The sequence below is a fragment of the Citrobacter sp. VF227 genome, assembly GCF_052950715.1.
In genome coordinates, this window is the sequence record NZ_JBRFVF010000002.1 from 286,595 (window position 1) to 516,022 (window position 229,428).

231 protein-coding genes, 5 tRNA genes, 2 pseudogenes and 1 riboswitch (2 of these 239 only partly in view) are annotated in these 229,428 nt (G+C 52.2%); of the genes and pseudogenes, 102 read left to right on the plus strand and 136 right to left on the minus strand.

Going from position 1 to position 229,428, the window contains the following annotated elements; translation table 11 throughout:
• On the plus strand, nt 1–54 hold the final stretch of the coding sequence (ybjG, locus tag ACU8YC_RS08795; RefSeq protein WP_446895379.1) for an undecaprenyl-diphosphate phosphatase. 555 nt of this gene lie to the left of the window's left edge; 54 of the gene's 609 nt are visible here — the last part of the coding sequence; its start codon lies beyond the left edge, outside the window; it ends in the stop codon at nt 52–54.
• Nucleotides 55–118: 64 nt separating this feature from the next.
• Nucleotides 119–877, plus strand: coding sequence for a DNA-binding transcriptional repressor DeoR (gene deoR / locus ACU8YC_RS08800; protein ID WP_151225005.1), 759 nt, complete (start codon nt 119–121; stop codon nt 875–877).
• Nucleotides 878–922: 45 nt separating this feature from the next.
• Here the strand turns inward: deoR and dacC are convergent, their stop codons facing one another.
• A complete protein-coding gene (dacC, locus tag ACU8YC_RS08805; protein WP_151219632.1) occupies nt 923–2,125 on the minus strand; it encodes a serine-type D-Ala-D-Ala carboxypeptidase in 1,203 nt (400 codons plus the stop codon).
• 330 nt (nt 2,126–2,455) lie between these two features.
• Between dacC and ACU8YC_RS08810 the strand changes: the two genes are divergently transcribed.
• On the plus strand, nt 2,456–3,082 hold the full coding sequence (locus tag ACU8YC_RS08810; protein ID WP_278238541.1) for a glutathione S-transferase family protein: 627 nt from the start codon (nt 2,456–2,458) through the stop codon (nt 3,080–3,082).
• A gap of 5 nt (nt 3,083–3,087) precedes the next feature.
• Here the strand turns inward: ACU8YC_RS08810 and ACU8YC_RS08815 are convergent, their stop codons facing one another.
• Together ACU8YC_RS08815 and bssR are read right to left on the minus strand one after the other, a co-directional pair.
• Nucleotides 3,088–4,185, minus strand: a complete 1,098-nt coding sequence (locus ACU8YC_RS08815) for a PQQ-dependent sugar dehydrogenase (protein WP_210904870.1) — start codon at nt 4,183–4,185, stop codon at nt 3,088–3,090.
• A 102-nt stretch (nt 4,186–4,287) separates the two neighbouring features.
• Nucleotides 4,288–4,671, minus strand: coding sequence for a biofilm formation regulator BssR (bssR, locus tag ACU8YC_RS08820; protein WP_151219629.1), 384 nt, complete (start codon nt 4,669–4,671; stop codon nt 4,288–4,290).
• Nucleotides 4,672–4,900: 229 nt separating this feature from the next.
• Between bssR and rimO the strand changes: the two genes are divergently transcribed.
• Nucleotides 4,901–6,226 (plus strand): 30S ribosomal protein S12 methylthiotransferase RimO, encoded by a 1,326-nt coding sequence (gene rimO, locus ACU8YC_RS08825; protein WP_446895227.1) that lies wholly within the window; start codon nt 4,901–4,903, stop codon nt 6,224–6,226.
• Nucleotides 6,227–6,317: 91 nt separating this feature from the next.
• On the opposite strand, the gene gsiD is transcribed toward rimO, so the two are convergent.
• From gsiD to ACU8YC_RS08855, 6 genes are all read right to left on the minus strand, one after another.
• Nucleotides 6,318–7,229, minus strand: coding sequence for a glutathione ABC transporter permease GsiD (gene gsiD, locus ACU8YC_RS08830; protein WP_446895228.1), 912 nt, complete (start codon nt 7,227–7,229; stop codon nt 6,318–6,320).
• A gap of 2 nt (nt 7,230–7,231) precedes the next feature.
• The gene (gsiC, locus tag ACU8YC_RS08835) at nt 7,232–8,152 is read right to left on the minus strand and encodes a glutathione ABC transporter permease GsiC (protein WP_151219626.1); all 921 of its coding nucleotides are present in this window, start codon (nt 8,150–8,152) and stop codon (nt 7,232–7,234) included.
• A 46-nt stretch (nt 8,153–8,198) separates the two neighbouring features.
• Nucleotides 8,199–9,737 carry a glutathione ABC transporter substrate-binding protein GsiB gene (gene gsiB, locus ACU8YC_RS08840; RefSeq protein ID WP_151225001.1) on the minus strand — a complete coding sequence of 513 codons (1,539 nt, stop codon included), beginning with the start codon at nt 9,735–9,737 and terminating at the stop codon, nt 8,199–8,201.
• A 28-nt stretch (nt 9,738–9,765) separates the two neighbouring features.
• On the minus strand, nt 9,766–11,637 hold the full coding sequence (gene gsiA, locus ACU8YC_RS08845) for a glutathione ABC transporter ATP-binding protein GsiA (RefSeq protein WP_210904868.1): 1,872 nt from the start codon (nt 11,635–11,637) through the stop codon (nt 9,766–9,768).
• Nucleotides 11,624–12,589 carry a beta-aspartyl-peptidase gene (gene iaaA, locus ACU8YC_RS08850; RefSeq protein ID WP_151219623.1) on the minus strand — a complete coding sequence of 322 codons (966 nt, stop codon included), beginning with the start codon at nt 12,587–12,589 and terminating at the stop codon, nt 11,624–11,626. Before iaaA ends, gsiA begins: the two co-directional genes overlap by 14 nt.
• Before the next feature lie 191 nt (nt 12,590–12,780).
• On the minus strand, nt 12,781–13,569 hold the full coding sequence (locus tag ACU8YC_RS08855; protein WP_446895229.1) for an aminoglycoside adenylyltransferase family protein: 789 nt from the start codon (nt 13,567–13,569) through the stop codon (nt 12,781–12,783).
• 176 nt (nt 13,570–13,745) lie between these two features.
• Between ACU8YC_RS08855 and moeA the strand changes: the two genes are divergently transcribed.
• Together moeA and moeB are read left to right on the plus strand one after the other, a co-directional pair.
• Nucleotides 13,746–14,981, plus strand: coding sequence for a molybdopterin molybdotransferase MoeA (moeA, locus tag ACU8YC_RS08860; protein ID WP_151224998.1), 1,236 nt, complete (start codon nt 13,746–13,748; stop codon nt 14,979–14,981).
• Nucleotides 14,981–15,730 (plus strand): molybdopterin-synthase adenylyltransferase MoeB, encoded by a 750-nt coding sequence (moeB, locus tag ACU8YC_RS08865; protein WP_210904866.1) that lies wholly within the window; start codon nt 14,981–14,983, stop codon nt 15,728–15,730. Before moeA ends, moeB begins: the two co-directional genes overlap by 1 nt.
• A gap of 27 nt (nt 15,731–15,757) precedes the next feature.
• Here moeB and fsa read toward each other — a convergent pair whose 3' ends face one another.
• A complete protein-coding gene (gene fsa, locus ACU8YC_RS08870) occupies nt 15,758–16,420 on the minus strand; it encodes a fructose-6-phosphate aldolase (RefSeq protein WP_151219619.1) in 663 nt (220 codons plus the stop codon).
• 132 nt (nt 16,421–16,552) lie between these two features.
• Here fsa and ACU8YC_RS08875 point away from each other — a divergent pair, with 132 nt between their 5' ends.
• From ACU8YC_RS08875 to ACU8YC_RS08890, 4 genes are all read left to right on the plus strand, one after another.
• Entirely contained in the window at nt 16,553–17,452 is a 900-nt protein-coding gene (locus tag ACU8YC_RS08875) for a glycyl-radical enzyme activating protein (protein ID WP_151219618.1), read from the plus strand.
• A gap of 5 nt (nt 17,453–17,457) precedes the next feature.
• Nucleotides 17,458–19,890 carry a formate C-acetyltransferase/glycerol dehydratase family glycyl radical enzyme gene (locus ACU8YC_RS08880; protein ID WP_446895230.1) on the plus strand — a complete coding sequence of 811 codons (2,433 nt, stop codon included), beginning with the start codon at nt 17,458–17,460 and terminating at the stop codon, nt 19,888–19,890.
• 192 nt (nt 19,891–20,082) lie between these two features.
• The gene (locus ACU8YC_RS08885; protein ID WP_278238546.1) at nt 20,083–20,898 is read left to right on the plus strand and encodes a Cof-type HAD-IIB family hydrolase; all 816 of its coding nucleotides are present in this window, start codon (nt 20,083–20,085) and stop codon (nt 20,896–20,898) included.
• Between the two features lie 149 nt (nt 20,899–21,047).
• Nucleotides 21,048–22,310, plus strand: a complete 1,263-nt coding sequence (locus ACU8YC_RS08890) for a DUF1479 domain-containing protein (protein ID WP_446895231.1) — start codon at nt 21,048–21,050, stop codon at nt 22,308–22,310.
• A gap of 143 nt (nt 22,311–22,453) precedes the next feature.
• Here ACU8YC_RS08890 and ACU8YC_RS08895 read toward each other — a convergent pair whose 3' ends face one another.
• Entirely contained in the window at nt 22,454–24,049 is a 1,596-nt protein-coding gene (locus ACU8YC_RS08895) for an ABC-F family ATPase (protein WP_103768890.1), read from the minus strand.
• 232 nt (nt 24,050–24,281) lie between these two features.
• Here ACU8YC_RS08895 and ldtB point away from each other — a divergent pair, with 232 nt between their 5' ends.
• The gene (ldtB, locus tag ACU8YC_RS08900) at nt 24,282–25,202 is read left to right on the plus strand and encodes a L,D-transpeptidase (protein ID WP_048233825.1); all 921 of its coding nucleotides are present in this window, start codon (nt 24,282–24,284) and stop codon (nt 25,200–25,202) included.
• A gap of 61 nt (nt 25,203–25,263) precedes the next feature.
• Here ldtB and ACU8YC_RS08905 read toward each other — a convergent pair whose 3' ends face one another.
• The gene (locus ACU8YC_RS08905) at nt 25,264–26,376 is read right to left on the minus strand and encodes an anion transporter (protein ID WP_151219616.1); all 1,113 of its coding nucleotides are present in this window, start codon (nt 26,374–26,376) and stop codon (nt 25,264–25,266) included.
• Nucleotides 26,373–26,846 carry a manganese-binding transcriptional regulator MntR gene (gene mntR, locus ACU8YC_RS08910; protein WP_187252747.1) on the minus strand — a complete coding sequence of 158 codons (474 nt, stop codon included), beginning with the start codon at nt 26,844–26,846 and terminating at the stop codon, nt 26,373–26,375. Before mntR ends, ACU8YC_RS08905 begins: the two co-directional genes overlap by 4 nt.
• A 186-nt stretch (nt 26,847–27,032) precedes the next feature.
• On the opposite strand from mntR, the gene mntS reads away from it, so the two are divergent.
• Complete coding sequence (gene mntS, locus ACU8YC_RS08915) at nt 27,033–27,161, plus strand: manganase accumulation protein MntS (RefSeq protein WP_003831584.1); 129 nt, start codon at nt 27,033–27,035, stop codon at nt 27,159–27,161.
• A 276-nt stretch (nt 27,162–27,437) separates the two neighbouring features.
• Nucleotides 27,438–29,024: a phosphoethanolamine transferase gene (locus ACU8YC_RS08920; RefSeq protein ID WP_151219614.1), complete on the plus strand. Its 1,587-nt coding sequence runs from the start codon at nt 27,438–27,440 to the stop codon at nt 29,022–29,024.
• A 64-nt stretch (nt 29,025–29,088) separates the two neighbouring features.
• Here the strand turns inward: ACU8YC_RS08920 and ompX are convergent, their stop codons facing one another.
• The gene (ompX, locus tag ACU8YC_RS08925; protein ID WP_003035257.1) at nt 29,089–29,604 is read right to left on the minus strand and encodes an outer membrane protein OmpX; all 516 of its coding nucleotides are present in this window, start codon (nt 29,602–29,604) and stop codon (nt 29,089–29,091) included.
• A gap of 353 nt (nt 29,605–29,957) precedes the next feature.
• On the opposite strand from ompX, the gene rhtA reads away from it, so the two are divergent.
• From rhtA to ybiO, 6 genes are all read left to right on the plus strand, one after another.
• Nucleotides 29,958–30,845: a threonine/homoserine exporter RhtA gene (gene rhtA, locus ACU8YC_RS08930; protein ID WP_151219613.1), complete on the plus strand. Its 888-nt coding sequence runs from the start codon at nt 29,958–29,960 to the stop codon at nt 30,843–30,845.
• A 302-nt stretch (nt 30,846–31,147) separates the two neighbouring features.
• Nucleotides 31,148–31,651 (plus strand): DNA starvation/stationary phase protection protein Dps, encoded by a 504-nt coding sequence (gene dps / locus ACU8YC_RS08935; protein WP_151219612.1) that lies wholly within the window; start codon nt 31,148–31,150, stop codon nt 31,649–31,651.
• A 365-nt stretch (nt 31,652–32,016) separates the two neighbouring features.
• Nucleotides 32,017–32,763 carry a glutamine ABC transporter substrate-binding protein GlnH gene (gene glnH / locus ACU8YC_RS08940; protein WP_016152370.1) on the plus strand — a complete coding sequence of 249 codons (747 nt, stop codon included), beginning with the start codon at nt 32,017–32,019 and terminating at the stop codon, nt 32,761–32,763.
• Between the two features lie 107 nt (nt 32,764–32,870).
• Nucleotides 32,871–33,530, plus strand: a complete 660-nt coding sequence (gene glnP, locus ACU8YC_RS08945) for a glutamine ABC transporter permease GlnP (RefSeq protein ID WP_043015695.1) — start codon at nt 32,871–32,873, stop codon at nt 33,528–33,530.
• Entirely contained in the window at nt 33,527–34,249 is a 723-nt protein-coding gene (gene glnQ, locus ACU8YC_RS08950; protein ID WP_048226011.1) for a glutamine ABC transporter ATP-binding protein GlnQ, read from the plus strand. The genes glnP and glnQ overlap by 4 nt, the downstream gene beginning before the upstream one ends.
• Before the next feature lie 118 nt (nt 34,250–34,367).
• A complete protein-coding gene (gene ybiO / locus ACU8YC_RS08955; protein ID WP_151219610.1) occupies nt 34,368–36,605 on the plus strand; it encodes a mechanosensitive channel protein in 2,238 nt (745 codons plus the stop codon).
• Here ybiO and rlmF read toward each other — a convergent pair.
• The gene (gene rlmF / locus ACU8YC_RS08960) at nt 36,602–37,528 is read right to left on the minus strand and encodes a 23S rRNA (adenine(1618)-N(6))-methyltransferase RlmF (protein ID WP_187252750.1); all 927 of its coding nucleotides are present in this window, start codon (nt 37,526–37,528) and stop codon (nt 36,602–36,604) included. The two genes, ybiO and rlmF, sit on opposite strands and share 4 nt — an antisense overlap.
• Before the next feature lie 211 nt (nt 37,529–37,739).
• On the opposite strand from rlmF, the gene mcbA reads away from it, so the two are divergent.
• From mcbA to ybiJ, 5 genes are all read left to right on the plus strand, one after another.
• Nucleotides 37,740–38,000: a DUF1471 family periplasmic protein McbA gene (gene mcbA / locus ACU8YC_RS08965; RefSeq protein WP_151219609.1), complete on the plus strand. Its 261-nt coding sequence runs from the start codon at nt 37,740–37,742 to the stop codon at nt 37,998–38,000.
• Between the two features lie 291 nt (nt 38,001–38,291).
• Entirely contained in the window at nt 38,292–40,577 is a 2,286-nt protein-coding gene (locus ACU8YC_RS08970; protein ID WP_286543582.1) for a catecholate siderophore receptor Fiu, read from the plus strand.
• Between the two features lie 43 nt (nt 40,578–40,620).
• A complete protein-coding gene (ybiX, locus tag ACU8YC_RS08975; protein WP_151219607.1) occupies nt 40,621–41,298 on the plus strand; it encodes a PKHD-type hydroxylase YbiX in 678 nt (225 codons plus the stop codon).
• 75 nt (nt 41,299–41,373) lie between these two features.
• Nucleotides 41,374–41,640 carry a DksA/TraR family C4-type zinc finger protein gene (locus tag ACU8YC_RS08980; protein ID WP_142417726.1) on the plus strand — a complete coding sequence of 89 codons (267 nt, stop codon included), beginning with the start codon at nt 41,374–41,376 and terminating at the stop codon, nt 41,638–41,640.
• A gap of 301 nt (nt 41,641–41,941) precedes the next feature.
• Nucleotides 41,942–42,202, plus strand: a complete 261-nt coding sequence (ybiJ, locus tag ACU8YC_RS08985) for a DUF1471 family protein YbiJ (RefSeq protein ID WP_079936844.1) — start codon at nt 41,942–41,944, stop codon at nt 42,200–42,202.
• A gap of 97 nt (nt 42,203–42,299) precedes the next feature.
• Here the strand turns inward: ybiJ and ACU8YC_RS08990 are convergent, their stop codons facing one another.
• The 4 genes from ACU8YC_RS08990 to rhlE all read right to left on the minus strand — a co-directional run bounded on the left by ACU8YC_RS08990 (nt 42,300) and on the right by rhlE (nt 48,134).
• Nucleotides 42,300–43,385 (minus strand): malate/lactate/ureidoglycolate dehydrogenase, encoded by a 1,086-nt coding sequence (locus tag ACU8YC_RS08990; RefSeq protein WP_286537956.1) that lies wholly within the window; start codon nt 43,383–43,385, stop codon nt 42,300–42,302.
• Nucleotides 43,386–43,545: 160 nt separating this feature from the next.
• Complete coding sequence (ybiB, locus tag ACU8YC_RS08995; protein WP_286537959.1) at nt 43,546–44,514, minus strand: DNA-binding protein YbiB; 969 nt, start codon at nt 44,512–44,514, stop codon at nt 43,546–43,548.
• A gap of 29 nt (nt 44,515–44,543) precedes the next feature.
• Nucleotides 44,544–46,694 carry an ATP-dependent DNA helicase DinG gene (gene dinG / locus ACU8YC_RS09000; protein WP_286537963.1) on the minus strand — a complete coding sequence of 717 codons (2,151 nt, stop codon included), beginning with the start codon at nt 46,692–46,694 and terminating at the stop codon, nt 44,544–44,546.
• Between the two features lie 96 nt (nt 46,695–46,790).
• Nucleotides 46,791–48,134: an ATP-dependent RNA helicase RhlE gene (gene rhlE / locus ACU8YC_RS09005; protein WP_151219604.1), complete on the minus strand. Its 1,344-nt coding sequence runs from the start codon at nt 48,132–48,134 to the stop codon at nt 46,791–46,793.
• A gap of 221 nt (nt 48,135–48,355) precedes the next feature.
• Between rhlE and cecR the strand changes: the two genes are divergently transcribed.
• From cecR to ACU8YC_RS09030, 5 genes are read left to right on the plus strand one after another with little or no spacing between them, the layout of a single operon-like run.
• The gene (cecR, locus tag ACU8YC_RS09010) at nt 48,356–49,033 is read left to right on the plus strand and encodes a transcriptional regulator CecR (RefSeq protein ID WP_151219603.1); all 678 of its coding nucleotides are present in this window, start codon (nt 48,356–48,358) and stop codon (nt 49,031–49,033) included.
• Entirely contained in the window at nt 49,030–50,025 is a 996-nt protein-coding gene (gene hlyD, locus ACU8YC_RS09015; protein WP_151224986.1) for a secretion protein HlyD, read from the plus strand. The genes cecR and hlyD overlap by 4 nt, the downstream gene beginning before the upstream one ends.
• Nucleotides 50,018–51,754: an ATP-binding cassette domain-containing protein gene (locus ACU8YC_RS09020; RefSeq protein WP_286543593.1), complete on the plus strand. Its 1,737-nt coding sequence runs from the start codon at nt 50,018–50,020 to the stop codon at nt 51,752–51,754. Before hlyD ends, ACU8YC_RS09020 begins: the two co-directional genes overlap by 8 nt.
• Nucleotides 51,747–52,880 carry an ABC transporter permease gene (locus tag ACU8YC_RS09025; RefSeq protein WP_003831545.1) on the plus strand — a complete coding sequence of 378 codons (1,134 nt, stop codon included), beginning with the start codon at nt 51,747–51,749 and terminating at the stop codon, nt 52,878–52,880. Before ACU8YC_RS09020 ends, ACU8YC_RS09025 begins: the two co-directional genes overlap by 8 nt.
• A 10-nt stretch (nt 52,881–52,890) precedes the next feature.
• Nucleotides 52,891–53,997: an ABC transporter permease gene (locus ACU8YC_RS09030; RefSeq protein ID WP_003837035.1), complete on the plus strand. Its 1,107-nt coding sequence runs from the start codon at nt 52,891–52,893 to the stop codon at nt 53,995–53,997.
• On the opposite strand, the gene ACU8YC_RS09035 is transcribed toward ACU8YC_RS09030, so the two are convergent.
• Nucleotides 53,959–54,369: a YbhQ family protein gene (locus ACU8YC_RS09035; RefSeq protein WP_016152353.1), complete on the minus strand. Its 411-nt coding sequence runs from the start codon at nt 54,367–54,369 to the stop codon at nt 53,959–53,961. The genes ACU8YC_RS09030 and ACU8YC_RS09035 overlap by 39 nt on opposite strands.
• 131 nt (nt 54,370–54,500) lie before the next feature.
• On the opposite strand from ACU8YC_RS09035, the gene ACU8YC_RS09040 reads away from it, so the two are divergent.
• The 3 genes from ACU8YC_RS09040 to ACU8YC_RS09050 are packed head-to-tail and all read left to right on the plus strand — an operon-like array spanning nt 54,501 to nt 57,462.
• On the plus strand, nt 54,501–55,262 hold the full coding sequence (locus tag ACU8YC_RS09040) for an endonuclease/exonuclease/phosphatase family protein (RefSeq protein ID WP_210904860.1): 762 nt from the start codon (nt 54,501–54,503) through the stop codon (nt 55,260–55,262).
• Nucleotides 55,259–56,500, plus strand: coding sequence for a cardiolipin synthase ClsB (gene clsB / locus ACU8YC_RS09045; protein WP_151219600.1), 1,242 nt, complete (start codon nt 55,259–55,261; stop codon nt 56,498–56,500). The genes ACU8YC_RS09040 and clsB overlap by 4 nt, the downstream gene beginning before the upstream one ends.
• A complete protein-coding gene (locus ACU8YC_RS09050) occupies nt 56,500–57,462 on the plus strand; it encodes a lysylphosphatidylglycerol synthase domain-containing protein (protein WP_187252759.1) in 963 nt (320 codons plus the stop codon). Before clsB ends, ACU8YC_RS09050 begins: the two co-directional genes overlap by 1 nt.
• A gap of 39 nt (nt 57,463–57,501) precedes the next feature.
• Here the strand turns inward: ACU8YC_RS09050 and ACU8YC_RS09055 are convergent, their stop codons facing one another.
• From ACU8YC_RS09055 to moaA, 6 genes are all read right to left on the minus strand, one after another.
• Nucleotides 57,502–58,206: a Bax inhibitor-1/YccA family protein gene (locus ACU8YC_RS09055; protein ID WP_038639068.1), complete on the minus strand. Its 705-nt coding sequence runs from the start codon at nt 58,204–58,206 to the stop codon at nt 57,502–57,504.
• A 44-nt stretch (nt 58,207–58,250) separates the two neighbouring features.
• Complete coding sequence (moaE, locus tag ACU8YC_RS09060) at nt 58,251–58,703, minus strand: molybdopterin synthase catalytic subunit MoaE (RefSeq protein ID WP_187260183.1); 453 nt, start codon at nt 58,701–58,703, stop codon at nt 58,251–58,253.
• Between the two features lies 1 nt (nt 58,704).
• The gene (moaD, locus tag ACU8YC_RS09065) at nt 58,705–58,950 is read right to left on the minus strand and encodes a molybdopterin synthase sulfur carrier subunit (protein WP_446895232.1); all 246 of its coding nucleotides are present in this window, start codon (nt 58,948–58,950) and stop codon (nt 58,705–58,707) included.
• The gene (gene moaC, locus ACU8YC_RS09070; RefSeq protein ID WP_151219597.1) at nt 58,943–59,428 is read right to left on the minus strand and encodes a cyclic pyranopterin monophosphate synthase MoaC; all 486 of its coding nucleotides are present in this window, start codon (nt 59,426–59,428) and stop codon (nt 58,943–58,945) included. Before moaC ends, moaD begins: the two co-directional genes overlap by 8 nt.
• A 2-nt stretch (nt 59,429–59,430) precedes the next feature.
• Nucleotides 59,431–59,943: a molybdenum cofactor biosynthesis protein B gene (moaB, locus tag ACU8YC_RS09075; RefSeq protein WP_003035187.1), complete on the minus strand. Its 513-nt coding sequence runs from the start codon at nt 59,941–59,943 to the stop codon at nt 59,431–59,433.
• Between the two features lie 19 nt (nt 59,944–59,962).
• Complete coding sequence (gene moaA, locus ACU8YC_RS09080; RefSeq protein ID WP_286543598.1) at nt 59,963–60,952, minus strand: GTP 3',8-cyclase MoaA; 990 nt, start codon at nt 60,950–60,952, stop codon at nt 59,963–59,965.
• A riboswitch (molybdenum cofactor riboswitch) is annotated at nt 60,940–61,085 on the minus strand. It overlaps the preceding gene by 13 nt.
• 289 nt (nt 61,086–61,374) lie before the next feature.
• On the opposite strand from moaA, the gene yvcK reads away from it, so the two are divergent.
• Nucleotides 61,375–62,283, plus strand: a complete 909-nt coding sequence (yvcK, locus tag ACU8YC_RS09085) for a uridine diphosphate-N-acetylglucosamine-binding protein YvcK (protein ID WP_446895233.1) — start codon at nt 61,375–61,377, stop codon at nt 62,281–62,283.
• Nucleotides 62,284–62,377: 94 nt separating this feature from the next.
• Here yvcK and uvrB read toward each other — a convergent pair whose 3' ends face one another.
• Entirely contained in the window at nt 62,378–64,399 is a 2,022-nt protein-coding gene (gene uvrB, locus ACU8YC_RS09090; RefSeq protein WP_103768867.1) for an excinuclease ABC subunit UvrB, read from the minus strand.
• Between the two features lie 769 nt (nt 64,400–65,168).
• On the opposite strand from uvrB, the gene ACU8YC_RS09095 reads away from it, so the two are divergent.
• Nucleotides 65,169–65,891 (plus strand): ABC transporter ATP-binding protein, encoded by a 723-nt coding sequence (locus ACU8YC_RS09095; protein ID WP_210904856.1) that lies wholly within the window; start codon nt 65,169–65,171, stop codon nt 65,889–65,891.
• Here ACU8YC_RS09095 and bioD read toward each other — a convergent pair.
• The 4 genes from bioD to bioB are packed head-to-tail and all read right to left on the minus strand — an operon-like array spanning nt 65,857 to nt 69,481.
• A complete protein-coding gene (gene bioD, locus ACU8YC_RS09100; protein ID WP_151219593.1) occupies nt 65,857–66,555 on the minus strand; it encodes a dethiobiotin synthase in 699 nt (232 codons plus the stop codon). The two genes, ACU8YC_RS09095 and bioD, sit on opposite strands and share 35 nt — an antisense overlap.
• Nucleotides 66,548–67,303 carry a malonyl-ACP O-methyltransferase BioC gene (bioC, locus tag ACU8YC_RS09105; protein ID WP_286543605.1) on the minus strand — a complete coding sequence of 252 codons (756 nt, stop codon included), beginning with the start codon at nt 67,301–67,303 and terminating at the stop codon, nt 66,548–66,550. The genes bioD and bioC overlap by 8 nt, the downstream gene beginning before the upstream one ends.
• A complete protein-coding gene (gene bioF / locus ACU8YC_RS09110) occupies nt 67,290–68,444 on the minus strand; it encodes an 8-amino-7-oxononanoate synthase (protein ID WP_151219591.1) in 1,155 nt (384 codons plus the stop codon). Before bioF ends, bioC begins: the two co-directional genes overlap by 14 nt.
• Complete coding sequence (bioB, locus tag ACU8YC_RS09115) at nt 68,441–69,481, minus strand: biotin synthase BioB (protein WP_187260176.1); 1,041 nt, start codon at nt 69,479–69,481, stop codon at nt 68,441–68,443. The genes bioF and bioB overlap by 4 nt, the downstream gene beginning before the upstream one ends.
• A 76-nt stretch (nt 69,482–69,557) precedes the next feature.
• Here bioB and bioA point away from each other — a divergent pair, with 76 nt between their 5' ends.
• Nucleotides 69,558–70,847, plus strand: coding sequence for an adenosylmethionine--8-amino-7-oxononanoate transaminase (gene bioA, locus ACU8YC_RS09120; protein WP_446895234.1), 1,290 nt, complete (start codon nt 69,558–69,560; stop codon nt 70,845–70,847).
• A gap of 57 nt (nt 70,848–70,904) precedes the next feature.
• Nucleotides 70,905–71,381, plus strand: coding sequence for a kinase inhibitor (locus ACU8YC_RS09125; protein WP_151219588.1), 477 nt, complete (start codon nt 70,905–70,907; stop codon nt 71,379–71,381).
• A 39-nt stretch (nt 71,382–71,420) separates the two neighbouring features.
• Here the strand turns inward: ACU8YC_RS09125 and hutH are convergent, their stop codons facing one another.
• The 5 genes from hutH to hutI all read right to left on the minus strand — a co-directional run bounded on the left by hutH (nt 71,421) and on the right by hutI (nt 77,711).
• Nucleotides 71,421–72,941 (minus strand): histidine ammonia-lyase, encoded by a 1,521-nt coding sequence (gene hutH / locus ACU8YC_RS09130; RefSeq protein WP_278238553.1) that lies wholly within the window; start codon nt 72,939–72,941, stop codon nt 71,421–71,423.
• 1 nt (nt 72,942) lies between these two features.
• Complete coding sequence (gene hutU, locus ACU8YC_RS09135) at nt 72,943–74,628, minus strand: urocanate hydratase (RefSeq protein ID WP_252838031.1); 1,686 nt, start codon at nt 74,626–74,628, stop codon at nt 72,943–72,945.
• 137 nt (nt 74,629–74,765) lie between these two features.
• The gene (locus tag ACU8YC_RS09140) at nt 74,766–75,485 is read right to left on the minus strand and encodes a histidine utilization repressor (RefSeq protein WP_286537996.1); all 720 of its coding nucleotides are present in this window, start codon (nt 75,483–75,485) and stop codon (nt 74,766–74,768) included.
• A 64-nt stretch (nt 75,486–75,549) separates the two neighbouring features.
• On the minus strand, nt 75,550–76,491 hold the full coding sequence (gene hutG, locus ACU8YC_RS09145) for a formimidoylglutamase (protein ID WP_286537998.1): 942 nt from the start codon (nt 76,489–76,491) through the stop codon (nt 75,550–75,552).
• Nucleotides 76,488–77,711 carry an imidazolonepropionase gene (gene hutI / locus ACU8YC_RS09150; protein ID WP_414078099.1) on the minus strand — a complete coding sequence of 408 codons (1,224 nt, stop codon included), beginning with the start codon at nt 77,709–77,711 and terminating at the stop codon, nt 76,488–76,490. Before hutI ends, hutG begins: the two co-directional genes overlap by 4 nt.
• A 223-nt stretch (nt 77,712–77,934) precedes the next feature.
• Here hutI and ACU8YC_RS09155 point away from each other — a divergent pair, with 223 nt between their 5' ends.
• On the plus strand, nt 77,935–79,218 hold the full coding sequence (locus ACU8YC_RS09155) for a putative acyl-CoA thioester hydrolase (RefSeq protein ID WP_446895235.1): 1,284 nt from the start codon (nt 77,935–77,937) through the stop codon (nt 79,216–79,218).
• Between the two features lie 53 nt (nt 79,219–79,271).
• Here ACU8YC_RS09155 and ACU8YC_RS09160 read toward each other — a convergent pair whose 3' ends face one another.
• The 3 genes from ACU8YC_RS09160 to ACU8YC_RS09170 all read right to left on the minus strand — a co-directional run bounded on the left by ACU8YC_RS09160 (nt 79,272) and on the right by ACU8YC_RS09170 (nt 84,165).
• The gene (locus ACU8YC_RS09160; RefSeq protein ID WP_446895236.1) at nt 79,272–81,533 is read right to left on the minus strand and encodes a hydratase; all 2,262 of its coding nucleotides are present in this window, start codon (nt 81,531–81,533) and stop codon (nt 79,272–79,274) included.
• A 63-nt stretch (nt 81,534–81,596) separates the two neighbouring features.
• Nucleotides 81,597–83,030, minus strand: coding sequence for an anion permease (locus ACU8YC_RS09165; protein WP_151219581.1), 1,434 nt, complete (start codon nt 83,028–83,030; stop codon nt 81,597–81,599).
• Between the two features lie 82 nt (nt 83,031–83,112).
• The gene (locus tag ACU8YC_RS09170; protein ID WP_370618711.1) at nt 83,113–84,165 is read right to left on the minus strand and encodes a 4-oxalomesaconate tautomerase; all 1,053 of its coding nucleotides are present in this window, start codon (nt 84,163–84,165) and stop codon (nt 83,113–83,115) included.
• A gap of 178 nt (nt 84,166–84,343) precedes the next feature.
• Between ACU8YC_RS09170 and ACU8YC_RS09175 the strand changes: the two genes are divergently transcribed.
• The gene (locus ACU8YC_RS09175; RefSeq protein WP_187260168.1) at nt 84,344–85,294 is read left to right on the plus strand and encodes a LysR family transcriptional regulator; all 951 of its coding nucleotides are present in this window, start codon (nt 84,344–84,346) and stop codon (nt 85,292–85,294) included.
• Nucleotides 85,295–85,348: 54 nt separating this feature from the next.
• Here ACU8YC_RS09175 and pgl read toward each other — a convergent pair whose 3' ends face one another.
• Together pgl and ACU8YC_RS09185 are read right to left on the minus strand one after the other, a co-directional pair.
• Complete coding sequence (gene pgl, locus ACU8YC_RS09180; protein WP_187252774.1) at nt 85,349–86,344, minus strand: 6-phosphogluconolactonase; 996 nt, start codon at nt 86,342–86,344, stop codon at nt 85,349–85,351.
• Nucleotides 86,345–86,512: 168 nt separating this feature from the next.
• The gene (locus ACU8YC_RS09185; protein ID WP_446895237.1) at nt 86,513–86,899 is read right to left on the minus strand and encodes a HumD family translesion DNA polymerase; all 387 of its coding nucleotides are present in this window, start codon (nt 86,897–86,899) and stop codon (nt 86,513–86,515) included.
• A 78-nt stretch (nt 86,900–86,977) separates the two neighbouring features.
• Between ACU8YC_RS09185 and ACU8YC_RS09190 the strand changes: the two genes are divergently transcribed.
• Nucleotides 86,978–87,220 (plus strand): DinI family protein, encoded by a 243-nt coding sequence (locus tag ACU8YC_RS09190; protein ID WP_086551120.1) that lies wholly within the window; start codon nt 86,978–86,980, stop codon nt 87,218–87,220.
• Between the two features lie 270 nt (nt 87,221–87,490).
• Nucleotides 87,491–88,048: a LuxR C-terminal-related transcriptional regulator gene (locus tag ACU8YC_RS09195; protein WP_446895238.1), complete on the plus strand. Its 558-nt coding sequence runs from the start codon at nt 87,491–87,493 to the stop codon at nt 88,046–88,048.
• A 920-nt stretch (nt 88,049–88,968) separates the two neighbouring features.
• On the opposite strand, the gene ACU8YC_RS09200 is transcribed toward ACU8YC_RS09195, so the two are convergent.
• The 22 genes from ACU8YC_RS09200 to ACU8YC_RS09305 all read right to left on the minus strand — a co-directional run bounded on the left by ACU8YC_RS09200 (nt 88,969) and on the right by ACU8YC_RS09305 (nt 111,904).
• Nucleotides 88,969–89,328: a DUF1353 domain-containing protein gene (locus ACU8YC_RS09200; RefSeq protein ID WP_446895239.1), complete on the minus strand. Its 360-nt coding sequence runs from the start codon at nt 89,326–89,328 to the stop codon at nt 88,969–88,971.
• Nucleotides 89,325–89,903: a DUF4376 domain-containing protein gene (locus ACU8YC_RS09205; protein ID WP_446895240.1), complete on the minus strand. Its 579-nt coding sequence runs from the start codon at nt 89,901–89,903 to the stop codon at nt 89,325–89,327. Before ACU8YC_RS09205 ends, ACU8YC_RS09200 begins: the two co-directional genes overlap by 4 nt.
• Nucleotides 89,903–91,726 carry a prophage tail fiber N-terminal domain-containing protein gene (locus ACU8YC_RS09210; protein ID WP_446895241.1) on the minus strand — a complete coding sequence of 608 codons (1,824 nt, stop codon included), beginning with the start codon at nt 91,724–91,726 and terminating at the stop codon, nt 89,903–89,905. Before ACU8YC_RS09210 ends, ACU8YC_RS09205 begins: the two co-directional genes overlap by 1 nt.
• Nucleotides 91,727–91,766: 40 nt before the next feature.
• Nucleotides 91,767–95,165 (minus strand): phage attachment tail tip protein J, encoded by a 3,399-nt coding sequence (gpJ, locus tag ACU8YC_RS09215; RefSeq protein ID WP_446895242.1) that lies wholly within the window; start codon nt 95,163–95,165, stop codon nt 91,767–91,769.
• Nucleotides 95,166–95,249: 84 nt separating this feature from the next.
• Nucleotides 95,250–95,891 carry a tail assembly protein gene (locus ACU8YC_RS09220; protein WP_446895243.1) on the minus strand — a complete coding sequence of 214 codons (642 nt, stop codon included), beginning with the start codon at nt 95,889–95,891 and terminating at the stop codon, nt 95,250–95,252.
• Nucleotides 95,789–96,523 (minus strand): C40 family peptidase, encoded by a 735-nt coding sequence (locus tag ACU8YC_RS09225; RefSeq protein WP_446895244.1) that lies wholly within the window; start codon nt 96,521–96,523, stop codon nt 95,789–95,791. Before ACU8YC_RS09225 ends, ACU8YC_RS09220 begins: the two co-directional genes overlap by 103 nt.
• Before the next feature lie 11 nt (nt 96,524–96,534).
• Nucleotides 96,535–97,233 carry a phage minor tail protein L gene (locus ACU8YC_RS09230; RefSeq protein WP_446895245.1) on the minus strand — a complete coding sequence of 233 codons (699 nt, stop codon included), beginning with the start codon at nt 97,231–97,233 and terminating at the stop codon, nt 96,535–96,537.
• A gap of 146 nt (nt 97,234–97,379) precedes the next feature.
• Nucleotides 97,380–98,504, minus strand: a complete 1,125-nt coding sequence (gene ompC, locus ACU8YC_RS09235) for a porin OmpC (protein ID WP_446895246.1) — start codon at nt 98,502–98,504, stop codon at nt 97,380–97,382.
• A 366-nt stretch (nt 98,505–98,870) separates the two neighbouring features.
• On the minus strand, nt 98,871–99,200 hold the full coding sequence (locus ACU8YC_RS09240) for a phage tail protein (protein WP_446895247.1): 330 nt from the start codon (nt 99,198–99,200) through the stop codon (nt 98,871–98,873).
• Between the two features lie 9 nt (nt 99,201–99,209).
• Nucleotides 99,210–102,365 (minus strand): phage tail tape measure protein, encoded by a 3,156-nt coding sequence (locus ACU8YC_RS09245; protein WP_446895248.1) that lies wholly within the window; start codon nt 102,363–102,365, stop codon nt 99,210–99,212.
• Nucleotides 102,337–102,654 carry a phage tail assembly protein T gene (locus ACU8YC_RS09250; RefSeq protein ID WP_446895249.1) on the minus strand — a complete coding sequence of 106 codons (318 nt, stop codon included), beginning with the start codon at nt 102,652–102,654 and terminating at the stop codon, nt 102,337–102,339. The genes ACU8YC_RS09245 and ACU8YC_RS09250 overlap by 29 nt, the downstream gene beginning before the upstream one ends.
• Before the next feature lie 17 nt (nt 102,655–102,671).
• Nucleotides 102,672–103,076 carry a phage tail assembly chaperone G gene (gene gpG, locus ACU8YC_RS09255; protein ID WP_446895250.1) on the minus strand — a complete coding sequence of 135 codons (405 nt, stop codon included), beginning with the start codon at nt 103,074–103,076 and terminating at the stop codon, nt 102,672–102,674.
• A gap of 45 nt (nt 103,077–103,121) precedes the next feature.
• On the minus strand, nt 103,122–103,865 hold the full coding sequence (locus tag ACU8YC_RS09260) for a phage tail tube protein (protein ID WP_446895251.1): 744 nt from the start codon (nt 103,863–103,865) through the stop codon (nt 103,122–103,124).
• A gap of 10 nt (nt 103,866–103,875) precedes the next feature.
• The gene (locus ACU8YC_RS09265) at nt 103,876–104,277 is read right to left on the minus strand and encodes a phage minor tail U family protein (protein ID WP_446895252.1); all 402 of its coding nucleotides are present in this window, start codon (nt 104,275–104,277) and stop codon (nt 103,876–103,878) included.
• Nucleotides 104,274–104,858, minus strand: a complete 585-nt coding sequence (locus ACU8YC_RS09270; RefSeq protein WP_446895253.1) for a phage tail protein — start codon at nt 104,856–104,858, stop codon at nt 104,274–104,276. Before ACU8YC_RS09270 ends, ACU8YC_RS09265 begins: the two co-directional genes overlap by 4 nt.
• Before the next feature lie 3 nt (nt 104,859–104,861).
• Entirely contained in the window at nt 104,862–105,137 is a 276-nt protein-coding gene (locus ACU8YC_RS09275) for a DNA breaking-rejoining protein (RefSeq protein ID WP_446895254.1), read from the minus strand.
• Nucleotides 105,130–105,453: a DUF2190 family protein gene (locus tag ACU8YC_RS09280; RefSeq protein ID WP_446895255.1), complete on the minus strand. Its 324-nt coding sequence runs from the start codon at nt 105,451–105,453 to the stop codon at nt 105,130–105,132. The genes ACU8YC_RS09275 and ACU8YC_RS09280 overlap by 8 nt, the downstream gene beginning before the upstream one ends.
• Nucleotides 105,454–105,541: 88 nt before the next feature.
• A complete protein-coding gene (locus ACU8YC_RS09285) occupies nt 105,542–107,656 on the minus strand; it encodes a ClpP-like prohead protease/major capsid protein fusion protein (protein ID WP_446895256.1) in 2,115 nt (704 codons plus the stop codon).
• Nucleotides 107,574–109,118, minus strand: a complete 1,545-nt coding sequence (locus ACU8YC_RS09290) for a phage portal protein (RefSeq protein WP_446895257.1) — start codon at nt 109,116–109,118, stop codon at nt 107,574–107,576. The genes ACU8YC_RS09285 and ACU8YC_RS09290 overlap by 83 nt, the downstream gene beginning before the upstream one ends.
• Nucleotides 109,115–109,321: a hypothetical protein gene (locus ACU8YC_RS09295; RefSeq protein ID WP_000196423.1), complete on the minus strand. Its 207-nt coding sequence runs from the start codon at nt 109,319–109,321 to the stop codon at nt 109,115–109,117. Before ACU8YC_RS09295 ends, ACU8YC_RS09290 begins: the two co-directional genes overlap by 4 nt.
• Entirely contained in the window at nt 109,318–111,426 is a 2,109-nt protein-coding gene (locus ACU8YC_RS09300) for a phage terminase large subunit family protein (protein WP_446895258.1), read from the minus strand. Before ACU8YC_RS09300 ends, ACU8YC_RS09295 begins: the two co-directional genes overlap by 4 nt.
• Entirely contained in the window at nt 111,413–111,904 is a 492-nt protein-coding gene (locus ACU8YC_RS09305) for a DUF1441 family protein (protein ID WP_446895259.1), read from the minus strand. Before ACU8YC_RS09305 ends, ACU8YC_RS09300 begins: the two co-directional genes overlap by 14 nt.
• A 367-nt stretch (nt 111,905–112,271) precedes the next feature.
• Between ACU8YC_RS09305 and ACU8YC_RS09310 the strand changes: the two genes are divergently transcribed.
• The gene (locus ACU8YC_RS09310; protein WP_218116983.1) at nt 112,272–112,445 is read left to right on the plus strand and encodes a YnfU family zinc-binding protein; all 174 of its coding nucleotides are present in this window, start codon (nt 112,272–112,274) and stop codon (nt 112,443–112,445) included.
• A 75-nt stretch (nt 112,446–112,520) separates the two neighbouring features.
• Here the strand turns inward: ACU8YC_RS09310 and ACU8YC_RS09315 are convergent, their stop codons facing one another.
• The 16 genes and pseudogenes from ACU8YC_RS09315 to ACU8YC_RS09390 form a co-directional block, all read right to left on the minus strand.
• On the minus strand, nt 112,521–112,751 hold the full coding sequence (locus ACU8YC_RS09315; RefSeq protein WP_446895260.1) for a hypothetical protein: 231 nt from the start codon (nt 112,749–112,751) through the stop codon (nt 112,521–112,523).
• Nucleotides 112,729–112,935, minus strand: a complete 207-nt coding sequence (locus ACU8YC_RS09320; RefSeq protein WP_072146181.1) for a hypothetical protein — start codon at nt 112,933–112,935, stop codon at nt 112,729–112,731. The genes ACU8YC_RS09315 and ACU8YC_RS09320 overlap by 23 nt, the downstream gene beginning before the upstream one ends.
• Nucleotides 112,892–113,161, minus strand: coding sequence for a hypothetical protein (locus ACU8YC_RS09325; RefSeq protein WP_151216604.1), 270 nt, complete (start codon nt 113,159–113,161; stop codon nt 112,892–112,894). Before ACU8YC_RS09325 ends, ACU8YC_RS09320 begins: the two co-directional genes overlap by 44 nt.
• On the minus strand, nt 113,158–113,700 hold the full coding sequence (locus ACU8YC_RS09330) for a glycoside hydrolase family 108 protein (protein WP_446895261.1): 543 nt from the start codon (nt 113,698–113,700) through the stop codon (nt 113,158–113,160). Before ACU8YC_RS09330 ends, ACU8YC_RS09325 begins: the two co-directional genes overlap by 4 nt.
• Nucleotides 113,700–113,981, minus strand: a complete 282-nt coding sequence (locus tag ACU8YC_RS09335; protein WP_446895262.1) for a phage holin family protein — start codon at nt 113,979–113,981, stop codon at nt 113,700–113,702. Before ACU8YC_RS09335 ends, ACU8YC_RS09330 begins: the two co-directional genes overlap by 1 nt.
• Nucleotides 113,968–114,354 (minus strand): phage holin family protein, encoded by a 387-nt coding sequence (locus ACU8YC_RS09340; protein WP_446895263.1) that lies wholly within the window; start codon nt 114,352–114,354, stop codon nt 113,968–113,970. Before ACU8YC_RS09340 ends, ACU8YC_RS09335 begins: the two co-directional genes overlap by 14 nt.
• A gap of 537 nt (nt 114,355–114,891) precedes the next feature.
• Nucleotides 114,892–115,701 (minus strand): antitermination protein Q, encoded by an 810-nt coding sequence (locus tag ACU8YC_RS09345; protein WP_446895264.1) that lies wholly within the window; start codon nt 115,699–115,701, stop codon nt 114,892–114,894.
• Entirely contained in the window at nt 115,698–115,838 is a 141-nt protein-coding gene (locus ACU8YC_RS09350) for a YlcG family protein (protein ID WP_096756861.1), read from the minus strand. Before ACU8YC_RS09350 ends, ACU8YC_RS09345 begins: the two co-directional genes overlap by 4 nt.
• A complete protein-coding gene (locus ACU8YC_RS09355; protein WP_446895265.1) occupies nt 115,835–116,446 on the minus strand; it encodes a recombination protein NinG in 612 nt (203 codons plus the stop codon). Before ACU8YC_RS09355 ends, ACU8YC_RS09350 begins: the two co-directional genes overlap by 4 nt.
• Nucleotides 116,447–116,448: 2 nt before the next feature.
• Complete coding sequence (locus ACU8YC_RS09360) at nt 116,449–116,649, minus strand: hypothetical protein (protein WP_446895266.1); 201 nt, start codon at nt 116,647–116,649, stop codon at nt 116,449–116,451.
• Nucleotides 116,646–117,173, minus strand: a complete 528-nt coding sequence (locus ACU8YC_RS09365) for an HNH endonuclease (protein WP_446895267.1) — start codon at nt 117,171–117,173, stop codon at nt 116,646–116,648. Before ACU8YC_RS09365 ends, ACU8YC_RS09360 begins: the two co-directional genes overlap by 4 nt.
• A gap of 5 nt (nt 117,174–117,178) precedes the next feature.
• Nucleotides 117,179–117,778: a DUF1367 family protein gene (locus ACU8YC_RS09370; protein WP_446895268.1), complete on the minus strand. Its 600-nt coding sequence runs from the start codon at nt 117,776–117,778 to the stop codon at nt 117,179–117,181.
• A gap of 34 nt (nt 117,779–117,812) precedes the next feature.
• Nucleotides 117,813–118,061 carry a hypothetical protein gene (locus ACU8YC_RS09375; protein ID WP_072041507.1) on the minus strand — a complete coding sequence of 83 codons (249 nt, stop codon included), beginning with the start codon at nt 118,059–118,061 and terminating at the stop codon, nt 117,813–117,815.
• A 110-nt stretch (nt 118,062–118,171) separates the two neighbouring features.
• On the minus strand, nt 118,172–118,405 hold the full coding sequence (locus ACU8YC_RS09380) for a DinI family protein (protein ID WP_032944444.1): 234 nt from the start codon (nt 118,403–118,405) through the stop codon (nt 118,172–118,174).
• Between the two features lie 394 nt (nt 118,406–118,799).
• A pseudogene (locus tag ACU8YC_RS09385) lies at nt 118,800–119,192 on the minus strand (phage antirepressor N-terminal domain-containing protein); the annotation flags it as partial.
• Between the two features lie 63 nt (nt 119,193–119,255).
• Nucleotides 119,256–119,402, minus strand: a complete 147-nt coding sequence (locus ACU8YC_RS09390) for a DNA-binding protein (protein ID WP_187260159.1) — start codon at nt 119,400–119,402, stop codon at nt 119,256–119,258.
• Nucleotides 119,403–119,510: 108 nt separating this feature from the next.
• On the opposite strand from ACU8YC_RS09390, the gene ACU8YC_RS09395 reads away from it, so the two are divergent.
• On the plus strand, nt 119,511–119,807 hold the full coding sequence (locus tag ACU8YC_RS09395) for an Arc family DNA-binding protein (RefSeq protein WP_446895269.1): 297 nt from the start codon (nt 119,511–119,513) through the stop codon (nt 119,805–119,807).
• A gap of 395 nt (nt 119,808–120,202) precedes the next feature.
• Here ACU8YC_RS09395 and ACU8YC_RS09400 read toward each other — a convergent pair whose 3' ends face one another.
• The 9 genes from ACU8YC_RS09400 to ACU8YC_RS09440 form a co-directional block, all read right to left on the minus strand.
• Complete coding sequence (locus ACU8YC_RS09400) at nt 120,203–120,517, minus strand: hypothetical protein (protein WP_446895270.1); 315 nt, start codon at nt 120,515–120,517, stop codon at nt 120,203–120,205.
• A gap of 160 nt (nt 120,518–120,677) precedes the next feature.
• Nucleotides 120,678–120,998 carry a DUF550 domain-containing protein gene (locus tag ACU8YC_RS09405; protein WP_446895271.1) on the minus strand — a complete coding sequence of 107 codons (321 nt, stop codon included), beginning with the start codon at nt 120,996–120,998 and terminating at the stop codon, nt 120,678–120,680.
• A gap of 201 nt (nt 120,999–121,199) precedes the next feature.
• The gene (locus ACU8YC_RS09410; protein WP_446895272.1) at nt 121,200–121,991 is read right to left on the minus strand and encodes a hypothetical protein; all 792 of its coding nucleotides are present in this window, start codon (nt 121,989–121,991) and stop codon (nt 121,200–121,202) included.
• A gap of 292 nt (nt 121,992–122,283) precedes the next feature.
• Nucleotides 122,284–122,532, minus strand: a complete 249-nt coding sequence (locus tag ACU8YC_RS09415) for an XRE family transcriptional regulator (protein WP_446895273.1) — start codon at nt 122,530–122,532, stop codon at nt 122,284–122,286.
• Entirely contained in the window at nt 122,529–122,840 is a 312-nt protein-coding gene (locus tag ACU8YC_RS09420; protein ID WP_446895274.1) for a hypothetical protein, read from the minus strand. Before ACU8YC_RS09420 ends, ACU8YC_RS09415 begins: the two co-directional genes overlap by 4 nt.
• A gap of 18 nt (nt 122,841–122,858) precedes the next feature.
• Nucleotides 122,859–123,608, minus strand: a complete 750-nt coding sequence (locus ACU8YC_RS09425; RefSeq protein WP_227093158.1) for an ATP-binding protein — start codon at nt 123,606–123,608, stop codon at nt 122,859–122,861.
• A gap of 2 nt (nt 123,609–123,610) precedes the next feature.
• The gene (locus tag ACU8YC_RS09430) at nt 123,611–124,522 is read right to left on the minus strand and encodes a replication protein (protein WP_446895275.1); all 912 of its coding nucleotides are present in this window, start codon (nt 124,520–124,522) and stop codon (nt 123,611–123,613) included.
• An 84-nt stretch (nt 124,523–124,606) separates the two neighbouring features.
• Nucleotides 124,607–125,146 (minus strand): toxin YdaT domain-containing protein, encoded by a 540-nt coding sequence (locus ACU8YC_RS09435; RefSeq protein WP_446895276.1) that lies wholly within the window; start codon nt 125,144–125,146, stop codon nt 124,607–124,609.
• Between the two features lie 11 nt (nt 125,147–125,157).
• Nucleotides 125,158–125,376 (minus strand): YdaS family helix-turn-helix protein, encoded by a 219-nt coding sequence (locus ACU8YC_RS09440; protein ID WP_446895277.1) that lies wholly within the window; start codon nt 125,374–125,376, stop codon nt 125,158–125,160.
• 99 nt (nt 125,377–125,475) lie between these two features.
• On the opposite strand from ACU8YC_RS09440, the gene ACU8YC_RS09445 reads away from it, so the two are divergent.
• From ACU8YC_RS09445 to ACU8YC_RS09510, 14 genes and pseudogenes are all read left to right on the plus strand, one after another.
• Complete coding sequence (locus tag ACU8YC_RS09445; RefSeq protein ID WP_446895278.1) at nt 125,476–125,868, plus strand: helix-turn-helix domain-containing protein; 393 nt, start codon at nt 125,476–125,478, stop codon at nt 125,866–125,868.
• A gap of 68 nt (nt 125,869–125,936) precedes the next feature.
• Nucleotides 125,937–126,521, plus strand: a complete 585-nt coding sequence (locus ACU8YC_RS09450; protein WP_446895279.1) for a DUF6932 family protein — start codon at nt 125,937–125,939, stop codon at nt 126,519–126,521.
• Nucleotides 126,511–127,440, plus strand: a complete 930-nt coding sequence (locus ACU8YC_RS09455; protein WP_446895280.1) for a hypothetical protein — start codon at nt 126,511–126,513, stop codon at nt 127,438–127,440. The genes ACU8YC_RS09450 and ACU8YC_RS09455 overlap by 11 nt, the downstream gene beginning before the upstream one ends.
• Nucleotides 127,441–127,798: 358 nt before the next feature.
• Nucleotides 127,799–127,957, plus strand: a complete 159-nt coding sequence (locus ACU8YC_RS09460) for a hypothetical protein (RefSeq protein ID WP_181681410.1) — start codon at nt 127,799–127,801, stop codon at nt 127,955–127,957.
• Nucleotides 127,954–128,154: a hypothetical protein gene (locus ACU8YC_RS09465; protein WP_446895281.1), complete on the plus strand. Its 201-nt coding sequence runs from the start codon at nt 127,954–127,956 to the stop codon at nt 128,152–128,154. Before ACU8YC_RS09460 ends, ACU8YC_RS09465 begins: the two co-directional genes overlap by 4 nt.
• Nucleotides 128,154–128,351, plus strand: coding sequence for a DUF1482 family protein (locus ACU8YC_RS09470; RefSeq protein ID WP_414236982.1), 198 nt, complete (start codon nt 128,154–128,156; stop codon nt 128,349–128,351). Before ACU8YC_RS09465 ends, ACU8YC_RS09470 begins: the two co-directional genes overlap by 1 nt.
• A 7-nt stretch (nt 128,352–128,358) precedes the next feature.
• Complete coding sequence (locus ACU8YC_RS09475) at nt 128,359–128,520, plus strand: YdaE family protein (protein ID WP_446895380.1); 162 nt, start codon at nt 128,359–128,361, stop codon at nt 128,518–128,520.
• A 21-nt stretch (nt 128,521–128,541) separates the two neighbouring features.
• Nucleotides 128,542–128,894, plus strand: a pseudogene (locus ACU8YC_RS09480) (DNA breaking-rejoining protein).
• Nucleotides 128,895–129,020: 126 nt separating this feature from the next.
• A complete protein-coding gene (locus tag ACU8YC_RS09485; protein WP_446895282.1) occupies nt 129,021–131,939 on the plus strand; it encodes a RecE family exodeoxyribonuclease in 2,919 nt (972 codons plus the stop codon).
• A gap of 11 nt (nt 131,940–131,950) precedes the next feature.
• The gene (locus ACU8YC_RS09490; protein ID WP_446895283.1) at nt 131,951–133,036 is read left to right on the plus strand and encodes a RecT family recombinase; all 1,086 of its coding nucleotides are present in this window, start codon (nt 131,951–131,953) and stop codon (nt 133,034–133,036) included.
• Nucleotides 133,037–133,075: 39 nt separating this feature from the next.
• Nucleotides 133,076–133,318 (plus strand): DUF4060 family protein, encoded by a 243-nt coding sequence (locus ACU8YC_RS09495; protein WP_446895284.1) that lies wholly within the window; start codon nt 133,076–133,078, stop codon nt 133,316–133,318.
• A gap of 66 nt (nt 133,319–133,384) precedes the next feature.
• Nucleotides 133,385–133,633 carry an excisionase gene (locus ACU8YC_RS09500; RefSeq protein WP_097728163.1) on the plus strand — a complete coding sequence of 83 codons (249 nt, stop codon included), beginning with the start codon at nt 133,385–133,387 and terminating at the stop codon, nt 133,631–133,633.
• On the plus strand, nt 133,608–134,654 hold the full coding sequence (locus ACU8YC_RS09505; RefSeq protein WP_446895285.1) for a phage integrase Arm DNA-binding domain-containing protein: 1,047 nt from the start codon (nt 133,608–133,610) through the stop codon (nt 134,652–134,654). The genes ACU8YC_RS09500 and ACU8YC_RS09505 overlap by 26 nt, the downstream gene beginning before the upstream one ends.
• A 246-nt stretch (nt 134,655–134,900) precedes the next feature.
• Nucleotides 134,901–135,719, plus strand: a complete 819-nt coding sequence (locus ACU8YC_RS09510; protein ID WP_423390280.1) for a pyridoxal phosphatase — start codon at nt 134,901–134,903, stop codon at nt 135,717–135,719.
• On the opposite strand, the gene modC is transcribed toward ACU8YC_RS09510, so the two are convergent.
• The 4 genes from modC to ACU8YC_RS09530 form a co-directional block, all read right to left on the minus strand.
• On the minus strand, nt 135,720–136,778 hold the full coding sequence (gene modC / locus ACU8YC_RS09515; RefSeq protein ID WP_151219577.1) for a molybdenum ABC transporter ATP-binding protein ModC: 1,059 nt from the start codon (nt 136,776–136,778) through the stop codon (nt 135,720–135,722).
• A gap of 2 nt (nt 136,779–136,780) precedes the next feature.
• The gene (gene modB, locus ACU8YC_RS09520; RefSeq protein WP_003023032.1) at nt 136,781–137,470 is read right to left on the minus strand and encodes a molybdate ABC transporter permease subunit; all 690 of its coding nucleotides are present in this window, start codon (nt 137,468–137,470) and stop codon (nt 136,781–136,783) included.
• Nucleotides 137,470–138,243, minus strand: a complete 774-nt coding sequence (modA, locus tag ACU8YC_RS09525) for a molybdate ABC transporter substrate-binding protein (RefSeq protein ID WP_252838022.1) — start codon at nt 138,241–138,243, stop codon at nt 137,470–137,472. The genes modB and modA overlap by 1 nt, the downstream gene beginning before the upstream one ends.
• Nucleotides 138,244–138,443: 200 nt before the next feature.
• The gene (locus ACU8YC_RS09530) at nt 138,444–138,593 is read right to left on the minus strand and encodes an AcrZ family multidrug efflux pump-associated protein (protein WP_003023026.1); all 150 of its coding nucleotides are present in this window, start codon (nt 138,591–138,593) and stop codon (nt 138,444–138,446) included.
• Nucleotides 138,594–138,723: 130 nt separating this feature from the next.
• Between ACU8YC_RS09530 and modE the strand changes: the two genes are divergently transcribed.
• The 7 genes from modE (at nt 138,724) to gpmA (ending at nt 146,513) form a co-directional block, all read left to right on the plus strand.
• Entirely contained in the window at nt 138,724–139,512 is a 789-nt protein-coding gene (gene modE, locus ACU8YC_RS09535) for a molybdenum-dependent transcriptional regulator (RefSeq protein WP_446895286.1), read from the plus strand.
• Nucleotides 139,513–139,578: 66 nt separating this feature from the next.
• Nucleotides 139,579–141,051 (plus strand): molybdate ABC transporter ATP-binding protein ModF, encoded by a 1,473-nt coding sequence (gene modF / locus ACU8YC_RS09540; protein WP_151219575.1) that lies wholly within the window; start codon nt 139,579–139,581, stop codon nt 141,049–141,051.
• A gap of 218 nt (nt 141,052–141,269) precedes the next feature.
• Nucleotides 141,270–142,286, plus strand: a complete 1,017-nt coding sequence (galE, locus tag ACU8YC_RS09545; protein WP_151219574.1) for a UDP-glucose 4-epimerase GalE — start codon at nt 141,270–141,272, stop codon at nt 142,284–142,286.
• 9 nt (nt 142,287–142,295) lie between these two features.
• On the plus strand, nt 142,296–143,342 hold the full coding sequence (gene galT / locus ACU8YC_RS09550) for a galactose-1-phosphate uridylyltransferase (protein WP_286543639.1): 1,047 nt from the start codon (nt 142,296–142,298) through the stop codon (nt 143,340–143,342).
• Between the two features lie 3 nt (nt 143,343–143,345).
• A complete protein-coding gene (gene galK, locus ACU8YC_RS09555) occupies nt 143,346–144,494 on the plus strand; it encodes a galactokinase (protein ID WP_151219572.1) in 1,149 nt (382 codons plus the stop codon).
• Entirely contained in the window at nt 144,488–145,528 is a 1,041-nt protein-coding gene (gene galM, locus ACU8YC_RS09560) for a galactose-1-epimerase (RefSeq protein WP_151219571.1), read from the plus strand. Before galK ends, galM begins: the two co-directional genes overlap by 7 nt.
• A 232-nt stretch (nt 145,529–145,760) precedes the next feature.
• Nucleotides 145,761–146,513: a 2,3-diphosphoglycerate-dependent phosphoglycerate mutase gene (gene gpmA, locus ACU8YC_RS09565; protein ID WP_151224968.1), complete on the plus strand. Its 753-nt coding sequence runs from the start codon at nt 145,761–145,763 to the stop codon at nt 146,511–146,513.
• A 67-nt stretch (nt 146,514–146,580) separates the two neighbouring features.
• Here gpmA and aroG read toward each other — a convergent pair whose 3' ends face one another.
• Nucleotides 146,581–147,633, minus strand: a complete 1,053-nt coding sequence (gene aroG / locus ACU8YC_RS09570) for a 3-deoxy-7-phosphoheptulonate synthase AroG (protein WP_187252779.1) — start codon at nt 147,631–147,633, stop codon at nt 146,581–146,583.
• A 317-nt stretch (nt 147,634–147,950) separates the two neighbouring features.
• On the opposite strand from aroG, the gene ACU8YC_RS09575 reads away from it, so the two are divergent.
• Nucleotides 147,951–148,325 carry a YbgS-like family protein gene (locus ACU8YC_RS09575; protein ID WP_151219568.1) on the plus strand — a complete coding sequence of 125 codons (375 nt, stop codon included), beginning with the start codon at nt 147,951–147,953 and terminating at the stop codon, nt 148,323–148,325.
• Nucleotides 148,326–148,438: 113 nt separating this feature from the next.
• Complete coding sequence (gene zitB, locus ACU8YC_RS09580) at nt 148,439–149,380, plus strand: CDF family zinc transporter ZitB (RefSeq protein WP_446895287.1); 942 nt, start codon at nt 148,439–148,441, stop codon at nt 149,378–149,380.
• Here the strand turns inward: zitB and pnuC are convergent.
• The 18 genes from pnuC to cydA form a co-directional block, all read right to left on the minus strand.
• On the minus strand, nt 149,377–150,096 hold the full coding sequence (gene pnuC / locus ACU8YC_RS09585) for a nicotinamide riboside transporter PnuC (protein WP_151219566.1): 720 nt from the start codon (nt 150,094–150,096) through the stop codon (nt 149,377–149,379). The two genes, zitB and pnuC, sit on opposite strands and share 4 nt — an antisense overlap.
• A 27-nt stretch (nt 150,097–150,123) precedes the next feature.
• Nucleotides 150,124–151,167 (minus strand): quinolinate synthase NadA, encoded by a 1,044-nt coding sequence (gene nadA / locus ACU8YC_RS09590; protein ID WP_446895288.1) that lies wholly within the window; start codon nt 151,165–151,167, stop codon nt 150,124–150,126.
• Nucleotides 151,168–151,391: 224 nt separating this feature from the next.
• A tRNA-Lys gene (locus tag ACU8YC_RS09595) sits at nt 151,392–151,467 on the minus strand.
• A gap of 32 nt (nt 151,468–151,499) precedes the next feature.
• A tRNA-Lys gene (locus ACU8YC_RS09600) sits at nt 151,500–151,575 on the minus strand.
• Nucleotides 151,576–151,720: 145 nt separating this feature from the next.
• Nucleotides 151,721–151,796: transfer RNA gene (locus ACU8YC_RS09605), tRNA-Lys, on the minus strand.
• Between the two features lie 3 nt (nt 151,797–151,799).
• A tRNA-Val gene (locus tag ACU8YC_RS09610) sits at nt 151,800–151,875 on the minus strand.
• A 137-nt stretch (nt 151,876–152,012) separates the two neighbouring features.
• Nucleotides 152,013–152,088 (minus strand) — tRNA-Lys (locus ACU8YC_RS09615).
• Between the two features lie 164 nt (nt 152,089–152,252).
• On the minus strand, nt 152,253–153,041 hold the full coding sequence (gene cpoB / locus ACU8YC_RS09620) for a cell division protein CpoB (protein WP_151219564.1): 789 nt from the start codon (nt 153,039–153,041) through the stop codon (nt 152,253–152,255).
• Between the two features lie 9 nt (nt 153,042–153,050).
• Entirely contained in the window at nt 153,051–153,569 is a 519-nt protein-coding gene (pal, locus tag ACU8YC_RS09625; RefSeq protein ID WP_003022983.1) for a peptidoglycan-associated lipoprotein Pal, read from the minus strand.
• A 34-nt stretch (nt 153,570–153,603) separates the two neighbouring features.
• Entirely contained in the window at nt 153,604–154,896 is a 1,293-nt protein-coding gene (tolB, locus tag ACU8YC_RS09630) for a Tol-Pal system beta propeller repeat protein TolB (protein ID WP_003022981.1), read from the minus strand.
• 128 nt (nt 154,897–155,024) lie between these two features.
• Entirely contained in the window at nt 155,025–156,281 is a 1,257-nt protein-coding gene (tolA, locus tag ACU8YC_RS09635) for a cell envelope integrity protein TolA (protein ID WP_008784157.1), read from the minus strand.
• Between the two features lie 63 nt (nt 156,282–156,344).
• Nucleotides 156,345–156,773, minus strand: coding sequence for a colicin uptake protein TolR (gene tolR / locus ACU8YC_RS09640; protein WP_003022978.1), 429 nt, complete (start codon nt 156,771–156,773; stop codon nt 156,345–156,347).
• A 3-nt stretch (nt 156,774–156,776) separates the two neighbouring features.
• Nucleotides 156,777–157,469 carry a Tol-Pal system protein TolQ gene (gene tolQ / locus ACU8YC_RS09645; protein ID WP_003022976.1) on the minus strand — a complete coding sequence of 231 codons (693 nt, stop codon included), beginning with the start codon at nt 157,467–157,469 and terminating at the stop codon, nt 156,777–156,779.
• Nucleotides 157,466–157,870 (minus strand): tol-pal system-associated acyl-CoA thioesterase, encoded by a 405-nt coding sequence (gene ybgC / locus ACU8YC_RS09650; protein ID WP_045441116.1) that lies wholly within the window; start codon nt 157,868–157,870, stop codon nt 157,466–157,468. Before ybgC ends, tolQ begins: the two co-directional genes overlap by 4 nt.
• A 273-nt stretch (nt 157,871–158,143) precedes the next feature.
• Nucleotides 158,144–158,437, minus strand: a complete 294-nt coding sequence (gene ybgE, locus ACU8YC_RS09655) for a cyd operon protein YbgE (protein ID WP_252838019.1) — start codon at nt 158,435–158,437, stop codon at nt 158,144–158,146.
• On the minus strand, nt 158,437–158,550 hold the full coding sequence (gene cydX / locus ACU8YC_RS09660; protein WP_003022970.1) for a cytochrome bd-I oxidase subunit CydX: 114 nt from the start codon (nt 158,548–158,550) through the stop codon (nt 158,437–158,439). The genes ybgE and cydX overlap by 1 nt, the downstream gene beginning before the upstream one ends.
• Before the next feature lie 14 nt (nt 158,551–158,564).
• On the minus strand, nt 158,565–159,704 hold the full coding sequence (gene cydB, locus ACU8YC_RS09665; RefSeq protein WP_151219561.1) for a cytochrome d ubiquinol oxidase subunit II: 1,140 nt from the start codon (nt 159,702–159,704) through the stop codon (nt 158,565–158,567).
• Between the two features lie 15 nt (nt 159,705–159,719).
• A complete protein-coding gene (gene cydA, locus ACU8YC_RS09670) occupies nt 159,720–161,288 on the minus strand; it encodes a cytochrome ubiquinol oxidase subunit I (protein ID WP_151219691.1) in 1,569 nt (522 codons plus the stop codon).
• Nucleotides 161,289–162,506: 1,218 nt separating this feature from the next.
• On the opposite strand from cydA, the gene glmS reads away from it, so the two are divergent.
• From glmS to cobO, 10 genes are all read left to right on the plus strand, one after another.
• Nucleotides 162,507–162,956 carry a methylaspartate mutase subunit S gene (gene glmS, locus ACU8YC_RS09675; protein ID WP_151219560.1) on the plus strand — a complete coding sequence of 150 codons (450 nt, stop codon included), beginning with the start codon at nt 162,507–162,509 and terminating at the stop codon, nt 162,954–162,956.
• On the plus strand, nt 162,956–164,344 hold the full coding sequence (gene glmL / locus ACU8YC_RS09680) for a methylaspartate mutase accessory protein GlmL (protein WP_187252783.1): 1,389 nt from the start codon (nt 162,956–162,958) through the stop codon (nt 164,342–164,344). Before glmS ends, glmL begins: the two co-directional genes overlap by 1 nt.
• Nucleotides 164,345–164,362: 18 nt before the next feature.
• Nucleotides 164,363–165,808 carry a methylaspartate mutase subunit E gene (locus tag ACU8YC_RS09685; protein ID WP_151219559.1) on the plus strand — a complete coding sequence of 482 codons (1,446 nt, stop codon included), beginning with the start codon at nt 164,363–164,365 and terminating at the stop codon, nt 165,806–165,808.
• A complete protein-coding gene (locus tag ACU8YC_RS09690; protein ID WP_005122534.1) occupies nt 165,808–167,049 on the plus strand; it encodes a methylaspartate ammonia-lyase in 1,242 nt (413 codons plus the stop codon). The genes ACU8YC_RS09685 and ACU8YC_RS09690 overlap by 1 nt, the downstream gene beginning before the upstream one ends.
• 3 nt (nt 167,050–167,052) lie before the next feature.
• Nucleotides 167,053–168,423: an acyclic terpene utilization AtuA family protein gene (locus ACU8YC_RS09695; RefSeq protein ID WP_003831426.1), complete on the plus strand. Its 1,371-nt coding sequence runs from the start codon at nt 167,053–167,055 to the stop codon at nt 168,421–168,423.
• Nucleotides 168,420–168,737: a DUF4387 domain-containing protein gene (locus tag ACU8YC_RS09700; protein ID WP_005122536.1), complete on the plus strand. Its 318-nt coding sequence runs from the start codon at nt 168,420–168,422 to the stop codon at nt 168,735–168,737. The genes ACU8YC_RS09695 and ACU8YC_RS09700 overlap by 4 nt, the downstream gene beginning before the upstream one ends.
• Before the next feature lie 168 nt (nt 168,738–168,905).
• On the plus strand, nt 168,906–170,213 hold the full coding sequence (locus ACU8YC_RS09705; RefSeq protein WP_151219558.1) for a dicarboxylate/amino acid:cation symporter: 1,308 nt from the start codon (nt 168,906–168,908) through the stop codon (nt 170,211–170,213).
• 74 nt (nt 170,214–170,287) lie between these two features.
• Nucleotides 170,288–171,289, plus strand: coding sequence for a glutaminase A (gene glsA / locus ACU8YC_RS09710; protein ID WP_446895289.1), 1,002 nt, complete (start codon nt 170,288–170,290; stop codon nt 171,287–171,289).
• 93 nt (nt 171,290–171,382) lie between these two features.
• Nucleotides 171,383–173,035 carry a class I fumarate hydratase gene (locus ACU8YC_RS09715; RefSeq protein WP_151224962.1) on the plus strand — a complete coding sequence of 551 codons (1,653 nt, stop codon included), beginning with the start codon at nt 171,383–171,385 and terminating at the stop codon, nt 173,033–173,035.
• 9 nt (nt 173,036–173,044) lie between these two features.
• Nucleotides 173,045–173,647 carry a cob(I)yrinic acid a,c-diamide adenosyltransferase gene (cobO, locus tag ACU8YC_RS09720; RefSeq protein WP_187252785.1) on the plus strand — a complete coding sequence of 201 codons (603 nt, stop codon included), beginning with the start codon at nt 173,045–173,047 and terminating at the stop codon, nt 173,645–173,647.
• Nucleotides 173,648–173,704: 57 nt separating this feature from the next.
• Here cobO and ACU8YC_RS09725 read toward each other — a convergent pair whose 3' ends face one another.
• On the minus strand, nt 173,705–174,607 hold the full coding sequence (locus tag ACU8YC_RS09725; RefSeq protein ID WP_151219554.1) for a LysR substrate-binding domain-containing protein: 903 nt from the start codon (nt 174,605–174,607) through the stop codon (nt 173,705–173,707).
• A 404-nt stretch (nt 174,608–175,011) separates the two neighbouring features.
• Here ACU8YC_RS09725 and cobA point away from each other — a divergent pair, with 404 nt between their 5' ends.
• Nucleotides 175,012–175,800, plus strand: coding sequence for a uroporphyrinogen-III C-methyltransferase (gene cobA, locus ACU8YC_RS09730; RefSeq protein ID WP_187252786.1), 789 nt, complete (start codon nt 175,012–175,014; stop codon nt 175,798–175,800).
• Here cobA and ACU8YC_RS09735 read toward each other — a convergent pair.
• Entirely contained in the window at nt 175,779–176,672 is an 894-nt protein-coding gene (locus ACU8YC_RS09735; RefSeq protein WP_446895290.1) for a PocR ligand-binding domain-containing protein, read from the minus strand. The two genes, cobA and ACU8YC_RS09735, sit on opposite strands and share 22 nt — an antisense overlap.
• 372 nt (nt 176,673–177,044) lie before the next feature.
• Between ACU8YC_RS09735 and otnK the strand changes: the two genes are divergently transcribed.
• Genes otnK through ACU8YC_RS09775 form a run of 8 tightly spaced genes read left to right on the plus strand, consistent with a single transcriptional unit; the run spans nt 177,045 to nt 183,805 of the window.
• Entirely contained in the window at nt 177,045–178,301 is a 1,257-nt protein-coding gene (gene otnK / locus ACU8YC_RS09740) for a 3-oxo-tetronate kinase (RefSeq protein WP_151219552.1), read from the plus strand.
• On the plus strand, nt 178,298–178,942 hold the full coding sequence (gene otnC / locus ACU8YC_RS09745) for a 3-oxo-tetronate 4-phosphate decarboxylase (RefSeq protein WP_151219551.1): 645 nt from the start codon (nt 178,298–178,300) through the stop codon (nt 178,940–178,942). Before otnK ends, otnC begins: the two co-directional genes overlap by 4 nt.
• A gap of 6 nt (nt 178,943–178,948) precedes the next feature.
• Nucleotides 178,949–179,758 (plus strand): DeoR/GlpR family DNA-binding transcription regulator, encoded by an 810-nt coding sequence (locus ACU8YC_RS09750; RefSeq protein ID WP_446895291.1) that lies wholly within the window; start codon nt 178,949–178,951, stop codon nt 179,756–179,758.
• Nucleotides 179,739–180,515: a hydroxypyruvate isomerase family protein gene (locus ACU8YC_RS09755; RefSeq protein WP_286538063.1), complete on the plus strand. Its 777-nt coding sequence runs from the start codon at nt 179,739–179,741 to the stop codon at nt 180,513–180,515. The genes ACU8YC_RS09750 and ACU8YC_RS09755 overlap by 20 nt, the downstream gene beginning before the upstream one ends.
• Nucleotides 180,516–180,549: 34 nt before the next feature.
• Nucleotides 180,550–181,362, plus strand: a complete 813-nt coding sequence (locus ACU8YC_RS09760) for a 3-keto-5-aminohexanoate cleavage protein (protein ID WP_446895292.1) — start codon at nt 180,550–180,552, stop codon at nt 181,360–181,362.
• Between the two features lie 21 nt (nt 181,363–181,383).
• The gene (locus ACU8YC_RS09765) at nt 181,384–182,730 is read left to right on the plus strand and encodes a bile acid:sodium symporter family protein (RefSeq protein ID WP_446895293.1); all 1,347 of its coding nucleotides are present in this window, start codon (nt 181,384–181,386) and stop codon (nt 182,728–182,730) included.
• A 5-nt stretch (nt 182,731–182,735) separates the two neighbouring features.
• Nucleotides 182,736–183,155, plus strand: coding sequence for a GlcG/HbpS family heme-binding protein (locus ACU8YC_RS09770; protein WP_151219689.1), 420 nt, complete (start codon nt 182,736–182,738; stop codon nt 183,153–183,155).
• Nucleotides 183,152–183,805: an aspartate/glutamate racemase family protein gene (locus ACU8YC_RS09775; RefSeq protein WP_446895294.1), complete on the plus strand. Its 654-nt coding sequence runs from the start codon at nt 183,152–183,154 to the stop codon at nt 183,803–183,805. The genes ACU8YC_RS09770 and ACU8YC_RS09775 overlap by 4 nt, the downstream gene beginning before the upstream one ends.
• Nucleotides 183,806–183,902: 97 nt before the next feature.
• Here ACU8YC_RS09775 and sucD read toward each other — a convergent pair whose 3' ends face one another.
• From sucD to sdhC, 8 genes are all read right to left on the minus strand, one after another.
• Entirely contained in the window at nt 183,903–184,772 is an 870-nt protein-coding gene (gene sucD / locus ACU8YC_RS09780; protein ID WP_003022929.1) for a succinate--CoA ligase subunit alpha, read from the minus strand.
• A complete protein-coding gene (gene sucC / locus ACU8YC_RS09785; RefSeq protein WP_003022927.1) occupies nt 184,772–185,938 on the minus strand; it encodes an ADP-forming succinate--CoA ligase subunit beta in 1,167 nt (388 codons plus the stop codon). The genes sucD and sucC overlap by 1 nt, the downstream gene beginning before the upstream one ends.
• A 90-nt stretch (nt 185,939–186,028) precedes the next feature.
• A complete protein-coding gene (gene odhB, locus ACU8YC_RS09790; protein WP_210904835.1) occupies nt 186,029–187,252 on the minus strand; it encodes a 2-oxoglutarate dehydrogenase complex dihydrolipoyllysine-residue succinyltransferase in 1,224 nt (407 codons plus the stop codon).
• Nucleotides 187,253–187,266: 14 nt separating this feature from the next.
• Nucleotides 187,267–190,068, minus strand: a complete 2,802-nt coding sequence (sucA, locus tag ACU8YC_RS09795) for a 2-oxoglutarate dehydrogenase E1 component (protein WP_151224956.1) — start codon at nt 190,066–190,068, stop codon at nt 187,267–187,269.
• A gap of 361 nt (nt 190,069–190,429) precedes the next feature.
• On the minus strand, nt 190,430–191,146 hold the full coding sequence (gene sdhB, locus ACU8YC_RS09800; RefSeq protein WP_003022921.1) for a succinate dehydrogenase iron-sulfur subunit SdhB: 717 nt from the start codon (nt 191,144–191,146) through the stop codon (nt 190,430–190,432).
• 15 nt (nt 191,147–191,161) lie between these two features.
• On the minus strand, nt 191,162–192,928 hold the full coding sequence (sdhA, locus tag ACU8YC_RS09805) for a succinate dehydrogenase flavoprotein subunit (protein WP_003022919.1): 1,767 nt from the start codon (nt 192,926–192,928) through the stop codon (nt 191,162–191,164).
• Nucleotides 192,928–193,275, minus strand: a complete 348-nt coding sequence (sdhD, locus tag ACU8YC_RS09810) for a succinate dehydrogenase membrane anchor subunit (protein WP_005122550.1) — start codon at nt 193,273–193,275, stop codon at nt 192,928–192,930. Before sdhD ends, sdhA begins: the two co-directional genes overlap by 1 nt.
• On the minus strand, nt 193,269–193,673 hold the full coding sequence (sdhC, locus tag ACU8YC_RS09815; RefSeq protein WP_016152282.1) for a succinate dehydrogenase cytochrome b556 subunit: 405 nt from the start codon (nt 193,671–193,673) through the stop codon (nt 193,269–193,271). The genes sdhD and sdhC overlap by 7 nt, the downstream gene beginning before the upstream one ends.
• 437 nt (nt 193,674–194,110) lie before the next feature.
• On the opposite strand from sdhC, the gene ACU8YC_RS09820 reads away from it, so the two are divergent.
• The 7 genes from ACU8YC_RS09820 to ACU8YC_RS09850 all read left to right on the plus strand — a co-directional run bounded on the left by ACU8YC_RS09820 (nt 194,111) and on the right by ACU8YC_RS09850 (nt 199,830).
• Nucleotides 194,111–194,164 (plus strand): hypothetical protein, encoded by a 54-nt coding sequence (locus ACU8YC_RS09820; protein ID WP_418135082.1) that lies wholly within the window; start codon nt 194,111–194,113, stop codon nt 194,162–194,164.
• A 206-nt stretch (nt 194,165–194,370) separates the two neighbouring features.
• Nucleotides 194,371–195,654, plus strand: a complete 1,284-nt coding sequence (locus ACU8YC_RS09825) for a citrate synthase (RefSeq protein ID WP_446895295.1) — start codon at nt 194,371–194,373, stop codon at nt 195,652–195,654.
• 219 nt (nt 195,655–195,873) lie between these two features.
• Nucleotides 195,874–197,613 carry a type VI secretion system tube protein TssD gene (gene tssD / locus ACU8YC_RS09830; RefSeq protein ID WP_446895296.1) on the plus strand — a complete coding sequence of 580 codons (1,740 nt, stop codon included), beginning with the start codon at nt 195,874–195,876 and terminating at the stop codon, nt 197,611–197,613.
• On the plus strand, nt 197,600–197,884 hold the full coding sequence (locus ACU8YC_RS09835) for a bacteriocin immunity protein (RefSeq protein ID WP_151224955.1): 285 nt from the start codon (nt 197,600–197,602) through the stop codon (nt 197,882–197,884). The genes tssD and ACU8YC_RS09835 overlap by 14 nt, the downstream gene beginning before the upstream one ends.
• Before the next feature lie 170 nt (nt 197,885–198,054).
• Nucleotides 198,055–198,189 (plus strand): bacteriocin immunity protein, encoded by a 135-nt coding sequence (locus tag ACU8YC_RS09840; RefSeq protein WP_255588270.1) that lies wholly within the window; start codon nt 198,055–198,057, stop codon nt 198,187–198,189.
• A 76-nt stretch (nt 198,190–198,265) separates the two neighbouring features.
• A complete protein-coding gene (locus ACU8YC_RS09845) occupies nt 198,266–198,670 on the plus strand; it encodes a DUF2251 domain-containing protein (protein WP_187259442.1) in 405 nt (134 codons plus the stop codon).
• Between the two features lie 122 nt (nt 198,671–198,792).
• Nucleotides 198,793–199,830 carry an AbrB family transcriptional regulator gene (locus ACU8YC_RS09850; RefSeq protein WP_151219547.1) on the plus strand — a complete coding sequence of 346 codons (1,038 nt, stop codon included), beginning with the start codon at nt 198,793–198,795 and terminating at the stop codon, nt 199,828–199,830.
• A gap of 19 nt (nt 199,831–199,849) precedes the next feature.
• Here the strand turns inward: ACU8YC_RS09850 and ACU8YC_RS09855 are convergent, their stop codons facing one another.
• The 4 genes from ACU8YC_RS09855 to ACU8YC_RS09870 all read right to left on the minus strand — a co-directional run bounded on the left by ACU8YC_RS09855 (nt 199,850) and on the right by ACU8YC_RS09870 (nt 205,002).
• Nucleotides 199,850–200,638, minus strand: coding sequence for an oligogalacturonate-specific porin KdgM family protein (locus ACU8YC_RS09855; protein ID WP_151219546.1), 789 nt, complete (start codon nt 200,636–200,638; stop codon nt 199,850–199,852).
• 80 nt (nt 200,639–200,718) lie between these two features.
• Entirely contained in the window at nt 200,719–201,909 is a 1,191-nt protein-coding gene (locus ACU8YC_RS09860) for a glycoside hydrolase family 88 protein (protein ID WP_151219545.1), read from the minus strand.
• Between the two features lie 21 nt (nt 201,910–201,930).
• Complete coding sequence (locus tag ACU8YC_RS09865) at nt 201,931–203,196, minus strand: oligosaccharide MFS transporter (protein ID WP_446895297.1); 1,266 nt, start codon at nt 203,194–203,196, stop codon at nt 201,931–201,933.
• Between the two features lie 24 nt (nt 203,197–203,220).
• Entirely contained in the window at nt 203,221–205,002 is a 1,782-nt protein-coding gene (locus tag ACU8YC_RS09870) for a DUF2264 domain-containing protein (protein ID WP_261990540.1), read from the minus strand.
• A gap of 191 nt (nt 205,003–205,193) precedes the next feature.
• Here ACU8YC_RS09870 and ACU8YC_RS09875 point away from each other — a divergent pair, with 191 nt between their 5' ends.
• Nucleotides 205,194–206,042 (plus strand): helix-turn-helix domain-containing protein, encoded by an 849-nt coding sequence (locus ACU8YC_RS09875; RefSeq protein WP_446895298.1) that lies wholly within the window; start codon nt 205,194–205,196, stop codon nt 206,040–206,042.
• A 2-nt stretch (nt 206,043–206,044) separates the two neighbouring features.
• On the opposite strand, the gene nei is transcribed toward ACU8YC_RS09875, so the two are convergent.
• From nei to ybgI, 8 genes are read right to left on the minus strand one after another with little or no spacing between them, the layout of a single operon-like run.
• Complete coding sequence (gene nei / locus ACU8YC_RS09880) at nt 206,045–206,836, minus strand: endonuclease VIII (protein WP_187252800.1); 792 nt, start codon at nt 206,834–206,836, stop codon at nt 206,045–206,047.
• A 14-nt stretch (nt 206,837–206,850) separates the two neighbouring features.
• A complete protein-coding gene (gene pcp, locus ACU8YC_RS09885) occupies nt 206,851–207,495 on the minus strand; it encodes a pyroglutamyl-peptidase I (RefSeq protein WP_423390292.1) in 645 nt (214 codons plus the stop codon).
• Nucleotides 207,496–207,504: 9 nt separating this feature from the next.
• Nucleotides 207,505–208,500, minus strand: a complete 996-nt coding sequence (locus tag ACU8YC_RS09890) for a DUF979 domain-containing protein (RefSeq protein ID WP_446895299.1) — start codon at nt 208,498–208,500, stop codon at nt 207,505–207,507.
• Nucleotides 208,497–209,219, minus strand: a complete 723-nt coding sequence (locus tag ACU8YC_RS09895; protein ID WP_151219539.1) for a DUF969 domain-containing protein — start codon at nt 209,217–209,219, stop codon at nt 208,497–208,499. Before ACU8YC_RS09895 ends, ACU8YC_RS09890 begins: the two co-directional genes overlap by 4 nt.
• Nucleotides 209,220–209,272: 53 nt before the next feature.
• Complete coding sequence (gene pxpA / locus ACU8YC_RS09900) at nt 209,273–210,007, minus strand: 5-oxoprolinase subunit PxpA (protein ID WP_414437938.1); 735 nt, start codon at nt 210,005–210,007, stop codon at nt 209,273–209,275.
• Nucleotides 209,997–210,929 (minus strand): 5-oxoprolinase subunit PxpC, encoded by a 933-nt coding sequence (gene pxpC / locus ACU8YC_RS09905; protein WP_446895300.1) that lies wholly within the window; start codon nt 210,927–210,929, stop codon nt 209,997–209,999. The genes pxpA and pxpC overlap by 11 nt, the downstream gene beginning before the upstream one ends.
• A complete protein-coding gene (gene pxpB, locus ACU8YC_RS09910) occupies nt 210,923–211,579 on the minus strand; it encodes a 5-oxoprolinase subunit PxpB (RefSeq protein ID WP_414437939.1) in 657 nt (218 codons plus the stop codon). Before pxpB ends, pxpC begins: the two co-directional genes overlap by 7 nt.
• A gap of 15 nt (nt 211,580–211,594) precedes the next feature.
• Nucleotides 211,595–212,338, minus strand: a complete 744-nt coding sequence (ybgI, locus tag ACU8YC_RS09915) for a radiation resistance protein YbgI (RefSeq protein WP_071696195.1) — start codon at nt 212,336–212,338, stop codon at nt 211,595–211,597.
• Nucleotides 212,339–212,627: 289 nt separating this feature from the next.
• Here ybgI and dtpD point away from each other — a divergent pair, with 289 nt between their 5' ends.
• Entirely contained in the window at nt 212,628–214,109 is a 1,482-nt protein-coding gene (dtpD, locus tag ACU8YC_RS09920; RefSeq protein ID WP_446895301.1) for a dipeptide permease DtpD, read from the plus strand.
• A gap of 140 nt (nt 214,110–214,249) precedes the next feature.
• Here dtpD and phrB read toward each other — a convergent pair whose 3' ends face one another.
• Nucleotides 214,250–215,668 carry a deoxyribodipyrimidine photo-lyase gene (gene phrB / locus ACU8YC_RS09925; protein WP_151224951.1) on the minus strand — a complete coding sequence of 473 codons (1,419 nt, stop codon included), beginning with the start codon at nt 215,666–215,668 and terminating at the stop codon, nt 214,250–214,252.
• 125 nt (nt 215,669–215,793) lie between these two features.
• A complete protein-coding gene (locus ACU8YC_RS09930; protein WP_151219533.1) occupies nt 215,794–216,000 on the minus strand; it encodes a YbfA family protein in 207 nt (68 codons plus the stop codon).
• Between the two features lie 308 nt (nt 216,001–216,308).
• Between ACU8YC_RS09930 and kdpF the strand changes: the two genes are divergently transcribed.
• The 9 genes from kdpF to potE all read left to right on the plus strand — a co-directional run bounded on the left by kdpF (nt 216,309) and on the right by potE (nt 228,368).
• The gene (gene kdpF / locus ACU8YC_RS09935; RefSeq protein WP_001670793.1) at nt 216,309–216,398 is read left to right on the plus strand and encodes a K(+)-transporting ATPase subunit F; all 90 of its coding nucleotides are present in this window, start codon (nt 216,309–216,311) and stop codon (nt 216,396–216,398) included.
• Nucleotides 216,398–218,077, plus strand: coding sequence for a potassium-transporting ATPase subunit KdpA (gene kdpA, locus ACU8YC_RS09940; protein WP_446895302.1), 1,680 nt, complete (start codon nt 216,398–216,400; stop codon nt 218,075–218,077). The genes kdpF and kdpA overlap by 1 nt, the downstream gene beginning before the upstream one ends.
• Before the next feature lie 20 nt (nt 218,078–218,097).
• A complete protein-coding gene (gene kdpB, locus ACU8YC_RS09945) occupies nt 218,098–220,146 on the plus strand; it encodes a potassium-transporting ATPase subunit KdpB (protein WP_151219531.1) in 2,049 nt (682 codons plus the stop codon).
• 8 nt (nt 220,147–220,154) lie between these two features.
• Complete coding sequence (gene kdpC / locus ACU8YC_RS09950; protein ID WP_151219530.1) at nt 220,155–220,721, plus strand: potassium-transporting ATPase subunit KdpC; 567 nt, start codon at nt 220,155–220,157, stop codon at nt 220,719–220,721.
• Nucleotides 220,722–220,731: 10 nt separating this feature from the next.
• A complete protein-coding gene (gene kdpD, locus ACU8YC_RS09955; protein ID WP_210904826.1) occupies nt 220,732–223,416 on the plus strand; it encodes a two-component system sensor histidine kinase KdpD in 2,685 nt (894 codons plus the stop codon).
• On the plus strand, nt 223,413–224,090 hold the full coding sequence (kdpE, locus tag ACU8YC_RS09960; RefSeq protein ID WP_005121396.1) for a two-component system response regulator KdpE: 678 nt from the start codon (nt 223,413–223,415) through the stop codon (nt 224,088–224,090). The genes kdpD and kdpE overlap by 4 nt, the downstream gene beginning before the upstream one ends.
• Nucleotides 224,091–224,367: 277 nt before the next feature.
• On the plus strand, nt 224,368–224,472 hold the full coding sequence (speFL, locus tag ACU8YC_RS09965; protein ID WP_114149115.1) for a leader peptide SpeFL: 105 nt from the start codon (nt 224,368–224,370) through the stop codon (nt 224,470–224,472).
• 381 nt (nt 224,473–224,853) lie between these two features.
• Nucleotides 224,854–227,052 carry an ornithine decarboxylase SpeF gene (gene speF / locus ACU8YC_RS09970; RefSeq protein WP_446895303.1) on the plus strand — a complete coding sequence of 733 codons (2,199 nt, stop codon included), beginning with the start codon at nt 224,854–224,856 and terminating at the stop codon, nt 227,050–227,052.
• Complete coding sequence (potE, locus tag ACU8YC_RS09975; RefSeq protein WP_151219527.1) at nt 227,049–228,368, plus strand: putrescine-ornithine antiporter; 1,320 nt, start codon at nt 227,049–227,051, stop codon at nt 228,366–228,368. The genes speF and potE overlap by 4 nt, the downstream gene beginning before the upstream one ends.
• A 69-nt stretch (nt 228,369–228,437) precedes the next feature.
• Here the strand turns inward: potE and pgm are convergent, their stop codons facing one another.
• Nucleotides 228,438–229,428: the 3' portion of a phosphoglucomutase (alpha-D-glucose-1,6-bisphosphate-dependent) gene (gene pgm / locus ACU8YC_RS09980; protein WP_187252807.1), read on the minus strand. 650 nt of this gene lie beyond the right edge of the window; 991 of the gene's 1,641 nt are visible here — the last part of the coding sequence; its start codon lies beyond the right edge, outside the window; the stop codon is at nt 228,438–228,440.

Below are 229,428 nucleotides of genomic sequence, written 5' to 3' on the forward strand. Positions count from 1 at the left end.
TGCTATCGCATCTGTTTCGCGTTACCTATCCGTAAAGGCTGGGTGCGTGACTAACCCACGGTAAAAAGAGTAGTATTAAGCGCGGCACTGAGCACTTATTCTACTCTCCAGGGGAACTATGGAAACTCGACGCGACGAGCGTATTGGTCAATTACTGCAGGCGCTGAAACGCAGCGATAAACTACATCTAAAAGAAGCCGCGACGCTGCTGGGCGTATCTGAGATGACCATTCGTCGCGATCTGAATAATAACGACGCTCCCGTCGTACTACTCGGGGGCTATATTGTTCTGGAACCCCGCAGCGCAAATCACTATTTAATCAGCGATCAAAAATCCCGGCTGGTTGATGAAAAACGCCGCGCCGCTCAGTTGGCCGCAAGCCTCGTGCAGGCGCACCAGACCCTCTTTTTCGACTGTGGTACCACCACGCCGTGGATCATTGAAGCTATCGACAATGAATTGCCTTTTACCGCAATCTGCTACTCGCTAAATACATTTCTGGTGCTGCAGGAAAAGCCGCAGTGCCGAGTCATTCTGTGTGGTGGCGAATTCCATGCCAGCAACGCCATTTTTAAACCGCTTGATTTCCAGGAAACGCTAAATAACCTGTGTCCGGATATCGCTTTTTATTCCGCTGCGGGCGTTCACATTGAGAAAGGCGCGACCTGTTTTAACCTGGAAGAGCTGCCGGTGAAACATTGGGCGATGTCGATGGCGCAGCATCACGTTCTGGTGGTCGATCACAGTAAGTTTGGTAAGGTGCGTCCGGCGAGGATGGGTGAGGTAAAACGTTTCGATACCATCATCAGCGACAGCCGCCCTGATGATGACTTTGTTGAGTACGCTAAAGCGCAACGTATAAAGCTGATGTATTAAAAGATAATGCCGGATGGCGATAGCGTCATCCGGCAATCGGTGTGATTAAGAGAACCAGCCGCCAAACCACTGGTGGAATTTCATCATCACAAAATCCCACATACGGCTAAAGAAACCACCCTCTTGCACATCTTCCATCACCATCAACGGGCGCTGCTCGATGGATTTCCCGTTCAACTGGAAGTCGATAGTCCCCACAACCTGGCCTTTCTTCAGCGGCGCAGTTAACTGGGGTTCGGTCAGGGTAAAGCTGGCCTTCAGGTTTTTGAGCTGACCACGCGGGATGGTCACTGAACCACCTTCCCCTGCGCCCAAATTCACTTCGCTCTTGTCACCAAACCAGACGCGCTGAGTCACGAAAGTGGCATCCGGCTTAATCGGCGTGACGGTTTCAAAGAAGCGGAAACCCCAGGTCAGCAGCTTTTCTGACTCATTAAATCGGATGCGGTCAGTTTTCGCCCCTAACACCACGGAGATCAGGCGCATATCGCCTTGAGTCGCGGAAGCGACCAGGTTGTACCCCGCCCCGGCCGTAGTACCCGTTTTCATACCGTCCACATTCAGGTTGGTGCTCCACAACAGACGGTTACGGTTCGGCTGGCGGATTTTATTAAAGGTGAATTCTTTCTCTTTGTGGATAGCATATTCTTCCGGTACATCGTGGATTAACGCCTTCCCGAGCAGCGCCATATCACGTGCGGTACTGAATTGTCCTGCCGCATCCAGGCCATGCACCGTCTGGAAAGTGGTGTTGGTCAGCCCCAGTTTTTTCGCGTAGCCGTTCATCAGACCGATGAACGATTCCTGACTGCCGGCAACATAATCAGCCAGCGCGATACAGGCATCGTTACCAGACTGAATGATAACGCCTTTGTTTAGATCGGACACCGCAACCTGATCGCCGGGTTTAAGGAACATGACCGAAGAACCGCGCAGAGCCGGATTACCGGTAGCCCAGGCGTCTTTACCCACAGTGACCATATCGTTGAGGTTAATTTTCCCAGCCTTCAGCGCCTGACCGACTACATAGCTGGTCATGATTTTGGTCAGACTGGCAGGATCCAGTTTCTCATCAGCATTACCTTCCGCCAGCACCTTACCGCTGGCGTAATCCATCAGGATCCAGGCTCGCGCATCCACGCTCGGTGGGGCCGTTGGTTGCTCCGCCGCCTGTACGGTCGGTGCCAAAAGGATTAAGAGTGCAGAACCTGCAGCTAGGCTGCGAAGTGAAGAGAAGTATTGCGTCATAAATGCCACCCGAGTATCCATTCCAAAAAAACCACGTCATACCACACCGTGTTTACACAAATCCGACCAAGCGACCTCGGCCAACCCATGCAGAAAAGGACTGATGGATGACGTGTAACAATAAGTGCGGTGAGTAATAACGCACTAACGAGCTTAAAGAAACCGTAAGTTGGTAAAGTTTTTAAAGTTTATGCAATATCGCCGCGCTGCGCTGCCTCTGGCACGATTTTTTTAGACTTTGTTGCGTAAATATTAGGTTTACCCCACCATGTGAGCGAGCCAGACGACATTTGCAGCCATAAAGCTGCTCAATTTATTTGCGGGGTTACTATGATTACATTGTGGGGTCGCAATAACTCGACCAACGTAAAAAAAGTATTGTGGACGCTCGAAGAACTGGAACTGCCGTATAACCAAATTCTGGCGGGTGGACAGCATGGCGGTAACCACGATGCCGACTATCTGGCTCTGAACCCAAACGGACTGGTCCCGCTGCTACGCGATGATGAAACGGATGTTGTATTGTGGGAATCCAATACCATTGTTCGCTATCTGGCGGCTCAGTATGGACAAAATCGTTTGTGGATTGACGCCCCGGCCACGCGCGCCGTCGCTGAAAAATGGATGGACTGGGCGAACCAGACGCTGAGTCCTGCGCATCGGGTTATCTTATTTGGTTTGGTCAGAACGCCGGCGGAGAAACGCGACATGGCGGCCATTGAGGCCGGAGCGAAGGTATGCGATAACCTGTTTGCCATACTGGACAACGCGCTGGCGGACCAGCCATGGTTCTCCGGAGCTGAATTTGGCACTGCCGATATCGCCGTTGCGCCGTTCATCTATAATCTGTACAACGTTGGCCTGAGCTGGACCCCGCGCCCGCATCTGGAACGCTGGTATCAACAACTGACCGAGCGCCCGGCGTTTCAAAAAATCGTGATGATCCCGGTCAGCTAACTCAATCAGGGACTCACTTTTAGTAATTCCCCGTCGGACTCGTCGGTTAACACGTACAAATAACCGTCTGGTCCGACGCGCACATCACGGATCCTTTGCCCCCTTTCCTGCAACAGACGCTCCTCTTCGGCGACGGTATTCCCTTTAACGCTCAGTACGATCACCGCTTTCTCTTTCAACGCACCGACGAACAACTTCTGCCGCCATTGCGGGAAAGTATCGCTATTATAAAAAGCCATTCCGCTGACCGCAGGTGACTTTTCCCAGTAAAAGATAGGTTGCTCCGTACCCGCAACAATTTGGCCTTTTGCTTCAGGAATTTTAAGCCCACTGTAGTTAACGCCCCAGGTCGCGAGCGGCCAGCCGTAGTTTTTCCCTTTCTCCGGGATATTGATTTCATCGCCTCCGCGTGGACCATGCTCATTGAGCCACAACACATCACTCCACGGATTCATCGCCATCCCCTGCGGGTTGCGGATGCCATACGACCAAATCTCTGCCCGCGCTCCCGCCATATTCACAAACGGATTATCCGGTGGAATTTTGCCCTCATCGGTCAGCCGTACGACCTTGCCCTGCAGCTTATCCAAATCCTGAGCTGTTGAACGTTGGTTATTCTCACCGAGGCCAATAAACAGATAGCCGTTGCCATCAAACACCATACGTCCACCAAAATGGTTTCCGGTAGAGAGCTTTGGCTGTTGGCGAAAAACGGTCTGAAACCCTTGCAGATGTTTGAGATCGTCGCTCAGTCTTGCGAAACCTACCGCCGTGCCGGCTTTACCTTCACTATCGGCTTCCGCGAAGCTTAGCCACACCCGGCGGGATTGGGTAAAATCCGGGGCCAACGCCACATCAAGCAGTCCCCCCTGCCCCTCCGCCCAGACTTTGGGGACACCAGTCAGCGGGTCGGAAAGCCCCTTCCCAGACTGCCAGAGTCGAAGCTGACCGCCTTTAAGCGTAATGAGCATACCGCGATTATCGGGTAAAAAAGCCAGCGACCACGGGTGATCGAGTTTGGTTTGCAGTACTTCCACTTTTACCGCGGCGGCATAAGAGGAAAACAGCGCAAGTGGAATAGCACAGAGCAAGAATCGACGCATAACACCTCCTTAATGGCTCTGCATAAAGCGTAGCCAGCAAGGGGAATTATCCCGTCATATTTACATAATCTTAACGAAAAGGGGGAGCGCCCTCCCCCTGATTCAGACGAGTTCCAGCGTTGGGTAAGATTCTAAACTCTGGATACTCAGCGTCAGCGTTGTCAGGCAGTTTTCCAGTTTCTCTGCGTTAACGGCGATAAACGTTGGACAATCGTGATGTCCACTCATCAGACAAACAGCAGCGGCGGCTAACGCCCCTTCAGCACGATGAAGGGCATTCCACTCTTCCTGATCAAGATGCATACCGTGAAGCTGTGATTGCTCGTGCAATTCGCGATTCAGTGCAAAAAAATTATCACGCAGACGATCGCTCTCGCTGACTGACATGTAGCCTTTCGCTTTTCTCAACAGCAGATAAGCGGCAAGTTCGATACGGGCATTTATCAATTTGTTGAGAAGATCGGTTCTCAGTCTGTCAACAACCATACTTTGTTCCTCCTCTTTCCAACTATGGTGCAACTTAATAGTATGGTTAATTTTTAAACAAAGTCGTGTCCAGGATCAATCCATCACTTAAAATTAACATAATTTACAAATAATCTTTAATTCCAGGCCGGGCAGGCCGCTGATGGAATGAGATTGCGATACAATTTTTGTTCAGAACTCTGTAGAATCCCTGCCCTGAATATTCCAATAACTGAACACTTTTTACGCTATGAGCAATGTAACCCACCAGCCGAAAATCGGCTTTGTCTCCCTCGGCTGCCCGAAAAACCTTGTCGATTCTGAGCGCATCCTGACCGAACTTCGTACCGAAGGCTATGATGTCGTGCCAAGCTACGACGACGCGGATATGGTCATCGTTAACACCTGCGGCTTTATCGACAGCGCAGTCCAGGAGTCTCTGGAAGCGATTGGCGAAGCGCTGAACGAAAACGGCAAGGTGATCGTCACCGGCTGTCTGGGCGCAAAAGTCGATCAGATCCGTGAAGTCCACCCGAAGGTGCTGGAAATCACCGGGCCGCATAGCTACGAGCAGGTTCTGGAGCACGTACACCATTACGTGCCCAAACCAAAGCATAATCCGTTCCTGAGCCTGGTTCCTGAACAGGGCGTCAAGCTAACACCGCGCCATTATGCCTATCTGAAGATATCTGAAGGCTGTAACCACCGCTGCACCTTCTGCATTATTCCGTCGATGCGTGGCGATCTGGTGAGTCGTCCGATTGGCGATGTTCTCAGCGAAGCTAAACGTCTGGTCGATGCGGGCGTTAAAGAAATTTTAGTGATTTCTCAGGATACCTCCGCTTACGGTGTGGATGTGAAACATCGTACCGGTTTCCATAACGGCGAGCCAGTCAAAACCAGCATGGTTGATCTTTGCGAGCAGTTATCAAAACTGGGGATCTGGACGCGTCTGCATTATGTTTACCCGTACCCACACGTTGATGATGTGATCCCACTGATGGCGCAAGGGAAAATCCTGCCGTATCTGGACATCCCGCTGCAGCATGCCAGCCCGCGTATTCTCAAGCTGATGAAACGCCCAGGCTCCGTGGACAGACAGCTGGCGCGCATCAAACAGTGGCGTGAAATCTGTCCTGAGCTGACGTTGCGTTCAACCTTTATTGTCGGCTTCCCGGGCGAAACGGAAGAGGACTTCCAGATGCTGCTCGACTTCCTGAAGGAAGCGCGTCTGGACCGCGTGGGCTGCTTTAAATACAGCCCGGTAGAGGGTGCAGGAGCCAATGAGCTGCCGGATCAAGTCCCGGAAGAGGTGAAAGAAGAACGCTGGAACCGCTTTATGCAGTTGCAACAGCAGATCTCTGCTGAGCGTTTGCAGGAGAAAGTGGGCCACGAAATTCTGGTCATCGTGGACGAAGTTGACGAAGAAGGCGCGATTGGTCGCAGCATGGCTGATGCCCCGGAAATCGACGGCGCGGTATACCTGAATGGCGAAACAAGGGTGAAGCCTGGCGATATCGTTCGCGTGAAAGTCGAAAACGCAGATGAATACGATCTGTGGGGTTCACGCGTTTAATAAGCGTAACTCAACCGTAGGCCGGATAAGGCGTTACGCCGCATCCGGCAACGCCTGATGACGACGCTAGCGCGTCTTATCAGGCCTGAATTTATCCTTTTATCTTCGGGTCCAGCGCGTCGCGAAGGCCATCGCCCAACAAATTAAACGCCAGCACCGTCAGAAATATCGCCACCGCCGGAAAAATCGCCACGTGCGGCGCGATCACCATATCCGCCCGTGCTTCATTGAGCATAGCCCCCCACTCCGGGGTCGGCGGCTGTGCGCCCAATCCCAGAAATGACAGGCTTGCGGCAGAAATAATCGACGTGCCGATTCGCATGGTAAAAAAGACCACGATCGATGAAACCGTCCCCGGCAAGATATGGTTAAAAATGATGGTCGCATCGCTGGCACCAATACTGCGCGCAGATTCAATAAACGTCTGCTGCTTCAGCACCAGCGTATTTCCGCGCACCAGGCGCGCGAAGGCAGGAATGGAGAAAATGGCCACGGCAATAATCACGTTCGCAATGCCGCTGCCCAGCACGGCGACCACGGCTATCGCCAGCAGAATGCCGGGAAAGGCGAACAGCACATCGCAGATACGCATAATCAGCCGATCCCACCAGCCCTCGTAGTATCCCGCCAGCAGACCCAGCACCGTGCCAATCGCCGCGCCAATAAATACGGCAAAGACCCCCGCCGCCAGCGAGATTTGCGCGCCAACCAGCACGCGGCTAAAAATATCCCGCCCCAGCGAGTCAACGCCAAACCAATGCAGCATTGAGGGGCCATCATTTAATCGGTCATAATCGAAGTAGTTCTCGGCATCGAATGGCGTCAACCAGCGAGCAAAAACCGCCACCGCGATCAGGACCAGGACAAATACACCCGCAATCATCGCCATGCGCTGACGGCAAAAACGACGCCAGAACTCATGCCACGGCGTGCGTATCTGCTCTGGCTTAACAAGAGGCATTGCATTTAAAATCGCCTGTCGGCGCCAGTTAAAAAATCGCATCCTTACTTGTACCTGATAGCCGGATTAATGGCGGCGTAAAGCACATCCACCACTAAGTTAATAAGAATAAACTCCAGAGAAAACAACAACACCTCGGCCTGAATCACCGGGTAGTCACGCATTTCGACTGAGTCCACCAACAGTCGCCCAAGACCAGGCCAGTTGAACACCTTCTCAACTACAATAGAACCGCCAAGCAAAAAGCCAAACTGTAGCCCCATCATGGTGACCACTGGGATCATCGCATTACGCAAACCATGTTTTAATACCACCCAGGTTTCACTCACCCCTTTGGCCCGCGCGGTACGCATATAGTCTTCACCGAGCACATCGACGAACGATGCGCGAGTAAACCGGGCTAACACCGCGGCCACCGCCGCACCCAGCGTAATTGACGGAAGGATATAGTGCAGCCAGGTGTCAGCGCCAACGGTTGGCAACCACCCAAGCTCAACGGAGAATATCTGCATGAGCAGCATACCGAGCGCAAAAGCCGGAAAAGAGATCCCGGTGACCGCCAGCGTCATACTCAATCTGTCCGGCCAGCGATTGCGCCATACCGCAGCGATAATCCCTGCCGTCATGCCAAATAACACCGCCCACGCCATACTGGCAATGGTCAGCCATAGCGACGGCATAAAACGACTGGCTATCTCTTCTGCAACCGGGCGACGAGAAACCATCGAGATCCCGAAGTCACCTTGCAACACGTTGGTCATGTAATGCCAGAACTGAATATGCAGCGGCTGGTCCAGACCCAACTGCGTACGCACCAGTTCAATCACCTCGGCGTCGGCTTCCGGCCCGGCAATCAACCGGGCCGGATCGCCGGGTAGCAGGTGAACAAATAAAAACACCAGCACCGCAACAATCAACAGCGTTGGAATCAACCCCAGCAGGCGCTTGAAAACATAGTTAAGCATCACGCTCCCTTCGCCGGCCCCTGGTTTGCGGGGCCGAATGAATCGCTTATTTTAAATCCGCATCATCAAAGCTAAATCCGGTATCCGGCATGATCCAGAACCCGGTCAGTCTGGTGCTGTGCGCCGAAATCAGTTTTTCCACAACCAGCGGGATCCACGGCGACTCTTTCCAGATGATATCCTGCGCATCCTTGTACAGCTTCGCTTTCTGCGCTGGATCGTTGGTTTGCAATGCCGCCGCTAAATCACTGTCCACCTGTTTATTGCTGTAGAATGCCGTATTAAACAGCGTTGGCGGCCAGTTTTGTGATGCAAACAGCGGTGACAGCGCCCAGTCCGCTTCCCCGGTAGAGGCAGACCAGCCGGTGTAGAACATCCGCACCCCGCTCTCTTTCTGCGCTTTACCCTCGACTTCCGCGGCGCGCTGACCAGCATCCATCGCCGTCACCTGTGCCTTAATACCCACCTGCGCCAGCTGCTGCTGGGTAAATTGCAGTACTTTCTGCGCGGTACTGTGGTTATGCGAAGACCACAGCGTGGTAGTAAAACCGTTCGGATAACCCGCTTCTTTCAGCAGCTCGCGCGCTTTCGCCGGATCGTATGGCCATGGCGTATAACTTTGCGCGTAAGCTATCGATGGCGGAAGAACGCCCGTTGCCGGCGTCGCGTAACCGGCAAACGCCACTTTCACCAGCGCCTGACGGTTGATGGCATAATTCAGCGCCTCACGCACCTTCGGGTTATCGAACGGTTTTTGCGTGACGTTCATGCTGATATAACGCTGCATGATAGACGGACTCGCCACCAGTTCCAGGTTTTTGTTCTTCGCCAGTAACGCCGCCTGCTCGTAAGGGATCGGGAAGGCAAACTGGGCTTCCCCGGTCTGTAGCATGGCCGCGCGCGTGTTGTTGTCGGTCACCGGACGCCAGGTAATCGTGTCCAGCTTTGGCAGCCCTTGCTGCCAGTAACCCGCGAACTTCTTAACCCTCACAAAATCCGTCTGATTCCAGGTATCAAGTTGATATGGCCCGGTGCCGACAGGGTGGAAACCAATCTCCTTGCCATATTTCTCCAACGCGGCGGGAGAAATCATCGCCGTTGCCGGGTGCGCCAGGATATTGATAAATGCAGAGAACGGCTGCTTCAGCGTAATCTTCACCGTTGACGGATCGACAACCTCGGTTTTATCGATATTCTTATACAGGTTGTAGCGTTTCAGACGATTCTCCGGATTGCTGGCCCGGTCGAGGTTAGCTTTAACTGCCTCGGCGTTGAAGTCGGTGCCATCCTGAAATTTCACGCCCTGACGCAGCTTAAGAGTGTAAGTCAGGCCATCATCAGAAACCGTATAGCTCTCCGCCAGCACATTTTTCAGCTTCATCTCTTTATCAAGGCCAAACAGTCCCTGATAAAACGACTTCGCTACTGCCTGCGACAACGTGTCGTTCGCGTCATAGGGGTCGAGCGTGGTGAAATTGGATCCTACCGCCACCACCACGTCTTTGGCGGCCCAGCCAGGCGATGCGGCCAGCGCAGAGGCCACTCCCACAGCAACCAGCCATTTCCGAGCAACAATTTTTGTCATGTTATTCTCCTTAAACCCTGCCTGCCTGTTATAAACGCGAAAGCGCATTGTCTGGCTGCCCGCGCGCAACATAATGCCCCGGGCCCACTAACTGGAGTGAAACGGGGGAAATATCTTCACCGCGTTTGCGAATATTGCTGGGGATATCATCCGACAACAGCACACGCTGCGGTCGGTGATGCGATGGATCGGCGACCGGGACTGCCGCCATCAGTTTGCGGGTGTACGGGTGCTGCGGATTTTCAAACACCGCGCGTCGGGGGCCAATCTCAACGATTTGTCCAAGATACATCACCGCCACACGATGACTAATGCGCTCCACCACCGCCATGTCGTGGGAAATAAACAGGTACGCGATCCCCATTTCCCGCTGCAGGTCGAGCAACAGGTTGATAATTTGCCCGCGAATTGAAACATCCAGCGCCGAGACGGACTCATCGGCAATAATCACTTTGGGATTGAGCGCCAGCGCCCGGGCAATGCAGATACGCTGACGCTGACCACCGGAAAACTCGTGCGGATAGCGCCAGGCATGCTCAGGGAGCAATCCTACGCGTTCCAGCAGCCATGCAACCCGTTTTGCCGCCGCATCACCTTGCAGTAATCCATGGACCCGTAGCGGCTCTAAAATGGAATATCCCACCGTCTGACGTGGATCGAGTGAAGCATACGGGTCCTGAAAAATAAACTGAATATCCCGACGCAACGGCTGTAATTTACTGGCGGCCAGAGTATCAATACGCTGTCCATTAAAAATGATTTCTCCGCGCTGAGACTCGACAAGGCGCAGCAGCGCGCGCCCGGTGGTGGATTTCCCACATCCCGACTCGCCCACCAACGAGAGCGTTTCTCCGGGCCACAGGTCAAAGCTGACGTTTTCTACCGCATGCACCTCGCGAGTGACCCGATTAAAAATGCCGCTACGCAGAGGAAATCGCGTCACCAGGTTACGTACCTGTAGAATTGGCTCGCCTTCAACCACGGTATCCTGTTCAGTCTGGGGCTCTATATGACTGGGATCGTGTAACGAAATGAGCGGAAACCGGCGCGGATAGGCTTGTCCGCTCATCGCCCCAAGCTGCGGCACGGCTGCCAGCAGTGCTTTGGTGTAAGGATGTTGGGGAGCATGAAAAATCTGCTCTACGCTGCCGGTTTCTACCGCCTCGCCCTGATACATCACCAGCACACGGTCGGCAATATCCGCCACCACGCCCATGTCATGGGTAATAAAAATCACCCCCATCGACATATCCTGCTGCAACACTTTTATCAGTTGCAGGATCTGCGCCTGAATCGTCACGTCCAGCGCGGTGGTAGGTTCATCGGCAATCAAAACCGCAGGGCGGCACGACAGCGCCATGGCGATCATCACCCGCTGACGCATGCCGCCGGAAAGCTGGTGCGGATAGCGCGACAAAATCGCCTTCGCCTCAGGGATACGCACCTGGTCGAGCATCCGTTTAGCTTCCACCATCGCCTCTTCGTGGCTGGCTCCCTGATGCAAGCGGATTGACTCGGCAATTTGCTCACCCACGGTAAATACCGGATTGAGCGATGTCATGGGCTCCTGGAAGATCATGGCAATATCCGCGCCCCGTACGTGACGCATCTGCGATGCGCTCTGCTCACCCAGCTCAATAACCTGTCGATTACGGCGTCGAAGAAGCATTTCATCGCAGCTCACCTCACCGCCTGACTGTTCAATCAGACGCATCAGCGACAAGGCCGTGACCGACTTTCCTGAACCAGACTCGCCCACTATCGCCAGCGTTTCGCCACGCTTCAGGCGAAACGACAGATTGCGCACCGCGCTAATGCGCTGCTGCTCCTGTTCAAAGGCAATATTCAGGTTGCTGACGGACAGCACATCACTGGCATCAAGCTCATCACTGTGTGGCAACGGTATCTCCTTTTTCCCGATAAATACCGGTGGTGGGCGTATCGCCTGCGTATCCCCAGGCGCGGTACATGCCTTCGCTGTTAAACGGCAAAGCAACATTGCCCTCATGATCGATGGCAATTAAACCGCCGCTACCACCGAGTGCCGGTAATTTTTCCATCACTACGCGCTCACACGCCTCTGATAAACTCAAACCGCCATAATCCATCAACGCCGCAATGTCATAGGCCGCCAGCGCACGAATAAAAACTTCACCGGTTCCGGTGCAGGAGACAGCCACACTTGCGTTATTGGCATAACAGCCTGCGCCGACCAGCGGACTATCACCCACCCGCCCCGGTAATTTGTTGGTCATCCCGCCGGTCGAAGTTGCCGCCGCCAGATTGCCAAACATATCCAGCGCAACCGCACCCACGGTACCCATTTTGTTGTTTTCATCCAGCGGAGTCGTGCTGTGATCCAGCACCGTATCCCCCACCGCTTGCGCTGCCAGCAGCTGTGCGTAGCGTTCTGGCGTCGAGAAAATATCCGCCGAAACACGCGCCATACCCTGCGCAATGGCAAAATTTTCTGCCCCTTCACCAATCATCATGACGTGGGGGCTGCGTTCCATCACCAGGCGCGCTGCGAGAATCGGGTTTCGCAAATGGCTTACCCCGGCGACGGCACCAGCGTTCAGCGTATTACCGTCCATCACGCAGGCGTCCAGCTCATGGGTTTCATCACGGGTATACACCGCGCCAATTCCGGCGTTAAACAACGGACACTCTTCCAGCAAACGTACGGCTTCGGTAACCACATCCAGTGCGCTACGACCGTCTTCAAGCATCCGCTGGCCGGTTTCAACGATATCCGACAGCGCCTGTATATAACGCAACTCTTGCTCCTGGCTCAGCTGCGCGCGGGTGATAGCCCCTGCGCCGCCGTGAATTGCAATGACTGCTTTACCCATTTTATTCGTCCATAAGGTGGCTCGTTCCGGGGTTATAAATATCAGAATTTCTGTAGCATATTGATTCGATTTTTGAATATAGAAAGATGCAGACGTCATGTAAAGGTAAAGGCCCGCCCCGCACACCCCATCGCATCAGGTCATGCAGCGGTGTTCAACAGAAAGAAGATTCCTCGACGTTATTGAATAAATTAATTCAAGCGATCGGTAATCTGTTTTTTTGCATAAAACACAAAGCGTTCAACAGACGGCATACACGCAGCCCAGTTCTGTTTGGTTAACCCCAGGTATTCCGCACGCGCAGCTTGCAGCGTACCAGCGTGCTCAACGAGTAATTGCGGTATGAGCCAGGACGCAGCCTCATCTTTAGCGACAATATTGCCCGTAACCACGCTATACCAGATGCGTGCCAGAGCAAGGATGATATTACGCTCGTCCCCTATTAAATCGTCCGGTGTCTGCCACATCTCAAGAATATGTCGGAATGTTTGCACGACATCGGTAAAAGGAATGACGTTGAATAACGTCTCAGCGGGTTCGCCGAATAACGGTATGCTGGCGCGCCGGGCCTGGGTCAGCAGAATAGAAAGATCGGGATCTTCCTGCGCCGGTTCAAACACGCCAGCGCAGATATCATCACGCAACCATTCGCCAAACTGCATCTCCCTCGCAGGTGGGAATCGCCAGGGTACAACCTGCGAGTAGAGAATGATAGTGACTTCCAGCGCGCGATATTGCTCTGAGGTGCCAGGAGGTGCTGAGATGTTCAACAAATCCTGCATCACTTTTTTTCTTTGCCAGGCATCCATTGGTTTACGTAAGGTGACCAACAAATCTATATCGCTTTGGGGTTTTAAGCCGCCTTCAACAGCAGAACCATACAAATGAATGGCGACAAGATTGCCTTCGAAAATCTGGCGGATGAGCGTACTGGCGGCATCCACCTGTCGTCGAATTGCGTTCGGGATAATATTAGTCATCTAGCCCCCTGGGGAAAAAGAGCGGAAATAGTGAGTCTATACTGCATTTTTTCTGTCACGCTACTTCTGGCATAAAACCTGGAGCATATCTGATCCTAAGTCTGAGGTGGCATACTGTCCGCGTCCATTTTCTGACATAATAAGCGGATTCGATTTTGCCTCGCAGGAGTCTTCTCATGGAATTTACCGCCGGACTGATGCCGCTTGAAACGGCTCTCTCTCAGATGCTTTCGCGTATCACCCCGCTCACCGCCGTCGAAACGCTACCACTGGTTGAATGCTTTGGCCGCATTCTGGCCACCGACATCGTCTCCCCGATTGATGTCCCGGGATTCGATAACTCGGCAATGGATGGCTATGCGGTGCGATTAGCCGATTTACACACTGAGCAGCCTCTTGCGGTAGCGGGTAAAGCCTTTGCTGGTCAGCCTTTCCATGGCGAATGGCCTGCGGGAACCTGCATCCGCATTATGACCGGTGCCCCGGTTCCTGCCGGTTGCGAAGCAGTAGTGATGCAGGAACAAACGGAACAAACGGACGACGGTGTGCGCTTTACCGCCAAAGTCCGCAGTGGGCAAAATATACGTCTGCGCGGTGAAGATATTGCAAACGGCGCGGTGGTGTTTCCCGCCGGGACTCGCCTGACAACTGCCGAGCTTCCTGTGCTGGCTTCGCTCGGTATTGCCGATGCCCCCGTTGTGCGCAAAGTCCGCGTGGCGCTGTTTTCCACCGGCGATGAACTGCAATTGCCTGGTCAGCCGCTGGAGGACGGACAGATTTATGACACTAACCGTCTGACCGTTCACCTTATGCTGCAGCAGTTAGGCTGCGAGGTGATCAACTTAGGAATTATTCGCGACGATCCCAACGCGTTGCGCGCCGCGTTTATCGAAGCCGACAGCCAGGCTGACGTCGTTATCAGCTCCGGTGGTGTTTCAGTTGGCGAAGCGGATTACACCAAAACTATTCTGGAAGAGCTGGGAGAAATCGCCTTCTGGAAGCTGGCCATCAAACCGGGGAAACCGTTCGCCTTTGGCAAACTGAGCAATAGCTGGTTTTGCGGCCTGCCGGGTAACCCGGTGTCTGCGGCCCTCACCTTTTATCAACTGGTCCAACCGCTACTGGCAAAACTCAGCGGTAACACCGCCTGTGGACTGCCTCCACGCCAGCGCGTGCGCACCGCATCACGCCTGAAGAAAACGCCTGGCCGTCTGGATTTTCAGCGCGGTGTATTGCAGCGCAATGCAGAAGGTGAACTGGAAGTCACCACCACCGGACATCAGGGCTCACATATTTTTAGCTCCTTTAGCATGGGCAACTGTTTTATCGTGCTGGAACGCGATCGTGGTAACGTCGAAGCCGGAGAATGGGTTGAGGTCGAGCCGTTTAACGCACTGTTTGGAGGCCTGTAATGGCAGAACTCAGCGACCAGGAGATGATGCGCTATAACCGGCAAATCATTCTGCGCGGCTTCGATTTCGAAGGTCAGGAAGCGCTCAAGGAGGCGCGGGTACTGGTCGTTGGTCTGGGCGGACTGGGATGCGCGGCAACTCAGTATCTTGCGGGCGCAGGCGTCGGAAATTTAACCCTGCTCGACTTTGACACGGTCTCCGTGTCAAATCTCCAACGTCAGACGCTGCACAGCGATGCAACCGTTGGACAGCCGAAAGTGCTATCCGCCCGCGACGCCCTGGCGCGGATTAACCCCTATGTCGCCACTACGCCAGTGAATGCGCTACTGGACGATAGTGAGATTCACAGACTTATCGCCGAACACGATTTGGTGCTGGACTGTACGGATAACGTCAGCATTCGTAATCAGCTGAATGCCGGATGCTATGTCGCGAAGATTCCGCTGGTTTCTGGTGCGGCAATCCGCATGGAAGGACAAATTACCGTCTTTACGTATCAGGAAGGCGAGCCCTGCTACCGTTGTCTGAGCCGCCTGTTCGGTGAAAACGCCCTGACCTGCGTAGAGGCCGGCGTAATGGCTCCCCTGATCGGGGTAATCGGATCGTTACAGGCGATGGAAGCCATTAAGCTGCTGGCAAACTACGGTAAACCGGCATCTGGAAAAATCGTCATGTACGACGCCATGACCTGCCAGTTTCGTGAAATGAAACTGATGCGTAATCCTGGGTGTGAGGTCTGCGGGCAATAATGCCGGGAGGAGTCCCGGCACTCTGGCTTAAATAGAAGTACGGCCAAATGCGCTCTGCCAGTCATGCTCGAACTTGGCTACGGCAGCATCAACAGCCGGAGAGCTTATCATCTGTTGAGCGACATCCAACGGCAGCGTGATGGACTCGCAGCCCACCAGCAGGCAATCCAGCGCCTGACGTGGCGTTTTGAAACTGGCGGCCAGCACTTTGGCGTGTGGGGCATGCATTTTCAATAAGGCCTGCAGATCGGTCACCGTCTGAATGCCATCTCCCCCCTGAGCATCCACGCGGTTAACATATGGCGCGACATATTCCGCCCCCGCAAGCGCAGCTAAAAGCCCCTGAGCAGCACCGTAAACCGCAGTACCCAGCGTCGGGATACCTTCTTCTTTCAGCAACTTAATCGCCGTCAGACCTTCTGCCGTAACCGGCACTTTCACGACGATATCCGCGATGATTGCCCGCAGTTTACGCGCATCGCTGACCATCCCTTCGGCGGTGGTCGCCATTACCTGAGCAAACAGACGTCCTTGCCCGCCCATTGCGTCCTGCAGTTGCGGCAGTAACACATCCAGCGTTTGCTTACCTGCCGCCACAATGCTTGGGTTAGTGGTCACCCCTGCCAGCGGAAAAACACGCGCCAGCGTTTTAACTGCGGCAACGTCAGACGTATCTAAATAGAGTTCCATAACCTTTCCTCAAACGAATAATTAGCATGAATAAAAGGTAGCACGGCGAAACCTCACGGTTAGTTGACGCACGTCAATATAACTTTCATTCGAAAGTAATTTAATCTTTATATGAAAGAAAAGAGGCCGCTTATGATTTTTAATATCCAGCGCTATTCCACTCATGATGGTCCCGGTATCCGCACCGTGGTGTTTTTTAAGGGATGTTCCCTGGGCTGTCGGTGGTGTCAGAATCCGGAAAGTCGCGCCCGGACGCAGGATCTGCTTTATGACGCACGTCTGTGCCTCGATGGTTGCGATCTTTGTGCTAAGGCAGCACCGGCAGTGATTGAGCGGGCGCTGAGCGGGTTGCTGATTCATCGCGAAAAACTGACCGATAATGCTCTGACGGCGCTGACCCACTGCTGCCCTACCCAGGCGCTGACCGTCTGTGGAGAGGTAAAAAGCGTGGATGACATCATGGCGACCGTATTACGTGATAAACCGTTTTACGATCGCAGCGGTGGGGGGCTCACTCTTTCCGGTGGCGAACCGTTTATGCAGCCAGAGCTGGCGGCTAAATTATTCCAGGCCAGCCACGAGGCGGGCATTCATACTGCGGTAGAGACTTGTCTGCATGTTCCATGGAAGTATATCGAACCTTCGTTACCTTACGTTGATCTGTTCCTGGCCGATTTAAAACATGTCGCCGATGCGCCGTTTAAACAGTGGACTGATGGCAGCGCCTCTCGCGTGCTGGAAAACCTGAAAAAACTGGCCGCCGCCGGTAAAAAAATAATTATCCGCGTCCCGCTGATTCAGGGATTCAATGCTGACGAAGCGGCTATTCAGGCCATTACCGATTTTGCCGCCGACGAACTCCACGTCGGAGAGATCCATTTTTTGCCCTACCACACGCTGGGCATCAACAAATACCACTTACTCAATCAACCCTACAATGCCCCGGATAAACCGCTTGATGCGCCTGCGCTGCTCGAATTTGCCCAGCAGTACGCCAGCCTTAAAGGTTTAACCGCGACCCTACGAGGATAATCGCCATGACCACTCTGAAACTGGACACACTTAGCGACCGTATCAAAGCGCATAAAACGGCCCTGATCCACATTGTGAAACCACCGGTTTGTACCGAGCGCGCCCAGCACTATACCGAGATGTATCAGCAGCATCTGGATAAACCCATCCCGGTTCGCCGCGCGCTGGCACTGGCTCATCACCTGGCGGAACGCACTATCTGGATCAAGCATGACGAGCTAATCATCGGTAACCAGGCAAGCGAAGTCCGCGCCGCGCCAATCTTCCCGGAATACACCGTCTCCTGGATTGAAAAAGAGATCGACGATCTTGCCGACAGGCCTGGCGCAGGTTTCGCGGTAAGTGAAGAGAACAAGCGCGTATTGCACGAAGTGTGTCCGTGGTGGCGCGGTCAGACCGTACAGGATCGCTGCTACGGCATGTTTACTGACGAACAAAAAGGGCTGCTGGAAACAGGCATTATCAAAGCTGAAGGTAATATGACCTCCGGTGACGCGCACCTGGCGGTGAACTTCCCGCTATTGCTGGAAAAAGGTCTCGAAGGCCTGCGCCATAAAGTCGATGAACGTCGTTCCCGCATCAATCTGACTTGTCTGCAAGACCTCCATGGCGATCAGTTCCTGAAAGCGATTGATATTGTGCTGGAAGCCGTCAGTCTGCACATTGAGCGCTTTGCCGCACTGGCACGTAAAATGGCGTCCACAGAAACGCGCACCAGCCGCCGTGATGAATTGCTGACCATGGCGGAAAACTGCGATGTCATCGCCCATGAACCGCCAAAAACGTTCTGGCAGGCGCTACAGTTGTGCTACTTCATCCAGTTAATCCTGCAAATTGAATCGAACGGTCACTCGGTATCATTTGGTCGTATGGATCAGTACCTCTATCCGTTCTATCGTCGTGACGTAGAACTGAACCAGAGTCTCGATCGTGAGCACGCCATTGAGCTGTTGCACAGCTGCTGGCTGAAGCTGCTGGAAGTGAACAAAATCCGCTCCGGCTCCCACTCGAAAGCCTCGGCGGGCAGCCCGCTGTATCAGAACGTGACCATTGGTGGCCAGAACCTGGTCAACGGTCAGGCGATGGATGCCGTCAACCCGCTCTCCTACGCCATTCTGGAGTCCTGTGGCAGACTGCGTTCCACTCAGCCGAATCTCAGCGTGCGTTATCATGCGGGGATGAGTAATGACTTCCTGGATGCCTGCGTACAGGTGATCCGTTGCGGCTTCGGGATGCCAGCCTTTAACAACGACGAAATCGTCATTCCGGAATTCATTAAGCTGGGCATTGAACCGCAGGACGCCTATGACTACGCGGCTATTGGTTGCATCGAAACCGCCGTTGGCGGCAAATGGGGCTACCGCTGCACCGGCATGAGTTTTATAAACTTTGCCCGCGTAATGCTGGCGGCGCTGGAAGGCGGACGCGATGCCACCAGCGGCAAAGTATTCCTGCCGCAAGAGAAAGCGCTCTCAGCTGGCAACTTTAATAATTTCGATGAAGTGATGGATGCCTGGGATACGCAGATCCGCTATTACACGCGCAAATCCATCGAAATAGAGTATGTCGTCGACACCATGCTGGAAGAAAACGTACACGATATTCTGTGCTCCGCGCTGGTAGATGACTGTATTGAACGTGCGAAAAGTATTAAGCAAGGTGGCGCGAAGTATGACTGGGTATCCGGCCTGCAGGTGGGTATCGCCAACCTCGGCAACAGCCTGGCTGCAGTGAAAAAACTGGTCTTCGAGCAGGGGGCTATCGGCCAACAACAGCTGGCCGCCGCGCTGGCCGATGATTTTGATGGTCTGACCCACGAGCAGTTGCGCCAACGCCTGATAAACGGTGCGCCAAAGTACGGCAACGATGACGATAGCGTTGATGCGCTGCTGGCCCGCGCTTATCAGACTTACATTGACGAACTGAAGCTGTATCACAACCCGCGTTACGGCCGTGGTCCGGTTGGCGGCAACTACTACGCCGGGACCTCGTCTATCTCTGCAAACGTACCGTTCGGCGCGGCAACCATGGCAACGCCGGATGGCCGTAAAGCGCACACCCCGCTGGCAGAAGGCGCAAGCCCGGCATCCGGTACGGACCATCTCGGTCCAACGGCGGTAATTGGCTCGGTGGGTAAACTGCCTACTGGTTCAATCCTCGGTGGCGTGCTGTTAAATCAGAAGCTGAACCCGGCCACGCTGGAAAATGAGTCTGATAAACAGAAGCTGATGATTTTGCTGCGTACCTTCTTTGAAGAGCACAAAGGTTGGCATATTCAGTACAACATCGTTTCTCGTGAAACGCTGCTTGAAGCCAAAAAACACCCGGATCAGTACCGTGATCTGGTGGTGCGTGTAGCGGGTTATTCCGCCTTCTTCACCGCGCTGTCTCCGGATGCGCAGGACGATATCATCGCCCGTACTGAACATATGTTATAAGCAAGGTCAGTGAGCCGGATTAGGTACTCGTACCGACATCCGGTTCTCATCCCTCACCACTGCCGGATGGCGCAGTTGCTTATCCGGCCCACTCAATCGCCCCTCTCCCTCTTTCATTCGAAATTAAATTTGTGCTTTAGCTCACATTGTTATTAAAATGTTTCAGGTCGCAGTTATGAGCCAGGAGCAAGTATGACCATCAAAGTTATCGTCACAGACATGGACGGAACTTTTCTCGACGACGCCAAGCATTACGATCGCGTACGCTTTATGGCGCAGTATCAGGAACTGAAAAAACGAGATATTGAATTTGTCGTGGCCAGCGGCAACCAGTATTACCAGCTAATATCCTTCTTCCCGGAGCTCAAAGATGAGATCTCTTTTGTCGCCGAGAACGGGGCACTGGTGTTTGAACACGGCAAACAGCTGTTTCACGGTGAGCTTACCCGCCACGAATCACGCATTGTCATTGGCGAACTGCTCAAAGATAAGCAGCTCAACTTTGTGGCCTGTGGACTGCAAAGCGCCTACGTGAGCGAAAATGCCCCAGAGTCCTTTGTCGCGTTGATGGCAAAACACTACCATCGCCTGAAACCCGTAAAGGATTATCAGGACATCAACGATGTGCTGTTCAAGTTCTCGCTGAATTTACCCGACCAACTGATCCCATTAGTTATCGATCACCTTCACTCTGCCCTCGACGGCATCATGAAGCCTGTCACCAGCGGCTTTGGGTTTATCGACCTGATCATTCCCGGCTTACATAAAGCTAACGGAATCAGCCGTTTGTTAAAACGCTGGAACCTGTCACCGCAAAACGTAGTCGCCATTGGCGATAGCGGTAACGACGCGGAAATGTTGAAGATGGCGCACTACTCTTTCGCCATGGCCAATGCGGCAGAGAGCATCAAATCGATTGCCCGCTATCAGACCGATGACAATAACCATCAAGGCGCGCTGAACGTGATTCAGGCGGTGCTGGACAACACCTCCCCTTTTAACAGCTGATCCCATAACCGGGGCGCTCGCCCCGGCTTTCACTCTATTCTCACTTTGCGCACACCAGCATATTTTTAAACTTGCATTAACTAATTTTTAACTTATATTATCACTTGCAATCAAATTTAGTTTCGAATGAAAGTTAATGCGAGGTGGTTATGGCTTTTACTTTTACCAGCGACACGTTGCCTGCCGATCACAAAGCGGCAATCCGTCAGATGAAACAGCAACTGCGGGCACAGCTTGGGGATGTTCAGTTGATCTTCAACCAGCTGAGCGATGCCATTGCCACCCGCGTGGCGGAAATCAACGCCCTCAAAGCGCAAGGCTCCCCGGTATGGCCTGTGTTGTCCTATGCGGATATCAAAGCGGGTCGCGTGAGTGCAGAGCAGCGTGAAGAAATTAAGCGTCGCGGATGCGCGGTTATTAAGGGGCATTTCCCCCGCGAACAGGCGCTGGCATGGGATCAGTCGATGCTCGATTACCTGGATCGCAACCATTTTGATGAGGTCTACAAAGGCCCCGGTGATAACTTTTTTGGCACCCTCAGCGCATCCCGCCCGGAGATCTACCCCATCTACTGGTCCCAGGCACAGATGCAGGCCCGCCAGAGCGAAGAAATGGCCAATGCACAGTCATTCCTTAATCGCCTGTGGACGTTTACAAGCGAAGGGAAACAATGGTTTAACCCGGATGTCAGCGTTATCTACCCTGACCGCATACGTCGTCGTCCGCCGGGAACAACGTCCAAAGGGTTGGGCGCGCATACGGATTCCGGCGCGCTGGAACGTTGGCTTCTGCCGGCATATCAGCAGGTTTTTGCGAATGTTTTCAATGGTAAACTGGAAGAGTACGATCCGTGGCAGGCTGCGCATCGCACCGAAGTAGAAGAGTACACCGTGGATAACACCACCAAATGTTCAGTATTCCGTACCTTCCAGGGCTGGACTGCATTATCCGATATGCTGCCCGGTCAGGGATTGTTGCATGTGGTCCCTATTCCTGAAACGATGGCGTATGTGCTGTTACGCCCATTGCTTGACGATGTGCCGGAAGATGAACTTTGCGGCGTAGCGCCCGGCAGAGTCCTGCCGATTTCCGCGCAATGGCATCCGCTGCTGATTGAAGCGCTAACCAGCATTCCACAACTGGAAGCCGGAGATTCCGTCTGGTGGCATTGTGATGTTATTCACTCCGTCGCGCCGGTAAAAAATCAACAAGGTTGGGGCAACGTGATGTACATCCCTGCCGCACCGATGTGCGAAAAGAATCTGGCCTACGCTCACAAAGTAAAAGCCGCGCTGGAAAAAGGCGCATCGCCGGGTGATTTCCCTCGAGAGGATTATGAAACTCACTGGGAAGGACGCTTCACACTGGAGGATTTGAATATCCACGGTAAACGCGCGCTGGGGATTATTTAATATGTAGCTTACACAATTTTCCCTAGGTATTTCGCGTTACAGGAAGGCGACCAGCCTGTAAATCCCCGGGAGCTTACATAAGTAAGTGACCGGGGTGAACAGGTGCAGCCAACACACCTGTAACACGAAAGACGACGGGTAAATTAACCGTCAATACCTTTACTACGCAGGTAATCTTCGTAGTTGCCGGTGAAGTCGATCACACGTTCCGGCGTAATCTCAATCACGCGGGTCGCCAGGGAACTGACGAACTCACGGTCGTGAGAAACGAAGATAAGCGTGCCCTGATACATTTCCAGCGCCATGTTCAGCGACTCGATAGATTCCATATCCAGGTGGTTAGTCGGTTCATCCATCACCAGAATATTCGGTTTCTGCATCATCAGCTTACCGAACAGCATGCGTCCTTTTTCACCACCGGAGAGCACTTTTGCAGGTTTCTTGATATCGTCCTGGCTGAACAGCAGACGACCAAGGAAGCTGCGCACAACCTGCTCATCATCGCCTTCTTGTTTCCACTGGCTCATCCATTCGAAAACGGTCAGATCGTTTTCAAACTCGTATTCATGATCCTGCGCGTAGTAACCAACCTGGGCGTTCTCAGACCACTTCACGGTACCGTTGTCTGGCTGCAAATCGCCAACCAACGTTTTCAGCATGGTGGATTTACCCACGCCGTTGGCACCAATGATGGCAACCTTCTCTCCCACTTCCAGCAGCAGGTTAAAGTTTTTAAACAGCGGGCCTTCATCAAAACCTTTCGCCAGCGCTTCCACTTCCAGCGCGTTACGGAACAGTTTCTTATCCTGTTCGAAGCGGATGAACGGGTTCTGACGGCTGGACGCTTTCACTTCGTCAAGCTTAATCTTATCAATCTGGCGCGCACGAGAGGTTGCCTGACGAGATTTAGACGCGTTGGCGCTAAAGCGGCTGACGAAGGATTGCAGATCGGCAATCTGTGCTTTCTTCTTGGCGTTATCGGCCAGCAGACGTTCACGCGCCTGAGTTGCCGCTGTCATGTATTCGTCGTAGTTACCCGGATAAACACGCAGTTCGCCGTAGTCCAGATCCGCCATGTGCGTACAGACCATGTTCAGGAAGTGACGGTCGTGCGAAATGATGATCATGGTGCTGTCACGCTCGTTGAGTGTCTGCTCCAGCCAGCGAATGGTGTCGATATCCAGGTTGTTCGTTGGTTCGTCGAGCAGCAGAATGTCCGGGTTAGAGAACAACGCCTGCGCCAGAAGCACACGTAGTTTCCAGCCGGGCGCGACTTCGCTCATCGGGCCATAATGCTGCTCTACCGGAATACCGACGCCCAGCAGCAGTTCACCCGCACGCGCTTCCGCAGAATAGCCGTCCATTTCGCCATACTGAACTTCGAGGTCAGCAACTTTATAGCCGTCTTCTTCGCTCATCTCGGCCAGCGCATAAATGCGATCGCGCTCCTGCTTCACTTCCCACAGTTCACCGTGACCCATGATGACAGTGTCAAGCACGGTGAATTCTTCAAAGGCGAACTGATCCTGACGTAGCTTACCGATGCGCTCGTTCGGATCGAGGGAAACGTTGCCCAGCGTCGGTTCGAGGTCGCCGCCGAGAATTTTCATAAAAGTGGATTTACCGCTACCGTTCGCGCCAATCAGGCCGTAACGGTTGCCGCCGCCAAATTTGACGGAAATATTTTCAAACAGCGGCTTACTGCCGAACTGCATGGTGACGTTGCTGGAAACTAACACTGGCGTATCCTGAAAGAGAAAGAAATATGTGACAAACCGCTTATTATGCCATAAGTCTGCGATAAGATCGCGCCTTGATGCTGAAGGGGTAAAGTGAAAGCGTGAGGAAAAAAATGTGATTTAGTACACATCCGAATTCCTTGTTGCTCAGATTGCACATATAATGCGTGCCCAACACTACATAAATCTCAACCCACTAGCCTGCCTGGCACTGAATCTCGCATACATGAACATGAATATGAAATTAACAACGCTTTTCGCGGCGGCACTCGCAATAGTTGGTTTTTGTAACACCGCCTCTGCCGTCACGTACCCGCTGCCTACCGATGGCAGCCGTTTGATTGGCCAAAACCAGGTCATCACGATTCCTGAAGGCAACACCCAACCGCTGGAATATTTTGCGGCAGAGTATCAGATGGGTCTGTCTAACATGCTGGAAGCTAACCCGGGCGTGGATACCTTCCTGCCGAAAGGCGGTACCGTGCTGAACATCCCTCAGCAGTTGATCCTGCCGGATACCGTGCATGAAGGTATTGTGATTAACAGCGCTGAAATGCGTCTGTACTACTACCCGAAAGGCACTAACACCGTCATTGTTCTGCCGATCGGTATCGGTCAGTTGGGCAAAGACACGCCAATCAACTGGACCACCAAAGTAGAACGTAAAAAAGCGGGTCCAACCTGGACGCCTACGGCGAAAATGCATGCGGAATACCGCGCAGCGGGCGAACCGCTACCAGCCGTTGTTCCGGCAGGTCCGGATAACCCGATGGGGCTGTACGCGCTGTATATCGGTCGCCTGTACGCTATCCACGGCACCAATGCTAACTTCGGCGTCGGCTTACGCGTCAGCCATGGTTGCGTGCGTCTGCGTAACGACGACATCAAGTTCCTGTTTGAAAATGTGCCGGTCGGCACCCGCGTACAGTTTATCGATGAGCCGGTAAAAGCCACTACCGAACCAGACGGCAGCCGTTACATTGAGGTACACAACCCACTGTCTACCACTGAAGCACAGTTCGAAGGCGGGGAAATCGTACCAATTACGCTGAATAAGAGCATTACCAGCATCACCGGTCAGCCTGACGTCGATCAGGCCGTCGTTGAGCAGGCGGTACAGAACCGTTCTGGTATGCCGGTTCGTCTGAACTAAGCACATACCTGATACGAAAAAGGCGGATGAATCATCCGCCTTTTTTATTGTCTCTGCGCCGCTATGACAGCATCAGCAACAAACCATACCCCACCAGCGCCGCCCATATCAGCATCGGCATCGAATACCAATGAAAACGCCACCAGATCCGGCGGTCGTTTGCCATGCGCAAAGCAATAAGATTCGCCAGCGATCCCGGCAACAGCCCAAAGCCACCCACATTGACCGCCCAGGCCAGCAATAGCGTCGGCGGGACGTAGTTCAGCAGCAAAATTGTACTGGGAACATTACTGATAAACTGCGACAGGCCAATGGCCGTCAACCACAGCCCCGGCGCTGAAAGCGTGCCAATCTGGTGGGTGATCCCCTGCAAGGCCGGGAGTTGCGTCAGCAAGTGCACATCAATAAACATCGCCATAAACACTAACAGCAACGTCCAGTCAACGCTGAGGATCACGCGGCGAGCCAGCACCATGAACCCTGCAGCGACGATTGCCAGCCCCCACAGCTCTTGTTTTAACTCCAACGCCGCCAGGAAGACGATATACAATGCCAGACAGCTCCACACCAGACGCGGTTGCCAGTCAGGCGCGGACGTACCGGTGTGATAATGCAATGCTTTATTCGGGAAACTGAACCAGCACAGCACCACCAGCGTCAGCATCATGGCCCCCGCAAGCGGCGCCATTTGCCAGGTAAATGCGGCAAATGACAAGCCAGAGCGCCCCCACATCAGAATGTTTTGCGGGTTACCTATTGGCGTGAGCAACGATCCGGCGTTAACCGCCAGCGCCTCAAAGATAATCAGGCGATTCACCGGAATAGCGCATAATTTTTTCAGGGTGATCGTCAGCGGAACAACAATAAACAACGCCACATCATTGGTCAGAAACGTCGACAGCAGCGCCGCCGCCAGCACCATAAATATTCCCACCTGGCGTTCTGTGTTGAAGCGGCGGGTCATTTTGCGCCCTAACACATCAAAATAGCCGCTGAGCTCGACCCCTTTGGTCAGTAACATCAGGCCGCTAAGCGTAATAATCGTGTGCCAGTCAATGGCACCTGGCCACAGCCGGGGCGCAAATGGCGTGAACAGGCTCAGTGCAACCCCGACGATGATTAACAGCTGGAAAAAGCGATCGCGCTGCAAGGCGCGTAGTAAAGGGAAACTCATTCAGAGCCTGTTCCTTGCTGTTGCGTAAACCGGCTAAAAGCCTCCAGCGTTTCCTTACTGACGTGATGCTCCATTCCTTCCGCGTCACGACGGGCAATTTCCGGGCTGATGCCTAAAATCAACAGGAAATTCTCTACGATCTGATGACGCTCCCGACTCTCCTGAGCCAGCCGTTCTCCTTCTGCGGTTAAAAACACGCCCCGCCAGGGGATCATTTCAATCAACCCGACGGAAGCCAGGCGCTTAAGCATTTTGGCAACCGTCGGCTGGGAAACCCCAAGCCGCGCGGCCATATCAACCTGGCGCGCCTCCCCCACCTCAATAATGAGATCGGAAATCAGCTCTACGTAGTCATCAATCAGCTCGCGGCGATGCGCCTCCCGAACCTGACGAAACCCTTCAACGTGTTCTTCGACATTCACCAATTGCGTCACTTTTTTTGTTGTTGGCGTACCTGCGCGACGACTCATTCTGCTTCCTCGTTACTGTGACGCGTTAACGGCATCTGATTAGAGAAGGCTCATTGTAAACCAGAGTTGCGTGGGCACAAAAAATTAACGTTTTAGCAATAGCTATATAATATAGCCTGTGCTATATCTGTATATAATAAAGACATCCCTCACGGACTGATGGGATCGTGAAGTCAGGAGGTTTATATGAATGAATTTAAGAGGTGTATACGCGTGTTTAGCCACTCTCCCTTTAAAGTACGGTTAATGCTGATCTCTATGCTGTGCGACATGATTAACAGCAAACCAGAGCAGGATAAACCTTCAGAAAAATAATGCGGCGTTGCGGTACGCCGCTTCTTTTTCCTGCGGTCACCCGAATACAGCGATCGTTTTTGTGCCAATAACCCTTCTTTTTGTCAGTTTTGCCACGTCCCTCGCAAAACAATTTCTTTGTAGTAGTTGACCTTCTCTTGCACACACTCTATCTTTTCGCAGCCCTGCGTATATTGCGGCTCGCGGATGCGGACCCTATCCCTCTTCTCGCTCTCTCAGGCAGGCAATGACCCTTAGCGCCAGGGTAAGCACATGGCGTTTTTGTAACAGTGGCATATGAATTTAACCCTCAAAGATTCAATCATTGCTCGCAGCCGGGCGATTAGTCCGTGGACTGGCCTCTATTTCTTACAGTCTCTGCTGATCAATCTTGCGCTGGGCTATCCGCTTAGCCTGCTCTATAGCGTTGCTTTCACCTGTATATTAATGCTGATGTGGCGCAGTGCGCCGCGCGCGCAGAAAGCGCTGATTGGCATTTGCTCGCTGATTGCGGCAATGTATTTTCCGTTCGGCCAGGCATACGGTTCGCCGAACTTCAACACGCTACTGGCCCTACACTCTACCAATATGGAAGAGTCCACCGAAATTCTGACCATCTTCCCGTGGTACAGCTATCTGGTTGGCATGTTTATTTTCGCCCTTGGTGTTATCGCCGTACGTCGTAAAAAAGATGAACAAAAGCGCGGCTGGAATAAGTTCGACAGCGTTTGTTTGTTATTCAGCATTGTCGCGTTCTTTGTTAACCCGGTGCAAAACCTGGCCTGGGGTGGCGTGTTCAAGCTGAAAGATACCGGCTATCCGGTTTTCCGATTTGCCAAGGACGTGATCGTCAATAACAACGAAGTGCTCGACGAGCAGGAGCGTATGGCGAAGCTGTCGAGCGTCAAAGACAGCTGGACGGTAACCGCCGTGAAGCCGAAGTATCACACCTACGTGGTGGTGATCGGCGAAAGCGCCCGCCGCGATGCGTTAGGCGCGTTTGGCGGCCACTGGGATAACACCCCGTTTGCCAGCTCGGTTAACGGCTATATCTTCGCGGATTACATTGCCGCCAGTGGTTCTACGCAAAAATCACTCGGCTTAACCCTGAATCGGGTAGTTGATAATAAGCCCCAGTTCCAGGACAACTTTGTTACTCTGGCCAACCGCGCAGGATTCCAGACGTGGTGGTTTTCCAATCAGGGACAGATTGGTGAATACGATACGGCTATTGCCAGTATTGCGAAGCGAGCAGATGAAGTTCAGTTCCTCAAAAACGGTGATTTCGAAGCAGACAAAAACACCCGCGACGAAGCGCTGTTGAAGATGACCGCCCAGGTGCTGGCAACCGAGCGCACGCAGCCGCAGCTGATCGTACTGCATTTAATGGGCTCGCATCCGCAGGCCTGCGACCGTACGCAAGGAAAATACGAAACTTTTGTCCAGTCAAAAGAGACCTCCTGTTACCTGTACACCATGACGCAGACGGATGACCTGCTGCGCCAGCTTTACGAACAGTTACGTAACAGCGGCAATAGCTTCTCGATGGTCTATTTCTCCGATCATGGCCTCGCCTTTAAAGAGCGTGGAAAAGAGGTGCAGTACCTGGCGCATGACGATCAGTTCCAGCAGAATTTCCAGGTGCCTTTCATGGTGCTGTCGAGCGATGATAAAGCGCATCGGGTGATTAAAGCCCGTCGCTCAGCGAATGATTTCTTGAGCTTTTTCTCGCAGTGGACGGGGATCAGCGCAAAAGAAATTACCAACAGCTACCGCTTTATCTCAGAGAAAAAGGCCGGTCCGGTGTATATCACCAACTTTAAGCTGCAGAAGGTGGATTACAACCACCTTGGTACCGACATCTTCGAGACCAAATCTCGCTAACAGCTCAAATTGCAGGCAAAAAAAATCCGCCCCGAGAGGCGGATTTTTTATATCACCGAAGTGATTAGAAGCGGTAACCCACGCCAGCGATCCAGGTGCCAACGTCAACGCTACGAATACGGCTCTGCTCGTAGGAGAAGTCCAGAGCAACGTTTTCGATCGGGTTGAACTGCAGACCAGCACCGTAGGAGAAACCGTAGTCACTGGTGGTGTGGTTGTCAGCCGGGGATGCTGCGTTCTGGAATTTACCGTAACCAACACCCACTACGCCGTAAATGCTCGCCCAGTCGTTCAGACGGTAAGCCGGGCCAGCAGTGATGCCGTAGTACTGGGTTTTGTTGTAGTCGCCAGAAGCATCGGTACGATCTTTTTCAGTGTAAGTGAAGGAACCGATAACACCCAGCGGGTTGTTGTCCTGCTCGTAACGATACTTCAGGTTAAAACCGTTCATTTTGTTCGCTGCGCCCTGAGCATCGCTCTGAGCGTAACCACCGGTAACGGTAGAAGTAGCAGCTACAGCAGTACCTGCGGAGAAAGCCAGAACAGCGGCCAGTGCTGAAAGACATGCAATTTTTTTCATAACCACCTCAAATGTGCTTCAAGTAAATCTTAAGTTTTAAATATACCAAAAATTAATGGGAAACTCTTTGCGATTAGCGATGTCTAACGGGGTCTTTCATGTAACAGAACATTTCAGAAACCCGCTATCTCTTTCAATTAACATCACTTTTCTAACGTAAATTGCCATTATTGCGCGCACAATATGGCACATTCATCCAGATTATTCCTAATCACACAGATTATTAATCCATCAATTTCATCCCATTGTACGGAACTGAGCAATTTTTTTTTCAACGAATACTCAACCACATGAGTGTATTTCCATTACACTCGCTGTTTTACTTCTATTGACATATTTAGACAGGAGAAAGGATGCCGGGGTCGTTACGTAAAGCGCCAGTCTGGTTGCCTATTTTGGTTTTGCTGATTGCTATGTCCTCCATTCAAAGTGGAGCATCTCTGGCAAAATCGCTGTTCCCTCTCGTTGGCGCGCCGGGGGTGACTGCACTGCGCCTTGCACTGGGCACCCTCATCCTTATCGCCTTCTTTAAACCCTGGCGTTTACGATTCGCCAAAGAGCAGCGTCTTCCTCTATTGTTTTACGGCCTGTCGCTGGGCGGGATGAACTACCTCTTCTACCTGTCAATTCAGACCGTACCGCTGGGAATTGCCGTGGCGCTGGAGTTCACCGGCCCGCTCGCGGTAGCGCTATTTTCATCCCGACGTCCGGTGGATTTCATTTGGGTTGCACTGGCTGTACTCGGACTGTGGTTCCTGCTGCCATTAGGTCAGGACGTTTCTCACGTCGATTTAACCGGTGCTGCGCTGGCGCTGGGGGCTGGTGCCTGCTGGGCAATCTATATTCTTACCGGGCAACGTGCCGGCGCGGAACACGGCCCGGCTACCGTTGCGGTAGGGTCATTAATTGCGGCGTTGATTTTTGTCCCTATCGGTGTGCTCCAGGCCGGCGATGCCCTGTGGCACTGGTCCATTCTGCCATTAGGCCTGGCCGTTGCGGTCCTCTCTACTGCGCTTCCCTATTCGCTGGAGATGATTGCGCTGACGCGACTGCCAACGCGTACTTTTGGGACGTTGATGAGCATGGAACCGGCGCTGGCGGCGGTTTCCGGAATGATCTTCCTCGGTGAAACGCTGACACTAATTCAGACGCTTGCGCTGGGCGCCATTATTGTCGCATCGATGGGTTCTACGCTCACTATTCGCAAAGAACCACAAATAAAACAAGTTGACGTAAATTAACCCCTTAATATTCTGCATGGTTTGCATAATCATGCAGAATATCCAATTGTAAATTTGCGTAATAATTATTCTAATAAATAGATTTTTCTCATTCGCATATTTGATTCATTTTTTACATTAACATAAAAATAACATCACCCCATCCAAAACCACCATAAGATACTGATTTTATCAACTATTTTATATTCATCGTCTCTTCACTATTAAAGTAATAGGTAACACCGGGAAGATAAATCCAAATTTAGCGCTATACTTATTTTCGTTGAAGAGTTGGGACATAAACATCAAGAGGATATGAAAATATGAGTACCGCAAAATTGGTAAAAACAAAAGCATCTGCCCTCCTTTATACCCGCAACGATGTGACAGACAGCGAAAAGAAAGCGACTGTTGAGCTGCTGAATCAGCAAGTGATCCAATTCATCGACCTGTCGTTGATCACCAAACAGGCCCACTGGAATATGCGCGGCGCGAACTTCATTGCCGTACATGAAATGCTGGATGGTTTCCGTACTGCCCTGACCGATCACCTCGACACGATGGCTGAACGAGCCGTACAGCTAGGTGGTGTGGCATTGGGTACAACTCAGGTTATTAACAGCAAAACGCCTCTGAAAAGCTATCCACTGGATATCCATAGCGTACAGGATCACCTGAAAGAACTGGCTGACCGCTATGCCGTCGTCGCTAACAGCGTCCGTAAAGCCATTGGCGAAGCAAAAGACGAAGATACCGCAGATATCTTCACCGCCGCTTCACGCGACCTCGACAAATTCCTGTGGTTTATCGAAGCCAACATTGAATAACAACAGACATAAGAATTACCTATATAACCCTCGCCCCGGCGGGGGTTTTGCACATCTATGGTGCACAGCATTGATCATTCCCCCCTTCAAAGTAAATTATTTGTAATAATCACTTCACACAATCGTTAACGAAAGATTGTTTTATCAACATTTTTTACGCTAAATAGTGATACCGTTTGCACCGTGCCAGGTACGCACCAAATGAGTGCCCCAAAACAGTGCATACCGCCTTCTTTGCCCTATTCATTGTGCAGAAAAACAAGACACCCTCTTGTTAAAACAATGAGTTGCAAAATTGGCACGATTATTTCATTAAGCCATATGTTCTCGCAGGGGATCGCCCCGTGGATATAAAAGGAAATCCTATGAAGTCTGTATTAAAAGTTTCACTGGCTGCACTTACCCTGGCTTTTGCGGTGTCCTCCCATGCCGCAGATAAGAAACTGGTTGTCGCAACCGACACTGCGTTTGTACCGTTTGAATTCAAGCAGGGTGACAAATACGTTGGTTTTGATGTGGATCTGTGGGCTGCCGTGGCCAAAGAACTGAAGCTGGATTATGAACTGAAACCAATGGATTTCAGTGGCATCATCCCGGCTCTGCAAACCAAAAATATCGACCTGGCACTGGCGGGTATCACCATCACTGATGAGCGTAAAAAAGCGATCGACTTCTCTGACGGCTACTATAAAAGCGGTCTGTTGGTGATGGTCAAAGCAAATAATAACGACGTGAAAAGCGTGAAAGATCTCGATGGTAAAGTTGTCGCAGTGAAGAGCGGCACCGGTTCCGTTGATTACGCGAAAGCTAACATCAAAACTAAAGACCTGCGTCAGTTCCCGAACATCGATAACGCGTATATGGAACTGGGCACCAACCGCGCAGACGCCGTGCTGCACGACACGCCAAACATTCTTTACTTCATTAAAACCGCGGGTAACGGCCAGTTCAAAGCCGTAGGTGAGTCCCTTGAAGCTCAGCAGTACGGTATCGCCTTCCCGAAAGGTAGCGATGAACTGCGCGAGAAAGTGAACGGCGCGCTGAAAACGCTGAAAGAAAACGGCACGTACAACGAAATCTACAAAAAATGGTTCGGTACTGAGCCTAAATAACAAGAACGTTCTGTAACGCCCGGTAGCGCCAGCGCCGCCGGGTCTGCAATTTTGAGTCATCATGTTATGGCTCATTGTTTTTCTCACCACGGTAACAGGAACGACATATGCAGTTTGACTGGAGTGCCATCTGGCCCGCCATCCCGCTTTTGATTGAAGGCGCCAAAATGACCCTGTGGATCTCGGTCCTCGGTCTGGCTGGCGGTCTGGTAATCGGACTTGCAGCAGGGTTTGCGCGCACCTTCGGCGGTTGGATAGCCAACCACGTAGCGCTGGTGTTTATCGAAGTTATTCGCGGTACGCCAATCGTTGTGCAGGTGATGTTTATTTACTTCGCCCTGCCAATGGCATTTAACGATTTACGCATTGACCCCTTTAGCGCCGCCGTTGTCACCATCATGATCAACTCCGGGGCCTATATTGCGGAAATCACCCGCGGCGCGGTGCTCTCAATCCATAAAGGCTTCAGCGAGGCAGGGTTGGCGCTTGGGCTTTCACGCACAGAGACCATCCGCCACGTAATTTTACCTCTCGCACTGCGTCGTATGCTGCCGCCGCTGGGCAACCAGTGGATCATCAGCATTAAAGATACCTCGCTGTTTATTGTCATTGGCGTCGCCGAACTGACCCGTCAGGGCCAGGAAATCATTGCCGGTAACTTCCGCGCACTGGAAATCTGGAGCGCCGTTGCGGTGTTCTATCTGATCATTACGCTGGTGCTGAGCTTCATTCTGCGTCGTCTGGAAAGAAGGATGAAAATCCTGTGATTGAATTTAAAAACGTTTCTAAGCACTTTGGTCCAACTCAGGTGCTGCACAATATTGATCTGAACATTGAACAGGGTGAAGTGGTGGTCATTATCGGACCCTCCGGATCCGGTAAATCTACCCTGCTGCGCTGCATTAACAAACTGGAAGAGATAACCTCTGGCGATCTGATCGTCGACGGTCTGAAAGTGAACGATCCGAAGGTAGACGAGCGGTTAATCCGCCAGGAAGCCGGGATGGTGTTTCAACAGTTCTATCTGTTCCCGCATCTGACGGCGCTGGAAAACGTCATGTTCGGGCCGCAGCGCGTACGCGGGGCGAATAAAGAACAGGCCGAGAAACTGGCGAAAGAACTGCTGGCGAAAGTGGGACTGGCCGAGCGCGCCCACCACTACCCTTCTGAGCTGTCCGGCGGTCAACAACAGCGTGTGGCTATCGCCCGTGCGCTGGCGGTGAAGCCGAAAATGATGTTGTTTGATGAGCCAACCTCAGCGCTGGATCCGGAACTGCGCCACGAAGTTCTGAAAGTAATGCAGGATCTCGCGGAAGAAGGGATGACCATGGTGATTGTGACCCACGAAATCGGTTTTGCCGAAAAAGTGGCTTCACGCCTGATTTTCATTGATAAGGGCCGTATTGCCGAGGACGGTAATCCGCAGGCCCTGATTGAAAATCCGCCCAGCCAACGCTTACAGGAATTCTTGCAGCACGTTTCCTGATAGCTCTGCCTCCCTTCATCCGAAGGGAGGTTTTTCACCAGAATCCTCTCATTTCAATTCTCTCCCGCCCTGACATCTATACTTATCCTTTTGAATTTATTTTCTCATGGGAGGAGTCATGCGCGGGATCCTGTTCATCATTGTTTGTCTGTTGAGTCTTCCGACCCAGGCGGTGACGATTCCTGGCGTTACCACGCCAACGTCAACCAACGCGCAAACCACACCGGCGAAAGAGCCGGATATTGAACAGAAAAAAGCGGCTTACGGCGCACTGGCCGATGTGCTGGAAAATGACGCCTCGCGTCAGGAGCTGATCGGCCAGTTACGCAAAGTGGCCACTGCCCCTCCTGCCGAGCCGGTGCCGACCATTGTCCCGCCCACGCTAACGGAGGAAAAAACGGTACTGGAAAACGTCACGGATGTCACCCGCCACTACGGTGAAGCCCTCTCCAGCCGCTTTGCCCAGCTTTATCGCAATATTACCGATGCCCCGCACAAAACCTTTAACTCGCAAACGTTCACCAATGCCCTGACGCATTTTTTAATGCTGGCGGTGTCGGTGTTCGGTTTTTTCTGGTTGGTTCGTCTGTGCGCGCTGCCGCTGTATCGCAAAATGGGACAATGGGCACGGCGCAAAAACCGCGAGCGCAGCAACTGGCTCCAGCTTCCGGCGATGATCGTTGGCGCATTCGTTATCGATTTGCTTCTGCTGGCGCTGACATTGTTTGTCGGGCAGATACTGAGCGACAAAATGAACGCCGGCAGTCGCACGATCGCTTTTCAGCAAAGTTTGTTTCTCAATGCTTTCGCCCTGATTGAGTTCTTCAAGGCCATTTTGCGCCTGATATTTTGCCCTACGGTGGCCGAGCTGCGCCCGTTTAACATTCAGGATGCTGGCGCGCGCTACTGGAATCGCCGATTGAGTTCATTGAGCAGCCTGATTGGCTACGGGCTTATTGTTGCCGTACCCATTATCTCGAATCAGGTCAACGTGCAGGTCGGCGCGATGGCAAACGTCATCATCATGTTGTGTATCACGCTATGGGCGCTGTACCTGATTTTCAGAAACAAGAAAGAAATTACGCAGCATTTGTTGAATCTGGCGGAAAGATCCCTCGCTTTTTTCAGTCTGTTTATTCGCGCTTTTGCGTTGGTATGGCATTGGCTGGCCAGCGCCTACTTCATTGTGCTGTTTTTCTTCTCGCTGTTTGATCCAGGCAACAGCCTGAAATTCATGATGGGCGCCACGCTGCGCAGCCTGGTGATCGTCGGGATCGCCGCGTTTGTTTCCGGTATGCTTTCCCGCTGGATAGCCAAAACCATTACTCTTTCACCACATACCCAGCGCAGCTATCCGGAACTCCAAAAGCGGCTGAATGGTTGGTTGTCGACGGCGTTAAGCGTCGCCAGGATCCTGACGGTGTGCGTCGCGGTCATGCTGCTACTGAATGCCTGGGGACTGTTCGACTTCTGGAACTGGCTGCATTACGGCGCAGGAGAAAAAACGGTGGATATCCTGATCCGTATCGCGCTGATTTTATTCTTCTCCGCCATCGGTTGGACGATTCTCGCCAGCCTGATTGAAAATCGTCTGGCTTCCGATATTCACGGCCGCCCGCTACCCAGCGCGCGTACCCGCACCCTGTTGACGTTGTTTCGCAACGCGCTGGCGGTGATCATCAGCACGATCACCATCATGATTGTGCTGTCAGAAATTGGCGTGAATATCGCCCCCTTACTGGCTGGGGCCGGGGCGTTGGGGTTGGCGATCTCTTTTGGTTCGCAAACGCTGGTAAAAGATATTATTACCGGGATCTTTATTCAGTTCGAAAATGGCATGAACACCGGCGACCTGGTTACCATCGGTCCTCTCACCGGTACGGTAGAACGGATGTCTATCCGCTCTGTGGGCGTGCGTCAGGACACCGGGGCGTACCATATCATTCCCTGGTCATCGATAACGACCTTCGCCAACTTTGTGCGTGGAATAGGATCGGTCGTCGCCAATTACGATGTAGACCGCCATGAGGATGCGGATAAAGCGAATCAGGCGTTGAAAGACGCGGTTGCTGCGGTGATGGAAAAAGAAGACATCCGTGGGCTTATTATCGGCGAGCCGTCGTTTGCGGGGATTGTAGGGTTAACCAATACGGCCTTCACGCTGCGGGTTTCGTTTACCACCTTGCCGCTGAAGCAGTGGACGGTACGTTTTGCGCTCGACAGCCAGGTGAAGAAATACTTCGATCTGGCGAACATACGCGCGCCGGTACAGACATATCAGGTCTTGCCTGCACCGGTGCATGGCCCAACGCCTGCGGCAAGCGAACCGCTGCCGCCAGCCGAGCCAACGCTTTAACGTTGACGCGCCATAAAACGGCGACGCTGATCGTTATCCATAAAGGTCCAGGCAATAAAGCGGCTCTGCTTTTGCCCCTGGGCCATCTCTTTCTTGACCACTTTCACCGCGCCCGCGTCCGTCAACGCGTGATACAGCGGAGGCAAATTCTCGCCGCGCGAAACCAGCGTGGTGAACCACATCACCTGGCGACCAAAGGCCTGGCTTTCAGCGATCATTTTTTTAATGAACGCCACTTCACCGCCTTCACACCACAGCTCCTGCTGCTGTCCGCCAAAGTTCAGCGCATCATCTTTATCTTGCCCCAGATTACGACGTTTACGCTCGCTTCCTGCGCGGGCTGAGGCCGCAGAATCATGGAATGGCGGGTTACACAATGTGGCTTCATACTGCTCATTTTTGTGAATGATACCGTTGAAGATTGCCGTAGCATCTTTCTGGCGACGCAGACGAATAGCACGGGTTAACCCCGGATTGCCGTTTACGATCGCCTGAGCGCTGTTAAACGCTTCGCTACTGGTCTCACTGCCCGTGAATCGCCAGCCGTATTCGTGCACGCCGATCAACGGATAAATACAGTTTGCCCCTACGCCGATGTCCAGGATGCTCGCATTTGCCGGAATGGTGCCGTTGGTTTCCCCCAATAGGTCGGCCAGGTGGTGAATGTAATCAGCGCGGCCAGGAACAGGAGGACACAAAAAACCGTCTGGAATATCCCAGTTTTTCACCGCATAAAAATGCGCCAACAGTGACTTATTGAGCGCCTTGACGGCTTGCGGATTGGCGAAATCAACACTCTGCTCACCGCCTGGCGTGAGGGTGAGAAATTGCGTCAGCTCTGGGGTAACCTGGCATAAAGTCGCAAGATCATAACGGCCATTGTGGCGATTGCGTGGGTGTAATCCCGGTTTCTGGGGGGGCATAGCATTCTCCTTTTAACAGCGGCGTAAGATACCCGCATAACGTCACGGGGTAAACACGCACTTCGTGGAAATTTGATTTTTTTATGCCTGCTTCATACCGATTTCTTTGTTCAAAAAACAGACGGTTCATCATCGATTTTTTGCGGTAAATGTCATCTGCTGGCGACCTAAACTTATCAGGCACACCTGTTGTTTTTCAGAGGATATCACCATGAAGAAATGCCTCACATTACTTGCCGCTACCGTACTGGCCGGCATGACCTTTGCGTCATTTGCTGCACAGCCCTACACCAGCCCAGCCACCGGTCAGTTACACGCTTCCGGCACAGTATCTGCTACCGGTGCAACTAACCTGAGCGATCTCGAAGACAAGCTGGCAGAAAAAGCGAAAGAACAAGGCGCAAAAGGCTTTGTTGTTAACTCTGCGGGCGGTAAAAACCAGATGTACGGTACCGCAACTATTTATAAGTAGCCCCCACCTCATCCCAACTGCATTCGACCCGAATGCAGTTTTTTGCGCTCTCATCACGCCACACACAGCTCAAATCGTAATCATCATGTTGGAATTTTGAATCCAATGTAAATAAATGTATTTATTTTTGAATTAATGAATGCTAAAACTCCTCACTGATTAGAAATGATTATCAAAATCATTATCAATTACACATTCATTTTCGCGAGACCTGCAGGGTACAACATCCACAGAGATGTCCCTTCGCGTGAGTGAAACCGTCTACTCAAAAATAATAAGTCACTTATTAACATGGATAAAAATCGCAACTTGCCGTCCAGTAGTTTTCATTCACTGACTTTTTTTGCTGGTCTGTGCATTGGCCTGTCTCCGGTAGCCCAGGCTGTCGCTGCAGGCGATCAGGATAAAAAACAAGAAGATACATTGGTCGTTGAAGCGACCAAACCTTCGCTGTATGCCCCAACACAGTCTGCCGACCCTAAATTCTCCCGCCCGGTAGCGGATACCACCCGCACCATGACGGTGATTTCTGAACAAGTGATTAAGGATCAAGGCGCAACAAATCTGACCGATGCGCTGAAAAACGTACCGGGCGTTGGCGCGTTTTTCGCTGGCGAAAACGGCAATTCCACTACCGGTGATGCGGTTTATATGCGTGGTGCGGATACCTCAAACAGTATTTATATCGACGGTATTCGTGATATTGGCAGCGTCACGCGCGATACCTTCAATACCGAACAGGTCGAAGTGATCAAAGGCCCTTCCGGCACCGACTATGGGCGTAGCGCACCGACAGGTTCCATCAATATGATCAGTAAACAGCCGCGCACCGACTCCGGGATCGATGCGTCGGCCAGCGTCGGCAGCGCCTGGTTCCGCCGTGGTACGCTGGACATTAACCAGGCTATCGGCGACACCACAGCCGCACGTTTAAATCTGATGGGCGAAAAAACACATGATGCCGGTCGCGACAGCGTAAAGAATGAACGTTACGGTGTGGCCCCCTCTCTCGCTTTTGGCTTGGGCACCGAGAACCGACTGTATCTGAACTATCTGCACGTGACTCAGCACAACACGCCGGATGGAGGCATCCCCACTATCGGCCTGCCGGGTTACTCTGCGCCTTCCGCAGGAACGTCTGCACTGAATCATTCAGGAAAAGTCGATACGCATAACTTCTACGGTACCAACTCGGATTACGACGATTCGACGACCGATACCGCGACAATGCGTTTTGAACATGACCTGAGCGACAGCACCACGATTCGCAACACCACCCGCTGGTCGCGTATTAAACAGGATTATCTGATGACGGCGGTGATGGGCGGTGCGTCTAACATTACGCAACCCACCAGCAGCGTCGACACCTGGACATGGTCACGCCTGGCAAATACCAAAGATGTCAGTAACAAAATCCTGACCAACCAGACTAACCTGACCTCAAAATTTTACACCGGATCCATCGGCCACGATATCAGTACCGGTGTGGAACTGGCGCGCGAAACACAAACCAACTATGGTGTAGCCCCGCTCACCCCGCCGCCGGTTAATATTTATCATCCCAACAGCGACGTGAATATCGGCGGATTATCGCGTAGCGGTGCCAACGCTAACGGGCAAACCGATACCTTTGGCGTATACGCTTTTGATACGCTACAAATTACCCGTGAGTTTGAGCTAAACGGCGGTATTCGCCTCGACAATTACCGCACTGAATATGACAGCGCCACCGCTTGCGGCGCTTCCGGCCGTGGTGCAATTGCATGTCCGACAGGCGTCGCCAAAGGTTCCCCGGTCACCACTGTGGATACTGCCAAATCAGGCAATCTGGTGAACTGGAAAGCGGGCGCGCTGTATCACCTGACCGATAACGGCAATGTCTACATTAACTATGCCGTTTCTCAGCAACCGCCGGGCGGCAGCAACTTTGCCCTTGCGCAGGGAGGAACCGGTAACAGCGCAAACCGTACCGACTTCAAACCACAGAAAGCGAAAACCAGCGAGATCGGCACCAAATGGGAGGTGCTGGATAAGCGCCTGCTGTTAACCGCCGCGATTTTCCGCACAGATATTGAGAATGAAGTAGAGCAGAACGACGACGGAACATATTCCCAGTACGGGGAGAAACGCGTTGAAGGCTACGAACTCTCCGTAGCTGGCAACATCACCCCCGCATGGCAGGTTATTGGAGGATACACCCAGCAACGCGCCACGATCCACAGCGGCAAAAACATTGCTCAGGATGGTTCTTCTTCCCTGCCCTATACGCCAGAACATGCCTTCACGCTGTGGAGCCAGTATCAGGCTACCGATGATATTTCCGTTGGCGCGGGCGCACGCTACGTGGGCAGCATGCATCGCGGTTCGGACGGCGCAGTGGGTACGCCATCTTATACTGAAGGTTACTGGGTCGCCGACGCCAGGCTGGGTTATCGCGTGAATCGCAATCTCGATTTCCAGCTGAACGTCTATAACCTGTTCGACACCGATTATGTATCCTCCATCAACAAGAGCGGATACCGTTACCATCCGGGCGAGCCAAGAACCTTCCTGCTCACCGCCAATATGCATTTCTGATCCATCTCGTGGGGCGAAAGCCCCACTTTCAGGAGAAACACTGATGATGTACCACATTCCCGGCGTTCTGTCGGCGCAGGATGTCGCCTGGTTTCGCGAACAACTGGACGCTGCCGACTGGATTGATGGCCGAGCAACCACCGGCGCCCAGGGCGCGCAGGTAAAAAACAACCAGCAGGTGGATACGCAAAGCGAGCGTTACGGCGTTTTGCAACAAGCGGTACAAACTGCGGTGAATAACAGCCCGCTTTTCTTCGCCGCAGCATTACCGAAAACGCTCTCCACACCGCTGTTTAATCGCTACCAGGACCATGAAACCTACGGTTTCCACGTTGACGGCGCGGTACGTAGTCATCCGGAAAACGGCTGGATGCGCACAGACCTTTCCGCCACCTTATTCCTCAGTAATCCCGACGATTATGCGGGAGGAGAACTGCTGGTCAATGATACCTACGGCCAGCACGCGGTAAAACTTCCAGCGGGCGATCTGGTGCTTTACCCTTCCAGCAGCTTGCACTGCGTTACGCCGGTAACCCGTGGGGTTCGTGTGGCATCCTTTATGTGGATCCAGTCGATGATCCGAGATGACAAAAATCGCGCCATGCTTTTTGAACTGGATAAAAACATTCAGTCCCTGAAGGCGCGTCATGGGGAAAGTAGCGAGATCCTGTCGTTACTCAATCTCTACCATAACCTGCTGCGCGAATGGTCTGAAATCTGATACCGCTGATGCGTGGTCGTTTTTCGCCCATCACATTCGCTATACTTATTCTGTAGACATCAGCAGGAGGTACATATGGCATCCGGATGGGCAAATGACGACGCAGTTAACGAACAGATCAACAATACTATTGAAGATGCTGTTGCCCGCGCCCGTGGTGAGTTACCGACGGGGGAAAGTCTGTATGAATGCGAAGAATGCGGCAATCCTATCCCACAGGCCAGGCGTGAGGCAGTACCTGGCGTACGCTTGTGCATCACATGCCAACAGGATAAAGATTCACATAATGCAGCATTTTCAGGATATAATCGCAGAGGTTCGAAAGATAGCCAGCTACGTTGACTCATCTTTACCAAAAGTTTCAGCGCATACGATTTCCTTTACGAGCACGCTTTTTTGCACTCTGTGTGGCAAAATGTGCCGTTGTTGGTTTCTCTGTAAAGCGTAGTGACAAGAACTGTAAATCCCTCATCTGAATTTATTAATATTCAATAAGTTATTTGTCATTCAATTTTTTTGATTGATGTCGTCAATTCTATTCGATTTTCTCTCGCCAAAAAAAACGTGATACTTATCACATCGACGAAACAACGTCTTCTTAACAGAACACTAACTAACAGAACAAACCTGCGAGAGATTAATCATGAAAAACATTAAATATGCTGTTGCTGCTATCGCCCTGTCTACTCTGTCATTTGGCGTTTTCGCTGCCGAGCCGGTTTCCTCCACTCAGGCACAAAGCATGAATAAAATTGGTGTAGTTTCTGCTGATGGGGCCACCACACTGGATGGCCTGGAAGCCAAACTGGCTGAGAAAGCGGCTGCTGCTGGTGCATCTGGTTACAGCATCACTTCCGCTGTCGGTAAAGACAAAATGAGCGGCACCGCGGTTATCTATAAATAACCGAAAGATTACCTGTACGACCCAATGCTCCAACCCTCATTGACCCTGTTTGTTACCCTTTGTTTGCCCGTCCGCCACTGGACGGGCTTTTTTTTGCTTAGTGTTCCAGTCGTTGACGGAATTCCTGCAACACGGCGTCTGGCATGCCCATTTGCAGTGCCGCCTCACAAATCGCTTGCCAGCTTCCGGCATCCAGCGGAATACCGTGTTCCAGCCGTTCCTCGCGAGTATTCACCTCCCACTCCCCAGGCAACAGGATCGGGGCATCTTCAGCATGCGGGGACGCTTTCACCCATTCGGCAAATGCCGCAACCTGGTTGTCACAGTCCGGCGCGCTAAACAGTTCCGGATTCATAATAATAGTGGTCATACAGTTGATGATGGCGTCCGGGCTGGTCTGCAGGCTCTCTTCATGTGTGGTTTTACCCCCTGAAAGCGCACCACCCATAATTTCACACATCGCGGCCAGCGCATAACCTTTGTGTTGGGCAAACGTGAGCAACGATCCCAGCGGAGAAACCTGCATTACCGCAGGATCGGTTGTAGGCACCCCGTTTGTATCAATCAGGCATCCCGGAGCCACCGGCTCCCCCTTGTGCCATGCCACACGGGTTTTGCCAAACGCGATGGCACTGGTTGCATAGTCCAGCAACAGCGGGAAGGTATTTTTACGCGGAAAAACAACGCAGAAGGGGTTAGTGCCAAAACGACTATCGCGGCCATGAAACGGTGCAACCATCGGGATCCCGACCACACTCACAAAATGCACTGAGACAAAACCTGCCGCCGCACATTGCTCCGCCCAGTAGCCAATACGTCCAATATGATGCGAATTATGTAATGCCACGGCGGCAATACCGTGCTGACGCGCTTTTTCAATCCCCAGCGTGATGGCTTCATGCGCCGCCACCTGACCAAAGGCACAATCGCCATCAAGCGTAATCACCGCCCCCGCATCTTTAACCACTTTGGCATGACGATTGATCTGCAGATGTCCCTGCGAGAATGAGCGAATATAGCTGGGGATCATGCCGATGCCGTGGGAGTCATGACCGGCGAGGTTAGAGGCTATCAGATGATCGGCCACCAGTCGCGCCTCCTGTTCATTGCTTCCCATCTGCTGAAAAACGGCCTGGGTAAATGCGTGCAGCGTTGGCGCAGGGAAGCGATGTCCACTGTTCATTGTTATCTCCTGTTGTGTCGCGTGTTGATTGTGTTTCTTATTTTTCAACAAACTATGCTGCGCCACGGCGCTCAGGAGGTCAATAAACGTGCAGAAATTTCACGTTGGCGAAAAGAGAGAACCGACAGGCCTGGAAAATGGCCCGTCGGGGAATAAAAAATCAGAAGTTTTGTTCGACGCGAGCAAGTCCTTCAGCCAGCGTCGCGGATTCACCGGTTGCCACCAGGCAGCAGGCCATCTGGATTTTCAACGATGCCGGAACCGGCTCACTGCCGGCCAGACAACGCTCAATCCAGCGCGCAGTGGTTTCCGGATCTTTTGCCACCGGCAGCGGTACCGGCTCGTCAGGCATCTCGCTCTGTCGGTCCTGTAGCACTCGCACACCGGACGAATCGATCAGGCTTATCTGCGGGCAGCGCTGCGGGTTGGCGTACACCTCGCCTTCGGTACCGTGCATCAACAGGCCACGTCCACCGATATCGCTGAAGAATTTTGCCACACGCGAGACGTATTCCGGGTGTGACACGCTGGAAAGACGCAGCGCGGCGTCTTCAGCAAACGGTGTCGCTAATTTGGCCAACGTGTGCGCACTGTTGCGCACCCCCATTCGCCAACGCATCGCCAGCTGTTTTTCCAGCGGAGGACACAGCGCTCTCACCGGGATAAACACCGGCTGATGACCATCCAGCTTTGCCTGTGCCTGCCCGGCATGCCGCGTCGGCGCAATCCCCATCAGCTCGAAAATGGTTTCTGTCAGCACGCGGGTAGGATCCTCGCTGACGCCGTGCACCACCACCGGGAAGCCCAGCTTATGCAGTAAAATCGCCAACAGCGGCGTCAAATTCGCCTGCTTGCGCGCGCCGTTGTAGCTGGGAATGACAATCGGCATGGGTTTGGCAACCGGCGGGGTCAGGCGAAGGATGTGGTTTTGCATTGCTTCGTAAAAGCCCAGCATCTCCGCTTCGCCTTCGCCTTTAATACGTAGCGCAATCAGTACGCCGCCCATTTCAAGCTCCGGTACGTCGCCGTTCAACATATGGGTATACAGTCCGCGAGCAGTATCCTTATCCAGGTCACGCGCGTGATTTTTTCCTCGCCCAATCTCTTTTATGATTTTGCGGTAATCCATCGATAACTCCTTGCCTGTTGCTCGCATCGTTAACGCCGACGGCGACGCGTAGGTTTCGTTTTTTCTTTTGGTTTTACTATAACGTCTGGCACAGCAGGTTGCTCTATCGGAAATATGGGTAACGCGTTCAGTAAACGCTTGCCATAATTTTTGGTCAATAAACGTTTGTCATAAATAACCACTTCTCCCCAGCAGCCGTGGCTACGAATGAGTCGCCCAACCTGCTGGATCAAATTGAATGACGCCGCAGGCAGGCTTTGAACCTCGAAAGGATAGCGATTCAGGCTTTTCAACCACTCGCCCTCGGTGATCACCACCGGGCTATCGATCGGCGGAAATGCAATTTTGTGAATATGCACCTGGGTCAGCAGGTCGCCTTTCAAGTCCAGACCTTCAGCAAAAGATTGCAGCCCAACCAGCACGCTGCGCTCGCCGTTGGTCACCCGTTTGCGGTGCAACTCTACCAGTCGATAGCGCGGCTGATCGCCCTGCACCAACAACAGCAGACGCAGATCGGTGACGTGCTCAAGAAAACGCTGCATCGCCCGACCGCTGGCAAACAGCACCAGCATCCCCTGATGCTTTTTGCTTTCTAACTGTTCGCGGAAATAGGCGGCCATTTCCGCGATATGTTGCTCTTCGTTATCAATTAACGGTTCGTAGCGCATCTGCGGAATGACGATTTTGCCCTGTTCAACGTGATTAAACGGTGAATCCAGCGCGACAAACCGATCCCCTGCTTTTTCCTTCAGCCCACTCATCTCCTGCAAACGCGAGAAGCTGTTGAGCGAGCGCAGCGTTGCGGAAGTGACAATAATATGCGGGACGCTACGCCACAGCAGGCGTTCAAGCTGATCGCTCACACGGATCCCCACGCAGTGGAACCAGACGTGGATTTGCCCGTCACGCACCTCGCGCGTCGCCCATTTACTCACCGGCGCGCCTGACGACTGCGCGATCGATGCCAGCCGCCACAGTTTGCTTTGCGACTCAAACATGCCCAGCGCCCGGTTCATCTGCAAAATAACCCGATGCAGACGCACAACATCGTGCGTGCCAGTTTTTTCGCTGAGATCGTTGAGGAACAGTTCCGCCAGCCCGCGCAGCATTTCCGTAAGCTTTGCCAGACGCTGACAAATCTCCATCACTTCTGCAGGCAGTTCGCCCATCGCAAAGCGGTGTTCCGCCTCCTGAGTAGCGGGCATATACAGATTAAGAATGCTATTAAGCGATGAAATCAGTTCATACAACTCTTCACAGTGAGCGTTCAGACGCTCGGCGTTCGCCAGCGGCGGCGTAGTTTTCGGGCGAAACTGTTCCAGGCAGGTCGCCACTAATTTGCAGAACAGATCCAGCTGGAGCCGATACCAGGGGGCGCTGATTTCTGCGCTCATCTCCAGCGCATCACGCGCGACGTCCGGCAGGTGGTGGCCTTCATCAAGGACCAGCAGCAGATTTTTCGGCTCCGGCAACACAGCTTCGCTTTCCATAGCCGCCATCACCAGCGCGTGGTTGGCCACCACCACTTCAGCCTCCTGAATCTCGCGGCGGGCGACAAAAAAGGGGCACTCACGATAGTAGTGACAGTTACGATTCAGACAGCTGGCTTTATCGGTGCTCAGGCGTTGCCAGAGTCCGTCATCGATGGCGATATCCGTGTGATCGCGCAGCCCGTCCCACTTGTAACTGTCGAGATCGCCTTTTAGCCTGGCGCAGCGCTTTTGTTCTTCCTGGTTATTGGGCGTCAGGTCATCGTCGAGAAAGGCCAGCAGATCCTGCTGATTGGGTTCGGTACTGGCCAGCGCCGCTAAATTACGCGGGCAAACATAGCGTCCGCGACCAAACGCGGCGGTAAAACGTAGGTCAGGGATAATTTTGCGCAACAGCGGTAAATCTTTGCTGTAGATCTGATCCTGCAAAGCAACATTGGCGGTACTGACCACCAGCGTTTTTTGTTCTTCACGCGCGATGGCAATACCGGGGAGCAGGTACGACAGGGTTTTCCCCACTCCGGTCGGCGCTTCAATCGCCAGATGCCGCCCTTCTTCACCTGCCAGCGTTTTCGCGACGTCGGCAATCATCTGCCGTTGCGGCGCACGGGGGATAAAGTCGGGGATCTGTTCCTGAAGCGCCTTATACCAGGCGGCGATTTGCGCTTTTAACGCGGCCGTTAGTGCCATGAGAAAACCTGAAATACTGTATAAACAGCCACTATTGTGGCACTTTCTGGTACGTGTCGCAAAAAGAAAAGCCCGACCTTTCGGCCGGGCTCGCAATTACTGCGCGGAAGACGGTTTGCGCGGACGGCGCGGTGGACGAGGCTTATCGCCCGCCGGTTTGCCTTCGCCGCTACGCGGTTTCGCTTTTGGCGCACCGCCATCCTGACGACGCGGCTGCTGGCCACGCCCGGCTCCACCCTGACCGCGACCGCCACCGCCACGCTGCTGACGACCGTTCTGGATCGGCTCGGCTTTGATGGATGGGTCCGGCTCGTAGCCTGGCGTCGCAATACGCGGGATCTCTTTTTTCAGCAGCTTCTCAATGTCACGCAGCAGCTTGTGTTCATCGACGCACACCAGAGACAGCGCTTCGCCAGTGGCGGCAGCACGACCGGTACGACCAATACGGTGCACATAATCTTCCGGGACGTTTGGCAGCTCGTAGTTCACTACGTGCGGCAACTCTTCAATGTCCAGGCCACGCGCGGCGATATCCGTCGCCACCAGCACGCGAATATCACCGGATTTGAAATCAGCCAGCGCACGTGTACGCGCCCCCTGAGATTTGTTACCGTGGATCGCCGCGCTGCGAATACCGTCTTTATTTAGCTGTTCCGCCAGATGGTTCGCACCGTGTTTGGTACGGGTAAATACCAGCACCTGCTGCCAGTTGCCCTGACCAATCATCTGCGACAACAGTTCACGTTTGCGTTTTTTATCCACGAAATGCACATGCTGAGTCACCTGCTCTGACGCGGTATTACGACGCGCCACTTCAATTTCCAGCGGGTTATGCAGCAGCTTTTCGGCCAGCGATTTAATATCGTCAGAGAACGTTGCAGAGAACAGCAGGTTCTGGCGTTTTGCCGGCAGCTTCGCCAGAACACGACGAATGTCGTGAATGAAGCCCATATCCAGCATGCGGTCAGCTTCATCGAGTACCAGGATCTCAACATGATCCAGTTTCACCGCATTCTGGTGTTCCAGATCGAGCAAACGGCCAGGCGTGGCAATCAGCACATCCACGCCGCCGCGCAGCTTCATCATCTGCGGGTTGATACTAACGCCGCCAAAGACCACCAGCGAGCGGATGTTCAGATACTTACTGTAATCACGTACGTTTTCGCCAATCTGAGCCGCCAGTTCGCGGGTTGGCGTGAGGATCAGCGCACGCACCGGACGACGACTTTTACCATGCGGCTGATGAGTAATCAGGTGCTGCAACAGCGGCAGGGTAAAACCTGCCGTTTTCCCCGTACCGGTCTGGGCGCTGGCCATCAGATCGCGGCCTTCCAGCACGGCAGGGATTGCCTGCTGCTGAATAGGGGTAGGTTCACGGTAACCCTGTTCGGCAACGGCACGTAAAATATCAGGGTTTAAACCAAGGGAATCAAAAGACATAACAACTCCGAACCGCCCTGACCGTTACCGGTGTCGTTTTCAGGGAGATACATACAATAGAGATGACAAAAACCACAATGTCATGAAGGGGCGGAGTGTAGCAGTTTTTGTGATGTGCCGCATAAATTATCCCTGCTGAGGAAAATAACGCCCCGGACTGGACAAGGTTGCACATCAGTCATAATCTTAATCAATCGATTGATTAAGATCAGAGTCGTGCCATGAATACACCCACCATGACAACCAAAGGTGAACAGGCAAAAAATCAGCTTATTGCCGCCGCGTTGGCACAGTTTGGCGAGTATGGTCTGCATGCCACCACGCGCGATATCGCCGCGCAAGCCGGGCAAAATATTGCGGCTATCACCTACTATTTTGGCTCAAAAGAGGATTTGTATCTCGCCTGTGCCCAGTGGATTGCGGATTTTATCGGCTCACAGTTTCGCCCGCACGCTGAAGAAGCTGAGCGTTTGTTTGCCCAGCCAAAGCCGGATCGTGGCGCAATGCGCGAATTGATCCTGCGCGCCTGCAAAAATATGATCACGCTGCTCACCCAGGAAGACACCGTAAATCTGAGCAAATTTATCTCGCGCGAACAGCTTTCACCCACCGCGGCTTATCAACTGGTGCACGACCAGGTTATCAATCCGCTGCATACACACTTAACACGCCTGATTGCTGCTTATACAGGCGGCGATGCCAACGATACCCAAATGATTCTGCACACCCACGCCATCCTCGGCGAGGTGCTGGCCTTTCGTCTTGGGAAAGAAACCATTCTGTTGCGTACAGGTTGGTCACAATTTGATGAAGATAAAAGCGCGCTGATTGACCAAACGATCACCTGTCACATCGATCTTATTCTGCAAGGTTTAACGCAAAGGAGTCTGGAGTCATGAAAAAACCTGTCGTGCTCGGGCTGGTTATCGCGGCCCTCGTTGCCGTGATTGCCGGTGGAACGTGGTGGTATCAAAGTCGGCAAGATAACGGCCTGACGTTGTACGGCAATGTCGATATCCGTAGCGTCAACCTGAGTTTTCGCGTTGGCGGCAGGCTGGCCTCACTGGCGGTTGACGAAGGCGATGCTATTACAGCCGGTCAGGTGCTGGGTGAACTGGATCACGCCCCATATGAAAACGCGTTAATGCAGGCGAAAGCCAATGTTGCCGCCGCCCAGGCGCAATACGATCTGATGCTGGCCGGGTATCGCACAGAAGAGATTGCTCAGGCAGCAGCGGCCGTCAAACAGGCGCAGGCCGCCTATGATTACGCGCAGAACTTTTATAATCGGCAGGTAGGATTGTGGAAAAGCCGCACCATCTCCGCCAACGATCTGGAAAATGCCCGTTCATCACGCGATCAGGCGCAGGCTTCGCTGAAATCTGCGCAGGACAAACTTACCCAGTATCGCAGCGGTAATCGTGTACAGGACATTGAACAGGCGAAAGCCACGCTCGAACAAGCTCAGGCCCAGCTTGCGCAGGCAGAGCTCAATTTACACGACACCACGCTAATCTCCCCGTCTGACGGCACACTACTCACCCGTGCGGTGGAACCTGGTAGCATGCTGAACGAAGGGGGCACGGTACTGACGTTGTCGCTTACGCGTCCGGTTTGGGTTCGCGCCTACGTAGATGAGCGGAATCTGAGCCAGGCCCAACCGGGACGCGAAATCCTGCTCTACACCGATGGCCGTCCGGACAAACCGTATCACGGTAAAATCGGCTTCGTGTCGCCTACTGCCGAGTTTACGCCGAAAACAGTTGAAACTCCTGACCTGCGCACCGATCTGGTTTATCGCCTGCGTATTGTGGTGACCGACGCGGACGATGCGCTGCGCCAGGGAATGCCGGTAACGATCAAATTTAGTGACGAGGCACGGCATGAATGATGCCGTTATTACGCTCAAAGGGCTGACAAAAAACTTTGCCGGAATGGAAAAACCCGCCGTCGCCCCGCTCGACTGTACCGTGCATGCGGGCTACGTGACCGGACTTGTCGGACCGGACGGCGCGGGGAAAACCACGCTGATGCGCATGCTGGCAGGATTGTTAAAACCCGATGCAGGAAGTGCTGCGGTGATTGGTTTTGATCCCATCAAGGACGACAGCGCGCTGCATGCGGTGCTGGGCTATATGCCGCAGAAATTTGGTCTGTATGAAGATTTAACCGTCATGGAGAACCTCAATCTCTATGCCGATTTGCGCAGCGTCACCGGTGAAACGCGAGAAAAAACCTTTGCCCGGTTACTGGAATTTACCTCGCTGGGGCCATTTACCGGACGACTGGCCGGCAAACTTTCCGGCGGCATGAAACAAAAGCTCGGGCTGGCCTGTACGCTGGTCGGCGAACCCAAAGTGCTGCTGCTGGATGAGCCTGGCGTCGGTGTCGACCCTATATCCCGTCGCGAATTGTGGCAAATGGTTCATGAGCTGGCCGGGGACGGTATGCTGATCCTCTGGAGTACGTCGTACCTGGATGAAGCAGAGCAATGTCGTGATGTACTGCTGATGAACGAAGGTGAGCTGTTGTACCAGGGCGATCCCACTCAGCTGACGCAAACCATGGCGGGTCGAAGCTTCCTGATGAGCAGTCCGCAGGAAAATAACCGCCGACTGCTGCAACGCGCGTTAAAACTGCCGCTGGTCAGCGACGGGATGATTCAGGGGAAATCCGTCCGTTTAATCCTGAAAAAGGACGTGACAGTTCAGCAGATTCAACGCGCTGACGGCATGCCGGAAGTAACCATCAACGAAACCGCCCCCCGTTTCGAGGATGCTTTTATCGATTTACTCGGCGGAGCCGGGACATCGGAGTCCCCACTGGGCGCTATCCTGCATACCGTAGAAGGCACGCCTGGCGAAACGGTGATCGAAGCCAAAGCGCTGACCAAGAAATTTGGCGATTTTGCCGCGACCGACCACGTAGACTTTGCCGTGCAGCGCGGCGAGATTTTTGGCCTGCTAGGACCCAACGGCGCAGGCAAATCCACGACCTTTAAAATGATGTGCGGCCTGCTGGTTCCCACGTATGGCAAAGCGCTGGTGCTGGACATGGACCTGAAGGTCAGCTCCGGCAAAGCGCGCCAGCATCTGGGTTATATGGCGCAAAAATTCTCGCTGTACGGCAACCTGACCGTTGAGCAGAACCTGCGCTTTTTCTCCGGCGTCTACGGCCTGCGCGGTCGGGCACAGAAGGAGAAAATCGATCGTATGAGCGAGGCATTCGGTCTGAAAAGCATCGCGTCTCACGCCACCGACGAACTGCCGCTGGGCTTTAAGCAGCGCCTGGCGCTGGCCTGCTCGCTGATGCATGAACCGGATATTTTGTTCCTCGATGAACCCACTTCCGGGGTCGATCCTCTCACTCGCCGCGAGTTCTGGCTGCATATCAACAGCATGGTGGAAAAAGGTGTCACGGTAATGGTGACTACCCACTTTATGGACGAGGCGGAGTACTGCGATCGCATCGGGCTGGTGTATCGCGGCAAACTGATTGCCAGCGGTACGCCGGACGACCTGAAAGCTCAGGCTGCCGACAACGACACGCCGGATCCGACGATGGAACAGGCGTTTATCACGCTAATCAATGACTGGGATAAGGAGCACGCGCATGAGTAATTCCGCTCTCTCCTGGCGTCGCGTACGCGCGCTGTGCGTGAAAGAAACCCGCCAGATCGTCCGCGATCCCAGCAGTTGGCTGATTGCGGTGGTGATCCCGTTGCTGCTGCTGTTTATTTTCGGCTACGGGATCAACCTCGACTCCAGCAAGCTACGGGTAGGGATTTTGCTCGAACAGCAAAGCGAAGAGGCGCTGGATTTTACCCATACCATGACCGGCTCGCCGTATATTGACGCCACTATCAGCGATAACCGTCAGGAATTGATTGAGAAAATGCAGGCCGGGCGCATTCGCGGGCTGGTGGTGATCCCAGTGGATTTCGCCCAGCAGATGGCGCGACCAAACGACGTGGCGCCGATCCAGGTGATCACCGACGGCAGCGAACCCAATACTGCCAACTTTGTGCAGGGTTATGTCGAAGGTATTTGGCAGATCTGGCAACAACAGCGGGCGGAAGATCGTGGAGAATCATTCAAGCCCTTGATCGACGTGCAGACCCGCTACTGGTTTAACCCGGCAGCCATCAGCCAGCATTTTATTATTCCCGGAGCGGTAACAATTATAATGACGGTCATTGGCGCGATCCTCACCTCATTAGTAGTGGCGCGCGAATGGGAACGCGGAACCATGGAGGCGCTGCTTTCTACCGAAGTCACCCGCGTAGAGCTGCTGCTGTGTAAACTGATCCCCTATTATTTTCTCGGCATGCTGGCGATGCTGCTGTGTATGCTGGTGTCGGTATTTATTCTCGGCGTGCCCTATCGCGGCTCGCTGCTAATCCTGTTTTTCATTACCAGCCTGTTTCTGCTGAGTACGCTCGGCATGGGCCTGTTGATTTCGACTATTACCCGCAACCAGTTTAACGCCGCTCAGGTGGCGCTGAACGCCGCTTTCCTGCCCTCGATTATGCTGTCAGGTTTTATCTTCCAGATAGACAGCATGCCCGCGATTATCCGGGCGGTAACCTACATTATTCCGGCGCGTTATTTCGTCAGCACCCTGCAAAGCCTGTTTCTGGCGGGAAATATTCCTGTGGTGCTAATTATCAACGTGCTGTTTTTAATCGCTTCGGCGGTAATGTTTATTGGCCTGACGTGGCTTAAAACCAAACGTCGGCTGGATTAAGGGGACGGGCATGTTTCATCGCTTATGGACGTTAATTCGCAAAGAGCTGCAATCGCTGTTACGCGAACCGCAGACGCGAGCCATTCTGATTTTACCGGTACTGATTCAGGTGATCCTGTTCCCGTTTGCGGCGACTCTGGAAGTGACCAACGCCACGATCGCTATCTATAACGAAGACAACGGTAAACATTCGGTGGAGTTAACCCAACGCTTCGCCCGCGCCAGCGCCTTTACCCATGTTCTGCTGCTTAAAAGTCCCCAGGAAATTAAGCCGACTATCGACACGCAAAAAGCCCTGCTGCTGGTGCGCTTCCCGGCCAACTTTTCGCGCAATCTGGACACCTTCCAGCAGGCACCCATGCAAATTATCCTCGATGGGCGTAACTCCAACAGCGCGCAAATTGCCGCCAACTACCTGCAGCAGATCGTTAAGACGTATCAGCAGGAGCTGATGGACGGCAAGCCGAAACCAAACAATAGCGAGCTGGTCGTGCGTAACTGGTATAACCCGAATCTGGATTACAAATGGTTCGTAGTACCGTCGCTGATCGCGATGATCACCACTATCGGCGTAATGATCGTCACCTCGCTGTCGGTTGCCCGTGAGCGCGAACAAGGCACGCTGGATCAGCTGCTGGTCTCTCCGCTTACCACCTGGCAGATTTTCATCGGCAAAGCGGTTCCCGCGCTAATTGTGGCAACCTTTCAGGCCACCATTGTGCTGGCAATCGGCATTTGGGCTTATGACATTCCGTTTGCCGGTTCACTGGGGCTGTTCTATTTCACGATGGTGATTTACGGGCTGTCGTTGGTCGGCTTTGGTTTGCTGATTTCATCGCTGTGCGCGACACAGCAGCAGGCGTTTATCGGCGTGTTTGTGTTTATGATGCCGGCGATTTTGCTCTCAGGTTACGTCTCGCCGGTCGAAAATATGCCGGTGTGGTTACAGAATCTGACGTGGATTAACCCAATCCGCCATTTTACGGACATTACGAAACAGATTTACCTGAAGGATGCGAGTCTGCAGATTGTCTGGGGAAGTTTGTGGCCGCTGTTGGTGATAGCGGCCACAACCGGCTCAGCGGCGTATGCGATGTTTCGACGCAAGGTGATGTAGCTTTTTGTCTTTCGCCAGCAGCGAGACCACGGCGGGTCCGGCCAGGATCACCAGCCCCGCCAGTGCCAGCAAAACGTTGTTTTGCAGCACGCGTGACAGTAACCACAGCACGATCATCGCAGCACCGAAATACCACGTGGTGGTGAGTTCTTCCAGCACATCCGCTACGTCGCGCCAGCGCTGTTCATGGTGACGTTGCAAGGCCAGCATTAATAAAACTGTTACGCCGTAAACGACGCATAATCCCAGGCCGACGCGCACCAACGTGCCGCTCATCCAGCCCATTACCAGCAACGCCACTACCAGTAAATGCAACACAATCTGCCAGCAACTTAGACCCGTTGCGACACGAACACGTTGTTGCCACCTCATGGCTTTTCTCCTGAAGGATTTTCAACTAATTGTTCAGAGTACCGGACTTTACGGAAAATTCCGCAACACTGCATCTTTTTGTGACGATGACTACACTATTTTATTTAGGAAGTGACGCCAACGGGAGGCTCATGAGCGGATCGGGAGTTCAATTTTCATTCAATGTGCTCACCATTAATACTCACAAAGGGTTCACCGCCTTCAATCGGCGTTTTATTTTGCCTGAGCTAAGGGAAGCCGTCAGAACGGTTGGTGCGGACATTGTATGCCTGCAGGAAGTGATGGGTGCGCACGAAGCTCACTCATTGCGCATTGAGAACTGGCCGGATACCACCCACTACGAATTTCTGGCGGACACAATGTGGAGCGACTTCGCCTATGGGCGTAATGCTGTGTACCCGCAGGGGCATCACGGTAATGCGGTGCTATCGCGTTATCCCATTGAACATGATGAAAATCGTGATGTGTCGGTCGGCGCGAGTGAAAAGCGCGGGGTGCTTTACTGCCGTATCGCGCCACCAATGCTCTCCCACCCCATTCATGTCATGTGTGTGCATCTCGGTTTACGCGAAGCTCATCGCCAGGCCCAGCTTGCGATGCTGGCTGATTGGGTAAATGCCCTGCCCGACGCGGAACCGGTGGTGATCGCTGGAGATTTCAACGACTGGCGGCAAACGGCCAATCACCCGTTGAAAACCAGAGCCGGACTTGACGAGATTTTTACCCGCGCCCACGGTCGCCCAGCACGCACATTTCCGGTGCAGTTTCCCCTGCTGCGTCTGGACAGGATCTATGTGAAAAACGCGAATGCCAGTACCCCAACGACGCTAGCGCTGCGTCACTGGCGACATTTGTCCGATCATGCCCCTCTGAGTGCGGAGATTCATTTATGAAATATGGCTGGCGTGAAGGCAATCAAATTCAACTGCTGGAAAACGGCGATCAATTCTACCCCGCCGTTTTTGACGCCATTAAACAGGCGCAACAAAAAATTATCCTTGAGACCTTTATCTGGTTTGAAGATGCGGTAGGAAAACAGCTGCATGCCGCGTTGCTCGAAGCCGCCCGGCGAGGAATCAAAGCAGAGGTGCTGCTGGATGGCTACGGCTCGCCGGATCTTAGCGACCGTTTTGTTGAAGAGCTGACCACAGCCGGCGTTGTCTTCCGCTACTACGATCCACGTCCGCGCCTGTTCGGTATGCGCACCAATCTCTTTCGCCGAATGCATCGCAAAATAGTGGTCATTGACGATCGTGTTGCTTTTGTCGGCGGCATCAATTATTCCGCTGAACATATGTCTGATTACGGCCCGGAGGCCAAGCAGGATTACGCCGTTCGCGTTGAAGGCCCTGTTGTGGCTGATATCCTGACATTCGTGCTGGAGAACTTACCGGGGCAAAGCGCAGTACGACGCTGGTGGCGACGTCATCATCGGGCCGTCGATAATCATCATCCCGGCGAAGCACAGGCACTGTTTGTCTGGCGTGATAATGAAGAACATCGTGATGATATTGAACGCCACTATCTGAAAATGCTAACCCAGGCAAGGCGGGAAGTGATTATTGCCAATGCCTATTTCTTTCCGGGCTATCGCCTGCTGCATGCCCTGCGTAAAGCAGCGAGACGCGGCGTGCGGGTAAAACTCATCGTCCAGGGTGAACCGGATATGCCGATTGTAAAAGTTGGCGCCCGCCTGCTGTACAACTATCTGGTTAAAGGCGGCGTCCATGTTTATGAATACCGGCGTAGGCCTCTGCACGGCAAAGTGGCACTGATGGATGACCATTGGGCAACGGTCGGTTCCAGCAATCTCGACCCCCTGAGCCTGTCGCTCAATCTGGAGGCAAATCTGATTATTCATGACCGCACGTTTAACCAGACTTTACGTGACAACCTGAACCCTATCATTGCGCAGGACTGCAAGCGTGTTGATGAATCCATGCTGCCCAAGCGCACCTGGTGGAACCTGACCAAAAGCGTACTGGCGTTCCACTTTTTACGCCACTTCCCGGCTCTGGTCGGCTGGCTACCGGCGCATACCCCGCATCTGGCTGAGGTAGAGCCGCCCGCACAGCCCACGCTGGAAACGCAGGATCGTATTCCAACTGAGGATGCAGGAGGAAAATCCTGATGGCAAAAAGCCACCGACGCTGGCGATTAGCGAAAAAGATCCTTACATGGCTGTTTTTTATTGCGGTCATCGTATTGCTGGTGGTTTATGCCAGCAAAGTCAACTGGCAGGAGGTGTGGACGGTCATCCGCGATTACAACCGGATTGCCCTGCTCAGCGCCGTGGGGCTGGTGATTGTCAGTTATTTGCTTTACGGCTGTTATGACCTGCTCGGACGCTATTATTGCGGCCATAAGCTGGCAAAACGTCAGGTCATGCTGGTGTCGTTTATCTGTTACGCCTTCAACCTGACGTTAAGCACCTGGGTAGGCGGTATTGGGATGCGCTATCGGCTCTACTCTCGCCTCGGATTACCGGGGAGCACAATCACCCGCATTTTTTCGCTGAGCATTACCACCAACTGGTTGGGCTATATTCTGCTGGGCGGTTTTATTTTTACCTTCGGCATCGTTGAACTGCCCGCACACTGGTATATCGATGAAGGTACGCTGCGTATTTTAGGCGTAGCGCTGCTGCTGATTATTGTCGTTTATCTGTGGTTTTGCGCCTTCGCTAAGCATCGACACATCACCATCAAGGGCCAAAAGCTGGTGCTACCCTCCTGGAAATTTGCCCTCGCGCAAATGGCGATATCCAGTGCTAACTGGATGGTAATGGGGGCGATTATCTGGTTGTTGCTCGGTCAGAATATCGATTATTTCTTCGTGCTGGGCGTGCTGCTGGTGAGCAGTATTGCCGGCGTAATCGTGCATATTCCGGCGGGGATCGGCGTGCTGGAAGCGGTCTTTATGGCGCTGCTGGCAGGAGAAAAAACGTCTCAGGGAACGATTATTGCCGCTCTGCTGGCGTATCGCGTGTTGTACTATTTTATTCCGCTACTTCTGGCACTGGTGTGTTATTTGCTGCTGGAGAGTCGGGCAAAAAAGTTGCGGGTAAAAAACGAGAAGGCGATGGCGAAATAATTCACCGGATGGCGGCTTACGCCATCCGGTAGCGGAAAATTAACGACGATTGCCGAAGATACGCAGCAGCATCAGGAACAGGTTAATGAAGTCCAGATACAGCGTTAACGCCCCAAGAATAGCGTATTTACGCAAGTTGGAACTGTCGCGCAGATCGATCTGCTCACCGATATTTTTCAGCTTCTGCGTGTCATAGGCGGTCAGGCCGACAAACACAATCACCCCTATGTACGTCACCGCCCACATCAACGCTTCACTCTTCAGCCAGAAGTTAACCAGCGAGGCCAGCACAATACCAATCAGCGCCATAAACAGCATATTGCCGAAGCCGCTCAGATCGCGCTTGGTGGTGTAGCCGTACAAACTCATGATACCGAACATCCCGCCGGTGACCACAAAGGTACTGGCGATAGACGAATAGGTATAGACAATGAAAATGCTTGATAGCGTCAGACCGGTTAACGCCGAGTAGAGCATAAATAGCGTGGTCGCCACACCCGCGCTAAGCTTTTGCACCATGCCAGACAGGACAAACACCAGCGCCAGTTGGGCGATGATCAGGCCAAAGAAGGTGATTTTGCTGGAGAAAACAAACATCATCACCGCAGGCGTATTTGCCGCATACCAGGCGATAAACGCCGTCAGCAACAGCCCGCAAGTCATCCAGCCATAGACCTGCGCCATATAGGTTTGCAGACCGGAACGCGCCTGCACAATAGAATCGGATCGTGGGAATCGGTCCATGACAATCTCCTGAATCAGTATGAGCCTAACACAAGTGTACTACTCTACCAGCGTTTTGCCGCCTGCTTATCGCTGTCGCGAGCATCAACCCAACGTTCACCTTCCGGCGTGGCCTCGCGCTTCCAGAACGGCGCGCGGGTTTTCAGGTAATCCATAATGAACTGCCCGGCATCAAACGCACTGCTACGATGCGCGCTGGTCACGCCAACAAAAACGATTTCGTCACCCGGCCACAGTTCGCCAATGCGATGAATCACTGTTACTCGTCCCAGCGGCCAGCGCGAACGCGCTTCGTCGACAATCTCCGCCAGCGCTTTTTCGGTCATCCCTGGATAGTGTTCCAGCGTTAACGCCTGCACGCTATCGCCGAGATTGTGGTTGCGGACTTTCCCGGTGAAAGTGACCACCGCGCCGTCCTCGTCACGTTCGGCCAGCCAGGGATATTCATCCCCGACACGAAACGCCGCAGGGCCAACAACAATTCGCGTTTCAGCCATCTTAGCCTCCGGTTACCGGTGGGAAGAAAGCCACTTCGTCACCCGCGTTAAGGGTATGGTCAAAATCGACCAGCGTCTGGTTTACCGCCGCCAGCAGCTTACCGTCTTCCAGCGCCAACGCCCAGCGATCGCTTTTTGCCGCAAGATGCTTACGCAGCGCTTCTACCGTTGCAAACTCGGCGGCGACCTCTAACACATCGGTATTTACCAGTTCGCGTACCTGAGCAAAGAAGAGAACCTTAATCATGCGCATCCACCTTAAAATCTCCGGATTTGCCGCCGCTTTTTGCCAGCAGACGCACCGGACCAATCACCATATCCTTTTGCACCGCTTTACACATATCGTAGATAGTCAACGCCGCTACGGAGGCAGCCGTTAACGCTTCCATTTCGACACCGGTTTTCCCGGTCAGGCGACACAGCGTTTCAATGCGTACGCGGTTGTGCTCAGGCTCGGCGTGCAGATTGACTTCCACCTTGCTCAGCATCAGCGGATGACACAGCGGGATAAGATCCCAGGTCCGTTTGGCGGCCTGAATACCCGCAATACGCGCCGTGGCGAATACATCGCCCTTATGGTGACTGCCATCGATAATCATCGCCAGCGTATCACTACGCATGGTAACAAAGGCTTCGGCACGCGCCTCGCGTACCGTTTCCGCTTTGGCGGAGACATCCACCATATGCGCTTCGCCAGCGGCGTTAATATGAGTCAGTTGCGACATACTTATTTCTTCAAATGTGGGTGGAAATTACACGGACGCGTACGGGCATCAAGCTGCGGCGCAATAATATTTTCCCAGGCGGTACGACACGCTTTGGTCGACCCCGGCATGGCGAAAATCAGCGTTTTATTGGCGACTCCGGCAATCGCCCGGGATTGCAGCGTCGCGGTGCCAATCTCTTCAAACGACAACATACGGAAGACTTCGCCGAACCCTTCAACTTCTCTGTCGAACAACGGTTGCAGCGCTTCCGGCGCCTGGTCCCCTTCGGTTAACCCGGTGCCGCCGGTGATGAGCACAACCTGCACGTCGTCACTGGCAATCCAGGCTGAAACCTGGGCGCGGATGGCGTAACGGTTCTCTTTGACAATCGCCTTGTCGACTATTTGATGACCCGCTTCTTGCGCCGAGTCACGCAGATAATGGCCGGAGGTGTCATCTTCTTCGCCACGACGATTGGAAACAGTAAGAATAGCAATGCGTGTCGGGATAAATTCAGCGCTTACCTGACTCATGAAAAACTCCTTTTAGCGATCAGCCGCCAATGTAAGATAAGTTTTGCGTAATACCGGTATTGTTCTGATGTAAGAAATGGGTCTGTTTTTTCTCCAGCAGCGCAGCTGAAATGCGTTCTTCCAGCGCCGACTGCTGAGCGTCATCTTCCAGCAAATCACGCAGGCTAACGCCACCTTCACCGAATAAACACAGATGAAGCTTACCGACAGAGGAAACGCGTAGACGGTTGCAGGTAGAGCAGAAGTCTTTCTCATAAGGCATGATCAGACCAATTTCGCCAACATAGTCAGGATGGCAGAAAACCTGAGCCGGGCCGTCGCTGCGCTGTCGGATCTGATGAATCCAGCCGCGGCGCAGCAGCTCATCGCGCAGTACCTGGCCGGAGATATGGTGTTTACGGAAGAGCGAGCTGCCCTCGCCTGTTTCCATCAGTTCAATAAAACGCAGTTGGATCGGCCGTGGTTGGATCCAGGCCAGGAAGGTGTCCAGCTGATGATGGTTTACGTCGCGCATCAGCACGGTGTTGACTTTCACTTTTTCAAAACCCGCATCAAAGGCGGCGTCAATACCTGCCATCACCTGCTGAAACTTGTCCTGCCCGGTAATGGCATGAAACTGACGGGCATCCAGGCTGTCGACGCTGACGTTTAGCGCGGTTAGCCCGGCATCGCGCCAGACGGCGGCATCGCGCGCCAGACGATAACCATTGGTGGTCACCGCAATCTGACGGATGGCGTCGTTTTCACGCACGGCGGCGATGATGTCGGTAAAGTCGCGACGCAATGAAGGTTCGCCACCTGTCAGACGCACTTTCTCCGTTCCCAGACTGGCGAACGCACGCGTGACACGACGAATTTCATCAACGGTTAAAAAGCCGTTATTGGTGACCCCGCCGGGCTTATAGCCATCCGGCAGGCAGTAGGTGCAACGAAAGTTACACACATCTGTAATCGACAAACGTAAGTAGTAAAACTTACGCGCGAAAGCATCGGTAAGTTGAGAGCCCATGTACACCTTTCCAAATACGGGAGACGTAGTCATTTCTTCCTGCGCCCTGGTGACAAACTTATTCAAGTATTGTCACGGCCAAAGCACCGTATCATTTGACCCAGGTGCAGAGGCTAGAGTGTTTATACTCGTCATACTTCGAGTACATTGTGGTTATGCCGATACTAGCGTGTAAATGACGCTTTTGCCATGTACACTTTCGCTATATAAATATGTATATAGCGACGCGATCGTGCATTTTCGCTACAGAATAAGCAAAAACCATAGTTTTGCATTGATATACATCATCTTGCCGTCAGGTCGATATCGTCAGAAAGGGGTAGATCGCAGATAATAAATTTCGCCAGATGCCAACTGGATAATTGCTGAAAACACGCTATTTACGGTACTGTAGCGCCGATCAATTGATATCAGGAAACTCTATGCGCACTCGCACCCTGGCAGATTTGGACCGCGTTGTCGCTCTCGGCGGAGGGCATGGATTAGGACGCGTTCTTTCCTCACTTTCCCCTTTAGGCTCACGCCTGACGGGTATCGTCACCACGACCGATAACGGCGGCTCGACAGGCCGTATTCGTCGCTCTGAAGGCGGGATCGCCTGGGGAGACATGCGTAACTGTCTCAACCAGTTAATTACCCAGCCCAGCGTCGCATCCGCTATGTTTGAGTATCGTTTTGGCGGAAATGGCGAACTTTCCGGGCATAACCTCGGAAATCTGATGTTAAAGGCACTCGATCACCTCAGCGTGCGGCCTTTAGAAGCCATCAATTTAATTCGTAACCTGCTGAAGGTCGATGCGCATTTAATTCCGATGTCGGAGCTGCCAGTGGATCTGATGGCTATCGACGATCAGGGGCATGAAGTCTATGGCGAAGTGAATATCGATCAGCTCACTATCCCTCCTCAGGAGCTGATGCTGTCGCCAAAAGTCCCCACCACGCGGGAAGCGGTTGAAGCTATCGCCGAAGCGGATTTGATTCTGATAGGGCCAGGCAGTTTTTACACCAGTCTGATGCCGATCCTGCTGCTCGACGATCTGGCGCAGGCGTTACGTCGCACGCCGGCCCCGATGGTCTACATCAGTAATCTCGGCCGCGAGTTAAGCCTGCCAGCAGCCAGCTTGACACTCAACGATAAGCTGGCAATCATTGAACAGTATGTTGGCAAGAAAGTGATTGATGCCGTAGTTGTGGGCCCGAAAGTGGATGTTTCCACCGTTACCAATCGCGTTGTCATTCAGGAAGTGCTGGAAGCCAGCGATATTCCCTACCGCCATGATCGCCAGCTATTGCATAGCGCGCTGGAAAAAGCGGTACAGGCGTTAGGCTGAGCGAATTTGCCTGATGGCGCTGACGCTTATCAGGCATACACAACCTTGACGTTTCCAGGCCGGATGACAGGTCTCCCCCACCTTCAACATCGCGTTAAGACGCCGCGATAAACAGCTCGCGCAACTGATGCAACTGGTCGCGGATCGTCGCGGCCTCTTCAAATTCAAGATTCTGCGCATGCTGCATCATTTGTCCTTCCAGCTCGTGAATCTTCTGCTGCAGCGCTTTTGGCGTCATATCCAGTTCGACAACCTCAGACTTCGCACCTGCGCGTGACTTCCCTTTGCCTTTCGCCTTGGTCTTCGCAATATTCTGACCCAGCGCCAGAATATCGACCACTTTCTTATTCAGCCCCTGCGGCGTAATGCCGTGTTCTTCGTTGTAAAGCTGCTGTTTCTCACGACGACGTTCAGTTTCACCAATCGCTTTGGCCATTGAGGCGGTAATTTTGTCGCCGTAAAGAATAGCCTTACCGTTGATGTTACGCGCCGCACGACCAATGGTCTGGATCAGCGAACGTTCAGAACGCAGGAACCCTTCTTTGTCTGCGTCCAGAATCGCCACCAGCGAGACTTCAGGCATGTCCAGACCCTCACGTAACAGGTTGATACCCACCAGCACGTCAAACTCGCCCAGACGCAGGTCACGAATGATTTCCATGCGTTCCACGGTATCGATGTCAGAGTGCAGATAGCGCACCCGCTCACCGTGTTCTTCGAGATATTCGGTGAGGTCCTCCGCCATGCGTTTGGTGAGCGTAGTGACCAGCACACGTTCGTTAATCGCCGCACGGGTGCGGATCTCCGACAGCAGATCGTCAACCTGCGTCGCCACCGGACGCACTTCAATGACCGGATCCAACAGGCCGGTTGGTCGTACTACCTGATCGACCACTTCATCACCAGATTTCTCCAGCTCATAGTTACCCGGCGTCGCTGAAACGTAGATGGTTTGTGGAGCCAACGCCTCAAACTCTTCAAATTTGAGCGGACGGTTATCCAGCGCCGAGGGCAGACGGAATCCGTATTCGACCAGGGTCTCTTTACGCGCCCGGTCTCCGCGATACATGCCGCCAATTTGCGGGATTGTGACGTGGGATTCATCCACCACCAGAAGACCGTCGGCAGGCAGGTAATCAAACAGCGTCGGCGGCGGCTCACCGGGGCCACGCCCGGACAGATAGCGGGAGTAGTTTTCAATCCCCGAGCAGTAACCCAGCTCATTCATCATTTCCAAATCGAACTGTGTACGCTGGCTTAACCGCTGTTCTTCCAACAATTTGTTATTTGCCAACAGAATTTTACGCCGCTCTGCCAGCTCAACTTTGATTTCTTCCATCGCCTGCACGATACGTTCGCGCGGCGTCACGTAGTGCGTTTTAGGATAGATGGTGTAGCGCGAAATCGTGGATTCGACCTGCCCGGTGAGCGGGTCAAACAGCGATAAGCGTTCAACCTCTTCATCAAACAGTTCCACACGCAGCGCGATGTCGTCGGATTCAGCCGGGAAAATGTCGATCACTTCACCACGCACACGGAAGGTCCCGCGCTGAAATGCCTGATCGTTGCGGGTGTATTGCAGTTCCGCAAGGCGGCGCAGGATCGCGCGTTGATCGATAATCATCCCTACCGTCAGATGCAGCATCATCTTCAGGTACAGATCCGGATCGCCCAAACCATAGATAGCGGAAACGGAGGCCACGACGACGACATCCCGACGCTCCAGCAGCGCTTTGGTTGCCGACAGGCGCATCTGCTCAATATGTTCGTTGACCGAAGCATCTTTCTCGATGAAGGTGTCAGAACTGGGTACGTAGGCTTCCGGCTGATAATAGTCGTAGTAAGAGACGAAATACTCCACCGCGTTATCCGGGAAGAACTCTTTCATCTCACCGTACAGCTGAGCAGCAAGCGTCTTATTGGGGGCCAGCACCATGGTAGGACGCTGCAAGTCCGCAATCACGTTAGCGATGGTGAATGTTTTCCCAGACCCCGTCACCCCCAGTAGCGTCTGATGCGCCAGACCATCCTCCAGCCCTTCTTCCAGACGGCGAATTGCCTCAGGCTGATCGCCAGAGGGTTTAAAAGCGGAATTAAGTTTGAACGGTTTACTCATGAGCAGCTACCTGAAGCAATGGGCGGGCAGGTGTGTAATTTTACTCGCAGTGGTATATTTTGCCAGTAAAAAATACTGGATGAAAAAACAGTAACACGCCAGAATATTTCTGATACGCCATCTGAACGAGCGTGACTACAGGCTAAAATTTGGCCAGAGACAAGATAAAACACCAGTAAAAACGTGTTATCCCCAAAGCAATGACTTTTTTAACATTTGTCAAGCTACCCGATGAAAGTTTTGTGGCAACACATGACACTTCTGCGACAGCCATTGCTTTTATCTAACTTTCTGTAATTTAATGATTATTATCACAAGCCGTCTTTCGCATCAATTTAGTCGCAACCCGCGTCTTCTCTCGCTTACATTGTGTTTTCTAACTCTAATACACAAGGTTATCCACAGGAATAGTGGATAACTGCCTCCAGCCCGTATGGACTGTAGCCTGGCAAAAACACCCTGACTTTCTTTTCCGCAGGCATAAAAAAAAATTATCGCTATTTTTTGATATTTATCAGCTAACGAAGCAACCTGGAATGGCCGGGATCTTGCTCGCATTTTCATCATTTTCCTGCCTGCACCATCACGATACCGCCAGGCACTGGCAATGTGCACAAAACAGCCCTTCCCATCTGATGAACCGGACTTTTTTGCGTTTTTAGTATGCTATCACGCTGTTTCTACCACGAATCCCGCTTCTGGCAAGAGAATTGCAGGTTTCTTCCGACGACCTGTTAGTGGGGCCGATAACATCATGATGGAGAAATCTATGTTGAGTCTTCGCGCAGTGAATCACTATTACGGCAATCAACACTCATTGTGGGATGTGGATCTCGACCTGCTGCCCGGCAAATGTACTGGCGTGCTGGGGCTTCCGGGGATGGGAAAGACTACGCTTGCCAATTGCATTATCGGCAATTTACCGATTGAAAGCGGAACCATGTTCTGGCATCAGGCTGGCGCACCGCCGCGCGACCTGAGTCCGATTCCGACGGCAAATCGCATTGCGCTGGGTATTAACTACGTCTCACAAGAGAGACGGATTTTTTCACAACTAACGGTCGAGGAAAATCTGCATATTGCGCGTCAGGCGGTTGAAGAAAGCGAAACGATGAACAGCAGCGATATTTACCGCCTGTTTCCACAGCTTTTCGAACTGCGTCAGGTCAAAGGAGTGGCATTGTCGGAGGAAAATCAGCACCAGCTTGCGCTCGCCAGCGCGCTGGTCACACGCCCGCGCCTGCTGATCCTCGATGAACCCACGCGAGGAAGTGGTCAGGCTTATATCCACAGGCTGGGTAATCTGATTGTCAAGCTAAGCCAGGAACTTGGCATCGCCATTATGCTCGCGGAGCAGAGCCTGCCGTTTATTCGACGGGTCGCCGATTGCTATTGCTTGTTACACCGTGGGCGTAACGTAGCGCAGGGGCAAATAACACCGTTCGGCGACCCGCTAATTAACGACTGGGGGACAACGCAGACAAAGCGCTAAGATCGATATAATGCCCTGTTGATGCCTGCTCCGGCTTTTCTGCCAGCCAGGGAATTTCCCCCAGCAGCGGTGCCGCAAGCACACGCCTGAGCGTCGCCATATATTCTGCATGACGTTTTCCAGGCGGCGTCACATCATTGGCGACCCATCCGGCAAGGGTCAGTCCGGCCTGCTGCACCGCCTGAGCGGTCAGCATGGCGTGATTGATGCAACCAAGCTTAACGCCAACCACCAGAATCACCGGCAGTTGCTCCGCTTTTACCCAGTCAGAAAAACTCAGTGTTGGTGAAAGCGGCGTAAACCATCCGCCCGCGCCTTCTACCAGTACCCATTCAGCCTGCTCTTCCAGCGTGCGTAATCCCGCAGACATCACGGAGGCCTGAATGGGGCGCCCTTCGTCAGCACTGATGATATGCGGTGAAGTAGGTTCCGCGAAGGTATACGGATTGATGGCTGCATAATCCACGGCTACAACGCTATTGCGCTGTAGAGCCAGCGCATCGCTGTTGCGCAGTCCTTCAGCCGTTATTTCACTACCGGACGCCACGGGCTTATAGCCGACGGTTCGTAATCCCAACAACCCCGCCGCCTGGAGCAGCGCGCAGCTGGCAATAGTTTTACCCACTTCGGTGTCTGTCCCGGTGACAAAATACGTGCTAGTCACGTTGAATCACTCCCAAAAATAGATGATAGGTCAGCGGATATCTCCCCTGCTGCTGGGGCCAGGCTAACTGCACCTGGTGCAACTGTGAACGGGTAAGTAAGCGCTGGTCGCGGCCATCATGCAAATGCGTCGCGCCGATGCCTTTCAGCGAGCGCATGGCGCTTAGCGCGTCGTTAAACCACAGCGTGATGGCATGAGACTGGTAGTCAACATTCCAGCCATCCAGGGCGCTTTCCAGCTGTTCCACGGGCAAAAAACGGTTGGCATGCTCCCGGTCATCAACCGCTCGCCACGCCTGACGCAGTTCTGGCATCGAGCCGTGTGCCAGGGTACTAAACGCCACTATCCCGCCCGGGCGTACCACCCGGTACAACTCGCTTAACGCGCCGCGTAAATCGCTACACCACTGCACGGCCAGATTGCTCCAGGCCAGGTCAAAAGTGGCGCTCGCCTGCGGTAGAGCTTCGATATCCGCCAATAAATAGTGATGAGCAACATCGTGACGCTGTGCTTCTGCCAACATTTGCGCCGACAGATCCAGGGCGCTGACTTTGCTCCCCTGCTGCCGCCAGTAACGACTCATACGCCCCGGGCCACAGCCCGCATCCAGCACGTGGTCGAACTGACGACCATCCAGTCGTGCCAGTAACGCATCGGCGCTCTGGCGCTGGAGTTCAGCGTGTTGTTCGTAGAGGGAAGCCGCGCGACCAAACGCGGCGGCAATGGCTTGCTTATCAACCTGCGCCATGCAGCACCTCCAGCAAGCGGTCGATGTCCTGGGGCTCATGCGCCTGGGTCAGCGTGAGACGAAGTCTGGCGGTGCCGACCGGCACGGTGGGTGGACGGATTGCCGTCACCCAGCATCCCTGTTGCCGTAATACCTGCGCCAGTTGCAAGGCTTTATGGTTGTCGCCAACGATCAGCGGCTGAATAGCGCTGTCTGAATGCGCCAGCACTAAATCAGGGGTCGTCATGCCGGCGCGAAAACGCCGGATAAGCATTGTCAGTTTTGCTCTGCGCTCGTCACCTTCACGGCTGCGGATCACTGTCAGCGCAGCGCGTAAAGCCTGAGCCTGCGCCGGAGGCATACTGGTGCTGTAAATCAGATGACGGGCAAACTGCAGCAGATAATCGGCCACGCTGTCTGAACACAGGATTGCCGCGCCGCTGACGCCAAATCCCTTCCCGAAGGTCACCACTAACAGCTCAGGTTTCACCTGTTGATGGAAGCATGAACCGCGCCCTTCCTCACCGGTAACGCCTATACCGTGGGCATCATCCACCAGCAGCCATGCGCTTTGCCGCTCAGCCGCCGCGTGGATTTCAGCCAGTGGCGCGCTGTCGCCATCCATGCTGAACACGCCTTCGGTCACCACCAACTGCTGCCCCGGACAGGAGGCAGCCAGCAGACGTTCCAGATGCTGTGCATCGTTGTGGGTAAAGCGACGTAGCACGGCGGGGCTAAGGCTCGCAGCCTCCAGTAGCGAGGCATGGCTGAGTCGGTCGGCGACAATCCGATCCTCTTTGCCCATCAGCGCGGTAATGACCGCTTGATTAGCCGCAAAACCGGAGATGAACAACAGCGCCCGCGAATAGCCCAGCCAGTGGGCCAGTTCTTCTTCCAGCGCCTGATGCGCAACCGAATAACCGCTGACATGACCCGAGCCACCGCTACCGACCCCAAAACGCTCTGCCCCCTGCTGCCAGGCACGGATAATCTGAGGGTGGTGGCTTAAGCCAAGGTAGTCGTTGCTGGAGAAATTCAGATACCGGCGATCGTCTGCCTGCAGCCAACGACCGGCGCCCTGCGTCACCGCATAGCGCCGACGCAGGGCATCGGCAGAACGACGCAAAGCGAGCGCATCGTCTATTTTTTGCTGCCAGGTCATACGGTTGCCGCGTTGTAGTAATCGTCGGTATCCGGAGTACGCAGCGCCTGTTCCAGACGTTGCTGCTGTTCGTTATCGCCCGCCAGCACCGCCGTTTGTTGCGGATTCAGACCCAGTTTGCGGAACAACAACAGGTCTTTATCTTCGTTCGGGTTCGGGGTGGTCAGCAATTTGCAGCCGTAGAAAATCGAGTTGGCCCCGGCCATAAAGCACATTGCCTGGGTTTGTTCGTTCATCTGCTCGCGTCCGGCAGAAAGACGCACGTACGACGTCGGCATCATGATGCGCGCAACGGCGATAGTACGAATAAAATCAAACGCATCCACATCGTCGTTATCGGCGAGCGGCGTGCCCTTTACTTTCACCAGCATGTTGATGGGGACGCTTTCTGGCGGGGTGGGTAGGTTCGCCAGTTGCAGCAGCAGACCCGCGCGATCGGTGACCGTTTCCCCCAGTCCCACAATCCCGCCGGAGCACACTTTAATGCCCGCCTCACGCACTTTATCCAGCGTATCCAGGCGCTCCTGATACGAACGGGTGGTAATGATATTGCCGTAAAATTCCGGCGAGGTGTCGAGGTTGTGGTTGTAGTAGTCCAGACCCGCATTGGCCAGGCGCTGGGCCTGAGATTCGTCCAGCGTGCCCAGCGTCATACAGGCTTCCAGCCCCAGTTCTTTCACGCCCTGAACCATCTGTTCCAGGTAAGGCATATCGCGTTCGTGAGGGTTCTTCCACGCCGCACCCATGCAAAACCGCGTTGAACCGGCTTGTTTCGCCTTACGTGCAGAGTCCAGAACCTGTTCAACTTCCATCAAACGTTCCGTTTCCAGGCCGGTTTTATAGCGGGAACTTTGCGGGCAGTATTTACAATCTTCCGGGCAGGCACCGGTCTTTATCGACAACAATGTACTGACCTGAACCTGCTGCGGATCGAAGTGCTGACGATGAATCTGCTGCGCTTCAAACAGCAGATCCAGCAGCGGTTTTTCAAATAATTCGGTGACTTGCGACATTGTCCAGCGAGAAGAATGAGCCATATTGGTATACGTTTCGTTGTCAGTTTGGTGTAGACTCGTAAACCTAAATCTTTTTAATTTGGTTTACAAGTCGATTATGACAACGGACGATCTTGCGTTTGACCAACGCCATATCTGGCACCCTTACACCTCCATGACCTCCCCGCTGCCGGTTTATCCGGTGGCGCGTGCCGAAGGTTGTGAACTGATATTAGCCAACGGTGAGAGGCTGATTGACGGTATGTCATCCTGGTGGGCGGCGATCCACGGTTACAACCATCCACAGTTGAATGCCGCGATGAAAACGCAGATTGATGCTATGTCGCACGTGATGTTTGGCGGCATTACCCATGCCCCGACCATTGCGCTGTGTCGCCAGTTGGTGGCGATGACGCCAGAGGCGCTGGAGTGCGTTTTTCTCGCGGATTCAGGTTCGGTCGCCGTGGAAGTCGCGATGAAAATGGCACTGCAATACTGGCAGGCCAAAGGCGAATCCCGTCAGCGTTTCCTGACATTTCGTAACGGTTATCACGGCGATACTTTCGGCGCGATGTCGGTCTGCGATCCTGACAACTCAATGCACAGTCTGTGGAAGGGTTATCTGCCGGAGAACCTGTTTGCGCCCGCTCCGCAAAGCCGAATGGGCGGCGAATGGGACGAACTGGATATGGTGCCTTTTGCCCGTCTGATGGCCGCACATCGCCACGAAATTGCAGCGGTGATCCTTGAGCCGATTGTGCAGGGCGCTGGCGGCATGCGCATGTACCATCCTGAGTGGTTAAAGCGCATCCGTAAAATGTGTGACCGGGAAGGCATTTTGCTGATTGCCGATGAAATCGCCACCGGATTTGGTCGCACGGGCAAGCTGTTTGCCTGTGAGCACGCCGATATCACTCCGGACATTTTGTGCCTTGGCAAAGCGTTAACCGGCGGAACGATGACCCTTTCCGCTACCCTGACCACGCGTCAGGTCGCAGAAACCATCAGCAACGGTGAAGCCGGATGTTTTATGCATGGTCCAACTTTCATGGGTAATCCACTGGCCTGCGCCGTCGCCTCCGCCAGCCTGTCGTTACTCGAAACCGGCGATTGGCGTTCGCAGGTAGCGGCCATAGAAACGCAGCTTCGGACAGAACTCGCCCCGGCGGCAGACTCCGGTTGGGTCGTCGACGTGCGCGTGCTTGGTGCCATCGGCGTCATCGAAACCACGCACCCGGTGAATATGGCCGCGTTGCAAAAATTCTTTGTCGAACAGGGCGTGTGGGTAAGACCGTTTGGTAAGCTCATTTATCTGATGCCGCCGTACATTATCAAGCCCGAACAATTGCGTCGCCTGACCCAGGCCGTCAACGAGGCTGTGCGCAATGCAACATTTTTTAGCGATTAATCAGCGGTAAGCTCTATGGTTTCTGACTACACTTTTTGGCTAACGAGAGGAGTCAGCATGAAACTAATCAGTAACGATTTGCGCGATGGCGAAAAGCTTCCTCATCGCCACGTCTTTAACGGCATGGGGTATGACGGGGATAACATTTCTCCGCATCTGGCGTGGGATGACGTACCCGCTGGGACCAAAAGCTTTGTCGTAACCTGCTACGATCCTGATGCGCCAACCGGCTCCGGCTGGTGGCACTGGCTGGTGGTTAACCTGCCTGCAGATACCCGGGTTTTACCGCAAGGGTACGGCTCAGGGCTGGTTGCGTTGCCGGAAGGCGTACTGCAAACACGCACGGATTTTGGTAAAGCAGGTTATGGTGGCGCCGCGCCGCCGAAAGGTGAAACCCATCGTTATATCTTTACGGTTCATGCGCTGGATGTGGAGCGTCTTGATGTCGATGAGGGTGCCAGCGGCGCGATGGTCGGATTTAATGTCCATTTCCACTCGCTCGCCAGCGCCTCGATTACGGCGATGTTTAGTTAACCTCTGTGCCGGATAAGCGACAGCGTATCCGGCATTGTGTTACAGAAACTCAGGCAACAGTTTCAACAAGGTTCCCTGGGCTAGCAGTTCGGTCGCGCACTCGATATCCGGGGCGAAAAAGCGATCCTGCGTATAGTGGGCAACCTGCGCGCGCAAAGCCAGGCGCGCCTGCTCCAGCAGCGGGCTTGAGGTTAACCCTTCTCGCAGGTCAATCCCCTGACACGCAGCCAGCCATTCTACGGCAATCACGCCGCGCGTATTCGCCGCCATCTCCCATAGTCTGCGGCCCGCCGCTGGCGCCATAGAGACATGATCTTCCTGATTGGCGGAGGTCGGCAGGCTGTCCACGCTGTGCGGATGCGCCAGCGCTTTGTTCTCGCTCGCCAGCGCGGCCGCGGTTACCTGAGCAATCATAAATCCGGAGTTCACCCCGCCGTTTTTCACCAGGAACGGCGGCAACTGCGACATATGTTTGTCCATCATCAGCGCAATACGTCGTTCTGATAACGACCCGATTTCCGCGATCGCCAGCGCCAGATTATCTGCCGCCATCGCCACCGGTTCAGCATGGAAGTTGCCGCCAGAAATGACATCCCCCTCTTCGGCGAACACCAGCGGATTGTCGGAAACCGCGTTGGCTTCGACCAGCAGAACATCCATTGCCTGGCGCATTTGCGTCAGACACGCCCCCATCACCTGCGGCTGACAGCGCAGAGAATACGGATCCTGCACTTTTTCACAGTTATGATGCGACTGTGAAAGTGCGCTGGTGTCGGTCAATACGTGACGGTACAGCGTCGCAGCATCAATCTGCCCACGCTGTCCTCGCGCGGCATGAATACGGGCATCAAACGGACGACGAGAACCCAGCACGGCTTCGGTGGTCAGCGCCCCGCACACCGTTGCAGATGCGAACAGCTCCTGAGCTTCAATTAGTCCGCGCAGCGCAAAGGCGGTGGAAGCCTGAGTACCATTGAGCAGCGCCAGCCCTTCTTTCGCCTCCAGCGTAATTGGCTCCAGCCCGGCCTTTTTCAGCGCTTCAGTTGCCGGAAACCATTCCCCCTGCCAGCGCGCTTTACCTTCGCCCAGCAGCGTCAGAGACATATGCGCAAGCGGCGCCAGGTCGCCCGATGCTCCCACCGAGCCTTTCGCCGGGATAAGCGGATACACTTCGGCATTCACCAGTGCGATCAGCGCATCGATCACGCTCAGACGAATACCGGAAAAACCGCGCGCCAGACTGTTGATTTTCAACACCATAATCAGGCGAACCATGGCGTCATCGAGCGCCTCGCCGACGCCCGCCGCATGGGAAAGCACCAGCGAGCGCTGCAAATTCTGCAAGTCTTCCGTGGCGATACGGGTCTGGGCCAGCAAGCCAAACCCCGTATTAATGCCATACGCCGTGCGGCCTTCAGTGACAATATTATTGACGCAGGCGACGCTGGCGTTGATAGCATCAATCGCGGCAGCATCCAGGCTCAGTTTGACCGGCTGCTGCCAGATGTCGCGTAGTTGCGCAAAGCTCAGATGACCCGGTGTTAATGTCATGGTGTTCATATCAGTGTTTCTCCTGCGTCGCAGCAATCATCGGCAAATTCAGCCCTTCTTCGACGGCGCATTCCACCGCAATGTCATACCCGGCGTCGGCGTGACGCATCACCCCGGTCGCCGGATCGTTGTGTAAGACCCGGGCGATACGCGCAGCGGCTTCATCGGTACCATCACACACAATCACCATCCCGGCATGCTGGGAGAAGCCCATTCCTACCCCGCCACCGTGGTGCAGTGATACCCAGGTCGCGCCACTGGCTGTATTAAGCAGTGCATTCAACAACGGCCAGTCGGATACCGCGTCAGAACCGTCGCGCATGGCTTCAGTTTCGCGGTTTGGGCTGGCAACAGAACCTGAGTCCAGATGGTCACGGCCAATAACAATCGGCGCGGACACTTCACCGCTACGCACCATCTCGTTAAACGCCAGCCCCAGTTTCTGACGCCACTCCAGGCCGACCCAGCAGATACGCGCCGGTAAACCCTGAAAATTAATCCGCTCACGCGCCATATCCAGCCAGTGGTGCAGATGTGTATCATCTGCCACGATCTCTTTCACTTTGGCATCGGTTTTATAAATATCCTGCGGATCGCCGGAAAGCGCCACCCAACGGAACGGGCCAATGCCGCGACAGAACAACGGTCGAATGTAAGCTGGTACGAAGCCGGGGAAATCAAAAGCGCTTTCCACGCCCATCTCTTTGGCCATCTGGCGAATGTTATTGCCGTAATCAAACGTCGGCACGCCCATTTTGCTAAACGCCAGCATCGCCTCGACGTGTGTTGCCATGGAGCGTTTCGCCGCCTGCACCGTGCCCTGCGGATCGGACACCGCTTTCGCCTGATACTCTTCCCAGCTCCAGCCGGACGGCAGATAACCATGCAGCGGATCGTGGGCGCTGGTCTGGTCGGTGACCATATCCGGGCGCACACCACGTTTCACCAGTTCCGGCACAACGTCGGCGGCGTTCGCGCACAGCGCAATAGAGACTGCTTTACCCTCGCGGGTGTACTTATCGATACGCGCCAGCGCATCGTCCAGTGATGTCGCCTGCTCGTCCACGTAACGGGTACGCAGACGGAAATCGATCCGGCTCTGCTGGCATTCAATGTTCAGCGAACACGCCCCTGCAAGCGTAGCGGCTAACGGTTGCGCCCCGCCCATGCCACCAAGCCCGGCGGTCAGTACCCAGCGTCCGTTCAGGTTACCCTGATAATGCTGACGACCTGCTTCAACGAAGGTTTCATACGTCCCCTGCACGATGCCCTGGCTGCCGATGTAGATCCAGCTCCCGGCGGTCATCTGACCGTACATCGCCAGTCCTTTGGCATCCAGCTCGTTGAAGTGTTCCCAGGTAGCCCAATGTGGCACCAGGTTGGAGTTGGCAATCAGCACGCGCGGCGCGTTGTCATGGGTTTTGAACACGCCAACCGGTTTACCGGACTGGACCAGCAGCGTCTCATCGGTCTCCAGTTTGATCAACGCGTTGACGATGGCGTCATAGCACTCCCAGTCCCGCGCCGCACGACCGATCCCACCGTAAACCACCAGCTCATGCGGATTTTCTGCCACATCGGGATCAAGATTGTTCATTAACATGCGCAGCGGCGCTTCGGTCAGCCAGCTTTTGGCCGTTAAGGTGGTGCCTCGTGGGGCACGAATATCCTGCTGACGATACTTGCTATGAGACATGGTAGAGCACTCCTCGCGAACGTTCGGACAGATAAGTAACATATACTTGTCTATACAAGCTATCACAAGGTCAAATTTAACAATTAAGATACAATTTTATTATACTGCGGCAGCAATCACGGTTTTCATCTCCTGGATCAGGACATGAAACGCCCCTGCAGACGATAGCGGGAACCCGGGAACAGCAAACGGGCATGAGAGACAATGGATGACGCGGACCAGGTCTTGCGGCGGATCAGCAGGCAGGGATCGTGTTCTTTGATGTTCAGCAGCGCGCACTCTTCGGCGCTGGCGCGAACGGCCTCAACGATATGCTCACCTTCGGTCAAGGGGGCTATCAGTGAAAGGTATGCGTGCGGCGTGGTCTGGCTGTAATCCTGCGCCAGATACTCGGGCACAATTTCGGCATTCACGCAGCGATCTTCAATCTGCACGGGTAGGTTGTTCTCGTAGTGCACCATGACAGAGTGAAAAATGGAGGTGCCCTCTTTGACGTTTAACTCCAAAGCCTGCTGCACGTTTGCCGAGGTTCTCTCCAGGGTCAGCACCTCACATCGGTGCTGATGCTTACGGGCGTTGATTTCATCCGCGATGCTGCGAATTTCAAACAGCGCGGACTGCCCTTTTGGCTCGGCAACAAACGTCCCTACGCCCTGCAAACGCACCAGTAAACCTTCATCGGTTAGCTCACGCAGCGCCCGGTTGATGGTCATGCGGCTGAAACCATACTGCGCCACCAGCTCTGCCTCAGACGGAATGCGATCGTGAGCTTGCCAGATACCGCTGGCTATCTTTTCGCTGATCTCCTGTTTGACCTTTTCGTAAAAAGGCGCCGGAGCAGAACGGGATGGTTGCATGCGTAAGCCTTCCTTAAGCTGAGAATAAGAGTTGCCAAATGGCAGCGTAACGTTATCAGGCACGTCAGTGCCACCAGTGTGCGATTTGCCAGCCAAGCCGCGCCGCAACGCGCGCCGCGTTGCCATCATCGTCAAAACGGGGATTAAATTCAACCATGTCCACCGCTTGTAATTTACCACTGCGACAAAGCGGCTCAATCAGCCTGAGCAATGTAGACAGCGGTACACCCAGCGCGGCAGGAGCGGACACCGCAGGCATTTCCCAGACCGGCAAAACGTCGAGATCGATAGTCAGATAGATAACGTCGACGCTTGATATGAACTGCGCCATCTGCGCCTGCGCGTTATGACAGTGCAGATCCTCCACCACGGTAACATTGCGTTGCTGCGCTTCATCCCACAACGCCTGAGTGTTGGCGGCGCGGTTAACGCCAAAGCAGGCGTAATGAAATTCACGCTGCTGTGCATCACAGAGCTGAGCCAACTGGCGAAAAGGCGTACCAGAAGTCGCCTGGTCAGCATGACGTAAATCCAGGTGGGCATCGAGGTTAACGATACCTACGGTTGAGCGCGAGAAAGCATCCAGCACACCCGCGCCGTGGGCAAAGGCGGTTTCATGCCCCCCACCCAACACGAAGGTGCGCATTTCAGCCTGCTGGCAGCGTTGCACAGCATGGCGTAACGCCTGCTGCGCGCCTTCGAGATCGGGAGCCTGCGCCACAATATTACCCAGATCCACCAGCCGATCATGACCGTGGTGACTGGCTAAATTTGCCAGCGCTTTGCGCAGTGCATCGGGGGCTCCGGCGGCGCCCGTGCGTCCCTGATTACGTTTCACGCCTTCATCGCAGGCAAATCCCAATAGCGCTATCTTCTCGCGATAGTTTTCAGGGCTAAACGCTGCACTGAGCGTGATGGTCTGAAACAGGCGCAGCGCAGTTGGCGATTCAGCGCGGTCATCGCGACCTTGCCAAAGCGCGGGAGAAGCGGGATGCCAGTTCATCATGATGGTTGTCCTCGGAATACGCGCTGGTAGAGTGGGTTACGCCCAGGCTCATACAGGATCTCGACAGGAAGAGTCGCATCCCACACCACAAAATCGGCCACAAACCCGGCCTTCAGTTGTCCGTGAGTGGCATGACGCCCCAGCGCCCGGGCCGCATGGCGAGTTACGCCAGCCCATGCTTCTTCCGGCGTTAAACCAAACTGGACGCAGGCCATGTTCATCGCCCAGTGCAGGCTGATAAATGGGCTGGTGCCGGGGTTGAAATCCGTCGCCACCGCCATTGGGACCTGATATTGACGCAGCAGTTCTACCGGCGGGCGCTGCTGTTCTTTGAGGAAATAGAACGCGCCGGGCAGCAGCACGCCGACCGTGCCGCTTTGGCTCATCGCCGCGACGCCCGCTTCATCCAGATATTCAATATGATCGGCGGATAACCCGTAATAGCGGCTGACCAACTGCGCGCCACCGAGCAGCGACAACTGTTCAACGTGACCCTTAACCGGAATGCCCAACGCCTGTGCGGCCTGAAATACCCGTTCACTCTGCGCGAGGTTAAATCCGACGCTTTCACAGAACAGATCGACGGTCTCAAACAAACCTTGTTCCCACAGCTGCGGCAAAATGGTCTCGCACACCAGCGTAATATAGCCGTCAGGATCATCCCTGAATTCCGCTGGAGTCGCATGCGCAGCCAACAGCGTCGGACTTATTTCCACGATATTTTCCGCCGCCAGCCCCGCCGCCACGCGTAAAATCTTCTCTTCTGTCTGCAAATCCAGACCGTAACCGGATTTAATTTCCAGCAACGTAACGCCTTCGTTGATCAGATGGTCCATCCGCTGATGGGCAACGTGTAAAAGTTGTTCGTCCGTGGCGCTGCGAGTCGCTGATACGGTGGCATTGATCCCCCCGCCCTGGGCGCTTATCTGCTGGTAAGAGGCCCCGTTGAGCCGTTGTTCCCACTCGTCTGCGCGGTTTCCACCAAACACCAGATGCGTATGGCAGTCAATCAGACCCGGCGTAATCAATCTGCCCTGCATATCAAAGGTATTGTCATGTGTACGGTATAATGAGGATTCCGGCACGATAGCGCGAATTTTGCCCTGACGAATAATCAGCGCATGATCGTCCACCAGCCCATACGGGGTATTACGTTCAGGATCCATGGTCGCCAGGCGGACATTACGCCAGATGGCATCATCAGGGAAAAATTGCTGCATTCCACTCACCACTTGTCATAGGTTGTATAGACATTTATTGAGATCCTGCGGATGTTGTCAACCTGAAGGGCGATAAATGTTATTTAATTGTGACTTCAGAACGCTCCACATCCGCTATTGCTGCTATAAAAAACAACTTTTTACCTTTTCGCCTTTCCGTTTCGCTCAACTTAGTATAAAAAAGCAGGCTTCAATGGATAACTTTCAAAGCCCGGAGCAACCTGTGAACATTTCATCAGTTTCCCGTCTGGCGCTGGCAATGGCTTTTGGCGTGACGCTGACCGCCTGTAGCTCTACACCGCCCGATCAAATTCCTTCCGATCAGAGCGCGCCAGGTACCTCCTCGCGCCCGATTCTGTCGGCCAATGAAGCGAAAAATTTCGTCGCTGCACACTATTTTTCCGCGCTGACGCCAAATACTCAGCCGTGGAGCCCTTCTGCTATTTCTCTGCCTGCGCAACCTGACTTTGTTGTCGGCCCGGCAGGGACTCAGGGCGTCACCCATACCAGCATTCAGGCGGCAGTGGATGCGGCAATCATCAAACGTACTAACAAACGTCAGTACATCGCGATTTTGCCAGGTGAATATCAGGGTACGGTTTATATCCCGGCTGCAACGGGTAGCCTGACGCTGTACGGTATGGGCGAAAAACCACTGGATGTGAAAATTGGCCTGGCCATTGACGGTGACATGAGTCCTGCAGACTGGCGCCATACGGTGAACCCGGGCGGTAAATATATGCCAGGCAAACCGGCGTGGTATATGTTTGATAATTGCCAGAACAAACGCGGCGCGAATATTGGCGTGATGTGTTCTGCTGTCGTCTGGTCGCAGAATAACGGCCTGCAATTGCAGAATCTGACCATCGAAAACAATCTGGGTGACAGCGTTGATGCGGGTAACCACCCGGCCGTTGCGTTGCGTACCGATGGCGATAAAGTGCAGATCAACAAGGTCAACATTCTTGGCCGCCAGAATACGTTTTTCGTGACCAACAGCGGTGTACAAAACCGTCTGGAAAACGATCGTCAGCCTCGCACGCTGGTAACCAACAGCTACATTGAAGGTGATGTGGATATCGTTTCTGGTCGTGGCGCAGTGGTGTTCGAGAACACCGATTTCCGCGTAGTGAACTCCCGCACACAGAAGGAAGCCTATGTGTTTGCACCGGCTACCCTGTCAAACATCTATTACGGTTTCCTCGCTACAAATAGCCGCTTCACGGCAAGTGGCGATGGCGTGGCACAGTTAGGCCGTTCGCTGGATGTCGATTCGAACACTAATGGTCAGGTCGTTATCCGCGACAGCGTGATCAACGAAGGTTTCAACATGGCCAAAACATGGGGTGACAGTGTTATCGCGAAGCGTCCATTTGCTGGTAATACCGGTGCGGAAAATGACAAAGGTGAAATCCAGCGCAACCTGAACGACACCAACTTCAACCGCATGTGGGAATACAACAACCGCGGTATCGGTAGCAAAGTGGTTGCCGAGCCGAAACAGTAATGCCTGAATAAAAAAAGGTCGCCATATTGACGCTGGCGACCTTTTTTATGGTGTTACACCAAACGCGATTTATTAAAGTTAATCAAACTCCCCGCTTTAATAATTTCACGCTCCTCGGCGGTCAGGCTTTCCATATACAAGCTGATTTCACTCACTGCGCCATCATCATGAAGAACGTACGCTTTTATCTCGCGGCTGCACGCATCCAGCGCACGGCGAATACCGGGAATATAGATATAGTCCCCGACCTTAAAAGAGGGTTTCTCTGCCATTTGTAGCGGTAACATACCCCAGTTGATCACATTGGAACGGTAACGTTTGGTGGCATATTCCTGGGCGATATTTGCCAATCCACCGATCACTCGCTGACAGCTTGCCGCCTGCTCGCGTGCAGAACCATCTCCAGGCTTGACGGCATAAATCATGCTGCCAATCTCAGTCTCCAATGGTTGCATATTTTCCTGACCAGTAATCTGCTGGATGCGTGCGAAAACGGACGCCAGTTCGCTAACGTCACCCGCCTGACGTTGTTTTTCCCGTTCAGCGACCGCCTTGCTTCTGCCAACATAGCCGGGATCGCGTCGGGAAAGTGTAAATTCAGCCAATCCCAAAGGATTGGAACGATACGAAGAGGTTTCTCCGGACGGAATAAGCTCATCCGTCGTTGTCACATCATCAAGGATTTTTGAGGCCACTTTCAGCAGAATATTTTCCGTTAATGCGCCCAGCTCCGGCCAGTCTTTAATATTCGGGCCATAAATGAGCGGCTGCTGCGTGGCCCCTTTGACAAAGCCCTGGTATACGCGGCTCTTATAAGGCGCAGGGTTAAACGCATAGTCTGGCAACGCATCCCAGCAGTCCAGCTCCGTTGCAGCAGTGAGGTATCCCCCGTTGGCGGCCGTTGCCGCTATCGAACGTGCATCCATCAGCGCAACGGCGGACATTTGCCCGTTGCCCGGCTTCGAACCTTCGCGGTTGGGGAAGTTACGCGTGGTATGGCGGATACTAAGACCATTGTTGATTGGCGTATCGCCCGCACCAAAGCATGGGCCACAGAACGCGGTTCTGATGACGGCTCCCTCCCCCAGCAAATCCGCAACGACGCCTTTCTGCGCTAAATCCATAAACACTGGTTGTGAAGAGGGATAGATTGCCAGCGAGAAAGCATCATTGCCACAGGATTGACCACGTAATGCCTGTGCCGCAGCAATCACATTTTCATAGTTGCCTCCCGAGCATCCGGCAATGATACCTTGCTGCACTTTTAAGCGTCCATTCTCCACTTTATCCAGTAACGCCAGGCTGGCTTTACCTTGCGCGATTCGCGCAGATTCAACTTCAATCTCCCGGAGAATATCCGTCAGATTTTCATTGAGTGTAGCAATCTCATAGACATTACTTGGATGAAATGGCAGCGCAATCATCGGCTTAATCGCACTCAGATCGACATAAATGCACCCATCGTACCAGGCCATCGGCTGCGGTTTGAGCGGGCGATAATCCTGTTCGCGACCGTGTAATGCCAGCCAACTGCGAGTGTCATCATCCGTTTGCCAGACGGAGCTTAGACAGGTAGTTTCGGTGGTCATCACATCAACGCTGTTGCGAAAATCCGTTGAAAGATGCCGAATGCCAGGGCCGACAAACTCCATGACCTTATTTTTGACGTAGCCATTTTTAAATACCGCGCCAATGATAGCTAAGGCCACATCCTGGGGACCTACGCCCGCTACAGGCTTGCCGGTCAGATAAACGGCCACAACGCCAGGATAATCAATATCCCAGGTATCGTTTAACAGCTGTTTAACCAGCTCACCGCCCCCTTCCCCCACCGCCATCGAACCTAATGCGCCGTAACGCGTATGGCTGTCTGAACCGAGGATCATTTTGCCGCCACCAGCCATCATTTCGCGCATGTACTGATGGATGACAGCAATATGTGGCGGCACAAAGATTCCGCCGTATCGTTGTGCCGCCGACAGGCCAAACATATGATCGTCACCGTTAATGGTTCCCCCTACCGCGCATAATGAGTTATGGCAGTTGGTCAGAACGTACGGTAATGGAAAGCGCTCCATCCCTGATGCTTTAGCGGTCTGAATAATCCCGACAAAGGTAATATCGTGTGAAGCTAATGAATCAAACTTAATTTTAAGCTTATTCATGTCACCGGACGTATTATGCGCTGAGAGAATCGACCACGCGATAGTTCCTTTTTTCGCCTCTTCTTTACAGATAGACTCAGACACCTCATCCTCAGCGATAATTTCATTATTACCGGAGAGATAAATCCCTTTCTCATATAATTTAATCATTAGATACTCCACATTGCTGTATTCTCACCTGAGCACAGACAACCAATGAACGATGTGATTTAGTTAGAGCATGTTCCAGCCAATCAACATATTCCACCACCAAAGACCCAGCGTAATATGGACGAGGAACGTCAAAAACGTCAGCATTGCGCCAACCAACCACCACGATTTGATGTCGTTATACCCGACGCCAAAAATAACCGGTCCCGCAGCACCGCCATAATGGGTAACCATACCGCCGTAAGAGTTAGAAAAGAGCAATGCCAATGCAGTTAACATCAGTGGAGCCCCGGATACATTCGCCAACATGGCAAATACCGGCATCATGGCCACAATATAGGCGCTACCAGAGGCAAAGAAATAACGAACAATAATGCTCAAAAAAAGAATCACAAAGAACGCAATATTCCCGTGGTTACCAAAGTCGAGGTTATTTTTGAAAAGTTCAGCTAACCAGTCAAAAAACTTCACTTTTGATAACAGAGAACTCAAACCGATTATACCGCCATACCAGATTAAGGTATTCCAACCGCCCTTATTTTTAACCACATCATCCCAGGTAACTACGCCAAATAAGAGCATTGTCCCCATTACGACAATCGCTACCGTAGATTCATCAACACCGAGAGTTTTACTAAAGATCCATCCTAATAACGCGAGGACAAAAATGCCCAGCAGCATTTTTTCGCGCCCTTTCATTGGCCCTAAATCCTCAAGCCCGGCCTTAGCAATAGTTTTGTTATCTACCTTTTTAATTTCAGGTGGATACATAAAATAAATAACTAATGGCGTCAATAACAGCATGATTAATCCAGGCAGCGCAGCCGCGAGCGCCCATCCCCCCCAGCTCAGCTGCAAGTGACAGATATCGTTGATCATCTTTAATGCCAGAATGTTTCCGGCCATCGCAGTAAAAAACATATAGCTGGTTGTTTTAGTGACCATATACACCGTCATCATCAGGTAATGACCGACGCGACGTGGGCTCTTGTCCGGCTCAGAGCCTAACGCCACCGCAACACTATTGATGATGGGTAATACAATGCCACCCGCGCGCGCCGTATTTGACGGTGTTGCCGGGGCTAATACTAGGTCAAGGAACACAGTCACGTATCCCAGGCCAAGCGTGGTGTTACCTATTTTACCGATCAGAATATAGGCAATGCGCTTACCCAGCCCCGTCGTCACAAAAGCAGCGCTTAAAGTAAACGCAGAGAAAACCAGCCATGTCGTACCGGAAGCATAGCCACTCAGCACGCTGCTGGTTTTAAGTACGCCGCCGCCTAAATTTCCAACAACCACCATTGAGGCGGCAACGGCAATCAATAATACCACCGGTTCAGGAAACGGTTTGATCACCAGCCCGACAATCGCAGCAAGATAAATACCAAAAAGCACCCATGCCAGTTCACTTAATCCCGCAGGGGCAGGAATGAAACCGATAATACAGGGGATGGCTAATATTAATATTAGCTTCCATAATGATTTAACGTTCATTTTTGAGTCCTGGATAATCTGTATATTAAGTACAGAATTCTTTTCGATTTTCCGTAATCACAGCAAAATGAGGTCAATGCTGTCAGGGAAGGTAAACGTCACCAGCGAATATTTTCCTGGCGGTACGAATAACCGAAGCTCTGAGGGTTGCAGGTTCATCCCCTTCATTAGTTAAATGAATATCAAGGGCCCCACCAGGATGTTCTATAGTGATATTCCCGTCATGCGTGCCTGGTGTTACCTGAAGCGTAACAGTACCGTTAATGACACAACTGCTGGCGATCGCTATCGCCCCGGTAATTGCCAGTGCTTTATGGCAAGAGTGCGGCATAAAATAACGAACATTAATTGCGCCACCGTGCTGGGGTGCCGAGATGAGAATAGGTTTAGGGATAACCTTATTACTGACATTTCCCAGGCCCATAGCTTCACCGGCCTGTAAACGAATAGACTCGATGCGCGCCAATAATTCGCGGTCTGCATCTAAATCTTGCGCGGATTCATAACCCGTTTTCCCCAGGTATTCAGCAGGAATAATCACCACTGGTGTCGCCATATCCATACAGGTCACGGGAACCGAGTCGATATAATCAATCTGCTGACCTGTCGGGAAGATTTGCCCAGTTTTAGAACCTGCGGCATTGAGGAACGTCAGCGCAATCGGGGCAGATGTGCCCGGGACACCGTCAATTTTTGATGTTCCTTCATACTCCACAACACCGTTCGGCGTCTGTATATCAGCTTCGATAAACGTGTTGGTGTTTACATTGCGAATACGAACGCGCGTTGTCGGCATTGCGGCATTAATTAGTCCCTTTTCAATAGCAAACGCGCCAACGGCGGAAAGCATATTACCGCAGTTCGGCGTGGTATCGACCCGTTGCTCATGCACCAATACCTGCGCAAATAAATAATCGATATCAGCTTTCGGGTCATTTGAACGACTAATAATCGCGACTTTGCTGGTTAACGGATTGCCACCGCCAATACCGTCTATTTCCAGCGCATTGCCAGAACCCATAATTTTAATCAATACTTCATCACGCAGCTTTTCTTCTTGCGGTAGATCTTGTGCTAATAAAAATGCACCTCTGGAGGTTCCTCCGCGCATCATAACGCAAGGTATTTTTTTCATGATTATGCTCTCAATATTATTTCCACTGAGTACATGGTTGCATGTCATGAATAGGGTGGCTAATGACTTTGTTTACGAGATTAATGATTTATTTTTATTAATTGAAATTTAAGAATTGCAGATACACTGGACGCTTTCATCATAGGCAGGGGCTTCCCCGATTTAGTCCGGAGTCAGAATGAAACACGAATTATCAAGCATGAAGGCGTTTGTCACACTGGCAGAGTCCGATTCTTTTAACAATGCCGCCAAGTTACTTAATATTACGCAACCTGCATTAACACGCAGGATTAAAAAGATGGAAGAGTATTTACACACTCAACTCTTTGAAAGAACAACTCGCAAAGTTACATTAACAAAAGCGGGGGAAAGATTATTACCTGAAGCCAGAGAATTAATTAGAGCCTTAGATGAAACCATTTTTAGCATTAGTGAAATGAATGCTCACCATCATGGCATAGTGACATTGTCTTGTATTCCTACCGCCGTGTTCTATTTCTTACCATTGGCAATCGGGAAATTTAATGAGCTGTATCCCAATATCAAAGTGCGAATTATTGAACAAGGTACGAATAATTGTATGGAATCCGTACTTTGCAACGAGGCTGATTTTGGGATAAACATGAACAACATCACAAATTCCTCTATCGAGTTCACTCCACTGGTTAATGAACCGTTTGTTCTGGCCTGTCGGCGCGACCATCCGCTCGCCAATAAACAGTTGGTAGAATGGCAAGAATTACTGAATTACAAACTGATAGGCGTTCGCTCCTCAAGCGGTAACCGATTATTGATTGAACAATATTTAACTGATAAACCGTGGAAGTTGAACTGGTTTTACGAGGTCCGCCATCTGTCCACCTCGCTGGGCCTGGTTGAGGCGGGATTGGGCGTTTCCGCGTTACCAGGACTTGCCATGCCGCAAACGCCGCATCCAACGCTGATAGGGATCCCTCTGGTTGAGCCTGTCATTAGACGTACGCTGGGGATTATTCGCCGTAAGGACGCTATTCTCTCCCCTCCCGCTGAGCGATTTTTCTCCCTTCTGCTGAATTTATGGTCAGATGACAAAGATAGCCTTTGGACATCCGTTGCTGAATGTCAGGAAAATCTACCGCTCATTAAATAAAAAAAAATCCGCAACCTTTACCAGATTGCGGATCGTTTGTAACGCCAGCGCGTTTTAGTACGCGTTAATCACCACCCACATTGGACCTTGCCCTACCGCGTAACGACCTTTCTCTGTCAACAGTCCTTGTTCACCTGCAATCTCATACACCGCGATATGGTGCGATTTTTGCCCGGCAGCAATCAGGTATTTTCCGCTGTGATCGATATTAAAACCACGCGGCTGAGTTTCGGTAGGCTGGAAACCCTCTTTCGTCAGCACGCTACCGTCTTCTGACACGCTAAAGATCGTAATCAGGCTGGCAGTGCGATCGCAAGCGTACAGATGACGACCATTTGGTGTAATGTGAATATCTGCCGCCCAACGGGTGTCTGAGAAATCAGCAGGCATCATATCCAGCGTCTGCACGCACTCAATCTTGCCGTACGGATCTTTCAGCTCCCAGACATCAACAGAGCTGTTCAGCTCGTTCACACAGTAGGCATATTGCTTATTCGGATGGAACGCCATATGACGCGGGCCCGCGCCTTCCACGGTAGTCACTTCAGCCGGTTCCTGCGCGACCAGATGGCCATCATCGCTGACGTCAAACAGGCAAATACGATCCTGTTTCAACGCCGGAACCCACAGGGTACGGTTATCCGGTGAGATGTTGGCCGAGTGGCAACCGTCCAGACCTTCAACCACATCAACCAGCTCTACCGGCAGTCCATCCTCAAGGCGGGTAACACTTACGCTGCCCGCGTTATAAGAGCCAACAAACACGAAACGCCCCTGATGATCGGTAGAAATATGGGTCGGGCTACCCGGCAGCGCAGACTCTGCCGCGAAGGTTAGCGCACCGTCATCAGGCGCAATACGATAAGCCAGCACGCGAAACTCCGGGCGCACGCCAACATAGAGATAGCGCTTATCCGGGCTGACGACCATCGGTTGTACCTGACCCGGCACATCAACCACCTGCGTCAGCGTCAACGCCCCCTCGTGATTCAGGCTCCAGACATGAATTTGCTGACTTTCAGGGCTGGCGGTATAAACGGTTTGCTTCATAAATACACCTCAGAAGTGATAATGTCTTTAAATTTCATAGACATATCTAATTTTTAGTCTAAATAATAGACAGCGATTCGCAATAAAACGCGACATAACGCTACAATTAAATCAATAATTTAGCACATCATTTCGAATGACATAATGCAGCATTCATGCTCAGATATCTCATACAGGTATATCATCAAACTCCGCATTCCTGGCATCATTAATGATGTACGTGATTACCCCGAATATAGCCGGTGCTAAACTGTAAGCGTCATCATCAACTGGCAGAGCCTCCCTTCTTCCGTTCTCCAGATTAATCAGGTGGGGTTGTGGATGTGTTCGGTAACGCTTGATCCTGAATTCCCCATCGTTTGCGCATACCAGCAGAGAACCATCGCAGGCAGTAAGTGACGCATCCACAACCAGCAGCGCCCCCTGAAGTATTCCTTCCCTGAAATGTGAACGCGATGCCCGCATGAAATAAGTCGCTGCTGGCTGGCTGATTAACTGCTGATCGAGGGAGATTCGTGTTTCAACATAATCTGCCGCAGGTGAAGGAAAGCCCATGTTTACGCCCTCTCTTGAATACCGGATAAAAACACAGTATAAATACTGTATATCCATACAGCAAAGAGGCAATAAGCAATGTTCGTGGAACTCGTTTATGACAAAAGGAATTTTGATGGTCTGCCCGGTGCAAAAGATATCATTCTGGGCGAGTTAACCAAGAGGGTTCACCGGATTTTCCCTGATGCTGATGTCCGGGTAAAACCAATGATGACATTGCCGGCGATCAACACTGACGCCAGTAAGCACGAGAAGGAACAGATAAACCGAACTGTTCAGGAAATGTTTGAAGAGGCTGATATGTGGCTGGTTTCAGATTAAACGTCTTTATTCACTCACCATATGGTAAATTCTGCTTCGATAGCTATGTATTAATACACACATTACAGCCAGCCCATTCAGTATTGAATACAAAGGAATAGAGCTGATTTACCCCATAAATCTATATCATTTCAATAAAGATTAATCTTAAAATGTTCACGATAACACGACATAATCACATATGTACACTATAAATAACATAGCACATTATCGTGCAGATCATTACGTTAATCATATTTAGTCATAGTGATTAGCTGTAAGGTGGTTTATATGCTATATATTCTTACAAATGATAACCTTTTATATAGTGGGTTAAACTATTTATACGGCGAGAGCAGCATCATTAAATTACCATCAATTTATATACTAAGTGAAAAAGACACAAGCCATGATACTCTTTTGATTGATGTGGCATATTGTAAACTAACAATTAGCCAATTATTTTACATCATCCAAAAAACATTTATTAACAAGATTATTTTTCTTTCTGCATTCAGGTTTTCCAATCTTAAACCCAACTGCCCTGTTCAATTCATCCCGCGTAAGATAAACCTAAGATATATTTCAGTCAACGCAGATATTTTCTATGACGGACCTAAAATCGACCTTCCTTCACTAACTCTCAGAGAGTTCGAAATCATAAGGCAAACAATCAGACAATATAATGATTTAAGAATAGCATCCAGCCTTGGCATAAGCCTGGCAACGCTTAGAGTTAATAAGTATCAAATAATGCTTAAACTTAAAATTAAAAAAATGTCACATGTAATGTATACTGAATACTATTTATATATAACTGGTGAAAAAGCAGGATTAATCCATCATTAATGGCAGAAAAAAAACCAGTTCGGGAACTGGTCAAAGTATTGGGAAAGTACATCTTGCATATTAGTTACCAATAATGGGACGAAACTACCTGCATCTAAACGCAATGCGGTGCCGGATTTCTACCGGTGAGTTACTGGCTGGTCAACCATAACCCGCTGCTTGTCTCAACCACTGAAGTGCCTATGCTTCATGACCATTTAGCCCCACACCTTATATGGAAATCACCGCCTTATAAAGGTACCATTCTGCGAAGCAGGGTAAAACCCCGTCACTTCATTTTCAGATTTTTTTGGCTCTGTACATTTGATCTCACTTATATTCAACTGGCAATATGACATTATCAGTAAGCCATATGCTGACGTGGTGTCATCGTGACTCCCCCCCCATTAATGGCAGTCTCCTCACGAGGTTCCTTTATATCCTTAAATGTTTTAGATGGTTAAACAGGGGAGACATCCCCCACTGCAAATTGGTTTCTTAAACCTGGTATTATCTGGCCATCCTCATCGAATCAAATGTTTTTATGACAAATTTCGTTAAAGGAGTAATCCCAGGATTTTTCCTTCTCATCCGTCCACTTGTTAAAAGCCTGTTAAATTGATTTAAATCAATTTCATTGGCATATTTCTATGGCATAAATTGCATCACCATCAAAGACGATGGATTGCGTATTTTTCTGATTCATATTTGGGCTGAGCGTAGCCCATTTTTTTAGTGTTATTTGCGGAAAATACTGCCCGTATCTTCCTTAAATAACGATAAAGAAGTTGAGTATCATGCAAGCATTGGGGCGACTTATCGCAGCCCCTTTTTTTTGAATAGTGATTTGCGGAAGGCATCCTGGCACCTTCCTTAAATCATTATAAGAGTTACTCCTGTCATAAAAACACCCTTACAGGCGATCCCTTGGTCGCCTTTTTTTATTTGTTGTAGCGCCCCCTGCCAAACAGCCGTACTGCCTGGTACATAACCATACGTTTCAGCTTCGGCACACCCAGCACCGTCATTCCGTCCAGAAATATCCTGTCGGCCTCGGCTTTGGTTCGCAGGGCATTGTCGTACAGGTAATCGTGAATGATGGCGGCTTTGGCATACTTCCCGTCAGGCGGTAACAGCAGCCACAGAATACGCGGGACACTGGCAAGATCCGTCACGAACCCAGCAGGCACTTCAATCACATCGCTGGTATCGTCAGTCAGATAAAAAGAAAATGGCGCATAAACGCGCCATCGGTAGTGTCCCAGCATTTCCAGTATCGCTGGCGTGGTGAAGCGACTCATTCCTCCTCCGTCCAGCCGGGCTGGTAGTTGAGGATGGCATTCACCTCCGTAAGCTGTGATACCTCATATTTCATCTGTCGTTGTCGTTCGTGGATTTTGAAGCCCTGAATCACCATTGCCTGCATCATCGCCGCTTCCAGTTGTTGCAGGAAAGCCGCATTCACCGGGATATCGTGATTATCCGCATCCGTCCAGAAAAAACCTTCTGGCAGCATTCCCGCTTTTGCAACTGACACCACCGGCGCAAGTCGTTCCTGTGATGCCTTACCACCATCCCAGCGGTGTCCGTCCAGTTCAAAGATGACACCACCATTTTCCTGAGCATTACGCCAGCGACTTATTTCAGCATGCTTCATTTCTCTGGTCGCATTAATAATTTCTGGCGTTATAACGTATGGTTTAATATCACCATACTCACCAGCTTTAAATTTCTGCCATAAAACCATACCAGTTTCAGAAGTGCATGAACTGGTTACTGTAATTGGTATATATATATTCTGCTCAGGTAAAAGCAATTCACAATCAATACTGCCATCAGAAAGATATCTGGCATTACGAACAATGTGTTTTTCCATTAATTTATTCTCATAAAAAGGGAAACGATAAACTCATCACCACTTATTACCAGTTCAGAATTTCCAGACAAACTGACATATCCACCTGCTATTGTCGCAGACTCAGCACTACGAACAAACCTCACTCCATCCTGAGAATCCTGTACAAGTGACACATGGCGGAGCAACGACCCCTGAACAAAATCACCTCTTTTAAGGGTTTTCTTATCCGGTGAACCACAGAATGCAAGCAGTGCAATACCATCCGTATCAGGTTCACTATCCCGGCTTTGTCTCAGTGAAAGCAGAATACTTCCTGGCCTTGAGTCAAATTGCGACCACCCGGACCAAAAACCGTTTTGATACCGATTGATGGCAAAATAACGGTCAGTGACAAAATAAATAAGCATTCCATTTATTTTACCATCTGAAGACTGGCATTTTTGCCATAACATTAAATCACCTGCGCTTCCCCTTGGGTTCGCTCCTGATGGTCTGTCTGATGTTATTTCTGTTATTACATACCAACCCGAGCCCCTTGCTACCATGCCAGGAAGAAACGGTTTGTTATATTGCGAAGATATATATACAGCATCACCACCCAGACCATAGGCTCCGGTAGCCATTACCGCTTTCATTAAACCTGAACCAGAGCCACCAAAATCAACTTTACGCAATGCTGCTGCTTCAAGTTGCAGGTTTTTTCGGGCTTCTGCAACTGCTTCATCACCCGACTCAGCAATTTCAGACAGGTTGTTATCGGTTTTCAGTACATCAGAGAGTATTTTCTCCGCGTCTTCTGCCGATTTAGCGGCTTTGTCTTCGCTGGATTTTGCGCCCTGTTCCGAAAGTGCTGCAGCGTCTTTATGCTGTCCGGCAAGGCGGGCAGACTCTGCCGATTCTTCTGCTGATTGTGCTGATTCACCGGCGCTTGTTGCGGCGTTCTGTTCTGAGGTGGCAGCGCTTCTGGCGCTGGCACTGGCGGCCTGTTCGCTCTGTGCCGCAGCCGTTGCTGACCGTTCGCCTTCAGTAGCGGCATTTTCGGCTCTGACGGCGTTCCGGGCGGAGTCATCCAGTGCAGCAGCGGCGGCACGTTCGCTTTCATGTGCCGATAAGGCTGACTGTACGGCATCCTGACGGGACTGGTCAGCATCTGCAGCACTCAGTCTGGCGGATTCTGCATACCGGGCAGAATCACCGGCGGCGTGTTCGGATGCCTGAGCGGCCTGTTCTGCGCGTGACGCATCATTCTGTGATGACTGTGCAGACTTCGCCGCGTCGTCCGCATTTGCACCACTGTCCAGAACGTCCTGCGCCGTCTGTCGGGCGTTATCATCAGCAGAGCGGGCAGAAGCATCAGCAGCAGCTGCAGAGCGTTCCGCCTGCGCCTGGGACTCTGCGGCTGCCGTTGCAGACAACGCTGCCGAATCCCTGCTCTGCCCTGCTGACTGTGCAGCCTGTTCGGCGCGCTCCCGGTCTTTCTCTGTTGCACCGCTCAAATCCACTACGCGGTTTACCATCTCCTCAAAACGTTTCATCACCTCCGGACGCAGGTCCGCATCCTTTGGCGCATCGAGAAACGCATTCAGGGTGTCCGGCGCATCAGTTGGGGTGATGTAAATCTCTCCGGCCACAGAGGGAGGAAAACCTTCCCGCAGCAGTGACACACCGTAATAACCCGGCTCAGCCTCAATACTGTAATGGCCGTTCGCATCCGTGGCAGTAGATGAAATCACCGCCACAACAACGGTCGGACTGGTCCTTTTTGCTTTAAGATGTATAGTGCAGCCCTGCACAGGCTTTCCTGCCCCATCCCTGAGAATACCTGATATAAGTACCGGCATAGTGCCTCCATAAAAAAACCGCCCGGAGGCGGTCTGGTCGTTAAACGATAGTGATCCCGGCTGACGCTTTTTTCGTAACCATTACCATCAGGTCGCTGATACTGGTATAGGGCGTCCAGTTATTGGGTGCCCTGGAACTGACACTGAAACTCAGCGTCATTCGCCCGCGCCCGGCTGGCATATCCATAACGGCGCTGTAAATCACCGGGTCTTTTCCCGATGTCTTCTGATAAATCAGCGCGCCATTGCGATAAACCGCAAGCGTACAGGTGTCCTCATAGGTGTAATCAGAAGAGTTGTTGGTGAATTCATTACCTCTGAAAACAATCGCCGGGATAATAACCTGACGGTCAAAGGGCTGATCATCATCAATGATGACTGTCCGCGTCCCGCTGGCATACCCACCAAACGAACCCACATTGACAAAGGGAAATGCTGCGCCTGCGGCTTTAACAATATCGCCCTTAATGCTCTCCGCCCGGATTTCTTTCACCTCACAGGTTTCATCAATTATCACGTTACTGAAACGACCTGATGAGGCATTCAGCGTACCGCTGATATCCGCATTACGGGCTGTCAGTTTGCCGTCAGGCGTCAGCATGAAGGCGGGGGGATTCCCGCCACTGGTAATGGTGGGGGCGGTCAGATATTTGAGGAACACTTCGTTCATAAATATCTGGTCACCCTGCATCACGAAGGCGGGAGTTTCATTGCCGTTTGCCGGATTTATAAACGCGATACGGTCAGCGGCTACCAGGAACTGGCTCACCTTCCCGTCTTCCGTGTCCTCCATACTCAGGCCCAGACCAGCCACATAATGCTTTCCGTCCTCGGTCTGCTCTATCTTCACGCCCCACATGGCATTCCACTTGCCGTTCGCGTCCTGCCATTCTTTCGAAAACTCATCCAGCCGGCTGGCGTTGTCTTCCGTCAGTTCCACCTTTTCCAGCAGCTCTTTCCCCAGATGACTTTCGGTGATTTCCCCTTTGAAAAATTCCAGGTAGCCCGCCGCATCGTTGCTGGCCTGCCCTTTAGCCTCCACGAACGCCGATTTCCCGACCTGGTTCACGGCCCGGATATAGAAGTAATAGTCCTTTCCGGGTTTGATACTGCTGCTGGCCGCAATCCAGTACAGCGCCGTGCCGAGATAACGCGCACCGGTTTCCACCTGGCGGATATCGGCGATCTGTGTATCCGTAAACCAGAATTCATACTGCACCGTGGGGTCGTATACCGCCTGGCGCGGGGTGGCAGTTATCTGGAAATAGCCGGGGGTCAGTTCAACATAAGACGGGACTGCTGGCGCGGCGATACTGAAATCCGTGCTGGCAGGCTCCCCCTGCTGTCCCTGGCTGTTCACTGCCCGGACGGTCAGGGTGTAACGCCCCGGAGACAGGTTACGGAAGGTGTGCTCCGTTTCGCTCAGGGTCAGGCTGCTGACCAGGCGGTCGCTGTTATCTTCCGCTTTCACCGTCAGGCGCAGGGAGAAGTTCACCCCCTTCACCACACGCGGAGTATCCCATCGTGCCCGTGCCTGATACTGCCCGTCCTCTGCCAGAATCTCTGTGGTGAGGTGCTGCACAGCGGGCGGCGTGTTCGTGATGCTGGTTCCGGGCAACGGGTCAAACTTCGCCCCGTTATCCACGATACTCTCTTTCTCCGGGACATGTTGCACGGCGGTGATGGCATATGTCCCGTCCTCATTCTCCCGGATTGCCACACAGCGAAACAGGCGCTGGCGCAGGTCCGGCAGTTTCAGTCCCCACACGCTGTACGCCGCCACGCCATCGGGTAACTGGCTGACGGTCACGCGGTCCGGAGCGGGATGTGCCGTGATATCGACAGTAACTGGCTGCCCATCACTGCCCACCAGGTTCAGCATGGTTTTGCCGTTTTTGGGGACTTCCACCTCGCGGTCCAGCGTGAGCGTGCGCGTCAGGCTGTCGACCGACAGAACGCGCCCGCCCACGGTCACGCCGGCATAATCACTGTCGCAGACCTCAATGATATCGCCGGGAACGTGGCGTAGTCCTTCGGCTCCCACGGAGAAATCCACCGTCTGCATTTCCAGCAATTCGGTGGTGATGGCCCACAGTCCGGCGCGGTGCGCCTGCCCCCGGCTGGTACAGGCAAAGGCATCCATCTTCAGGACGTTGCGACCGTAGCGCCGGATGGCAGCGTCGTTTTCCACCAGTTCAGTGGATGTCTCCCAGCCGTTGTCCGGGTCGGTGTAGCGGACCTCGGCGGCATTGTGGCGTTCTTTCAGGGCGCTGAAGCTGTAGACAAACGGCGCACCGTCATCCGGCATCACCACATTACTCTGCGTATAGGTCCAGACTTTATCGGCGGGGCGGTCCTGCACAAAGGTCAGTTTACTGCCGTTCCAGACCGGCATGCAGCGCATCAGGGAGCAGAAATCCCCCAGCACGTCCCACGCTTTACGCTGGTCCGCCAGATACGCATTGCAGGTGATACGCGGCTCGGTCCCGCCAAAACCATCAGAAACAGGCTGGTCGCAGTATTGCGCAATGGCATACAACGACCATTTATCCACATCAGCAACACCAATGCGGTTCCCCATACCGTAACGTGGGTGGGTCAGCATGTCCAGAACACACCACGCCGGATTGTTTGTATATGCCGGCTTAAAGGTCCCGTCCCAGAGGCCGGTATATGTGCGTTTCACCGGGTCGTAATTTGACGGGACCGGCACAATACGCCCGCGCAGGAGGTAGTTTCGCGTGACCTGCTGGCTGCCAAACTGCTCCGCGTCCACTTTTACCCCGATAACGGCAGTATTCGGGTAGCGTTGTTTCACATCAATGATTTCGGTATAGCCTGACCACACCGTTTTGTTCTGCAGCATGTCCGTTGTGCTGTCATCAGTGAGGCGCAGCATGCGGACTTCAAACGGGCGCGGCGGTAAATTGTCGATAACCACTGAGGCCAGAAACTGCGTGGTCGTTTTACCTGTGATAGTGATATCCCGTTCCGTTCGCCACAATCCGTCCCGGCGAAACTGGATCAGCATCTGTACATTGGTCGGGTTACGATCACCTTTGCTGTTGGTGCTGATCAGAGACTGCACACCGAAGGTAAAACGCAGGCGGTCCACCGTTTTGGTGCTAATGGTGCGGGTCACTGGCTCTGATTTCTTCACCTCCACACCCAGCAGGGTTTCCGCGCCGGAGTCTTCGAACCCCTCCATCGCGGTCTGCTCATCCTCCCCTACACGGTAAACCACGGTGACACCGTGAACCATTGCGTTACCGTTGCTGTCGATGACCGGCGTTTTGTTAATTCTGACACTTTTCAGCCCGTCCACCGGACCTTCAATCGGTCCCTCGCAGATGGCATCAATGACGGTCAGCATCTGGCCCGATTTCAGGTTATCCGGAGCTTCATGCGGTGTTTTACTGCTTCCACCACCCTTACCCATAATCTGTTCCCTCTGAAACGACAAAACCGCCCGGAGGCGGTTCTGCATAAAACGATGTAAGAATGCAGAATGTATAGCCGGATGTCAGCGGCCGATGACCACAACCTGCCCGCCGCCACCTTCATCCCGTGTGCTGATTTCCTGGGAAATCGTGCGCGAGCCGACCAGCATCTCACCGTACAGCACCGGCAAGGCATTTCCCTGCGCCACCATGTTGTCCAGCGACGAAAAATACGTGTTCTGTTTGCCGTTGTCGGTCTGTTTCATCGATGGCGTTTTTGCTTTCGGCGCCAGCATCTGGGCCACGCCCCCCAATGCCATTGAAGCACCGAGAGAGAACATGATGTTGCTTGCAGCAATACTTAATCCCGGCATCCATATTGACGCCACAATCAACGCTGCCCCCAGTACCGCCTGAAAGAAACCACCGGACTTTGCACCCGCCATACGCGGGATAATATGAATTACGGCCCCGTCAGGCAGCGGCTCATGCAGACGGGCTGACAGGCTTTTTTCATCCACATCCTGACCGGCGATGCGTATCTGATACCAGCCATCATTCATTTTCTGCCGGAAGCCCGGTATCTGGATGGCCAGCGCGTAAATGGCCTCGGCCCCCGTTTTTATACTAAGGCTGAAGCGGCGGCCAAATCGTTGTAAATCCCCGTAAAGGCAGACTCGTGCCATGCCCGGTGTCGCCATATCGAGTGTGTGCGGCGTTGCCATTTGTCGGTATACCTCTCGCGTTTACTGAGCTGGTCAGGAATATGGTGCAACAGTTCGCCGTCGCCGCAGTAAATCGCAGCATGGTTGGCAACCGATGAACCAAAACAACAAATCAGAATGTCTCCGGGCTGGGCCTCTGTGGCATTCACCCGGTAAAAACCGGTCGCCTCCAGATTATCCAGATACAGATTATCCCCCTGCTGCCACCAGTCCTCCCTCCGCGCGAAATCCGGCATCTCAATCCCCGCCAGATGGTACGCATCGCGGAACAGGGTGTAGCAGTCGGTGACACCGTGCTCAAATACCCGCCCAGTGAGGAACGGAACGCAGCGAAAGCGGTGAATATTGCCATCACAGACCAGCCACCACGGCAGGCCACTCTGCACCTGTAGGCGGCGGTCAACATCGCTGAGAAACGGCAGGCCGTCAGGATGGCTGTGTACCAGGGCCACCACATCCCCCTCCGTCTGTGCCTGAAGGTAATCTTCCGGCGCCATGCGAAAATACATCGTGGGTTCAGCTGAAATATTCTGGCAGGGAAAGTAATGCTCGCCTGCCGGCGTATTCACTACAAAACCACACGATTCTGCTGGCGCACAGGAAAATGCCTGTGCCAGTATCACTGAATTCACCCTGTTCTCTCCTATGACAGGCGGTTAATCGACAGAAAACCGCCAAAGCGTTCAATATTATGGCGCAACCGTTCGCAGCCGGTGCGGCATTTGCTGCAGGCGTCTTTTGCCGGATCGGACGTGGGTTTGTCAAACTCATCTGCGACCGGCGGGCCGGTATAGCCGCACTCATCAGAACGGTAGCTCCAGTTGCAGACATCAGCCAGCATGATCCGCGCCGGAAACACGCTGCCGTCCGTTTCGGTCGGTGTCGCCAGCACAAAGGTCGCCGTGGTGGCTTTCAGCTCCGACAGTTGTTCAATCACCCAGCAGCTGACCACTTCCTGTTCCGGATCGGCCTCCGGGTTACCGCCGGTAAAGTTCACCGCATCGAGAAAACGGGCGTATACCACACGCCTGACCACTATGGCTCCCACCAGACTCTGCACATCTTCCGCAAGGCCCGTGACCATGCCAAACAGGTTCGACACCGCCAGCGTCGGGCGGGCGGATGTCCCTTTCCCTACCAGGTCGAACCCGGTTCCCTGTATCGGGTAAACGTCATACTTCCGGCCCTGCCAGGTGACCGGCTCCCCCTTCTCGTTCGCTTCATTTGAAAAATAGTAACGCTGGCCACCAAAGGCCGTCAGGTCGATTTCCCACAAATCAATGCGGGCGGACTGTTCGGTTTTCGTGGTTTCGTTCAGCGTGCTTTGTGGAATGTCCTGCATATTTTTCTCCCATAAAAAAAGGGTGCCACTGGCACCCTAACGAGTAAAAATAAAATGAAAATTAAATTAGTTTATAGCAACCTCGCAGAGCTGGCGGGCTCTGCGGATACAGGCGGAACAAACTGTCCCGCCTGAATACATCAAAATCAGAACTGGTAAACCAGGCCTACACCCACCACGTCATCTGTGTTAATGCCTGCTCCTTCATAAAATGCATCTTTGTCGTCAAGCAGGTTGATCTTATAATCAACATAGGTTGACATGTTTTTATTGAAGTAATATTTTGCACCTACAGAAATATACTCGACCAGGTCTTGATTTTTATAGAACTTGCCCAGATGGAGAATGTTAAGATCGTTGCCTTTTGATAACAAGTATGAAATTTCTGGACGTAAACCAAAATCAAACTGGTATTGCGCAGTAACTTCGAAGTTATCAGTTTTATTAGCAATACATAATGTACAATTCTTGGCATATGGTGTCATATTATATGTCTGAGCATACGTTGTTGCTAAATAAATGTTATTAGCATCGTATTTTGCACCAACAGTCCAGGCTTCGGCTTTTTTACCCTCTGCATAAGAGTTTTGGGTTTGCTGGCTTGTACGGTTAGAGGAAGCAAATGCTGCTGCAAGACTTGCCCCCATGCCCAGGTCATAGGAGGTTGAAATCCCCCAGCCATCACCGTTCTGCTCTTTCATGTCACTGCGATTATTATTTGAATCAGGGCTATTTTTGCCCTGATACTGAAGAGCAAAATTCCAGCCTTCAACCAGACCGAAGAAATCAGTGTTACGATAAGTAGCGACACCCGAAGTACGACCTGTCATGAAGTTATCTGTGTTGGTGTAAGTATCACCACCAAACTCTGGCAGAACATCGGTATAAGAACCTACATCATATAAAATGCCATAATTACGGCCATAATCAATTGAGCCATATTCGCCAAATTTCAGACCAGCAAACGCCAGACGTGTTTTGTCAGAATTAGAGCTTCCAGCAGATTCTGCGCGATTACCTTTGAACTCATATTCAAACTGACCAAATCCGGTCAATATTTCATTAATCTGAGTTTCACCCTTAAAACCCATACGGGCATAAGTTTTATCTCCATCATTACCGGCATTATCAGAAAAATAATGTAAACCTACAACTTTTCCGTATAGATCGAGCTTATTGCTATCTTTATTATAAACCTCAGCTGCCTGAACTGAACCCGCCATAATCATGGCTGTTGTGATAGCTGAAAGTGCCACTGTAATTTTTTTCATTTTATATCCTCTGTTGTATGAACTTTCCATAAACACAGATGTCAGCCATCTGCGTCGGCGATATCATTGCAAAAGAGACGTATATCCACGAACATGACAAATGTGACAAAATATTACCAATAATGTCATTCATTAACTTTAATTAATAAAAATTATCTTAAAATCCAAAAGCAATCATTAAAAAACAATTAGAATCAACAAATTAACAACTTAGGCAGGTAACTATATTATCAGGGTATATATAATGTTAAATTTAATTCATTTATTCACCTCACTTTATTTAACACCATGCAAATAATGGTCTGTTTTTATATTTCAAACAAATAACACAAAACCCCCAAAACAATTACAGCAATAACAAGATACTTACACTACAACCTGTTCAAACGTGGTGGTATACGTCACCCACAGCGCCCCGACGCTGATCGACCATTTCCGGCAGACCACGCGAATTTGTGTCCAGGTATATGGGGGTGTCCAAAGGAAAGACTTCACGCCACTATGACGGGACAAAAACGCCTCCAGTCGCTGATGCTCACCTTTACGCACTTTGATGGTCACATTGTATTTTTTCAGATTGCTGTTCAGTCCGGCGGGGCGACGTTGCTCATAGCCATCCCCCATCTTCACAGTAATGACCTGCGGTTCGGCCTCCATCGTCATATCCGGGCGTATTTTCCAGTGAAAGGTTTCCATATGTTATCCTCAGCTGAGTCTGCCGCCGTCGCGGGATTGCTGTGCGAAAAAGTCCGCCGCGGCCTTCCGGCTCACGTCATACACCGCTTTCAGCGCCCCGGGTCCAATCTGTCCGTTGTCGGCATCGTTATTAATGGCTATGTGATACTGCGGCGCAAACATCACCATCCCCCCAGTGCCAGCGCCCGCAGCTACCACGCCCAGCTTACCGTCAGCTCCACGACGTAACGGCAGAATCGCCTCCGGTCCGGCTTCGCCCATCACGCCAGCCCCTTTGGCAAACGCAAAGTATGTTGGCCTGTCCACCACGCTGCCGCTGTACCGGCTCAGACTGGCAGACTGATAGACTCCACCAACAGCGTTTGCCGTTACCCCAAACCCCAGTGCATTCCCCACACCTTTCACAGCCTGCATCATTGCCATCTGCGCCATGATTTTTGCCAGGTCAGAGAGAAGAGAGGCGGTGAAGGATTTGAAGTTCAGTTTGCCGGTGGTGACGAACGTCGCCAGGCCATTGCTCATACTGCTGAAGGCAGAGGAGAACATTTGTTCCCTCATCCCCGAGACATTATCTGCATCCGCAGCGAAATTCTGGAATGCGCGGGTGGCCCCGTTCTTCCAGTTCCCCTGCTCAACAGATAACTGCTGCCAGTAACGGCGGTTTTCATTCAGCTGCACGTTCAGGCTGTCACGAAGTTTTTGCTCTGCCTCGCTGTACTCTGTCGAACCGTATGTTCCTTTTTGCCGGCTGTCCCGTTCGAGTTGTTCCATTTGCTGTGCAAACTTCTGGCGAAGGGTGAGTTGTTCCTGATAACGTTGCTTCTGCGCATCCCCCATCCCGCTGGTTGCCAGCTCAAAGTCATGTTGCTGGCGCTGCGACTGCTCTTCCAGTTTTAGCTGGCCTGCCAGCTGAACCGCCTTTTTCTTCAGGTCATTGAGCGCATTCTGACGCTGAAGCGCCTGCTGTTTCACATCCAGCAGCAGGAGCGCCTGAACCAGCTCATCCTTGTGAGCCAGGACACTCTTTTCATCCGCCGTCAGTTTCTTACCGGACAGGTCACTGATTCGCTGCTGTAGCGCCAGCAAACTCTTGTGCGCGTCCGTCATTTTATCGGTGGCGAGTCCGGCACTCTGTTTTGCCTGCGCAATCTGTCCTTCCACCTGCGCCTGCTGCTGACTGTACTGCAGCAGTAAACGTGCCGCCTCGTCGTTACGTGTGGCGGCGGTTTTAGTCGTTTTCGGCTCTTTAAAGCCTTTTTCAATTCCCACCCGGGCGGTCGCTATCTCTTTATCTGTCCAGGGCGTCGCGATCCCGTCTTTTACGTCCTGCCGGTTTTTCGCAATCAGCCGGTTCAGCGCCTGTTCAGCCTGCACGCGTTTTTCCGTCTGCGTCGCGCCGCTTTTGACCAGCTGGTTAAACTCCTGCTGATTACGGACAGCCTGCGCCTGCTGCTCCGTGCGCTGTTTTTCTCGTGCCGCAGTAAGCCCTTCCTGCGCGTATGCTTTATCGGCCTCATCATAAGCCGCTTTTTTCAGGGCCAGACTCTGGCGGGCATTTCTCAGGCGTTCAGCATCCGCCTTCTGCAGGGGATTGATGCCGTTATAATCCGGATCCACTTTGAGATTACGCGACAGTGCCTGATAGGCTTTTTCCGCAGCCTGCCATTCAGCGAAAGAATCCTGGCGTTTCATGGCGGCATCAGGATTACGTCCGACGCCCAGCATGGCATCCCACGCGCCGGATGCGGCATTTTTTACCCAGTTCCAGGCCTTTTCCAGCGAACCGAGATTATCCTGTACAGCAGCAGTCCGCTGCATGACTGCGTCAGAGTATGCCTGCATGGCCAGCGCGGCGGCCCGCTGCGAGTCCCCTGCTGCCTGCGCAGCAGAAATCTGCTGGTACTGTGTGGCGGTCAAAAAATGCAGGGAATCGTTCAGCGCCGCCACGGCATTCACCGGATCCTCTTTCAGTTTTTTAAACTGGCTGATGGTTTCGCTGATGTCCTGCCCGGTCGCCTGTTTCAGACGGGCAGCGGCAGTCGCCACCCGGGAAAGGTCAGCGCCACCAAATGCTCCGCTCCCCACCACCTGCGCCAGCACCCCGGCGGCATCATGCTGCGTGACCCCGTTCCCGGCAATACTGCGGGCCATCGCCTGAAGCTGTCCGGCAGTTTTACCGGCATAATTCCCGGTCAGGATCAGCTGTTTATTGAATTCTTCCCCTTCCCTGGTTCCCGTATACCAGGCTTTCCCCAGGCCATAGACGGCAGCGGCAATCGCCGTAACGGTGCCCCCCACCGCCAGCCCCTTCGGCGACATCAGCGTGTCCAGCCATCCGGCGCGCCTGGCAAGCGTCACGCCACTGCCCCGCAGCGCCCCGATGTCACCGCGCAGAAGTTCGCCAAACAGCACACCCAGTTCACGACGCGTGCCGGCACTGTTCAGCCCCAGTGAACGGGTCGCCGTACCGGCCTTTTCCATTTTTTTGATATACACATCTGCCGCACTGCTGACACCAAGCTGGGCAGCTTTCACCCGTAACAGGTCAGTGGCAGAGAGTTGCTGCCGGGTCGCCTGCTCTTTGAGCTGCTGAATAAAGCGGGCTTTTTGTTTTGTGGCGGCGGCTTCCGCATCCGTCAGGGTCCGGGTTTTTGCTGCCACCTCTGAAGTCAGCGCCAGATAATCCTGCTGTGCAATACTGCCGCTGTTTCTCGCCTGGCGGATTTGCGTCTGGATACGCTGCAGCTGCTGCAGGCCCTTCTCAAGGGATTTGACGCTGTCGATCTGACGGTAAAATGCCGCACTCGCCTGGTCCTGGGCTGCAGCTACCGCGGTGGCCTGCGCCCGCTCCTCCTGCATTCTCTGGCTCAGCGCCGCAATATGCCGCTGCGTCATATCGACACGCTGGGCCACCTGGTCATAACCCTGCGCCGCCATAACCATCGCCTGTTTCTGGCGCGTGCCAGCATCCGTCGCTGCGATGCTCCCGTCAACATAAGCCCGCCCCTGACTTTTCAGGGCCTCAATGAGATTTTTTTGCCGCTGTGTGACGATGTCGGTTTTCCCCGAGACCTCATCCAGCAGTTTTTTCACACGGGGCACTTCATTTTTAAAGTCTGCGGCATCGACACTTAAATCAATGACCAGGTTCGCTATCTGGTCCATAACGGACACCTCCGGTTATGCCCTCACCCAGGCGCATCAGTTCATCATCAGTTTTTTCGGGGACAGGTTCAGAGGCACTTAACAGACGAAAATCGTCCGCATCCTGCGCGGCCCCGGTCACCAGCCCGGTCACCAGCGCTTTCAGCGTCGCAAACTCTGCATCGAGCAGGGCATCACTGAAACTGTTCAGGGAAAAATGCTCCGCCCACTCGCCCAGCTCCGTGGCACTCATCTCAGATAACATCCGCCGCCAGTCCGGACGGCGGAACTCCCGCGCCAGTTGCATCACAAACGCCAGCTCCCGGGTCAGGGCTTTTCCGGTGTCAGCGCCTCCTGCTCAGACGTGTCGTCATTCTCACCGGCATCATCCGCCACAGGGACCACCATCCCGCTGAGCGTCAGGACTCTGTCAGCCCCCAGTCCCAGTGCATCAAAAGACCACTGCACGCGGACCGCGTCATATAAAGGACGGGTATCCTCTTCCTTTTTGCTTTCGCACAACGAGCGGGACACCAGCCAGGCATTAATATCCACGCCCATCTGCATAAACGCGGCCTGCCGCTCCTGTTCCGTCAGCGTTTCTGGCAGGGCGTCATATTCCGCGGTGCGGCTCTGGATAAACATCAGGTAATCCACCCGCTGCAGGGCAGACAGCTCGCTGAGCACGACGGATTGGCCGCCGTAAGTAAAGGTATCGGTTTTCAGAAACATGATTTTTTCCCGCAAAGCCCCGGAGCCGGGGCAGGAATAAGAAAATTAAGGCGCAGTGACCGTGACCGGGGCCACGGCGACCAGACTGCCGTCCGTGGTGATACCGACGACCGTCACGCTGCCCGCTTTCACTCCTTTCACGGTGGCCACATTGTCCTTTTGCGTGACGGTGGCAAATGTCGGATCGGATGATGCGATACGCAGGGAGGTATCCGTGGCATCATCCGGTTTAAGGGTAAAAGTTAGCGTGGTGGTGGCCCCGACCACGACCGACGCATTTAACGGCGCCACGGTTACTGCGGAGACGCTGACCACAGACGGTGCATCTTCTTCCGCCAGGAAAGGACGTCCTACACCGCTGATTTTAACGCTACGCGTCATCACCTCTTTGGCGGTAATGGTTTTACCGAGCGAACTCAGCCAGCCGCGAAAGATATCGACGGTGCCGTTGGGGTATTTGATGCGAAAGGCACGGACCTCGCCGGAGTCAAACAGCTCCACCAGCGTCTTCTGTCCGGTTTCACCGGGTTTCCATGCCAGTGTCGCTGTAGTGTCACCGACACTTTTTTGTCCCTGTGCAGTACTTTTCCAGTCAGCATTTTCATCATCAAGGTAACTGTCATCTTCCGCATCGGCAGTCATTTCACCCGGCTGCAGATCTTTAATCCCCGCCAGGCGAAGCCAGTCATCATCGGCCAGCGGATTGTGAAACGCGTCGCCGCGTCCCGTATACAGCCAGAACGTGGTTCCGGCACCTTTGGTTTTCATCAGTGTACTGGGTGCTTTCATATCAGGTTCCTCAGTGGGTGTAGGTAATTCGGTACGTGATTTCCGCCATACCCCACGTTGCCATTTCACTGTCGCGCTGGTAGTCATAACCCAGCGGGACGATTGTATCGATAAGACTTTCCAGCCCGCTGACGTCCTGGAGCGCCGGGGCGATTTTTTCTTCCATCCACGTATCAAGCTCCGCATCCGGGGCCTGTGCTTTCAGGAATACCGCGATGTGGAGCACGGCCTGCCAGTCCTCCTCATCGGTCATGACGCCGGTATACTGGGCATCGGTCAGCCAGACGGCCAGAGCGGGAAGATCTTCAGGTTCAATAAATGCCGGCAGACCGTCGAACAACGTGACGGTCTCGCCTGACAGGGATTCCAGGTCTGACAGAACCGCCTGGCGGATTTGGGTATGTTTGTTCATCGGGTGATCCATAACCTCAGTTGTTGTTTCAGCGCATACGCCAGTTGTTTAGGCATCTCCTGCTCCAGCATGCGTTTTTTCTCCGTTTCAAACGCCTGCGTCAGCGGGGTCACCAGCGGGATTTTGACGACATCAATCGGGTAGCGGTTTTTGCCGTTCACGCGGCGCATAACATGCCAGCGCCCGTTCGCCAGTTGCTGAATAAAGGCATCCCGGAACAGATACGGGCCGATTTTCAGCACGCTACCACGACGCAGGAGCTTTCCGCCGCGCCGGGACAGCCTGACCTGGGCAGTACCCAGTTTGATGGCAGGCAGGTTGCCGCGATTAACGCGGATACGGGCATAGTTTTTTCCCGTTGCGCTCGCTTTCATGAGCCTGACGCGCTGTTTCACCAGCCGGAAAGGGATGCCTTTCTTCTGGTTATCACCTGCAACGACCTCTTTTGCGACACGGTGCGTGGCGGCGGACACCGCCGAGGCCGCCACGCGGTTGACTGCCCAGGCGCTGGCCTGCGGCACCATTCGCAGGTCCAGACTGTTCAGGTTACGAATGGCATTCTCCAGCCCCTTCAGAGACATGATTTACTCCAGTGAAATCTGGTACTTTCCGTTGACGCGCTGCCAGCGGGTGACGGTGAAATCCTGCCCCTGCCAGAGTACGGCCTGCTTTCTGGCGGGCCTGTACTGCGGGCTGAACACAATCAGGTGCGTCCCTTCCCCGGAAAGCGCACCCAGTTCAGCCGTAAATGTGGCCTCCGCAGCGACATACTCCGCCCCGTCAATCAGGACAGGCCGCCCGAAGCGGGCAGTCGTCACCTCGTCCATCCTGGTGCTCAGGCGATCAAAGGGATTAGCCATTAAGCCGCACCGGCACAATCTCATCCCCTTTTGCCGCCGGCGCCCAGGTCACGCCCACCAGTGGCAGTCCGCCCGTCGCATCCAGCTGCACCTTACCGTCTTTCAGATACACTTTTTTCCCCACCGCCATCACGTCGGTAGCCAGTTTGGGGACCAGGAAAACGCCGTGGGCGATGCCGTCTCCGGTGGCGCCTGCCGCAATATCGGTGACAGCGACGACGAACACATCGCTGGCCTGCACCAGATCGCCACTCTTTACCGCAGCGGTGGCCGTAATGGCGAGTGTGGTGCCCGCCTGTACATAATTCTTTGCCATAATGATTTTCTCCGGTCCGGTCACGAATGACCGGATTTCAGGCGTAAAAAAAGCCCTGACGGGCTATTCGGATGGTTATTTCGGGTGGTTACGCAGAACACTTCACCAGACCGCGGTGATCGACCGGCGCCACGCCGGCATCAATGCGCACTTTGGTGGTCACGCCGTCGACGCTGAAACCGTCCTGCTGATCGATATAAGGGGTGTCCACACCATTGAGATAAGCCACTTCAATCGTGTCAGTGCCTCTGGCGGCAGCCAGATAAAAAGTGGACTGGCTGTTATCGTCCAGACGCGGCTCGGCGATGACAGTCGCAAAATCTTTCACCGGGTTAATAATACCGGCGTTAATGTCCGCGCCTTTCACACTCGCGGACTTGATCACCTGGTTAGTGACGGACTCCAGCGCCGTCGGCACCAGCACGAACGCCGGACGAATATTCAGGTGACGCTCACCTTCTTTCTGGGTGCGCATCAGCTGGCGGGCTTTATCCAGTGAGGCCACATCCATCAGCGCCCCTTCCAGCACGTTCGCGTGCTTCGCCTTATCGAACAGGTTCACGTTGTCCGTGGACATTTTCGGGTTGGCTGTCAGGATGGCATAAACCAGATCGGCAATGGTGGACTTCGCTGCCCGCCCCAGCTTCATCGGGACATCGGTCAGCATGTTCAGGTCGTCGTTAATGATGGCCTGACGGGTGATACTGAACAGTTCGCCGTAGGTTGCCAGAGCAATGGTGGCCTGTTTGTCCCCGGTGGTGACGTACTTATATTCCGCCCCCTCACGTACCTGACGCAGGGCATTAAAGCCTCCCATGCCCACACGGTGTGCCGTTTTAAAGTCAGAAAGCTGGCCTTTGCGCGTCCACTGTTCGTAGGTTTCCGGGGCTTCCTCCCAGCCCTGCAGAATGGCCTTGTTTGCCACATCCAGCAGAATGTTGCCGAAATCTGAGGTGCTGTGCGTGAACGCCATCCCGACCATCTGCATCGGATTGAGTGTCGAGACACCCACGCCACGTTCGGTCAGTGACATACGCGCCAGTTCCCGCATGGTCATGGCGTTATACGGGTTATCGGCCTCGCTGCTTTCAAACCCCGCCCGTGCCATCAGGGAAGCCCGGATGCCGTCCCCGGCAAAGTTACCGTTGCCCGCATAGATATGGGAGAGCATCGGATTTTGTGTGTTCTGCGTCCCGCCCAGCGTATTGGTGGGGGTCACCCCCCGGCCCAGAGCCTCCAGCAGTTTGTCTTTTGCCGCGTCCACATTGCAGTCCACATCCGCAATGCACTGCGCCATCAGCTCGCCGTGGCGGTTACCGAACATACCAAACACATTCTGGATCCCGCTGATACGCTGGCGCTGCTCTTCCTGAAAACGGGCGCGCAGGGTGATTTCATCCGTCCCCGGGACAGTGGTAGCAGGCTGGGGCGCCGGCGTGGTGGCCGCCACCGGCGGCGGGGTCACGATAGCCTGCGGCTCCGGCTGCGTCAGTGTCCCGGCGTTACCCAGGGGGGCAATAATCATGTTTTTGATGTTCTGTGGCATATGTTCAAATTCCTCAAGTCGTTTTGAATGCAGCTGAGCCATAGCCCGGACGGGCTGAATAACTTTGTCGGCAAAGCCTTCCCGGACACACTCGGCCCCACTCATCCAGGTCTCACTGGCGAGCAGCGCGGCAATATCGTCCGGTGATTTTCCCGTTTTTTCGGCGTAAATCGGGATGATGACACTTTCCATCTTGTCGAGCAGATCGGCATAGTCGCGGATATCAGAGGACTCACCGCCGGCTATACCGCGTGGGCGGTGGATCATCATCATCGCGTTTTCAGGCATGATGACGGGGTCGCCTACCATCGCAATGACCGACGCCATCGAACAGGCCACACCGTCCACATACACTACTTTTCTCGCCGGGTGATTTTTCAGCAGGTTGTAAATGGCAAGCCCGTCGAAAATACTGCCACCCGGGGAATGGATATGCAGGTTGATCTGCGTGATACTCCCCAGGGCCACCAGCTCTTCGGCAAACCAATGCGCCGAAATCCCCCAGCCGCCAATTTCATCGTAAATACTGATATCGGCAGCGTTATCCGCCGCCGCGCGGATGGTGTACCAGGATTCAGCGCCGCTGTCGTTCTTCCCGCGCGCGGCTGCCATCGCCCTGGGTGGACTTTTCAGGGTCCTTTTTTTCCTCTTTAACATCGGATTGCTCTCCGGTCTCATGTGCCGGATCGGTGTCAAACACCAGCCCCAGCTTACGGTTTTCATCAGTTTCCGCCTTGCGGCGGCGTTTCACGTCGGCAGGCGCGCCCCCTCTGGCCCTCACCCAGTCACTTTCTGTTGCTGCCCCGCCACGGATCAGCACCCGCCAGGCGTTTGCCTCCTTGAGCGGGTCAATCCACGGCATGACAGGCCCGGAATACACCGCATTAAACAGCGAGGACATATCCGTGCCGGCAGGCACCTCAATGGCACCGGAAGCCACCGCGGCAGCCAGCCAGCGGCGGTAGAGAGGACGGGTAAAGGCAGCAATAAAACTGTCCTGAAGGATGCTGTACCCCTCCTGCGCCTCCACCAGCTCCTGACGCTGGGCGCTGTAGGTGCCGTCATAGTTTCTGGCAATGGAAGAGAAGCTGCCGCGCAGTCCGGCGGCCACCGCACGAAGCTGCCCCATCCGGAAGGATTCCAGACCGGCATTCGGGCGGTCTGATTTGATCATCCCGATATCCTCCCCGGGATTCAGACCGTCAAACAACATGCCGGGCTGGATTTGTGTCTCTTTACGTTTCTCCGGCGCCACATAGCCGTCAGTGCCGACATCCTGCTTTTTGATGAACATGCCGAGAGAGGCGGCAATCCGCGCCGCAATACGTTCGCTGTCCTCGTATTCTTTCAGGTCCATCAGACGGATGATGACGGGTGCCAGAACGGAAGCACCGCGGGCCTGATTAAGCCGGCGGGTAAAGCGCAGATGCAGCATATTTTCCGCTGCCACCTCTTTAACGGCGACTGCCGCCGCGCCCGAACCGGGCCATGACTCGCAGACCAGATATTTCACCGGACGCCGCCACGCGTTGAAGTAAATCCCCTGCACCAGGTTACTGGTGATATCACTTTTCTCCAGCGGGATATAGTCAGGCTCCAGCGCCTCAAGCCAGAAGGGCACCCCCGCCACAGGAGACAGCCCGCTGATTTTTCCGGTCAGTACGTGAGAAAAAACCTCCCCGTCGCGCAGCCAGGTGCGCAGCATCAGCCTTTCCAGAACGGGACGGGTGTACTGCCCGGTCACCTCCGGCGAAACAGACCATTCCGCCCAGCACCGGCGGATTTTTTCTGCCAGCACGGAGTCCAGCGTACCGGTCCCCGTCAGGGGTTGTGGCTCCACGATGATCCCTTTCGCGCCGATGATGCGCTCTTCCATCTTGTCCAGGGCACCAATTACCAGGTCATGATTGTTGTCAAACCAGCGGGCCTGCTCCCGCAGCGACTTCCCGGCCAGCTGGATTAACTGATCCGCGCTGCGATTTTCACGATTAACTTTGTGGGTACGCGTGGGAATTACGGCTTCATACATCTCCAGAGAGGTGATAGCCATCCTGGCACGCAGGCGTGACGCCCCCCACCCCGGCGCCAGCGCGCCAATCGCTTTATCCAGCAAATTCATGTGAACCTCGCCAGTGAATGGAGTTGTCGATCGCAGTCCATCAGCCGCAGACGATCCTCAATCTCCTTACGCCCCCGGCGAATATCCCCGAGGCTTTCCATTGTCATTGACTGTCCGTTCAGGGTGATGGATTTCCCCTGAAGCACGGCAAGCTCCGCGTCAAAATAAGCCTGCTGAAGCTGCAGTAACTGTTCCCGGGTCATAACCAGCCTCCGCCGGACACGCCGCCAAACGGCACTGCCGGATTGTGTTGTTCTGTCATTTCGTGATTTTCACTCTCATCCGTCACAGGTTCAGGGTCGACTGCTGCTGATATGTTGCGGCTGGATTGTGCAGGCTCAGGCAGGCGTGCCCAGGGCGGCGGATTATCCCAGTTGATACGCTCATAGCCGCGGATCATTACCAGGGCATGGGCATAGCAGAGTAAATCCAGCGCCTCGTTTGCGCCTTTGCCGGGCTTCGTCCACTTGCCGTCAATACCGCGCTCTTCGTAGGTCAGTTCCTCAAAAAACCAGTCCCCCAGCCAGTCAGGAATATGCACGTAGTTCGCCCCCGGCTCTTTACGGTCGAGGGCGGAGGCGATCCGGTCCTTGAGTGCATTGGTCTGCAGGAGATAGAGCGGGACTTCGCCGCAGGCGCGGGCCTGTCGGTCACTGCGCCCGGTATTATTGGGATAGCTTTTGGAGAATATTTTTGACCGCGCGGTACTGTCTCCCTTAAAGAGATACACCCGACTGGCAAGCCCCTCGCGACGGCAGTGACGCCAGAACGCATACGCGTTATCCGTGACGCCATCCTCCCCGCCGGAGTCCACCCCCATACATAACACACTCATTTCCTGCTCAGGATCCCCGACCAGAGGCCAGGCCCTTTCCAGGACATCCGTAATCAGTAAATGCCAGTCTTCCGGATACGCGCCGGGGTTTATCTGCAGGGCTTCGCCGCTCTCATCACAGCGCAGTGACCGGGTGATATTGAAACGGTCCACAATCCAGCGCTCACCATAGCTGCCATAGCCCACCACCTGCACGACAAAACGGCGCCTTTTACCGCCCTGAACGTCCACGGTAGCGACCAGAAAACGGACACCGTCAGGAACCAGCCGCGGGGGAACTTTTTCCGCGCGGGCTATCAGCGTTTCGGCTTTACGTTGATCGAGGGATATGCGCGGGAGGTAAGGCAGTCCCCAGTCTGTATTAATAACGGCTTTCAGCGTTTCTTCACTGCCGGTACGTTCATATTCTTCTTCAGCGGTCAGCAGTTTATAAACCAGTTGCTGCCACGTCTGATACGCCGCAGCGGGTCCCTCCATCCAGAAACTGGCGATACGTGAGCGCCGTGCTTCCCCGCTTATCTCGCCATTTTTACTGATAAGTTGCCCCTCTTTCAGCCAGACACCGCGGTTATTCAGTTCGCGTTTTTGTTCCGGCTGTATTAATGCCAGACAATGCGGGCACTGAATACGCGCCGCCTCGCTGGCGGCCATCAGGTCCGGGTTATCCCGGTATCCCACCATGTTTTCCATCGCAGGCTGGAACCAGTCGCCGCAGTGTGGGCAGGGCCAGTACCACCGGCGGCGATCGCCCCGGTTATAAAGAGAAAGAATGCCGGTTGTGGGCGGCGCCTCATGCGGCGAAGAACGCCGCCATTTCACATCAGTGATTTCCCGCCCGGGTGAACTCTCTGCCAGCGTCATCCCCGCTGACATAAAGGTGGTGGTACGTTTGGAAGCCAGGGAAAAACCATCTCCCTCGCCATCGATATCTTCGGGAAAACGATCGTAGTCGGTCAGCGCCACCCGCTTGTAATCCGACGAAGAAAAGACAGTGATGGACGGCCAGCCGATTTTCAGGAATGAGCCATCACGAAACATTTTGTCGTGGACGTTGTTGTCATTTCGGGAAGGACTGAGCCGTTTTCTGACTTCCGGGCTGTGGTGGAAAGTGCGTGCCAGACGGGTTTTGGAGTGCTCGCGCGCTTTGGTTTCGGTCATCTGGACCACCAGCATATCCGCCGGATCACAGACAATGCCGTAAACAATCCACCCGTCAATCAGCCCGAGAGTTTTACCTGTTCGCGCAGGCCCGGCGAAGATCACCGCATCATATTCCCGTTTTGACAGCGTGTTTATCGCTTCATTCATGTAAGGCGTTAACGTGTCATCCCAGGGAACCGCCGTATTGGCGCCGCGGGGCACAAACATATATTGCCTGACGCCTTCTGCCACCGGCATCCGGCGTGGTGGCCTCAGATATTCAGCGACTTCCTGACGCACCGCCAGGGCAGAGCCATACTTACTCCGCATCATCGTCAGTGGTCTCCTGCATTGCCTTAACTAACAGCATGCGGACTTCATCCACCACATCCTGCGCCTCGTTAAGCTGCTCCGCAGACCAGCCCTTATCCCTTTCCAGTTTGTCCGGCCAGACTTCCAGCACCTGCGTAACCGATTTGACGATTGCCGCCATTTGCTGACGGACATCGGGCAGCGGAACAACCTGTTTCATCTCTTTTTCCAGCCAGAGACGCCCCTTTTCGGAGTCGAACCAGTCTTTACGTTCTTTCGGGGTCATCTTGTTGGGGTCCTGATGTTCAGCGGCCTGGGAAATGGGTGTTTCCATCAGTACGCGGATCACATCCGTCAGGAGATACAGCTTATTTTTTTCATTGCTTCCCGGTGCCAGGGGAACGCCCGAGAGACGACTGACAACCGTCTGGCGATGCAACCCCGTAATAGCGGCAAGCTGACTGATATTGCATTTGAGGTTCTTCAGTTCGCCGTCCATTTTTTTACCTCTGGGGCTGTTTCTTTGCGCGCCCTCCCCCGTAAAAGCCAAAGATGATGAACAAAAAACACACAAACCATCATTTTTTAAAAATAAAAAGCATTAAAACAATGAGTTACAACATGATGATGATGCATGAAAAATCAAAAATGCGCCAAATCCCGCGCCGCTGCCGCCCCGTGGCGGGGTTATCCGCCGGGAGTACCTTTTGAAATAGCTGGTTCACGCAAGATTTGTGGACACAAAAAAGCCCCGCTATTGCGAGGCCTGATTGATTATGGCTAACGATTACATCGTAACGGTTATAAAAGAAGCTATTAGCCAACATGTGGTGTATGGTTGTTAACCGCCCACCAGGACAATCAACATGTCGATACTCAAAGATATCAAGATGCGTACTTTACGCCATGTGAAAAGTACCTGTCCTCATTGCTCCCGCCAGTCAATGCACAGTCTGTCGAGAATAAAAAACAATATAACGTTAATTTGCCCCTTCTGTGGAAACATCTATCTTCCATCGGAAAGCAAACCAATAAAGTAACTAATTGAATACCAAATAAAACCCATACTCTCAGAATGTGGCAAAGCAGACATAACCTTTTATTGTTGTTCTCATTTAAGATAATGTAACACCCAGAGTGGAGAGGGATTTTTTCTTCTCCACAATACGGCGATCAAGTTCAGCCATTGCATGCGGGCGTATGGCATCAAGAAAGGCGTTATCCTGATAGGTAGACTGGATTGTCACACCAAGTCCGGCACCACTTTCCAGTATGCCTTTCTGTCGCTGTAGTTCTTTCATTTCGTTATAGATGTAATGCGCGTTACTTAGGTTCTCTACGTTCACGACCTGGCTCCTTCATGCAGTTAGCCTGCACTGATTTGTTGTGCGCCAATATGTCCCGCTTCGTCTGTTTATCCAGCACAGCAATATCGTGCTCAGTAAGGTAGATGATGCTTACCCAGTCACAGGCCGTGTCCGTTACTTCAGGTTTTGCGGGTAAATTTTTCGCGCAACTCGCGGTCAACATCGTCATCAGGAAGATGGTTAACAGTCTGCTGTACATCCCTGGCTCCTTTTGTTGTCTCTACCCGGCGTTCTGCAACGGCTTCAGTAGCTGCTGCATGTTCCTCAGTGCGCTGCTGGTCGGCTTTCGCTTCAGCTTTGCTGGTGCCGCGCGAATGGCCTAATCCAAATGCAGCGGCTATAGCAGCTAAAACAGCTGCAAGGAGTCCGATAATCATCTCAAGCGTCATATAACCACCCGCTCCTTTACCCAGCCATAAACAAACGTCTCGTTCGCGCTGCGCTGTTCTGCCAGTTCAAGATAACGTTGACCCTGGCTGCAATTCAGAGCCCGGAGCATTACCAGCTCTCCTTCTTTCCCGCGTCGAGATAGGTAACTTTTTAGCGCACTGATAGTTCGCGGACCTATAAAACCATCCGCAATCAGTTCTGGATAGAGCGTGCCCTGAATGTTGAACACGTTCAGCCAGCGCTGAAACCACTTGGTCTGAACTGATGGCCCCATGTTTACGCCCGTGTCGCAGAGTTCAGCGGCGATGTCTGGTGACACCTCAGAAACAAGGTCGAATCGCGGGCCTGTCCAGTAGTCAGCCGTCAGAATATCCAGCGCCTGCTGGCGGGTGAGGTCGCGCATATCGCCTACATATCCATGTGCCCGAGCCGTCGCCTGAGTGATACCCCAATTCGTTGGGCCGCCTTTATCGTCGGGATGGTTAACATAGCCGCCCTCTTTGCCAAGGATGGCATTGAAGATGTCGTCTTTAGTCATTAGTGCCTCAGATGATCAACCAGGCGCGCCACGTTGCCTCTGACGGCGACCAGCACAGACAGGAAAATAATGTTGGCCCCGATAGTGGCCCACGATGAATAAGGGTAGATACCGCACAGATACGCCAGCGGAACGGCGCTGTAGATGACCGTAAGCAGCCACGCTAAGCGAGATATCCACGGTCGATGTCGGGAGTCGCCGCGACGGTAAAACATCAGGGTCAGCACTACCCCAGCGCAAAGCAGCGCATTGATTGTTGCCGATGGGTCATTTTGCACCACCTGAACCTCCCCGGCGCGTTATCAGCGCCACCAGCGAGCCGACATCCTGGTTGTTCAGGAACGTCAGGATTTTGACAGCTAAAGCCGAAACGATTACGGCTCCGATGGCATCCAGAGGCTTATCACTGTAACCAGTCCAGTCAGCCAGCTTTGAACCCACCAGCCCAGAGCAGATTATCCCGGCGATGTAAGACACGACAAAATACGCCAGCCGACGTGCTGCGCTAAGGTCCGAAGCCGTTGCAATGTAAAATACAGCCCCGGCAAATGCGCCAAACACCACGCCATAATCGGTTCCGGACAGAAATCCATAGACGCTGGCTCCCGTCAGGACACCACCAGCCAGCCCAGTACCGGAAATCGGATCGGACATTTAGGCCCCTCTTTATTGCTGTGAGTCCTCTCAGGAATGAGGGGAATAAAAAAGGCCGCCATATGGCAGCCTCAAAGTTGATCGGATTATTTATATCGTTGGAGCGATAAAACTGTAGGTGCAAAAGATGGAGCCAAAAATACTGCAAAAAAAAGCCTGCTCGGACGAACAGGCATGAAAAATAACAATATCGTCAAGGATAAACGCGTCGTGGTGCCGGGTGCCTCCCGGTGAGTTGCAGCCCAGCAACCGCAACCCGCACTGATAGCGTATATCTACATTGCTGGTTGCCCCGCCGCATAGGGGGATTCACCACGAGTCAAAAGATAAAATCATCCAGTGACCGGGGCAATATCTGACAGCGATTTTTCAGAATTGAATATTTAAATGCCAAAGCCCCGCACTATGGCGAGGCTTAATATTTTGTTGCTTCGGAACGATTGAACGGATCCCCAGCGTTAGAGCCGATGCTAGACGAAAATTCCGTAAACTACAACATTTATTTTCTCTAAAATTCACTTTTCATAGAAAAAATCACTACTGAGTGACAGATTTCAACGCACTGTCTGCATATCCCTCCTGCCGGTGACACTCTTCTACCAACAATTCGAATAATGGCTGGATGTGATCATAAGCCGTGGTTTTCTTCACATCCCATTCGGTGCGTACACCCTCCAGCACATTAGAGAATTTAAGCCGGGCATAACCTCTGCCTGTGCAGCGCTCACAAACTTTCATAACCGGCACGCCCTGCATCTCCGTTTCTTTCTTGTCCAGTACCTTCCCTTTCCCATGGCAGCGACACGCATTGCTGATAACACCTTTTCCGTTACAAGCTGAGCATAAAACGCGCGCAGTCTCCCGTACCGACTTCCATTCCTCCCAATAGGACGGGAAAACCCCCTTCGTGATTTTTGCCCATTTAGGCGGTTTTCCATCCGGGTACTGAACTTTATTTGTGAAAATATCTGTCTCGGTAAAGCCGTCCCCATTGCAACAGTCGCATTTGCGAACGCTTGCCGCACTACGGGCGTAATCCTGATAAGCAAAAGCGCACAGTATTTCGAGAACTCGTTGGCGTAATCTTTCATCGAGTTCAGTAACTGGTCTGAAATGTCGTGATATCTCAACGGCTGAACCATATAGAGCCTTCATTGCCCGCTCCGGGCTGCTGATGCCAATTTTTGCCAGGTAAAGATCGAAACCAAATCCGCACTTAGCATTAACGAGGCCAAGCGCGGCCATCACATCTGTACCAGTGAGATTGTCTGTAGCTGTTGCCCGCGAGGAATCACTGAACATCGGGGACTTCGGTGCAAAGTATTTTGCGATTGATTCGAGGTTCATCGTGTTTCTCCAGCATAAGTTTTCACGTAATTCTTCAGTATTCGGTAGTCCGTCAGCACAGAGCCGGGAAAGTGGTATAAACGCAATCGCTGCCAGCGAACGCGGAGGTGATCGGCAAAGTAGGTTTCAAATGTCATGCTGCCTCCTGCTTTTTCAGTGCGCGCAAGTCGGCCAGCGCGGTGAACCTGATTTCCTCCAGTTCTTCGACTGTCCAACGGTGTGGAGTGTTATCGTTCTCGAGCGCCAGCACTGGCTCTTCGCCGTAACGTTCCACCAGCGCAGCTCGGTATGCTTCGATATTCCCAGATTTGTAGACGTTGCAAACATCACACTGAAGATGGATGTTGAAACGAGTGAAGCGCAGATGCCCGGCGGCTGCCGTGGTCCGATAATGGCCGGCATGCCAGGCGAACGCCGTTTTCGTTCCGCAGGAAATGCAGCCCCGCCCCTCTGCCAGCTCGGTTTCGCGACAGATGTCGTTAACCGCACGCTGCGTCAGGTCAATCCAGTGCTTCAGCGGCTTAACTGCAGCTTTACGCTGGCGCCAGGCTGCACGCTCTTTCTTCTCAGTGGCGCGTTGCTTGGCTGACTCCTTGCGTTGTGCGAACTCCCTGGCCTTTCTGGTCTGCTCTTTGCCGACGGCGCTGGCGCATTCGTAACCGCAAACGGTCTGCGTTTCACGCACCGGATGGAACCATTGGCGACATTCTTTATTGGCACACTTACGGCGAGGTAATTTAGCCATAATCACCCCCAGACCTTTTGGCGAAAGGTTCTTGGTGTGCGCGCCGGATGCTCGCATTCAGGCAATTTTGCGCTGACAGTCCAGGTGATGTTGTCGCGATTCAGGCTACGTTCTACCGTGGCGCCACGACGGCGATAACTGGTCACCAGCTCGTCTGCCTGCTCGGTTGTGCATTCGTGATGGTGAAAAAAGGAGTATTTCATCGCTGATACTCCGGTACTTTGAAAAATTCGCCATGCAAAACTTCAGCCTCGGAACGATAAGCTTTTGCGGCTTCTTCCTCTGAAGAAAAGGAACCAATTCTCTTGTTCTTTTTAAGGTCCTTTAGCCATATGCACGCAACCCATTTTTGACGCTGGGTATCAAAGATAACGCCCTTAAAGCGACTAACCGTTCCTTTTCTATTGCCTCTGTTCTGTGCATTTTGAGATTTCGTGGCCTCCCGAAGATTACTGAAAGCATTGTTTGACGGATTATTATCAACATGGTCAATTTCATTTTCAGGCCAAGTGCCTGTCATGTATAACCAAGCCAAACGGTGTGCGGAGTAAACTTTCTTGGAGACGCTAATTTTGATGTAACCTGAAGGGACTTTAGAACCAGCAACACGTCCAATCTGTGCACGTTGCCCAACACTTTTAGCCCATGTGAAAACGCCTGTTTCATGGTTGTAGTGCAGAAACTCTCTAAGTTTTTCTGCAGTTAACTGCTTTTCATTTTGTTTCATGGTCATCACCCCGCAAAGCTCATGAGCTGCGCAGCGGGGTTTTCCGCTTCACGCTGGTCCTTGAATGACCGGGACAATACCCAGCGCCACAAAACATCGAGCGCGGCTTTGTACAACTGTTGGAATTCGGCTTCGTCCATGTTGGCGAAAGCAATACTGCGGGGATGTTTGCGAAGGGTGCCGTCGGGCAGTTGTATGGCATCGTAGTGACCGGATTCGACAATTACCCATGAACGGTAAGCATCAAAAGATTTGCAGACACTGATACTTCCTGCACGTCTGTCAGCGATTCGATCGAGGTATTGCTCGGCAGCATCCAGCAGTGCGCCTTCGTTTCCACCAAATGCCGCGAGGAATTTAGCGTACCCGGTCACCAATTTACGTTCGTTGGAAGAAATCGCCCCGCCAGTAGGTTCCCAGTATTCAAACCCGAGATTCAGGAGCGCAAAGAAACGGCGATGGAATGCTGGATTCCTCACCTGACGAAATTCGGCCACCAGCACGGCGCCGAGTTTGATTTTTGATTGCAGAATATCGCTGGTCTCCGGCGTCGCGGGGATCAGGATTCCTGAGGATTGCTTAATGAGTTGTAGTTCGTGCGCCATGGTTTCTCTCCGTGGCGCAGTAGGTTACGGTTGTTCAGACCGTTGATTTCATATTATCAGAAGGTGGAGTTACCCGATAGCCGAGGCGGCGGATAAATTGCACAAAACCATTGGGAGTAAAGACTTCCTCATCATCGAGCAAAGGCCGCATTGATACCATCCCATTAACGCGATAAATCAGATGCCTGCCAGATGAAGGAAAGCTAAACATAACACAACCATCAGAGCGTCTGACAAGGTCGTACCAATGATCATCTGATGCCTGCAATGCTGAATTATTCACTTATTTTTCTCCCTTCAATCGACACAGACGCGGTTAAAAATTGTCGGCAACAGCATTAAAGGGATACACACGTTTGGTATTCTGTTATCTGCGCGCCGGCTAACCCAAGTTCAGTAAAACCAGTCGTCGGCGCTTTCCCATGTTTCCTGCAGGATTTCCTCCACCTTCGTTTTATCGCCCTTATCGCCACCGAAAACAGTCAGGCTATCGCCGCCAGCCCTGCGGATAACCAGAGAACAATTTTCATATTGATTTTGAAGTCGTTTAAGCAACTCTTTCTCGAGTGCGGGTATGGCGCCGCGCGGCAGGTCTTTTGATTTGTTGATGGTAAGTTCTATCTTCATAATTCCCTCTACATCAATATACTGTACATTCATACAGCATACCTATTAAACCTCATATTCAAGTGGTTAATAGCACTTTTCGCCAAAGCCATGCCGTTGTATACGCTAAGTTTTTCCGAGTATTCGGAATTTACTAAATCAGTTATGCAAAAAGGATTGAAGGAAAAAAAACCAGCCGAAGCTGGGTTGGTTATCTGTAACTGGTGAACGACCTACATCACCATGTAGCCAATTTTTCTGCCAGAAGGTCTCGCTTAATAACTATCCAGCCGCTTTCACGCAATCCACTCAGTATCTGCTCAACTTTACCGACAAACATGTCTGACCCGATGCGCTCGATGCTCTCAACCTGACCATCTCGAATGCGGAGATGGAGATCAATATTCATCATGTCGATTGCTGGTTCCATACTGCGCGGGTTCGTCACCCGCCCCTTTGTCCAGTATTCATACAGAACATCGTCACACTCTTCCTGATAACGAATAACGAGCTCGCGAATCTCCGGGCGAACTTTGTTAGGACTGATAGTGTTAAGCCATGCAGCTAGTTTGCGGAGAGCAAGGCAGATCATCTTTTGCATACCGCCTGCGGTGGGTATAGAGATTTCCTCTATACCTTTAGAAAAACGTTGTTTTAGCTTTGTATACTGCCCCATCCAGTCCATACCCATACCTTCAACGATTGGCTTCATTGGCGTGTACGGCTCGCCATTGTGACTGACGACGTACAGCTCAGAACCATGAAATGGCACGTTGATGGTCGAAACTGCTGTTGTTATACTGTTCATGTTGGTTTCTCGTAAGTTACTGACAAATTAGAGGCCCTGACTGTTACAGCAGTTGGGGCTTTTTCATTCCGGGCATTTAACTCCCCGCCGCTCAGCGTATTCACGCATTGCACGTACAGCCTCCTTGCTAAAAGAGCGATCCCCCTTAACAGCCAGCTCCTCCATGACCTTCTCAAGCCATTCAGGCATTCTCAGCGTTTTAACTTTCATAGCTCACCTTTTGTATGTGGTACGCATACATAGTATTTAGGTACGCATTGCTAGTCAATACATATGTACTTATCCTGATGATATGTTTTTGTATCATGGTGAATCTGCATGACTAGGCCCTATAAAAATCCTCAAGTTAATCTTCGACTTCCTGAGGAACTGAAGCAGAAAATTGCCACGCTAGCAGAAAGTAATGGACGCTCAGCAAATGCCGAAATGGTTGCGGCTATAGAAGCGTGGGTGAGTGCTTCAGAAACAAAATTAGCCCCTATCCAAAATCTTGGAGATCTTTCAAGGCAGCTAGAGATTATTAGTCAGAGGCTCACTGCTTTGGAGAATGAGCGGTCTGATGGACTTCGATGCAACGAGAAAGAAAACCAATCGTTTAACAAAAAGCCCACCTGAGTGGGCTTGAAAGCAAAAAACCACCAATCAGCGGCTTAGTAATCACAAGAAATACATTGCACTAGCTCTAAGCTCCTGAGTACTCTTACCGTGATACTGGCGTTGGTTGCCACACATCCAGCAAGAGCACAAGCATGGGGTTCGATAAACAATACCTAAAGCGACCACCCCACCAGCACCAATATTGTTGTAATGGTTTCGTTTGGCTTTAAGCCTTTTGGTGTGGTGCCGACGCATCGCGCGTTTTTGTGATTTCATGATAGAACTCCATAATTAAATCAGGAGCGGTCACACCTTCGCATGACCGCCTCAACGGGAGTTCTGAATAGATAATTTGTCTCATTATAAAAATATATCACCAATGTTCAGATACAAAAATCCCATCGGTATGGGCTTTACTGTGCCGAGTTGTATCTTTTGTACTGCTCCAAGCCAAATTCCAAGCTTCCCTTATTAATGTCAACCTCTTTAGTACAACTCACAAGGTTGTTACTAATATCATTTAGCTTTTGAGCTTCATTACCCGGCCCTGCATTTGAAAGCCAGTCCGTCATTGAAATCTGAACATCACTCATACAGTTGATTTGTTGAATGTTGAACTTAAACATATGCCAGATAAATGACATTTCGGAAGTAACAAAAGGCAAGCCGACTAGAGCTGAAAATGCCGCACCGAAGGCTATACGAAGCATCAATTTTCTCAACCCCATATTTCACTCCAGCAATCAAATATAGATTTTAGGTATCGACGTGACAGGAATATTCTGTAATGTAATTACTAAAATTTACAGTAATCCTGAAAGCCAGAAAAGAACAACAGGTTTTCCAGCTCGACGATACGCTTCGTGGCGTATTCCAGTTGCGGGTCCATCACTTCTCTCCCTGATCCTGTTCAGTTTTGATATGCAGGCGAGGCTCCCCGTCTTTCGGCTCAGGCCATTCTCGCTGCTTGTTTACCTCCAGCTTTTCTACCATCGCCAGGGTAATCTGCTCGTCACTGATACCGGCACGACGTTGTGCATCCCATAACAGGAATTGCATGTCAGCCCATTCGCTAAGGTCGCCGGGTTCAGCAGCAGCCTCGAGCGCTTCTTTGGAAAGGTGCTTCAGCGGACCAACTGGGCCGACATCGCCGAAAGTGACATCAGACCATTCGGCATGCTCACGGCGAACCTTTTCGCGGTCCGGCACTACCGGCGCTGGAGGGGAGGAGTAGGGAGGAGTAAAACTTTCCCACCCGCAGATAATGCGTTGTACTCGTTATACTCATAGCCTTCTGCATCACCGTACATATACACCACAGATTCGGTGTCCATTGTCACCAGCAACATACCGGTGAATTGCTGAATTTCTTCTGGATTCATGGTCATTTTGAATTTTGATCTCCTACTCTTAGTCATTCATCCAGGCAAACGGAACCGTCGCGACGTGAATGACCTGGGGAGGGTCCAGACTATTTATCAGAGGCATATGAGGAGACGGCAGAGTTCTGGGTTTTGGACTGCCCGCGGGGCGGGGTACGGCAGCGGTAAAGTTCAGCACTGGTACTCCCCCCACCCCCTCAACTTCCATCAGCCGATTACGTTCAGCCTGATCAGCATCACGAAAAACTAACCTTAGAGGACGAACCCCGGCAATACAGTGTGCACTGAATGTCCTGTTATTCACCACGATTAACCTACCAGCCTCTCTTACGACGGTAACCCGGCATCCTAACCCATAGCCCAGTGCGTCGGGCGTAGCCGCTAGCAGAGGCTTACCTGCTAATTCGGCTTCACGTGCGCCCAGTAAACGGACTTGCCCCTGGAAATGATGATTAACGGACATCTGCCCAAATAATATTGAAGGATAAGAGAATGTTATGTCCGCTCTCCACAAATTTAAATTGTTAAGTAATGGGGGGGTATTGATTTCTGTCGGAATAAATAAAGGGCCTCCTGGAGGAGTCATCGGCCACCGGAATAGAGATTTCATACGGAAATACAATAAATATTCTGTTAACTTTATGAAATCAGGTGACATTCTTAACCGGTTTATCTGATACGCCTGCAAATCCTCGAACAGAGAAACCAATAAATCTCCATGATTGGCCAGTGTTGGCGCTCCACGTCTAGCTTCTGAAGCCAGTCTCGCCTTATTAAAAGCTGCCACTACGTTATCTACCACATTAATCGGTATCATCATTCACTCCTTGAATTTTTGTTCAGACATACGCGGGTATAATCAGCGCTGGCGACAAATTTATATCAGAAACCAAATATCCAACTAAAAACTAGTGATTTCAAACTATAAAACAAAAATTCCAGTTCCCCAAACATATTATTTTCCAGTTACCACAAGCTATGTTAGGTTTCGGTGATTACGGAACTTAATTAGGAGATCTATTGTGCGCCCCACCAGTTCAACTCAACTCCCTGCAGACAATTCGTCGTTGCGCGTGCATTCTCAATCGTTGAGTTTGCTGCTGATAGTTCGCTCATGCTGATGTTATCCCGTATTTATCTGATAACTCGCCCATTTGCCTGTGGATTTCCGCAAGGTCACACCCTGCACACCCTAGAGCTTCGGCAATGAGTTCTTCCTGTTCTTTAGATGGCCCGGCCTGCATAATTTGATTGATTTTCCTGCGAGATACACCGCAGTGTCTGGCAATGCTGATGATCGTTACGCAAGCATCTTCCGCCATGGTTTTGACCATCCATCGGTAATCACTCCACTCGTTCATGCTGATGCTCTCCCGTAAAACGCCAGAACCCGCTTCATCGCCGGACTTGTGCGGCAAATTGATGTGACCATGTTTTTTCTCGTGTTCGGTTTGATCTGCTTAATGTTCAACTCCCCGCCAGGCTGAAGTGAATAGACCGGGCGATGCGGCTCGCCAGTGCGGATTACTACCGCTCTGCGTACCAGGTGAAGCAGCAAGTTGTGTGCCTTCTTGCAGTCGCATCCCAGAAGGTTCTGAACCTGACGCGGCGTTACGGTCTGGTTAGTCCGAAGAAAATCAACGATTGCCCACAGTGATTTGCTTGCCATAGTGATTTCCCCTCGAAGTTATTTAACGATCCGGAGATGGCTAACGTTCTTGCGGTAGCTGCCCCAGTCAAAGTTCACCCACATCCCGCCATCCATCTGGAGACGGTCGATAACCCGCGCGCCCAACGCTCCGAGAAGTTCTTCGTGGTTCAGGTTCGTCAGGATCCCCACCGGACGCATCGACGACAGGCGACGGTCGATAACCTGATTCAGAATGACTTTCTCTCCGTTGCTTCCGCGCTGAATACCGACTTCATCCAGTACCAGCAGATCGACTTTGCAGAGGTCATCCAGAAGCGAAGCCTCTGACTGCCCACCGTCGTAGCACTCGCGAACGCGTAGCATCAGGTCAGGGATAGTGACGACCAGCACGCTATGCCCGCCAGAAAGCAAATGATTTCCGATTGCTGCAGCGAGATGGTTTTTCCCGGTACCAGGGCCACCGCTAAACACGAAGCTCGCGAACCCAGCACCGAAATTCTGTGCGTAGCTCTTTGCCATCGTGAAGGCTTTGCGCTGCCCTTCCCCGGATACCTGGTAATTCGCGAACGTGCAGCTGCGATGTAGGCTTTGAATTCCTGAGCGACCGAAAATTTTCTCTGTGCGCGCTTTCTGATTCAGCTTGTCCAGCTCTTCGCACCGCTTCAGGCCTTCTTCCCGTTGCCACGCCAACAACTCTGCTGCACTGGTGAACTTCGGCTGAACGCCAGGTGGAATGAGTTTTTTCAGGCGCTCAAGCGCACTTCCTGTACCAACCATGTTTTTCATCGCTACCCCCTGAATCCGGTCGGAATCGCTTTATCTGGCTCAGAAATGTGATTCACATCCCGGCCTTTTTTGCGGTCGTTGAGAGCAAACTTCGGTTTGAATAGTCCCTGGTACCCGTTGGCGATACTGGTGTTGATCACATCAACCGGGTCATGCCCTTCGTCCAGGCAGGCCTTCAGCAGATTGAATGCTTTGGTGACCGTCAGCTCAGTTTTGATGGCTTTGCCAGACTGTTGGCGATAGGCAACCCACTCACTCCAGGACACAGAATCAAGCCACTCAGGAACAGGAATTGTCAGCGGGTCAAACTTCACCTTCCCCTTTGGGGGATTAGAGGGGGTTAGATCTGTATTTATATTTGTATTTGGAAGAATGTCTTTGGTGTTCCCTGTTTTCAGGGATACCTCTCCCTGTTTTTGGGGATGGTTATCCCCGTTTTCAGGGATGGTTGAAGGGGTAAAGCTGCTATCCCTGAATTCAGGGATGGTAATAACCCATGTAACAACTTCAGCAGGCGGGAAAGCCGCTGGACACTTAGTGCAATTTGGCTTGGTGTACGCCCATTTATCCAGGCTGGTATTAATCCCAATGTATCTGGTTTGCCCAATTCGGCGCAGAATGATGATGTTCCGGTAGGCAAGGCTAAGCACGGCTTCAGATACGTGTTTCACCTTCAGCGTCGTTTTGTCTGCAATGAGGCTATTGGCGATGCGGTCTGATTTCTTAGACCAGCCATAGGTCAGGCGAACGATAGCATTCAGTACCCGGAACTCGCGCCCGGATAGCTCGACGATACACAGGGCATCCTGAATCTGGTTGGCTAAGCGTAGATAGCCTTTCTCCAGTTCAGCCATGCTGCTCTCCTGTATCCCCTGCCGCGTGGGGAATTTGTATATTTCAGCGGTATTTGACATACTATTCTCCGCAATTACGCACAGTTTTTGCACCTGAAGGCCGTTGGTGTTCGAGCACCACGGCTTTCGCCATTTTTGAACCGGTCATATAGCCCCCAGCATCATCTGCACCATCTCCATCAGTGGACCAGTTAAGCCAGGGTCAACGCGGTACATCTCCACGATCCCCTCGCTCAACTCTTTCAGCTTCTGATGACGTGGTGCATCCATTGCGACGGCAATCTTCGCTTCGCTGGTTTCTTTCTCCAGCCGGGCCAGACGGGCCATTACGTTGTCTTCTGGTAGCAGGCGATTGCGGAACTCGAGCGGCAGAACAGCAAGAATTGCCGGGGTCAGTTGGCGAACGTTCTCGCGGTACCGTTCGCTGTTGAAATGGTTGTCCAGGAAGCGGAAAAGCTTCTGACGCTGTCGGCTGAGATCGCCAGGGAAAGTAATCTCGTCACCATCCTGCGCCCGGTACTCTTCGACGATCAGAGCAGAAACGACATCCTGACCATCTACACCCGCCCAAGAACGAACCGCATCACGAATATCTTCATGGCTCGGTCCCTTATACGTTTGAGCGCGATTTTTCATTATCCCTTGGATAATGTCGCTATCATTCTGATAAGTAAGTGTCTGCATGGTTAACGCTCCTACTTTGGTAATCCATCAGAGGGATTGGGATAGAGATCTGGGCGCAGTTCGTGGGGGGTCACTCCAGTAGCGCTGTAAATTGGAAGTACCCGATCAGCAGGAACCACGCCTTGATAACGATTCCTCCAATGACTAATAGTCATTGCGCTTACTGCCAGTAGTTCGGCTAACCGGGTTGCGGTTCCTGCTTTAGTAATGGCTTTATCAATTGCTTTCATATTTGACTCCTGTGGAAACCATTGGATTAAACAAAATGTTTATCCACATGTCAACATTTTGAATATTGAGCTAATAAACTTTTGGTTTAGAATTATGTTATGAAAGAAAAAACTCATCAGATTAATCACCCACAGGTGCAGAGGCTTAACGAGATCCTCGAACTTAAGAATTTGACCAAGTCAGACATGGCTCGCATTTGCGGAGTCAGTGCTCAGTCGGTCAATAATTGGTTCGTACGCGGCACAATTGGGAAAAGCTCAGCGATAAAACTGGCAGACGCGCTTGGGGTGAGTCTTGAGTGGGTTCTAGGGCAAGAGGTCGACGAGAAGGACGGATTAAAGTCCGACGAACGGAGATTGCTCGAACTCTATCGCCAGCTTCCTGGCGATGAAGAAAAGCAGAATTTCATGAGGGTGTTGTCTTTACGCCTAAAAGAGCTAGATGCTATGTACGAAAAGTACATGAAGGGTCGGATTACAAAATTAGAATAAATTAATAAAAATCAACGGATTGAAATAAAAATATTATCAATTTTTAAAATGATTACAAAGGATCGCCATTGACTACATTGACCACCCCACTGTGGAATTCGATGGGAGTGATTCCGCCAATAGACGAGGCTGACCCTACCAGCCATGCTCGCTCTCCATACGTAATGGACATAGTGAATTTTGTTAATATGTTTGCTCTCACAGCAACACGAAGAAAGATTCTCAAAGGTTTTTTGGCATACCGGACGTGCTTGAGCCAGGTTGGACTAACAGATGGATTCCAGTGGGTTGACGGGAGTTTCACAGAAAATATTGAACTTACTGAGCGACGCGCGCCCAATGATGTAGATGTTGTTACTTTTTTCAAGTTCCTCCCGGGTGACGATGACTCATCAGTAATAAATCGAAACCCCGAGTTGTTTGATCATGATTTTGTTAAAAAAAATTACCTAGTAGATTCGTACTATGAGGGACTTGATGCTCCGGGTCATTATCTTGTCGATAGAACTGTATATTGGTACAGTATGTGGGCACATAAACGTGATTTATCATGGAAGGGATTTATTCAAATCCCCTTAAACCCGCAACTTGATGTTGTTGCGTTAACTATACTTAATGCAAGTGATGCTGAGGAGGCAAACAATGAATCGTAACGATTATATGTTCGCACTCAGTGAACGCGAACAACTAAGCAACCTATTGAAAAACACGCCAGAAAGCTCTTCGATAAGCAGAAGAAGTTTAGAAACTCGTCTTAAGAAAGTTGAGAGTATAATTTCAAAAGCAAACCTCTTGAAGCACGAGCCGACCAATGCAGTTCTCACATTCAAAGGCCCTACAGTAATGGGGACCCATGGCATTTCTGCATCATTCGGCACAAAAGCACTATCATTTTTCAATGATGCAATAGCTTACGTTGCAAGCGCATTCAATGGTCCACTACCTGCATCAGGAAAAATACCAAACATTGAAAACAATCATTTAATGATTACATCTGCGGCCAGGGGCTCTTTTGGCTTTGTCTTAGAGGAATTCAGACCAGATGCACCTCTCTATTTTGATGAGCAAACTCCTGTATCTAAGGCCTTAGAAAAGACCCAACAAATTTTACAAGCCAGCTTAGATGGTGATAATGAAAAACTATCCGATGCCCTTGAAGATCTTGATCAAAGAGCATTAGATAAAATCAGAGGGTTTATTCATTATCTATATGAAAATAAAACCGTTTTCACTCTAAAAAACGACAACTATAGTATCTCTTTCCGAGAGCCAAAGCAGCTTGAAAATACGTATAAGCAATTAGGAAGTGACAACATAAAACAGGAGATTATCGAGGCAGATATTTTCTTCTTAGGTACTCTACCAAATAAACGCCAATGCGAATTTATCGAACTAGGTTGTACCGAGATAAAAACCGCAAAAATTGATAGGTCTATTGAGGATCCGAACGTTATCAACAGACACTTAGGCGTGAAGGCTAAAGCTACGTTTTCTAAAAAGACTATCGGCGAAGGAAGACCAAGATTCACTCTTATCAAACTACCTGAATGGGCAAAAAACGCCCAAGATTGATATTGTAATAGTTATCACATCGCCACCCCATCTCCAATCCCAGCCTCAGTGCTGGGATTTTTTTTGCTTTAAATCTGCGGAATACGCGCAGCAGCCTCTCTGTTTAAACAATATGTTTATATAAAAATACTCATTTTGTTGACATGATTTTAAACTTTGTGTTTAATGAAATTACCAAGACTCAACACGACCACCGAGGCAGGACGCCCACGAAGTAGCCGTCCGGAGCATACGAAGACCGGAATGAGGTGGTGAGATTAACGCGCAGTAGGTTTGAAACGTTCCGCCAGCCTGGCGACAAGGGCAAACACAGAAGTGAGCTTCGCGGTGGTGAACTGCAGAGTTAAAACGCTCAACCGTGAAGATCAGCGCCGCGGCGCCACCAGCGAAGTTCACTGAGTTCCAGCAACAAGGTATCGAGGGTGAGATGGAAAAAGCATACGAGGAATACTTTGAAGGTCTCGCCGATGGCGAGGAAGCTCTCAGTTTTGCAGAATTTAAAGAGGCTCTGTCATGAAAACCGCGAATGCAATACCAAACAACGGTCGCGCCGTTCCAATGAGAAATAGCCGTACCGGCGCAGCCTGGCAGGTTTCCTATGACTACATCAACGGCACCTACTGGCACGAACCGCAAGGAAATCTGCGTCATATCCGCAGCCCGTATGCTTCGCGCACCATTGGTCCGAATCTGGTTCCAGCAGGTACGCACTGATGAACACCCTTTTCGCATTAGTGCTGACCATTGGCATGACCAACGGCGATTTTCAGGATGTGGTTCTGGGTGTTTATGACGACCAGAACCTGTGTGAACAGGCTGTCGTTGAACAGCAAGTTTCAGGGAGTTGCTACCCAGTTGAAAGGATCATCAGTAGCGACGAATTACCTGCTCAGGCAGACGTTAAGTTCTGAGGAAATGATGATGCAGACCAAATGCGGTTATTGCAGCAAGCCGGTTAAACCGGAAGAAGTAATCAAAAGCACCCTTCTCTATCTCAACGGCTCACAGCTGGCGCGCAAAGAGAAAGAGTATTGTTCCAAGCGCTGCGCTTCTTACGACCAGATGGCGCACGAAGGCTAAATAGCAGTCTCGAAATATGAAATCCAAAATTCGCCATTAGTTTGGCGTGGATTCTTACACCCTGAATAAACCAACAGGAATAATTTATGCAAATCGTAAAAGTCGAATTAAATCTGAAAGCAGTAAATAAAGAAATCGCATTATTCAACTGCGAAAAGAAAGTGTCTGGCGTTATTCACTCAGCCCAAAGCGGTGAAACAACCGTCGTTCTCGATGGCGGCTATGTGCTCGGTCAGTTCGATTGCCCTCACTGTGCAGTAACAGCTATTTCACTGCTTGCGGTTCAGGTAAACGATGGCGATAAGGCCGGGTTTGGTAACTACCGAAGCTACAAACTCGATTACTCAGAAAGAGTTTTCATCACCGTTCATTAAGAAAACGCCCACCGAAGCGGGCGTGCCCTGTCCGGTCCAACCGACCAAAGCGTACCGGACATAACAACCTGATATATCGGGGTGCTGTTAAGGCACCTCCATTCTACACGAATCGAGGATAAAGTAATGAGTGGAACTAATCCTGTATTTTTAGTCCGCAGGGCAAAAAAGCAATCAGGAAATAAAGATGCGGTGCTCTGGTGCAGCGATGATTTTGAGGCTGCAAATGCAACGCTGGATTATTTGTTGATTAAAACCGGCGCAAAGCTGAAAGATTATTTTAAAGCTGTTGCCACTAATTTCCCTGTCGTTAACGAATTGCCTCCAGAAGGCGAACTCAGCTTAACGTTTTGTGATTTCTACCGCCTCAGCGACGACAACATGACATGGGAACAAATCCCCGGCGTTACGTTGCCCTCTTCTGATGCTGCCGCCGAAGCACGCCAGCATATCGTTAACGGCGTGGATACCAATACCGGCGAAATCCTGGAGGAAAGCGCAAGTGCTGTTGACAGTATGAGCACAGGCAATACTTCGACGCCTGCTCTCACTGTTATCGCCACCATGCCTTTCCGTCATCGAGTTCTGGCTCAGTTCATTGGTGATGGTGAGTATCTCTATCACGTCGATGCCGCACAGAAAAAAGAAATCGTTAGCCTCGAAATGGATACTGATGAATCGTACATCCAGAATCTGCTGCTGGCCGCTGAACACGTTGAAGACTTTAAAAAAGCCATCGAGCACGATATTCATAAAGCAGTCAATGCTGTTAAAAAAGCATTCCCTGTCGATGGAAAAATCCCTGAACTCGCGACCTTAATTCAGTTTTTGAAATTGTGGTTCGCTACAGATCATATTGACCGCGGTATCCTTGTTCGCGAATGGGCTGCAGGTAATCGCATCAGTAGCGTGCAGCGTACTGATTCCGGCACCAATGCCGACGGCGGTTACGTCACTGACCGTGGACCTGATGCACACCACACCCTTGACACTCTCGATTTAGAGATTGCCTGTGCCCTTCTGCCTATGGACTTCAACCACTTCGAGATCCCGGGCAGCATTCTTCGTCGCGCTAAAGAAATCGTGACCAAAAAAGAAGAACCGTGGAAATCGTGGAGCAGCATTCTGCGCAATCAGCCTGGCGTTCTTGGCGTTAACCGCACGGCTATTTTTAATCTGGTACGTATCGCGCCGGAAAATATTCATCTCACTCCTGTCGCTCACCTGGAATTTGTTAACCAGACCATGACAGCCGAGTTCAATTCCGCGGTCGAGTTATTGCCATTACATGAGGCTGAACCCTCAGCACAGGAAATTTCCCAACCTGAAAGCAAGGAGTCTCCGCGCAAATCCTTTTGCACTCACGAAGATAACCTGCAACGCGTGCGTGAAGAAGGAGCACGCCGCCGCGCAGAGGAAGCGGCAGCTCAACCGCAGAAAGTCGAACAAGAGCTGGTTAAAAATGTCGGCAACGGAATATTCGACGTTACGGCTTTGCTTCAGAACTCAGCAACTCATGGCACGAAAAAGGCAACGGAGACCACCAGCAATGTGCAGGTTCAAGAAACTGTCAGTGATGAAAAACAGGCTGGTACTGAAGTGCAGTCAGGCGAAAGCAGTCTGGAAACTGGTGAAAAGTCAGATACCAGCCAGCAAGCCGATGTAAACCAGAATACGGAATCTGTCGCCCAAATTAGCGATTCTGTAAACCAAACCGAGCCTGAAGCGCAATCTGACGAACCGGCTGTTGTGTACCCTGCTTACTTCGAGCCAGGCCGCTATGAGGGTTTGCCGAACGAGGTTTATCACGCAGCCAACGGTATCAGCTCAACACAGGTGAAAGATGCGCGAGTGTCGCTGATGTACTTCAATGCGCGCCACGTAGAGAAAACCATTATCAAAGAACGCTCTCCGGTTCTGGACATGGGTAACCTGGTACATGCGCTGGCGTTGCAGCCAGAGCAACTCGATGAAGAATTCAGCGTTGAACCCGTAATTCCGGAAGGCGCATTTACCACCACGGCAACGATCCGCGCGTTTATTGATGAGTACAACGCCAGCTTGCCAGCGCAACTGAGCGCAGACGATATCAAAGCTTTGCTCGAGGAATACAACGCCACTCTGTCTGCTCAGGTGCCGCTGGGTGGTTCAGTCGAGGAAACTGGCCAGAGCTATATGTCGCTGCCAGAAGATTACCAGCGTATCGAAGCGGACCAGAAACAGACCGCAACGGCAATGAAAGCCTGCATCAAAGAATACAACGCCACTCTGCCTGCTCAGGTGAAAACCAGCGGTAGTCGTGATGCGTTACTCGAGCAGCTGGCAATCATCAATCCTGACCTGGTGGCCCAGGAAGCGCAGAAGCCGCAACCGCTAAAAGTGTCCGGTACCAAAGCGGATCTGATCCAGACCGTGAAGTCTGTTAATCCGGACGCCGTCTTTGCCGACGAACTGTTGGATGCGTGGCGCGAGAATCCGCAGGGGAAAGTGCTGGTCACCCGCCAGCAGCTGAGCGCTGCACTGAGCATTCAGAAAGCCTTGCTCCAGCACCCGACCGCCGGCATGTTGCTTCAGCACCCAAGCCGCGCCGTTGAGGTGAGCTACTTCGGCTTTGACGACGAAACCGGACTCGAAGTCCGTGTACGCCCGGATCTGGAAATCGACCTGGACGGGGTGCGCATCGGCGCCGACCTGAAAACCATCAGCATGTGGAACATTAAGCAGGAAGGCCTGCGCGCCAAACTGCACCGCGAAATCATCGACCGTGACTACCACCTGAGCGCGGCTATGTATTGCGAGACCGCAGCACTGGACCAGTTCTTCTGGATTTTCGTCAACAAAGACGAGAACTACCACTGGATCGCCATCATCGAGGCATCCCCCGAACTACTGGAGCTGGGCATGCTCGAGTACCGCAAGGCGATGCGCGCTATCGCTACCGGCTTTGACACTGGCGCATGGCCAGCGCCGATCACCGCTGATTACACCGACGAACTGAACGACTTCGACCTGCGCCGCCTTGAAGCGCTGCGTACTCAGGCATAAGGGGAATGAAGATGCAAAACACTAACGTAACTGTAGCTGACCAGAACGCCGTAATTAACTCCAACGTGGCCCTGTTTGATTCCCAGTATCTGAACGCCATCAGCGCATTTGCTCAAATTATGGCGCAGGGTGCGGCGACAGTCCCCAGACACCTGCAGGGAAATCAGGCTGACTGCATGGCAGTAGCAATGCAGGCGGCACAATGGCAGATGAATCCCTTTGCCGTAGCACAGAAAACGCACCTGATTAACGGCGTTCTCGGATACGAGGCGCAACTGGTAAATGCTGTGATTTCACGCAGCGGCGTGCTGGCAAACCGCTTTGAATATGAGTGGTACGGGCCATGGGAAAAAGTAGTCGGGAAATTCCAGATTCGTAAAGGCGACAAAGGAGAATACCGTGTTCCTGGCTGGACCCTTGCTGACGAAACGGGCATTGGCATCATCATCCGCGCAACGCTGAAAGGTGAAGATCAACCGAGGGAACTTGACCTGCTACTGGCACAGGCCAGGACTCGTAATTCAACGCTTTGGGCTGACGACCCTCGCCAGCAGCTCGCTTATCTCGCCGTGAAACGTTGGGCGAGACTGTTCTGCCCGGATGTAATTCTCGGCGTGTATACCCCTGATGAACTGGATGATCGCCGTGAAGAGCGAGAAGTTAACCCTGCTCCGGCGCAACACGTTAGCCTGTCTGAAATTTCAGGTGACACCATAACATCCACGCAGAGCAAGCAGGAAAAATCAGGAAACATCGACTCACTGGCAGATGGTTTCCGCGAACGCATCGATGCCGCACAGGATGTTGATTGCGCCAAAGCACTACGCGCTGATATCGAAAGTGCGAAGGCCACACTGGGTTCAGCCCTGTTCACCGAACTGAAGAATAAAGCAGTGAAACGCTATTACCTGGTTGATTCACGTAACAAGGTCGAAGCCGCGATCAACTCCCTGCCGTCTCCGGACGAACCGGATGCAGCAGCGCGTTTCGGTGAAGTTGAGCGAGTTCTTGCGGCGGCCAAGCGTCACCTGGGCGACGAGCTACACGATAAGTTCAGCATCACCCTGGCCGATATGAAACCGGAATACGTGGGCTAACAGATTTGGGAGGGTTCTCCCTCCCATTGAGGAGATGTAATGCGACTGATTAACCGAGGCAATCAGCAATCCCCGTTAGCGCGTCAAGCATGTGACATAGCGCTGGCCACTCATCACGAACGCTACGGCGACTACGGGCGCAGCAAGATGAAGGAGACATACACGGTGAGAGTTGAAGGTGTGAAGGTCTGGGTTGAGGTGGTTAACCGTAATGCGAGTTATGTGGCCACGGCTATGACAGGCATGCGCCGGTTGCGCGCGCTGCCAGGGCAAGTTGCCTGATAACGAATTATCAATATTTAAACCCGGTCTGGTTTACAGTTCAGACCGGTAATGAGGTAGGTAACTATGGCCCTTATTACTCTAAAAGAATGGAATGATCGCCAGCCACGACCTCGCAGCATCGAGCAGGTGAGGCGTTGGGTTAGATCAGGACGTATTCAGCCACCACCGATGCTGGATGGACGTGAATATCTTGTTGAAGAAAACGCGGTAAAAGTGCACCTCAATGGGCAGTGTTTTAGCGCACCTGTTAGCAGAAATAAACTAAAGCTCAAAGAGAGAATCAGACATGGCCGGTCGGAGAAGAAACCTTAAAACAAATGATCTCCCACCCAATCTGTATGTTCGCAACGGGTACTACAGCTACAGGGATCCACGGTCAGGAAAGGAATTTGGCCTTGGGCGAAACAAAAGAGTTGCAGTAAATGAAGCTGTAGCAGCAAACATGGAATTAATGTCGTCTCAAAATGAAAGCTTGCTTGACCGCATCAACGGCAAAAGCTCCACTTTATTTGATGAACTGGTTACCAATTTCAGGGATGAAATTGACCGCCGTAAGTTAAAACCAAATACATTGAAAAGACACAATCACAGACTGAAATTAATCAGCGAATATTTCAAAGGTGTTCCAGTGAAAAATATAGGTGTTCGCGAGGTGTATAGTTTTCTTGAGGAAAGAGCCACGGGGGAAAAGTTTTCAATAGCCAATCAGTTCAGGTCACTTTTAACCGACCTGTTTAAAACCGCTATCGCAGCCGGACTTACTGAGGAAGATCCCGCAGCGGCAACCAGACCATTCAGAACTGAAGTTAAGCGTAGCCGTCTTTTGATTGATGAATACCTGCAGATAAGGAATGTCGCAAAAGTACAGAACGAATGGTTCGCCCTTTGCATGGATCTTGCACTGGTCACAGGACAACGTGAGGGGGATTTATCAACTATGAGGTGGGCCGATATCGAGGGTGAAAAACTTTGCGTAGAACAGCAAAAAACTGGAGCGAAGATCCGTATATCACTTTCGACCAGAATTGAGAAACTCGACCTAAATCTTGCTGACGTTTTGGAGAAGCTAAAAAAGATAAATGACAAAAGCGATAAAATTCTTGGCGGTAAAGCAGCAAGAACAATTGCGGCACAGTTCAGAGCTGCGCGTGATGCCTCAGGCCTGACGTGGGAAGGAGACCCTCCGCCATTTCATGAGATTAGAAGTTTGTCCGGAAGGCTACATTCAGAGGAAAAAGGAAGTGATTTTACTCAAACAATTTTAGGCCATCGTTCATCCAGCATGACGGATAAATACAGAGATGGCAGAGGCCGTGAGTGGAAAGAGATTTAGAATGAATTTCGAATGATATCGGAATATATTACATAAAATATTGTTTTTTAAGTGATTTTTAAAAAGGAGTGTTTGCTTCATGAATACTCCTTTGCTTTTTGGCAGGTGGCAGCAATTGCCTGACACACGCCTAAGGTAGACGCTTTTAACGGTGAATGCTTAATTAAGGCTCAGAATTTTGTCCGGCTCCCGTCTCGGTGTACCATTCCAGCAGACAAAATTCTCAACCTTAATCTGGAAATAACTATGACCGCACGCGTGATTGCCCTGGATTTAGACGGTACGTTGCTGACCCCGAAAAAAACCTTGCTGCCATCCTCTCTCGAAGCGCTCTCGCGCGCCAGAGAAGCAGGCTACCAACTTATCATTGTCACAGGTCGCCATCACGTTGCTATTCATCCTTTTTATCAGGCACTGGGGCTGGATACACCTGCAATTTGCTGCAACGGCACCTACTTGTATGATTATCAAGCAAAAAAGGTACTAGAATCCGATCCCCTCCCGGTAGACCAGGCATTACAGCTGATCGACATGCTGGATGAACATCAGATCCACGGGCTGATGTATGTGGATGAAGCCATGCTGTATGAGCGCCCAACCGGGCATGTGGTGCGTACCGCTAACTGGGCGCAAACCCTGCCGCCGGAGCAGCGCCCAACCTTCACCCAGGTGCCTTCGCTGGCGAAGGCTGCGCATGACGTCAACGCCGTCTGGAAATTTGCCCTGACCGACGAAGATATTCCGAAACTGCAACAGTTTGGTAAGCATGTTGAACAACAGCTGGGACTGGAGTGTGAATGGTCCTGGCACGATCAGGTCGACATTGCCCGTAAAGGCAACAGCAAAGGACGGCGCCTGACCCAGTGGATTGAAGCCCAGGGGGGGTCAATGGAAAACGTCATTGCCTTTGGCGATAACTTTAACGATATCAGCATGCTGGAAGCCGCAGGCACTGGCGTGGCTATGGGTAATGCGGACGACGCGGTCAAAGCCCGCGCCAATATCGTGATTGGTGATAACACCACCGACAGCATCGCGAAATTTATCTATTCCCACCTGCTGTAATCAGGCAGTAATCGACACGCTCTTAATTTGGGCATACAGCCACTGGCCGGGTTTGATCCCCAGTTCATCCCTGGCCCATGGACTGATCCTCGCCCACAGCGTTTTACCACCCACTTCAAGCTGAACCTCCACCTGACCGTTATCGTCATAGCACTGCGCGACCTTCGCCCGCAGCACGTTACGAATACTGGTCTGCTGCGGCGGTTGTAGCACCAGCGAAACATCAGAGGCCTGAATACGAATACGCAGCGCGGTTTGCAGTGGTTGATCCAGTTTATTGACCCACAAATGCTGATCGCCAAGCGCCAGCGCGGTCATCGCGTAGTGTGGATGATGTTCCAGTACGCTGACTTTCAGAATGCTGCTTTGCTGCTCCTTCGGCAGCCACGGGTGCATCACGCTGCTGCCCCAGACATCTTCCAGCGAACCGAACGCTTTGACCTGCCCGCTTTCAAGCACCATTACTTTGTCGGCCAGGTGCAAAATTTCATCCAGCGAGTGGCTGACGTACAGCATCGGAATATTAATTTCGCGTGCCAGACGTTGCAGGTAAGGCAGCAGTTCACGCTTACGCGGAATATCTAACGAGGCGAGCGGCTCATCAAGCAGCAATAACTCAGGTGCGGTCAGCAGCGCCCGACCGATGGCGACACGCTGCTTTTCACCACCGGAAAGCCCGCCGGGCAGACGATCAAGCAGCGGTTCAATGCCCAACAACGCCACCAGCTTATCAAACTGTCCGGCCATGCTTTTCGCCATGCCGTAGCGCAGATTGCCGCGCACCTTATAATGCGGGAACAGACGCGCATCCTGAAAAACATAACCCACCCGGCGTTTTTCAGGCGTTAAGCAGATACCCTTCTCAACGTCGTTTAATACCCGATCGTTGAGCACGATGCGTCCGGACTGCGGCTGTGTCAGACCGCTGATGGCGTTAATCAGTGAGGTTTTCCCCGCGCCTGAAACGCCAAAAATCGCGGTGATCCCACTGGCGGGCAGCGTTTCGTTGAGCGTCAGACAGTGCGTCCCCAGCGTCTGGGTGAAATTAAGTTCCAACATGATTATCGCCCCGTCCGCTCACGGCTAATACGCGCCAGCCATTCAGAAATCAGCAGCGAAATCAGCGCTAATACAATGGATATGATACATAATCTTGCCGCCGCGCTTTCGCCGCCCGGAGTCTGGATCAGGGTATACATCGCCGAAGGGATAGTGCGGGTTTCGCCAGGTATATTGGAAACAAAGGTAATTGTTGCACCGAACTCGCCAAGCGAGCGGGCGAACGCCAACACCGTACCAACAATAATGCCGGGTAGCATCAGCGGTAGCGTTATAGTCATAAAGACGCGCCAGCGTCCGGCGCCCAGCGTACGAGCGGCCTGCTCCAGCTTGACGTCGACACCTTCCAGCGCCAGACGAATAGCCCGCACCATGAGCGGGAAGGACATCACCGCAGCGGCCAGCACGGCACCACGCCAGCTAAAGGCAAAGGTGATGCCAAACCAGTCATACAGCCATTCGCCGATGAATCCACGCCGTCCCATAGAGACCAACAGCAGATACCCCACCACCACAGGCGGCAGTACCAGCGGTAAATGCAGCACGCTATCGAGCAGCGCTTTGCCCGGGAATTTGCATCGCACCAGTAACCAGGCAAAGAAGATCCCAAATGGCAGACTAAACAACACGGCCAGGGAAGAAACTTTCAGGCTCAATATAACGGCCTGCCATTCAGGATCGGTCAGTATCATTACTTGGTCGTAAATCCATAACGTTTAAAGATTTCAGCAGCCTGCGGTCCTTTCAGGTAATCATAGAACGCGCTAACCGTTGCGTTGGAGTGGCCATCAACAATCGCGATAGGGTATTCCACTTTTTTGTGCGAATCTTCCGGGAAAGTCGCAACTACTTTTACGCCCTTGCTGGCGACGGCATCGGAACCATAGACAATCCCCAGCGGCGCTTCGTTACGTTCAACCAGCGCCAACGCACCCCGTACGTCTTCAGCAGGCGCCAGTTTTGGGGAAAGGGTATCCCATGCACCCAGTTTTTGCAGCGCTTCTTTGGCATAAATGCCTGCTGGAACATGTTCTGGATCGCCAACGGCCAGACGTCCACCGTTCAACAAACTGGTCCAGTTGGTTTTGCTGTCGATGGTAAACGCTTTCTGCTCACTCGCTTTCGGTGCCACAACCACCAGGCTGTTACCCAACAACGTTGCACGCGTTGCGCTATCAATCGACTTTTTGTCCGCCGCGTAGTCCATCCACTTCTGATCGGCAGAAATAAATAGATCGGCTGGTGCACCGGCTTCAATCTGGCGCGCCAGTGTGGAAGAAGAAGCAAAAGAGGAGACGACGTCAACGTTCTTCTCTTTTTTGTATTGCGTTGCAATATCCTGCATCGCGTTGGTCAATGATGCCGCTGCGAAAACGGTAATTTTTCCTTCATCCGCCAGCACATGCCCGGCAACGGTAAGAGAAAGTGTTGCCCCTGCAAACAAGGGTAACCATGTACGTGCCATCTGTAACTCCTTTGCGTTTCGTTATGTAGTCGCAAATATAACGAGTAAAACAGGATTTTCCCAGAGGTTATTGATACCAATTAGAGGTTACACAAAGAAAATATCGGCAGGGAAAGCAGGATCTTGAGAAATGGCAGTCAGAGAAAACAAACAGAAAGGCGAAAAAATAGAAACGCCCGACTGAGCGGGCGTTTGGGGAATCAATGATTCTGTCTGGACTGGTCTTTCTGACCGATACCGGAGAAAATGTTGAACACTTCACCCAGTCCGTAAATCAGACCCAGAATAATGGCCATTACCACAGGTACCATGATTACGGCGAATACCAGACTTTTCAATAACTCTAACATGGTCAACTCCAGATATAGTCCTTAGCTGTATTCTAACCCCATAACGCAGAAAAGCACTCCCCTTTTGTGCGGTCGGCTTTGCTCAGGCACGGTTTTCCGTCACAATACCTTTTTTTGCCAGGAGCTTGTGATGCAGGCCGAAATCCTTCTTACGCTGAAACTTCAGCAAAAACTGTTTGCCGATCCCCGTCGCATTTCTCTGCTGAAGCACATTGCGCTTTCCGGCTCCATCAGTCAGGGCGCGAAGGATGCAGGCATCAGCTACAAAAGTGCCTGGGATGCAATTAACGAAATGAACCAGCTCAGCGAGCAGACGCTGGTTGAGCGTGCCACAGGCGGTAAAGGCGGCGGCGGCGCGGTGTTAACCCGCTACGGCCAACGTTTAATCCAGCTGTACGATTTGCTGGCGCAAATCCAACAAAAAGCCTTTGATGTTTTGAGTGATGATGATGCGCTGCCACTTAACAGCCTGCTGGCGGCAATTTCTCGCTTTTCGCTGCAAACCAGCGCCCGTAACCAGTGGTTTGGCACGATTACCGCCCGCGATCACTCCCTGGTACAGCAGCATGTCGACGTCCTGCTGGCCGATGGCGAAACGCGCCTGAAGGTGGCGATCACGGCACAAAGCGGCGAGCGTCTGGGCCTTGATGAAGGCAAAGAGGTGTTGATTCTGCTGAAAGCGCCGTGGGTCGGAATTACCCAGGATGACGCTATCGCTCAGGCTGCCGACAACCAGCTGCAGGGCACGATCAACCATATCGAACGCGGCGCAGAACAGTGCGAGGTATTGATGACGCTGCCAGACGGCCAGACACTGTGTGCAACCATTCCGACAGAAAATAGTGCGACGCTGCAGGAAGGCGCGAACGTCACTGCTTTTTTCAATGCTGACAGGGTGATTATCGCCACACTATGCTGAGTGATTGACATCAGCTTGAAGAACACGTATCCCTGTTATTAATCGCTGCAAATAATGGGATACAAAATGTCATCGTTGCAAATTTCGCAAGGCACGTTTCGTCTTAGCGACACAAAAACGCTCCAGTTAGATGCGTTGACGTTAAACGCGGGTGATAGCTGGGCGTTTGTTGGCTCTAACGGTAGCGGGAAATCTGCGCTGGCCCGCGCGCTGGCAGGGGAATTACCGCAGCTGAAAGGCGAGCGCCACTGTCAGTTTACGCGTATCACCCGACTCTCCTTTGAACAGCTCCAGAAGCTGGTCAGCGACGAGTGGCAGCGAAACAACACCGATCTTCTCAGCCCCGGTGAAGATGACACCGGGCGCACCACCGCAGAAATCATTCAGGATGAGATCAGCGATCCCGCCCGCTGCGCTACATTGGCTCAGCAGTTTGGCATCTCTGCCCTTCTCAACAGGCGTTTCAAATACCTTTCGACCGGAGAAACACGTAAAACTCTGCTTTGCCAGGCGTTAATGTCCGCACCGGATTTACTGATCCTCGATGAGCCCTTTGACGGGCTGGATGTGGCATCCCGCTGCCAGTTAGCAGAACTGCTCGCTGACCTGCACCAGGCTGGCTTTACGTTAATATTGGTGCTTAACCGCTTTGATGAAATTCCCGAGTTCGTGCAGTTTGCCGGCGTGCTTGCCGATTGCACGCTGACAGAAACCGGCGCGAAAGCCGACCTTCTGCAACAGGCATTAATCGCTCAACTTGCCCATAGCGAACGACTGGAAGGTATTCAGTTACCCGAACCGGATGAACCTTCGGTGCGCCGCACGTTGTCAGATAACGAGCCACGAATTGTACTTAACAATGGCATCGTCTCGTATAACGATCGCCCTATCCTTCATCATATGAGCTGGCAGGTAAACCCAGGCGAGCACTGGCAAATCGTCGGCCCCAACGGTGCGGGAAAATCAACCCTGCTCAGTTTAATCACCGGCGATCATCCCCAGGGCTACAGTAACGATCTGACGCTGTTTGGCCGCCGTCGGGGTAGCGGTGAAACTATCTGGGATATCAAAAAACACATCGGCTACGTCAGCAGCAGTCTGCATCTGGATTATCGGGTGAGTACGACCGTACGCAACGTTATTCTCTCCGGTTATTTTGATTCAATTGGCATTTACCAGGCCGTCTCCGACAGGCAGCACAAACTGGTACAACAGTGGCTGGAGATCCTTGGCATCGATAAACGTACTGCGGATGCGCCATTCCATAGTCTTTCCTGGGGTCAACAGCGGCTGGCGCTGATTGTTCGCGCGCTGGTTAAACACCCTACCTTGTTGATTCTTGACGAGCCTTTGCAAGGGTTAGATCCGCTCAATCGCCAACTGATTCGTCGTTTTGTAGATGTGCTGATCGGTCAAGGCGAAACTCAGCTGTTGTTCGTCTCTCATCACGCCGAAGATGCCCCAGCCTGCATTACCCACCGTCTGGAGTTTGTGCCCGAGGGCGATATCTACACCTATCAACAAACATCACTGCGTTAATTTTCATACCAAGGCGTTTGAATACGCCCTTTTTTCTGTCTTTTTTTCAGACAAACGCTGAGATAACAACCTAACGTAATGATTTAAAATAAAATAACCACTGCAAATATGTGAAAACGCCAGTGTGTAAACGATTCCACTAATTTATTCCATGTCACACTTTTCGCATCTTTGTTATGCTATGGTTATTGCATACCATAGGCTTAACGGAGCGAATTATGAGAGTATTGGTTACAGGTGGTAGCGGTTACATCGGAAGCCACACTTGCGTGCAGTTGTTGAAAAACGGTCACGAGGTGGTGATCCTGGATAATCTCTGCAACAGCAAGCGCAGCGTTCTGCCCGTCATTGAGCGTTTAGGTGGTAAGCATCCGACTTTTGTGGAAGGAGATATCCGTAACGAAGCGCTGATAACCGAAATTCTGCACGATCATGCCATTGACACGGTCATCCATTTTGCCGGGTTAAAAGCCGTTGGAGAATCCGTGGCCAAGCCGCTGGAGTACTATGACAACAACGTCAATGGAACTCTGCGTCTGGTAAACGCCATGCGCGCCGCCAACGTGAAAAACTTCATTTTCAGCTCCTCCGCGACCGTCTATGGCGATCAGCCGCAAATTCCTTATGTTGAAAGCTTCCCCACCGGCACGCCGCAGAGTCCGTACGGCAAAAGTAAGCTGATGGTGGAACAGATCCTGACCGATCTGCAAAAAGCCCAACCCGACTGGAGCATTGCTTTGTTGCGCTACTTTAACCCGGTTGGCGCGCATCCATCAGGGGATATGGGGGAAGATCCTCAGGGTATTCCCAACAACCTGATGCCTTACATCGCACAGGTTGCCGTGGGTCGCCGCGAGTCCCTTGCCGTATTTGGCAACGACTATCCTACTGAAGATGGCACCGGCGTTCGCGACTACATCCACGTGATGGATCTCGCCGACGGTCACGTTGTCGCAATGGAAAAACTGGCGGACAAACAGGGTGTGCATATTTACAACCTTGGCGCAGGCATCGGCAGCAGCGTGCTGGACGTGGTCAATGCCTTCAGCAAAGCCTGCGGTAAACCGATTAATTACCATTTCGCCCCGCGCCGTGATGGCGATCTTCCGGCCTACTGGGCTGATGCCAGCAAAGCCGATCGCGAGCTCAACTGGCGCGTGACCCGCACGCTGGATGAAATGGCACAAGACACATGGCACTGGCAGTCACGCCACCCACAGGGATATTCGGATTAAGGACCAATCATGACGCAATTCAATCCTGTCGATCACCCACATCGCCGTTTTAACCCGCTCACCGGGCAGTGGATCCTTGTTTCACCGCATCGCGCCAAACGTCCGTGGCAAGGGGCGCAGGAAACTCCTTCTAAGCAGGTACTGCCTGTGCATGACCCGGACTGCTTTCTGTGCGCTGGCAATACGCGCGTTACCGGCGACAAAAACCCGGATTACACCGGGACCTATGTCTTCACTAATGACTTTGCGGCCCTCATGTCAGATACCCCGGACGCGCCGGACAGTCACGATCCGTTGATGCGTTGCCAGAGCGCACGCGGTACCAGTCGCGTGATTTGCTTCTCGCCCGATCATAGCAAAACGCTGCCGGAACTCAGCGTCCCTGCGCTGACAGAAATTGTACAGACGTGGCAGGAACAGACTGAAGAGTTAGGAAAAACCTATCCCTGGGTGCAGGTATTTGAGAATAAAGGCGCGGCGATGGGCTGCTCTAACCCGCACCCGCACGGTCAAATTTGGGCCAACAGCTTTTTGCCCAACGAAGCCGAACGTGAAGATCGCCTGCAGAAAGCGTACTTCGCTGAACAGGGCGCACCGATGCTCGTTGATTACGTCCAGCGCGAACTGGCGGACGGCAGTCGTACGGTCGTAGAAACTGAGCACTGGCTGGCGGTTGTGCCTTACTGGGCCGCGTGGCCGTTCGAAACGCTGCTGCTGCCGAAAGCGCATGTGCTGCGTATCACTGATTTGACCAATGAACAGCGTGCTGACCTGGCGCTGGCGCTGAAAAAACTGACCAGTCGTTACGACAACCTGTTCCAGTGCTCATTCCCCTACTCTATGGGCTGGCACGGCGCGCCGTTCAACGGTGAAGAAAACGAACACTGGCAGTTACACGCGCACTTTTACCCGCCGCTGCTGCGTTCCGCGACCGTGCGTAAATTTATGGTCGGTTATGAAATGCTGGCGGAAACCCAGCGTGACCTGACGGCAGAACAAGCGGCTGAACGACTGCGTGCGGTCAGCGACATCCATTTTCGCGAATCCGGAGTTTAAATAATGAGTCTGAAAGAAAAAACACAATCTCTGTTTGCAGAAACGTTTGGCTACCCAGCCACCCATACTATTCAGGCACCGGGTCGCGTAAACCTGATCGGCGAACACACCGATTATAATGACGGCTTCGTTCTGCCCTGCGCCATCGACTATCAAACTGTCATCAGTTGTGCCGCGCGCGACGATCGAAAAGTTCGCGTGATCGCCGCTGATTACGACAATCAGATTGATGAGTTCTCTCTCGATGCGCCGATTATCGCCCACGACAGCCAGCAGTGGTCGAACTACGTGCGTGGCGTGGTGAAGCATCTACAAAAACGCAGTAACGCCTTTGGCGGTGCGGATCTGGTGATCAGCGGTAATGTCCCGCAAGGCGCAGGTCTTAGCTCTTCCGCCTCGCTGGAAGTCGCTGTGGGTACGGTATTCCAACAGCTCTATCACCTGCCGCTCGACGGCGCACAAATCGCCCTGAATGGCCAGGAAGCTGAAAACCAGTTTGTCGGCTGTAACTGCGGCATTATGGATCAGCTGATCTCCGCGCTTGGCAAGAAAGATCATGCGCTACTGATCGACTGCCGTACGTTGGGCACCAAAGCTGTCTCCATGCCGGAAGGTGTGGCGGTGGTGATCATCAATAGCAACTTTAAACGCACGTTGGTCGGCAGCGAGTACAACACCCGTCGCGAACAATGTGAAACCGGCGCTCGTTTCTTCCAGCAACCGGCGCTGCGTGATGTCAGTCTTGAAGCGTTTAACGCTGTCGCCCACGAGCTGGATCCGATTGTCGCCAAACGCGTCCGCCACGTCATCACGGAAAATGCGCGTACCGTTGAAGCCGCGCAGGCGTTGGAAAAAGGCGACCTGCTGCGTATGGGACAATTGATGGCGGAATCTCACGCCTCAATGCGCGATGACTTTGAAATCACCGTGCCACAAATTGATACGCTGGTTGAAATTGTCAAAGCGACCATCGGCGATAAAGGCGGTGTACGTATGACTGGCGGCGGCTTCGGCGGCTGCATCGTGGCGCTGATCCCGCAAGATTTGGTGCCTGCCGTGCAACAAGCTGTCGCTGAGCAATACGAAGCAAAAACCGGTATCAAAGAAACATTCTACGTCTGCAAACCTTCACAAGGAGCCGGACAATGTTAAACGAAATCCCTGTGCAGGCTCCGGACGGTCAGCCGTTTCGCCTGATTACCCTGCGCAATGACGCAGGGATGGTGGTCACGCTGATGGACTGGGGCGCGACCCTGCTCTCTGCGCGTATTCCGCTGAGCGATGGTAGCGTGCGCGAAGCATTACTCGGGTGCGCCAGCCCGGAACAATATCCGGAACAGGCTGCATTTCTGGGGGCGTCGATTGGTCGCTACGCTAACCGTATCGCCAACAGCCGCTATACTTTTGCCGGTGAAACCGTTGAATTAATACCAAGCCAGGGCAACAACCAGCTGCACGGCGGGCCGGACGGTTTCGACAAACGTCGCTGGCAGATAGTCAATCAGAATGACCGTCAGGTGCTGTTCGCCCTAACGTCTGAAGATGGCGACCAGGGCTTTCCTGGCCATCTTTGCGCGACCGCGCAGTATCGCCTTACTGACGATAATCGTATTTCGATCACCTACCGCGCCACGGTCGATAAGCCCTGTCCGGTGAATCTTACCAACCACGTTTATTTCAACCTCGACGGTGATACAACCGATGTCCGTCAACATAAGCTGCAGATCTTCGCTGACGAGTACTTGCCGGTGGATGAAATGGGTATCCCACACGACGGACTGAAGCCGGTGGCTGGTACCTCGTTCGATTTCCGCGTGGCGAAAGTTATCGACAGCGAATTTTTGGCCGATGACGATCAGCGGAAAGTAAAAGGTTACGATCACGCTTTCTTGCTACAGGCGCAAGGCGATAGCCGCAAACCGATCGCGAATCTGTGGTCACAGGATGAAAAACTGCAGATGGAGGTCTACACCTCTGCCCCGGCTTTGCAGTTTTATTCCGGAAATTTCCTCGGCGGTACGCCATCCCGTGGTCCTGACGCCTACGCCGACTGGCAAGGTCTGGCGCTGGAAAGCGAGTTCCTGCCGGACAGCCCGAACCATCCGGAATGGCCGCAGCCAGACTGCTTCCTGCGTCCTGGCGAAGAGTACACCAGCGTGACGGAATACCGGTTTATACCAGCTTAATCGTTCCCCCTCCCAGGCCCGATGACGTAACGAATCGGGCCTGTTGCTTGTTTATCACAGTAGAACCGTTCAAATCCCCACCGTTCAAAGACAAAATCGCAACCTTGAGTTCACAAGAACCTTACACTGTGGCGCTATTTTCGCTATGGTTATGCGTAAGGATTGCCGCTGACGCATTACGGCAATATAATGAGAATTATTATCATTCAATATGATTTATAGGAGTGAGTGTATGGCTGTAACTAAGCTGGTTCTGGTACGTCACGGTGAAAGTCAGTGGAACAAGGAGAACCGTTTTACCGGTTGGTATGACGTTGATCTGTCCGAGAAAGGCGTGGGCGAAGCGAAAGCAGCAGGTAAACTGTTGAAAGAGGAAGGCTATAGCTTCGATTTTGCATATACCTCTGTGCTGAAACGTGCCATCCACACCCTGTGGAACGTACTGGATGAACTGGATCAGGCCTGGCTGCCAGTTGAGAAATCCTGGAAACTGAATGAACGTCATTACGGCGCGCTGCAGGGGCTGAACAAAGCGGAAACTGCGGAAAAATACGGTGACGAGCAGGTTAAGCAATGGCGTCGCGGCTTTGCGGTCACCCCACCGGAACTGACTAAAGATGACGAACGCTATCCGGGTCATGATCCGCGTTATGCGAAGCTGACCGACAACGAGTTACCGGTTACCGAAAGCCTGGCGCTGACCATCGATCGCGTTATCCCTTACTGGAATGAAACCATCCTGCCGCGCATGAAAAGCGGTGAGCGAGTGATTATCGCCGCTCACGGTAACTCCCTGCGTGCGCTGGTGAAATACCTGGATAACATGGGCGAAGATGAGATCCTCGAACTGAACATCCCGACGGGTGTACCACTGGTGTATGAGTTCGACGAAAACTTCAAACCAATCAAACACTATTATCTGGGTAACGCTGACGAGATCGCCGCAAAAGCAGCTGCCGTTGCGAACCAGGGTAAAGCGAAGTAATTTCTGCGTGTCGCATAAAAAAGCGCGGACTATCCGCGCTTTTTTTATCTTTCTGGTAGGCTAACGTTTAACCGCGGCGCGCTTTTACCGCATCCGCCAGTTGACGTAACACCGCATCAGTATCTTCCCAGCCAATGCAGGCGTCGGTGATGCTCTTACCGTAGGTCAGCGGTTCGCCGCTATCCGGGTTCTGATTACCCTCGACCAGATGGCTTTCGATCATCACGCCAATAATCGCTTTTTCACCACCAGCAACTTGCCCGCAAACATCTTTCGCAACATCCATCTGCTTTTTGAACTGCTTGCTGGAGTTGGCATGGCTAAAGTCGATCATCACTTGCGCAGAGAGCCCTGCTTTAATCAGACCTTCTTTCACGTCGGCAACATGCTGAGCGCTGTAGTTCGGCTCTTTGCCACCGCGCAGAATGATATGGCAATCACCATTACCGCTGGTATTCACGATCGCCGAATGACCCCATTTGGTCACAGACAGGAAGCAGTGTGGTGCCCCTGCGGCGTTGATTGCATCAATCGCAACTTTGATCGTGCCATCAGTACCGTTTTTAAAGCCAACCGGGCAGGACAGACCAGATGCCAGTTCGCGGTGCACCTGAGACTCAGTGGTACGTGCTCCAATAGCGCCCCAACTCATCAGGTCGGCAAGATATTGCGGCGTGATCATATCGAGGAATTCACCTGCAGCTGGCAATCCGCTGTCGTTGATATCCAACAGCAGTTTACGCGCAATGCGCAGTCCATCGTTGATCTGGAAGCTATTGTCCATGTGCGGATCGTTGATAAGCCCCTTCCAGCCGACGGTGGTACGCGGCTTTTCGAAATAGACTCGCATGACAATTTCAAGCTCGCCTTTTAACTCTTCGCGCAGCGCCAGCAGGCGAGTGGCGTACTCTTTGGCGGCAGCCGGATCATGAATAGAGCACGGCCCAATCACCACTAACAGGCGATCGTCGTTCCCTTTCAGAATTTTATGAATTGCCTTACGGGCATGAGCCACCGTATTTGCGGCATTTTCAGTAGCGGGGAATTTTTCCAGCAGTGCGACTGGCGGTAATAACTCGTTGATCTCTTTGATGCGTAAATCGTCGTTCTGATAATTCATGATTATTCCAGCGTTGCCATACTTATATAAATGAATGCAATCCCTCCAATCTATATCTTCAGTCATAAGGTGTAAACGGGGTTTTACACTTTGGACGGATTAATCCTGGAATCTGGTAAAAAAACGCAATAATGTAGCGAAAAATGAGATCCAGACTACAATTTCTAACTGTAACATCTTAAATTTTCATAGATTTCAAGATTGTATGCTGGTTTTAATTTCCAGAGCAAAACGATTAACCACGTATTGATGATGTAACTGGCACATGCACTGTTGGAAGACGTTATCCGACATATCGACCTTAACAGGAGCATATTATGCATATGACTAAGCTGGCTTCACTCTTTCTTACTGCTACCCTCAGCCTCGCCAGCGGTGCAGCGCTGGCCGCTGAAACCAACTCGCAGTCCAATAATGGCCAGGCAAATTCCTCGGCAGATGCCGGTCAGGTCGCACCAGACGCTCGCGAAAACGTAGCGCCGAATAATGTCGACAACAATAACGTGAATTCAGGTGGCACGATGCTGCACCCGAACGGTTCATCAATGAACCATGAGGGGATGACCAAAGACGAGATGCACAAAAACACCATGTGTAAGGACGGTCGCTGTCCTGATGTGAACAAGAAGGTTGAGACTGGAAACGGCATCAACAATGATGTTGATACCAAAACTGACGGCACCACGCAGTAACGCTGAAAATAAAGCTAATAACGGGAGAGCATTAGCTCTCCTTTTTAATTTTATCATCCCAAAAACGGTATGATGGCATACAGTAAAGATGAGAATAACAAAGGGATGGCATAATGGCGCACGCACATACTCATACTTCCTCTGAGCAACCCAAAGACAATAACGCCCGCCGACTGATGTTCGCATTCTGCATTACCGCCGGATTTATGTTGGTCGAAGTGGTGGGCGGAATACTTTCAGGCTCACTGGCCTTGCTGGCCGACGCCGGGCATATGCTTACGGATGCGGCAGCGCTGCTTTTCGCGCTGTTGGCCGTTCAGTTTTCCCGTCGCCCACCCACAATACGCCACACCTTCGGCTGGCTGAGGCTCACGACGCTGGCCGCATTCATTAATGCCATCGCATTGGTCGTTATCACCATTTTAATCGTCTGGGAGGCGATTGAGCGCTTCCAGACACCTCGTCCCGTGGCGGGCGGCATGATGATGGTTATTGCTGTCGCGGGTTTACTGGCCAACGTGCTTGCTTTTTGGGTTTTACATCGCGGCAGCGAAGAGAAAAATTTGAACGTCCGTGCCGCAGCGCTGCATGTGATGGGCGATTTACTCGGCTCGGTCGGGGCAATCATCGCTGCGTTGATTATTATCTGGACGGGCTGGACGCCTGCGGACCCGATCCTCTCAATTTTGGTATCCGTACTGGTGCTGCGCAGCGCCTGGCGATTATTAAAAGATAGCGTCAACGAATTACTGGAAGGCGCTCCGCTGGCGCTGGATATCGCCGCACTGCAGCGCCATCTCAGCCGGGATATTCCCGAAGTCCGCAATGTGCACCATGTCCACGTCTGGATGGTGGGAGAAAAGCCGGTAATGACGCTGCATGTGCAGGTGATCCCGCCGCACGATCATGATGCGCTGCTGGAGCGTATTCAGCATTTCCTTATTCATCATTACCAGATTGAACACGCGACGATTCAGATGGAGTATCAGCCGTGCAATGGACCGGACTGCCACCTGTATCAGGGCGTGTCCGGCCATTCACATCATCACCATTAATGAGACAGCGCGTGGGAACCTCGCTCACGCGCACTGTTGATCCACATCCTGCTCCCGTTGAGGGCGATAACCGTCAGGATCATATATTCCAGCGACATGGCATATACGCCTTGCAGGGCAAAGATCACCACGCTGATTACGTTAATGATTACCCACAGCAGCCAGTTTTCAACGTATTTACGCGTCATCAGGATCATCGCCGCAATCGAAAGCACCATCATGCAGGAGTCCCAGAACGGGAATGCATCGGGTTGCAGTTCAGGCACAGCAACCTGCAGTCCCAATGCCTGCATTATGTTGACCGCAATACGAGTCAGCAACGCAAAGACCGGATCGATATAGACCGACATCAGGCCGATCGCCACCACACAAGCCGCCAGCCAGCCGATCGCTTTTGGCAACGGCAGCCAGCGAATTTTCAATTCCGCTTCATGCTGGTTGGTTTGCCGGGACCAGGCATACCAACCGTAGATATTGGCGGCAAAGAAAAAGACTTGCAGCAACAGGCTGGCATAAAGCTGGATCTGAAAGAAGATAATCGCAAACAGCGTGACGTTTATCAGACCGAAAACGTAATTGCTGATTTTCTCAAGACTCGCCAGGCCAATACACAGCAACCCGGCGATCGTCCCCACGGCTTCGATCCACGATAGATCGTAACCACCTGCGCCAATCGGAATATGTACCAGAATGTTCTGCGTGCTAAAAAAGTCCATCTTTTCCCCCAGAGCAAAAATAAAGTATTAAGCTCGTAGTGTAGCCGCAAATTCCAACATACGATTTAATGGCAACAATGCCCCTTCTCGCAGTGCGTGATCAACATGTATTTCATGCGCCGCGCCGCCATGCTCCAGCCCCTCAGCAATCGCCTTGAGGCCGTTCATCGCCATCCATGGACAATGCGCGCAGCTACGACAGGTGGCCCCCTCGCCAGCCGTTGGAGCTTCAAGCAGCTCTTTATCCGGAACGGCCTGCTGCATTTTGTAAAAAATGCCCCGGTCAGTCGCCACAATCAGCTGCTTATGCGGTAACGATTTAGCTGCGGTGATGAGCTGACTGGTTGAGCCAACCGCATCGGCCATATCAACGATAGACTGAGGTGACTCCGGGTGCACCAGCACCGCAGCATCAGGGTACAGTCCTTTCATGCGCGTTAAAGCCTGGGTTTTAAACTCGTCGTGGACAATACAGGCCCCCTGCCAGCAGAGCACATCTGCGCCGGTTTGTTTCTGCACGTAGTTACCCAGATGTCTGTCCGGAGCCCAGATGATTTTTTCACCTAAGCTATCAAGATACTCAATAAGTTCAACCGCGATACTGGAGGTCACGACCCAGTCAGCACGAGCTTTAACGGCGGCTGAAGTATTGGCGTAAACCACCACGGTACGATCCGGATGCGCGTCGCAGAATGCGCTGAACGCGTCTATCGGACAGCCCAGATCTAATGAACATTCCGCCTGTAAGGTTGGCATAAGGATAGTCTTTTCCGGGCTGAGAATTTTGGCGGTTTCTCCCATAAACCTCACGCCCGCAACCAGCAGCGTAGAAGCTGGGTGTTTTGCACCGAACCGCGCCATCTCCAGAGAATCAGAAATACAGCCACCGGTCTCTTCGGCCAATTGCTGAATTTCAGGATCGGTGTAATAGTGCGCGACCATAACGGCATCACGCTCTTTCAACAGGCGCTTGATTTTTTCACGATAAAATTGCTTTTCATCCACACTCAGCGGCCCTGGCTTCGGCGGAAACGGATAAATTGCTGCTTCTGGATCAAACATCACGCTCATCTTGCTTTCTCGTTTTACTGGCTTAACGAATTAACCGATTAAAAGCGTGACGCACGCCATATTCGGTTTGAATTGTTTTATATGCTAAACAAGATAGCGGATTGGCGCAGAAAAGTCACAATAATTGAGAGTGATGAGTGCCGGATGGCGACCTGCGGGCCTGCAGGTTCAAATCTTTTAAATCGCAGATAGTAAAAAAGCGCCTTTAGGGCGCTTTTTTACACTGGTGGGGCGTGCAGGATTCGAACCTGCGACCAATTGATTAAAAGTCAACTGCTCTACCAACTGAGCTAACGCCCCCTTATGGGGTTTACTTCTTTATACTTTCAGGATGGTGGGTCGTGCAGGATTCGAACCTGCGACCAATTGATTAAAAGTCAACTGCTCTACCAACTGAGCTAACGACCCGCTCGGGATAACCTGAAAATTTTTACTCGGTACCACCAATAAATTGGTGGGGCGTGCAGGATGACTCGACTTCGTCTCGCCCTAACGGGCCGTTGCTTAGGCAACGTTATCCTTCACGTTTAACATCTGAGTACGATGTTAAAGTTGGTGGGGCGTGCAGGATTCGAACCTGCGACCAATTGATTAAAAGTCAACTGCTCTACCAACTGAGCTAACGCCCCGAGTGGTGGGTGATGACGGGATCGAACCGCCGACCCCCTCCTTGTAAGGGAGGTGCTCTCCCAGCTGAGCTAATCACCCGATACTACGCTGGATACTACTTACTAACTGAGTTAGTGGTGGGTCGTGCAGGATGACTCGACTTCGTCTCGCCCTACGGGCCGTTGCTTACGCAACGTTATCCTTCACGTTTTACAATCGCGTTCCACCTTAGCGATTGGTGGGTCGTGCAGGATTCGAACCTGCGACCAATTGATTAAAAGTCAACTGCTCTACCAACTGAGCTAACGACCCGCTTTTGCGCTGCTTTTGGTTTGTTTGATATCCCTTGGCAACGGCGGCATATATTACTGATTTCAGATTTTAGCGCAACAAAAATTTCGATGTAAATAACTCAACTGCTTAGGAATCACACGACACGACCAGAAATAACACGATTTCTGGTCGTGTGGTGGTCATTACATCGCGCCAAGGCGTTTTTGCGCTTGTTTCGCGCCATCAGTGCCAGGGTATTTAGTGATAACCTGCTGATAAACCGCTTTAGCTTTTGCTGTGTCACCTTTGTCCTGCATGATGACGCCGACTTTGTACATCGCGTCTGCAGCCTTCGGTGATTTCGGGAAGTTTTTTACTACCGAAGCAAAATAGAACGCTGCATCATCTTTTTTACCCTTATTGTAATTCAACTGACCCAGCCAATAATTCGCATTGGGCAGGTAAGTTGAGTCCGGGTATTTTTTGATGAAGTTCTGAAATGCTTCAATCGCGTCATCCTGGCGAGATTTATCCTGCACCAGAGCAATTGCCGCATTGTAATCGGTATTCGCATCGCCAGTTTGCGCGGGCGCCCCTGACGTTGTCGCAGCGCCTGCATCAGGTGCTGGGGTTGCCGCCCCACTCTGATCGCCACCTGCAGATTGCGCAGCAGGCGCGCTACCGCTGCCAAGATTATTCATCTGCAGCAATATTTGCTTCTGGCGCTCAACAACCTGATTCAGCTGGTACTGATTTTCCTGAATTTGACCGCGCAGGGAATCAATATCGGACTGATTATCGGAGAGTTGTTGCTGGAGTTGGGTTAAAAGCTGACTGTGAGCGTTAGAAATACGCTCGAGTTGAGTGACACGGTCTTCGACCGAGCCTGAGCCGACACTACTGATTGGCGCCTGAGCAAAAGCGGCCCAAGGGGCCGCTATGCCAACCAGTAACGACAGACTCAACACGTGATGTCTGAAGTTACTGCTCATGCAATTCTCTTAGTAAACCAGTACGGCGCGACGGTTTTTGGCGTAAGCCGCTTCGTCATGACCCAGTACTGCAGGTTTTTCTTTACCGTAAGAAACGATGGAGATCTGGTCAGCAGAAACGCCTTTACCCTGCAGGTACATCTTAACGGCGTTTGCACGACGCTCACCCAGGGAGATGTTGTACTCAGGAGTACCACGTTCGTCCGCATGACCTTCTACGGTGACTTTGTAAGACGGGTTGCTACGCAGGAAGTTAGCGTGAGCATCCAGCATTGCAGCGAAGTCAGAACGGATATCGTACTTGTCCAGATCGAAGTAAACGATGTTGTTCTGCTGCAGCTGTTGCATCTGAAGACGCGCTTGCTCTTCAGAAGACATGTTGCCGCTGCCATTTGCATCCATACCAGTGCCGGCACCCAGCATGCCTTCGCTGCCGTCATTGCTGGCGTTCTTGTTAGAAGAACATGCCGCAATAGCCATAACAGGCAGAGCAATCATCAGCCCTTTCAGCACTTTGTTCAGTTGCATTTCAATGATTCCTTTATTAATCAATTATTTATTATCACAGATACGGCGACCAGGCAGGGAATTTTACCTGACCATCAGTTGCCGGAAGACGCGCTTTGAAACGCCCATCTGTAGAAACCAAATTCAGCACGGATCCCATCCCCTGAGAAGAGCTGTAGATTACCATAGTGCCGTTAGGTGCCAGACTTGGCGTTTCGTCCAGGAACGTTGACGACAGAACTTGTACGCCACCCGCTACCAGATCTTGTTTGGCAATGTGCTGCTGACCATTTGCCGAGCTTACCATTACCATAAATTTACCGTCGCTGCTCACATCCGCATCCTGGTTTTGCGAACCTTCCCAGGTAATACGCTGCGGAGCACCGCCGTTAACGTTAACTTTGTATACCTGCGGACGACCAGCCTGGTCAGACGTAAAGGCCAGGTTTTGGCTGTCCGGGAACCAGGTCGGTTCCGTGTTGTTGCTGCGACCATCCGTCACCTGACGAATCTGACCGGAACCAATGTCCATGACATACAAGTTCAGGCTACCGGTTTTAGACAGGGCAAACGCCAGTTTGCTGCCATCCGGAGAAAACGCAGGTGCACCGTTGTGACGTGGGAACGACGCTACCTGACGAACTGCGCCATTAGACAATGTCTGAATAACCAGTGCAGAACGACCGCTCTCGAAGGTTACGTACGCCAGTTTTGAACCGTCCGGAGACCACGCCGGAGACATCAGCGGTTGCGGAGAACGGTGTACCACAAACTGGTTGTAGCCATCGTAGTCGGACACGCGTAACTCGTACGGGAACTGACCGCCGTTAGTCTGAACAACATAAGCGATACGGGTACGGAATGCACCTTTAATACCGGTCAGTTTTTCAAACACTTCGTCACTTGCGGTATGGCCTGCGTAACGCAACCACTGCTTGTTCACTTTATACGTGTTCTGTGCCAGTACGGTACCCGGTGCGCCACCGGTATCAACCAGTTGATAAGCAACACTGTAGGAACCATCTGGATTCGGTGTGACCTGGCCAACCACTACGGCATCAATACCCAGAGCAGACCATGCGGCAGGTTGAACTTCCTGCGCGGTACCCGGCTGCTGCGGCAGGCGAGAACGGTCTAATGGGTTAAATTTACCGCTGTTTCGCAGGTCAGCACCCACGATACCACCGATATCTTCAGGTGCAGCACCCGGTCCTGCCCACTGGAAGGGGACAACACCAATCGGGCGTGCCGAGTCCACCCCTTGGGTGATCTCGATACGTACTTCTGCGTGCAGCACCGCTGCCCACAGCATCAGAAAACCAAATGCAACTCGTAATGCCTGCTTCATCATATCTCCCTTATCTGGACGGAAAGCCCACGATAATTTAGCAGAATGTTAACAAACTCAAATACACAAAACTACCAGAACACTGTCTCAACCTTAGACCGTTTCCCCCGATTTCTCAGGGGTCGTTATTACAGTTTAAAGTCCAGTTTGGCATCTTTTACTTTTTCATAAACAGCCTGGCTAGGCGGTTTAGGAATTCTGGCTGTTTTCGCAGCCGTCAGCGCAGCCTGGCACAATGCCGGATCCCCGCCCTCTTCGGTCACATCCAGTAACAGACCATCAGGCGCTAACTTGATATGTAATACGCAGGATTTTCCCGCATACAAATCGGCACCATACAGACGGCTCTGAATCGCATTACGAATTTGAGATGCGTAAGCACTGATATCAGCGCCAGATGCACCGCCATTTGCACCACTTGTACCACTATCTTTCGCCGGTTGGCCGTTTCCTTTCGCTCCACCACCCGATTTCGGTGCATTCTTACCGGAGCTTAGGTCGCCCAACAAGTCGTCAACGCCAGATGCTGCGGCGGCTTTTTCGGCGGCAGCCTTTTTCGCAGCAGCAGCTTTATCTGCTGCAGCTTTCTTATCGGCAGCGGCTTTCTCAGCTGCAGCCTTTTTATCTGCCGCAGCTTTTTCAGCAGCTGCTTTTTTGTCAGCGGCAGCCTTTTCAGCAGCGGCTGCTTTCGCGGCGGCGGCTTTTTCTGCTTTCTCAGCGGCAGCTTTCTCGGCTGCTGCTTGCTTAGCGGCTTCAGCCTGCGCTTTCTTCGCAGCATCTGCGGCAGCCTTAGCAGCTTGTGCTTCGGCAGCTTTCTTCGCATCAGCAGCGGCTTTAGCGGCTTCTGCCTCAGCTTTTTTCTGTGCGTCCGCAGCAGCTTTCTTCGCGGCATCTGCCGCTTGTTTCGCCTGAGCATCAGCCTTGGCCTTCGCGTCTGCAGCAGCCTTCGCCGCAGCCTCTTCAGCCTGTTTCTGTTGTTCTTGCGCTTTCGCGGCGGCGGCCTCTGCTTGCTTCTGCTGTTCCGCCTGCTCGCGCACTTTTTCCTGCGCAGCTAAACGTTCTTTTTCCAGTTGCTTCAGTCGTTCTTGCTCAGCAGCTTGCTTCTCACGAAGTTCCTCTGCTTGCTGTTGCGCCTGTTTTTCGCGCTGTTCTTCTGCACGTTTCGCACTTGCCTGCTGTTGCTGCTGGCGATCGTACTGTTGAACAACGGCACCAGGATCGACCATAACGGCGTCGATAGACGAACCGCCACCGCCGCCGGCTGAAGCATCAATGTGCTCATCGAACGAACTCCAGATCAGCGCTGCAAATAAAATGACATGCAGCACCGCTGAAATAATTATCGCCCTTTTGAGCTTGTCGTTTTGTTCGGTTGCCTTTGACACTCTCGGTTCCCAAAAACTGTTCGCCTGTTACGCGCTATCTTTCAAGCCAGCAATATGCAGTCATCAGATTGGCTGCGTCATCAGGCCAACCGATTTTACGCCTGCACTGTGTAACAAGTTCAGCGCTTTAATTATTTCATCATAAGGCACGTCTTTCGCACCACCGATTAAAAATACTGTTTTCGGATTGGTCTGCAGGCGGCTTTTCGCTTCCGCGATAACCTGCTCCGGCGGCAGTTGATCCATCCTGTCTTTCTCAACGACCACGCTGTATTGCCCAATACCGGAAACTTCAATAATGACCGGTGGCTCGTCGTTACTGCTGACGGCTTGCGATTCGGTCGCATCCGGCAGGTCAACTTCCACACTCTGCGTAATGATCGGCGCGGTTGCCATAAAGATCAGCAACAGCACCAGCAGTACGTCGAGCAGCGGGACAATATTGATTTCGGACTTAAGTTCGCGACGACCTCGTCCACGCGTTCTGGCCATGGTTTACCCCTTGTTGCTCTCGCTAACGGTAAACGCCTGGCGGTGCAGAATCGCGGTGAACTCTTCCATAAAGTTGTCGTAATTCAGTTCCAGCTTGTTCACGCGCTGATTCAGTCGGTTGTAAGCCATAACCGCCGGAATTGCCGCAAACAGGCCGATAGCCGTTGCAATCAACGCTTCCGCGATACCCGGCGCAACCATTTGCAGCGTCGCCTGTTTTACCGCGCCCAGCGCGATAAAGGCGTGCATGATCCCCCAAACGGTACCGAACAGACCGATATACGGGCTGATGGAGCCGACAGTGCCGAGGAATGGAATATGCGTTTCCAGCGTTTCCAGTTCACGGTTCATCGAGATACGCATCGCACGGGATGCCCCCTCAACGACCGCTTCAGGCGCATGGCTATTCGCCCTATGCAGACGCGCAAATTCTTTGAACCCGCTATAAAAAATTTGCTCTGAACCCGCCAGATTATCACGACGCCCCTGACTTTCCTGGTACAGGCGCGACAACTCAATGCCGGACCAGAACTTGTCTTCAAATGCTTCGGCTTCACGTGAAGCAGCATTAAGAATACGGGTCCGCTGGATAATAATAGCCCAGGATGCGATTGAGAAACCAATCAAAATCAACATGATAAGTTTAACCAGAAGGCTTGCCTTCAGGAACAAATCAAGGATATTCATGTCAGTCACTGCTTAAACTCCGCGACAATAGACTTGGGAAGCGCACGAGGCTTCATTTTGAGTGGATCAACGCAAACAATCAGAACTTCGGCTTCATTCAGCACGGTGTTCTCTGCGTTGACAATGCGTTGCGTGAAAACCAATGAGGTGCCACGCATTGACGTAATTTCGGTTTGGACTTCGAGCATATCGTCGAGCCGGGCAGGCGCAAAATACTCAAGGGTCATCTTGCGCACCACAAAGGCTACACGTTCGGCCAACAGAACCTGCTGACTGAAGTGATGATGACGCAGCATCTCTGTGCGTGCTCTTTCATAAAAAGCGACGTAACTGGCGTGATAAACCACCCCACCGGCATCGGTGTCTTCATAATAGACACGAACCGGCCATCGGAAAATATACTTATTCATTCTTACTGCCTCTTTGTTGGCTTTGCCCACTCACACCGGTCGCTTAACTTTGTAAGCCCCTGGTGACTCGCGTTCTTGCCGCCGCGATGCATCAAGAATGTCGTTGTATATCGCGCTGTCTTCACTTTACATCCCGGTAATGCAATTAGGTTAGTGCTTTCAAACTTCGCTACTATACGCGCGGGAATGGTGCTTTGGAATGGGGGAAAGTAAACGGAGAGTAAAAAATTATGGGCTTATGCAAGCCCATAAATATTTAAGGATGTTTCTTATTCAAAAGAAGAAGAAAATCAGACCAACCACGAGGACGATATCTGCGATCAGCGGGCAGAAGATGCCCTGCCAGTGTACGGCGCGAGGACGAAAGCCAACGCCATGAATGATGCCTGCGCAGACCGCCCACATCAGCATAAAACCATGCCAGATTTCAAGCGTACTGGTTTTGGCCGCGAAACGTGACGGTTCCCAGAATATGCAGCCGGCCAACACGATTGCCAGCACAAAGGAAAGCGCCCGCAAGGGGCGCTTGTCCATTACCGCATATACTATCGCGATAATGTTGGTCATCAGCTATCTTCTTGTCCGGCCTTGCCTGATTCAACGTGCTCAAGCGCCAGCGCTGTGATTATCCCAAATGCACAGGCAAGAAGCGTTCCCAAAATCCATGCGAAATACCACATTTTAAGCTCCTTACTTAGTACAGAGAGTGTGTGTTACGTTCAATATCTTCTTTGGTGATACGACCAAACATCTTCCAGTAGCACCATGTGGTGTAGAGGAGAATAATTGGCACGAACACACATGCCACATAGGTCATCACGTTCAGCGTCAGCTGGCTGGACGTTGCATCCCACATGGTCAGACTCGCGTTCATCATGGTGCTGGATGGCATCACAAACGGGAACATTGCAATACCAGCAGTCAGGATGATGCAGGCTAACGTCAGTGAGGAGAAGACGAACGCCCATGCCCCTTTCTCCATACGAGAGGTCAGGATAGTCAACAGCGGCAGAACCACACCCAGTGCCGGAATCAACCACAGGATCGGTGCATTATTAAAGTTCACCAACCATGCGCCTGCTTCACGCGCGACTTCTTTGGTCAGCGGGTTAGACGCCGCATGATGATCAACTGCAGAAGTCACAACATAACCGTCAATACCGTACATCACCCATACACCCGCCAGCGCGAAGCAGACCAGAGTCACCAGCGCCGCTACCTGAGCGGTGGTGCGGGTACGCAGATGTAACTCACCCACAGTACGCATCTGCAGATAGGTCGCGCCCTGGGTGATGATCATCCCAACGCTCACGACACCCGCCAGCAGACCAAACGGATTCAGCAACTGGAAGAAGTTACCTGTGTAGTAAAGGCGCAGGTACTCATCAATGTGGAACGGAACCCCTTGCAGCAGGTTACCGAACGCCACACCAATCACCAACGGTGGAACGAAGCTACCAATAAAGATGCCCCAGTCCCACATGTTACGCCAACGAGTGTCTTCAATCTTGGAACGGTAATCAAAACCGACCGGACGAAAGAACAAGGACGCCAGCACCAGAACCATCGCCACATAGAAACCGGAGAATGCAGCGGCATACACCATCGGCCAGGCAGCGAACAATGCGCCACCCGCGGTGATCAACCACACCTGGTTACCATCCCAGTGCGGGGCGATGGAGTTAATCATAATTCGACGCTCGGTATCATTACGACCGAGGAAACGGGTGAGCATGCCCACCCCCATGTCGAAGCCATCAGTGACCGCAAAACCAATCAGCAGAATGCCGACCAGCAGCCACCAGACAAAACGCAATACTTCATAATCGATCATTTGACGACTCCTGTCTTAGCGTGCCGGCTGAGAAGTCACATTGGACTGCTCAAAGTGATAGCGACCGGTTTTCAGGCTGCTTGGGCCGAGGCGTGCAAACTTGAACATTAAGAACAATTCTGCCACCAGGAACAGGGTATACAGGCCACAAATCAGGATCATGGAGAACAATAGGTCACCTACTGTTAACGATGAGTTTGCAACCGCCGTTGGTAACACCTCACCGATCGCCCATGGCTGACGACCATATTCGGCAACAAACCAACCTGCTTCTACAGCAATCCACGGCAGTGGAATACCGTAAAGCGCCGCACGCAGCAGCCATTTTTTCTCACCGATACGGTTACGAATTACGCTCCAGAAGGACAACGCAATAATTGCCAGCAGCAAGAAGCCGCACGCCACCATGATACGGAAAGCGAAGTAAAGCGGTGCAACACGTGGGATAGAATCTTTTGTTGCCTGCTGAATTTGCGCTTCCGTCGCGTCGGTGACTTTATCGGTATAGCGTTTCAGCAGCAGACCATAACCCAGGTCTTTCTTCATACTGTTGAACTGGTCGCGAACGGCCTGATCGGTACTACCAGCACGCAGTTCTTCCAGCAACTGATAGGCTTTCATACCGTTACGGATGCGCTCTTCGTGTTGCACCATCAGGTCTTTCAGACCAATGACCGGTGTATCAACAGAGCGGGTGGCAATGATGCCCAGCGCATAAGGAATTTGAATCGCAAATTTGTTTTCTTGTTTATCCTGATCGGGAATACCGAACAAAGTAAACGCAGCAGGAGCAGGTTGAGTTTCCCACTCGGCTTCGATCGCAGCCAGTTTGGTTTTCTGTACGTCACCCATTTCGTATCCGGACTCATCACCCAGAACGATAACAGAAAGTACAGCAGCCATACCGAAGCTGGCAGCAATCGCGAATGAGCGTTTTGCGAAAGCGAAGTCGCGGCCTTTCAGCATGTAATACGCACTAATGCCAAGGATGAACATCGCACCAGTTACATAACCAGAGGCGACAGTGTGAACAAATTTCACCTGTGCTACCGGGTTGAGCACCAGTTCAGAGAAGCTCAGCATCTCCATGCGCATGGTTTCAAAGTTGAAATCCGCGGCGATTGGGTTTTGCATCCAGCCGTTCGCAACCAGAATCCACAGTGCGGACAGGTTTGAACCTAAAGCCACCAGCCAGGTGACGCACATATGCTGGACTTTACCCAAACGGTCCCAGCCGAAGAAGAACAGACCTACAAAGGTGGATTCGAGGAAGAAGGCCATCAAACCTTCGATCGCCAGCGGCGCACCGAAAATATCCCCTACATAGTGGGAATAGTAGGACCAGTTAGTCCCGAACTGGAACTCCATGGTCAGACCGGTTGCCACACCCAGAGCGAAGTTGATACCAAACAACTTGCCCCAGAACTTGGTCATATCTTTATAAATCTGTTTGCCGGAAAGGACGTAGACCGTTTCCATGATGGCCAACAAGAACGCCATACCAAGCGTCAGTGGCACAAACAGGAAGTGGTACATCGCGGTCAAGGCAAACTGTAAGCGCGACAGTTCGACTATATCTAACATCATGACTCCTTGCTCATCGCATGAAGACTCCGAGAGTGAACCCCGTTAGAAAGGGTCACACGCATGCCCCAATACAAATTTATCTGCTCCCCTCCGCCGCAGCTCTTTCTTCTCGTTTGAAGAAAGGACAATGACGATAGGTTACAAACATGTTAATAAAACACTCAAATTGATCCCGCAATTATATTACGCCGTAAAATCCTTACAATAAACAGGTTTTTATCGAGGTAAATTTGCATTTTTCGATAGTGATCAATTTATAGCTAATTTACCACTTTCAGACCAATTTGATCTGCAGCAATTTAACCTCTTTTGAGATCGTTTACCAAGTTTTAAACATTGATTTAAATCAATTTCCAAAACCAATGTTAATAGTGTTTAGCAGTCAGGTGACTAGTAAACAACATGTTAACGACATGTTTTTCAATGAGTAATTGCCGTTACTACAAATGATAGGATATTTATTTAAATGTACACGATCTTTTAACCGGCCAGACGGACAAATTTGCCAACAGATAAAGAGTCACTATTGCTTGGTAGCTCACAGTTTTTTGTTTAGCAAGTCAGTGAATATTTATTTCATACAATTTTTTCATTTTAATTTTACTTATGATTAACACCGTAATGTAACTATCTCAATCAGAAGCGAAAGAGCCTGACATTGACCGCCTCATTGCATTTGAGGTTTTACCGCAGAAAGTTGGCGCTTCGCTTCACTCATCACTGAAAGTTATCGTACCTGCTCCCTCTTTTTTATGTGACATAAGATTAAATCTGATACAAACAATTCATTATCATTTTTATCTTAAATTTAACAAAAGATAATTGTGCCATATAAGATTAAAAAATAAAAAACCGTTATGCTGTTCACAAGTTATTTAGCAGAAATAATTTTTGAAATTATAAAAAGCGCCGCATGAATGAGCTTCGCAACAAAATAAGATTTCGATCACAAACATGGCAAGTCATTTATTACTCATTTCCCTAACAAATTAAAAAAAGAAACAAGAAACAAAAACAACACATTGATTTTAATGATCTTTTATAACCAAGAAATATAACAATCATTTTGCGCAGGATATTTTGAAAATAGATCAATTGCTTCCTTTTCCGCTTCCACAGAAACTCCAACCCTATTAAAAGGTTGTCGCACTCCATGTTCTAAATATTAGAAAACAATTTTCACTTATTGACCATCAGCCCTACAGAGGATTACCCATGAAGAAATCTACACTTGTTATTGGCGTCATCGGTGCTGACTGCCATGCAGTAGGTAATAAAGTTCTGGATCGCGTTTTCACGGCTCATAATTTCCACGTAATAAACCTCGGGGTGATGGTGAGCCAGGATGAATATATTGATGCCGCAATTGAAACAGGTGCCGATGCCATCGTGGTGTCGTCTATCTACGGTCATGGTGATATTGACTGCCTCGGATTACGTGAGCGCTGCATCGAGCGTGGCCTCGGCGACATTCTGCTGTACGTCGGCGGCAACCTGGTCGTCGGGAAACATGACTTCGCCGATGTAGAAGTGAAATTTAAAGAGATGGGGTTTAACCGCGTCTTCGCGCCGAGCCACGACCTGGAAGATGTCTGCGCGCTTATCACTAATGATATTCACCAGCACAATGGCCTCGAGCAGCGTTGTCTGGAAGAGGCCATCTGATGCAAACAGTTTCTGTCGATATCGGCTCGACATGGACCAAGGCTGCCCTCTTTGCTCATGAAGGCGAGGAATTAACCCTGGTAAACCATGTCCTGACCCCAACCACCACACATCATCTGGCAGACGGTTTTTTTGCCAGCCTGAATCAGGTGCTGAATGTTGCCGATGCTCGCCCGTTACTGAAAAGTGGTGAAGTACAGTTGAAATACTCCTCCTCGGCCAAAGGTGGGCTCGCCGTAGCAGCAATGGGGCTGGTGCCTTCCATTACGCTGGAATCGGCAAAAGTTACCGCCCATTCGGCAGGAGCGAAAATCGCGCAATATTATTCGTACAAACTGAACCGTCATGACATCCAGGAACTGGAATCATCACCACCAGACATTCTGTTGTTTACCGGCGGTACAGACGGCGGCGAAGAAAGCTACGGCCTGGCGAATGCGCGCGCTCTGGCAGGCTCAAAGCTTGATTGCGCCATTATCTACGCCGGAAATCGGGACATTCAGGACGAAATTCAAACGATTCTGGGAGACAAAGATCTGACCACGGTAGACAACATTTTACCTGACCTCGATCACCCGAATCCGTTTGCCGCACGCCAGGCGATTTGCGATGTGTTCTTGTCACGCATTGTCAAAGGTAAAGGTCTGGACGTCATTGTCGGCGAAACAGGCGAAGAGCCAATGCCGACGCCATGGACAGTCTATGAGTTAGTCAAAGCCATTAGCGATTACGACAACGCATGGAAGGAGTTCATGCTGATTGATATGGGCGGAGCCACCACGGATGTCTATTCGGCCAGCGCGAATACCCTCTCCCCCGACACCGTCCTGCATGGTGTTCCTGAACCGTTCGTCAAACGTACCGTTGAAGGTGACCTGGGCATGCGCGTTTCCGCCGTTGTGGTGGGAGAAAGCACGCAGGATATGGTGAAAGTCATCTTCGCCCAACAGCCACAGCGCGAGGAAGCGTTTTACCGCTACCTACGTCATCTGGTTGGGCAACCGGATTACCTGCCACTCAGCGAGGAAGAGAAATATTTCGACACCCTGCTGGCAGGTTTATGCGTGGGCTATGCCGCTGAGCGCCACGCGGGCACTAAAAAGCAGGTTTGTACCTGCGTGGGTAACGTGGATTTACAGATGGGTCGCGATCTCACCACCGTGCGCAAAGTCGTCGGTTCAGGGGGATGGCTCTCTCGCGCCAGCCAGTTCGATATCCATAACTGGCTCAAATATCGGGAGCTGGACGACCAGGGCAAAAGAATTCTGTTACCGAACCAGTTTGAGTATTACCGCGATTCAAATGGCCTGCTCCCTCTACTGGCAAACGTCGCCAGACTGTACCCGCAAGCCGCTGCTCGCACCAGCATTCAGTGTTTAACCCTATAAAACTTAAGGCAGCTACGAATGGAACTTCGAAATAAAAAATTAACCCACGACGAATTCATGACCGAAAGGCATCAGGTGTTACAAACCTGGGAAACCGGCAAAGACGTTGAGAACTTCGAAGATGGCGTGAAGTACCAGCAATCAATTCCAGATAACAAACGCTTCTCCCTTGCTCTGCTGAAGGCCGATCAGGAAGGCAGGACCCTGAGCCAGCCGCGCGCAGGCGTAGCATTAATGGATGAGCATATTGCGCTGCTCAAAACATTGCAGGAAGAGTGCGACCTCCTGCCAAGCACCATCGATGCCTATACCCGTCTGAATCGCTATGAAGAAGCCGCTGTCGGGATCCAGAAATCCATCGAAGCTGGGACGTCCAAACTGAATGGTTTACCGGTCGTCAATCACGGGGTAGCTGCCTGCCGCCGGATGACTGAATCACTGGAAAAACCGATCCAGGTTCGCCACGGAACGCCAGATGCTCGCCTGCTGGCGGAAATCGCTATGGCCAGTGGTTTTACCAGCTACGAAGGCGGCGGTATCTCCTACAACATTCCTTACGCTAAGCGCGTCACCCTGGAAAAATCCATCCGTGACTGGCAGTACTGCGATCGCCTGATGGGCCTGTACGAAGAGAACGGTATTCGTATCAACCGTGAACCGTTCGGCCCGCTAACTGGCACCCTAATCCCGCCGTTTATGTCCCACTCGGTGGCGATTATTGAAGGTCTATTGGCGCTGGAACAGGGCGTGAAGTCCATTACCGTCGGCTACGGCCAGGTCGGTAGCCTGACGCAGGATATCGCCGCTATTCAGGCGCTGCGCGAACTGTCCCACGAATACTTCCATAACCACGGATTCGACGATTACGAACTGAGCACCGTTTTCCACCAGTGGATGGGCGGATTCCCGGAAGATGAAGCGAAAGCCTTCTCCGTTATCGCCTGGGGGGCAGCGGTTGCGGGTATGTCCGGTGCCACGAAAGTGATCACCAAAAGCCCGCACGAAGCGTTCGGTATCCCAACGGCTGCAGCCAACGCCCAGGGTCTGAAAGCGTCACGCCAGATGCTCAACATGGTCAGTGACCAGAAATTCCCGCAATGCGCTGCCGTCGAGCAGGAAGTTGATCTGATCAAGAGCGAAGTCCGCGCAGTGCTGAAAAAAGTCTTCGAACTGGGCAATGGCGACATTGCGCGTGGCACGGTGCTGGCCTTTGAAGCTGGCGTACTGGATGTGCCGTTCGCGCCTGCCGCTTGCAACGCCGGTAAGATCCTCCCTGTTCGCGATAACACAGGCGCTATCCGTATTCTCGAAGCCGGTGCAGTTCCACTGCCGAAAGATATTCTCGCCCTGCACCACGACTATGTCGCAGAGCGCGCACATTTTGAAGGCCGCAAGCCTTCTTTCCAGATGGTCATTGATGACATCAACGCCGTATCCCACAGTAAATTAATAGGAAGACCATAATGAAAATCAAAAAGGCCCTTTTCACCGCTGGCTACTCCTCATTTTATTTTGACGATCAGCAGGCCATCAAAAATGGCGCCGGTCATGACGGGTTTATCTATACCGGCGATCCGGTAACGCCAGGATTTACCTCTGTTCGTCAGGCGGGTGAATGCGTTTCCGTGCAACTGATTCTGGAGAATGGCGCGGTAGCGGTGGGCGATTGCGCAGCGGTTCAATATTCAGGCGCAGGTGGTCGTGATCCGCTTTTCCTGGCAGAAAATTTCATTCCGTTCCTCAACGATCACATCAAACCGCTGCTGGAAGGCCGTGACGTTGATGCGTTCCTGCCAAACGCCCGTTTCTTTGACCAACTGCGTATTGACGGTCATCTGCTGCATACTGCCGTCCGCTATGGTCTGTCTCAGGCGCTGCTCGATGCGGCGGCGCTGGCTACCGGTCGTCTGAAAACTGAAGTGGTTTGCGATGAATGGCAACTGCCGTGCGTACCGGAAGCTATTCCATTATTTGGCCAGAGCGGCGACGACCGTTATATCGCCGTTGATAAGATGATCCTCAAAGGTGTGGACGTCCTGCCGCATGCGCTGATCAACAACGTCGAAGAGAAGCTGGGCTTTAAAGGCGAAAAACTGCGTGAGTATGTACGTTGGTTGTCCGACCGTATCTTAAGCCTGCGCACCAGCGAACGTTATCACCCGACGCTGCATATTGATGTGTACGGCACGATCGGTTTGATCTTCGATATGGATCCCGTGCGCTGCGCCGAATACATCGCCAGCCTGGAAGCCGAAGCTCAAGGCTTGCCGCTGTATATCGAAGGGCCAGTAGATGCGGGTAACAAGCCGGATCAGATCCGCATGTTGACCGCCATCACCAAAGAACTGACCCGTCTGGGCTCCGGCGTGAAAATTGTCGCCGACGAATGGTGTAACACCTATCAGGATATCGTGGACTTTACCGATGCGGGCAGCTGCCACATGGTACAGATCAAAACCCCTGATCTTGGCGGCATTCATAACATTGTTGATGCAGTGCTGTACTGCAACAAACACGCCATGGAAGCCTATCAGGGCGGTACCTGTAACGAAACCGAGATCAGTGCTCGCACCTGCGTACACGTGGCGCTTGCCGCGCGTCCGATGCGCATGCTGGTCAAACCAGGAATGGGATTCGATGAAGGTCTCAACATCGTGTTTAACGAGATGAATCGCACCATCGCGTTGTTGCAAACTAAGGATTAAGAGATGGCTCGCACATTTAAGATCTTATCGCCGACGGCTATCCTGGGTTATGGCTTCCCGGAAGAAAGTTTTCGCAAAGCCATGGAAGAGTCACCCGATCTTATTGCCGTTGACGCGGGTTCCTCCGATCCGGGCCCCCATTACCTGGGGGCAGGTAAACCCTTTACCGACAGAGCCGGGGTAAAACGCGATCTGCGCTATATGATTGTGGCGGGCGTTAAGAACAACATCCCGGTCGTGATCGGCACCGCCGGTGGTTCTGGCGCAGCTCCGCATCTGGAGTGGTGTCGCCAGATTATCCATGAGATCGCACAGGAAGAAAAACTGTCCTTCTCAATGGCGCTAATCCCGTCAGATGTCGACAAAGAAATCGTTCATCAGGCGCTGGATAACGGCAAAATCACCGCACTCGACTTTGTGCCGGAACTGACTCACGAGGCGATCGAAGAGAGTACCTACATCGTCGCGCAGATGGGTATCGAGCCTTTCCAGCGCGCACTGAAAGCCGGTGCGCAAGTGGTGCTGGGCGGACGCGCCTACGATCCGGCCTGCTTTGCCGCGCTGCCAATTATGCAGGGCTTTGATGAAGGTCTGGCGTTGCATTGCGGTAAGATCCTTGAGTGTGCTGCCATTGCTGCCACCCCCGGCTCCGGCTCCGATTGTGCGATGGGGATTATCGACGACAACGGCTTTACGCTGAAGGCGTTCAATCCCAAGCGTAAGTTCACAGAAACGTCAGCTGCGGCGCACACCCTGTATGAGAAGTCCGATCCGTACTTCCTGCCGGGTCCCGGCGGTGTGCTGAACCTGAAAGCGTGCACCTTTACCCAGGTTAACGAGGGTGAAGTGTATGTCAGCGGTTCACGTCATGAAGAAACACCGTATGCGTTGAAACTGGAAGGGGCGCGTCAGGTTGGCTTCCGCTGCCTGACCATCGCCGGAACGCGTGACCCGATTATGATTGCCGGAATTGACACCATTCTCGAAGAGGTCCAGGCAAGCGTAGCACGTAACCTCTCCCTGAACGACGACAGCATCCGTATGACGTTCCACCTTTACGGGAAGAACGGCGTGATGGGCAACCATGAACCGATGAAAACCGCCGGTCACGAACTGGGGATTTTACTGGATGTCGTCGCGCCGACGCAGGATATCGCCAACAGCGTTTGCTCGCTGGTGCGCTCTACCCTGCTGCACTACGGCTATGAGAATCGCATTGCGACGGCGGGCAACCTCGCCTTCCCGTTCTCGCCATCTGATATTCAAAGTGGACCGGTGTATGAGTTCTCGATCTATCACCTGATTGAAGCAAGCGATGCGCTGCGTTTTGATTTCCACATTGAACAGGTGACGCCAGAAGGAGTTCAGGCATGAAACAGTCAATTTGTTCACTGGCGCAAGTTATTCGCTCGAAAAACGCCGGACCGTACGAACTGGTTTTAGATATTTTATTTAAAACCCGGGAAGATTATCAGCGCGTAAAACGTTCCGAGCAATTAACACCGCAGCTTATTGCCGGTTTATATAACGTTGAACCTGACTTTATTCACAATATTGTGTGGTTCGACCCGGCGAATGCCGTAAAAATTGTCATGCCGCGCGATATTATTTCCGGCAACGTTGGTGACAATGATGTTTATGGCGCGCAGCAACACGCACCATTATTAAGTATTGAGTTCGACTTGTAACAAAAAACACAATAACAACCATTGGGGCACAGAATTCAGCTGTATCACAGTGCTTCGAATTATTCATGCGGTTGGTCACAACAGGCGTGCGTCTAAGCTGCTGTCCAGGCTCAGGCGCACGCCACCCTACACAATTCCAATTACCAACCTTTATCCGATGGAGTACACATGAAGAAAATAAGTTTAACGAAGATGATCATATTAGGTCTGATACTCGGCATGATTGCCGGGGTAGCCATCAATAATATGGTCACGGCTGAAACAGCAAAATCTTATGCAGCAGATATTTCCATTTTCACCACTATATTCTTACGTATGGTGAAAATGATTATCGCGCCATTGGTTATTTCAACTCTGGTTGTGGGTATTGCCAAAATGGGCGATGCCAAAACGCTGGGACGTATATTTTCAAAAACCTTCTTCCTGTTTATTTGCGCATCATTGCTGTCAATCGCGCTGGGTCTGGTTATCGTTAATATTTTCCAGCCAGGCGCAGGTATCAACTTCGTGCCGCATGACGCCGGGGTCGTTGCCGCGGTTAAGTCAGAGCCATTCACGCTGAAAGTGTTCATCTCGCACGCGGTACCGACCAGTATTGTCGATGCGATGGCGCGGAACGAAATTCTGCAGATCGTGGTGTTCTCAATTTTCCTTGGTTGCAGCCTGGCCGCCATTGGTGAAAAAGCCGAGCCTATCGTGAAGGTTCTGGATTCTCTGGTGCACGTGATGCTGAAGCTGACGGGTTACGTCATGCTGTTTGCGCCGCTGACCGTTTTTGCCGCTATTTCAGGTTTGATTGCCGAACGTGGTCTGGGAGTGATGGTCAGCGCCGGGATCTTCATGGGTGAATTCTACCTGACGCTGGGTATGCTGTGGGCAATCCTGATTGGCCTGTCAACCATGATAGTCGGGCCTTGTATCGCACGTTTGACCAAATCAATCTTCGAGCCTGCACTACTGGCCTTTACGACCTCCAGTTCTGAAGCCGCCTTCCCGGGCACGCTGGATAAGCTGGAAAAATTCGGCGTTTCCTCAAAAATTGCCAGCTTCGTTCTGCCTATCGGTTACTCCTTTAACCTGGTCGGTTCCATGGCCTACTGCTCCTTTGCCACCGTCTTTATTGCTCAGGCCTGCAATATCGAACTGAGCATGGGCGAGCAAATTACCATGCTGTTAATTCTGATGCTGACCTCTAAAGGAATGGCGGGCGTACCGCGTGCCTCGATGGTCGTTATCGCCGCCACCCTGAACCAATTCAACATTCCGGAAGCCGGTTTGATCCTGTTGATGGGCGTCGATCCGTTCCTCGATATGGGTCGTTCTGCCACCAACGTCATGAGTAACGCCATGGGCGCTGCCATTGTGGGTCGTTGGGAAGGCGAACACTTCGGCCAGGGTTGCCGTGGAACTGCGCCAGTGAAGTCACCGGAACAGGAACGCCCGGTTACTGAACAGTCTGAAGTTGCGATGTCCTGATAAAACACGATTGCCGGATAAGGCGCTTGCGCCGCTATCCGGCAACATAGTTATCAAATCAGCAGGAATGCACAATGAATAAAACAATTATCGGCGTGAGTCTCTTTTCTTTCAGCATCTTGTTTAGCGCGACCTCATTCGCGCAAACCGCGCCGGACTACGCCAGACTGATAGAACAGGCGCATCAAAAGTTCAAAAGTAATAACGATGGAAAAGTCGCCGACTACATCCCTGCCCTGGCGACCTACAGCCCAAATAATTTTGCCATCACTATTGCTACGGTGGATGGCAAGATCTACCAGGTTGGCGATGTTAACAAACCCTTTCCCATGGAATCCCTGAGTAAAGTCTTCACCATGGCGCTCGCCATGGAACAACACGGTCCTCAGGTGGTACTGGATAAACTCGGGGCAAATGCCACTGGCATGCCTTTTAACTCCGGTTTAGCGGTGGAACTGACCAAAGGTGCGCCTGAGAACCCGCTGGTAAACGCCGGAGCCATGAGCACCGTTAGCCTGATTGAAGCCAAAGATAAAACCGATCGCTGGAACAAAATCCTCGACAACCTGAACGTCTGGGCCGACGCCACGCTCACGGTTAATGAGCCGGTCTTCAAATCCGAGATGGAAACCAACCAACACAATCAGGCGCTGGCGAAGCTGATGGAATCCTATAACAGCTTCTATGGCAACACCGACGACGCCGTCGAAATTTATACCCGTCAGTGCTCGGTGGATATCACCGTTGAGCAACTGGCCAAAATGGGTGCAGTGCTGGCGAACAAAGGGAAATCACCGTTCAACGGCAAGCAGTTGCTGAATGAAAAATATGTTCCGCAGGTGCTGGCGGAAATGGCGATTGCCGGACTGTACGACGGCAGCGGTAAATGGCTGTACACCGTTGGTATTCCGGCGAAAAGTGGTGTCGGCGGCGGGATGGTTGCCGTTGTTCCTGGCGAATATGCCATTGCCGTCTACTCTCCGCCGCTGGATGAGGCTGGCAACAGCGTTCGCGCCCAGCAAACCATCGAATATGTCGCCGAAGAGACGCAGGCCAATGTCTTTTTAGCAAAATAACACGATGCCGGATGGCGTTTCGCCTATCCGGCCTACGATTAGCGCGCTTATTTACGCCGTTATCCGGCAAAAATGAAGAGGTGAGAAGTAAACATGTCTAAACCATTTGTCTGGCAGGAGCTCTTTGTTCAGAGTAAAGATAGTACCGAGTATGAATTACTGAGTAACCAGCACGTAACGGTAACGGAGTTAGACGGAGAGGAAGTGATTAAGGTGGCGCCCGAAGCGTTAACCTTATTAGCACAGCAGGCATTTTATGAGGCTTCATTTTTTCTGCGCGCCGGACATTTGAAACAGATAGCCAGCATTTTGCACGACCCGCAGGCCAGCGGTAACGATAAGTACGTCGCATTACAACTGCTGCGCAACGCTGAAGTTTCGGCCAAAGGTGTCCTGCCTAACTGCCAGGACACCGGGACGGCAACCATTGTGGCCAGCAAAGGACAGCATGTCTGGACAGGCGGCGATGACGCCGAAGCCTTAAGCAAAGGCGTGTATACCACCTTCACCGAAAACAATCTGCGTTACTCGCAAAATGCCCCGTTGGACATGTATACCGAGATCAATACCCAGACTAACCTGCCGGCGCAAATCGACATCAGCGCCACGCCGGGTAACGAATATAAATTCCTGTTCGTAAACAAAGGCGGCGGCTCGGCCAACAAAGCGGCGCTATTCCAGGAAACCAAATCTATTCTGCAGCCGGAAAAGCTCACTGCTTTCCTGATCGAAAAAATGAAATCACTGGGTACCGCTGCTTGCCCGCCGTATCACATCGCTTTTGTGGTTGGAGGCTTGTCCGCCGATCAGGCCCTGAAGACAGCCAAACTGGCATCAACCAAATATTACGATAACCTGCCCACCAGCGGGAACGAGCTGGGTCAGGCGTTCCGCGATACAGCGCTGGAAGCCGAACTGCTCAATGCCAGCCGCGAGTTTGGCATCGGCGCGCAGTTTGGCGGCAAATACTTTGCCCACGATATCCGGGTGATCCGCCTGCCACGCCACGGCGGCTCCTGCCCTATCGCCATGGCCCTCTCCTGCTCAGCCGATCGCAACATCAAAGCCAAAATCAACAAACACGGTATCTGGCTGGAGAAACTTGAGCATAACCCGGGCAAATTTATCCCTGATTCACAGCGTGTGGAAAACGGCGCCCAGACCGTTCAACTGGATCTGAATCGTCCGTTACGCGAAATTCTGCATGACCTGTCCGCCCTACCGATCGGCACTCGTTTGTCGTTAAGCGGCCCAATTGTTGTTGCCCGAGATATCGCCCACGCAAACATCAAAGCGCGCCTGGATAACGGCGAACCGATGCCGGAATACATGAAAAAACATATCGTTTATTACGCCGGCCCCGCCAAAACCCCCGAAAACCAGGCCTGCGGTTCATTGGGTCCGACAACCGGCGGACGCATGGATGGATACGTCGATGCTTTCCAGGCACAAGGCGGAAGTCTCATTATGCTCACCAAGGGTAACCGCAGTCAGCAGGTCACTGATGCCTGTCACAAACACGGTGGATTTAGCCTCGGCAGCATTGGCGGCGCGGCGGCTCTACTGGCCCAGCAGTATGTGAAGAGCCTGCAGTGCCTTGAATATCCAGAGCTGGGAATGGAAGCTGTGTGGATGATGGAAGTTAAAAATATGCCTGCGTTCGTATTAGTAGACGACAAAGGCAATAACTTCTTTAGCCAGTTTGAGCAGCAGCATCGCTGCGCAACTTGTCCGGCAGGACACTAAGGAGTCACCATGGAAGCGCGAGCCAATAATGACAGGCACCGCCAGCGTCAGCAGAAACTGAAAGAGCAGGTTGATACCCGCGTGGCGGCGGCAACGGAGAAGAAAGGGATCCTGATAGTCTTCACCGGTAACGGTAAAGGAAAATCCACCGCAGCCTTTGGTACGGCAACGCGCGCGGTTGGTCACGGAAAAACCGTTGGCATCGCGCAGTTCATTAAGGGCCAGTGGGATAATGGTGAGTACAACACTTTGCAACCGCTCGGCGTCGAATTCCATATTATGGGGACTGGATTTACCTGGGAAACGCAGAATCGACAGGCAGATATCGAGGCAGCAACGACAGTCTGGCAGGAAAGTAAGCGCATGTTGGCTGATGCGCATTACGATCTGGTGGTGCTGGATGAGCTCACCTACATGCTGGCTTACCACTACCTGGATACCCAGGAGGTTCTCAACGCCATCGAAAATCGCCCTGCCCAGCAGAGCGTAATTGTCACCGGACGTGGATGCCACGCACGATTGCTGGAAATGGCCGATACGATCAGTGAAATTCGCCCGGTCAGGCACGCGTTTGACCGAGGAATTCAGGCGCAGGTTGGGATCGACTGGTAGTCATACGGCCTACAGCTCACAGAGTCGTAGGCCGATTTCAACGTAGCGCTGGGGCCATCAAATGGGCGACACCACGGATTTATTCAACAGCCAACTACGGAAAATCTGTAAATGTTCGGACTCTGATTTCTCTTCACGCCACGTCATGATGAAACGGTTCCCGGTGCGCATCGGGACATCGCAAGGAATAACCATATCACCACTGTCCAAATCGTGCTGAATGGCAAAACGGGGCAGCAGCGCAACGCCCAAATTAGAGCGGACCGCCGCAATCAGCATCGACAACAGATCAAACCTCGGTCCTTTATTCACCAGCGGACTGCTGACATCAGACAGTGCAAACCATTCCTGCCAGCCTTTGATACGCGTACTTTGATGCAACAGCGGGTATTCATTTAGCAGTTCATCAACCGTCAGTTTCCGTTCCGGCTCAGCCAGCAGACAGCGACTACATACCGGCAGGATTTCCTCTTCAAACAGGTACTCAACCTCTGACCACGGCGAGTAAAAGTCTTCACGCATAATTGCTGCGTCATACTCGCGATTGAGAAAATCACCGATATTCGCCAGCGAATGGATGTTCACAATAATATCTGGATTGAGTTTGTTAAACTCGCGCAAGTTTGGGATCAACCAGTGCGTGCTGAACGTCGGATTCACCGCCAGCTCAATAACCTGTACGGTCGGCTGCCAGGTCATTATTGTGGTCGTATCGCGCTCGAGTTTATTTAACGTTTCTTTAACGATACCTAAATAGTGTTTGCCCGCAGCATTTAAAAATATGCGCTTTTTGGCATGATTAAATAGCGCGGTATTAAGAAAATCCTCTAGTGCATTTACCTGGCGGAAAACAGCACTTTGAGTCAATGCCAGCTCTTCAGCTGCCCGGGTATAACTTTCGTGACGCGCAACCACTTCAAAAGTTACCAGCAACTCCGTCTTGGGTATTTTTCCTCTCATAACCTCTTCCATATGCAGCGTACAAAAATAGTTTAATTTATAAAAAATAATTCAAGGCACCCAGATAAGCACCGAGAGTTATATTTTATTTTATCCATTGATGTCATTGATCCAATCCATGATTTACTCACACTGACGACGGATAAATATTAACCAATAATACTCAAGCACAACAATAAACACAATTTAAATAAGGTTAAACCTAAGTAAAACGTGCCAATAAGTTCTTAATAATTTTTCAAGTCATCTTGTTTATTGCAGAAAAAACTTTGCGAGATTAATCAATATTATCCATGCCATAATTCCGGATAATTTCACGTTATAACTTACGGGCAAACGACTGCTTTTTATCATTCCTTGATGTAGTTTCTGCCATTTTTGTTAGACGTGATAAAGGACGCAATGTGAAAACTTTCGGAAAGGTCTGGCTCGTTGGAGCAGGTCCCGGTGATATTTCATTACTCACCCTCAAAGCGATGATGTGCATTAAACACGCAGACGTCATTATTTACGATCGGCTGGTCAATCCTAAAATTTTGGAATGGGCATTACCTGATTGTCTGCTTATCAATGTTGGCAAAAACCCGGGCTTCCACTGCGTCCCGCAGGATGAAATTAACGCACTACTTGTCCAGTATGCCCAAACGCATCACAACATTGTGCGCCTGAAGGGGGGCGATCCGTATGTTTTTGGCCGTGGGGCTGAAGAAGTTGAGGATCTCGTTGAGACCGGGATCTCTTTTGAAGTTGTGCCAGGGATCAGTTCTACTATTGGCGGTCTGACCTACGCGGGGATCCCGGTGACGCATCGCGAATTTGCCTCTGGCTTTCACGTAGTCACTGGCCATACGCGCGAAGGCAACCAGCAGCAGGACTGGCGTCAACTGGCGAAACTTAACGGTACGCTGGTCATCGTCATGGGTATCGCTAATCTGGCGTTTATTTGTGAAGAACTATTGATGGGCGGGAAAGCAGCAGACACGCCCGCCGCGCTAATTATGTCCGCGACCCGAGAAAATCAACGCCGCCTGACCTGTACGCTCGGTTCATTACTGAGCAAAGCGCAGGAAGCGAACATCCTTCCACCCGCGCTGATTGTCATTGGTGACGTGGTGACCCTGAGCGATCGGCTCTCTTTTATACCTGAAGCCATCTCGCTGCCGGAAAACCTTTACTGCGAAAGTCTGGCATGACGAAAAGACTGGGGCGACGTTTGATGCGCCGCCCGGAAAACGCGGCAAAAATAGCTGGTTTGCGCATATTGCAGTTTCCGGGCAATGCTGTCTATTGAATGAACCGGATCGTGTAATAACTCCCCCGCTTTCTGCATCTTTTTCTGGCTCACCCAGGTTTTAAAATTAACGCCCTGGCGTTTTTTGAAAAATCGGCTGAAGTAGTTTGCACTTAAGCAAACATGAGCCGCAACGGATTCCAAAGACAATTCACCATATAAATTCTCGTCAATGTAACGCAGTGCCGCCAGCAGTTTTTTCTCGTGTCGGGAAGGTTCTGTGAAATAATTCTGAATATGACCGACCGGTGGAATAGCAACTTCTTCCAATTGTGGTTGCTCTTTCTCAAAATTATCAACAATAAAATTTAACAGATTTGCCGACGCCACCAGTGAATTATTATCTGCTTCCGCAACCTGATACCATTGTTCTTTTAATTCAATATTACCCATCCATAAATTATCATTATCAATGGCGATAGTTTTATACTCCTGATACTTTACACGGACCTGCCCACAGATAATAGAACCGTAAAGTTGCCCTTCACAAATTAATGGCATAGAAAACAAGCTTAACCCGGCATGACAGGTGAGTATTCTGGGTTTAAGCTGTCTTAGTGCTTCAAAAGCACAGTACTTATCGCACTTTTGACACCCCACTCGATAACGTTCATCTGCCCGCATTAATGTGCAGAACGAATTAAAATTATGATATTTAGACAATGGTATACCGTTAATATCCACGACTACCGACGCTAACCCAGTGGCACGGGAAAAGAGTTCTGCGATAGAAAAAAAATGGTGTAAATAGTCATTCTGGATTTTCAACTGCACGCTATCCCCCAGCATTAATTATATTAAAGCTGGTAATATGCAAAATTTAGTCTCAAGAAAAAATGATGTTTACCGCAAAAAATAATCTCATTTACGCAGATTATTATGATCAATTAGCAAGAGAATTATAGCGGACACGATAATACTCGGCTGCACACTACTGACTTTGCTTTCTCAAAGATTAACGAATCTTCACACTTCCTTGTGAGGCTCTTTTCGCAACGCTCATAATCTATCTCCATTCTTTTCAATAGATTACCCATTTTTACCATGAATCAATGATGTGCTTATTTGTGATAATCATCATGTGAATGTGAAAGGCCCTCCTGAATAATATATTCAATTAGCAAACAATCTGAACGGAGTTGATCCATGGCCGTCACCACAGGCGTTATCGCCGACGATTTCACCGGCGCAACGGACATTGCAAGCTTTATGGCGCAGCAGGGGTGGCGCGTTGCGCTACTACCCGGAATGCCTGATGCCGCTCAATGCTGGAATGAAGAGGTTGACGCTATCGTCATCTCGCTGAAAAGCCGCTCATTACCCTCAGAACAGGCCGTCGCACAATCTCTGTCCTGTGCCCGCTGGCTGAAACAAAAGGCAGGTGTCCGCCAGATCTATTTTAAATATTGTTCGACGTTTGACTCCACGCCAACAGGCAACATCGGACCAGTCAGCGATGCGTTGATGAACGACCTGCAGACTCCCGTGATCGTCCACTGCCCCGCCCTGCCGCAAAACGGGCGCACGGTGGTGCATGGCCATCTTTTTGTAAATGGCGTACTGCTTAACGAGTCCGGAATGGAAAAGCATCCGCTCAATCCCATGACCGATGCCAGCCTGCCGCGCCTGCTGAGCGCACAAACGCCGGGGTCGGTTGGCTGCATCAACCTCAGAACGCTGCGTCAAGGTGTGGAAGCGGTCACTCATACTTTGGCCCAACTTCAGGCTGAAGGTACGCGTCACGTTATTGTCGATACGCTGGATGAAGCAGATCTCAACACGCTGGCGCAGGCACTCCATGCCAGCCCTCTGTTAGCCGGGGGATCCGGGCTTGGTGGTGCGCTGGCCGCCTGCGCCGGAGGTCGGCAAACCCAGCAGTCGGACGCTTTTCCACTGCCGGCAAAAACCGTGGTGTTCTCCGGTAGCTGTTCAGCAATGAGCAATCGCCAGGTTACTCGTTACAAAGCCGCGGCAGCATCTCGAGTGCTCGATGTGGCTCGCTGCCTGTCTGATGCAGAACGCTACACCGATGAACTGTGTGCCTGGGCGATGACGCATATCAGCGACCCATTCGCGCCGATGATTTACGCCACTCAGCCGCCAGAAGTACTTAAACGCATTCAACAGGAGTACGGCGAACAGTCTGCCAGCCAGGCAATCGAACACGCTTTCTCCCGACTGAGCGCAAAGCTACAGGTTGCAGGTGTAAACACATTTATCGTCGCAGGCGGTGAAACGTCCGGCACCGTTGTGGAAGCCCTGCAGGTGAAGCGTTTGTCCGTTGGCAAAACCATTGCGCCAGGCGTGCCGTGGGTATTTTCTTCAGGTCTGGCGCTGGCACTGAAGTCAGGCAACTTTGGTGACGAAGATTTCTTTTTTACTGCCCAGGAGTACGCATTATGAATCCGGTGAGTGAACACCAACTGCGCGAACTACTCGTCCATTATGGCCGTTCCCTGTTTGTGCGCGGCTACAGCAGCGGCGGTTCCGGCAATCTCAGCGCCAAATTGCCGGATGGCGGCTATCTGGTGACCCCGACCAACTCCTGCCTGGGCGAACTTGATCCGGCCACGCTAAGTCGGCTTGATGCCAACGGCGTTCATCTTAGCGGTGACAAACCCTCAAAAGAGGTTCCCATGCATCTGGCGTGGTATCGGCATCGGCCATCCTGCGGTGCAGTCGTACACCTGCATTCTCCATGGCTGACCGCACTCTCCTGCCTGCCGTGCGCCACGCCGGAAAACTGTCTGCCGCCATTAACGCCGTACTACGTGATGCGGGTCGGGCAGTTACCGCTGCTACCTTATTTCAAGCCCGGCCATGAAGGTATTGCCAGCGCACTGAGTGAAATTGCAGCAGACCATTCGGCAGCGCTGCTGGCCAATCATGGGCCGGTAGTAAGCGGTCGCTCGCTGCGTGAGGCAGTATTTAACGCCGAGGAGCTGGAAGACAGTGCTCGCATCTGGCTGACGTTAAAACCGCTCGGCTATGTTCCGCTCTCAGAAGAGGCGGTGGCCGAACTTGAACATTCCCGGCAAGCGTGAGGTGACATGATGATCCCCGAGCAACGACGTGATTTTATCTACTGCTACGTGCATGAAAAAAATGCCGCCTCATTTAATGAACTGGCAGATTTAATGAGCGTGTCGCATATGACCGTGCGTCGCGACATTCAATTGCTGGAAGAAGAAGGCAAAGTTATCGCCATTAACGGCGGCGTGAAGCTCAATAACCTGTTGAAATCTGAACTGCCATGGCGGGAAAAAGCCGAGTTGAATCATGATGTAAAGCGTAAAATGGGCCAGCTTGCCGCCATGCTCATTGAGCCCGGACAAACGCTGTATCTGGATGCCGGAACGTCGTTGTTTGAAGTGGCGAAAGCCGTCGCCGCCAGCCACTGTTTCAATCTGACGGTAGTCACCAACGATTTTTCCATCAGCCACTATTTGATGGATATGCCGCACATTACGCTCTATCACACCGGTGGCCTTGTAGATCAACGTAACCGCTCATGTCTTGGAAAAAGCGCCGCCAGTTTTTTGCACACCATTAATATTGACGTAGCGTTTCTAAGCTCCTCATCGTGGGATACCGAACGCGGTATGTCGACGCCGAGTGAAGGGAAAGCCTCGGTCAAAGAAGCAGTACTCACCGTCTCCCGGCGTCGGGTGTTGGTCTGCGACAGCAGTAAATTTGGCAAATACGGTATGTTCCACATCTGTGGTCTGCAGCAGTTAACCGACATTATTTCTGATAACCGGTTACCGGAAGACGCGCAACAAACGATTGCCAGTCAGGGCGTTAAGCTGCATCTGGTTGATGGCCTGGAGGGTGCGCGCCATGCTGAAGTTAGCGGCTAATCTCGACTGGTTGTTTACAGATTTACCGATAGCGGCGCGATTTTCGGCGGCGCAGACGGCCGGTTTTCGCGGTGTAGAAGGGCTATTTCTCTGGCAGCATCCGCTGGAACATTTGCAAGCCGCTCAGCGGGAAACATCCCTGCCGGTAGTGCTCATGAACGCGCCGGCTGGCAACTGGGCGCAAGGTGAACGAGGACTGGCCGCACAGCCCGGTCGCGACAAAGAATTTCACCATAGCCTGAACGTGGCGCGCGATTATGCCACGGCGCTGGGCTGTCGCCGGGTTCACATTATGGCGGGCTTGCGCTGCGGCGACCTAACGCTGCACGCCCAGCGCGATCTCCTGACAAATCGGCTGCGCATCGCCTGTGATGTGATGGCAGACGCGGAAATCGATGTACTGATTGAACCATTAAATTCGCAAGATATGCCCGGTTATTTTATTGACAGCTTCCCGTTGGCCGAATCAATTATTCACGAAGTTGCTAAGAAAAATATCGGTTTACAGTTTGATATTTACCACTGTCAGAAAATTCATGGCAACGTGGCGAAAAATATCGAACACTATTTTACCCTTATTAAACATTTTCAAATTGCTTCTGTTCCTTATCGTCATGAACCGGGAACCGGGGAGTTAAATGAAACATGGTTATTTAATTTTATAAGAAAAATGAATTACCAGGGCTGGATTGGCTGTGAATATCAACCGTCAACATCAGGGCCAGACGCATTAAACTGGATGACACCTTACCTATAATTTTAATATCTCTATCTCTGTATCGGAGGAAAAAATGTCGGATACTGTTATTATTTCGCTGGCACCCGTTGCCGCGGATTGCCCCAGAGTTATACCCGAAGAACTGGCGCAGGAAATACTCGCCAGCGTAGAACATGGCGCGTCCATCGTGCATTTACACGTTCGTGATAAACAGGGACGCCTGACGCCAGATACTATCGACTTTCAGGCTACCATTGACCGCGTTATGCACCATTCAGACCTGATTATTCAGGCTTCTACCGGCGGCGTCTCTTCGATGTCCATCGCCGAACGCTGCGCACCACTCGCCTGTCCCGGCGTAGAGATGGCTTCGCTGAACGTCGGTTCCGTCAACCTCGGTGATGCGGTGTATTTTAATCCCGCTCCGGACGTGGAATATTGTTCCCGGCAAATAACCGAACGCAATATTATCCCAGAGTTTGAAGTTTTTGAAATCGGCATGATTAATAACATCCTGATTCTTGAGGATAAAATAAAATTTCAAAAACCCATGCTCTTTAATATCGTTCTCGGCCACCGCGGCAGTACGCCTGCAACCATTGATGCATTAATTGCGTTGCGTAGCATGATTCCACGCGATGCCTTATGGGGAATTACCCATTTTGGTAGAAAGAATTTCGATATTATCGCTGCGGCTGTCGCTATGGGTGCCAGTGAAGTACGAATCGGCTTTGAAGATAGTTATTATTTAAGCGCCGAAGAAAAAGCGCAGCATAATTATCAGCAAGTCGCCAAACTCGCTACGCTCATTCGCAGTATGGATAAAAAAGTCGCCACGCCGGAAATTGCACGGCGTATGTTATCTATTCCCCCCCGGCAGCAATAACAACAGCAAGGACATTTCAACATGACTATGACCACTGTTATTCATAAAACCGGACTTGGCCTCAGCGTTGCGGGCGCGGCGCTGGCGATTATCGGCGCACTAATCCAGTCCGCGGCGCTGTGGCAGCCGGGGCTGGTGATGTTCACCGCCGGATTCGCCGCCGGTGCGGGCTACTGGCCTGGTTTACGCAGCTATCAGTTTACATTGTGGATCATCGCCGGTTTTGTGGCCGCCATGACCTGGTCTACGGATCTGATCGTCTGGGGCGGTTTCAATATCACCCATAAATGGATCGTGTTCCTCGTGATTCAGGCCACCATGTTCAGCATGGGCACGAAGCTAACGATCCAGGATTTTATTGATGTTGCCAAAATGCCGTGGGCTGTGTTTATCGGTACTTTCTGCCATTTCGTGATCATGCCCCTGCTCGGCCTGAGCATTACCCTGATCTTTGATTTTCCGCCTGAAGTGGCGGTGGGCATTTTGTTAATTGGCGCTTGCCCAAGCGGTCTCTCATCTACGGTAATGGTTTACATCGCCAATGCTAACCTCGCGCTGGCGGTGTCAATCGCCGCAGTCTCAACGCTGGCGGCAACGGTAATGACGCCGCTGTGGGTCAACCTGCTGGCGGGCTCGATGATCGATATCCAACTCACCGCGATGGTGATGGACGTGGTGAAAATCGTATTAATTCCCATCGGCGCGGCAATTCTGCATGACTATCTGAAAACCTATGCCGGCGTGCGCGACCGCCGTGTCGTCCAGATGCTGGCCGGGATCGGCGCGCTTTGGCTGCTGTATATGATTGCCGGCGGCTGGGACGCGCTGTTTGATCACGCCAGCGCCGAAGCACAGATGTACGCGGTGGTCCTCAACTTCGTGGCAGGCGGTCTCGTGTGGGCATTGTTCTACAACTGGCTGTATGGCCGTGTGGCGGGCGTGAAGAAGGTCATGCCAACCATCTCAATGATGGGGATCATTTTCTTTACCACCACCGCCGCCGCAGCCGGGCGCGACAACCTGGTACAGGTCGGCTTCCTGCTCTGTTTCGCCATGCTGATGCATAACCTCGGCGGCTTCCTGATTGGTTACCTGATGAGCCGCTGGATCTTCCGCATGGACGTACAGTCTGCCCGTACCGTGGCCTTTGAAGTCGGCCTGCAAAACGGCGGTATGGCGTCCGGGCTTGCCGCGGCGATGGGCAAACTGGCAACCGTAGGCCTCGCATCAGCGGTGATGACACCACTGGGCAACGTTAGCGGCTCGCTGCTCGCCAACTACTGGCGCAAAAAAGACGCCAGACAGGCGCAGGCAGCCGCAGCCAAAGATCCCGTTCAACCCGCTTGCGAAAATCTGTCGAAAGGATAATCACGATGACAACTCTCACTCTGGAACACGCCCAGCGCGCCGTAACCTGTGCGCTCGAGCTCGCCGAAACATGTTACGCAAATCGCCCGTTAAGCGTGGCCGTATGCGATGCCAATGGAGAACTGCTTAGCTTTGCACGAATGGATAACGCCAAACTGTTAACCATCGAGTTAACCCAGCGTAAAGCGCGTACCAGCAGCCGCCTGGGCTGCACCACGCAGGCATTTTTACAGCGTCTGCAGAAAGAGCAGCTGGATATTGGCTATTTTGCCGATCCGCGTTTTACGGCGCTGCCGGGTGGGATCCCGATTCTGCGCCAGGGGAAATGCCTCGGTGCCGTCGCGGTAGGCGGTTTATCCGCACAGGAAGATCATGATGCGGCGCTGGCCGTCGCGGAAACGTTACTTAAGGAGATAGCCCAATGAAAAAGGTCGCCATGCTACATACCAGCGCAGCCACACTTGCAATGATGCAACAGCTGATCGCCGACATTATGCCGGATGTTGAAGTTATGCACCTGGTTGAAGAATCCATGATCAAGCAGGTAATGAAGGCCCAGGGAGTGACTCCAGATATTGCCGCCCGCATCGCCGACTATGTACATATTGCTGAAAAGGCGGACTGCGATATCTTGATTACCGCCTGTTCCTCAATTGGTACTGCGGTGGAGCAATGTCAGTTTATGACCCCACTCCAGCTCGCGCGCATTGACTGCGCGATGGTGGAAGAGGCGATTGAAAAAGGTGAGCGAATCGCCGTCCTGGCGACCGTGGCAACCACGCTGAAGCCAACGCTGGATTACGTCCAGCGCAAAGTTCAACAGAGCGGTAAATCGCGAACCATTACGCCTGTATTAATGGAGGAGGCATTCCACGCGCTACTGGCGGGAGATATGGAGACCCATGACCGTATCGTTAGTGAAGGGTTACAGAGCGCCTTTACCCAAGCGGATGTCGTGATGCTGGCGCAGGCTTCGATGGCGCGCGTTCTACAACAGCTCCCTTCCCCGCCTGTGCCGGTAATGACCTCGCCGGAAAGCGGTATTCGCTGGCTGAAAACGTTGGCTGAAAGCTAAATTACTGGCAAAAAAAAGGCCATCATCAGATGGCCAACCATGTCGAAACGGGACCAGCCCTTGACCATGCAGAAAGTCAGGGCTGTATTTTTATTGCTTACTTAATAACGGTTTTCAGTGCTTCGCCGATATCGGCCAGGCTACGAACGGTTTTCACGCCCGCAGCTTCAAGAGCCGCGAATTTCTCGTCCGCAGTACCTTTACCGCCCGCGATGATCGCACCCGCGTGACCCATACGCTTACCTTTCGGCGCAGTCACACCCGCGATGTAACCCACAACCGGCTTGGTCACATGATCTTTGATATAAGCCGCGGCTTCTTCTTCCGCGCTACCGCCGATCTCACCGATCATGACGATCGCTTCAGTCTGCGGATCTTCCTGGAACAGTTTCAGGATATCGATAAAGTTAGACCCCGGAATCGGGTCGCCACCGATGCCTACACAGGTAGACTGGCCGAAACCGTAGTCGGTGGTCTGCTTAACCGCTTCATAGGTCAGCGTACCGGAGCGAGAAACGATGCCCACTTTACCCGGCTTGTGAATGTGACCCGGCATGATACCGATTTTACATTCGCCTGGGGTGATAACACCCGGGCAGTTCGGGCCAATCATGCGCACGCCAGCTTCATCCAGCTTCACTTTCACGGTCAGCATATCCAGGGTCGGGATGCCTTCGGTGATAGTGATAATCAGTTTGATGCCAGCATCAATCGCTTCCAGGATGGAGTCTTTGCAGAACGGTGCCGGAACGTAAATAACGGTCGCGGTTGCGCCCGTCGCTTCCACGGCTTCACGCACGGTGTTGAACACCGGCAGGCCCAGGTGCGTGGTGCCACCTTTACCTGGCGTTACACCGCCAACCATCTGCGTACCGTAAGCAATCGCTTGTTCGGAGTGGAATGTCCCCTGGCTACCGGTGAAGCCCTGGCAGATAACCTTGGTATCTTTATTAATTAAAACTGACATTATTTCCCCTCCACTGCGGCAACAACCTGCTGAGCTGCATCCGTCAGACTTTTCGCTGCAATAATATTCAGGCCGCTATCAGCCAGTTTTTTCGCGCCGAGTTCGGCGTTGTTGCCTTCCAGACGCACCACAACCGGGACGTTAACGCCGACTTCGGCAACCGCGCCGATGATACCGTCGGCGATCAGATCGCAACGTACGATACCGCCGAAGATGTTAACCAGGACGGCTTTAACATTGTCGTCAGAGAGAATAATTTTGAACGCTTCGGTCACGCGCTCTTTGGTGGCACCGCCGCCAACGTCGAGGAAGTTAGCCGGTTCGCCGCCGTGCAGCTTAACGATGTCCATGGTGCCCATTGCCAGGCCCGCACCGTTAACCATACAGCCGATATTGCCGTCGAGCGCAACGTAGTTCAGTTCCCACTGTGCAGCCTGCGCTTCACGCGGATCTTCCTGAGACTGGTCGCGCATTTCGCGCAGATCAGCCTGGCGGAACAGCGCGTTGCCGTCAGCGCCCAGCTTGCCGTCGAGGCAGATCAGGTCACCCTGCTTGGTTACAACCAGCGGGTTGATTTCGATCAGCGCCAGGTCGCGCTCCAGGAAAATGGTCGCCAGCCCCATGAAGATCTTGGTGAACTGCTGAACCTGTTTACCTTCCAGACCCAGTTTGAACGCCAGCTCACGTCCCTGGTACGGCATCGGCCCTGCCAGCGGATCGAGCGCCACTTTGTGGATCAGGTGCGGGGTTTCTTCCGCGACTTTTTCAATTTCCACACCGCCTTCAGTAGAGGCCATGAAGACCACGCGACGGGAGCTACGGTCAACCACTGCGCCGAGGTAAAGTTCTTTACCGATGTCGGTCGCTGCTTCAACCAGAATCTGATTTACCGGTTGACCATGGGCGTCTGTCTGGTAAGTGACCAGACGTTTACCCAGCCAGTGTTCAGCAAAAGCGCGAATGTCTTCTTTGCTGTTCACAACTTTCACACCGCCCGCTTTACCGCGGCCACCAGCGTGAACCTGACATTTCACTACCCACGGGCCAGCGCCGATTTTTGAAGCGGCTTCTTCTGCTTCACGCGGAGTAGTACAGGCATAACCCACCGGTGCCGGTAAGCCATAGCGGGCAAAAAGTTGTTTTGCCTGATATTCATGTAAGTTCATGTGTTCTGTCCATCCTTCAGGTAATCGTTATCTTTTACCCGTAGGCCTGATAAGCGTCCAGGCCTACGGGGCAGGTGATACTCTTATTAACTACACGTCCAGCAGCAGACGCGTTGGATCTTCCAGCAACTCTTTAATGGTTACCAGGAAGCCGACTGACTCACGACCATCGATCAGACGGTGGTCATAAGACAGCGCCAGATACATCATCGGCAGGATTTCAACCTTACCGTCTACGGCCATCGGACGATCTTTGATGGCATGCATACCCAGGATGGCGCTCTGCGGTGGGTTGATGATCGGCGTAGACATCAGGGAACCGAATACACCACCGTTAGTAATGGTGAAGTTACCGCCCGTCAGATCTTCCACCGTCAGCTTGCCGTCGCGACCTTTAACTGCCAGTTCTTTAATATTTTTCTCGATGTCCGCCATACCCAGCAGATCCACATCGCGCAGAACCGGCGTTACCAGACCACGTGGCGTGGAGACCGCCATGCTGACATCAAAGTAGTTGTGGTATACCACGTCATCACCATCGATGGACGCGTTGACTTCCGGATAGCGTTTCAGCGCTTCAACCACCGCTTTCACGTAGAAAGACATAAAGCCCAGACGGATACCGTGGCGTTTCTCAAACGCGTCACCGTACTGCTTACGCAGATCCATGATTGGCTTCATGTTGACTTCGTTAAATGTGGTCAGCATCGCGGTGGAATTTTTCGCTTCCAGCAGACGCTCAGCCACGCGTTTGCGCAGACGGGTCATCGGAACACGTTTTTCACCACGCGCGCCAAGTTGAGCCTGTGACGCAGGTGCAGCGGCTGGCGCTTTGGATTCTGCTTTCGCCGCCGGTGCTTTGGCCAGATGTTTTTCAACATCTTCACGTGTGATACGACCACCGACGCCGGTGCCGTTAATGGCGTTGGCTTCGAGGTTATGCTCACCCAGCAGGCGACGGATCGCCGGGCTCAGGGCATCGTTGTTCTGCTCAGCAAGAGACGCCTGTTGGCGCTGTGCAGGAGTAGAATCTTTCTCTTCAGACTTGGCACTGGTCTCTTTACCGGTGCTGTTGCCTTCACGCAGGCGACCAAGGATCTGGCGAGAAGTGACGGTTGTCCCTTCATCTTCCAGAACCGCATCAAGAATACCGTCCGCTGATGCCGGTACTTCCAGTACCACTTTGTCAGTTTCGATTTCTACCAGTACTTCATCACGACGTACTGCATCGCCCGGTTTTTTGTGCCAGGTTGCAACCGTTGCATCCGCTACGGATTCAGGCAGGTCGGGAACAAGAATATCTACGCTACTCATTATTTATCCTTTATTTAATCGACGTTCAGCGCGTCATTAACCAGATCTTGTTGCTGCTTCTGGTGAACAGACATATATCCTACTGCCGGGGAGGCAGAGGCCGGGCGACCTGCATAACGCAGAGCGGACCCAAATGGAATTACTTCACGGAAATGATGCTGGCTGCAGTACCATGCGCCCTGGTTGAGCGGCTCTTCCTGGCACCAGACAAAATCATGTACATGAGCAAACGGTTTCAGCGCTTCCTGCACCGCTTTATGCGGGAACGGATAGAGCTGTTCGATGCGCACAATGGCAACATCTTTTTGGTCGTTCTTGCGGCGTTGCTCCAGCAGGTCGTAATAAACCTTACCAGAACACATCACGACACGCTTCACGCCTTTCGGATCAAGTTCATCTACTTCGCCAATGGCTGGCAGGAAGGTGCCATTTGCCAGTTCGTCCAGCGTGGACACTGCCAGCGGATGCCGCAGCAGCGACTTCGGTGACATCACCACCAGCGGACGACGCATCCCGCGCAGTGCCTGACGACGCAGCATGTGGTAGACCTGTGCCGGGGTGGACGGGACGCAAACCTGCATGTTTTGCTCAGCGCAAAGTTGCAAATAACGTTCCAGACGTGCGGAGGAGTGCTCCGGGCCCTGACCTTCATAGCCGTGTGGTAGCAGCATAACCAGACCGCACATACGGCCCCACTTCTGCTCGCCGGAAGAGATGAACTGGTCAATCACCACCTGCGCACCGTTGGCAAAGTCGCCAAACTGCGCTTCCCAGATGGTCAGCGTACGCGGTTCTGCTGTGGCATAACCATACTCGAACGCCAGCACGGCTTCTTCAGACAGCACGGAGTCCCATACGCGGAACGTGCCCTGGCCGTTATGCACATGCTGCAGCGGCGTGTAGGTTGAACCGTTCGCCTGGTTATGGATCACTGCGTGACGGTGGAAGAAGGTTCCACGACCGGAGTCTTCACCCGACAGACGAACTGGGATGCCTTCGTCAACCAGCGTGGCATAAGCCAGATTCTCTGCCCCACCCCAGTCGAACAGCTTCTCGCCTGCGGCCATGGCCTGACGGTCACCGTAAATTTTGGCAACGCGCGACTGCATTTCAACGGCTTCAGGCACGGTACTGATGCGTTTTGCCAGCTCCTGCAGACGCTTCATTTCTACCTTGTTCGGGTAGCTTTCGTCCCACTCGTGGTTGAGGTACGGCGACCAGGTGAAGGAGTGCATGTTCATTGGACGCCACTCTTTCACGACGCACTCGCCAGCATCCAGCGCGTCACGATACAGATTGACCATTTCGGTCGCATCTTCCAGCGTGGCGACTTTATCCGCTTCCAGCTTGTCAGCGTAGATTTTACGCGGGGTCGGATGCTTTTTGATTTTCTGATACATCAGCGGCTGAGTTGCACTCGGCTCGTCGGCTTCGTTGTGGCCATGACGGCGGTAGCACACCAGATCGATGAACACATCGCGTTTGAAGGTATTACGGAAGTCCAGCGCCAGACGCGTCACAAAAGCGACCGCTTCCGGGTCATCCGCGTTAACGTGGAAGATTGGCGCCTGAACCATCTTACCGATGTCGGTGCAGTACGGAGTAGAACGCGCATCCAGCGGGTTAGAGGTAGTAAAGCCCACCTGGTTGTTGATCACGATGCGAACGGTACCGCCCACTTCGTAACCACGCGCTTTCGACATGTTCAGGGTTTCCTGAACCACGCCCTGCCCGGTTACCGCCGCATCGCCGTGGATGGTGATTGGCAGTACCTTGTTGCTGCTTGGCTCGTCCAGACGATCCAGACGCGCGCGCACGGAACCGATAACCACCGGGCTAACGATTTCCAGGTGCGACGGGTTAAACGCCAGCGCCAGGTGAACCAGACCGCCTTCGGTTTCGATATCCGACGAGAAGCCCATGTGATACTTCACGTCGCCGGTACCGAGGTGTTCTTTATGTTTGCCAGCGAACTCGTCGAACAGGTCCTGCGGTTTTTTACCCAACACGTTGACCAGCACGTTCAGACGGCCACGGTGCGCCATACCCAGCACCACTTCACGGGTACCACTGTTGCCGGCGTGGCGGATCATCTCTTTGAGCATTGGGATTAACGCATCCCCGCCTTCCAACGAGAAGCGTTTCGCTCCCGGGAACTTCGCGCCCAGGTAGCGTTCCAAACCTTCCGCAGCGGTCAGTTCGCTGAGGAAGCGTTTCTTCTCTTCACTACTGAACGCGGCGCGGCCAGACTCGATACGCTGTTGAAGCCAGCGTTTTTCTTCAGTGCTGGTAATGTGCATATACTCGGCGCCAATCGGGCCGCAGTAGGTTTGTTTCAACGCGACAACCAGGTCGCTCAGCTTCATCGTGTCTTTGCCGCCGGCAAAAGAACCTACGTTAAAGCTTTCCTGGAAATCCGCATCGGTCAGATCGTGGAAGGACGGATCCAGATCGGCCACATTTTCTTGCTGCCACAGTCCCAGCGGATCGAGATTCGCATGCTGATGACCGCGGAAACGGTAGGCGTTAATGAGCTGCAGGACTTTAACCTGCTTCACATTGGCATCAGGATCGGAAATAGAAGAAGAGTAACGTGGGGTAATCAACGCCTGCCGACGGAAATAATCACGTGTTTTTGAGTGGAGTTGATCCGGTTTGACTCCGGTACCAGGTAACTGCTGGAACGTCGAACGCCAGTTAGCATCTACCGAGTCAGGGTCGGTTAAGAAGTCTTCATAGAGCTGTTCTATCCAGCTCTGGTTTGAACCAGAGAGGTAAGAAGAGTCCAACCAGGCTTTCAAAGCGCTGTTCTGCATCGTGATCCCTTAAGCATCTTTTCTGCTTATTTAATACTCTAAATAGATCACGTTTCAGGAAGGCGGCAAGCTTGCGAATCCCTGGGAGCTTACATCCAGTAAGTGACCAGGGTGAGCAAGTGCAGCCAACGCACATGCAACGTGATCTATGACGAGTATTTCGCCGTGGATACTACCACGCACACCGATGTGCGTGCCGGGGTTCACTTGTTGCGGACTGTCGTGTTTTCTGCGTCCGCTAAGGAACCTTTAAAAACTGTCTAATAATCTTCGCTGTTCAGGCTGCGATTATTGCTATCAATGTGGCAGTTTTTAGAGGTTTCCTGCACTACCGGGGAATCACTTCCCCGGCAACAACTATTTATGCACTACGTTTGAGCAGCATCGACTTAATATGGCCGATGGCACGCGTCGGGTTCAGCCCTTTAGGACATACACTGACGCAGTTCATGATGCTATGGCAGCGGAATACGCTGAAAGCATCACTTAAACCTTCCAGGCGGCTGTCGGTCTCGGTATCGCGACTATCAATTAAGAAGCGATACGCGGCCAGCAGGCCTGCCGGGCCAATAAACTTGTCCGGGTTCCACCAGAACGATGGGCAGGACGTTGAGCAGCATGCACACAAAATACATTCATACAGCCCATCGAGCTTCTCACGCTGCTCAGGCATTTGTAAATGCTCACGAGCCGGCGGATTTTTCCCATTATTCAACAAGTAAGGCTTAATCTTCTCATACTGTGCGTAGAATTGCCCCATGTCTACCACCAAATCGCGCACAACCGGTAAGCCCGGCAGCGGGCGAATGACAATTTTCTTGCCCGGCTGATTCAGCGCAGAAATAGGTGTGATACAGGCCAGTCCATTTTTGCCGTTCATATTCAGACCGTCGGAGCCGCAGACCCCTTCACGGCAGGAGCGGCGGAACGACAGCGATGGGTCTTTTTCTTTCAGCTGCATCAACGCATCCAGCAGCATCATGTCGCGCCCTTCTTCCGCCTCCAGGGTGTAATCCTGCATGCGCGGAGCGTCGTCAACATCCGGGTTATAGCGATAAACTGAAAACTCGAGTTTCATTGTCCTGTCTCCGCATTAATAAGTACGAATCTTCGGCGGGAATGCCGGGCGCAGCTTCGGTTCCATATTGACTTGACGTCGCGTCATGGATTCCGACTCTGGCAGGTACAGGGAATGGCACAGCCAGTTTTCATCATCACGTTCCGGGAAGTCGAAGCGGCTATGCGCGCCACGGCTTTCGGTACGGAAGTTTGCAGATACTGCGGTGGCGTACGCGGTCTCCATCAGGTTATCCAGTTCCAGGCACTCAACACGCTGGGTGTTGAACTCGCTGGAGGTATCGTCCAGACGGGCATTTTTCAGACGCTCGCGAATCGCTTTCAGCTCTTCCAGACCTTTCGCCATCGCATCGCCTTCGCGGAATACCGAGAAGTTGTGCTGCATACATTCCTGCAGCGCTTTGCGAATCGCCACCGGGTCTTCACCGTTGCGGTTGCCGTTCCAGCGATTCAGGCGCGCCAGAGAAGCATCGATTTCATCTTCGGTCGCATCCAGCAGGTCGCCCTGCTCGGCGATAGACTCTTGCAGATGCAGCCCCACCGCACGACCAAACACCACCAGGTCCAGCAGCGAGTTGCCGCCCAGACGGTTTGCACCATGAACCGATACACAGGCAATTTCACCGACGGCAAACAATCCAGGGATCACCACATCTTCGCCCTGCTCGTTTACGGTCAACGCCTGGCCGGTTACTTTGGTCGGAATACCGCCCATCATATAGTGGCAGGTTGGGATAACCGGGATCGGCTCTTTCACCGGATCAACGTGAGCGAAGGTGCGAGACAGCTCGAGAATGCCCGGCAGACGGGATTCCAGTACTTCTTTACCCAGGTGGTCAAGTTTCAGCTTGGCGTGCGGGCCCCATGGGCCGTCGCAGCCGCGACCTTCACGGATTTCGATCATGATGGAACGCGCCACCACGTCACGACCCGCCAGGTCTTTCGCATTTGGCGCATAACGCTCCATAAAGCGCTCGCCGTGTTTATTCAGCAGGTAGCCACCTTCACCACGGCAGCCTTCTGTGACCAGAACACCCGCACCGGCGATACCGGTTGGGTGGAACTGCCACATCTCCATATCCTGCACCGGAACACCGGCGCGGATAGCCATACCAACGCCGTCACCGGTGTTGATGTGGGCATTAGTAGTGGACTGATAAATACGGCCAGCACCACCAGTCGCCAGCACGGTTGCGCGAGCTTTGAAGTAAACGACTTCACCGGTTTCGATACACAGCGCGGTACAACCGACAATCGCGCCATCGGCATTTTTAACCAGATCCAGCGCATACCATTCTGAGAAGATGGTGGTATGGTTTTTCAGGTTCTGCTGATACAGCGTGTGCAACAGCGCATGACCGGTACGGTCTGCCGCGGCTGCGGTACGTGCCGCCTGCTCACCGCCGAAGTTCTTCGACTGGCCGCCAAACGGACGTTGATAAATGGTGCCATTATCAAGGCGAGAGAACGGCAGCCCCATGTGATCCAGCTCCAGAATCGCTTCCGGACCGGTCTTACACATATATTCAATAGCGTCCTGATCACCAATGTAGTCCGACCCTTTTACGGTATCGTACATGTGCCATTCCCAGTTATCTTCATGGGTATTACCGAGCGCAACGGTGATACCACCTTGCGCAGATACGGTATGGGAACGGGTTGGGAACACCTTGGAGAGCAGCGCACAGGTCTGACCGCTCTGGGAAATTTGCAGCGCCGCGCGCATACCTGCGCCGCCGGCACCAATCACAACAGCATCAAATTCTCTGACTGGCAGTTTCATTACACACCCCACACCACAACAAATCCATAAATGACGTAAACCACCAGCGCAACGACGATAGCCAGTTGCAGAATCAGGCGCACAGCCAGAGGTTTAACGTAGTCGGTCAACACCTGCCACATGCCGATCCAGGCATGAATCAAGATGGAAAAAAGCGCCAGCAGGGTGAAGACTTTGGTGAATGCCGATGAGAAGAAACCGGTCCAGACTTCAAACGTCAGCTCGCCGCTGGTGGCGAAGAAGCCGACCATATAGATGATGTATAACGTCAGAACGATAGCGGTAGCACGAACCAGAATGAAGTCATGTACGCCGTTGCGTCCTAATGCGGAGGCGTTGCTTACCATACGAGGACTCCTGCGAGAAGTGAAAGCACGACAATGATAACGAAACAAATTTTGGCGGAGCGTGTCCCTGCTTCGAGGGTTTCTTCGATATAGCCAAAATCCATCAACAGATGGCGAATGCCCATTACGGCGTGATATGCCAGCGCAATCAGGATCCCCCACAGAATTAACTCCACAAAGAAGTTATTCATAATGGATGACGCCGCGAGGAAACCTTCAGGGGAGGAAAGGCTGGTACCCAATAACCACAACAGAATCCCGACCGCCACGAAGGTGATCACTCCGGATACGCGATGGAGAATGGACGCTATCGCCGTGATTGGGAACCGGATCGTTTGCAGATCCAGATTGACAGGTCTTTGTTTTTTCACATTTCTTATCATGAATAACGCCCACATGCTGTTCTTATTATTCCCTTTGGACTTCGGGTACAGAAGATGAAGACACCTGTAGCCTGAAAGACGACGGGATTTCCTTCCTCCGGTCTGCGTGCGGGTCAGACAGCGTCCTTACTATAACTACGCGTCATATAAAACACTGCTTCCAGATGCTAAAACGACACGTTACAACGCTGGTTGGCTCGGGATTGCAGGGTATTCCGGAGACCTGGCGGCAGTATAGGACGTTCACAAAATCATTACAATTAACCTACATATAGTTTGTCGGGTTTTATCCCGAACAGTGACATAGGTCACGATAACAACATTATTTTAATTTTTAATCATCTGATTTGACAATCATTAAACAAAGTTGTTACAAACGACACCAGAAAAAGCATATAATGCGTAAAAGTTATGGGGTCACTCTTTCACCGGAGATTTAGTTATGCAACAGTGTGGAAGTATTGACCAATACCGTCAGGACAGTTATTAGTGATAGACAGGTTTAATAATTCGGATTGCTAAGTTCTTGATTTGCAGTTTATTCGCCATGAAAAGACCGTTTTACCTGCAAGCGCCCATAGCTCTGTACCCAGGTCATCCCCTCTTTCGCAGAGCGGCGAGCCAAATAACAAACTGGTAACGGTTCATTGATGTACGAAAGCAAATGTGAGTTCCGGCAGTCTTAAGCAATAAGGCGCTAAGGAGACCGTAAATGGCTGATACTAAAGCAAAAATCACTCTAAATGGTGATACTGCTATTGAACTGGATGTGCTGAAAGGTACGCTCGGTCAAGATGTTATTGATATTCGTAGTCTCGGATCAAAAGGGATGTTCACTTTTGATCCAGGTTTTACCTCTACCGCATCCTGCGAATCCAAAATTACGTTCATCGATGGTGACGAAGGTATTTTGCTGCATCGCGGCTTCCCGATTGACCAGTTGGCGACCGAGTCCAACTATCTGGAAGTGTGTTATATCCTGCTGTACGGCGAAAAACCGACGCAGGAAGAGTACGACGGGTTCAAAACTACGGTCACTCGCCATACCATGATCCACGAGCAGATCACCCGTCTGTTCCACGGTTTCCGCCGCGACTCTCACCCGATGGCCGTTATGTGCGGTGTTACTGGTGCGCTGGCTGCGTTCTACCACGATTCGCTGGATGTGAATAATCCGCGTCACCGCGAAATCGCCGCTTTCCGTCTGCTGTCCAAAATGCCGACCATGGCCGCGATGTGCTACAAATACTCCATCGGACAGCCGTTCGTGTACCCGCGTAATGATCTCTCTTACGCCGGTAACTTCCTGAACATGATGTTCTCCACGCCGTGCGAAAAATATGAAGTAAACCCGATTCTGGAACGCGCAATGGACCGTATCTTGATCCTGCACGCCGACCACGAACAGAACGCCTCGACGTCTACCGTACGTACCGCGGGTTCGTCTGGCGCTAACCCGTTTGCCTGCATTGCAGCCGGTATTGCTTCCCTGTGGGGACCGGCACACGGCGGTGCAAACGAAGCTGCACTGAAAATGCTGGAAGAAATCAGCTCCGTTAAACACATTCCAGAATTTGTTCGCCGCGCGAAAGACAAGAATGATTCTTTCCGCCTGATGGGCTTTGGTCACCGTGTTTATAAAAACTATGACCCACGCGCCACCGTGATGCGTGAAACCTGTCACGAAGTGCTGAAAGAACTGGGCACCAAAGATGATCTGCTGGAAGTGGCTATGGAGCTTGAGCACATTGCGCTCAACGACCCGTACTTCATTGAGAAGAAACTCTACCCGAACGTAGACTTCTACTCCGGCATCATTCTGAAAGCGATGGGTATTCCGTCTTCTATGTTCACCGTTATTTTCGCCATGGCGCGTACCGTTGGCTGGATTGCACACTGGAACGAAATGCACACCGACGGCATGAAAATCGCCCGTCCGCGTCAGCTGTACACCGGCTACGACAAGCGCGATTTTAAATCTGATATTAAGCGTTAATTGTTCAGGCCACCGGGTAATTCCGGTGGCTTTTCTCAGACCCTGCTCAAATTATCGCATTCATCTCATCAATATTATTCTCATCAGCTAATTCGTCCCATAATACATTTCAGACATGCCCCCCTTTTATATAGCATTAATCGCCAATGCATTATTTGATTTTTAAATTTATTAGCTATTTAATTCGGTCTTATAAAATACACCTCTGGATTAAATGGCATGGGCGATCTTATTTACCTGAAGATAACAGGTGAACAACAAGGAAATATTTCTTCCGGCTGTGGCACTTACGCATCTGTAGGAAATCGCTGGCAGAAAAACCATCCTGATGAGATTTTTGCTTTTTCACTTTCGAATGGATTAGCTAATACTGATTCTGGTATTAATACCCAGCTACTGAACTTCACAAAACTAATTGATAAAAGCACACCATTATTGATTAACGCCATCAATAATAATGAACGTCTGTTTATTGAAATTGATTTATGGAGAATAAACAGATTTGGTAGATGGGAACGCTACTATTATATTCAATTAAGAAATGCATCGGTAAAAAGCATACAAACCTATGTGGCCCTAAACGAGCTGGATACCGAAGAAATTGCAGTATCGTATGACTATATTCTTTGCAAACACCTGATTGCCAACACTGAGTTTGACTACCTGGCATTGCCTGCTGAGTACAACCGTTTGTTTATACCACCCCGCCCTCAGCCGGTCAGTACGATAAAACCCATAGTGAAACGCCCTTCTCCCCCTGCACCACACATTCCAGCAGTTACGCCGGTCTATGCTAAATCCTGTCTGAAAGAAAAAGGCTGTACAGACGCGGGGAGCCGTGAAGAATCGGCTGAAAACTTCGGACAGATGGCGGTTTTCGCACAATCTTCCGTCGATGATTGTTGCGGATATGCACAGCCCGCAGAAGCCTCGGCCGCGCTGCCGATCTTAGGTGGGCTGACGCAGGTGTGGGGCGAGTGGTCACTCAGTGGCATGCTCAGCGCCGCACGCGGCGTTCCTTATATCGGCGCGTTGGCTTCCGCGCTGTATATTCCGTCCGCGGGTACGGACAGTGCACGCGTTCCCGGACGCGATGAGTTCTGGTATGAAGAAGAACTACGGAAAAAGGCGCTGGTAGGTGGCACTGCCACAACCCGGGTTCGTTTTTTCTGGGGAACCGACATTCACGGTAAATCGCAAGTCTACGGCGTGCATACCGGCGAAGGTACTCCGTACGAAAACATGCGCGTTGCGAATATGCTGTGGAACGATGAACATCATCGCTATGAATTTACGCCTGCCCACGACGCAGACGGGCCGTTAATCACATGGACGCCGGAAAATCCTGCGACGGGTGATGTACCTGAACATACTGGAAACGATGTTCCACCGCTGGATCAGCCAACCATTCTGGTAACACCCATCCCGGATGGCAAAAACGAATACACCACGCCACCGTTCCTTGTGCCGGATGTCGCCGATTTTAACGATTATATTCTGATTTTTCCGGCCGATTCAGGCATTCAGCCGATATATGTATACCTGAAAACAGCCCGGGACGACCCCGGTACAGCAACCGGCCACGGTGAAATTTTATCCGGAAATGGTCGTTGGCTTGAGGCCGCCAGTTCTGGGCTGGGAGCGCCGATACCTGCACAGGTGGCGGATAAGCTGCGAGGAAGAACATTTCGCAACTTTGACCATTTCAGAGAAGAATTCTGGCTTGCGGTGTCAGAATGCCCTGAGCTTATGAAGGATTTTAAACCATCTAACCAAACCCTGATAAGAATGGGGTTGGCACCATATCCTATTCCTTCAGAGCAGGTAGGCGGCAGAACGACTTTTGAACTTCATCACGTAGAAGAAATCCAGCATGGCGGAGAAGTTTTTAATATGGATAATATAAACATTACTACTCCTCGCTTACATATAGGAATACATAAAAATGCTAATAGATAATGAAAAAACCATAAGCGATTACACTGAGTCAGAGTTCATTGCTCTGCTATCTAACTTTTTTGAGAATAAACATGGGCTAAATGCCAAGGATTTTGGTAAATTTATCGATGATCTACAACTACATGTAGTCAAAGTCACCCAGCATCCACTTGGTAATGGACTGATTTTTAATACACCAGATGAGATTGAATGTTCACCCTTGGGAATATTCAGGGAAATAAAAAAATGGAGAGCATCTCATGGCTTAGAGTTATTTAAAGATTCTAAATAAGTTCTGCAAAGAAATTTATTAAAACAGTGAATATATGAATCATCTTAAGCAAAAACTCGAAGACTACACCGAAGCTGAATTCATATGAATTCTCCACAAACCCACGCTACCTGGGAGAAATAGACCGTGAATATTACATCGACTCATTAGTCGATCATTTCGATAAAATAGTGGATCATCCGGAAGGTAATGGTTTGATTTTTTATCCCCCAGATGACCGAGAAGACAGCCTGCAAGGCGTCATTGATGAAATCAAAAGATGGCGTAAGTTCCAGGGACGCCCATCATTTAAACAATTAATCTAAACATTCCAAATCAAGCACTTAAATCATCAATATCAATTTCAGAACAACGTAGTTTTATACATCCAGGGAAATTAAAATGACAATAACGGTCACTGTTCAAACTCAACTCATCGTCGGTGAAAAGCAGGTAATAGAAAGTTTGGCCCCAGAAGGTTCTTACACTGCTGTATTTGAAGATGATGGCCAAACAGGGTACTTCTATGCATTTGATGAATCAGCAGACGGAAATCCTATCAAAGATGCACTGCATATTTACAATGCAGAAGATGTGTCAGATGGGCATATCCCATCAGATGTGAAGATCGGTTGGTCAGAAGACAGTAAGAAATGTGTGTTGCTAATAAATGGTTACCCACACGGTGTCTTTGATTTTGAATCTAAAAATGGATACTGCCGGAGCGGTTTTCCACCTACAATCAGTCAGGAATGGTCTGTCTTTGGGCATGCATGGAATGATGCTGTCGATGATTTATTCAGATAACAGGCATCAATACCCGATCACCGGTTAGTCCGTTTTTATTGATACTTGATATTTTTTTCAGCGGACTTTTTCTCTATGCTGTATCAACACGTTAAACGCAACATATAACTCAGGAGCACGGGATGCCTGTTTTGCAGTGGAGCCTGTTGTTTCTGCTATCACTCCTTCTTTCCCTGTTCTTTCTGTTTATCCATCTTCCTGGACCCTTGCTGCTCGGTTCGATGATCGTCGGTATCATTTTCAGTCTGCGCGGCATCTCATTGCGCCCTCCCCGCTTCACGTTTCTTGGTGCCCAAGCGATCCTCGGTTGCATGATTGCCCAAAACCTGACTGGCTCAATCTTTACAACCCTTGCGGCCCACTGGCCGATGGTGATGGTTATCCTGATAGCAACCCTTGTCAGCAGCGCGGTAATCGGCTGGCTGCTTGTTCGCTACAGTAGTCTACCGGGGAACACCGGTGCATGGGGCTCATCACCGGGCGGTGCAGCGGCCATGGTCGCGATGGCGCAGGATTATGGTGCCGACATCCGTCTGGTGGCGTTTATGCAGTATCTGCGGGTATTATTAGTGGTTGGCGCTGCGGCGCTGGTCACCCGACTGGTAATGGGTGAACAGGCCCAAACGGTCAGCGAGCAAATCGTCTGGTTCCCACCGCTGAGCGGCAATCTGTTCAGCACCATCTTGTTGGCTGCTATTGCCGGAATAGCCGGGCGTTTACTGCGCATTCCCTCTGGCGTCATGTTGCTCCCGATGCTGGCTGGTGCACTGTTAAATGCCGGTGGGGTGATGGTGATCGAGCTGCCGGAGTGGCTACTGGCAATAGCCTATATGTCCATCGGCTGGCAAATCGGCCTCGGCTTTGATAAGCAGATCTTTTTAATGGCGCTGCGCCCTTTGCCGCAGATCCTGTTGTCCATTTTTTCACTGATGGCGATCTGCGCCGCGATGGCCTGGGGACTGGCGCATTACATGCAGATTGATTTTCTCACTGCCTATCTGGCGACCAGTCCAGGTGGCGTGGATTCTGTCGCGGTGATTGCCGCAGGAAGCCACGCCGATATGGCGCTGATCATGGCGATGCAAACCCTGCGGCTATTCAGTATATTATTGACTGGTCCGGCAGTGGCGCGATTTATTTCGGTGCATGCGCCAAAATAATTCCCCTCATAAACCCGGATCAGTTTAAGTTATATTTAAACCCTACCCTGATTTGATATTCATTTTTTGTATCATTACCATCTTTATATTTATCAAGATAGCCTAATTCAAAAAACGGATAAAAACGTGGCGTAGCATGGAAATTAAATACAAAGTTATGCTGCAGGGTATGATTCTTGCCATTAGCATACTCAAATTTATCGCCATGAGTTTTACTGTAATACGTCGGATTGTATTGCACCCAGAAGTTTGGCGTAAAATATTTGGTTAAATAAATATCGACACGGTGTTCCGAAGAATCATCCCAGTCGCCTTGCAATGTTTCGCTGTCATGGTTTTGGTGGTTATAGCGATAGCGTAAAACCGCACCCAGCGTCGGATCAAAATGATAGCCAATCCCGATATAAGGATCAACGCGTGAACCGGCAGACTCCCAGTGAAACACCACGCCAGGCTCAAGCCAGAAGTCACTCTCACCCAGCGCAAAAGGTTTGTTAAACTCAGCTTCCTGATAGCTGCTTTTCCACTGATCCATGTTTTTTCCTAGATCGGCATCGGTTTCAAAACTCCAGTACATTTTGCTGAAAATTGAGTCAGGATCCTGTACCACGCCGGTTAACATCAGTCGCTGTAAAAAACCTTTGCTGGCTGTACGATACTGCGTACGCGGCGCAAAATAAACCGTCGTAAAAGGAGTTGATTTTACCTGAGGGACCGTTGTCGTATTATTTTCCGCAGCCAAAGCGCCAGTTGAGGGCATGACCAATATAGCCATTAATATGGCCTTCTTAATATTATTGCTTTTCATTATACTTTCCTCGCCGTACAGAGATAAAAGCTCCCCCTGCTAAACCAATAGCATATTTATTAAACTGGGGGAGCGGTATATTACCAGTAGCTATTCCAGCAGGATGTTGCGCGGGTCAATGCTTCCATCAGAAAATAATCACCCCACGCACAGCATTCATCGACGCCAACATTACCTTTAAAATAATATACAGAGTGCTGTAATAATCCTTCGCCTGCTTTATGCACAGTATTGAGATAGTCATCAAGCATTCGCGCAATCATTCGTAATGCCAGCGCTTCGTAGCTTTCACGATCTGGATGAGTCGCCGGGAGCTGCTTAACCAACTCCAGCAAGGCACAGGCAAGTATTGCGCTGGCTGAGCTATCCCTTTCACTATGGGGATCGGTGAGTGCCAAATCCCAATAACAAATAAGATCTTCCGGTAAACGATTTATAAAGTAATTTGCCAGCGTCTGACTCAGTTCCAGTAGTCGTTCATCTCCGGTATAGAGATAATTCAGCAAAAAGCCATAAACGCCCCATGCCTGCCCACGCGACCAGCAGGAATCATCAGAAAAACCCTGATGAGTATTGCCAAATCGCGGTTCCCCGGTGTGAACATCCATATAGTACGTATGGAACGTCGAACCGTCCTCGCGCACAATATAACGTCGTGCCTGCTCAATATGATTTTTTGCCGCTTCTGCATAACGTGGATCGCCGGTGCTGGCGCTGGCCTGATACAGTAATGGCAGATTCATATTGCAGTCTATAATCATCCTGCCCTGCTGCTCTGGATTATCCAGTTCGCCCCACGCCTGAATAATGCCGCATTTCTCGTGATAGCGTTCCATCAGCACTTCTGCTGCCTGCTGCGCGATATAAGCTGCCTCGCGATTGCCGGTCAGTTTATTAGCCGCTATGCAGGAAAGGCTGTACAGAAAACCCAGATCGTGGTGATTAGTATGATCCCGTCTGGCAATACGTTCGCCAAAAGAACGAACATGTTGTTCGGCCAACGTACGATAGGCATCATTACGCGTCCATTCCCATGCCAGCCACAGTTGGCCAGTCCAGAAACTGGTAGTCCATTCCTGATTATCAATAATTGGATAACGCCCGTCCTCACATGCCGCATCGGGAAAACGCGAGCCAAAATAAACGCTGTTACGATCGATAGCAGATAAAATTACCGGTAAAGCACGGCGAATCTTCTGCGCAATAGCAGCGCGTTCGCCGCTTCGCAGGACAACAGGAACGATCGGTTCTTTACGAATAGTTGCAGACATAATTCTCTCGTTTTCTTTACTTTAATGGGTGGCTTCTTGCCCATGGACAGGGGCTGCAATATTTTTTTTATGTTGATAGCAAGTAGAAAGCGTGAAGGCAGAGATCCCGGTAAATACCAGGGCAACCACGCCCATAATCAGATAGGTATGCTCAAAACCAATTTTTTGGTAGGCATAGCCAGCAGGCGGCGCCACGACAATTGAACCGACGTAAATCATGGCCTGATAGCCCAGCAGATACATCGTGGCGTTAACGCGTTTATCGAAATGCTCGGCAATATATTTGAAGACTGAAACCAGAATTAGGGCGATTTCAATTCCATATAATGGTTTAACCAGACAGATGATCAGCGGATCGTTAGTTAGTCCGGAGATAATCAAACGTAAGCTAATCACCAGACCGGTCAGGATCATCCCCTGCTTGGCGCCAATGCGGTTAATAATGGCAGGCACCAGCATCATGCCGAAAAACTCAGCGGCCGACTGCGCGGTACTCATATAGCCAAACATGGCATTACCTTCTTCTTTAGTGCTGAAGAAAGTGACGAAATAGCGAGAGAACTGTTGCTCGGCAATAAACATCATCCATGCCACTCCCGCGATATACAGCGCAAAGGTCCAGAATTTTTTATTACGTAACAGCTCGAACACATCACCAATCACAATCTTCTCTTTCGACAGGACGTTATTCTCTTCCTGGCCAAAGTGATCAACTTTCAGCGTCAACAGAACCGCAAACATGCACAGTGCGGAGACGCTACTGGTAACAAAGTTTATTTTGGGGGATATATTGTAGAGATAACCGGAGAATGACGACGCTGTTGCCCAGCCCAGCGCCGCCCACATGCGTATCCGGCCAAACTCCATCGCGTACAGACGGCTGAAACGGTCAACATAGGACTCCTCCGCCGCCACGCCCGCATACCAACCGAGGCTGAAAAATAGCGCGCCGACGATCATCCCGCTGATAAAATGCGTTTGTAATAGCGGCAGGTAACACCAGATGAAAAAGGGTGCCATCAGGGCCGAAACGAAACAGACAAAATAAAGCAGATGTTTTTTCATGCCCATTTTATCCATGATGTAACCGTAAACAGGTTTGATAACTACCGCAAAAACGCCGTTTACAGCAAACACCGTGCCGATTTCCACACCATCCAGCCCGGCTTTATCTCCCAGCCAGATAGCATACAGACCAAAACTGGCCGCCCAGGTAAAGGTAAACAGGAATACAAACAGACTTAATTTTATGTAAGCCGAGCGCGTCGACTGCACAGAGTTAGCCATTATTTTTCTCCGGAGATGCGTTAGTTATAAGATTTCCAACGTTTTGGCACCCAGCGTCAGCGCCTGGTTTTCGCAGTCGAAGGCCATTGCCACTGGGGGCGGCAGCCATAAAAGCGAAGTGGCATTGATGGCGCAGGCCAGCCAGTGCGTGCCCGGTGTAAGCGTGCTACGAAGACAGGGGATCTCTCCCGGAGATGCATACAGAATATTGCTGTTAGGTGGCGTAGTGACGACCTCCGGTTGGCGTCCAGCCAACAGATCGGTTATCTGACATACACCTGAGATGGCGCGAAGCGTGACCTCGTGCTGTGCAGTTTTGGTATCGATAAGCTGATGGCGATTAAGCGAAAATCCCCCTTCCACACACTCAAGCGTACGCGCGGTTTCCACGCGATGGATTCGAATATGCCCTTGCTGAAACGGGATCAGCCAGGTCGTCACTGCGACATCTGACCATGGGAGCCAACGGCTTCGAATCAACGTATCGGTCATTTCTACAGCCTCACACTCACGGCGGCCGCGCCAATAGTTGTCCTGTTCGCTGAACATCAGCATCGAATCACAGGCCGCATGGTTGATGCCATAAAGACCACGCTCAAGGGTAAAACCGAAGTGGCTGGAGTAAGCAAATTTGCCGTATTTGGCATCGAAATTGACAAAATTATTGCGATCGTACTGCCCGGACATCAGCATCCAGGCGTGTCGATTTTCATCATCATGAACGACAAATTGCCCAGCTTCCTTGATCGGATGAATTGGCTCTGGTTCAGGCAACGGGGCCGACTCGGCTTGCCAGAACGCGCTCTGTTCCGGCAGTGCCAGAATCAGCAATGCCTTACATGCCCACCAGGGCGAGCACGGGCTGTTGTAATCTTCAGTCATCACCAGATTCGGATAGGTATATCCCAGCGAGAATAACCCCTCCGGATCAATGAAAGGCTGCGCTAACCACCAGTCGAGGTGGCGCAAAATAACGCCTTTTACGATAGGGAGCGTAAAAACATCCAGCCCTGTCCAGACGACAGCGCTCCAGAACGCAACCTGGACAAAGCGATAAGTCAGGCTGCGACCAAACGGAATCGCATTCCCGTCACTGGTAAAGTAATAGATGTAATCTTTGGCAAACTGACGCGCGCGATGGCGATAGCGCAGGCAACGTTCAGGGTCAGCGTCCTGCATAAAATGGCTATACAGCAAACTGTAAAAATGAAACCCACTGGAGATATAGTAATCGCGCGGTTTGCCTGCACCGTCGGAATACCAGCCGTTACCGAGCCAGAACGACTCAATCGCGTTCAGATGTTTATCAATAACCATCATATCGTAGTGGCGTCCGACACATTTAAGCCCGACCTGCACCAATACCGGGAAAAAGTGCCAGTTATTATCCGGGATTTGGATTTCAGCACTTTGCCGTAACCAGCGCTCCAGATTGCCCTGCTCATCGGCTGTTAACTCGTTCCACAACCCCGTATTCGGCAGCGCCAGCGCAACGCCAAAAGCGGCCATTTCCACGCAGCGCTGATCGTTATCGACCAGATTGCCCCAATAGTCCGGATGTTTGGGATCGCAGCCATGACGAATACCGCGAATAAATGTCTCACGATAATCACTCGCCTCTCCTCCGCTCAGCAACGGCGAAAGGATCCACAACAAACGCGCGAACCCCTCTATTCCGGCAATGTCTGCCGGATATTGTGCTGACGTATTTCCAACGTCCAACCGCGTATTATCGCGAGTGAGATGAGGAATGGCTGATACCAACCATTTCCGCGCCATTTCTACATATTCTTGCCTTGCCCGCATAATGAAACCTCGTTTCATTTGATGAAGTGTTGGGCGCATAATAAGGATTTGGCCTGACATACAAATGTGATAATTGTCGTATTTCCGCACAACACTGGTGATGAAGAACAACATTCATCTGCATTTCACAGCAAAAATTCGATTACAGTGATAAAAACTTAAGTTTGTTAACATCACCCAATGAGACAGTTATGCAGCAGACTGAAGACAGCAGCTATCTTGAACACATTAATATCAACGATAAGTCGATTTACTTTAATCGTATGAAGAATATGCCTGCCAACTACTATCACTGGCATCAGTGCGTGGAGATACTATCGGTCTCTCAGGGGGTTGGTATCGCGCTTATGGAGCACCAGCAGTACACCGTTAAACCTGGGCGAATCTTTATTTTCCCGCCAGGAAAGTTGCATAAAGTGTTTGTCGAACAGAATGCACGCAATATTTATCACCGCACAACGCTGCACTTTAACGCCCCGCAGATTGAGCAGTACCTGCGGGACTTTCCTCGACAGCAAATGCTGCTGCGCCAGCTGTGCGCCAGGGGAGAGAAAGCGAGGGTATTTGACGTAGGCGACGTTCAGCCGGTCATTGAAACGTTGCTGAGCCGGTTTGAAGAACAGATCAAAAGCCAGACCTTTAGCATCAGTGACAGCGCATTCCTGGTGATGCAACTTATTAGCCTACTGCCACATCAGGCGCAGGCCACGGGGCAAAATACATTTTCGGTAAGCATTATCCGTTGGATCGAAACACACTTTCATCAGCGCTGCTCGCTGGAAGATATCACCAGTGAAATGGGGTGTTCACGAGGTCATGCCTCGCGCCGTTTTCACGAAGAGACCGGGGGCACTATTCAGGAATACCTGATGATGCGGCGTATTCGTCAGGCCTGCGAACTGCTGTTACATACCAACGGCTCGGTACGCGATATCGCCGCCCAGGTCGGCTTCTCCGAATATGCCTGGTTTATTACCAGCTTTCGCAAAAACATGGGTAAAACGCCGCTGCAATATCGCAAAACCTATGCTTCGGTATAGATCTATCTTTGACATCCCGGACACCAGTAAAAGGGTCGCGAAGAGAGCGTCGTTTTCTCAATGATTCCACCACAGCGCTCACAGACTTCGCCATTGCGGTGAAAGACCTTAAAGCGAAACAGCGCGCCGTGATGTTTGTTCTCATCCACCAGCCCGCGGGTGTTATAGGACAGACGCGGAATATCAAGCAGCGCATGCGCCAACGCATCCAACTGTTCATCGGCAAGCTGCGACGCTTTATGCTGCCCGGTCAACCCTACCTGCCAGAGAATCTCTACCCGCAAGTAGTTACCTAATCCGGCGAGAAATGTCTGATCGAGCAGCAGGCCAGAAAACTGCCGGTTGCGAAAACGCGGGGATAACAGACGTGCTTTAACGTCATCGGGCGTTAAACGTAGATCCAGTACGTCCGGCCCAACCCGCAGCAGGAACGGATGGGTGGTAAGTTGTTCTGGCGTCAGCATCTCGATATCAGACGCGCTATAGAGCAGGATAGTTTTGTCTTGTGTTTGCAAACTGACACGGAGTACCCGTGAGGTCTGCGGGATGTTGCCCGTCTCCACCACTCGCCACACACCATAGAGCTGATTGTGGCTGTACAGCGTCAGACCATTAGAGAAATGGGTCAGTAATGCTTTCCCCCGCGTTTCAAGCTGAGTAACACGCTGCCCAATCAGTTGAGATTGATACGGTTTTAGCTGCTCAAAGGCAAACCAGACATCGGTCAGGGGTTTGCCTTTGACTGCCGCCTCCAGGTTATCCGCCGCGCGGCGGATCTCCGGGCCTTCAGGCATAATACTGTCCTTTGTTAATGTGTTGCGCCGCCCGTCACTGCGATGTCATTTTCCACCTGCAATGCTGTGGCAATTGCGACTTCCAGCGCCCGGCGCACTGTTTCAGCCGCCATACTTGGCGCCCCGGGATGCTGTGCGGCCTGTTGCGGCAAATAAGGGATATGAATAAAGCCGCCCTTCACCGCCGGTGCGTCGCGTAGTTTATGCAGCAGGCCATACATCACGTGGTTACACACGAAAGTGCCAGCGGTCTGGGAAACCGAGGCCGGAACTCCCGCGTTGCGCATCGCCACAACCATCGCTTTGATCGGCAGTGTACTAAACCATGCCGCCGGACCATCGGCCACAATCGGCACATCTACCGGCAGTTGACCTTTATTGTCCGCGATACGCGCATCGTCCACGTTGATTGCCACGCGTTCCACGGTGATATCCGTGCGGCCCCCGGCCTGCCCGACTGCGAGCACCAGCGATGGCGACAGCGCGTCAATCGCGCCATTGAGTACGACAAGAGCCTCGCCAAAGACGCACGGCAACTGGCGGGCGACGACGCGACACCCACCGATGATAGCATTGTCGAGACCCGAGACCACTTCCCAAGAAGGGTTAACTGACTCGCCGCCAAAGGGTTCAAATCCCGTGATGAGTACTGTTTTCATCCTGTCACCTTACAAGAACATCAGGAAATACATCAGGAACACGTTGACCAGCAGCAGCAGTATGCCGGTTGGCACCTGCGCCTTAATCACCGCGTTTTTGTCCGGTAGCTCAAGTAGCGCAGCAGGGACAATGTTAAAATTCGCCGCCATCGGTGTCATCAATGTCCCGCAATAACCGGAGAACATACCAATTGCCGCCATTACCGCCGGATTACCGCCGTGCTGCAGCACGAGGATCGGAATACCAATCCCGGCGGTCACGATCGGAAAAGCTGCAAACGCATTACCCATCACCATCGTCAGCAATGCCATGCCGATGGTGTACACTGCCACCGCGATAAAACGACTGTCTACCGCCAGATATTCCTGCGTCAGATATGAAATGCCGCTGCCTACGCCCGCTGCCGTAAACAACAGTCCGAGCGTAGCCAGAATCTGCGGCAAGATGAAAGCCCAGCCAATGGAATCCAGCAGGCGACGCGCCTCCTGGATCGGTTGATGCGCCCGCTCATGGGTCATTTTAACCGCCATTGCCAGACCAATTAATGAACCTGCGGTCATCGAAAACAGCGTCACCAGCGTGGCGTGATTGCCCGGCCCAAATAGCGCATCCTGTAAGCCCGGAATGTGATTAAACATCAGCACGCCGATAACGGTCACTACCGGGATAGCCAGCGCAGGGAAAAACAAGCGGTTACCCAGTCGGCTGGCGCTCTCTTCACGCTGTTGTTGTGTACGTTGATGGTAGCTTCCCAGCTTCACGCCACCAAAACCGGCAATCAGCGCCAGGACGACCACCGCAACACCGACGGCAATATGTACCGCGCGTTTGTCGCCAAACAGCGAGTATGTCCAGTCACCAAGCAGAAACAGTACGCCGTATATGCCCCAAAACAGACCAGTGGTGAAACGACGCGGGTTCGCTTTATCCTGCCAGGACATGACGGCCACAATCAGTAATACCGCGCCCGCCAGCCAGTAGAGGTAGCTTTGTTGAAAACTCATTGTGCTTCCCCTTTCGCTACGGCATTCGCTTTCGCCACTTCACGTTGCAAATAGCTATCCAGACGCCACAGACGTGCGCCATGGATCAAGAAGGCACAAATTGCCGTCGGGATCCCCCACAGGGCAATGTGTAACGGTTCAGTCTGGATCCCGCCGGACTCCAGCATAAAGTTGTGCATGAAGATGATGGCGCCGAAAGCAACAAAGATATCTTCACCAAAAAACAGCCCGACATTATCGGTCGCAGCGGACATGGCGCGCAGTCGATAGCGTACCGCCCCAGGTATCTCGCCGTGATTTTTCTCAGCGGCTCCTTCCGCCATCGGCGCCAGCAGCGGACGCACCATTTGCGGATGTCCCCCCAGACTGGTCAGCCCTAACGCAGCGGTCGCTTCGCGAATGAACAAATAAACAATCAGCAGACGGCCGCTGGTTGCGCTGCGAATTTTTGCGATCCACGTCTGTGCACGTTCTTTCAGACCGTGACGCTCCAGCAGACCGATTACCGCCAGTGGGATCAGCAGGATAAACGGCAGGTTGCGGGTGTTAAGAAAACCTTCACCCAGTTTCTCGAGAATAGTGGCGATAGGCATATGCGCCGCCAGTCCCGTGACGATCCCGGCAATAATAACCACCAATACCGGGTTAAAACGTAAAAGAAATCCGACCACGATGACGGCGATCCCCGTCAATGGCCAGAGAGAAATAGCCTCTCCCATAATTAAATCCCTTATGTTGTTGTGTAATATGTTATTGTTTTGTATGAATAATTCTATGCGTTAATTTGAATATTGCATGCTTCAAAGGCGCTACGCAAGCGACGGGTAAAAGCGAGTGCGTGCTCGCCATCCCCATGAATGCATACCGTCTGGGCCGTCACGCTCGCCCATGTTCCACTCTGGCTTTTTACTCTGCCGGATTGCACCATTTCTAACGTTTGCGCCAGCGCCAGCTCTTCATCTTCAATCAGTGCGCCTGGCTGGCTGCGCGGTACAAGACTGCCATCAGCCTGATAACCCCGATCGGCAAACACTTCCTGGCGCGTTACCAGGCCATAGTGTTCTCCGGCACGGATCAGCTCACTGCCTGCAAGGCCCACCAGAACCAGTGACGGATCGCAGACATGTACCGCTTTGGCAATCGCACCGGCTAACTGAGGATCTTTAGCGGCCTGGTTATACAGCATACCGTGCGGTTTGACATGACGCATTGCGCCACCCTCAGCCCGCGTAATAGCAGCCAACGCACCAATTTGATACAGCGTTTGCGCATACACCGTTTCCACAGGCAAGGTCATAGCGCTACGGCCAAAATTTTCCCGATCCGGAAAGCTCGGATGCGCACCTATCGCCACGCCATTTTTTAGCGCTTCACGCACGCTTAAGAGCATTGTCTGCGCATCACCAGCGTGAAACCCACAGGCAATGTTGGCTGAAGAGACCAGTTGCAGCAACGCGGCATCGTTAGCGCATCCCTCGCCGAGGTCTGCATTGAGATCAATTTTCATTGTTTAGTCTCCATGCTAATTGTTCCAGATAACGCTGCCGATCCTGGCGCGCCTTGAGCGCTTCCTCCAGCGAACACTGCACAAAATGAATCGGCTGGCCGAGCGGGATCTGCGCCAGATGATACATATCCGCCTCGATGATACAGGCGATGCGCGGATAGCCGCCTGTCGTCTGCGCATCGTTCATCAGTACGATCGGCTGGCCGTTATGCGGAACCTGCACCACACCGGGAAGCAAACCATGTGACAGCAGCTCGCGATCGGTCGTGCGCGTCAGCGGCTGCCCTTGCAGACGATACCCCATCCGGTTACTTTGTGGGCTGAGCTGCCACGGCGAACGCCAGAAAGAAGCCTGCGATACCTCGTCGAACTCCTGATATTCAGGCCCGGGCAGCGCACGAATATTGTTTCCCCACATCAGCTGTTTTACGCCCTGCGGCCCGCTGAATTGCCGGGTTGAAGTGCCAATTGCCAGCCGATCGCCATCACATAGCAGGCGCCCTTCCAGCCCGCCAATGCCCACTTTGAGATCGGTACTGCGCGAACCCATAACTTCGGGAACATCAAAACCGCCCGCTACCGCCAGATAGCTGCGCATGCCGTGATGCGGACGTTTTAGCGTCAGGCGCTGCCCGGCTTTCACCGGTAGCCGCCATCCGCTCCATACGGGAGTACGATCCAGCTGCGCTTCGCATCCCGCACCGGTCAGGGCAAACCAGCCATCGGCTTCAAATTCCACCACCAGCTGCCCCAGCGTGATTTCCAGCGCAGCGGCATTCGCATTGTTGCCCACCAGCAGGTTGGCAACGTTCAGTGCCGGTTTATCCAGCGCGCCGCAGTGACTGATTCCGGATTGACGAAAACTATGGCGTCCCCCGTCCTGGACTGAGGTATACATGCCAGCGCGAATAATGTTTAACATACCCCCTCCTTCTGCGGGACAAACCGCACGGTATCACCAGCCCGTAACAGAATCGGCTCTTGCCGTTTTGGATCAAATAATGCAACGGAGGTACGGCCAATCAATTGCCACCCGCCAGGCGTGGAAAGCGGATAGACCCCCGTCTGGGATCCGCCAATACCTACAGAACCTGCCGGAACAAGCAGACGCGGTTCTGCACGCCTGGGTGTATGGAGCTGTTCAGGTAAACTCCCCAGATAGGGAAATCCGGGCTGGAATCCGATAAACCACACCACGTAATCAACCGACGCATGAAGCTCAACAACCTGCTTGTCGCTTAATCCGCTGTGCCGGGCGACCTCTGCCAGATCGGGGCCGGCCTTACCGCCATAGGTAACGGGTATTTCAATAAAGCGTGAGTCCGGCTCCAGCGCCTCACTCTCTTCCCACCAGCGCTGCAGGCGTTCAATCGCATCCAGAGCCAGCGTTTGCGGGTCGCGCAAGGTCACCGTGATATTGTTCATACCCGGAATAGCTTCCAGTACATTAGGGGCATCAACCAGACGCTGCGCCAGACGCCAGATGCGTTTCTGAGTCGCCAGCGTAATGGGCGGTTCCAGTTCTAGAACCACCGCTGTTTCACCTAACAGATAACAACGCGCTCGCTGCACTTTCGTCCCTCTTTATTACGCCGGATTAGGAATATCGATAAAGGTCACGTCCAGATCGGTATTTTCATTGAGCCAATCACTTAATGCGCGAATGCCACCACGTTCGGTCGCATGGTGGCCGGCAGCATAAAAATGCAGCCCTTGTTCGCGGGCCGAATGAATGGTTTGCTCTGAAACTTCACCGGTGATGAAAGCGTCGACGCCAAACCGGGCTGCGCTATCAATAAAACTTTGACCGCCTCCCGTACACCAGGCGACGCGCTGAACGGTTTCCGGCCCGGTATCACCGCACCATAACGGTTTACGGCCTAAACGCGCTTCAATCCACGATGCCAGTTCCAGCCCCGGAACCGGCATGGAGAGTTCTCCCCATGGCACCAGGGGCTCGATTTCCCCCATCACAGTAATCCCCAACAGCGCGGCCAGTTGCGCGTTATTCCCCAGCTCGGGATGAGCGTCCAACGGCAGGTGCCAGCCATACAAGTTGATATCATTTTCCAGCAGCGTTTTCAGACGATGGCGCTTCATGCCGCGAATTACCGGGGATTCACCTTTCCAGAAATAACCATGATGAACGATGACCGCATCCGCCTGCAGGCGTACCGCCTCGTCCAGTAACGCCTGACTTGCGGTCACGCCGGTCACGATTTTATGCACCGTTTCTTTGCCCTCAACCTGCAAACCATTCGGCGCATAGTCGCTAATGGCGGCGCTGTTCAGTTTGTCGTTGATCAGTTGTTCCAGTTCGGTGTTTTTCATCGTCGTCCTCGTAGTCATTAGTTCTGCCTGCCCAATCAGCATCACAGCTTAGGTTAAAATAGCGTCCCCGCCAGCATTCGTCGATAGCCATTTCACTGACACATCAAGAAACAATCACACCATCTTTGAAGGCAATTTGCTTCCCCTCACGCGATCTAATTCATGTATATTTATGCAATCAGACAGCATATTGCAAAAATAATCAGATCTGTATCAAAGTTACAACTTTAAGGAAACACACTCGCGCAGCACGTTAGGCCAGTCGCGAGGCATTGACTTCGAGAAAATAATGAATAAACAAGCATCTCAACCGCGGGCGATTTACTACGTCGTCGCGCTACAAATCTGGGAATACTTCAGTTTTTACGGCATGCGTGCACTGCTGATCCTGTATCTCACCAACCAGCTGAAGTACGACGATAATCACGCATATGAACTGTTCAGCGCCTATTGCTCTCTGGTCTACGTCACGCCTATTCTCGGGGGGTACCTGGCCGATAAGGTGCTCGGCAATCGTATGGCGGTAATGATCGGCGCATTTTTAATGGCGGTGGGACATCTGGTCCTGGGTGCCAGTGAAATGGCTCCGGCGTTCCTTTATTTGTCGCTGGCGATTATTGTCTGCGGCTACGGTCTGTTTAAATCCAATATCAGTTGTCTGCTGGGCGAGTTGTATCAGCCTGAAGATCCGCGCCGCGACGGTGGATTCTCTCTGCTCTACGCAGCCGGTAACATCGGTTCGATCATTGCGCCCATTGCCTGCGGTTACGTGCAGGAAGAGTACAGTTGGGCGATGGGTTTTGCGCTGGCTGCGATTGGCATGCTGGCAGGGTTGGTGATTTTCTTATGCGGTAATCGCCATTTCGCTCATACCACTGGCGTCAACAAAACCGTGCTGTGTGCGAAAAAGTATATGCTGCCAAACTGGGCCTGGCTGTTAGTTCTGCTGGTTGCAGCACCGTTACTGATTACCGTCCTGTTCTGGAAAGAGTGGTCCGTTTACGCACTGATCGTTGCCACGGTTATTGGTCTGGCGGTTCTGGCGAAGATTTACCGTCAGGCGCAAAACCAGAAGCAGCGCAAAGAATTGGGGCTTATCGTGACGCTGACCTTCTTCAGCCTGCTGTTCTGGGCCTTTGCTCAACAGGGTGGCAGCTCGATTAGCCTGTATATTGACCGCTTCGTTAATCGCGATATTTTGGGGTATTCCATCCCGACCGCGATGTTCCAGTCGGTTAACGCCTTTGCCGTTATGCTGTGCGGTATCGTGCTGGCCTGGGTAGTCAAAGAAAGCGTTGGCGGCAATCGAACCGTACGTATCTGGGGTAAATTCGCCCTGGGCCTCGGTTTAATGAGCGCAGGGTTCTGCATTCTGACCTTAAGCGCCCGCTGGTCCGCAGCCTACGGCCACTCTTCCATGCCGCTGATGGTATTGGGGCTGGCGGTCATGGGCTTTGCCGAACTGTTTATCGACCCGGTGGCGATGTCGCAAATTACGCGTATCGAGATCCCTGGGGTGACCGGCGTATTAACAGGCATTTATATGCTGCTTTCCGGCGCCATCGCCAACTATCTGGCAGGCGTTATCGCCGATCAGACGTCGCAAGGCTCGTTTGACAGTGCGGGGGCGATCAACTATTCGATCAATGCGTATATTGATGTCTTTAGCGAAATTACCTGGGGCGCGTTGGCCTGCGTGGTGCTGGTGCTGCTGATTTGGTTATACCAGTCGCTTAAATTCAGAAACCGTCCGCTGGCAGTAGAGTCCTGAATGTACAGGCCCGATGATGTGATAAGATTCGGGCCTGTTTTTTGGCGATTATGCATGGCTTACAGCCAAATCCGTTTCAGAAACACCTGTCACCAGTTTTACCATTTCGCGATCTATTCCCTGCTCCAACATGGTTTACGCTATCCTTTACGTGCCGCCTCATAGGCCGCCAGCGTTGCCAGCCTTGCCTGTTTGTGATCGACAATTGGACGAGGATAGTTGAGCGACACCTGCGCTTTTTCAGCCCACGTCCACGGGTCATGAATAGCTTTCCCCGGCACTTCACGCAGTTCCGGCAGCCATTGGCGGATAAACTCGCCGTCACGGTCAAATTTTTCGCCCTGAGTTGTAGGGTTAAAGATACGGAAATACGGCGCAGCGTCGGTTCCGGTTGAGGCAGCCCACTGCCAGCCACCGTTATTGGCCGCCAGATCGCCATCGATCAGCTGCGACATAAAATATTGCTCGCCTTTACGCCAGTCGATTAGCAGATCTTTGACTAAAAAACTGGCCGTAATCATGCGTAATCGATTATGCATCCAGCCTGTAGCGTTGAGCTGACGCATCGCCGCATCGACAATAGGGTATCCGGTATTCCCCGTTTGCCAGGCCTGCAAATGTGTCGGGTTATTCTGCCATTGCACACGATCGGTCCAACGGATGAACGGCTGATGCCGGCACAGCGCCGGATGATAAGCCATCAGATGACGATAAAATTCACGCCAAATAAGTTCGTTCAGCCAGACGCTGCCCGCCCCGCCCTCCAGAGCCTGCGGCTGCTCCGCGATCAGTCGATTCAGGCACTGGCGCGGCGAAAGCCCGCCTGTCGCCAGGTTCGCGGACAATCGGCTGGTACCGTCAACCGCCGGAAAATCACGTAGTTGCTCATATTCTCCCGCGGCCTGCTGGCAAAACTTACGTAATTGCGCGATCGCTAATTTCTCTTCTGCCGCAAATAGCTGCGCATCAAAATCTTGCTGCGAATAGCTCAGCGTTATTGATGTTAACGGAACATCAAGCGCACCGCTTTCTCTCACCTTCGGCGCGCTAACGCATTCTGGAACCCCCTCTTTAACTCGCTTCAGCCAGGCATTTTTAAACGGTGTAAAGACTTTATACATCTCATGATTGCCGGTCATGACTGACCCCGGAGGCAGGATCACGCTGTCGTCAAAACCTTCGCACACCACATGGAGTAATGATTTCTCGACGGCGGCATCACGCTGACGTTCGTTTATTTCGTATTGATAGTTATAAAATAACCGGCTGACGTTATGCTGTGCGCAGACGTTTTTGACGGTTTCTACGCTGGCCGCGAAATCTGCAACTTCATCAAACAAGAGCGGGATGCCCTTTTCCGCCAACGCCGCCTGCAAGGCATTCAACTGCGCATTCACAAACGCAGCCTGACGTGGGGCCATTTCGTGGGCTTTCCACTGCTCAGGAGTAGAGATATAGAGCGCTAAAACTTGCGCGGAAGGATCGCGACAGGCTGCCGCTAACGCGAGGTTGTCATGCAGACGTAAATCACGTCGAAACCAGACCAGATGGGTGGTCATAATACTCCCGGATATAAATTAGTCATTGCCACGCTTTGTTCATTACACCGACAAGTGTAGACATCTGCACATAAAAAAAAACCGCCACATTGCTGTGAGCGGTTTTTTTGAGCAAGAACGATAACTTAGTAGAAATCGCAGGTGGCTTTTTCAGCCTGCTCCATCCACACCGGTTTATCGCTGGTTTTAGACCATACGCGATGCAGATAGCTGTAAAAACGGGCGCGGTCTTTCCAGAAAAGCATGACCGGTAGCGCCAGCACGCCCGCCACAACGGCAAAGGTACGGCGTAAGAAAACAATGTGTGCTGGATACTCTTTATATAAGTCCATAATCCTCTCCCATATATCTGTTCGGTGAATCGCACCGGAAAAATAAATTTGGTTAACTGATGAAAATAATACCGCCTTGTGTGTAATTTTGCTACTCATCCGACCACTTATTTTTATCTATTGATGCTCCGTTTAGCTTAAAACTGTAATTAAGTTACATAAAAGTTAAATTAATACTAATCATTAGTTAAATAATGGTTTTTGCCATTTTTATACTTTTTTTATACCCCGCCCGCTGATTTTTGCGAAATCTTTGCAGGTAAAAATCTACGCTCTGGTTATCACATTTATGCCACTGGAGGTGCACTGTGAGTGCAGGCGTGATAACCGGCATTGTGCTGGTCTTTTTATTATTAGGTTACCTGGTGTATGCCCTGATTAATGCGGAGGCGTTCTGATGGCGGCCCAAGGATTCTTACTTATTGCCAGTTTCTTGCTGGTACTGTTTGTCATCGCCAGACCGTTAGGGTTCGGGCTGGCTCGACTGATCAACAATACATCCCTGCCGGGTCTGGCTGGCGTGGAGCATCTGCTCTGGCGCGGTCTGGGCATCTCGCAGCAGGAGATGAACTGGCGGCAGTATTTGCTGGCTATCCTCGCGCTCAATGTGCTTGGCCTGTTGGTCCTGTTTTCGATGCTGATGGCGCAAAACCTGCTGCCGTTAAATCCACAGCAACTGCCAGGGCTTTCGTGGGATCTGGCGCTCAACACCGCAGTGAGTTTTGTCACTAATACCAACTGGCAATCCTATGCTGGCGAAACCACCTTAAGCTATTTCAGCCAGATGGCCGGGTTGACCGTGCAGAACTTCCTGTCTGCGGCGACCGGTATTGCGGTGATTTTTGCCCTGACTCGCGCCTTCACGCGCCAGAGTATGAATACGCTGGGCAACGCCTGGGTCGATTTGGTTCGCATTACGCTGTGGATCCTGGTTCCCATCGCGTTGATCATTGCTCTGTTCTTCATTCAGCAAGGTACGTTGCAAAATCTATTGCCCTATCAGCCCATTACCACCCTTGAAGGGGTGAAACAACTGCTGCCAATGGGGCCGGTCGCCTCACAGGAAGCGATTAAGATGCTCGGTACAAACGGCGGTGGTTTCTTTAATGCAAACTCATCACATCCGTTTGAAAACCCAACCGCGCTGACCAACCTGGTCCAAATGCTGGCCATTTTCTTAATTCCCACCGCCTTGTGTTTTGCCTTTGGTGATGTGGTGGGCGATCGCCGCCAGGGGCGGACCCTACTGTGGGCCATGTCACTGATTTTTTTGGTCTGCGTAGCCGTCGTGATGTGGGCCGAAGTTCAGGGCAACCCGCACCTGATGGCATTCGGTGCAGACAGCAATATCAACATGGAAGGTAAAGAGAACCGCTTTGGCGTGCTGGCCACGAGTTTGTTTGCCGTCGTCACGACAGCCGCATCCTGCGGTGCTGTTGATGCGATGCATGACTCCTTCACTGCACTGGGCGGCATGGTACCGATGTGGTTAATGCAGATTGGCGAAGTGGTCTTCGGCGGTGTGGGTTCAGGTCTGTATGGCATGCTGTTATTCGTGTTGCTGGCGGTATTTATCGCTGGGTTAATGATTGGCCGCACGCCGGAATATCTGGGTAAAAAAATCGACGTGCGCGAAATGAAAATGACCGCGTTGGCGATTCTGGTCACCCCTACGCTGGTTCTGCTCGGTACGGCGATAGCGATGATGTCCGAAGCTGGCCGCAGCGCCATGCTAAACCCGGGTCCACACGGGTTTAGCGAAGTGCTGTATGCCGTGTCGTCTGCCTCGAACAACAACGGTAGCGCATTCGCCGGATTAAGCGCCAATAGCCCGTTCTGGAACTGCCTGCTGGCCTTGTGCATGTTCTTCGGCCGCTTCGGCGTGATCATTCCCGTGATGGCGATTGCCGGATCGCTGGTCAGTAAAAAGATCCAGCCAGCAAGCCCCGGCACGCTACCTACCCATGGCGCACTGTTTGTTGGGTTGTTAATCGGTACGGTGTTACTGGTTGGCGCTCTCACCTTTGTTCCTGCCCTGGCGCTTGGCCCAGTCGCAGAATACCTGTCATTACACTAAGTGATGCGGAGCACATTACTATGAGTCGCAAGCAACTGGCGCTGTTCGAACCCTCTCTGGTCGCACAAGCGCTGATGGACGCCGTGAAAAAATTAAGCCCACATACCCAGTGGCGTAATCCGGTGATGTTTATCGTCTGGTTGGGCAGTCTGTTAACGACCCTGTTAACCGTGGCGATGGCAACAGGCCATATGCCGGGCAGCCCGAGGTTTACCGGCGCGATAAGTCTGTGGCTGTGGATTACCGTTCTGTTCGCCAATTTTGCTGAAGCGCTGGCGGAAGGACGCAGTAAAGCTCAGGCCAACAGCCTGAAAGGCGTCAAAAAAACCGCCTTCGCCCGCAAACTTCGCGAACCGAAATACGGCGCGGCGATGGATCACGTCCCCGCAGATGATTTACGTAAAGGCGACATCGTGCTGGTGGAAGCTGGCGATATTATTCCGTGTGACGGCGAGGTGATCGAAGGCGGCGCGTCGGTAGATGAAAGTGCCATTACCGGTGAATCCGCACCTGTGATTCGTGAATCCGGTGGTGATTTCGCCTCCGTCACTGGCGGCACCCGCATTCTCTCCGACTGGCTGGTTATCGAATGCAGCGTAAACCCCGGTGAAACGTTCCTCGACCGGATGATCGCCATGGTTGAAGGCGCACAGCGGCGTAAAACGCCCAATGAAATCGCCCTGACAATCCTGCTGATTGCCCTGACCATTATCTTTTTGTTGGCGACCGCCACGCTATGGCCGTTTTCCGCCTGGGGAGGAAGCGCAGTCAGCGTCACGGTGTTGGTTGCGCTGCTGGTGTGTTTAATCCCTACGACGATAGGCGGGCTGCTCTCCGCGATTGGCGTCGCCGGGATGAGCCGTATGCTGGGCGCGAACGTCATCGCCACCAGCGGACGTGCCGTAGAGGCGGCAGGTGATGTGGACGTACTACTGCTGGATAAAACCGGCACTATTACGCTGGGTAATCGTCAGGCTTCTGATTTTCTGCCCGCTCAGGGTGTGGACGTCAAAACGCTGGCCGATGCCGCGCAGCTTTCATCCCTGGCCGATGAAACACCGGAAGGCCGCAGCATTGTTGTCCTGGCTAAACAGCGCTTTAATCTGCGTATTCGCGACGTGCAATCGCTGCATGCCACCTTTGTGCCGTTTACCGCCCAAAGCCGGATGAGCGGCATCAACATTGACAACCGTATGATCCGCAAAGGCTCGGTTGATGCCATTCGTCGTCACGTTGAAGCCAACGGCGGCCACTTTCCTGCCGATGTGGAGCAGAAGGTCGAAAACGTCGCTCGTCTTGGCGCAACGCCGCTGGTGGTGGCCGAAGGCTCTCACGTACTGGGTGTGATTGCCCTGAAAGATATCGTAAAAGGCGGAATTAAAGAACGTTTTGCCCAACTGCGTAAAATGGGGATCAAAACGGTGATGATCACCGGTGACAACCGCCTGACCGCCGCAGCAATCGCCGCAGAAGCCGGTGTGGATGACTTCTTAGCGGAAGCCACACCGGAAGCCAAGCTGGCGCTAATTCGTCAGTATCAGGCGGAAGGTCGTCTGGTGGCGATGACCGGCGACGGAACCAACGATGCTCCAGCCCTTGCGCAGGCCGATGTTGCCGTTGCCATGAACTCCGGAACCCAGGCAGCGAAAGAAGCGGGCAACATGGTGGACCTCGACTCCAATCCCACCAAACTGATTGAAGTGGTGCACATTGGTAAACAGATGCTGATGACGCGCGGTTCGCTGACCACCTTCAGTATCGCCAACGACGTAGCGAAGTATTTTGCCATCATCCCGGCCGCATTCGCCGCCACCTACCCGCAGCTCAACGCACTGAACGTGATGGGGCTGCATTCGCCGGACTCGGCGATCCTCAGCGCGGTCATCTTTAACGCGCTGGTCATCGTCTTTCTAATCCCACTGGCACTGAAAGGCGTGAGCTACAAACCGTTGTCCGCATCCGCGATGTTGCGCCGCAATTTGTGGATCTATGGTCTGGGTGGTTTGGTTGTGCCGTTTATCGGTATCAAAGCGATTGATTTACTGCTGACCCTGCTGGGTCTGGTGTGAGGTTTCAGATGAGTGGATTACGTCCTGCATTATCAACATTGATGTTCCTGATGCTTATCACCGGTGGTGCTTATCCGCTGCTGACCACTGCGTTGGGGCAATGGTGGTTTCCCCACCAGGCTAACGGTTCGCTTCTGCGCGAAGGTCAGACTGTTCGCGGCTCTGAGCTTATTGGGCAACAGTTTACCGCTGCCGGTTATTTTCAGGGACGCCCCTCAGCGACAGCGGAAATGCCCTATAATCCAATGGCTTCAGGCGGCAGTAATCTGGCAGCCAGCAACCCGGAACTGGATAAACAGCTACAAAGCCGGATTGCCGCGCTGCGTGCCGCCAACCCGCAGGCAAATCCTGCGGTTCCGGTTGAACTGGTAACAGCTTCTTCCAGCGGACTGGATAACAACCTGACGCCAGCCGCAGTAGCCTGGCAAATTCCCCGCGTGGCGCAGGCTCGCAACCTCAGCGTTGAAGAGGTTACGCGGTTGGTTGCACAATATACGCAAAAGCCGTTGGTCAGTTTTATCGGCCAGCCGGTGGTGAACCTGGTGGAACTTAATTTAGCGCTGGATAAGCACTGAGAAAAAGGACATGCATAACGAACCGTTACGCCCCGACCCCGATCGCCTGCTGGAGCAGACCACCGCTCCGCACCGGGGAAAACTGAAAATTTTCTTCGGTGCCTGCGCGGGCGTCGGCAAAACCTGGGCCATGCTGGCGGAGGCCCAGCGACTGCGGGCGCAAGGGTTAGATGTGCTGATTGGCGTGGTGGAAACCCACGGGCGCAAAGAGACCGCCGCGCTGCTGGACGGTCTCAGCATCCTGCCGCTCAAGCGGCAGTCACGTCATGGTCGTCATATCAGCGAGTTCGATCTCGACGCTGCGCTGGCCCGCCGTCCGGCGCTCATTTTGATGGATGAACTGGCGCACAGTAATGCGCCAGGCTCACGGCATCCTAAGCGCTGGCAGGACATTGAAGAGCTGCTGGAAGCTGGCATTGACGTTTTTACTACCGTCAACGTGCAACATCTGGAAAGTCTCAATGATGTGGTCAGCGGCGTTACCGGCATTCAGGTTCGCGAAACCGTCCCCGATCCTTTTTTCGATGCCGCCGACGATGTGGTGTTGGTCGATCTTCCCCCCGACGATTTACGCCAGCGTCTGAACGAAGGCAAGGTCTACATCGCCGGCCAGGCGGAAAGAGCCATCGAGCATTTCTTTCGCAAAGGTAATCTGATTGCACTACGTGAACTGGCCCTGCGCCGTACGGCCGATCGGGTGGACGATCAGATGCGCGCCTGGCGGGGACGTCCGGGTGAAGAAAAAGTCTGGCATACCCGCGACGCTATTTTACTGTGCATTGGGCACAACACCGGCAGCGAAAAACTGGTACGTGCCGCTGCACGTCTGGCAGCGCGTCTGGGTAGCGTCTGGCATGCGGTGTATGTCGAAACGCCAGCGCTGCACCGACTGCCTGAAAAACAGCGCCGCGCGATTTTAAGCGCTCTGCGACTGGCCCAGGAGTTAGGCGCAGAAACCGCCACCCTTTCCGATCCCGCCGAAGACAAAGCGGTAATCCGCTATGCCCGCGAGCATAATCTGGGAAAAATTGTGCTCGGGCGTCCAACGACGCGACGCTGGTGGCGCAGCGACTCCTTTGCCGACAAACTGGCCCACCGCGCACCCGATCTCGACCTGATGATTGTCGCCCTCGATGAGCCCCCTTCACGTCCTGTGCTGCAAACCGCAGACAGCCGTACCTTTAAGGATAAATGGCGGGTACAAATTCAGGGGTGCGTGGTCGCTGTTGCGCTGTGCGCCATCATTACGCTAATCGCCATGCAGTGGCTGATGGCGTTTGACGCCGCCAACCTGGTGATGATCTATTTATTGGGCGTGGTGGTTATCGCACTCTTTTACGGACGCTGGCCGTCCGTTCTGGCCACTTTTATTAACGTCGCCAGCTTCGATCTCTTCTTTATTGCTCCGCGCGGGACGCTGGCCGTTTCCGACGTCCAGTACCTGCTTACCTTTGCCGTAATGCTCACGGTAGGGCTGGTTATCGGTAATCTGACCGCCGGGGTGCGGTATCAGGCACGGGTAGCGCGTTATCGTGAACAGCGTACGCGTCATTTGTATGAGATGTCCAAAGCGTTGGCCGTCGGACGCAGTCAGACGGATATCGCCGCCACCAGCGAACAGTTTATCGCTTCAACGTTTCAGGCCCGTAGCCAGGTTTTACTGCCCGGCGAAAACGGTAAGCTGGCCCCTCTCACTCATCAACAGGGCATGACACCGTGGGATGACGCCATTGCTCAATGGAGCTTTGATAAAGGGCAACCCGCCGGCGCAGGCACCGATACGTTACCCGGCGTGCCGTATCAAATTTTACCGTTAAAAAGCGCCGACAAAACGCATGGATTGCTGATCGTGGAACCGGGAAATTTACGCCAACTGATGATCCCTGAACAGCAACGCCTGCTGGAAACCTTCACGTTGCTGGTCGCCAGTGCGCTGGAGCGCCTGACGCTGACTGCCAGCGAAGAGCAGGCTCGCTTTGCCAGCGAGCGCGAAAGTATTCGCAACGCCCTGCTCGCAGCCCTGTCCCACGATTTGCGCACGCCATTGACGGTGTTGTTCGGCCAGGCAGAAATCTTAACGCTGGATCTGGCAAGCGAGGGATCGCCGCACGCACGCCAGGCCAGCGAGATTCGCCAGCACGTTCTGAACACGACCCGACTGGTGAATAACCTGCTGGATATGGCGCGAATTCAGTCTGGCGGCTTTAATCTTAAGAAGGAGTGGTTAACGCTGGAAGAGGTGGTGGGTAGCGCCCTGCAGATGCTGGAGCCAGGTCTCTCTGCCCCAATAAATCTGTCGTTACCAGAACCGTTGACATTGATTCACGTCGATGGCCCACTCTTTGAACGGGTGCTGATTAACCTGCTGGAAAACGCCGTCAAATACGCGGGTCCACAGGCGCAGATCGGTATTGATGCCAGCGTCAATGGAGAACACCTGCAATTAGACGTCTGGGATAATGGGCCGGGTGTTCCGTCGGGTATGGAACAGCGCGTTTTTGACAAGTTCTCCCGAGGGAATAAAGAGTCATCGGTGCCAGGCGTCGGGCTGGGGCTGGCAATTTGTCAGGCCATTGTGGACGTGCATGGCGGGACTATTTCTGTCCACAATCGCGCGCAGGGAGGAGCATGTTTTCGTGTTACACTGCCCCAGGAAATCCCCCCTCAACTTGAAGATTTTCATGAGGATATGTGACGAACGTACTGATTGTTGAAGATGAACAGGCCATTCGCCGCTTTCTGCGCACCGCGCTGGAGGCCGATGGCCTACGTGTATTTGAAGCAGAAACGCTGCAACGCGGTCTGCTGGAAGCCGCCACGCGGAAACCCGATCTCATCATTCTCGATCTTGGCCTGCCGGATGGCGACGGCATTGATTTTATTCGCGACCTGCGTCAATGGAGCGCGATTCCAGTGATTGTGCTTTCAGCCCGCAGTGAGGAAAGCGATAAAATCGCCGCGCTGGATGCCGGAGCCGATGACTATCTCAGCAAACCTTTTGGTATTGGCGAGCTACAGGCGCGATTGCGCGTGGCATTGCGTCGCCACGCCAGTGGGACGTCTCCCGAACCGGTCGTACATTTTTCTAATGTTAAAGTGGATATCGCTGCTCGCCTCGTACACCGAGGTGATGAAGAAATTCACTTGACGCCGATTGAGTTTCGCCTGTTGGCGGTACTGCTGAATAATGCCGGGAAGGTACTGACGCAACGTCAGTTATTGAATCAGGTTTGGGGACCAAACGCCGTCGAACACAGTCACTATCTGCGCATTTATATGGGACACTTGCGCCAGAAGCTGGAACTGGACCCGGCCCGCCCGCGTCATTTTCTGACCGAGACCGGAATTGGTTATCGGTTTATGCCTTGAATTTTTATTCATTTATTTTGATTAAATAACAAATATATTATCTATTATCCTTAAGGCTGCATAATATTTATTACGCAGCCGATAAGGTTATACTCAAAATAATAAAACACAAATAAATAACATATAAACAACAAAACAGTATCTTATCTCACGATATGCATAATCGGCGACTAAATATTTTGGAAACGATCATTTTTTATTGATCTTCTTCACAGTTCATAGCCATTTCCTGGATAAAATACCCACACCTTCCACTTATCCAGTAAAGGTAACCAAAATGGAAAATAATAGCCGTACAATGCCACATATAAGGCGAACAACGCATATTATGATGTTTGCCCACCGCAATAGTTTCGACTTTCATTTCTTTAATGCCCGTTAGTCTTCCGACTAAGGGCACTCCAGTATACAGGTCATCCTGACTCTCTGTATCGCAGATATATACCCAATAGATTTCGAGTTGCATCAAGACGGCGATGCAGCGAAGCCCGGGAGCGTACATCAGTACGTGACTGGGATAAGCGAGTAAAGCCAACACAGATGCAGCTTGAAAGACGACGGGTATAATGCCTGTATCCACAGTGCTCTCCCTGCATAACCCTGTATTACCTGTGACCGGACCGGTTAGGGTTTATTGCATCTTCAAAAAAGCAATTTACTGATTTATTTATCAGCGGTATTACTTTGCTTTTTTTTTCCGGAGTTATCAATTTCTCATTTGAGAAATTGAGGACCTGCTATTACCTAAAATAAAGAGATGAAAATGTCTGAATTAAAAATTGCCGTAAGCCGTTCCTGTCCTGATTGTTTTTCTACGCAGCGTTCCTGCGTAAATATCGATGAAAGTAATTTCATTGATGTTGCTGCCATCGTGTTATCCATCAATGATATTGAACGAGGAAAACTCGATGAAATTGACGCCACCGGCTACGGCATTCCCGTTTTTATCGCCACCGAAAATGAAGAGCGTGTTCCAGCAGAGTATCTGCCACGGATCTCCGGCGTATTCGAATGCAATGAAGCCCGCTCAGCATTTTATGGTCGTCAGTTAGAAACCGCCGCCAGCCACTACGAAACGCAGCTACGTCCCCCGTTCTTCCGCGCATTGGTCGATTACGTCAATCAGGGTAACAGCGCATTTGATTGTCCAGGTCATCAGGGGGGCGAATTTTTCCGTCGCCATCCTGCGGGTAATCAGTTTGTGGAGTACTTCGGCGAAACGCTTTTCCGCTCTGATTTGTGTAATGCCGATGTGGCAATGGGTGATTTGTTGATCCACGAAGGTGCGCCTTGCATCGCCCAACAGCATGCGGCCAAAGTGTTCAACGCGGATAAGACCTACTTTGTCCTGAACGGAACCTCATCATCAAACAAAGTGGTGCTTAACGCGCTGCTCACCCCAGGCGATCTGGTGTTGTTTGACCGCAACAACCACAAGTCAAACCACCACGGCGCGTTATTACAGGCTGGGGCCACGCCGGTCTATCTGGAGACTGCACGCAACCCGTACGGCTTTATCGGCGGGATTGACGCTCACTGCTTTGAAGAAAGCTATCTGCGAGAAAGGATCGGTGAAGTCGCGCCAAAACGTAAAAATGATGTCCGTCCATTCCGACTGGCCGTGATTCAGTTAGGTACCTACGATGGCACCATCTATAACGCGCGTCAGGTAGTGGATAACATCGGTCACCTGTGCGACTACATCCTGTTTGACTCCGCGTGGGTGGGCTATGAGCAGTTCATTCCGATGATGGCCGATTGTTCTCCATTGTTGCTGGATCTGAATGAAAACGATCCTGGTATTCTGGTCACCCAGTCGGTACACAAACAGCAGGCGGGTTTCTCCCAGACATCGCAGATCCACAAAAAAGACAGCCATATTAAAGGCCAGTCTCGCTACGTGCCCCATAAACGAATGAATAACGCGTTCATGATGCACGCCTCCACCAGCCCGTTCTATCCGCTCTTTGCCGCGCTCGACATCAACGCCAAAATGCATGAAGGCATCAGCGGGCGCAACATGTGGATGGACTGCGTCGTCAACGGAATTGATACGCGTAAATTGATCCTGGAAAACTGCCACCATATCCGGCCATTTGTGCCTGAGATGGTGGAAGGTAAACCGTGGCAGGCTTATTCCACCGCTGAAATTGCCAGCGATCTACGTTTCTTCCATTTTGTTCCTGGTGAACACTGGCATGCCTTTGAAGGCTACGCCGAACACCAGTACTTTGTGGATCCATGCAAACTGCTGCTCACCACACCGGGGATCAAAACGCGTAACGGCGAATATGACACGTTCGGCGTTCCGGCCACCATTCTGGCTAACTTCCTGCGGGAAAATGGCGTAGTTCCCGAAAAATGCGACCTTAACTCCATCCTGTTCCTGATGACCCCGGCAGAAGATATGGCGAAGATGCAGCAACTTGTCGCCCTGCTGGTGCGTTTCGAAAAACTGCTGGAAGCCGATGCCCCGCTGGCTGAGGTTCTGCCCTCTCTCTACAAACAACATGAAGCCCGTTATGTCGGTTATACCCTGCGTCAGCTGTGTCAGGAAATGCACGATTTGTACGCCCGTCACAACGTGAAACAGCTACAGAAAGAGATGTTCCGTAAGGATCATTTCCCGCGCGTCAGCATGAATCCCCAGGAGGCCAACTACGCCTATCTGCGTGGTGAAGTTGAGCTGGTGCGACTACCGGACGCGGAAGGCCGAATCGCCGCGGAAGGTGCGTTGCCTTATCCTCCTGGCGTGCTGTGTGTGGTTCCGGGTGAAATCTGGGGTGGTTCAGTATTGCGTTACTTTAGCGCGCTGGAAGAGGGAATCAATCTGCTGCCGGGTTTTGCGCCTGAACTTCAGGGTGTCTACATCGAAGAACACGACGGGCGTAAACAGGTGTGGTGCTATGTCATTAAGCCAAAAGACGCGCAAGACGATCTGTTGAAAGGGGAAATGTTATGAGCAAAGCCAAATCCAACAAAATGGGTGTCGTCCAGCTCACCATCCTGACCATGGTCAATATGATGGGCTCAGGGATCATCATGTTGCCTACCAAACTTGCAGAAGTCGGCACCATTTCGATCATCTCGTGGCTGGTGACCGCTGTCGGTTCAATGGCACTGGCGTGGGCCTTCGCAAAATGCGGTATGTTCAGTCGTAAATCCGGTGGTATGGGCGGTTATGCTGAATATGCCTTTGGCAAATCCGGTAACTTTATGGCGAACTACACCTATGGCGTTTCGCTGTTAATTGCCAACGTGGCTATCGCTATCTCCGCCGTGGGCTACGGTACCGAACTGTTTGGTGCCACATTGACACCCGTGCAGATTGGCCTGGCCACTATCGGCGTGCTGTGGATCTGCACCGTCGCTAACTTTGGCGGGGCACGTATTACTGGGCAGCTCAGCAGTATCACCGTCTGGGGCGTTATTATTCCGGTTGTCGGTTTGTGCATCATCGGCTGGTTCTGGTTCAGTCCGACGCTGTACGCTAACTCCTGGAACCCACACCACGTCCCGTTCTTCACGGCGGTCGGTTCTTCGATTGCGATGACCCTGTGGGCTTTTCTCGGTCTGGAATCGGCCTGCGCTAACGCCGAAGTGGTTGAAAATCCGGAGCGCAACGTACCCATCGCTGTACTGGGCGGTACGTTGGGCGCGGCAGTGATTTACATCATTTCGACCAATGTGATCGCCGGGATTGTGCCAAATATGGATCTGGCTAACTCCACTGCGCCTTTCGGTTTGGCCTTTGCGCAGATGTTCACCCCGGAAGTCGGTAAAGTGATCATGGCGTTGATGGTGATGTCCTGCTGTGGTTCACTGCTGGGCTGGCAGTTTACTATCGCTCAGGTCTTTAAATCGTCGGCTGATGAAGGTTACTTCCCGAAAATCTTCTCCCGTGTAACTAAAGTGGATGCGCCGGTTCAGGGAATGCTGACCATCGTAATAATCCAGAGTGGCTTATCGCTGATGACCATCAGCCCGTCGCTGAACAGCCAGTTCAACGTGCTGGTCAACCTGGCTGTCGTGACGAATATCATCCCGTATATCTTGTCGATGGCCGCACTGGTTATTATTCAGAAGATGGCGAATGTCCCATCGTCAAAAGCGAAACCAGCAAACTTTGTCGCGTTTATTGGCGCATTATACAGCTTCTATGCACTCTACTCCTCTGGCGAAGAAGCAATGCTGTATGGTTCTATCGTGACTTTCCTCGGCTGGACGCTGTATGGCCTGGTCTCACCGCGTTTTGAACTGAAAAATAAACATAGTTAAATATCGGCACAAAAAAGCCCGGTAGCGCTAGCTTACCGGGCCTATAAAACGCGTCAGTGCGAACAGTACTTACGCGTTTTTCAACACTTCGCTGACAATCTCGACCGCCTCTTTCTCGATCTGCTTGCGGTGCTCTTCACCGAGGAAACTTTCGCAGTAGATCTTGTAAGCGTCTTCTGTACCGGAAGGACGTGCGGCAAACCAGCCGTTGTCGGTCATCACTTTCAGACCACCGATAGAAGCACCGTTACCCGGTGCCGACGTCAGACGTGCGGTGATCGGGTCACCCGCAAGCGTGCTGGCACTCACCATTTCCGGAGACAGCTTAGACAGCGCCGCTTTCTGCGCAGAGGTCGCGCTGGCCTGCAGGCGGTTGTAGCTCGGCGCGCCAAAACGAGCAGCCAGCTCGTTGTAGTGCTCTTGCGGGTTTTTACCGGTCACTGCGGTAATTTCAGCCGCCAACAGACACATGATGATGCCGTCTTTGTCCGTTGACCACGGTGTACCATCGAAACGCAGGAAAGAGGCACCCGCGCTCTCTTCACCGCCAAAACCAAAGCTGCCATCAAACAGACCGTCAACGAACCATTTAAAGCCAACCGGGACTTCAACCAGTTTACGCCCTAAAGCATTCACCACGCGGTCAATCATCGCCGAAGAAACCAGCGTCTTACCGACGGCAACGTCTTTGCCCCACTGTGGACGGTGCTGGAACAGGTAGTTAATCGCCACCGCCAGGTAGTGGTTCGGGTTCATCAGACCAGCGGGCGTGACGATGCCATGACGGTCGTAATCCGGATCGTTGGCAAAAGCGAGATCGAACTTGTCGCGCAGCGCCAGCAGGCCCGCCATCGCGCACTCGGAGGAGCAGTCCATACGGATCGCACCGTCTTTGTCGAGATGCATAAAGCGGAAAGTCTGATCAACGTGATCGTTAACAATAGTCAGGTTCAGGTTGTAGTGCTTCGCAATACGCTTCCAGTATTCGATACCGGAACCGCCCAGCGGATCGACACCCAGCGTCAGGCCCGCTTTCTGAATCGCCGCCATGTCGACGATG

Coding starts and splice junctions, on each gene's coding strand:
- ACU8YC_RS09350 (WP_096756861.1), bottom strand. CDS start 115,838: ATGACATTTGAAACCTACTTTGCCGATCACCTCCGCGTTCGCTGGCAG.
- cpoB (WP_151219564.1), bottom strand. CDS start 153,041: ATGAGCAGTAACTTCAGACATCACGTGTTGAGTCTGTCGTTACTGGTT.
- dtpD (WP_446895301.1), top strand. CDS start 212,628: ATGAATAAACAAGCATCTCAACCGCGGGCGATTTACTACGTCGTCGCG.
- cecR (WP_151219603.1), top strand. CDS start 48,356: ATGAATACACCCACCATGACAACCAAAGGTGAACAGGCAAAAAATCAG.
- gsiC (WP_151219626.1), bottom strand. CDS start 8,152: ATGCTTAACTATGTTTTCAAGCGCCTGCTGGGGTTGATTCCAACGCTG.
- ACU8YC_RS09495 (WP_446895284.1), top strand. CDS start 133,076: ATGCGACTGATTAACCGAGGCAATCAGCAATCCCCGTTAGCGCGTCAA.
- sdhA (WP_003022919.1), bottom strand. CDS start 192,928: ATGAAACTGCCAGTCAGAGAATTTGATGCTGTTGTGATTGGTGCCGGC.
- ACU8YC_RS09125 (WP_151219588.1), top strand. CDS start 70,905: ATGAAACTAATCAGTAACGATTTGCGCGATGGCGAAAAGCTTCCTCAT.
- ACU8YC_RS09365 (WP_446895267.1), bottom strand. CDS start 117,173: ATGAAACAAAATGAAAAGCAGTTAACTGCAGAAAAACTTAGAGAGTTT.
- modB (WP_003023032.1), bottom strand. CDS start 137,470: ATGATACTGACCGATCCTGAATGGCAGGCCGTTATATTGAGCCTGAAA.
- moaB (WP_003035187.1), bottom strand. CDS start 59,943: ATGAGTCAGGTAAGCGCTGAATTTATCCCGACACGCATTGCTATTCTT.
- ACU8YC_RS09865 (WP_446895297.1), bottom strand. CDS start 203,196: ATGGCTAACTCTGTGCAGTCGACGCGCTCGGCTTACATAAAATTAAGT.
- ACU8YC_RS09755 (WP_286538063.1), top strand. CDS start 179,739: ATGCTGAAGTTAGCGGCTAATCTCGACTGGTTGTTTACAGATTTACCG.
- ACU8YC_RS09245 (WP_446895248.1), bottom strand. CDS start 102,365: ATGGACCAGATAGCGAACCTGGTCATTGATTTAAGTGTCGATGCCGCA.
- ACU8YC_RS09530 (WP_003023026.1), bottom strand. CDS start 138,593: ATGTTAGAGTTATTGAAAAGTCTGGTATTCGCCGTAATCATGGTACCT.
- kdpB (WP_151219531.1), top strand. CDS start 218,098: ATGAGTCGCAAGCAACTGGCGCTGTTCGAACCCTCTCTGGTCGCACAA.
- ACU8YC_RS09475 (WP_446895380.1), top strand. CDS start 128,359: ATGATGCAGACCAAATGCGGTTATTGCAGCAAGCCGGTTAAACCGGAA.
- dacC (WP_151219632.1), bottom strand. CDS start 2,125: ATGACGCAATACTTCTCTTCACTTCGCAGCCTAGCTGCAGGTTCTGCA.
- ACU8YC_RS09870 (WP_261990540.1), bottom strand. CDS start 205,002: ATGCGGGCAAGGCAAGAATATGTAGAAATGGCGCGGAAATGGTTGGTA.
- galE (WP_151219574.1), top strand. CDS start 141,270: ATGAGAGTATTGGTTACAGGTGGTAGCGGTTACATCGGAAGCCACACT.
- ACU8YC_RS09725 (WP_151219554.1), bottom strand. CDS start 174,607: ATGAGAGGAAAAATACCCAAGACGGAGTTGCTGGTAACTTTTGAAGTG.
- ACU8YC_RS09750 (WP_446895291.1), top strand. CDS start 178,949: ATGATGATCCCCGAGCAACGACGTGATTTTATCTACTGCTACGTGCAT.
- ACU8YC_RS09095 (WP_210904856.1), top strand. CDS start 65,169: ATGTTGAGTCTTCGCGCAGTGAATCACTATTACGGCAATCAACACTCA.
- ACU8YC_RS09770 (WP_151219689.1), top strand. CDS start 182,736: ATGACAACTCTCACTCTGGAACACGCCCAGCGCGCCGTAACCTGTGCG.
- nei (WP_187252800.1), bottom strand. CDS start 206,836: ATGCCTGAAGGCCCGGAGATCCGCCGCGCGGCGGATAACCTGGAGGCG.
- ybiB (WP_286537959.1), bottom strand. CDS start 44,514: ATGGATTACCGCAAAATCATAAAAGAGATTGGGCGAGGAAAAAATCAC.
- ACU8YC_RS09210 (WP_446895241.1), bottom strand. CDS start 91,726: ATGCCGGTACTTATATCAGGTATTCTCAGGGATGGGGCAGGAAAGCCT.
- kdpC (WP_151219530.1), top strand. CDS start 220,155: ATGAGTGGATTACGTCCTGCATTATCAACATTGATGTTCCTGATGCTT.
- glsA (WP_446895289.1), top strand. CDS start 170,288: ATGAATAAAACAATTATCGGCGTGAGTCTCTTTTCTTTCAGCATCTTG.
- ACU8YC_RS09775 (WP_446895294.1), top strand. CDS start 183,152: ATGAAAAAGGTCGCCATGCTACATACCAGCGCAGCCACACTTGCAATG.
- phrB (WP_151224951.1), bottom strand. CDS start 215,668: ATGACCACCCATCTGGTCTGGTTTCGACGTGATTTACGTCTGCATGAC.
- ACU8YC_RS09165 (WP_151219581.1), bottom strand. CDS start 83,030: ATGAACGTTAAATCATTATGGAAGCTAATATTAATATTAGCCATCCCC.
- ACU8YC_RS08890 (WP_446895231.1), top strand. CDS start 21,048: ATGGCTTTTACTTTTACCAGCGACACGTTGCCTGCCGATCACAAAGCG.
- moeA (WP_151224998.1), top strand. CDS start 13,746: ATGGAATTTACCGCCGGACTGATGCCGCTTGAAACGGCTCTCTCTCAG.
- ACU8YC_RS09875 (WP_446895298.1), top strand. CDS start 205,194: ATGCAGCAGACTGAAGACAGCAGCTATCTTGAACACATTAATATCAAC.
- ACU8YC_RS09020 (WP_286543593.1), top strand. CDS start 50,018: ATGAATGATGCCGTTATTACGCTCAAAGGGCTGACAAAAAACTTTGCC.
- iaaA (WP_151219623.1), bottom strand. CDS start 12,589: ATGGGTAAAGCAGTCATTGCAATTCACGGCGGCGCAGGGGCTATCACC.
- ACU8YC_RS09435 (WP_446895276.1), bottom strand. CDS start 125,146: ATGCAGACACTTACTTATCAGAATGATAGCGACATTATCCAAGGGATA.
- ACU8YC_RS09190 (WP_086551120.1), top strand. CDS start 86,978: ATGTTCGTGGAACTCGTTTATGACAAAAGGAATTTTGATGGTCTGCCC.
- ACU8YC_RS09390 (WP_187260159.1), bottom strand. CDS start 119,402: ATGAAAGTTAAAACGCTGAGAATGCCTGAATGGCTTGAGAAGGTCATG.
- tolR (WP_003022978.1), bottom strand. CDS start 156,773: ATGGCCAGAACGCGTGGACGAGGTCGTCGCGAACTTAAGTCCGAAATC.
- pal (WP_003022983.1), bottom strand. CDS start 153,569: ATGCAACTGAACAAAGTGCTGAAAGGGCTGATGATTGCTCTGCCTGTT.
- ybiO (WP_151219610.1), top strand. CDS start 34,368: ATGCGCGGGATCCTGTTCATCATTGTTTGTCTGTTGAGTCTTCCGACC.
- ACU8YC_RS09340 (WP_446895263.1), bottom strand. CDS start 114,354: ATGTCCGATCCGATTTCCGGTACTGGGCTGGCTGGTGGTGTCCTGACG.
- ACU8YC_RS09330 (WP_446895261.1), bottom strand. CDS start 113,700: ATGACTAAAGACGACATCTTCAATGCCATCCTTGGCAAAGAGGGCGGC.
- ACU8YC_RS09765 (WP_446895293.1), top strand. CDS start 181,384: ATGACTATGACCACTGTTATTCATAAAACCGGACTTGGCCTCAGCGTT.
- rimO (WP_446895227.1), top strand. CDS start 4,901: ATGAGCAATGTAACCCACCAGCCGAAAATCGGCTTTGTCTCCCTCGGC.
- ACU8YC_RS09320 (WP_072146181.1), bottom strand. CDS start 112,935: ATGTTGACCGCGAGTTGCGCGAAAAATTTACCCGCAAAACCTGAAGTA.
- cydX (WP_003022970.1), bottom strand. CDS start 158,550: ATGTGGTATTTCGCATGGATTTTGGGAACGCTTCTTGCCTGTGCATTT.
- ACU8YC_RS09175 (WP_187260168.1), top strand. CDS start 84,344: ATGAAACACGAATTATCAAGCATGAAGGCGTTTGTCACACTGGCAGAG.
- potE (WP_151219527.1), top strand. CDS start 227,049: ATGAGCAAAGCCAAATCCAACAAAATGGGTGTCGTCCAGCTCACCATC.
- deoR (WP_151225005.1), top strand. CDS start 119: ATGGAAACTCGACGCGACGAGCGTATTGGTCAATTACTGCAGGCGCTG.
- ACU8YC_RS09395 (WP_446895269.1), top strand. CDS start 119,511: ATGACTAGGCCCTATAAAAATCCTCAAGTTAATCTTCGACTTCCTGAG.
- nadA (WP_446895288.1), bottom strand. CDS start 151,167: ATGAGCGTGATGTTTGATCCAGAAGCAGCAATTTATCCGTTTCCGCCG.
- yvcK (WP_446895233.1), top strand. CDS start 61,375: ATGCGCACTCGCACCCTGGCAGATTTGGACCGCGTTGTCGCTCTCGGC.
- cydA (WP_151219691.1), bottom strand. CDS start 161,288: ATGTTAGATATAGTCGAACTGTCGCGCTTACAGTTTGCCTTGACCGCG.
- ACU8YC_RS09430 (WP_446895275.1), bottom strand. CDS start 124,522: ATGTCAAATACCGCTGAAATATACAAATTCCCCACGCGGCAGGGGATA.
- hutI (WP_414078099.1), bottom strand. CDS start 77,711: ATGCAGCAATTTTTCCCTGATGATGCCATCTGGCGTAATGTCCGCCTG.
- odhB (WP_210904835.1), bottom strand. CDS start 187,252: ATGAGTAGCGTAGATATTCTTGTTCCCGACCTGCCTGAATCCGTAGCG.
- sucC (WP_003022927.1), bottom strand. CDS start 185,938: ATGAACTTACATGAATATCAGGCAAAACAACTTTTTGCCCGCTATGGC.
- ACU8YC_RS09500 (WP_097728163.1), top strand. CDS start 133,385: ATGGCCCTTATTACTCTAAAAGAATGGAATGATCGCCAGCCACGACCT.
- ACU8YC_RS09265 (WP_446895252.1), bottom strand. CDS start 104,277: ATGAACAAACATACCCAAATCCGCCAGGCGGTTCTGTCAGACCTGGAA.
- ACU8YC_RS09850 (WP_151219547.1), top strand. CDS start 198,793: ATGCCTGTTTTGCAGTGGAGCCTGTTGTTTCTGCTATCACTCCTTCTT.
- ACU8YC_RS09445 (WP_446895278.1), top strand. CDS start 125,476: ATGAAAGAAAAAACTCATCAGATTAATCACCCACAGGTGCAGAGGCTT.
- gsiD (WP_446895228.1), bottom strand. CDS start 7,229: ATGCGATTTTTTAACTGGCGCCGACAGGCGATTTTAAATGCAATGCCT.
- mcbA (WP_151219609.1), top strand. CDS start 37,740: ATGAAGAAATGCCTCACATTACTTGCCGCTACCGTACTGGCCGGCATG.
- ACU8YC_RS09845 (WP_187259442.1), top strand. CDS start 198,266: ATGACAATAACGGTCACTGTTCAAACTCAACTCATCGTCGGTGAAAAG.
- ACU8YC_RS08810 (WP_278238541.1), top strand. CDS start 2,456: ATGATTACATTGTGGGGTCGCAATAACTCGACCAACGTAAAAAAAGTA.
- ACU8YC_RS09510 (WP_423390280.1), top strand. CDS start 134,901: ATGACCGCACGCGTGATTGCCCTGGATTTAGACGGTACGTTGCTGACC.
- ybgE (WP_252838019.1), bottom strand. CDS start 158,437: ATGACCAACATTATCGCGATAGTATATGCGGTAATGGACAAGCGCCCC.
- ybiJ (WP_079936844.1), top strand. CDS start 41,942: ATGAAAAACATTAAATATGCTGTTGCTGCTATCGCCCTGTCTACTCTG.
- ACU8YC_RS08990 (WP_286537956.1), bottom strand. CDS start 43,385: ATGAACAGTGGACATCGCTTCCCTGCGCCAACGCTGCACGCATTTACC.
- ACU8YC_RS08920 (WP_151219614.1), top strand. CDS start 27,438: ATGAATTTAACCCTCAAAGATTCAATCATTGCTCGCAGCCGGGCGATT.
- ybgI (WP_071696195.1), bottom strand. CDS start 212,338: ATGAAAAACACCGAACTGGAACAACTGATCAACGACAAACTGAACAGC.
- ldtB (WP_048233825.1), top strand. CDS start 24,282: ATGAATATGAAATTAACAACGCTTTTCGCGGCGGCACTCGCAATAGTT.
- gpG (WP_446895250.1), bottom strand. CDS start 103,076: ATGTTTCTGAAAACCGATACCTTTACTTACGGCGGCCAATCCGTCGTG.
- galM (WP_151219571.1), top strand. CDS start 144,488: ATGTTAAACGAAATCCCTGTGCAGGCTCCGGACGGTCAGCCGTTTCGC.
- rhtA (WP_151219613.1), top strand. CDS start 29,958: ATGCCGGGGTCGTTACGTAAAGCGCCAGTCTGGTTGCCTATTTTGGTT.
- ACU8YC_RS08970 (WP_286543582.1), top strand. CDS start 38,292: ATGGATAAAAATCGCAACTTGCCGTCCAGTAGTTTTCATTCACTGACT.
- ACU8YC_RS09050 (WP_187252759.1), top strand. CDS start 56,500: ATGGCAAAAAGCCACCGACGCTGGCGATTAGCGAAAAAGATCCTTACA.
- rlmF (WP_187252750.1), bottom strand. CDS start 37,528: ATGCCCCCCCAGAAACCGGGATTACACCCACGCAATCGCCACAATGGC.
- gsiB (WP_151225001.1), bottom strand. CDS start 9,737: ATGACAAAAATTGTTGCTCGGAAATGGCTGGTTGCTGTGGGAGTGGCC.
- ACU8YC_RS09200 (WP_446895239.1), bottom strand. CDS start 89,328: ATGAGTCGCTTCACCACGCCAGCGATACTGGAAATGCTGGGACACTAC.
- moaA (WP_286543598.1), bottom strand. CDS start 60,952: ATGGGCTCTCAACTTACCGATGCTTTCGCGCGTAAGTTTTACTACTTA.
- galT (WP_286543639.1), top strand. CDS start 142,296: ATGACGCAATTCAATCCTGTCGATCACCCACATCGCCGTTTTAACCCG.
- mntR (WP_187252747.1), bottom strand. CDS start 26,846: ATGAGTCGTCGCGCAGGTACGCCAACAACAAAAAAAGTGACGCAATTG.
- ACU8YC_RS09360 (WP_446895266.1), bottom strand. CDS start 116,649: ATGAAATACTCCTTTTTTCACCATCACGAATGCACAACCGAGCAGGCA.
- ybiX (WP_151219607.1), top strand. CDS start 40,621: ATGATGTACCACATTCCCGGCGTTCTGTCGGCGCAGGATGTCGCCTGG.
- ACU8YC_RS09170 (WP_370618711.1), bottom strand. CDS start 84,165: ATGAAAAAAATACCTTGCGTTATGATGCGCGGAGGAACCTCCAGAGGT.
- ACU8YC_RS09440 (WP_446895277.1), bottom strand. CDS start 125,376: ATGAAAGCAATTGATAAAGCCATTACTAAAGCAGGAACCGCAACCCGG.
- pnuC (WP_151219566.1), bottom strand. CDS start 150,096: ATGGACTTTTTTAGCACGCAGAACATTCTGGTACATATTCCGATTGGC.
- ACU8YC_RS09300 (WP_446895258.1), bottom strand. CDS start 111,426: ATGATGCGGAGTAAGTATGGCTCTGCCCTGGCGGTGCGTCAGGAAGTC.
- ACU8YC_RS09835 (WP_151224955.1), top strand. CDS start 197,600: ATGCTAATAGATAATGAAAAAACCATAAGCGATTACACTGAGTCAGAG.
- hutH (WP_278238553.1), bottom strand. CDS start 72,941: ATGAACACCATGACATTAACACCGGGTCATCTGAGCTTTGCGCAACTA.
- moaC (WP_151219597.1), bottom strand. CDS start 59,428: ATGTCGCAACTGACTCATATTAACGCCGCTGGCGAAGCGCATATGGTG.
- ACU8YC_RS09715 (WP_151224962.1), top strand. CDS start 171,383: ATGTCTAAACCATTTGTCTGGCAGGAGCTCTTTGTTCAGAGTAAAGAT.
- ACU8YC_RS09310 (WP_218116983.1), top strand. CDS start 112,272: ATGTCGATACTCAAAGATATCAAGATGCGTACTTTACGCCATGTGAAA.
- ACU8YC_RS08875 (WP_151219618.1), top strand. CDS start 16,553: ATGATTTTTAATATCCAGCGCTATTCCACTCATGATGGTCCCGGTATC.
- ACU8YC_RS09220 (WP_446895243.1), bottom strand. CDS start 95,891: ATGGCAACGCCGCACACACTCGATATGGCGACACCGGGCATGGCACGA.
- pcp (WP_423390292.1), bottom strand. CDS start 207,495: ATGAAAACAGTACTCATCACGGGATTTGAACCCTTTGGCGGCGAGTCA.
- ACU8YC_RS09690 (WP_005122534.1), top strand. CDS start 165,808: ATGAAAATCAAAAAGGCCCTTTTCACCGCTGGCTACTCCTCATTTTAT.
- ACU8YC_RS09030 (WP_003837035.1), top strand. CDS start 52,891: ATGTTTCATCGCTTATGGACGTTAATTCGCAAAGAGCTGCAATCGCTG.
- aroG (WP_187252779.1), bottom strand. CDS start 147,633: ATGAATTATCAGAACGACGATTTACGCATCAAAGAGATCAACGAGTTA.
- ACU8YC_RS09240 (WP_446895247.1), bottom strand. CDS start 99,200: ATGGAAACCTTTCACTGGAAAATACGCCCGGATATGACGATGGAGGCC.
- ACU8YC_RS09380 (WP_032944444.1), bottom strand. CDS start 118,405: ATGAAGATAGAACTTACCATCAACAAATCAAAAGACCTGCCGCGCGGC.
- sdhD (WP_005122550.1), bottom strand. CDS start 193,275: ATGGTAAGCAACGCCTCCGCATTAGGACGCAACGGCGTACATGACTTC.
- moeB (WP_210904866.1), top strand. CDS start 14,981: ATGGCAGAACTCAGCGACCAGGAGATGATGCGCTATAACCGGCAAATC.
- ACU8YC_RS09700 (WP_005122536.1), top strand. CDS start 168,420: ATGAAACAGTCAATTTGTTCACTGGCGCAAGTTATTCGCTCGAAAAAC.
- bioF (WP_151219591.1), bottom strand. CDS start 68,444: ATGACCTGGCAGCAAAAAATAGACGATGCGCTCGCTTTGCGTCGTTCT.
- ACU8YC_RS09485 (WP_446895282.1), top strand. CDS start 129,021: ATGAGTGGAACTAATCCTGTATTTTTAGTCCGCAGGGCAAAAAAGCAA.
- hutU (WP_252838031.1), bottom strand. CDS start 74,628: ATGTCTCATAGCAAGTATCGTCAGCAGGATATTCGTGCCCCACGAGGC.
- sucD (WP_003022929.1), bottom strand. CDS start 184,772: ATGTCAGTTTTAATTAATAAAGATACCAAGGTTATCTGCCAGGGCTTC.
- ACU8YC_RS09160 (WP_446895236.1), bottom strand. CDS start 81,533: ATGATTAAATTATATGAGAAAGGGATTTATCTCTCCGGTAATAATGAA.
- ACU8YC_RS08905 (WP_151219616.1), bottom strand. CDS start 26,376: ATGAGTTTCCCTTTACTACGCGCCTTGCAGCGCGATCGCTTTTTCCAG.
- ACU8YC_RS09760 (WP_446895292.1), top strand. CDS start 180,550: ATGTCGGATACTGTTATTATTTCGCTGGCACCCGTTGCCGCGGATTGC.
- ACU8YC_RS09575 (WP_151219568.1), top strand. CDS start 147,951: ATGCATATGACTAAGCTGGCTTCACTCTTTCTTACTGCTACCCTCAGC.
- ACU8YC_RS09325 (WP_151216604.1), bottom strand. CDS start 113,161: ATGACGCTTGAGATGATTATCGGACTCCTTGCAGCTGTTTTAGCTGCT.
- ACU8YC_RS09205 (WP_446895240.1), bottom strand. CDS start 89,903: ATGGAAAAACACATTGTTCGTAATGCCAGATATCTTTCTGATGGCAGT.
- ACU8YC_RS09930 (WP_151219533.1), bottom strand. CDS start 216,000: ATGGACTTATATAAAGAGTATCCAGCACACATTGTTTTCTTACGCCGT.
- gpJ (WP_446895242.1), bottom strand. CDS start 95,165: ATGGGTAAGGGTGGTGGAAGCAGTAAAACACCGCATGAAGCTCCGGAT.
- sucA (WP_151224956.1), bottom strand. CDS start 190,068: ATGCAGAACAGCGCTTTGAAAGCCTGGTTGGACTCTTCTTACCTCTCT.
- ACU8YC_RS09685 (WP_151219559.1), top strand. CDS start 164,363: ATGGAACTTCGAAATAAAAAATTAACCCACGACGAATTCATGACCGAA.
- ACU8YC_RS09355 (WP_446895265.1), bottom strand. CDS start 116,446: ATGGCTAAATTACCTCGCCGTAAGTGTGCCAATAAAGAATGTCGCCAA.
- modA (WP_252838022.1), bottom strand. CDS start 138,243: ATGGCACGTACATGGTTACCCTTGTTTGCAGGGGCAACACTTTCTCTT.
- fsa (WP_151219619.1), bottom strand. CDS start 16,420: ATGGAACTCTATTTAGATACGTCTGACGTTGCCGCAGTTAAAACGCTG.
- ACU8YC_RS09140 (WP_286537996.1), bottom strand. CDS start 75,485: ATGCAACCATCCCGTTCTGCTCCGGCGCCTTTTTACGAAAAGGTCAAA.
- dinG (WP_286537963.1), bottom strand. CDS start 46,694: ATGGCACTAACGGCCGCGTTAAAAGCGCAAATCGCCGCCTGGTATAAG.
- ACU8YC_RS09260 (WP_446895251.1), bottom strand. CDS start 103,865: ATGAAAGCACCCAGTACACTGATGAAAACCAAAGGTGCCGGAACCACG.
- ACU8YC_RS09305 (WP_446895259.1), bottom strand. CDS start 111,904: ATGGACGGCGAACTGAAGAACCTCAAATGCAATATCAGTCAGCTTGCC.
- ACU8YC_RS09890 (WP_446895299.1), bottom strand. CDS start 208,500: ATGAGTTTTCAACAAAGCTACCTCTACTGGCTGGCGGGCGCGGTATTA.
- ACU8YC_RS09025 (WP_003831545.1), top strand. CDS start 51,747: ATGAGTAATTCCGCTCTCTCCTGGCGTCGCGTACGCGCGCTGTGCGTG.
- ACU8YC_RS09895 (WP_151219539.1), bottom strand. CDS start 209,219: ATGGGAGAGGCTATTTCTCTCTGGCCATTGACGGGGATCGCCGTCATC.
- ACU8YC_RS08815 (WP_210904870.1), bottom strand. CDS start 4,185: ATGCGTCGATTCTTGCTCTGTGCTATTCCACTTGCGCTGTTTTCCTCT.
- moaE (WP_187260183.1), bottom strand. CDS start 58,703: ATGGCTGAAACGCGAATTGTTGTTGGCCCTGCGGCGTTTCGTGTCGGG.
- ACU8YC_RS09490 (WP_446895283.1), top strand. CDS start 131,951: ATGCAAAACACTAACGTAACTGTAGCTGACCAGAACGCCGTAATTAAC.
- ompX (WP_003035257.1), bottom strand. CDS start 29,604: ATGAAAAAAATTGCATGTCTTTCAGCACTGGCCGCTGTTCTGGCTTTC.
- ACU8YC_RS09270 (WP_446895253.1), bottom strand. CDS start 104,858: ATGTCTCTGAAGGGGCTGGAGAATGCCATTCGTAACCTGAACAGTCTG.
- ACU8YC_RS09280 (WP_446895255.1), bottom strand. CDS start 105,453: ATGGCAAAGAATTATGTACAGGCGGGCACCACACTCGCCATTACGGCC.
- tolB (WP_003022981.1), bottom strand. CDS start 154,896: ATGAAGCAGGCATTACGAGTTGCATTTGGTTTTCTGATGCTGTGGGCA.
- ACU8YC_RS09230 (WP_446895245.1), bottom strand. CDS start 97,233: ATGCAGGACATTCCACAAAGCACGCTGAACGAAACCACGAAAACCGAA.
- ompC (WP_446895246.1), bottom strand. CDS start 98,504: ATGAAAAAAATTACAGTGGCACTTTCAGCTATCACAACAGCCATGATT.
- ACU8YC_RS09410 (WP_446895272.1), bottom strand. CDS start 121,991: ATGATGATACCGATTAATGTGGTAGATAACGTAGTGGCAGCTTTTAAT.
- ACU8YC_RS09465 (WP_446895281.1), top strand. CDS start 127,954: ATGAAAACCGCGAATGCAATACCAAACAACGGTCGCGCCGTTCCAATG.
- gpmA (WP_151224968.1), top strand. CDS start 145,761: ATGGCTGTAACTAAGCTGGTTCTGGTACGTCACGGTGAAAGTCAGTGG.
- pxpC (WP_446895300.1), bottom strand. CDS start 210,929: ATGTTAAACATTATTCGCGCTGGCATGTATACCTCAGTCCAGGACGGG.
- ACU8YC_RS09345 (WP_446895264.1), bottom strand. CDS start 115,701: ATGAACCTCGAATCAATCGCAAAATACTTTGCACCGAAGTCCCCGATG.
- glnP (WP_043015695.1), top strand. CDS start 32,871: ATGCAGTTTGACTGGAGTGCCATCTGGCCCGCCATCCCGCTTTTGATT.
- kdpA (WP_446895302.1), top strand. CDS start 216,398: ATGGCGGCCCAAGGATTCTTACTTATTGCCAGTTTCTTGCTGGTACTG.
- clsB (WP_151219600.1), top strand. CDS start 55,259: ATGAAATATGGCTGGCGTGAAGGCAATCAAATTCAACTGCTGGAAAAC.
- modF (WP_151219575.1), top strand. CDS start 139,579: ATGTCATCGTTGCAAATTTCGCAAGGCACGTTTCGTCTTAGCGACACA.
- hlyD (WP_151224986.1), top strand. CDS start 49,030: ATGAAAAAACCTGTCGTGCTCGGGCTGGTTATCGCGGCCCTCGTTGCC.
- bssR (WP_151219629.1), bottom strand. CDS start 4,671: ATGGTTGTTGACAGACTGAGAACCGATCTTCTCAACAAATTGATAAAT.
- ACU8YC_RS09695 (WP_003831426.1), top strand. CDS start 167,053: ATGGCTCGCACATTTAAGATCTTATCGCCGACGGCTATCCTGGGTTAT.
- dps (WP_151219612.1), top strand. CDS start 31,148: ATGAGTACCGCAAAATTGGTAAAAACAAAAGCATCTGCCCTCCTTTAT.
- speFL (WP_114149115.1), top strand. CDS start 224,368: ATGGAAAATAATAGCCGTACAATGCCACATATAAGGCGAACAACGCAT.
- pgl (WP_187252774.1), bottom strand. CDS start 86,344: ATGAAGCAAACCGTTTATACCGCCAGCCCTGAAAGTCAGCAAATTCAT.
- ACU8YC_RS08880 (WP_446895230.1), top strand. CDS start 17,458: ATGACCACTCTGAAACTGGACACACTTAGCGACCGTATCAAAGCGCAT.
- ACU8YC_RS09825 (WP_446895295.1), top strand. CDS start 194,371: ATGGCTGATACTAAAGCAAAAATCACTCTAAATGGTGATACTGCTATT.
- otnC (WP_151219551.1), top strand. CDS start 178,298: ATGAATCCGGTGAGTGAACACCAACTGCGCGAACTACTCGTCCATTAT.
- ACU8YC_RS09185 (WP_446895237.1), bottom strand. CDS start 86,899: ATGGGCTTTCCTTCACCTGCGGCAGATTATGTTGAAACACGAATCTCC.
- glmL (WP_187252783.1), top strand. CDS start 162,956: ATGCAAACAGTTTCTGTCGATATCGGCTCGACATGGACCAAGGCTGCC.
- uvrB (WP_103768867.1), bottom strand. CDS start 64,399: ATGAGTAAACCGTTCAAACTTAATTCCGCTTTTAAACCCTCTGGCGAT.
- ACU8YC_RS09455 (WP_446895280.1), top strand. CDS start 126,511: ATGAATCGTAACGATTATATGTTCGCACTCAGTGAACGCGAACAACTA.
- mntS (WP_003831584.1), top strand. CDS start 27,033: ATGAATGAATTTAAGAGGTGTATACGCGTGTTTAGCCACTCTCCCTTT.
- ACU8YC_RS09855 (WP_151219546.1), bottom strand. CDS start 200,638: ATGAAAAGCAATAATATTAAGAAGGCCATATTAATGGCTATATTGGTC.
- ACU8YC_RS09705 (WP_151219558.1), top strand. CDS start 168,906: ATGAAGAAAATAAGTTTAACGAAGATGATCATATTAGGTCTGATACTC.
- ACU8YC_RS09420 (WP_446895274.1), bottom strand. CDS start 122,840: ATGGCAAGCAAATCACTGTGGGCAATCGTTGATTTTCTTCGGACTAAC.
- rhlE (WP_151219604.1), bottom strand. CDS start 48,134: ATGTCTTTTGATTCCCTTGGTTTAAACCCTGATATTTTACGTGCCGTT.
- ACU8YC_RS09505 (WP_446895285.1), top strand. CDS start 133,608: ATGGCCGGTCGGAGAAGAAACCTTAAAACAAATGATCTCCCACCCAAT.
- ACU8YC_RS08980 (WP_142417726.1), top strand. CDS start 41,374: ATGGCATCCGGATGGGCAAATGACGACGCAGTTAACGAACAGATCAAC.
- otnK (WP_151219552.1), top strand. CDS start 177,045: ATGGCCGTCACCACAGGCGTTATCGCCGACGATTTCACCGGCGCAACG.
- moaD (WP_446895232.1), bottom strand. CDS start 58,950: ATGATTAAGGTTCTCTTCTTTGCTCAGGTACGCGAACTGGTAAATACC.
- cobO (WP_187252785.1), top strand. CDS start 173,045: ATGGAAGCGCGAGCCAATAATGACAGGCACCGCCAGCGTCAGCAGAAA.
- ACU8YC_RS09275 (WP_446895254.1), bottom strand. CDS start 105,137: ATGGCTAATCCCTTTGATCGCCTGAGCACCAGGATGGACGAGGTGACG.
- galK (WP_151219572.1), top strand. CDS start 143,346: ATGAGTCTGAAAGAAAAAACACAATCTCTGTTTGCAGAAACGTTTGGC.
- sdhB (WP_003022921.1), bottom strand. CDS start 191,146: ATGAAACTCGAGTTTTCAGTTTATCGCTATAACCCGGATGTTGACGAC.
- ACU8YC_RS09040 (WP_210904860.1), top strand. CDS start 54,501: ATGAGCGGATCGGGAGTTCAATTTTCATTCAATGTGCTCACCATTAAT.
- bioC (WP_286543605.1), bottom strand. CDS start 67,303: ATGGCGCAGGTTGATAAGCAAGCCATTGCCGCCGCGTTTGGTCGCGCG.
- sdhC (WP_016152282.1), bottom strand. CDS start 193,673: ATGTGGGCGTTATTCATGATAAGAAATGTGAAAAAACAAAGACCTGTC.
- hutG (WP_286537998.1), bottom strand. CDS start 76,491: ATGATGAACTGGCATCCCGCTTCTCCCGCGCTTTGGCAAGGTCGCGAT.
- ACU8YC_RS09195 (WP_446895238.1), top strand. CDS start 87,491: ATGCTATATATTCTTACAAATGATAACCTTTTATATAGTGGGTTAAAC.
- ACU8YC_RS09415 (WP_446895273.1), bottom strand. CDS start 122,532: ATGAACGAGTGGAGTGATTACCGATGGATGGTCAAAACCATGGCGGAA.
- bioB (WP_187260176.1), bottom strand. CDS start 69,481: ATGGCTCATTCTTCTCGCTGGACAATGTCGCAAGTCACCGAATTATTT.
- zitB (WP_446895287.1), top strand. CDS start 148,439: ATGGCGCACGCACATACTCATACTTCCTCTGAGCAACCCAAAGACAAT.
- ACU8YC_RS09290 (WP_446895257.1), bottom strand. CDS start 109,118: ATGAATTTGCTGGATAAAGCGATTGGCGCGCTGGCGCCGGGGTGGGGG.
- ACU8YC_RS09035 (WP_016152353.1), bottom strand. CDS start 54,369: ATGAGGTGGCAACAACGTGTTCGTGTCGCAACGGGTCTAAGTTGCTGG.
- modC (WP_151219577.1), bottom strand. CDS start 136,778: ATGTTGGAACTTAATTTCACCCAGACGCTGGGGACGCACTGTCTGACG.
- ACU8YC_RS08855 (WP_446895229.1), bottom strand. CDS start 13,569: ATGACTAATATTATCCCGAACGCAATTCGACGACAGGTGGATGCCGCC.
- ACU8YC_RS09285 (WP_446895256.1), bottom strand. CDS start 107,656: ATGTTAAAGAGGAAAAAAAGGACCCTGAAAAGTCCACCCAGGGCGATG.
- pxpA (WP_414437938.1), bottom strand. CDS start 210,007: ATGAAAATTGATCTCAATGCAGACCTCGGCGAGGGATGCGCTAACGAT.
- bioA (WP_446895234.1), top strand. CDS start 69,558: ATGACAACGGACGATCTTGCGTTTGACCAACGCCATATCTGGCACCCT.
- modE (WP_446895286.1), top strand. CDS start 138,724: ATGCAGGCCGAAATCCTTCTTACGCTGAAACTTCAGCAAAAACTGTTT.
- kdpD (WP_210904826.1), top strand. CDS start 220,732: ATGCATAACGAACCGTTACGCCCCGACCCCGATCGCCTGCTGGAGCAG.
- tssD (WP_446895296.1), top strand. CDS start 195,874: ATGGGCGATCTTATTTACCTGAAGATAACAGGTGAACAACAAGGAAAT.
- ACU8YC_RS09425 (WP_227093158.1), bottom strand. CDS start 123,608: ATGAAAAACATGGTTGGTACAGGAAGTGCGCTTGAGCGCCTGAAAAAA.
- glnH (WP_016152370.1), top strand. CDS start 32,017: ATGAAGTCTGTATTAAAAGTTTCACTGGCTGCACTTACCCTGGCTTTT.
- ACU8YC_RS08885 (WP_278238546.1), top strand. CDS start 20,083: ATGACCATCAAAGTTATCGTCACAGACATGGACGGAACTTTTCTCGAC.
- speF (WP_446895303.1), top strand. CDS start 224,854: ATGTCTGAATTAAAAATTGCCGTAAGCCGTTCCTGTCCTGATTGTTTT.
- cydB (WP_151219561.1), bottom strand. CDS start 159,704: ATGATCGATTATGAAGTATTGCGTTTTGTCTGGTGGCTGCTGGTCGGC.
- ybgC (WP_045441116.1), bottom strand. CDS start 157,870: ATGAATAAGTATATTTTCCGATGGCCGGTTCGTGTCTATTATGAAGAC.
- ACU8YC_RS09295 (WP_000196423.1), bottom strand. CDS start 109,321: ATGACCCGGGAACAGTTACTGCAGCTTCAGCAGGCTTATTTTGACGCG.
- ACU8YC_RS09370 (WP_446895268.1), bottom strand. CDS start 117,778: ATGGCGCACGAACTACAACTCATTAAGCAATCCTCAGGAATCCTGATC.
- glmS (WP_151219560.1), top strand. CDS start 162,507: ATGAAGAAATCTACACTTGTTATTGGCGTCATCGGTGCTGACTGCCAT.
- ACU8YC_RS09400 (WP_446895270.1), bottom strand. CDS start 120,517: ATGGGGTTGAGAAAATTGATGCTTCGTATAGCCTTCGGTGCGGCATTT.
- ACU8YC_RS09055 (WP_038639068.1), bottom strand. CDS start 58,206: ATGGACCGATTCCCACGATCCGATTCTATTGTGCAGGCGCGTTCCGGT.
- ACU8YC_RS09860 (WP_151219545.1), bottom strand. CDS start 201,909: ATGTCTGCAACTATTCGTAAAGAACCGATCGTTCCTGTTGTCCTGCGA.
- ACU8YC_RS09470 (WP_414236982.1), top strand. CDS start 128,154: ATGAACACCCTTTTCGCATTAGTGCTGACCATTGGCATGACCAACGGC.